A 230,131-nucleotide genomic window follows, 5' to 3' on the forward strand; every position below is an offset into this window, starting at 1 on the left:
CCGCGCCGCCCACACATTGACCGACACCGCTTCCGGCATCGCCCACCTCCACAACATCATCCTGCTCGGCTGACACCAGCACCGTTGCCAGGCAACGCCTTCACCGAGTTACGAGACGTCCTTTAGAGGAATGATCAGGCTGTCCAGAGGGACCGTGCGGGCAAGGTTCACGATCCTCTATGCTGCGGTGTTCCTCGTGTCCGGTATCGGGCTGCTGGGCCTGACCTTCCTGCTCTCCGGCGGCAGCATCAGCCGCGTCGCACCCGCCGGGAATCCCCCGGTCCGGGGCAGCGCGGATTCCGCGCAGCAGCGCATCCGGCAACTGGAGGACCAGTTGGCCGCCGTGCACACGCAGCAGGCCCGCCAACTGCTGGCCGGCTCGCTGGTAGCGCTGATCGTGATGGCGGCCGTGTCGCTGCTGCTCGGTCGGGTGCTGGCTCGGCGGGTGCTGCGACCACTGCGGCTCATCACCAACGCCACGCGGCGCGTCTCCGCCGACAACCTGGATTGGCGGCTTGCCGTCAGTGGCCCTGCCGACGAGGTGAAGGACCTCGCCGACACCATCGACGAACTGCTCGAACGACTCGAAGCCTCGTTCGCCGCACAGCGCCGCTTCGTCGCTAATGCATCCCATGAGTTGCGTACGCCGTTGGCGACGATGCGGGCGTCGCTCGACGTCGCGGTCGCCAAGCCCGACCCGGCCCCCTCGACGGTGGCGCTCGCGGACCGCCTGCGTATACAACTGGACCGGGTCGACCATTTGCTCGACGGGTTCCTCGTGTTGGCCCGGGCACAACACGGCACGCTGGCCGACGCCACCACGGTCGACCTCGGCGATCTCATCGGTACGGCCCTGCGCGAAAGGACCGCCGACGTGAAGGCGAAACGGCTGAGCGTGACGGCAGACGTACCACTGGCAACGGCGACTCAGGGCAGCCCGGCACTGCTATCGCGGTTGGTGGGCAACGTCGTTGACAACGCAGTGGCGCACAACGAGCACGGCGGATGGATCGAGATCACCGGATCCCCGAGCGAGGAGGAGACGGTGCTGGTCGTCGAAACCGGTGGCCGCGTCCTCGACCAGCGGGAAGTCGACCGGCTGACGCAGCCCTTCGAGCGGCTCGGTGGCGAGCGCACCGGCTCCTCAGGACTGGGCTTATCCATCGTGGCCGCCATCGCTGCCGCCCACGGCGGCCGACTCGCCCTGCTCGCGCGGCCGGCGGGCGGCCTACGCGTCTCGATCACGCTTCCGGTCGCGAAGGTACCGGTGGTGGCATGAGGATCCTCGTCGTCGAAGACGATTACGCCCTCGCCGAAGTCGTGGCGGAGGGCCTGCGCGACCAGGGGATGGCCGTCGACCTCGCGCACGACGGGCTGACCGCCGGCGCCAAGCTCGACCTCACCGCGCACGACGTAGTGGTGTTGGACCGGGACCTGCCCGGCCTCCACGGCGACACGCTGTGCCAGATGATCACCGAGCGGGCGGACCGGCCGATGGTGCTGATGCTGACCGCGGCGAGCGCGCCAGGTGACCGGGTCAGCGGGCTGACCCTGGGCGCGGACGACTATCTCGCCAAGCCCTTCCACTTCCCGGAGCTGATCCTGCGTATCCAGGCGCTGGTCCGCCGCAAGCCAGACGCGCGTCCCCGGACGCTTTACGCAGCCGGCATCGCGCTGGACCCGGTACGCCGGACCGCCGTTCGGGACGGACGGCAACTTAACCTCTCGGTCAAGGAGTTCGCGGTGCTGCAGGCGCTGCTACGGGCCAGCCCAGGCTTCCTGAGCACCGAAGCCCTGCTCGACCAGGTCTGGGACGAGAACGCCGACCCGTTCACCAACACCGTCACCGTGACCATGGGCCGCTTACGACGCAAACTCGGAGATCCGCCGACCATCGCAACGACACCAGGAGTCGGCTACCGGATCGCCTGATCCCATCGACCCGCGACGGCACCCAGGGAACCGATTCGGGCGTGCCACTCTGACTGGACACTCATCTCGGCAGAGCCGCGAGCGGCTGGTCATGTTCCGGAGGCCATGTAGGCGGCGAGGATGTAGTTGGGGTGGCGGTCGAGGTTCTTGCGGGCTCGGTCGTAGCGCATGGTGGTTCTCGGGTCGGCGTGGCGGGCGGCGATCTGCACGTCGCGGAGGCTGACGCCGGCGTCGAGCATGGTCGTGACGAAGGTGTGGCGCAGCATGTGGGGGTGCATTCTCGGCATCCGGATCCCCGCGGTGTGGGCGAGGTGTTTGAGTCGGCGGGTGGCGGCGTGCCGGTCCATCCGCCCACCATGGATGTTGCGCAGGATCGGCCCGGCGGTGCGGTCGTCGACGGCCCGGTCGATGGCTCGGGCGACCGCTGGTGGTAGTGGGACGAGGACGACCTTGCCGCCTTTGCCGCGTACGCGCAGCACCCGGTGGCCGTGTTCCTCGCCCAGGTCGGCGATGTTCGACCCGCAGGCTTCGAAGATCCGCAGCCCGAGCAGACCCAAGAGCGCGACCAGGGCGAAGTCGTTCGGGTTCGGGGACTTTCGGGCGGTGGTGATCAGGGCTTCGAACTGTAGGTGCCCGAGTCCGAGGGTCGGTGACTCGGCCGGGACCGTGGGTCGGCGGACGTAGTCGGCTGGCGAGTGCTCCAGGATCGCGTCGATGACGCAAACCCGATAGAACCCGACCACGACCGACAGCCGACGGGACACCGTCGAGGGCTGGTACCGGCGGACGTCTTGCAGCCAGCGCACGTACCGCTCGATATCCACCCGCACCGCAGCCAGCGGGTCCAGACCGTGGTCGGCGCACCAGCGGAGGAAAACGCGTAGGTCAGACTCGGTGTGCACGCGAGTCTGGCCACGGTAACGGCCCAGGAAGGCCGACACCGCGGCCCGCAGAACGAGTTGATCGCCAGGTGTGACGCTGGAAGCCTAAGCAGGAGAGGTAGTCATACATCACCGTCGGTGATGAACACCAGCCCACCCGAAGCGGCAGATACGGGCGTCCGCAGGCAGTACTTGGGCCGGTGGCGATACTTGAGCCGTGAGGCGGAATCGGCGACAGGCCAGCGACGATGCGTACCAGGCTGCTGTCAGCGGTGTCGCTGCGTACCTCGCGGACGAGGACGCCGACGTCCACAACATTGCCGGCGCTGCGGTGCGCGACGACGGGCTCGCCTACGCGTTACACCTCACCGCTCTCGCCGCAACGGCGATCACTGCCTTGGCTGCGGAAACCGATCGCACGCCGACGGAGGTACTGGGGTCGATGAAACCTGGTTGACGAAGACTTACGTGCAGGCCACGCATTATCGGCGGTATGAGCGGAAACAGCGGCGCAACTAAACGCTGGAACGTGCGCTTGTTTAGCAAAGGCGCCGATCTCGCTTGACGAATTTCGCAGATCATAGGCGTCTGCAGGGACCAACGCTCGACGCCAAGGTCCCCGGGGGTGAGCCTATACGGGCAATCACGTTGAATGCATTGACTGGTGCTTATACATATCGACGGAATGACCGCGCCCCCGCTAGATTTCCGAGTCCTCACGGATTCCCCACCGGGAAACATCGTCACATCCCCAAGCTAGCTTCAGCACTAAGGCCGGATTCAACGTCCTACCATTACGACTGCTGCGACCAGAAGTGGTAAACCCGCAACGGTGACAAGGAGCAGGATGCATCCAGATGCACGAGTGTGGTTTTCTGGAGCCGCAACCGAAATATTGTACCGAGGACGCCGCCCCAGCCAGGGGTAGTCCAGCAACGCGAACGCGAGATGCGCGAGCCGGATCGGCATGGCCGAACTCTCATTGAAGCTCGGTTTAGTATTATTTCTACCGGCTTTGCCGGCCAGTTCAGTCAGCGAGATGACCCAGATACTTCCTACTATCCAGTTCAACATCACCAAGATAGCGGCGATTGCAGTGATGCCGATAGCCTCGGAAGGGGTGTTGGCAAGGCGGAGGACGCCATGAGTCAAGACCCAGGGCACCATTGCGGCGAGACTGAGAGTTGCGATGCCGTAGAAGAACCAAGTCGTTGGGTCCCTCATACTCATCACGAAAACGCGATCATAGCGCGTACTAAGGCGGCGAGTTATACCATTAAGTAGCCAATGTTCATCGTTACGGACGTCACGTAAGACCTTGTCCCGCAGCCTTCGGAACTCGCGTGTGGCATTAAGATCTGACATGGCAGACACAGCAAAATATGCCCACACTACGTGGCACGCCGTAATAGCCCCGAACAGTAGCCATGAGTGTCGAAGATTCACATCGACACCTAACACCTCAAACTCAACATTTCCGGTTAGCCGGGCGAGCACTGTCGCTGCCGCCAGCAGGCTGGCGGCAGATAGTGTGGCCGCACACTTCTTCACTCGCGAGACGACGACCTTTTGCAAGGTTGCGGTGTCATTCGCCATGCAAGCCCCTTGGGATACTCGACCTACTACATCGTACGGGAGCACGGCAACATGCCCCCGCCGAATAAGGCGGTCCGATACCGTATAGCACCCGGGGCCGTGATCGCGGCCCCTCGTCGCAGTGAGTAGACGACCGCTTCAAGCTGCACCTGCTGGACACACAATCGGCGCGTAGCCTGGCTCGCCGTACCGGTCGTCTACCATCTCCTGATGGCTCACCTGAGACGCCATGTTCGACGAAACCACACGATCCTAAGAGCGACGGAAATCGTCGACCACGTCAACTAGGCATACCAATATCCATGGGCGAGCCCGTCTCCGGGTTTGATCGAATGCACTGTCATCGGCAGAGCCGTGAGCGGCTGGTCATGTTCCCTATTCCGGCTACGACCGGCCGCCAGTACCTGCCCTGAATCCACCTTGGATCACGAGCGCTGCGGCGGTGCAGATCAGGATCTGTGATCTTGGCGGTTTGGCTCGCACGTGCGGTGACCTCAGGTCGCGCCGAGGAGGTCCCAACGGTTGCCGGCGATGTCGAGAAAGACCGCGACCCGGCCATAGGGCTCGCTCCGCGGTTCCCGGACGAAGGTCACACCGGCCTCGTTCATCCGTCGGTAAGCGGCGTCGAAGTCGTCGACGCGGAGGAAGAACCCGACCCGGGCGGCTACCTGGTTCCCGACGGCGGCACGCTGGTGTTCTCCGTCGGCGCGCGCGAGCAGAAGCCCGGTCTGGGCACCCGGGGGCCGCACGACGACCCACCGCTTGGGTCGCCCGTCGTTGGTCAGCGATGGAAAGTCCTCGACGAGGTCGAAGCCGAGTACGTCGGTGAAGAACGCGATCGCCGGGTCGTACTCCTCGACAATCAGGGCAACCACGTCGATCTGCACCACGGCAGCGTACGCAGGGTCGCCTCCTGCCCGCCGCTCGCGCGCACCACCCGCGGCATGTGTGTGCGATCCGCTGCGGAACCGTGCCCTGCCCGCCGTACTAGCGACGACCCGGGGCAGCAATGACACGGGGGCGCCCGACCACGTCAGGGCGCAGGATTCTAGCCTTGGGCTCGTGGAACGTATCGAATTCCGTACCATCGAGCAGGAGCTCGGCGTCGGGATGTTCCCGACACTCGTTCCGTACCTTAACGACATATCCCTACCTGACATGGTTCGCACAGCTGAGCTGCCCTTTGCGCGGCGAGAAGGGAAACCCAACCTCGCGGGCAGCTATGCGGGGCTGCTGGGCGACAGCGTGCGCTGGCCGAGTCGGCACTATCTCGGTGATCCGGTGCTGAGCTGGTTCGGTGACGGCGACACCGTGTTACTGGGGTGTACCTGCGGTGGCTGGGGCTGCTGGCCGTTTACCGCGATGGTCACGGTTGCTGAGGACACGGTCAACTGGTCTGGCTATCGCACCGGGCATCGTGATTGGGGCTACCACGAACTGCTTCCCGTCACCTTCGATCGCCTCCAGTACGAAGAAGCGCTGCGGGCGACAGTTCGCTGAGCAGGGGGGCCGCATCATCACGCCGTCGGCTCGCAAGGATCAACGTCCTCAACTCGGCACGTCCGGACGGAACACCGGGCCGGCTCGGCGGGACGCTGCGTAGCGCGCTCGCGGCATGAGCGGAAGTCGTTGCCCTCAGGCAAGATGCCTGCCATGACCGACAACTTGCTATCCGTGCCGGCGTATGACCCCGCGATAGGAGTCGTGGCAGCGGCCGAAGGAGGCACCGTCACCATCGAGATCGTCAACGGATCGGTCGAAATCCTCGGCGACCCTGCCGGTCTACGGGACCTCGCGCGAATGTGCCTGGCGTTGGCAGACTCCCGAGTACCGGACGGGACGCACATCCACCTCGACGCCGGCATCAACCCGCTTGATCTCGGTTCCGCCTCCCTCATGCTTGCCCGCCACACGACGCTGTCGGGGTCGTAGTCGCTATCCGCGGCAGAAGCGGATGCCTCCGGAAGAGATGCAAAGTCCATACGGGTGCTGGCCGGTCGTCCTCCGACGGCGTTGATGCCCTAGATGGGAGGCTTACGCGGTGGTCCACCGTGGCCCGTCTGAACACCTGACACGTTATGCAGGATCATGGGTCGGGTGGCCGGGAGCGTGTCAGGTGACCAGCATGAGCCGCCCTTCGTGAAGCACCGCGGGTTGCTGTACGCGGTCGCGTACCGGATGCTCGGCAGCGTCAAGGAAGCCGAAGACGTAGTGCAGGAGGCCTGGCTGCGGTGGAGTCGCGTCGAACTGGCCACCGTCGTGGACGCCGAGGCCTTTCTGGTCCGAGTGACCATCCGGCTGGCGATCGATCAGCTGCGCAGCGCCCGCGTGCGGCGTGAGTCGTACATCGGCCCGTGGCTGCCTGAGCCCATCCTCACCCGACCGGACATCGCCGACGATGTGGTCCTTGCCGATTCCGTCTCTACCGCGCTGCTGCTCGTCCTGGAGACGCTATCTCCGTTGGAACGCGCGGTGTTCCTGCTGAACGAGGCGTTCGGATACCCGTACGCCGAGATCGCGCAACTCCTGGGGCGTCGGGAGGCGGCGGTACGGCAGCTTGCGCACCGGGCACGAAAGGCGGTCGAGAGCCGCCGGCACCGATATGACAGCGACCCCGTGACCCGGCAACAGGTGACCGAGCGATTCCTGGCCGCCTGTTCTGGTGGTGACATCACCGCACTAATCGAGGTTCTGGCACCGAACGTGACGATGGTCAGCGACGGCGGCGGCGTCACCGGCGCGCCACGCAAGCCCATCCACGGTTCGGACCTCGTGGCCCGGGCCATCGTCGTCCTCTCCCGGCAACAGCCGGTGGGCTCGACGGCCGGGGTGCTCCACCTCAACGGTGGCCCCGGTGTCGTCGTCCGCTGCGAGGGAACGCCGGTGCTCGCGATGACCCTGCACATGCTGGACGGTCTGGTTCAGACCATCCACTCCATCAGCAACCCACGAAAGCTGACCGCGATAGCACCGTGATCTACAGCACTGAACACCGTGTCACATATCGGGGCCGCAGCCTCGTCCGTGAGCGACCGGTAGGCCGCTTTCATGGATAGGAGACGTCGATGTTCGCCATCTATCTCACGGTGACCCTGGTCGCCTCAGCCCTCAACGGTTCGGCTGCCATCGCAAACGTGATCGGCCACGAATACCCGAAGACGGAGGCAGACCGCAACCGGGTACCCCGATCCTGGGTACGGCCATTGGGAATGCTCCTGGGCGCGGGCGCGCTCGGCTTGCTGGCCGGGTTCGTCGTGCCGGTCGTGGGTGCGCTCGCGGCAGCCGGTCTGGTCTTGTACTTCCTCGGCGCGCTGGGCGCACACGTGCGGGCGGGCAATTTCCGACTCGGTGCCTGGGCGCTGTTCTTCGGACTCGCTCTGGCCGCGCTCATCGTCAACCTCGCCTATCACCGGGACGCTTGATGGAACTGGTCGGTGGAATCGGAGCTGGAGGTCATGTCGACGTCGGCCTACCGACGTGTCTGGCAGCGTGAACCGCCGCACTCGCGTCCGAACCGCACATCGGCGGCGAACGGCGTGCCAAGCCGATGAGCGAATGGCATCCGCTCATCGGCAAGGCGGTGAGCTGGGCGGCTCAACCTGCCACGACGTTCGTCGCGAGTGCTGACCTCTGCGCGTTGTGGCGCGTCCGTCTTGTCCGGCGGCTCTGGCTAACGGCGGGGTGGCAGTGGTGCGACCGGGCGGACCGCAGTGAACTGGGCGTGCTCGTACCGGGTGGCGGCGAGTAGCAGCAGCCATTCGTCGCAGCCCTGCCACGGGTAGACGTCGGCGGCACCGCCGCGTACCGCTCTGGGACCGTCGCCGGTGCGTGGGCGGGCATCCGCCGGGGCGCCGTCGAACCCGGGAATCCACACGTCAGCGCAGATCTCGTTCGCCGAGCCCATCGCGGCCAGCCCGAACGCGTTCTCGGCGGCGGCTGTCCGCTGCTCATCCCCGAAGTCGTCGAGCACCTGGTCTTCGCCGGGTCTCCCGTCGCCGCGGAAGGTCAAGGTGGTGGTGCCGGCTCGGGCTGCGTACTCCCACTCCGCCTCGCTCGGCAACCGGAACGGCAACGCATCGAGCAGATCATCCAGGTCATCCTCAAGCCGGGCCGTGCCAGACTCCACGTCGGCGTAGTCGTCCTCGTACTCCGGCAACCAGTACTGAACCTGCGCGACCGTCAACGGATGCCGAGCGATCAAGAACGGTTCGACCCGCACCTCACGTACCGGCTGGGCGTCCCCAGCATTGGCGAAGAACGGCTCAAGAGTGTCCTCGACACCTCCACCGCGCTCGATGACGCGTACCGCCGCCAGCTCCGCCTCGGACAGACCCATCCGGAAGGTCCCACCCGACACCTCCCGAAACACCACGCCGGACGCGACGTGCCGCCAAGCCGGCCGCCCCGCCACGATCTCCGCGGTCCACATGGCGCCGAACGCTAGCAGCCACCAACCGCATCGTCCGGCACCAGTACAAGCAGGCGGTCGGCACGCTCGCTCATCGGCAGGACCACGGGTCGAGCGATGCCGGGAACATCACTCAGCGTGACGTGCGGTTGGCGGCAGACATCCGGACGTCGCTCACGGCCGGCGCCCAAGCCGATCCACAGCCTGCTGGACTGCGGCCACACGGACCGGAAGCGGTGCTGCCGGAACGTCGATGAGATCAAATCCGGCCTCGCGGTAGGTAACCTCATGAACTTTCTCGAAGGCGAGGGAGTCTTCGAAACTGATCCGACGAGCGGCGGTGGCCTGGATGAAGCCCTGCTGCCGTACGAAGAAGGCGGTCGACTCGTACCACCGCTCAGCCACCATGCGTTCGATCTCCACGACCAGGTCAGGTGGTGCGGTCACATCGAGGTAGCGGCACAACGCCAGAGTGCAGACCGGTGAACGGTCGACGAAGACAACGCCACGCGTGACGGTCTCGGCCGCGAGCTGTCTCTTCCGCTGAAGATCCAGGACTCGGCCTGCGAAACCGGACTCCCGCCACGGCTCCGTCCGGCCAAGCGCCTGCTGGAGCGCAATGACGTCGGTCGCGGCCTCCTCAACGACGGTATGGCCGTCGATCTCCAACTGGCGCAGGATCGCCGTCTTTCCGGATCCCGGTGCGCCGGTGAGGATGTACGCAGGCATGGTCCCTCCCATGACGAAACAGGCATGAGACAACCGCGCGATCCGGACCAACCCGACGCACAACGGCGAACGCATTGCGGCCAGCCACCAAGCGCCGAGAGCATGGCTCCACCGGCGCGGTGCCACCGGGCAGGCTGTCCGATCGGAAGCCCATGTCCTCGGCACGACCGGACGCAGCGACGGTGCCGACGTCACCTGCGAGCGACCAGCGGCAGATCCGCGTGCTATCCGCCACGTGTGGGAAGGTCCTCACCGCTGATCACGGTGCAGCCGAACATCTCGCCGAGGACGGCCCGCTGGTGCTCAGTCAGCGGATTCGCGAACACCACCACCCGGACCTGCCTCGCCCGACACGCATCGGCGACTTCGCGGGCCTTGCCCGCGCTCACCAATGTCCGCCGCGAGAACGGAGCGGCCATCTTGTCCGCGCCGCCGTGCGAGACACCCCTGCGTTGAACGAGCCGGCCCACGACCCGCGCACCGTACGCCTCCACCACAGCGGCCAAGACGTCCAGGTTGGTGTCCATCTCGGTGTCCTTCGCCGAGAACAGGCCCACGAGTAACACCTCGGCACCCGGCAGCACTCGCGCTGACTCCGTTCGGCGTGGGATCACGCAGCGATCATGCCAACGCCGACCGCCGGGCGCGCACTCATCAGCACGAGCGCGCGCAGCGTGCGCCCTACGATGCAGTCCAGATCGCGGCAGATCCGCGTACGTGATCATGCGGTCGGCGGGCCGGAACGAGTCAGATCGGGGGCGGTGAGAGTTCGGCAATGGCGCCGTTGCCGCTCGATACGGTCTGATCGGCCACTCGGTCTCGGGTCGGGCCTCGTCCAACATCGTCGATAGGAACGGTGTCAGGACTAGGTCAGCGCATAGTGGAAGGAGGGGCAGCGGCCGTGGTTGCGGTTGTCGCCAGTTGGAAGTGCCAGATAATCTGACTCGGTGTTCCGTCCCAGGCGGCGCCGAATGCCGCCGGGACGATGCCCAGCAGCGACCAAGGCCATGCGTCCCACGGTCCCGTCACGATTTCCGCGGGCATGTTCCCGCTGGCATCGCCGAACATCCGAGGTTCCTCGCAACGCCGTACGTGCAGGCCCAACGGCAAGGCGACGCGGAGATAGTCGCTAGCCCGATGTCGGAAAGCCGGAAGTAGCCCAGGATCACCGTCGGCAGCACGAACGCGCGGCACTGAGCCCAACGCCACGAGTTCCTGGTGCACGTCCGTGATCACCAGATGGCCGCCAGGACGCAGGACTCGGGCAAACTCGGTGATCGCCGGCCCGACATCCGGAAGGTGAGTCAGCGCCAGAGCACACACGACGACGTCTACATGGTCGTTGGGCAGGGGGAGATTGCGCAGGTCGCCCTGCCGCAATTCCGCGTTCGGAACGCGGATACGAGCGTGAGCGAGCATGTCCGGGGAACTGTCGACGCCGATGACGTGGTGGCCCTGCTCGGCCAGGTACCCGGTGTACCTGCCGGTGCCGCAAGCCGCGTCCAAGGCCACGCCCAGAGGCAGAGCGCCGAGGATCTCGTGCACGATGGGTTCTTCGACAGCGAACAACCCATTACCTGGCTGATCATAGGTCGCGGACCACACTTTGTAGCCGTTCAGGGTGTCGACCTGCGCCGCGGTGACTCCGGCACCGTCCAGTGCAGGGCTGTCCAGAAGGCGCCGGACCTCGCTGATCCGCGCTTCGACGAAGTCCTGGTCGTAGTCACCGGCGAAGGCACGCAGCAACGACACGCCCTCGAGCCCCAAGGTGTAAGCGAGCGGATGCTGGTAGGCCACCACGCGACCGTAGCGACGACGTGCGGATCGGACTACCCAATTCCCGCACGGCTCAGCCCTGCTCTGGTTTACGCCGACACGTGACTGGCCACCGCACGGTAACGAGCGATGACCGATTCACCGCACAGGCGGAAGCCGTACCGATCGTCGGCCATGCCATCGTGATCACGTGTACCCACATCGGCGCGTCCGGACGGAACCCGGGCCGGCTCGGCGGACCCTGGGTAGCGCGCGGCTCGCGGCAGAAGCGTGCATTTGCTGGCCGGAGGTGTGACCGTGTCGAAGCCGGGCAGGTCAGCAGAGACGCTTCTGCGGTCGCTAATGTGGTGATCATGATTGATCGTCACGGTGGTGCCTGGACGCTGCACCGATGCGACGGCCGCGGGGTACTTGCTGAGCTCGTGGTGAACGGTGGCGACTTCCCGTGGTTGAACGCTCGCGTCGACCCGAGGGAAGGCCTGGCGGAGCTTCGGCCGCTGTTCGCCGAGGAGCTGCGGCTGCTCGATGGCATCGATGAGGATGTCGAGTCCTGGGAGCACGCGTATGAAGCTGTCCGGAACGCCGTGACGCTTCGGTACCCGGATGGCCAGGAGGTTCCTGAGTTTCTTCTCCACCTCGATGGCGACGAGGCGTGGTGGCGGTGGAGTGACGAGCCGTTCGACGAGCAGAATGCCTGACCAGCGCCCTCGCTCGGCCGCTACTCGATCCGTACCGCTGACCATGAAGGTTCCTGCGGAACCGCTGAGGCTCGCCGGCGCGCGCCGAGCTATCGGGCTGTAGGCATATCATCCCGCGATGGCTTCCAACACCTTGCTGGCACGCGGTGGACTTACCTATGTCGATCGTCGTGACTTCACCCGCGGCGATTCACTACGCGTCGTCAAGCGGATGCGCTGGCCGTCAGTATGCCTCTGGGTCGAGGACAGCACATTGACTTTTTCGTCGCGGGCCGGCTCCGAGGTGCTGCAACACGCTGAGGTGACCGCATTGCCACACGGGCCGATCGTGGGCAGGCATTGGGCCCTTGCACTCGCGGTGTCCTTCAGGACCGCAGAACGTGATCACGTTCTGCTTTTCTGGACTCCTCGTGCGCGCGCAGTCCTTCGGGAACTGGCTCGGCTTGGGTGGGATGCCGACCCGCGCGCAGACGACTTCGTAACATAGTCGAACATGTCCGAGTACACGCACCTCGACGTGACCGCGGCCTGAGCGCGAAAGCCGTACCCGTCCGCATGTCGGCTAACCAGTTACGGCGTTGGCGGAGGCTCGGCCGGGCGGCTGCTGGCGTTGTATGAGTTCTTGGCGGCGACAACGGCCGGCTGGATGTGTTCGGGGTCGACGCCGTGGACGTTGAGCGGCGGGTGCAGACGCCGGACGAGTTCGGTCTCGATGGTCGCCGGTTCCGGGTCCTGCGCCCATGTCAAGCGCAGGTGTGTGTGCATCCACGTGGTCAGCCGCGCCTCGTCCTCGGGGACCAGGACGACCCGGTCGGTCCAGGTCGTTCGGTATGTCTCGGACACCAGAAGCCCGGCCAGGGTACGGCGCAGCGTCGAGCTGCCCGAACGCCTCAGATGGTTGCGCAGGATCCGCCCTCGCAGGCTGGTCGCCCGTCCGAGGTACAGCAGCCGTAACGACGGGACGTTCTCATTCGGCAGCCCGGGGAGATCGGGCAGGACCGACGGGGCAGCCCACCAGGCGTAGACACCGCTGCCCCGGCTGAGCCGCTTGACGGCAGCGTTGAGCTCGACCGGCACGCCGGAGAGCAGCCGCAGAGCCTCGTCGACGCGGGCTTCGTCGGTGGGCAGGTCGTCGTGTCGCCGTTCGGGAATGGTCATCGAGACCATCGTAGGTTCCGGGCGGATGGTGGCCGGGGCCGGAAGGACCGAATGCCCCAGCATCGGCACCTGCACCACCCTGGCGGGGACGCTGCCTTGCGCTCGGTGCGGCAGATCAGTGCGTCGAGTCAGGAGCACCGAGGTCGGCCCGTAGGTTCTCGACCAGTGTGATCGGTCCAGACTGCCGACCGGGAGTCTCGGCCTGTCTGAAGCAACGACACGGCGCTGCGGTACCTGCTCACGCCCCCTTCATCACGATGAATATGGCGCATCGGTGCCATACCGGGCAACCATGGTTCGGACGGCTTCTTCCACAACTGCGGTCATGCGGGCAGGGGTCACCGTCCAGTCTGGGAGCAGAAGCCTCGGCCAGAACAGGTAGTTGGAGATCATCCCGAGGAACTGCGTAGCGGCCATCTCCGGGTCAGCGACGTCTGCGGCTCCCGCGTCGCGCTCGGTCGTGAGGTAAATCCGGACGGACTCGAAGTACGGCAGTTTGCCCTGCGAGAAGTGCGCCTTGGCCAGCTCGGGAAAGCGCGGCAGTTCGGCGATGACGATGCGAAACAGGTCGATCATCGCCGGCTGGCTCAGCAGTGTCGCGTAGCGCCGTCCCAGAACCGTCAGGCCGGCCGCCAGGTCACCGGCGGGCGGCACGTCGGCGACGTCGTTCTCGGCCCACGAGTCGATGACGATGGCATCGAACAACGCTGCCTTTGTCGGGAACTGCTTGAACAGCGTCGCTTTCGAAACACCAGCACTGTCGGCAACACGCGCTAGTGATGCCCGGTCGTAGCCCAACTCGAGGAAAAGTTCAGTAGCGGCCTGCACGATGAGCGCACGCTTCTCCTGCGCCACGCGCTGGTGATAGGCCGAAGGCGCTGGGGTCATGCGCCCATCATAGCGAGGTGAGTGGGTTGACTCACCACTCGCTGGAGCGTAGCTTCGACAAGGTGAGTCGCCCGACTCACCACCCGTCCTGCGGGTTTTCGTCCCTCGCTCGTACTCGGAGGATCAGATGTCCCGCTTCGCCAATCAGACCGTACTCGTGACCGGCGGCACCGGCGGGCAGGGCGCCAGCCACGTTCGCGCCTTGCACGCCGAAGGCGCCAACGTCGTCATCGGCGACATCGATGCCGAGCGCGGCGCCGGCCTCGCCGCCGAGTTGGGAGGCGGGGCGCGTTTCGTCCACCTCGACGTCTCCCGGGAGGAGTCGTGGGCCGCCGCCATCGCCGAGACCGAGAGGGCCTTCGGTGCGCTCACGATTCTGGTCAACAACGCCGGGGTGCAGAATCCGCCGGCCCTCATCGAGTCAACGGACCGGGCTACGTGGGCCCGCATCCTCGACATCAACCTCACCGGCACCTTCCTCGGCATCAAGGCAGCCGCCCCGGCGCTACGGCGCGCGGGGGGAGGAGCAATCGTCAACATCGCCTCCACCATGGGCATCGGCGGTACTGCCTACTACGCGCCCTATGTCGCCAGCAAGTGGGCGGTCCGAGGGCTCACGCGGACCGCTGCCCTTGAGTTGGGCCGCGACAACATCCGCGTCAATGCCATCCACCCCGGGGTTGTCGCCACCCCGTTCATCACCGAGCCGGCGGCCGGCAGCGACGCCCCGATCGCCGACTTCTACTCGCCCGAGCCGTTCGCCGTCCCGCGACTCGGGCAGCCCGCCGACATCACTGCGCTGCTGTTGTTCCTCATCTCGCCGCACGCGGCCTTCATCACCGGCGCCGAGTACGTGATCGACGGCGGACTGCTCCTCGGCCCCGCACTGCAGAAGGAAGCCGCATGAAACCCGCAGACCAGCATGGTGAACGCCGTACGCTTGACCCGCTGGCGCATCTGCCGCACGAGATCAGGCGCGCCATCGAGATCACACCTGCGGCTGGAACCCGCGAACGAATCGTGGACATCACCACCACCGGGCGGCGCACAGGACGACCCCGTCGCATTGAGATCTTCTTCTACCGCGCCAACGGCGCAACCTACCTTTGCAGCGGAGCGGGCGCAGGCGCAACGGGCTGGTACGCGAACCTACGAGCGAACCCCGCTTTCACCTTCCACCTCAAGAACGGCATCAGAGCGGACCTGCCGGCGCACGCGACCACCGTCACCGATCCCACGGAACGGGCCGCGGTCATCGCGGCCATCGTCGACGACCTCAACCAGCCTCACGACCCTGGCACCGTCAGGCCGACCCATCCAGACGACTGGGCCGCCAGCAGGCTGATGCGAATCGACTTCGACTGAGCCGCCTCGCATCTTGTGACGCGGCGGAAGAACGCCGACGGGTTAGCGGGTTCAGCGTCATCGACCCGGGCGGCAACTGGATCGGCGTCTTCCGGGACGCCGCCACCGCGCCCATGCCGGCCACCATGCCTGCCGGGGGGCTGGCGAAGGCCCTGGCGAACGCTGTCGTGCAGGCCGATTCCAGGGGAGACGCCGGCCAGGCCGTTCGGATCCTCGACAGCGCGCCCCGACCAAGACGGCCCGGAGTTTGCTACAACGCCAGGTCCACGTTCCGCTATCCGAGGGTGCTCACGACGGTCAGGCGCCCGTGACACGCTTGGCGACCAGGCGGTTGCCGAGCACGAGGTGGTCGATCTCGGTGCTCAGGAAACAGTTGAGCGCGTCGGTCGGGCTGCACACGATCGGTTCGCCGGCCACGTTGAAGGACGTGTTGATCAGGCACGGCACGTCGGTCAGCGTGGTGAATCGCTGCAGCAGCGCCGCCAGCCTCGGGGTCTGCTCGGTGCTGACGGTCTGCACCCGGGAGGTGCCGTCGACGTGCACAGCACCTGGGATGACCTTCCGGAACTCCGGCCGGACCGGGAAGACGAAGGTCATGTAAGGCGACCGGATCTTCCGGCCCATCTCGAAGACCTTCGGCGCGTCGTGCTCCATCACCAGCGGCGCGAACGGTCGGAACGGCTCCCGGTGCTTGACCCGCTTGTTGATGATGTCTTTGATATCGGGGAAGTTCGGGTTCGCCAGGATGCTGCGGTGCCCGAGGGCTCGGGGCCCGTGCTCGATCCGGCCCTCGAACCAGCCGATCACGACCTTGCCGGTGAGCAGCTGGGCCACCTGGTCGACGACCTCGTCGTCGGTCAGCCGGGCGGTCCACTCCACCCGGTCGGCGAACTCACCGAGCGCCCGCTCGACCCCGGCGTCGTCGTACTCCGGCCCCAGGTACGGGGTGACCGACGGCGCGTACTTCACCTCGGCGGTGTTGGCCGGGTGGTTGGCCCACGCGAACACGGTCGCGCCGATGGCCACACCGGTGTCACTGGCGCCGAAGCTCACCGAAATGTCGGAGAACCGCGAGCCCTCCAGCAGTTCGGTGTTGTTGACGCAGTTGAGCGCCACCCCACCCTCGACCAGCAGGTGATCCAGGTCGGTCCGGGTCTCCAGCGCCGCCACCTGGTGCCGGGTCACCACGGTCACCATCTCCTGGACCGCCGCCGCGACCCGGGACTGGTACTCGATGGTGGGCTCTGCTGGACCGAAGTGCTTCTCGATCAAGGGCTCGAACTGCCGCGGGTTCTCCAGGTCGTTCGGCAGGACCATGGTGTACCGCCCACCCTCGTGCAGTTCGACGAAGTGCTCCAGGAACGGGTTGGGAGACGGCGGCTCGCCGAACCCGGCCAGGCCCATCACCTTGTATTCATCGTTGTTGGGCACGAATCCCAAGAACCGCGTGACGCAGGAGTAGAGATTGCCCAGCGAGTCATTGGCCGTTACGAACGAGTCCTCGAAGACCCGGATCCGGCCGTCCCGGATCTCGCCGGTCAGCGACGACAGCAGCTCGGCCCGGCCGTCGCTGATCAGGAATGCCGCGTCCTTGACCCCCGCCATGTAGTAGCCCGTCATCGCGTGGGCGAAGTGGTGCGGGACGAATACCACCTTCGCCGGGTCCGGGGTGAACCCGGTACGAGCGGCGAAGTCGGCCAGGATCGCGTCGTGTCCCAGCACCGTGGCGAACACCATGCCGATATGGTTGAGACGAACCAGCTTTTCCATCGGCGGCATCGGGATCGACGCTAGTTCGGCCAGCGTGCTGTCGAAGACCTTGGCGTCGAAGTTCCACGGGATCGCGATCAGGTCGACGTCACCGAAATCGATCCCCGCATGCTCCAGGACCCAGCGGATCGAGTTGATCGGGAAGTCTGAGGTCTTCTTCTGCCGATTGAGGCGCTCCTCTTCCACCGCGGCGACCAGCTCGCCGTCCACGAGCAGCGCCGCGCCGGCGTCGTGCCCGAGCAGATAATGCTTCTCGGTGCCAACTGCGCCATAATGTTCGGCAAACATCTCCGCACTGCGGGAAAAACCGTTGCACCCCAGAATGATCATCAGCTGGCATCCTTTTCTCACGTGTCACGCCGCGGTTTCGGCTGCGTTGCGATTAGATCTCCCTATCGGAAGCTATCCGGGTGCCGATCACCGGGCAAGGTGCGTAGCGCACCAGTGGGCATGCATTCCTCACGGCTGTATTCCGTTTCTGTCGGGGTGACGTATCGTGCAGCACGGCGGCCGTTGGTAGACCGCAGCCGCCACGATCGATCCGGGGGAGGATGCGGTCGCCACCCTTTGGTCGGCGACGTCTCGCCCGGCGGCAAGCTTCCGTTCACGTGGCCGCGCACGGTCGGGCAGGTGCCCATGACGTACGCGCACACGACCTCGGATGAGCCGCAGAACCAGGGCCGTTACTGGGCCGAGGAGAGCACTCCGCTGTACCCGTTCGGCTTCGAGTTGGGCTACGGCCGGTTGTCTACTCGGCTCTGGTCCTCGATCGGCGGGAGCGCTGCGTACGTGGTCTCGACGGAGTGTGATCGTTTAGCCGGCCTCGTCGATTCCGGCTATGTGAGCTCGGCTTGGTGGTCCGCAGCCCATTGGGCGAGGTATGCGAGGGGTCCGTTCGCGAACGACTCGCCCAGTGGGGAGAGCTGATAGACCACGCCGCCGCGCCCTGACGGCGGCTCGGCACCGGGCACTCTCGTGAGAAGGGCCCGTGCTTGTAGGCGACGCAGTGACTGAGTCAGCACCTTGTCGCTGACGCCTCCGATCCGTACAAGCAGGTCGTTGCGGCGTGTCGGTCCCAGTCGCAGGGCGGAAAGCACAACCGGATCCCAAGCGTGGTTGATGAGTTCGGCTGCCGCTCGCACGTGGCAGTCCGAGACGAACGTCTGGCAGTTCTCCTCGATCACGAAGCCAGTGTCGCATCGGTCGCCTACCAGTTGGTAGGAGCCGTCTTCGTAGCGTTGCCGGCACCACCGCTTCGCGATGAAGGAGACCGCTGTGAACATAGGCATTGTGGGTACCGGCAACCTGGCCGAGACGTTGGGCCGAGCCTGGGCCAGCGCGGGTCACTCGTTGTTGGTAACGGGGCGCAACCCGCAGCACGCCATCGAGGCCGCCGGCCGGATCGGTCGCACCGCAGGCGCAGCCGACCCCGCCGACTTCGCATCTCAGGTCGACGTGGTGGTGGTAGCGGTTGCCTGGGACGGGCTGGAGGCGGCACTGGCCCTCGTCGGCGCCGGCGAGGGGTCGTTGGCGGGCAAGACCGTCATCGACTGTACGAACCCGGTCGACTACGCCACCGGCGAGCTGAAGCCGGCGTCTGGCTCGGCAGCTGAACTCGTGGCCCGCACGGCTGCCGGTGCGCACGTCGTGAAGGCGCTGCACCTGTTCGCGGGAGGCTCCTGGCCATACGTCGGGCCACCGGACGAGTCCCCGGTTGTGGCCGTCTGCGGCGACGAGCCCAGCGCCCTCGATCACACCACGGCATTGATCGGAGATCTCGGCGGTCGCGTCGGTGTGGTCGGTGAGCTGACCAGCGCCCGGCAGTTGGAGGAGGCAGCCGGATTCGTCATGAGGATCGTCGGCTCCGGTCACAATCCCAGGTTCGCCGTCCCGAACGTGGATCCGGCACTCCTGCGAGCCCCACAAACGACCAACTGAATGCGATCCTTCCTGACGCCCAAGCCGCCTTGGCTCAAGGCAGAGCGCTGGCCAACTTGGTGGTCGTCAAAGACGGAGGGGATCCGTCCCTGAAGGCTGAGGAGCCGTCAGGCGTCGTACCGGAAGTGTGCCGGCGGACCGCCCTCCGGGCAGGCCCGGCGGGGCGTCTGCGCACATTCGATCCAATGGTCGCCGCCCGGGGGTACCTGGTAGGTCCGGGGCCCGGTCGCTGCGGTCGTGACGAAGCTCCGGCCCCGGTTGGTCACCTCGACCCGCTTTCGTTTCCCAGCGACCACCAGGTCGAGTTCGAGAGTCCACTCCACCGTGCCGGCGGTGAACGCGGTCAGGTCGAACACCTCGGTCTCGCCCTTGGCGAGGGTGAACCCGAACAGTGGCCTGCGCCCCTCAATCAGGGTGCGGTAGCGGGCGGCCGGCTGGGGAGCGTCCAGGTCCATCTCGACGTCCCGTGGTTCGGCGGCTCCCTGCTGGCCGCCGCAGCGCAGTTGCACACCGGCCGGTTCCGGAGTTTGGCTGCGCCGGATCACGCGGGCACGCAGGTTGTCGATCAGCACCCCCTGGTCGCCGGCGGCCTGCACGACGACGCGTACCCGGCTCACCTTGTGATCGACCGCGCCGAGGGCGCGCGCCCAGTCGATCAGCGTCGCGCAGCCCACCGGTGGATCATCGGAGGGCCGGGCGTCCTTCGGCAGCACCATGGCGAACTCAGCGGTGCCCCAGGTGTCCACGGTAGCCGGATTCGCCACGACGTGTACCGCGATGACCTGCGGGTCCAGATGCTCAACCCACCTGGGAACATAGATGCTCGTGACGGCACCGACGAGGGCGGCTACCGCAGTGCCCAGCACGAACCACCAGGCCCGATGTAGCGATCCCAGCACCCGGCGCAGCCGCGGTACAGGCTGATCGCCGCCTGGGTTGTCCTGCGCTGCCGGACGCCTGCCCCGGACTACCTTCTTCCGGTCCGGACCGCTGGTGCCGCGCCGCCGTTTCGATTTGCCGCCGCTCACGACCCGGACCCCTGCCACGAACCCGCCAGCTTGCCGTCCGGGACCGACCAGACGTGGCCGTACCCCGGGCCGGCCAGCAGCCAGCCGCCGTCTTCGGTGAACTCCAGCTTGGTGGGGTTCACGGCCGGTTCGGCTCCAGGGGGCACGGCCGGCACCTTCCAGTGTCCAACCTCCTGGGGAGGGCCCGGATCCCAGAGCACCACTTCGTCGTTCAGGGTCAGAAATGCCACGTGCCGAGCCTGCCGGTCCACTGTGCTGGTCAGGGTGCTACCGCAGGCGCAGGGCCGCCACTGGAATGTCTGCTCGTCTGGCACCCAAACGAGGAAGCCTTCTTGACCCGCGATCACCACCCGCTTTCCGCCGTTGACTACGGCCAGCCCTGACACGTACAAGATGACACCCGGATCGCTCGGGACCTCGATGCTCGACGGAAGCGGCGAGACGATCTCATGGCGACTGTGCAGATCGTGGAGCCAGTAGCGACTGTTGTCCCGTTCATCGAACAGTTCGACCACCAGGTGGCCGCTGTCGGCCGAGAAGCGTAACCTGCCGGCGCGCGGCTGGGGTGCGCCCTCCGGCCGCTTTACCTCCTCGGGCAGGGGCAGCGCCCTGGGGTCCTTCGTGGTGAAGTCGTAGAGGACCACCGAGTCCGGTAGTCCGACCGCAAGGTATCGCCCGTTGGGCGAGAAGTCCATGCTGATCCGGGCGTCTTCGGCGCCGGTGCCGAACCGGTCGAACTCGGCACCGTCGGCGGTGGAGACGACCACCCAGTCGCCGGCCAGCCGGGCCTGATACTTGCCGTCCCGGGTGAGCTGGGCGCCGGCGAGACTCCGACGGGCCAGGTCGAACTCAGGACCGGGCGGCGCCGCACTGCTGACCGTCGGCTCGACGATCTGATCGGTGCCGTCCAATCGGGTCGGCTCCGGTTCGGTGGTGCAGCCGGCAAGCAGCAGACTCACCAGGCCGGCGAGCACGGTCCGTGTTGGCCAGGCTCTCGCCGCCGCCCGGCATGCCGACGGCGCCGCACCCGGGGGATGACGCCGACCCGCTGGCGCGCCGGCCCGCTCGGACAGCCGGAGCGGGTGGCGCGGGTCGCAACTCGCCGCTGTCTGCCACAGCACCAGATCGTCTCCCGTGATCCACTATGGCCACCGGTTCCGCTCGGGCATTCTATCCTTTGGCGGCGATTCGCAGGCCCGCGACGTGGACGATCTCCGCACGCCGGTGCAGTGGGCTTCTACCGGGAGCAGGCTCTGGACCCGTGCGCGTGGCCGGTCGGCTAGCGGGTCCGGCGGCCGGGTCAGCCGTTCCGTAGGACGCGGTAGCCGAGCGTGGGTGAGAGCCGCATGATCGTGCGTAGGAGCTTGGTCCTGCCGACGTAGAGCTCGTCGCCGCCGCGGCGCATGCCGTCGAGCACCGCTGTCGCCGCCTGACTCGCGCTGATCTTGCCGCGGCCACGCCCGTGCGTCATATCGGTGTCGACGAGGGCCATGACCGCATCGATCACCCTCACGTTCGGGGCTGCGTCCTGACACTGGTAGCGAAGCGCACGGGTGAAGGTGCGCACACCCGCCTTGGTCGCGCAGTAGACCGGTGCCGACCGTTTGGGCGCCAGTGCCAGCCCGGTGGAGACGTTCACGATCGCTGCGGAGGGCTGCCGGCGCAAGTGTGGCAACAGGCCGGTGGACAGCGCGATGACGGCGTCGAGATTGACGGCGACCTCGCGACGCACGGCCGGCCGCAGGGAATGCGGGTCGGCACCGAGGAAGTCAGTGAGTGTCTGCACGCCGGCATTGTTGATCACCACCGAGAGAGTGGGGTGTCGGTCGGTGACCTCGCCGATGAAGGCATCGACCGCGTCGGGGTCGGCCAGGTCGACCGCCCAGGGGTGGACGCGGCCGTCATGCTCGGCCTCGAGCGCGGCGAGCTGGCCGTAGTCGCGTCCGACCGCCACCACCTGTGCTCTACATTCGACAAGCTGCCGAGTGAGCTCTCGGCCGATGCCCCTGGCACCGCCTGTGACAAGAGTCGTTCTGCCTGCGAGGTTCATCGCCCCGCCTCCTTTACTCGCGCGGATTGGTGGTCCCGGTTGCCGAGGTGAGGCTGGGAGGTCGGGCGGGCGAACGCCGCTCGGTACGCTGCCGGCGTCATGGCGGTCCGGCGCCGGAACTCGCGGGTGAAGTGTGGTTGGTCGGCGTAGCCGCAGGCGAAACCGACCACGCCGAGCGAGTGTCCGGCGTTCATCAGGAGGTCGGCGGCGGCCTCGGCGCGCGCGGCGGCGAGCAGCACGGCGAAGCCGCCCTCGGCCTGCAGCCGGCGTTGCAGGCTGCGTGGCGCCATGCCCAGCTCGGTGGCCAGGCAACCCAACGTCCAGCGGTGGGCGAGGTTGCCGGCGAGCAGACGCCGGGTCCGGGCTGCCACGTCGGTTCCGGTGACCGGCCGATCCGCCCTTGCCGTCGGCGCGAGCGATGACCATGCGAAGTGCCAGACCGCGGTGGCGTGACCGGGCGGTGGGGCGGTGAAGACCCCGTCGGCGTACACGATCAGCGCCTGGCGTGGGTCGAGCGCGACCCTTACCTCGCGCGCACCGATCGCCGCCAGCAACGCTGTCAGCACGCCGAGGATCAGCGCATCCTCGGCGGGCTCGGGCGGAGCTCCGGGTGTCCCGACGTGCTCGGCGACGAGGTGGGACGGGCCCGCCTCGCGCACCACGACCCGGTGGCGCGAGTGGGTGAAACGCTCCAGCCGGCCCCACCGCGCAAAGAGGTCGTCGGGGGTCCTGGCGGCCGCAAGCGCCATCAGGGCCGGATCCGGCGGCAGCCGCGGCAGGAACAGGCCCACGCGCAGCAGTGGCAGCAGTCCGTGGGCCTGCGCTATGCCGGCCAGGAGCTGGCGCTTCGCCTCGAGCGGCATCAGCGGACCACCCGACGGGTATGCCGGGACCGCGATCGCCTCCTCGGCGAGCGCGCGCCGCACCGTTGCGATCAGGACCGCGCTCGCGAACTCGTCCACCGGCTCCTCGTCCCATTTCCCAAACTGTCTTGGGGAAGGCTATGCCGGCAGCGACCGGACGTCTTGAACAATGACGCCAGCTGTGCGACGCAAAGGTCCATCCCGGGCTGTCTCTGGTGCCGCGGCCTCGACTGCCGAAATCCACAGCCCACAAAGGCTGGAGTTGGCGTGGCTATTGAGCCTTTTTCATCCTGTGTAGCGGTTGGATTCGGTGTGGTGCAGGACGAGGATGGCCTGCACGATCGCGGTGGCTCGGCGTGGGCAGCAGCGCAGCTTGGCGAGGATCTTCCAGGTCTTGAGCGTGGCAATCGCTCGCTCACCGCGGGCGCGGATCTTCGCGTGGGCGCGGTTCACGGCTTTCTGCCTGCGTGACAGCTTCGGCCGGAAGCGGCGCCGCTTGAACGGGGTACGCACGCTGCCGTGGGCGCCCTGATAGCCCTTGTCCGCGAAGGTCATCACGTGTGCACTGGTCAGCGCGTCGATGATGCCGTGCGTGCGGGCAGCGGTCAGGTCGTGAGCCGATCCGGGTAGCGCGGGCGATGCCCAGACGAGGCGGCCCGCTGCGTCGGCGATGACCTGCACGTTCACGCCGTGGCGTTTGTGTTTTCCCGAGTAGTAGGGCTTCTGGTCGGCGATCCGGTCGATCGGGATCAGGGTGCCGTCCAGGATCGCGTACGCCAGCATGCGGATGCGTTTCATCGCGGTGGCCAGGTCGTCGGCGGATGCCGCGAGCAGGGCGGTCGCTTCCTGCACGTAGCGCCAGGCGGTGGCGACGCCGATCGCGAACCCGCAGGCCAGCCGGGTGTATGTGTCGCCGTTACGTAGATGGGCAAGGGCGAGTAGTGCCTGGCGTCCCGCGTCGAGGCGCCGCCACCTGGATCGTTGCTGGTTACGGTGCTGGCGGATGCGGTCGGCGAGGTGGTTGAGGGTCCGGCTGGACAACGAGATCGTGGACGGGTAAGACAGCACAGGCGAGGCTCCCGGTCGGGGCATCGGGTTTTGGTCGATTTGCTGTCTTACCTGGAGCCTCGCCCTCATCGATCCCGGGGCTACGCACACCTCCTCTGACCTGCAGGGTCAGGATGAAAAGGGCTCATTACTCGATCACCTCGGGCACGTCAGGGAGTGGGTGTGGCTGTGTTCTCCCGCCGGAGATCAGCAGGATGTACGTGCCCCGCTGCCGACGTGGCATCCCCCGGCGTGGTTATCAACGCCACTCCTGCGTGCTGCGAGCAGCCTCGACAGCCGAGATCGGCGGCTACGCTGGTGCCCGTGACGAGAACCTGATCTTGGTGGTCGGCGTCTGTATGGACGTGAGGGAAGACGAAGGGGAGTTGCTGCGGCGGATCGCGCGTGGCGACGGCGCGGCGTTCGACGAACTGTACCGCCGGACGTCTCCGTGGTTGCTCATTCGTCTCCGCCGTCGCTGCGCGGACGACGACCTGATCGCCGATGTCATCCAGGAGACGTATCTCGCGGTGTGGCGGGCCGCCGACTCCTACGCGGGTATGAGCGCCGGTAGCGCGGTCGGCTGGCTGTGGTCGATCGCCGCGCGGCGGCTCGTCGACGGGTTTCGGCGACGCGCGAGGGATTCTCAGGCGGTGCCGCTGCCGCTGGCCCTGGAGGACTCGCCGGCGGCGGAGGATGTGGTGCTGGCCGACGCGATCGGCGACGACATGGGTGATGCTCTGCGCCGGCTGGCGCCCGAGCTGCGCCAGGTGCTGCACGCACTGGTGTTGGACGGACTATCGGTCCGGGAGACCGCGCTCATGCTCGGTCTTCCGGAGGGAACCGTGAAAACTCGCGCCCGTCGCGCGCGACTGGCACTGCGGGAGGCGTTGTCGTGAACGCACACATCCCGGTCCGGGCATTGGGCCGCTATGCCGCCGGTGATCCGGGCATCGCCACGGATGTCCTGTGGGCGATAGAGACGCACCTGGAGCAATGTGCCGACTGCCGGAGTCAGCTGGCGGACGCCAGCGACGGTGACACGATGGCGCTGTTGGCCGCCGTCTGGGTGAAGGTGGACGCTGCGAAGTCCGCCGCCGAGCCGGCGACTGTCCGGCGCCGGTGGATGCCTGCCCGGTCCGCCCGGTGGGTGACGCCCGTGCTGGTTCCCTGGCTCGTGACGACGGTGCTGGTGGTGCTGGTCGCGCTCGGGTTCGACCTGGCGGCCGCCGGCCGAGGTGCGGCACCGCCGTCGCTGGTGGTGCTCCTGGCTCCGGTCGCGCCGCTCCTCGGGGTCGCCACCGCCTGGACCCGGCGGCTCGATCCGGCCCACGAACTGGTCGTCGCGACCGCCCGGGCCGGCCTCGGGATGGTGCTGCGACGAACCCTGGTCGTGCTCGTGGTGGTGATCCCGGTGCTGGCGGTGGCCGGTTGGGTGGTTGGCACATCCCCGGCGCGCTGGTTGATGCCCTGCCTGGCGTTCACGGCGTGTGCGCTGGCGCTCGGCAAGGTGGTCGGCCTGCCGAGGGCGGCGTGGGGCCTGGCGTTGCTCTGGGCCACCGTGGTCGTCGGACCGAGCATCGTCACGGCCCGGCTGCCGGTACTGCTGACCGAGGCCGCCCTGCCGGGCTGGGCGGCGCTGACCGTGGTGGTGGCTCTCGTCCTCCTGCCTCGTCGCAGTGGTTATGCGGAGCTCCGATGAGAAGAAGGTACGGAATGAGGAAAGGGATCAGTGCCGCGCTCCTGGCACCGACGACATACGCGTGGGCGATCCGGGCGGTGGAGCTTCGGGTGCGAGCGGGCAGGCGCCTTGCCGTCGATGGCCTCGACCTGTCGATGGGCAACGGCGTGCACGGGCTGCTCGGACCCAACGGTGCCGGCAAGACGACGCTGATGCGGGCGCTCGCGACCGTGTCGCGTCCAGCTGGCGGCGTGCTCGAACTACTCGGTCACCCCGTGCACGCACGACCCGACCTGCGGACGTTGCGCCGGTCGATCGGCTACCTTCCGCAGGAATTCGGGTTCTACGGCCGGTTCACGGTGCGGGAGTTCGTCGAATACCTCGCCTGGCTGAAGGAGGTGCCGGCGCACGACATCCCGGACGCGGTCCAGCGTGCGTTGGAACGCGTGGGCCTGGCCGAGCGTGGCGACTCACGCATGAAGACGCTGTCCGGTGGGATGGTACGACGGGCCGGCATCGCGCAGGCGATCGTCAACGACCCGGAGATCCTGCTGCTGGACGAGCCCACGGTAGGTCTCGATCCCGAGCAGCGGCTGGCCTTCCGCTCGCTGCTGCGCGAACTGGGCGAGGACACCTGTGTCGTCGTCTCCACCCACCTGGTGGAGGACGTGGTCGCTGCCTGCACGAACGTGGTGCTGATGGATGCCGGTCGGCTGGTGTTCGACGGTGGTCCGGCGGATCTGGTGGAACTGGGCCGCGAGGGGGTGGGCGACAGTTCGGCCGAACGCGGGTACACCGAGCTGTTGCGCCGGCATCGCGCGGCGGGGGAGCGCACCGCATGACCAGGAGGATCATGCGCATCGAGATTCATCGGTCGGTGGCGCCCTGGACGGCCCTGGGCGCCGCGCTGGTCGGTATCGCCCTGCTCTATGTCGCCCTTAACGGTTGGGGGGGGGACGCTGGATGCTGCTGGCGCTCTGGCAGCGGGAGTACCTGTTCATCCTCTGGCCCATGGCACTCGGCCTGGGCGCGTGGCAGGCCGGCCGCGACCGCCGCTGCCGCACCGAGGAACTGGTCGCGGCGACCGCCCGTCCGCGGTGGCAGCGGGTGCTGCCGGCAGCCACGGCGATGGCGCTCGCCGGGGCCGCCGGCTACGTCCTGATGTACGTCGGCGGCGCGGCCCAGGTCGCGGCGTATGCGAGCTATCTGCCGGGGCAGTCCATCGTGATAGCCGGTGTCGGTGTGCTGTGGATGGTGTCCGGCGTCTGGCTGGGCATGACCGTCGGCGCGCTCGTCCCGTTCCGCCTGACCCCACCCGTCACCGCCGTCGTCGGTGCCACCGTGGCGCTCGTCGCCATCACCGACCGGGGGTACGCCCACGTGCCGAAGATCGTTCATCTGCTGACTCCGTCACCGTTCGGGTTCTGGGGCGACTTCGTGACGGTGCTGGGCAGAGTCAGCGTCGCCCACACCGTCTGGCTGGTCGGCCTGGCGGTGAGCGCGCTCGCCAGCTTCCTCTGCGGCACCCGGACCGCCCGGATGGCGGCGGCCCTGCCCGCCGTGGTGGCGGCCGTGGTGGCCCTGGCGATACTCCCCGACGGACGGCAGCGGCTGCCGGTGCCCGATGCGGCCGCCGCCGCGCTGGTCTGCAGCGCCGGACCGGGGCCAGAGGTGTGTGTCACCCGGGTTCACGCCAGCGCGCTGGCGGAGCTGCGGGATCCGGCGCGGCAGGCGCTCGCGACGTTGTCGGCGAAGCTCCCGCAGGCACCGACCTCGGTCCACGAAATCCCCGAATCCTGGTACGAGACCCAGCCGACACCACGACCGAGGGATGTGCTGCTCGTGGAACTCGAGCTCGCGCCATGGGGTGGTGCGAAGGCAACTCCTGACGAGTTGCGGTGGCGTCTCCTCGACGGGGCGGGCACCCGGCCGTGTGCGTACACCATCGGAAAACCCGACGCGGCCTGGGCGAACCGCGTCGCGCGGCTGGCCGCGGCCGCCTGGCTGGCCGACAGTGCGCCACCGGACGGCCCGGACCGCGACGCGGCGCGTCAGACGTGGCAGGCACTTCGCGCGTTCCCGGCGGCCGAGCAGCGGGACCGCGTCGCCGCGCTGCGGAGGGCGGCGCTGGCCTGCACCGAGGTGAACCTGCTCGACCTTCTGGTCGGTGACCCCCCATGAGATGGCTCACCTTGTACCTGCGGTGCCGGGGCGTCCCCGCCGCCGCCGGGGCGGCGGCGGCCGGCGTACTCGTGTTGTGGTGGCTGGGCCAGACGGCCGAGGAGCCGCGACTGAGGCTCGCGGTCGCGTTGTTGTCGACGCTCGTCGCCACCGTCGCGTTCGGGCCCGGGCTTGTCGACGCCGATCCCGCGTTGGAGCGGACGGCATCCCTCCCGTGGCCGCCCCGCCGCGCCGCGCACGTCCTGGCGGTGATGGCCACCGCGACACTCATCGCCGCAGCGCCGGCGCTGACCGGCGAACCGCTGGCGACGGCGGCGCTGATGATCCGGAACACCGCCGGGCTCGGTGGGCTCCTCGCCGTCGGAGCAGTCTGGGGTGCGCAGTGGGCCTGGCTTTTCCCGGTCGGGTGGACACTCGTGGTGATCCTGTCCGGGCCGGCGAGCGGGCACCTGTACCAGGAGATCCTGACCTGGATGCTGCAGCCGGCCGCCACCACCTCGGCCGCTGCCTGCGCCGCGACCATCGCCGTCGTCGGCGTGGTCACCCACGCCGTTCTCGGGGGTCGCCGGTGAGCACCCGTCCCGGCGGATCACCGAATCGCCCCGGCCTGACCCGGAGCACGGCCGTCACTGTTCCGACCGATGGGGAGCGCCGCCGGACCTGCTACCGGCGGCGGAGCAGGGCCGGCAGGCCGCCGATCGCGGCGAGTGTAGGCCCCTGCCAGTTCGGATCGGTGTTTGTCAGCGCGTCAACCTGAACGTGGGTGGACCCGGCAGTTGGTGTGGAGGTATCGGGCAGCGCCGTCGGTGCAGTCGTAGATCGCGACCGTCTGGGTGTCCTCCAACGGGTCGGCCGGCGGCATCAGGAAATGTGTCTGGCTAACCGGGAGGAACTCGTAGCTGATGCGGTCTGGTTTCTGGAGGAATTCGGCATGCATCGGGTCGAGGACCAGGGTCAGGCACAACCTGCCACCGTCGGCGGACACCTCGTACCGGGTGCCGGGGCGCTCGTAGACGCCTTCGTACCTGGCCAGGTCGAGGTGCAGCGTCGGGTCCGGTGCGGGCAGGTCCGGGATGGTGACCGCGCTCGACTGGTCCCGGGACCGCCTCACCGCCGCCCTGGAGGCGATCCAACTTCACCCGGCCATCGCCGATCCGCTCGTCCTGCGGACCATCGAGCCCCAGAGCTACACCATCACCACCAGACCGGACCGCCTCAGCCCGGCGCAACGCCAAGCCCTCGAAGACGTGAGCCACCCGCCGCGTGGCCACCGACGGTGAGCGGCTTGCCCTTGCCGGTGGTCAGCCCTTCAGTGCTGAGCATGTCGGCGAGCGCGGCCCTGGTGTGGGTGGCGGATCACCCTTCAGCGCCGCGTGCGGCGAGCGACGGCCAGTTCGTCGGTGGCGCCAACGTGCCAGCGCACCGCGCGGTCGCCAACGCAGCTTCCGCCGCGGTCAACGCCGGGGCGGTTCAGTCAGCGGCGTTTGCCTAGCCGGGCCGTGACCTCTCGCAACTTGCGCTGGTTTGACGGCTTGCTGACCTCTTGGCGGCCACGCTCCATCAACTGCCGCCCGCGTGGGCTGCGCAGGAAATCCCTGACCCGTCGAATAATGGCAGACATCTCGAGCTCCTCCAGAGTTTCGATCGTCTTGGTCATACCCAGCATGGCCGGGTACTACTCACCTGCTCGCCTACGCCCCGTCCAGCCCTTGAGGGGGCGGTTCGTGCGCGTGGGTGTTGGCCAGTGCGTGTAAGAGCGCACGGTCCCCAGCGACGTTCTAATCCTGGCCTCAGCTTGATCGGGGACGATGAGCAGCAAGGCATCGACTGGAAGGGGGGCGGGGCGGCGTGCGGATCATGATCGCGGATGATGACCCGGCAATCCGTGCGTCGCTGGAGCGGGTGCTCCAGGTCGAGGGTTACGACACCAGCACCGTCGCCAACGGTCTCGCCGTGCTCGACGAGGTCGGTGGGGCCGGCGATGACACGCTGGATCTGCTGATCCTCGACGTGATGATGCCGCGCCTGGGCGGGTTGGAGACCTGCCGGCGGTTGCGGACCGCGGGTCGGGATCTGCCGGTGCTGATGCTGACCGCCCGTGACCAGGTCTCCGACCGGGTCGCAGGGCTGGACGCGGGCGCCGACGACTACCTGCCCAAGCCGTTCGCCACCGAGGAGTTGCTGGCCCGGGTGCGGGCCCTGCTGCGCCGGCGCACGCCGGGCAACGGCGAGTCGCAGATCCTGTCGTTCGCCGATGTCCGGCTCGATCCCGACAGGTTCGAGGCGTGGCGGGGTGGGCGGCCCCTGCGCCTGACCCGGACCGAGTTCTCTCTCTTGGCGGTCCTCGTGCGCAACGCGACCCGGGTGTTGACCCGCGACGCGCTGTTCGAGGCGATCTGGGGCTTCGACATGAGCGCCACCGCCAACAACCTCCAGGTGTACGTGAGCTACCTGCGCCGCAAGATGGAGGCCGAGGGTGAGCCACGATTGATCTACACACTGCGCGGCCTGGGATACACGTTGCGGGAGACTCCTCCGTGAGCAGGCCCGCCGGCCGGGAACCGCGCCGGCTGACCCGATGGTGGCGCCGGCGGTCGCTGCGGACCAGGCTGACGGTGATCGCGGCGACGGCCATCGCCGTCAGCGTGTTCCTGGCCTTCCAGGTATCCAGCGAGCTGCTGGACTGGCAGCTGCGGGACAGCGCCGAGAATCAGTTGCGCGCCGACTCCCGCGTCCTGGCGGCGACCGCGGAGCGCGCCGGTCTGGCGCAGGTTCCGCTACCGCCGTATCCCGGGTCCGGTCCGCTGGTGCGGGTCATCCTGCCCGACGGTTCGACCCGGACGCCGGCCGGCCAACCCGCGCTGCCCCCGGTCAGCGAGCACGCCGGGCGCGTGGCGCAGGGCGGTTTGGCCGACCTGATGGAGTCGAACGACAGCGATGAGGACGGCTACCTCATTTACACGCTCCGGGCGGGCGACGGCGCGGTTCAGGTGGCCCGCGTCGTCGACGACAGCCCGATCAACCAGTTCGGGTTCGGTATGCTGCTGATCGGATTGCTCTGCGTGGTCGGCGGCGCCCTTGTCGGGCGGACCGTGGCGCGGACCGGGCTGGCACCGATCGACCGGCTGACCGCCGCAGCGGAACGTGTCGCGCACACCCGGAGTCTCGACGCCCACATCCCGGATGAAGGCGGTGGGGAGATCCGGCGGCTGATCCAGTCGATCAACGACATGCTCGCCGCGCTCCGGGACTCCCGGCAGGCCCAGCGGCTGCTCGCCGAGGACGCCGCCCACGAGCTCAAGACCCCGCTCACCAGCCTGCGCCTCAACGTCGAGCTGCTGATCCGGCTCGATCGGCGCGGCACCCTGGACGGCGCACTGCCGGCGGAGAGCCTGACCCGGCTGCTCAACGATGTCGGCGCCCAGGTGGCCGAGTTGAGCACCCTTGCCGCCGAGCTGACCGACCTCGCCCGCGGTGACGTCAGCGACGAAAACACCGAACTGCTCGACCTCGCCGACGTGGTGGTGGCCGCCGTGACCCGGGCGCGTTCCCGCGTACCCGACATCGAGATTGCGCTCGACGTGACCTCCGTGTGGGTGAGCGGCCGTGCCGCTGCGCTCCAGCGGGCGGTGCTCAACCTCATCGACAACGCCGGCAAGTGGTCTCCCGCGGATCAGCCGGTCCAGGTCCGGCTCCGTGCCGAGGACGCGTCGGCGGTGCTCGAGGTCGACGACGCCGGGCCGGGCATCGACGCCGCCGACGTACCGCGGGTGTTCGACCGGTTCTACCGCGCCGACAGCGCCCGGGGGTTGCCGGGATCCGGTCTCGGGCTGTCGATCGTGCGGCGGGTCGTCGACGCCCACGGCGGCCGGGCCATCGTCGCCCGCTCCGCACGCGGTGGGGCGCTGCTCCGGGTCGACCTTCCGGCCGCGACCCCGCCCGCCCCGATCGCGCGCCGCGTCGCCGGAGAGGACAGCGCGGTGCGCTGACCCGCCCCCGCTCCGGCGGCGCGGCCTAGGACAAGGGACGGCGGCCCTCGGGGATGGCCCCGCGGGATGGCGCCAGATCGCCTGTGGAAGCACCACGAGCATCGCTGGTGACAGCGTCAGCATGGCCACCAGTGCGCACAGGATGCCGGCCGCACCGATCGGGGGCGCAACCCGCTGGTGCTATTCAGGTCGGTGACGAGCAGGCGGAGCATGCCGGCGGTCGCGTTGCTGCGGACGCGGCGATGGTCGGCGCCGCGCCACGTAGCGCGTGGACCACGGTGCCGAAGCCCTTGACGAGGAGGTGGACGATCCCCGGGCTCGTCTGCCTCTGGGCCTGGAGGAAACGCGGGCATCGCATTGCCCGACGACGTCATCCGGCCGCGGTCGCCGCTCGGTGGCGGCGCAACACGTAGCGGACCACTTCGCCGAGCGCGGTGATGGACAGGGCGAGACCGAGGCCGACCGCCAGGCCCAGCGTCGGATTGGATTCGAAGGCGGCGCCGCCGAGGTAGCCGACCAGGCCGGAATAGCCGGCCCAGGTGACGGCGGCGAGGGCGGTGAACGGGGTGAAGCGGGCAAGCGGGTAGCCGGTGGCGCCGCTGGCGGTCACGATCGCGGTGCGGCCGCCGGGGACGAACCGGGCCGCGATGATCAGGGCGCCGCCCCGGCGGTGCAGGTGCGGGGCGATCCTGTCGGCGGTGCGGATCAGGCGACCGCCCGAATGGCGCTCGCGCAACAAGCGCCCGATGAGGTGGCCGATGTGATCACCGACGAAGGCGCCCAGCGCGGCGAGCACGATGATCAGCGGAAGCGACGTGATGCCCGACACGGCGAAGACCGCCGCCGCGATGACGACCGACTCCGACGGCAGGAACGGCAGGAACGCGTCGAGGATCGACAGCGCGAGGATCGCCAGGTAGATGGCCGGAGAGGTCATCGCGTTCTCGATCATGGCCATCAGGTCCATCGGGACCGCTCCTCCCCGTCGAGCACCCAGGCGCAGAGGCCGACTACGACGAGCACGAGTGCCAGCAGAACCCGTTCGGCCAGGCCTGCGAACGGGAGACGGCCGTGGCCGAGCAGCACCGCCGGCCCGTTCATCGCCGCGAACGCGACGCACGCGGCGAACGCGGACCACCCGGCCGCGCGCAGCCAGCGGATCCGGGCCGGGTCGGCCCCGCGCCCGGCACGCTTGGCGATGAGCAGGGCGAAAAGCGGTGGCAGCGCCGCCATCAGCGCCGCCCCGAAGCGATGCACCGCGGCGGCGACGTCCGGTTCGGTCCCCGGCAGGTTCGTGGGGAACACCACCACCGCGACCAGGGACACGCACCACACCGACAGCAGTACGGTGAGGGGCCAGGCTGGTGGCAGCACGCGCCGGGCGCCGGCCAGGAGCCATGCGCCGGCTGTCGCGAGCCCGCACGCCGCCAGGGCCAGCAGGACGGCGCCCGGCGGCGTCCGGATCGATTCGCTGACCATCTGGTCCACCGGGTCGACGTCGCCGACCAGCAGCAGGCCCGCCCCGGCCGCCGTGCCCAGGCCCAGGCTCAACTGGACGTTGCGATACCAGCGGGAGGTGCCCGCTCGAACGATCGTCGCTGTCATGCGGCGACCTCGGCGGGCGCCGGCGACTCACGGGCCGGACGGATCCGGTAGAGCTGCTCGAACGCGGACACCGTGCGGGTCTGGTCGTGTTGCTCGGCCACGGCACGAGCCCGGTGCCCCAGCTCGTCCGCGTGTTTCGGGTCGCAGAGCACGGTGAGCAGTCGCTCGGCGAGCACGACAACGTCGCCGGGCGGGAACAGGTAGCCGGTCTCCTTGTCCCGTACGAGGTGGGGCAGAGCTGCGGCATCGGCGCCGATCACGGGCCTTCCGCTGGCCATCGCCTCGAGCGTGACCAGGCTCTGCAGCTCGGCGGTACCCGCGTTGACGAAGACCGCCGACGCCGCGTACGCGGAGGGAAGGTCCTCGTCAGGGATGAAGCCGGTGAACGTGACATGCTCGGCGACGCCCAGTTCCCCGGCGAGCGACCGCAGCGCCCGGCCCTCGGATCCGGTGCCGACCAGGAGCAACTGGACATCGAGGGAGCGCCGCACCAGCGCGAATGCCCGCATCACGACGTCGAGGTTCTTCTCGGCGTCGAGCCGGCCCACGTACGTGATGGTGGGCTTGTGCGCGAGGCTGTAGGCCCATCGGAATTCGGCTGCGGGCGCCTGCTCACGGAAGCGGGTGAGGTCGATGCCGCACGAAATGGGCAGGACCGGCCCGGACACACCGGAGACGACGGCGAGCGCGGCGGCGTACGGGGTCGGAGCCGTGACGATGTCTGCCTTGGCGAACACCCGGGCGGCGTCGCGCCATGCCCACTCGTGCGCCCTCGTCCGGCCAGCGTTGCCGATGGGCAGGTAATGGATCAGGTTCTCGGGCATGAAGTGGTTGGTGGCGATGACGAACAGGTCGCGCTCGTGCGCCGTGTCGACAAGCGCCCGGCACAGCGGGAAATGGCTCTGCACGTGCACCACATCGGGCCGGATCTCGTCGAGGATCCGGCGGGCTGCCGCGCGCAGCCCCAGTGGCGGACAGAACCGGAAACGTGAGTGGCCCGGCACCGGCAAGGAACGCACGCGGTGCTCGACGACGCCGTCGCTGGACATGCCGGCATGGTTGCGGGTGTCCGTCGATGGCGCGACAACGTGCACCTCGTGCCGAGCGGTCAGTGCCACGGCCAGGCGCTGGGCGAAGTAGGACGCCCCGTTGACGTGAGGGGCGTAGGTGTCGGCACCGATGAGGATGCGCATGGGACGAACTACCTTTCGTCGGTGGTATCGCTTCATGACGAGGTGAAAGACAGCGACCGGCACGGCGACGGCCGCGGTGAGCAGGAAGATGCCGCCGGGCAGTGCGAGCAGGCCGGACAGCTGGCTGCCGAACAGAGCGCCGAGACCGATCAGCACCAGGCCGCGTACGGCGGCGGTGGCCCCCACCCAGGCGGCGAATCTCCGGTACGGGAGCCCGGCGAGCCCCGCCGACACGAACGCCGGGAGGGCGAAGACGTCGACGAGCTTGGCGGTGATCACCAGCCGAGGCAGTGACATCCCGGCCAGCCGGTCGAGCAGCGCCGTCGCCTTGAGCCTGCTCAGTAGGGACGCCACCCAGGGCCGCCGGGCCGACCGGCCGACGAGGTAGAGCAGGCTGTCGCCCACCACCTCGGCCAGCGCGACGATCACCCAGATCGGCCAGAACGCCGCAGCGCCGGCGCCGACCAGGGTGCCCGCAGTGATCGTCGCCGCCGGCCCCTCGATGAGCACGAAGAGACCGAGCACCAGGTAGGGGTGCTCGAGCACGGCCTGTGTCAGATCCATGCCGAGAAGCTTTGGCCGAAGGTTCCGTACCGGTCGTCCCTCCGCGGGGCCGACCGATGTAGCTCCGTGGTACGGAGTCCGATCACCGACCGCGGCAGCCACCGGCCTGCCAACCCACCGGCTGGCGCTTGCCCGGGCGGCGCTGCGTTGACTGCCATCACTAGCCCCCTACTGCGGGTTACGTCGCTTGTCTGAGGCCTAGTGGTACCGAGCGAATCTGAGGCGACCGTTAATGCGGCGCTCAGGCCGGGTGGCCGGACCAGCTGCCCAGCGCCACGCACAAGCTGGTGGCGGAGGGAGAGATCACCCCGGTCCACTCCGACGTGTGGGAGCACGACGTCGGCGGCATGCGCACCGTACGTCAGTGTTTCTAACAGTCGTCTCAGGTCCGCTCGGTAGGAAAGTAGGCATCGCCGAGCGACCCGGGTCTCGGCCCCGCCTGCATGGCCGGACCCGCCGCGCCCCTCGGCGGCACGGTCAGCGCCGGCGCCGCACCGGACGGCGGCTGGATCGTGCGCGCGAACCGGAAAGGCGGCCAATCGTGATCACTGTGCTCGTGGTGGAGGCCCAGCCGCTGCAACGCGTCGGGTTTCGCATGCTGCTGGAGAGCACCCCCGACACTGAGATCGTCGGCGAGGCCGAGAACTGCGCCGAGGCCATTCGATGGACCACCGAGCTGCATCCCGACGTGGTCCTGATGAACATCCGCAGGAAGGGCGTCGACGGCATCGAGGCCACCCGGCGCATCGTCGCCGTCGGCGGACGTTCGCGGATCCTGGTGCTGACGTTCGACGCGGACCGGTACGCGCTCGCCGCGCTGCGGGCCGGAGCGAGCGGTTTCCTACTCCAGGACACCCGCCCGGAGGAGCTGCTCGCCGGCATCCGGGCCGTCGCCGCCGGGGACACGGTGATCGCGCCGGCGTTGACTCGGCGGCTGCTCGACGCGTTCGCCGACCGAATCGACGATGACCTCCGCGGGCCCGTGCGACAGGATCCCCGGCTGGACTCCCTGACCGAACGCGAGCGCGAGGTCTTCGTCGCCATCGGCCACGGCCTCACCAACGGCGAGATCGCGCAACGGTTCACGCTGTCGGAGTCGACGGTGAAGACCCACGTCGGGCGGGTCCTCGCCAAGATCGGCGCACGGGACCGGATCCAGGCCGTCACCCTCGCCTACGACCTGCGACTCACCCGGCCGATTTGACGCTTCATCTCGCGCGTCCGTCGGGAGCGCGACCGTAGGTTTCAGCCGCGCCGCTCCGGGCCGACGCCGTACGGGTGTGAGTTCGGTGCGGACGTGTGTGAGCTCAGCGCTGTTCGGCTTGTGACCTCAGTGAACTCACACACGTTCGACGCTTCGTCAGGACTTGCGGGGAGAGACCACCATGATGCCGATGCACATCTCGTCGCTAGTACCGTCGCCCCATACCACGTAGCGCGGCGGCAACTTCTTCAGCTGCGGCACTAGTTTGCGCAGCCCCGCGTCGTGCGTACACGTCACCCGCAGCGTGTCCCCCGGACCGATCTCCACCGGCGACGGCAGCTTCATCAGCCGCTGGTTGTCGAAGTCGAACTGCGGCACATCCAACACGACCATGGCCTTCGGCGTGCCCGGGTTGAGTTCGACCTTCAAGGCCCGCCCGAGCATGTGCATGTGGCCGAAACCGGCGAACAACGTCATCGGCGCCTCCACCCTGTGATCGCAGGTCTGGATGTCACCGGGCTTCGGCACGCCACCCTGGTTGCATTCCTCCACCTGACGGTCCGCCATCTCGCCAACCTCCGCCCCGAAACGCTTCGTCACGTCCACGATCGAGGCCGCCCGGTCACACAGCGGACCCGACTCGTCGGCGGCGCAGGGCAGGTCGACCGGCGCGTCGAGCGACCACGTCTCGAGTTCCCGGGTCTGTGGCGTACCGTCCGTCAGCCGCAGCCGCACCGCCGAGCGGTCCGACCCGGCCGGCTTGCCGCCTCTCGCGAGCAGGTTGTAGTGGATCTGAAGGACGAGCAGGCTGCCCGGCTCCAGCTTGTAGCCGGCGTCCTGGTCGAGCAGCGTCTCCGTGGCGCCCGGCGCCCAGGTGTCCACCCACGCCGCGTCCCCTTCTTCCACCTCGGCGCCGGCCACGCCGGTCCCGCCGAAACACTGCCAGCCGAGGCCGGGGGTCTTCGTGTCGTGCTCGCGCACCGCGGCAGCGCCGCCTGGCGGCACCGCGTACACGATGGCGTGGTGCGCGATGGCGACGTTCTCCGGCATGAACTGGGTCCCGGTCAGGAACGCCGTCTTGGTCAGGCCCGGATCGAGCACCTGGCACCGGTACTCGTCCGAGCCGCCGCCCTCCGGCGGCGCAGGCGTGTAGGCCTCGGCCATCTTCAGGCCGACGAACCGCTCGCCGGCGCGCAGCGGCTGCGGGGGAGCTGACGACCCGCCCGCGTGCGCGCTGTGCGAGCCGGACTCAGCAGGCGCCGCGCTGTTGTCGGCGTCCGACCCGCACGCGACGGCGGTGAACGCCGTCGCCAGCGCCATGGCGGCCGCCCCGAACCTCCGCGGTGGACTGTGAAACTTCGTCATAGCCTGAAAGCTAGGCCCGATTCCGCCCCGTTTCGTCGTACTGCGGTCGTCAATCTCGACAGAGGAGGCGGTACCACGGTGCCACCTCACCTTCACCGCCCGCACGTCTATTAATCGTCGTCTCAGATTCGCTCGGTACGAAGTCGGCATCGGATAAGCGATGCAGCTCGTACCTGGAGTCCATTGATGGCAGTCAACGCGGTGGTGTCCGGGGAAGCGCCGCCCGGTCGGCTGGCCGGCCGGTGGGTGCCGCTGCTGGTCGTCGCGATCGGGCTCGGGTTCGGGCTGCTGGTGCTCTTCGTACGGCTGCACCTGGAGCCGATGACGAACGTCGACCGCGGTGTCGTCCGGGAGCTCAACGAGGTCGTGTCGCCCCGGTCGTACCTGGTGAACGCGCTCAACGGGATAACCCGGCTGGGCGGGCGGCCGGTCATGCTCCGGCTGGTCGGTGTCGCCGCGCTGCTGCTGCTGGTGCGCCGGCGGGTCCGCCTCGCCGTCTACCTGCTGGCCACCACCGCCGGCGCGCTGCTGCTCGATCCGTCGGTGAAGTCGCTGGTCGGCCGGTTGCGCCCGGTGGTCGAGGCACCGGTGGCGATCGCGTCCGGCAACAGCTTCCCGAGCGGGCACGCGCTCGGGTCGATGGTGGTCTACGGCGCGCTGCTGCTCGTGTTCCTGCCCGCAGTGCGCTACCGGAAGCTGTTCACGGCGGCCGTCGCGCTGCTCGTGGTCGCGATCGGGGTGACCCGGATCGCGCTCGGCGTGCACTACCTGACCGACGTGCTGGCCGGCTGGCTGCTCGGCGCGCTGTGGCTGAGCGTCACGGCGTACGCGTTCCGGCTGTGGCGGCGCGAGGCGGGGCACCCGGAGGCGTCGCTCGACGACGGCCGTGAGCCGGCACCCGCCGAGGCGACCAAACCGGCGCCGGACTCCGGCCGCCCGATCCCGCACCGGTGGGTCAAGGCCACCGAGATCCTGACCGGCTGGGTGTTCACGTTCGGCATCCTTTACGTCGTCGGCTACCTGTTGAAGAACCACACCGAGGGCACCTGGCTGGGACGTTTCGACGACGGCGTGGTCCGGTGGCTGCAGACGTTGCGCACGCCCGCCCTGGACGACGTGAGCTGGGTGTGGAGCAAAGCCGGCGACACCCGCGCCATCCTGGCCATCTCGCTGGTGGTCTGCCCGATCGCGTTTGCCGTGTGGCGGCAGTGGCGACCGGTGGTGTTCGTGGTGCTCACCATGATCGGCGAGCTCACCCTGTTCCTGTGCACCGCGGCCAGCGTCCAACGGGACGGCCCACCGGTGCCGCAGCTCGACTCCCCGATACCCACGTCGTCGTTCCCGTCGGGGCACATCGCCGCGACGATGTGCATCTGGGTGGCGATCGCGGTCCTGATCATGGACCGGGTGAGCAGCCGGTGGCGCTGGTTCGCCGTGGTGCTCGCGGTGGTCATGCCGGCCGGTGTCGCGCTGTCCCGGATGTACCGCGGCATGCACCACCCGACCGACCTGCTCGGCCCCGCGATCCTGACCGCGCTCTGGGTCGGCCTGCTGTGGTGGGTGCTACGGCCGAACATGCGGGCGACACCGGCCGAGGTGCGTACGTGAGCACCTGGTCCGGCCACCCGGCCTGAGCGCCGCATTAACGGTCGGCTCAGATTCGCTCGGTACCACTAGGCCTCAGACAAGCGACGTAACCCGCAGTAGAGGGCCGGTGATGGCAGTCAACGCAGCGCCGCCCGGGCAAGCGCCAGCCGGTCGGTTGGCAGGCCGGTGGGTGCCGTCCCTGACCAACCACTCATCGGAGGTTTCGTGTCCGCACGTCCAGGTTCCACGGTCGTCGATCGGCAGCCCGGCAGCGCGCTGCCAGCCAACGCTGATGACGCTGCCGCCATGCTCGTCGGCGCCGTCAAGCGATACGGCTCCGACCGGTCGGCCGTCGTCGCGCTCAACGACGTCACCATCGCGTTCCCGGCGGGGAAGTTCACGGCTGTGATGGGCCCGTCGGGTTCGGGAAAGTCGACGATGATGCACTGCGCCGCCGGGCTGGATCAACTGACGTCGGGCCGCGCATTCGTCGGCAACACCGATCTGTCGACGCTCAACGATCGCGAGTTGACCAGGCTGCGCCGAGAACGGATCGGGTTCGTGTTCCAAGCGTTCAATCTGGTGGCGACGCTCACGGCCGAGGAGAACATCTGCCTGCCGATGACGTTGTCGGGGCGCAGGCCGAGTGTCGCAGTGCTCGATCAGGTCGTGTCGCTGCTGCGCCTCGGTGATCGCCTGCATCATCGGCCGACGGAGCTCTCGGGTGGCCAGCAACAGCGAGTTGCCGTCGCCCGGGCGCTGGTCGCCCAGCCGCAGGTGGTGTTCGCCGACGAGCCCACCGGCAACCTCGACACCCGGTCCGGACAGGAGATCCTCGGCTTCCTGCGATCAGCAGTCGATCTGCATCACCAGTCGATCGTGATGGTCACGCACGATCCCAACGCCGCTGCCTGGGCGGACCACGTCGTGTTCGTCGTCGACGGCCGAGTGCACGACGTGATGGATCACCCGTCGGCCGATGCGGTGATCGACGTGATGAAGGGCCTGGGGCGATGAGCCAGATGATGCGGAGTGCGGCTCGAAGCGTGCTCGCGAGTCGGGGTCGGTTCGTGCTGACGGGCACGGCGATCATGCTGTCGGTGGCGTTCCTCGTCGCGACGCTGGTGCTGTCCGACTCGATGCGTGGCCGAGCAGCCAGTGACATCGCCGAAGCGTTGGCCGGGACAGATGCGGTGGTGCAGGGCGTCGTCCTCGGCGAGCCCGGCGGAGGGCCGGGAGATCCGGAAAGGTCGGTTCGGCGGTCACTGGACCCCGACATCACCAAGCGCGTGGCTACGGTCGATGGCGTCGACGGGGCCGCCTCGCAATGGGTCGGCTTCGCGAAGCTGGTCGTCGACGGATCGTCAGTCGGAACCGGCACGGCCAGCGACGTCGGTCGCAACTGGATCGCCGACCCGGCGCTCAATCCGTTCCGGCTCACGAGCGGGCGGCCACCGACCAAGGTCGGCGAGGTCGTGATCGATCGATCGCTCGCTGGCGACGCGGGCTTGGCTCCGGGTGCCGTCGTACAGGTCCTGACCACGACGGGGATACACGACGCGACCATCACCGGTGTCGCGACGTTCGCGTCGGCGGACGCGGCACCGCTGCAGCGAACGGTGCTGTTGCCCGACGGAGCGGTGTCCGCCTGGCTCGACACCGCCGCCGCGCCGACGGAGGTGCTCGTCGACGTCGCGGAGGGCGTTGACCGCGTCGAGGTACTCGGCCGATTGGCGGCGCTGACTGGTGCCGAGGTCGTCGACGGGCCCGACCACATCCGGACGATGCAGGACGCCGCGACGTCACCGCTGCAGTTCCTGACCGTGTTCCTCCTGGCCTTCGCCGTGATTGCGGTGTTGATCGGCGTGACGATCATCTTCAACACGTTCGCGCTCACCGTCGCTCGCCGTCGGCGGGAGTCGGGGCTGCTGCGTGCGATCGGTGCGCAACGACGCCAACTGCTCGGCGGAGTGGTGATCGAGGCGGCGCTCGTCGGGACGATCGCCACGCTCGCCGGCCTCGTGTGCGGGGTCGCGGGAGTGGACGTGCTGCGCTGGCTTGTCGGACTCGCCGGGATCACGTTGCTCACCGGGCCGTCGATCGTGAGCACGACCTCGATCGCGGTCGCCGCGACCGTCGGTATCGGCGCAACGATCCTGTCGGCATGGATCCCGGCTCGCCGTGCGGCGGCGACACCGCCGATCGAGGCGCTGCGCGAGAGCGCGGCGGAACCCCGGGCCGTGAGCCCGGCGCGAACTGCGAGCGGACTCGTGCTCGCCGCGGCGGCGATCGCTGGAGGAGCTGTGGCTGTGGTGCGCTCGAGCGCGACGTGGGTTCTGTTCGTCGGTGCCATCGTCCCGGCGCTTGTGCTGTGCGGCCCGGCGATCGTGACCGCCGCAGCGCGGGGGAGTGCTCAGGTGGCCCGCCGCGCCGCCGGTGTGTGTGGCTCGATCGCAGCGGGCAATCTGGCAGCGAGCCCCCGCCGATCGGCGTCGACGGCGCTCGCGCTCATGCTCGGCACCGCGATGGTGACGATCTTCGCGATCTTCGCGAGCTCACTGACGAGCGCGGTCGGGACGGACGTCCGTAAAGGACTGCAGGCAGACCTGGTGGTCACGTCGGCGACCGCCGACTTCCCGACGATCGACCCCGCCCTGGCCGGCCGGATCGAAGCGCTGCCCGACGTCGACGCGGTCGCTGCGCTGTCGATCGCCGAAGGGATCGTGGCAGGTAAGGCCGAAGCGATCGGCGGCATCGACCCGACGGCACTGCCCACCATGTTCGACCTCGACCCGATCGCCGGCGACCTCGCCGACCTGAGCGAGGGGGGCGTGGCCGTGGTCGGCGACGACCCGACGCTGCTCGGCGGCACCCTCGCGATCGAGTTCGAACGCTCGACACTCGAGGCGCCGATCGTTGCCGTGGTCGCGAGGAGCACCGGCGGCTTCGAAGCCCCTTTGTACTTCGTCGACCGCGCGACACTCGATGCCTCAGTCGGTCGCCTGCTCGACGCTCTGTTGTTCGTCGACCTCGCCGACGGAATGGTCGCAGACGCCGAAAAAGACGTGAGGGCACTGGTCCGAGCCACGCCCGGGTCGTTCTTCGAGACCCGGGCAGAGCACGTCGCCAAGAGCGGCAGCGAGATCGCCGCGTTCCGGAACTTCATCGACGGGATGCTCCTCCTCGCGAGCTTCATCGCGCTCCTCGGAGTCGCCAACACCACGGCGCTCGCGATCAATGAACGCTCTGGAGAATTCGGGCTGCTGCGAGCGGTCGGCGCGACTCGGCGCGAACTACGTCGAATCGTGCGGCTCGAGGTGGCACTCCTGTCGTTCGTGGCAGCATCGATCGGCATCGCCATGGCAGTCGGCTTCGGCTGGGCGCTGATCGACGTCACCGGTGGCGCGGAGATCCCATCCGTCGTCGTACCGTGGTCCCGTCTCGCAGTGACGCTCGTCGTTGCGGTCACGGCCGGCGTCGTCGCTGCGGCGTGGCCCGCGTTCCGGGTCTCCCGGGTGCCCGTGCTCGAGCTGGCGGGCCGGGACCGCTGATGCGCAGGTCCTGCGCCTGGACCGGACGGCCGACGAACGGTCCCGGTGCAGGGACCTCGTACGGTGCCAAACTGCGTTCGGTGTCGTGACCAGGGCTTCAGGTTCCGGCTCACACAACCTCTGGCACGGTAGAGCATCCATCCGCCCCGGCCGCTGGGCTGGGGTCGCGGATCATGCCGAGTCGCGTAGCACCAACTTCGTGGGCAGGATGACGGACGAGGGTTCGTGTCCCGCGATGAGCTCAACGAGCATTCGGGTCATTTCTTTGCCCAGGGCCTGGACTGACTGGTGAACGGTGGTCAACGGCGGATCGGTTCGTTCGGCCGTGCCGAGGTCGTCGAAGCCCACGACTGCCACGTCGGCTGGCACGGACCGTCCGGCATCGATGAGGACGCGTAGGGCGCCCGCCGCCGTGTCGTCGCTGGCGGCGAAGATGGCGTCGAGGTCGGGGTGACTGTCAAGCAGTGACTTCATCGCTGCGGCGCCCCCGGTCTTGGTGAAGTCGCCTTCTGCCGTCGCGTACGGGATCAGCCCAGCCATGATCATCGCCTCGTGGTAGCCGCGGTGGCGAGCGCGGCCGACGTCGGTGGACATGGGGCCGGTGATGGTGACGATCCGGGTTCGGCCGAGGCTGATGAGGTATTCGGTGGCGAGTCGCGCGCCGCCGAGGTTGTCGGAGTCGACGTACCACTGTGGCTCGAAATTCAATGGCCGCCCGCCGTACACCGCGGGCAGGCCGGCCCGACGCACGATGTGAGTCAGCGGATCGTCGCCGTGCAGGGCCATCAGCATGATGCCGTCGACGCCGCGCGTGTGCAGAAGGTTGGTCAGCCGGGACCGGCCCCGGCCGGAGCTGGCCAGGCACAGCAGCAGGTGAAGGTCGGTCTCCTCAAGCGCTGCGGACACGCCGACGATGACCTGGGCAAAGAACGGGTCGGCGAACAGCTCGGGATCGTCATGGGAGACCGCGAGCGCGACGATCCCCGTCTGTTGGGTGGCCAAGGCGCGGGCGGTGCGGTTGGGTAGATAGCCCATCTCCTTGATGGCGCGCTCCACGGCATCGCGCGTGGCGCGGCTGACATGCGGCGCCTTGTTGATCACCCGGGACGCGGCGGAACGTGACACGCCCGCGCGTTCGGCCACCTCGTCGAGGGTCGGTTGCCGACGGGGCCTCTGCGCTGCCATCGCGATGCCGAGTCCTTCCTGTTCGACGTCGGGGCAGCCGCTACCACCGGCCGGTGACGTTTCCGCTGACCGATCGTATCGGCCGGCATCGACGGCGTCGAGGCGGCTTACCGCCGCCGTCAGGCTGGAAGCGGTCCCAGAAATCCCTGAACCCGATCTTGCCACGAGGATGACCTCGCTTGACATCTGCCTGATATTTCCTGAACATCGGACGGTAACGCATGGATGCACATCGCTGGAAGCGCTTCCAGTTCACTCAGAGGGGATTTGCCCATGAGACGCTTCACCCGCCCCTGGGGACTTGCCGCCGCTCTGGCGTTGGCGGTTCCCGCGATCCTGCTCGGGGCACCAGCTGCGCACGCGGATCCGGTCGGTCAGACCAGCGGCTTCTACGTCGACCCCAACTCGAGCCCAGCGAGGTGGGCGGCCGCAAATCCGGGCGACGGACGCGCCGCCGCCATCCGTACCGAGATCGCGCAGAAGCCGATGGCCAGGTGGTTCGGCAACTGGAGCGGCGACATCGGGAGCGCGGTCAGGGGCTATGTGGGAGCCGCAGATGCGGTTGACAAGCTTCCGCTGCTGGTGGCCTACAACCTTCCCGGCCGGGACGCGTGCGGCGGCCACTCCGGTGGCGGCGCCGGCAGCGTAGCCGCCTACGACTCATGGATCGCCTCCTTCGCCTCCGCCATCGGCAGCCGTCCTGCCGTAGTGGTTCTCGAACCGGACTCCCTGGGCGACTTCAACTGCATGAGCCAGGCGCAGATCAATGACCGGGTGGGTATGCTCTCTCGCGCCGTCGGCCAGTTCCGGTCCAAGGCGCCCAACACCTGGGCCTACATCGACGCCGGAAATCCCCGCTGGGTCGACGCCCAGACGATGGCGCAGCGGCTGAACATGGCCGGCGTGGGCAATGCACGCGGCTTCGCGCTGAACGTCTCGAATTACTTCACCACCGGCGAGAACACCAACTACGGCAATCAGGTCGCTTCCGCGCTCTGGAGATTCGGATACAGCAAGCCATACGTGATCGACACCAGTCGCAACGGCAACGGCTCCAACGGTCAATGGTGCAACCCCGGCGGTCGCAGGATCGGCACACCCAGCCGGATGGGCGGCGGCGCGGAAATGCTGCTGTGGCTCAAGACGCCGGGGGAGTCCGACGGCAACTGCGGAGTCGGCGGCGGATCCAGCGCCGGGCAGTTCCTGCCTGAGGTGGCCTACAAGATGATCTACGGTTATTAGCGCAGCGCACGGAAAGCTTGGCGTCGCACGCGGCCGACGCTTTCCGTGCCTGCCACACCAACGGCGCCTCTCTGTGTCCCGGCATCGGGCGCAGAGAGGCGCCGAGCACGCCCTATCTGCGGCACGCGCTACGTCGTGAGGTAGGGGCGCTCTCCGCGTCTGCGGGGGTAGTAGGGCAGTACACTCTGACCGCTGAGCATGTCGACCGCCAGAACGTCAGCGCTGCTGTTGGTCTCGAGGTGATGCTGGCAGAGCTGATCGGCGCACTCGTTGACGAGGCCAAATCCGAGGCTGTGACGTTTGCACGGTAGAGATCCAGACTGAGCAGGCATACGTGCTCAAGACAAGAGTTCATCCACGCAACCGAGGGCAACGTTGACGTCAGTGGGAGCCGCTGTGCTACTGGCCGCTGTCGGGCTGCTCGTCGTGGCCGGGGTGGTCTGGTTACGGGAGGTCGGGCCGCCGTTCGTTGAGCCGGACGTGAGGAAACCGACGCCACCTACCTGAACGGCCGCACGATGCAAAGCGTTGGCGTCGGATGCGCCGGGTACTGAGGTGAATGTTTCGGCCCGTCCGGCGGATTCCACCGATTCATCGGCCGCCCGGACACTGGCCGCGTGAAGTCCGTTGCGTGGTCCGAGGATCCGGCCGGTGAGGTGGAGGGACTCGTCACGCGGCTGGCGGCGCTTGACGGTGATGCCTATCGGGACCAGCCGCTCGATCGGGTAAGGATCGTTGTCGGATCCGACATGCCCGTCGCCGAGCGCCGGTTCCAGGCGCTTGTCGGACGGATACCGGTCGGTGCCGATGTGGTGATCAGTGCGTGCCCGCTCGCGCAGACGATTCCGGATGCCGATCTCGTGGTGTTGATGACGAACGCGAATGGGCCTCTGAAAGACCCGGAGGTGCAGTTCCTGCGACGCGCGGCCGCAGTGCTGTCGGAACCGCCGTTCGTGGTGCTGTCCCCGGTGGGGTCGGCGGAGCCCGACCAGGTAGCGCAGGTGTCGACGATGATGAGGAGGCAGGTCACGACGCTGGACGGACCTGGCGCTGCGTCATGGGTGTTCCCGGTTGCGGCGGCGGAGCCGGGCCGGCCCGGGTTCCGGACGTTCGAGCGGGCGATGACTGTTGCCCTTCGGCGGCGGCGACTGGCCGCCCTCGTCCGCGCGATGTCGTCGATGACCTCGACGATCGTGATGCTTCACGAGTCGGCGAGCCGCCGGCTTGCCGCCGGAATCACCGACCGTTCAGACGTCGACCGGCTCCGGCGGTCGACGGCCGATGACTTCGACACCGCCCAGACCCGGCTGTTGGCTCTGGTCGATCGCAGGTTCGACGAGGCGTGGCGCGCGTTCCAACGCGAACACCTCGCCGGGCCGCGTCTGCTGCTCCACACCGGCGCAGCGGAGGCAGCGTTCGTTGGTGCGTTCCGGTCCGCCCTCGATGACGTGGCGTCGGCCGCGGACACCGCGTCGATAAAGCTGTGGACCCGGCTCAGGACGCGCGCGCCCGTCGATGTGTCCGAGCGGATGCTGGTCATCGCGCCAGTGGTGCGGCCTCCGCTCGCCTCGTTTGGCAGTGGGACGCTCACCGGCTTCGTCGTCGGTGCCCTCTTCCGTCGCGCCGCGATCAAGGAGGAGCTGTCGAGGTCGTGGGAGCATCAGGTGGCGCGGCTGCGCGACGTGCTTAGCAAGGCGTTCGACCGTTTCCGCGACGACGCGGATGCCCTGTTCGACCAGCTCACGGTGGACGTGGAGCGGCACGCCGAGCTGACCGACATCCGCGAGCGGCTGGGGCACCTCGCCGCCGAGATCAATGACCGGTCCGCTGACCTGCGCTGGAGCTCGCGGTCGGGGGAGGTCGTAGCCTCGCCGGCCGGTCGGCTGCTGCGGTACGAGGTGCGGGATGACGTTGTGCTCTACGACGCCTCGCCGGACGGAAACGTGGTCAGCTGGACCAGCCGGGTCGACGTCACCGCGTTCCTGGACCTCTGTCGAAGCTTGGCCGACAGCGAGTCCGACGCGCACGCCACGATCACGGTCGACGGACACCGCTACACCGGGCCTGCGCGCGAGACCGTCGCCTACGTGACCCGGTTCGACCTCACCGCGTGTGACTTTGCGCGGGTGGACCTACAGCTGGTCGACCTCGCGTACCACCGGATGCCGGACGAGCCGAACGCCATCGTTAGCGTGGTCAGTGCCGGGCCGTTCGGGCCGGAGCTGGCCGACGTCGCCGCCCGGACCGCGTCGCCGGACGTCGCCACGGCGGTGCTGGACGTGTCGCCGCTGCATGGCTTCTACGATCGGGAGAGTGACGAAGATGGGTAAGGCGCCCGGGCCCGACGAGAAGTGCCGTGCGGAGGCGGTGAACCGACCCGGCTGGCTGACGGTCCACACGTATGCCGTGTGTGAGGCAGAGCCCTGCGTGGTCAACGGGTCCGGGGAGATCCATCGCGTGGTCGTCGTCAGCGACTCGCCGTTGCAGTACCGGGTCACGGTCCGCGGGCGGTGCGTGACCGACGGTGTCGCCTACGTGGACAGCGGGGAATGGGCTCCGGGCGCCCTGCATCTCGACGGCCGGCGCAAACGCCGTGTCGCCCGCACACAGCAGGCCGACGGGCAACTCGTCGCGGTACACAAGCGCGACAACGAGTCCGTGGAGGTGTCGGTGTCATGGGCAAGTGTCGGATACAAGGGTGCCGGTGAGCTCGACGCACCCCTGACCATCCAACTCGACACGCGACCATCCGCGCCGTAATGGCCGAAGTTCTCCCGTTCCTGGCCGCGGTCGTCATGTTCCTCGCCAGCCCGGTGCTGGTCAAGCGCGCCAAACGGCAGGTGACGGCCTGGATCGCCGAGGCCCGCCCGTACGCCGACGTCCCGCCGGACCAGATCCCGGATTACCTGGCACCGGAGCAGATCGACGCCTACCTGGAGTACGCCGCGGACGTCGTGCAGACCATCCCCGCGATCACGCTGACCGCCGTCGGTGTCGTGTTGGCCCTGCCGGACTCACTCTCGCCTCCGGCCGTGGCGGCCATCGTGCTCACCGTCGTCATGGTGGTGCTGCTCGTCGACAGCGCGGTGCTGGGCATGGCACCGCACACATACCTTCGAAGCAAACTCCTGCGACTCTCGCCGATCGCGCTCGTGGGCATCGCGGTCAACCTGGTAGGCACCATGGTGGTCGCAATCTCATGATTTCCGCTCCGCGCACCGCGTTGTCGCACAGGTGTGCCGTGAGCGTCCGTTCGGAGGGTGATGATGGGGCAACCGACACTGTTCCTCACCGTGGGGCTCCCCTGCACTGGAAAGACCACGGCCGCTCGGCACATCGAGATCGAGCAGGATGCGCTGCGCCTGACGAAGGACGAATGGGTGAAGGCCCTCTACGGGCACGAGAATCCGCCTTCGGCCGGGGACGTGATCGAGGGACGACTCATCCAGATCGGGCTGCGCGCCCTCGAACTCGGCAACAACGTCGTGATCGACTTCGGCCTCTGGGACCGGAACGAGCGCTCCGCGCTCCGCCACGCAGCAGCAGACCTCGGTGCGGCGGTGGAGCTGCGCTACTTCGAACTCACCCCCGCGGAGCAGCGGAGACGACGCGACCAGCGGCAAGCCGCAGCGCCACACACCACGTGGCCCATGTCCGATCAGGAACTCGCCGAGTGGGCTGACCGCTTCGATATCCCCACGCCAGGTGAACTCGACGGCAGTGAACCCGTTGACAACCCACCGGCCGGGTTCACGACATGGAACGAGTGGCGCAGGCATCGCTGGCCGCCAACAGTGTGAAGAGGCTCGTCACACCCGCCGCCACCCCCGTCCGGCAGGACCCCAATCCGGGCACTGATCTTCGTCATGAGGTGCAGACGGGCTACACGCGGCGTGACAGTGCATTCGATCAGGTCGTGCAGGGCGGCAGCGGTGTACGCGGGGTGGGCCCTTTTGGCGGGTCACGTTGGGGGCGGCGTCAGCTCAGTCCCAGGTTGTGCTGTTCGAGGGCGGCCTCGATGGTGTCCAGTGTTTCGGCCCCATGCCGTGCAATCTGGCCAGGCCGTCGGTGGCGTCGAATGATCATGTCGTGGTGCGCGGCCAGTTACAGATAGTCCATGATCAGTTGCATGCCGGTGGACTGCGAAGCTCCGTACAGGTTGGACACCGTGTTGTGTGCGTCCTCTAACTGCTGCAGTGCCAGGGTGACCTGGCCCGGGTTCAGGCCCACGGGTGGCGTGGCCATCAGCTGCGTGGCGAGCAGTTTGACCCGGGCGGTGACGTCCTGGACGGCGGGCCAGACCGCAGCGACCGTGAAGCTGACGTTGTTTACGCCGTCCAGTGCGAGGAACGTCTGACGTAGGGCGGACATCTGCGTGGCGGTCTGGCTGTGGCCACCGATGTTCGTACCGGCTTGGTGGACGGCCCGCAACGCGGTGAAGTAGTCGTCGAGCGCTGCCTTGTCATTGGGGGCGAATGGCATGGGAACGCCCTCTCTGTTGGAAGGGGTGTTGCCCGAAACGCTAGGTCGCACGGCGCTCATCAACAGTCGCCTAGCGGACCGGTGGCGGGTCGGCGAGTCGACCGACCTGAAGGATCTTGCTCTAGGGATCTGACGGCGACCCTTCGGACGCGCAGAATGGGTGATCTCGTCGATGAACCTCCGCGCCCACACCTCGGCTACGACCGGGCGGTGGTCAGGTGATGCTCCGTGAGGTCGGGCAGCGCGCGGTCAGCAGCGGACGACCTGAGTCACCATTGTTTACCAGCGTCAATCGCCGACGGCAGGGCCGTGGTCATCGATCGGGAAAAGTTCGAAGACGGGGTGGCGATCAGCCTCGGCCACAAAGTCCTCGACCGGTGCGTCCTTGTCGGCGCTGAAGTACGGCCGGGTGGGCGTGGCGATGGCAACGTAGCGTTTGAGTACCGGCCCGGCCTCCGCCGCCGAGATCTCACGAACGGCGTAACTCCGCCGGTCGCCGCGTCGAGCCAGGCCGACTCGTCCGGCGGCGCGGGCGTTGTGCACCCAGGACACCGCTCCGTACGGTGCGACCAGCCATTGCCGCCCCTCGTGCTGGACCACCGTAGCCGGGTGCGTGAGCGGCCGGCCGGTCTTGCGGCCTGTCGTGGTCAGCATGTAAGTGCTGGGCACCAGGCCCGCTCGGACGAACACACCGATGACAGCGTCGCCCACACGTCGTCCCCGGCTGGCGCGGAACTGCCGGGGTCCACGAGGATTTCCCGGCCCTGGTTGGCTGGGTGTTGTGTCAGTCACCGCTACCGTCTTCCATCGACATTCGGTTGGCTTCGGGGAAACCCGTCCAGCCTGTTGGGTCCGGGCCAGCGGGTCAAGGCGAGTCAACCACTTGAGCGGCACTTGGTCCGACTCCCGACGTGTCACCCGGCGGTCAACTGCGCGCTGAGATTTGGCACGTAGGGCATGATGCGCAGGGTATCCAAAGGACTGCACGTGCCGATCGGTCGAGTGCATGAGGCCGCTGATTGCTGTGGAGAGAATGTCGATCGAGGTGGACAGGATGACCGACATCGCGTGTCTCCCCTCGGGAGATCCGCTCGTGGTCTGCTCACGCGGCTTCCTGGTGGAACTGGCTGCGGTGCTACCCGCGTCCGGCAGATTCGTCGTCGCCCGCCTCGACGGCACGAGGATGGCAGATGCCGACCACGTCTTCTACGACTTCTCGGACGCCTTGCTCTTCCCCGGCTACTTCGGCTGGAACTGGAACGCACTGTCCGACTGCCTCCGGGATCTGCACTGGCTGCCGGCGGACGGCTACCTGGTGATCGTCGACAACGCGCCCCAGCTGTTGCCGGACAGCGTCCAGGACCGGCACATGCTCTTCCGTATCCTCGTCGAGGCAGTTCGCCACTGGGCCAGTCCGCTCGGCCGACCGGAAGGGCAGGTCACTCCGTTCACGGTACTGCTGCTGGCCGACGGCGACGAAGAGGCAGTGCAACTGCGGCAGGACATCAGACAAGCACTCCGCGACGGGCGCTGAAGTTCGGCATTGCCTGCCCGGCCCCGTCGACGAGTCTCTGACTCCCCGTGCCAGGATCGTCTCGTGCGCAACGAGGAACGGCTACGAACACGGACGCCCGAGTCCCGAGCCTTCGCGCAGCGCGTACCGCTCGTCATGGACCTGACCTCGCGCCTCAACGTGCTGCCGTTCGACGACCTCGACGCGCGCCGGACGTTGCTCACCGAGATCTTCGGCCGGACCATCCCTGACTCGCTGTCGATCCTGCCTCCGTTCTACTGCGACTACGGGCTTGGCGCATCGTTCGGCGAGCGCGTGTTCATCAACCAGGGATGCTTCTTCCTCGACTACGGGGGCATCACCATCGGTGACCGGGTCCTGATCGGTCCCCGAGTCACTTTGACCACGGCCGGCCACCCGGTCGAGCTTGACGAGCGGTACGACTTCATCACACACGCGCCCATCGTCATCGAGGACGACGTGTGGATCGGCGCCGCGGCCACGGTCACTCCGGGAGTGACAATCGGTCGGGGCTCGGTCGTCGGCGCGGGCACCGTCGTCGCGAAGGACGTGCCGCCGCTGAGTGTGGTGACAGCAACAAGCCTTGTCGAGCGAAAGCGTCTCAAGCCAGCGTCTACCGCCACCTGAAATCTGCGGCTCACCCACCCACACCGGCTACTTGACGGGAAGACGGCAGTTGGTAGTCGTCCGGTCCACCAGCGCAGGCAACGATGGACCTCCGTCACACGGCGCGCTCGGCAGGCGCCAGGAGCGGTTGCCGGAGTGCCGCCGTAAGCGGCTGTGAGTGGATGTCAGGGAGCGCGCCTGTCTGGCAGGGTTGGCCGGATGGACCTGACGGAAAAGTTCGAGTGGCGGGGACGTGAAGTTCGATGGTGTCGGACGGGTGCCGGGCCCGATGTGGTTTTCTGCCATGGAACTCCGTGGTCCTCTCAGTTGTGGGCCCCCTACGCCGAGGCGCTGAGCGACAGGTTCAGGGTTCATCTTTGGGACATGCCCGGTTACGGGCAGTCCTCGAAGTCCCCAGATCACCGAGTGTCACTGGACGTCCAGGGTGAGCTCCTGACTGATCTTGTCGCGCATTGGGATTTGCAGTCCCCCCACGTCGTTGCCCATGACTACGGCGGTGCCGTTGCGCTGAGGGCTCTCCTCCTGCACGGCTGTGCGTTCGCATCGTTGGCGCTGGTCGACGTGGTGGCGCTGGCTCCTTGGGGGTCGGACTTCTTTCGGCTTGTGCGCGAGCAGGCAGACGCTTTCAGCGCGCTTCCCGGCGTCGTACACGAAGGGGCACTCCGGGCCTACATCGCCGGAGCTAGCCACGTTGGTCTCACGACCGGGCAGATGGAGGCTCTCGTTTCGCCTTGGCTTGGTGCCGAGGGGCAGGCCGCGTTCTACCGACAGATCGCCCAGGCGGAACAGGCCTATACAGACGAGATTCAAGAACTCTATCCAGGTCTCGACCTGCCCGTGCTGGTGACGTGGGGCAGGAACGACAGGTGGATCCCTGTCGACCGCGCTCACCGGCTGGCAGAACTCATCCCCGGCGCCCAACTCAAATTGATCGATGGGGCGGGTCATTTGGTGCAGCTTGACCAGCCCGTACAACTGGCCACGACGCTGCACGGTTGGCTTACCGCTCAGGCAACGACGTCTTGATGAGATCCAGCAACCGCTCATCGAGGTCAACGCACGCCCTGATGAGGGTCCGTCATGGATCGCCGGCACTGTTTCGGACCGCAGCGAGCGTTGGCGCGGTGGACCAGAGCCGATGCCGGCGTCACCTCGGCGGTGACGCCGGCATCGGCTGCGCTCGTTACGGGGTGACGACTCGGCCGCCGAAGGTCACGACCAGCCGACCGTCGGAGGCGAAGGACCAGCCCAGAGCGCCGGTGTACGAGGAACACCGGGATCCGTTGGTGCCGGACCAGAACTGGTTCGAGCTGTCGGAGTTGCCGATGATCCGGTCGTTCGAGCCGCCGTTGCACGAGGTGTTGTTGCGGAACACGGAGGAGCCGCCGTCGAAGTTGAAGTTGCGCTCGGCGTTGCCGATGTTGGCGTTGTTCGACACCGTCATCGTGCCGGGGTTGCGGTTGTAGGTGAACCCGTGCTTGCCGTTGTTGTAGGCGATGTTGCCGCGGATGGTGTGGTTCACCGCGATGTCCTCGCCGCCGAGCTTGAATCCGTTGCGGTCACCGTTGCCGGCCTGACCACCGTTGCTCAGAGTGCCGTTGGTGTAGGCGAGGGAGGACTCGATGGTCACCGCGCCGATGGCCCCGGTGTCGCTCTTGGTGTAGAGGTCGTAGCCGTCGTCGATGTTGTTGTGGGCCACCGTGTAACGGAAGACGTTGCCGGGGCCGACGGTGAGCTTCGGGGCGAAACCGTCGGCGTCCTCGCCGTCGGAGTCGACGTTGTCGTGCGACACCGTGCTCACCACGAGGTTGTTGGAGGGCCACTGGTCGCGGGGCGCGTTGGCGACCAGCCGCGAGAGTTGCAGCCCCGAGTCCCGGTTGTGGCGGGTGATCGTACGCTCGATGATGTTGTTGTTGCCGGCCAGCAGGATGCCGTTGTCGCCGGCCCGCTCGACGATGATGCCGCGGATGTGCCAGTACGATCCGCCCACCGCCAGGCCCCGGTTCGCCGGGTCCTCGCTCTGCGCCGAGAAGTTCAGGATCGGGGTCTCACCCGCGTACGCGAAGATGTTCTTGCGCGCGCTCGACGTGCCGTTGTTGCCCTGAGCGATGGTGATGGTCTGCGAGTGGCGGTAGGTGCCGCCGCGCAGGAAGATCGTCCCGCCGGCGGGAATCCGGGTGATCGCGGAAGTGAGCGTCGTCGGGTTCGCAAGCGTGCCGGGCGCGCTGTCGGTGCCGGTCGGCGCCACGTACAGGGTGCCGCTCGACGGCGGGGGCGGGCTGGTCGGTGGGGGCGTGCTCGGTGGCGGGGTGGTCGGCCCGGTCGTCGGCGGCGGGGTGGTCGGCCCGGGCGTCGCACCTGAGGCGTACGTCTCGAACTCGGCGATCCTCGGCGTGCCGCTCGCGCCGGTGATCTCGAAGTTGATTTTTCTCAGCGAGGTGGCGGGGAAGTTGATGACCCCGGCCCCGGCACCACTGGCCAGGGTGGCGCCGGTGTCGTTGTTGACGAGTCGCCAGGAGCCGACGACACCGACCGCGCCGGCCGCCTCCCGGATGTTCACCGAGGCCACAGTGGTGGCGGTGCCCCACTTGACGGAGATGCGACCGGTCGTGCCGGTCGGCGACCAGTAGCTGCCCATGTCGCCGTCGATCACATTGCCGTAGCTGGTGCCGCTGGCCTTGCTGGAGCCGTCGGCGCCGGCCCCGAGACTGAGGTTCGTCGCGTTGGCGCTTACCGACGCGGCGGCGAAACCGTCGGCCGAGCCGGACGCTTGGGACACCGGCAGCGCCGAGGCGACGGCCGCTGCGGCGGCCACGGCGGTGCCGCCGGCGAGCAGCCTTTGTCGCACTGTAGTTCTCACTGTTCGTCTCCTCGGGAGTGAGCACGGTGCGAGGCGTCCCCTGCACAGCCCGACACCGCAGAGTGGCTACATGTTCGTGTCACCAGCCTGGCTATAGAGCGAAACATCGATGCAACACCAGGCTAGGAAAGCGCTTGCCGACAAGACAAGCCCAGCGATGTGCAGGTTTGTTGCAGGATTCTCGGCGGCCTCGCCGTGATCACGCCGCGTCTGGAGAGTTCGCCTCTCTGCGTCGGCGGTGGGGATGCGCTTTCATCTGTCAGCCGGTCAGCACCAGGGCGTGTGGCGTGACGGCCACGGTGCCGGCCACGGCGCTTTGGACCCGCACCCTCGCCTGTGGCGTCTCGACGAGAGTCAGCGCCGAGCGCGCAACGCCCTTCGAGGCGGTCAGGGTCGGCTTGCCCCCTACCTTCACCCCGCCCTCGGCGTCGCCCGTGGCGGTAACGGTCACCAGCGCCGCCGCGATGCGGTCCACCGGTACGTTCGCGAGCGTTTCCGTGGTGCCCAGTGGGATCTCGACATCGGACCGTTCGGTGGCGCGTACCGGCTCGGGGGTGTGTGGCGGAACGGGAACCACAAGTCCTTCGGTGGATTCGGGCGCCCCGGTGCCAGTGACGTAGCCGACCAGGTCGGCTCGCATTTCCGTGCCCGCTTCGTACCGTAGGTGCACCGACCCGTCACTGACCGGGATGACCATGAGTCCGCTGCGGGTGCGGTCGGTGCCGCTGGTGGCCGACCAGTAGACGGTCTGGTTCAGATCACCGGCGCGCGTCCCGGCGGAGACGAGCCCGCCCTTCGACCCGACGTCGGCGGAGACCCGCAGGATCACCGCCGAGATCGGGCCGGCGTCGGCGAGTTGCCGGACCTCGGCGAGGGCGACGCGGGCTCTCTTCCCGTCGGTCCTGGGCACCAGGGTCACCACCCGGGCGGGCGGCACCGCCACGATGCGGCCGGCGTCGGAGCGCTCCGCCGGTTCGAACACGCCGATCAGGCGTACCAGCAGATCTCCGCCGCTGGTGGTGCTGGCCCGCAGGTCGCCGTCGGGGGCGAGGTGGGCCACCACGGTGGCGGACAGCTGCGCGCCGGCCTTCGGTACCCGCAACACGACCGTCCGGTCGGTGCCCTGGCCGACGGTGACCTCGCCGGGGCCCTTGGCGGCCAGGATCGAGATCTCGACAAGCACGACCCTGGTGCCGGCGGTCGTCTCGGGCATCGGCACCGTCACGTCCACGCCGGCGGGCAGCGCGCCGACCTCGCGCGAGTCGAGCAGTACCTGTGGCCGCACCGGGATCAGGCGGGCGGAGCCGGCAACCGCCCGATCCGTGACAGGTGCTGAGGCGTCGCCGAACGAGCGGGCGTCCAGTACGGTCGCCGGGACGGTCCCGGGGTCGCCGACCCAGGCGCCCACCGCGTACCGCGAGCCCACCAGCACGGCAGCGGAGGCGAGGACCCAGGCCAGCCCGATGATGAGCCAGCGGTACACCTGTGACCTCGGCCGCCGTTCGCCGGCGGCCACGGTGACCTTCACACCTCTCGTCGGGATACGCATGGCGTCTCCTCCGTCTGCTGCTCGCGCTCACCGGACGCGCTCACGCGCTGCACGGCCCATCCGGTCTCCGCTGTGCGGCCTTCCCATTGTCCGGCATCACTGCCACAGTCGTCAGGAACTGTCTGTCGATCCCCGTGGCCGGAACTGCCCGCCTCCGGGAAGGCGCTGAGGGCCGCAGCCGTCGCCCACCCGTGGGCCTCGTCCGCGATCGCCTCGACGAGTCGCCGGTCGACGGTTACCCCGACGCCCAGATCGACGTTGTTGCGCAGCTGGGCGAGGTGCGCCGGTGCCCGCACCGCGGTCGGCAGGAATCCCGCGCGGGCGAGCAGCGCGGCGAACTCCGGCCGTGAAGTCGTCGACCCGCCCGGACCGTGCCGACCGCCGGCTCTCCCCGGATCGCCCGTTCCATCCAGCCCGTCCACCATGGATGTCGGGCACCAGCGCGGTAGGCCGAGCTGCCGCCGGGCGCGGGCCAGCCGCCGCGACAGCGGTCTCGCCCCCGCCGGGCTGCCGGTGACCTCGGCGACCGCGGCCAGCCGCATCGGATCTCCGCGGACCACCGCGACCACGACACCGTGCCCGGTCAGGCAGACCCCCACCCCGTACGTCGACTGACTGTTCATCGTGCCTCCCCTGCGAACACCCCGACCGGCATGGCCAGCCGTGCGCCGGGTGGTGGCTGATCCAGGAAGGCGACCTGGATCTGGGCCAATCCGCCGGCTTCCACCAGATAGCCGCGTCCCGGTAGCGGTCGGGGTGGGGCCTCACGCGGCAGCCGGACCCGGAGCACCTCGCCGTCGTCCGGCGCGGGGCGCAGCAGCAGCCCGGTGCGCGACATGGTCACCGCCCGCTGCCACGGTTGCATGCCGCGGAAGGCGTCGGTCCGGCCGGCGACGACAACGTGAACGCCGGCCGGCAGGCCCGGCAGCAGCCGGTCCAGAGCCGGTCCGGAGTCGGGCAGCGACTCGATTCCGTCGACCAGCAGCAGCGCCCGCCCCGTGCTCGGCTGGCTGGTCAGCCCACTGAAGGAGCCGACCACCTCGGTGCCCGGGGTACCGGTCCAGGCGTCCGGGTCGGCGGCCACCACCAGCACGCGGGCGTCGGGTGCGCTGGCGCGGGCGGCGGCGGCGAGCAGGCGCAGCGCACCTGTGCGCCCACTGCCGGCGGGGCCCGCCACCACCGCGTGCATGCCCGGGCCGAGCGCGAGCGTGGCGACGCTGAGGTCGCGGTAGTGCCGGCCGATCCCGAGCCGCCAGACCGGTCCGGCCGCTGTCGACGAGGACAGCACCTCGCCGGCGGGCACCACCTCGGGCAGCACCGTGACGGTGGGCGCGGGAACCGCATCCGGGTAGCCGGCGGCGACCCGGGCAACCGCGTCGGCGAGCGCCCCCGGCAGCGCGTCGCCGTAGCGCCCGATCTGGATCTCGCGTCGGGTCTGGAGGTCGATGGCCCGCAGGCCGGTCAGCTCGGGCACATCCCGCGCCCGCAGCCCCAGTCCCGTGTACGAGTTGGCATCTGCCAGGCGCAGACAGAGCTTCGTGGGCAGTTGGGCGAGCACCCGGCCGGGTACGCCACGGTCGTGCGACGCCGAGATGAGCAGCCGGATCCCGACGGGTGCGCCGTCGCGAAGCATCCGCTCCAATCGTGCGCCGCTCTCACCGACGCCGGCCCGTTCGGCCCCTTCGATCAGCGCGTCCCAGCCGGCCACGACGAGCAGGACGTCAGGCCCGCCGCTCCGGCTCGCGCGACGGTGGGCGATCTCGGCATCCACCTGGTCGAGTACCCGGGCGAGCCGCTCACCGTCATCGACACCGACTGCGGCGCTCACGTGCGGCAGACCGGCCAGCGCCCCCAGGCCGGTGCCGAGGCCCTCCAGCACGAAGATCCGCTGCCGGTCGGGGGCGCGGTGGCGCGCCAGTGACAGGCAGGCGGTGGCGAGCACCGCGCAGGTGGCGGCCGCGTCGGCGCCGAGCACCAACGTCCCGCCCGCTTCCGGCGCCCAGCACCACACGTCGGAGCGCTGTTCGTCAGGCAGGTCCACGAGGCCGAGCGGGACCGGAGCGGGCCCGTCGGTTGTGGCGTCGAGGTCGGTCGCCAGGCGCCAGGCGTCGACCTCGTGCGGCAGCGGCGGCGGGCAGGGCACCCGAGGGCGGGGGTAACCACCCCGCTCGGCGGCCTCCGCCATCACGCTCACCAGCCTTTCAAGATCTGTCGGTACGCCTTCCGGCTGGTCCTCCGGCACACCCGCCTCCTGATCGGCCAGCAGCGCGAACGGGGCGATCTCGATTCGTTCGCGCTGTCCTCGTCGGGTCGCCGCGGACACCAACGCGGTCTGCACCCCGACAACCTCGCCGGCGCCGAGCCGGACGTAGGCGCGGCCGGGCCGGCGCCGGTCGATGTCGGCGGCCTGCCGGGTGCCCAGCACGTCACGGGAGTCCGCCTCGTCCTGGACACGCAACGCCACCCGCAGGTTCGTGTTCGCCCGGATCTTGCCGTCCACCACCCCTTGCGGGCGCTGCGTCGCCAGCAGCAGGTGGATGCCGAGACTGCGGCCCCGCTGCGCCACGTCGACAAGCGCACCGAGGAAGCCGGGTAGCTCGACCGCGAGAGTGGCGAACTCGTCGATCACGATGAGCAGCCGCGGCAGCGGCGGGTCGGGGGCCACCAGGTCGACGATGTCGCTGACACCGGCTTCCCGTAGGCGTCGTTCCCGGTGCCGCAACTCGGCCCGCAGGCAGCGCAGCGCCCGCGCGGCCAGGTGTTCGTCGAGGTCGGTGACCAGCCCGACGGTGTGCGGCAGCGAGGCGCAGGCATCGAAGGCGCCGCCGCCCTTGAAGTCCACGAGCAGGAAGGTGAGCGCGTCCGGCGAGTGTGCGCACGCCAGCGACGCCACCACCGTACGCAGGAACTCGCTCTTGCCCGCGCCGGTGGTGCCCACCACCAGACCGTGCGGCCCGTCGCTGTGCAGGTCCAAGGTCAACGGACCGTGTTCGGTCATCCCGATGGTGGCCTGCATCCCGGAGATGCCGTGTCGCCACCACTCGCCTATCGACAACGGGTCGAGCTCCTCGACCGGCCGTCCCAGCCCGTTGGGGCCGGACAGCACGGTCCGCAGCAGGTCCACCAGGCGGGCGTGGGCCGGCAGCAGGGCCGCCGCGGCCGCCTGCTCCGGGTCGGTCCACCGGGCCAGTGCGCGTGCTGCCGGCCCGCACACCTGCTCGGCGGCCCGCACGGCGAGCAGGCCCGACGTCCGCTCGCCGGTGACCGCGTCGGTCAGGTCGGCGGTGCCGTCCGGCGCCAGTTCGAGGAAGCACTGGCACACCGAAGGCAGTCGTTCCGTGCGCCCGCTCACCACAAGCGTTCGGCCGCTGCCGCGGGCGAGCCGGCCCAGCATCGAGGCCACCCGACCGCTCAACAGGTCATCGCCGTCCACCACGACGACGGTGTGCGTGGCGTCGGTCCCGCCCGTGCTGGCCCCGCCCTCCACCATGAGTGCGGTGCGAGACGGCGGTGCGGTGTCGGCCGCCAGTCGGGTGAGTAGTTGCTCGGTGGCGGCCGCGTCGGAGGCGACCCGCAGCGTCCCGTCGTCACCGCTGAGGTGCGGCAGCCACTTCAGCCAGTCCCACCCGGCCAGCCGGTCCGGCTGCACCACCAGGGCCAGTGCCAGGTCAGCCGGTCCGTGCCGGGTGACCAGATCCAGCACGACCGCGGCGACCGCGCTGCGCGCGGCGGTACCGGCGCCGACCACACCCAGCCCTGAACGGTCCCGCAGGTTGACGTGGACGGGTACGTCCGGCAACCAGGACCGTTCGGCGAGCGCCTCGCTCAGCTCCGGCCGTCCCGCCAACTCCTCGGCGCCACGCCGGCCCAGCTCCGGAAGCCAGGGGCGGCTACCCACGCCGACCACCACCCGCAGCTCGTCCGCGTCGCCCGGGCGCACCTCCCACAGACCTCGACCCGACACCGCCCGGCGGACCAGACCGGCCAGGCCCGGATAGCCGGCGCGGGCCGCTGCGGCCACCGCTGTGCGCGTGGCGTCCAGGTCGGTGCCGAACCGCTGTACGGCCGCCGCCGACTCCCTGTCCAACCGGATGGTGTCCTTCTTGGCGCGGTGCCGGGACTCGACCCAGCGGGCCAGCGCCATCAACGGCGTCATCGCGACCATGACCAGGAAGAACGGGCTGAACACGAAGGCCATCACCACACCGATGGGCAGCGGCGCGATGAGCAGCAGCCAGGACAACGGCGCGGGTACGGACACGGGCGCCGGCGCGGCCGGCACGGGCACCTGCTCGGCCGGCGCGGTGCTGGCCACCCGGGGCGTACGGATCAGCGGTTCGCGGCCCCCGGTCGCCTCGCCGGTCGACGGCGCGGGCCACGACGGGGGCGCAGCCAGGTCGGCCGGAGGCGCCACCCGGAAGGCCGTGTCGCCGAGCCGCAGGTAGCTGCCGTCGCGCAGTTCGGCGTCGGACTCGTCGTCGGTGAGGTCCCGTCCGTCCACCCGTACGAGGCAGCTGTCGTCGACAACCGTGGCGGTGACCCGCAGCTGGTTGGTGGTCTCGATGTGCACCAACGGTCGGGTGACGGCACCGAAATCCACTCCGGCCTGCCGGCTGCGTCCGATCGCGAACGTGCCGTGGTCGAGTGCGATGCTCTGGCCACTGTCCGGCCCGGCCAGCCGGCTCAGCTCGACGACGGGCCGCCCCGCCCGCCCGCCGTCCGATCGGCCCGGCGCCGCCGGCCGTACGCTCAGTTCCGAACCGGCCCACAACGGCAGGTCCGCGAGCAGGCTGTCGGCGGGAACTCCCACGCCGTCCACCTCGATGGCCAGCTCGCCGGTTGCGACCCGGGCGGTGAGCGGTCCGACGAGGTGGTCGAGCAGTTCACTGACGGTGACGTCCGGGGCGGCGGTGACCAGGCAGACGTCACGGGTGCCGAATCGTGGGCCGGCCCGGTGGGGGAGCGGCTGCTGCTCTTCGATGTGGACGCGGAGCCTCATGACCACGGTTCGCCGTCGGGCACGCCTGTGGTTCCCGCCAACGCGAGATTCGGCAGATTCACGATCCGCGATCAATTGCGTATCGTGGATCGGTGGCCGAAAGATCTGTGCCGGGTGCGACAGCCGTGTCCGGCTCGTCGGCGGAACCACGGGACACGGGGGACGGGCGGCGTGAGCTGTCGCCGGCCGTACTCGTGCGTTTTCAGGCGGGGGACGCCGACGCGCTCGGCGAGGTCTACGACCGTTACTCGCGTTCGGTGTGGGCCGTCGCCATGACGGTTACCCGCGCCGACCACCTCGCGCAGGAAGCGCTCCAGGAGACGTTCATCCGCGCGTGGAACTCCGCGTCGACGTACGACCCGGAGCGGGATCTCGGCCCGTGGCTGCTGACCATCGCGCGGTACACGGCGCTGGACCTGATCCGGCGCGAGTTGCGACCCACCCGGGGTGGTCACGAGGCCGAGCAGGACGCGGTGGTGGAGGCACCCGATCTGGACGTGGCATGGTTGTCCTGGAAGGTACAGGAGGCGTTGCGTCAGCTCGCCGACCACGAGCGAGAGATCATCCGGCTGTCGTTCTTCGACGACCTGACCCACGCGCAGATCGCCCAACGGCTGGACCTACCACTGGGCACGGTCAAGTCGCGCTCGCACCGGGCGCACCGGCGGCTGGCCGAACTGCTGGCCCACGTGCGGGATCCTCCGCAACTGGACGACGGCGCGAACCAGACCGGTACCGGGGGACGAACAACAATCGGTAAAGCGGGCAGTGAGGGGAGGAGTGACGGGTGAGCACCGCACCACAGACCGACGGGGGCGCAGACGATCAGTTCGTGGACATGCTGGCCGGGCACCTCGATCGGCACGCGAGGCGCACCCCCGGGCGGAAGAAGGCGGCGGCGCAGAGCGCCGACCCGGCTCTGCTGGCCGCCGTGGTCACCGAGTTGCGGGCCGAGACCACCTGGGCCTCCGGTCCACCGCCGGCACTTCGGGACAGCATCCTGAGCCGGGTGCGGGCGCACGCCGACGAGCAGCGGGTAACCGACCCGGCGCCCGAGCCGCTGCCCGTGTCTGAGTCGGTGTCCGTGCCCGACCCGGTACCCGTGCCGGAGCCGCCGGCCGGCGGCCCGGCCACCCCGGTACCATCGGCGGACCCCGGCCCGCCTTGGTGGCATCCGGCGCAGTGGCGTCCCCGGATGGGCCGGCTCACCTGGGCGCTGCCCGCCGCCGCCCTCGGTGCCGCGCTGTTCACCGCAGGTGTTCTGGCCGTCGACCGGATGCTCGACCCGCAACCGCGCGCCGACGTCTACGTCGCCGCCGGCACGAACCTGGCTCCGGAGGCACGCGGCACGGTGTCAGTCGTGGACACCCCGTCGGGAGCGTCCGTGGTGCTGGAGCCGGTCGGGCTGCCCGCTGCGGCACCGGGCTCCTACTATGCGGCGTGGCTCAAGGGACCGCGCGGCACCGTACCGATCGGGTCGTTCCACGAGCGCCGCAGCGGCGTACCCATCGAGCTGTGGAGTGGCGTGGACATCGCCGACTACACCACCTTCAGCGTCACCCTCCAGAGCGAGGGAGCGCCGCCGACCCCGTCCGGCCTGGTGGTGATGACGGCGGCGCTGGGCTCCTGACCACAACAGACTGGCGCGGTCCACCACTACCGGTGACCGCGCCAGCGGGACAGCTTCGGGCGTTCGTTCAATGGTTGGCCCACGACGGTGGTGCCGGTGGAGGCTGGGGTGCCGCGGGCGGATCGCCCGACTCCGGCTGCCCCTGCCGGTCCCGCAACTCGGTGCGGTACTCCTCGTACGCGACGGTGTAGTCGCGTTCGGCCGCCGCGACCTCGCGACAGGTTTCGGCGCGCTCCCGGCAGGTGACGGCGAGCTGGGTCAGCTCCGTGGCGACCTGATCGAGGATGGTGGCCGCGGCGTCCAGTTCGTCCGTCACGATGGTGGTCAACTGGCCACCGATCATGGAGCCTGCGCCGATCGCTTCCCGGGTGGGCTCCATGAGCGTGCCGGCCATCTGGGCCGCCGCGTCCAGGACGGTTGCCGCAGCCTCGTAGTCCTCCGCGAATGGCACTTCGACGCTCCCTTCCGGCGCGGGTGCCGGGCCACCCGTGCGGGGCCGGGGCGTCCGTACCCACCCCGGCCCCCGGCACGGCGACCCACCACTCAGACCCGGGTGATCCCGGTGTTCATGATCTCGTCGAGCTGGACGGCCTGCGCGTCCATCGCCTGTCCCAGCGACCCGGCCGACTCGCCGGCCGCCACCGCGACGGCGTTGAACTGGGTGGCCACGTCGTTCAGTTCCCCACCGAGCCGGGCGAGGTCGGCCCGGAAGGTCTCGAAGATCTCCTGTACCCGGGCCGTCGTCTCGTTGACCCGTGCGTCGAGCTCCACGCCGACCTCTTCGGCCTGGGCCCGGTTGGCGCCGGTCCACTGGACGCCGCCGAAGCTCGTGGTCACCGAGCGGGACTCCTGGCTGACCGCCAGCAGCGCCGAGACCACGGCGGTCTGGGCGTTGGTGATCTGCTCCTGGAGACCGGCGACCGCACTGTCCGTCGTCGAGACGACGTTGCCACCACAGGCGGCGAGACTGTCACCGAGACTGCGGTACGCGATGGCGTGCTGCTGGATCTGGGCGACGTCGCCGCCGAGCATTCCGACGTTCATGACTGCTACCTCCCGATGTGGTCTTCCCGGGCGACCGGTGTCGCCTCGGTCGTCTGCATTCGCCGCCAGGTACCGTTTCGGTTCCCTCGCTCACCAGTCCGACCAGCCGTCGTCGGCTTCCAGGTCGAGCGGCGTGAACTCGTCGTAGCCGATGGCGATCCCGGGCACCGGCTCCAGGTGGGGATCCCAGGCCATCGCATCGAACGCCGGTCCCAGCAGCGCCGGCGCCCCGTCGTCGAAGGTCGCTGAGGGCAGCGTCTGCGCCCAGAAATCGTCCTCGTGTCCGAAGTCGACGGTGGTGCCCTCGGGTGCCCCGAGGCCGATCATCGTGTCGTACGCGGTGTGATAGAGATCGGGCAGCTCGTGCTCGGACACGTCATCCCAGCCGGCCAGGTCCGTCGATCCCGCGGTGCCGTAGCGGTACAGGTCGTCCGGCGGCGGCGCGTACGTGCCGCCCGGATCGACGGAGAAGCCGTCCGGCAGGCCGCCGTCGAGGTCGAGGGCCGCCGCGGACCCGATGTCCGGGTCCGGGAAACCGGGTCGGTCCGCGAACGTGGGCTCGAACGGTGAGCGGAACTCGTCCCGCACGTCGAATGCCAGCAGGCTCCCCGGTGGTGCGTGCTGGGCGACGAGCACGTCCGCCGTGGACACGCCGGCGAGTTCGGCGATGCGCTCCACCGCGAGCTCACCGCTGACCGGATACTTGACGCTGACCATTGCGCCCCCGCCGGTCGCCAGGCCTTCGGCGAAGTCGCTCTGCTCGGCGAGCCGGAACCCGTCGCTGTTGGCCCGGAACCCGACCGCACCGATGAACGGGATGTTCACCGCGGCCATCCCGTCGAGGGCGAGGGTGGGCAGCCGTAGGTCCAGGAGCGGGCCGAGATTCACCTCGCCGGCGATCGAGCTGACCAGGCCGTAGGGGCCTGCCTGGTAGGAGAAGCCGGCCATGCCGCCGATGGTGAGACCATCCACCGGGGCCGTGTCGTTGTCGATCAGCAGCACTCCGTTGCGGACACCCACATAGACCGATTCGGACGCGTTGTGGGGCCCCTGCGCGGAGGCGCCCCAGCCCACGATGTTGAGGATGGACTCCTTGGTCCGTGAGCCGCCGTCGAGGACATGGTTGGCGACGAACGCCGGGTTCTGCGGCGCGGCCCAGATGTGGGACGGGCCGTCAGCCGGCGGCACGAACAACCGCCCGATGGGATGCAACGGTGGCTCGGCCGGCACCGGAACGTAGAACGGCGAGTCCGGGTCGCGGCCGAAACCCTCGGGAAGGGCGATCCGTCCCAGCGTGTCCTGGGTACTGGCGGTGCCGGTGAGAAGCAGGTCGCTGGTGGACCCGCCGGGCAACAGGTTGCGGGTAGGGCCGCTGAGCAGCGACGCGCCGGCGAGACTGGCCAGGCGGGTACCGCCGCCATCGATGCCCGTGCCGTCCAGGTCGTCCAGCCGGCTCAGCGGCATGTCCTCGGGACGGTCGAGGAAGAATAGCAGGTAGCCACCGGGAAGCTGCTTGAGCCGTCCCGGAGCGGGGGGCATGCCACCCGGGACGCTGATCGCGCCGGGGCTCGCATCCGGGCCCAGTCCGCTGTCGCCGCCGTACACGGTGCCGTCGGGACCCACGACCGTCGCCCCGGGCGGGATGAACTGCATTCCCGGTTGCAGTGGTATCGGCGTGGTCGAGCCCGGCAGCGTCATGGTCGGCTGGCGGGCGGCCGGCCCGCCGGTGGCCTGTGCCAGGACGAATCCGCCGCCGAGCGTGTCCGCCCCGGCTCCGCCCGCCAGGACGTCTGTTCCGGCCCTGCCCGCCAGGTTGCTCTCCCCGGCCGCTTCAGCCAGGGTGCCGACCACCGCGGGGCCGCTCGGCGGAGCCTCGCCGGCCGATCCCGGGAGCGGGCCGAACGTGGTGGTCGCCGCGGACGTCGAGGCTGCGCCGGTGAACAGGGCGAGCGACTCACGCCCGGCGGCGGCACTGCCGGGTACGCCGGCCGGCCGCAGCGAGCCGAGCACGTCGCTGAGCCGCTGCAGCACCACAGGGGCGGCCAGCCTCGGGTCGACGCCCCGGAACACCCCTTCCAGCACGACGCCCACCTCGGCGACGCGCTGCGCGACCAGGGCCGCGTCCGGCCCGTCCGGCGGCGAGGTGCGAACGATCCGCAGCGCCTGGGCAAGTGCCTGTCCGGCGGCGAACGGACGCCCCGCGTCGACCGCGGAGATGGCCTGCGCCAGATTCGCCGCGATCCCGGTGCCCTTGGCCAGGTCGGCCAGGTCGGTCCGGGTCTTGGGATCGAAGTCGAAAGCCGTTCCGGCGACGGTCTTCGGGTCACCGAGGACGCCCCGGGGATTGAGCAGCGCCGCCGCCCCGGCGGAGACCACCGAGAGGCCGTTGCCGAACGCGGCCAGCGCGTCGCCTCGGTCGAGAGCCTGGATCACGCCGGCTGCCGGGGTCACCAGTCGGGCGACGTCCCGTACGGACGTACCGAGTCGCACCAGGTCGACCGCGAAGCTCTTGTCGATCAGGTCGAGGCTCGCCAGCAGCGGCCCACCATTGCCCAGGACGCTGCCGGCCGCGCCGAGCCCCGCGGTTATCGCACCGACCACCGTGTTGGCCTGGGACGCCTGGAACACCGACGCACCGATGTCGAAGGCGCGTTTGGCGTTGCGCAGCACGTCCAGGGTGGGGCCGGCGTCGAAGAGATCGCCCACGATGCTGCTCTGCCCCACCAGCTTCGCCGCCCCGGCCGCCGCCCCCAGCAGGTCTGCCCCGGCGGTGAAGGCGGACAGGCCCGCGCCGATGGCGCCCAGCCAGTTGCCGTCGACGGCATGGCTCACCGCTTCGACCGCGTTGACCGCCAGGGTGGCGATCCCGACGGCCTGCAGACCGGGTACGACGAGACTGGCGACGCCGAGCGCGATCTTGCCGATCTGAAAGATCGCCTTGAACGGGTTGTCCTTCCAGGCGGTCACGATGGCCTTGCCGATCGACTTGACGGTGTCGAAGACCCGGGACAGGAAACCCTTCTTCTTCTTTTTCCGCCGGCTGACGGCGGTCAGCACACCGAGATCGTCGAAGGTGACGTTGAGCTTGTACTTGCCGAGGTCCTGACTGCGGCCACCGGGAATGCCCCACTGGCGGGCGAGGATCAGGAACTCGGGGCTGCCCTCGACCGCGTCCCGGCTGCGCAGCCGCAGCCGACCTCGGCCGAGCGCGTCCACCACGTTGGCACCCACCACGGCGGTCAGCTCGCGTTCGGTGAGCGCCGGAGCCCCGACGACGGCCAGGGAGCGGAAGGCCGCGACGACCCGGTTGACGCGCTCGCGCAACTGCGGCCCGTCGGTCGCGCCCCGAAGGTAGCTCAGCGCCCCCACGAACTGGGCCTGGACGGTCGGCGACTCGGCCATCGAGCGGGGAATCTGACTCGCGACGAGCGCGAAGAGCTGCTGCTGGATCGGCTGGGTCAGCTCGATGGGTGTCACGCTGCTCGGATCGACCCCGGCACCGGTCAACGCCCGGTCCACGAGCCCGGCCAGGCCGACGGTGTACGACTCGTCGATCACCCCAACCTTACGGCCGAGCCGCAGGACGAGATCAATGCCAGCCTCGTTGAAGAACGCCGTCGGGTCGGTGTCGCCCTCGAATCCGGTGGGCAGTAGCGCGCTCTGCATCATCCGGTTCGCGCGTAGGAACGCTATCGCCGCCGCGAACCGGGCCGACTCGGTCGCGGCTGCGGCACCGGGGTCGGTCCAGCCGACCCGCGCGGCGAAGGCCAGGGTCTGCGTGAGTTGAGTGGCATCGGGTGCGGTGGTGTCCCGGCCGACGAGATGTGCGGGCAGCCAGTCGGCGATCGCCGCGAACTCGATCTCGGCCGCGGCGATCTTCGCGGCCAGCTCTGCCGGTGCGCTCTCGGCGGTGGCGAAATCGTGCGTGGCCAGCACGTCGCCCAGCTGTGGGAGGTCTGCCGCACGGGCCAGCCTGTGGTCCAGGTCGACGGTTCCGGCGACCCAGTCCAGCAGTCGCTCCGGATCGGCGAGCACGTCGTCGACGGTCCGGCCGTCGGACCAGAAGTCCTGCCAGAACACCTCGGTGGTGCGTGGCTCGGCTCGACGCCGGAACAGGCTGAGAAAGCCACTGCCGTGCTGTTCCCTGTCCACCGGCGGCACCGGAGGTCCGACGTGTTCGATGCCCAGCGCGAGGGCCAGCACGCGCAGGTCGGGAAGCAGTTCGGCGGGGAGGTCGGGTCGCTGTCCGGCCAGCAGCGCCGGCACCAGCATCGGCGACAGGCGAGCGAGTGCCGCGTCCAGCGCCGTGTTCGTACCGGCCGGGGCGAGGCCGACGAGGATGGCCCGCAGATCCCGTGGGCCGGCGAAGCCGAGCAGCGCGCCGAGCACACTGCCGAGTTCGGCTGTGGTCGCGCCGAGGCCGGTGGCGACCCTCCGGGGGTCGATCGCGAACTGCTCGGCGAGCTCGGCCTTGTCGATGACACCGGTGCCCAGAGTGGCGAACCCGTCCTGGACGAGGGCGAGTTGCAGCGGTGCCTGGCTGGTCAACTCAGCGAGGTTGAGCGCGCCGACAACCTGGCGCCGCACCGCCTCCGCGCGGGTCGCGGTGTCGCGCAGCACCCCGCCCAGCGTCCGTGCGCCCTGACTGTCGATTCCGACGTACGCCATCGTCCGGCCCCTTCCCCCAACGCGTCCCTTGGCGAGGATCGCGACAGCCGGGATTCGCCGTGGCGGCCTGGACCGGTTCCCGACCCGGGCCGGGAACCGCGGAGCGGGCGGCCGGCGAATGCGGGATGTGCGGGCCACCCGGTCCGGCACCCACCGCGTCACCGGATACCGGAGGCCACCATGTCCACACAGGTCAGCGCTGCGCCCGCAGGCGCCACCACACCCATGTTCGACGCCGCGCAGGCCCGCGGCGACGCCGCCCGCCGATGGGCCGGTACCCCGCTGGCCACCGAGCACTGGCTGGAGCAGGCGAGCGGCTTCCCGCGTGGCGACGTGTCGGTCGACCCCGCGGTGGCGGCCACTGTCGTCGCGGCTTCGCGTGGATACCGGCTGACCCGTGGCCATCTGGCGGAGACGGTCGCGTTCGCCGAGTTCCTCGCCGGCGAGGTGTTCACCGCCGAGGAGCGCGCCGAGTTGGAGCAGGATGTGGTGGAGGCGTTCGAGGACTCGCCCAAGCGGGCGCTGCAGTCCCTGCGGCCACTGTCCGGCGGGGTGCGGCGGGTGGCCGCTCTCAGTCCGGTGCAGCGTGCGCAACGACGGCTTCATGCGCTCACCACCAGCTACCTGCTCGAACTGCGCCGCCAAGCCGACGGACGCGAACTGAGCCCACTCATGGCGGTGGTGAGCCGGCACAATCCGGTGGTACGGCACTGGGCGTCAGCGGGGGTGGTGCTGGTCGCCGACGCGCTGGCCGCGCGGATGGAGCAGCATCGGTTGGTGCTGTGCCTGATCGGCCGCGACCTCGAAGCGCCGGCTGTGCTCGCCGACCACCTGCTGGCCCGGGCCGACCAGGCAGGCCGCTTGGAGGCCGCCGAACTGGCCGCCTCAGAACTCCGCCTGTTGCTGCTGCGCGCCTGGTTGATCGACCTCGGCACCACGGCGCTAGCGAAGGTCCGGGAGGACGTCGCCCGGGCAGTGCAGTCCGCACTCGACGTGGACATCGTCGTGCAGCACGTCGGTTACCGGGCGGCACTGGAGGTGGCGGATCAGGTGGACTGACTCCAGTATTCACGTGCCGTTGGGGTCGCGCTGCGCTGAGGTTTCACGGAGCAGCGCGTCACCGGTCCGGTAAAGCTCGATCAGTAACGGCTTGAGCGTCCGACCGGCGGCGGTGAGCCGGTAGACGGTGTGAGACGGAAAGCCCTTATGGCGGCGGCACTCGATCAGATCGTCAACTACCAACCTGGTCAGCCTCTCGCTCAGGACCTTCGCGCTCAGCGCTGGCAACGCGGCCCGCATCTGGCCGAACGAGCGGGGCCCATGCATCAGTTCCCGCAGGAGGAGCGTCGTCCATCGGCCGCCGACAGCGGCGAGCGCGACTTCCACGGGGCAGGTTGGCGCGGGATGTCTTGTCTCGCCGCGGGTGTCCGGGACCAGTTCACGATCCCAGCCGCTGCTCACCGTTTGGTTACCGGCGGCGGGCCCGGTTTGACTGGCCGTATGAGCGCCGAATTCAGCCTCCACCCTGACAGTGTCCCGTTGACCGACGACGCCAGCCAACACCCCTGGATCTTCGCTCGGGCCTTCAACTCCGGTGATGTCGCTGCTGTGGAGCAGGTCTACGAACCTGATGGCGTCTTTGTCGCCGCGCCGGGCCAGGCTGTCACCGGCGTGGCCAGGGTGGCGGCCAACCAACGCTTCCTCGACTTGGGCCTGCCCATCGACGTTCGTCCCCGGCACGTCTACCTGGCCGACGACATCGCCCTACTGATCGTCGACTGGACGATCGACGGCCGGGGCGCCGACGGGCAGCATGTGCACCTGGACGGCACCGCTACCGACGTGGCACGCCGGGGCCCCGATGGCTGCTGGCGGTACGTCATCGACAACCCATTCGGCACGGCGCGGTTGTAGGCCCGAACGCTCGGTCGTTGCCGGAAGTAGTGCGTCGTTTCGGCCCCGATGTTCAACGATCACTGCATGGTGGTGGCTGGTGGGTGGTCGAACGAGACCGGGCAGCGGAAGATGTACAGGGCGTAGCCACGGCCGATGCAGACATCGGTGGGGTTGGCCGGCGCCTCCGCCGGTTCCTCCAGCGGCCGCCAACTGCCGCCCGACCCGTGCCACTCGCTGGAGTCGGCGGTGAACAACAGCGTCATCGCGGTGCCACACTCCGGGCAGTCCATCGGATGCGGGTCGGTCAGCGACCAGTTCGCGAAGCCGCCCACCTTCCAGCCCGGCGCCAATGACAGGTCGAACTGGTAGTCGACGCCGTCCTCGTCGTCGCATTCCCCCGCGGGCCCCTCCTCCCAGGCAGTGATCTGGGCGGCGAGTTCCTCAGGCAGCAGCCCGCCGTACTGGTGCTCGCGGATCTGTTCCGGGTACACGACGCAGGGAGTCGGCAGGTAGGCGTCGTTGACGACGGGGGGTTCGCCAGCCGCGGCCACGGGCCGGCTGATGTCGGCGCTGTGCCGCCAGTACAGCCGTGCCCGCGGGTTGTAGCCCTCCTCGGGGTGGTCCAGCGGGCACCACAGCACCTGCAGCAGATCGGTGCCGTCCGGGCCGGCGAAGTCGGGCACGTCCCGGCGGTACAGCTGTGCCACCGCGACCAACGGGATCGGCTGGTTCACCAGGCTGTACGGCTCGGAGAAGTCGAGGTCCGGCACCTGCGCCTGTTCCTCGTCGGTCAGGGTGTAAGGAGTGCCCGTCGCGTCGGCACGGGCCTGCGCCGCCGCGTAGATCTCCCGGCTGCGGCGGACCGTCGACGGCGTCTGGAGCTCGCCCACGTAGTGGGCATCCCCATCTGCGCACACTGGCCACGCCTCGTCGGCCGGCCAGAGCAGCGGGCCACCCACCGAACTGTCGGCGGCCGTCGGCGTACCGGGCCGGGGATGCAGCCGCGTGGCCGTCGCCGAGTGGTTCCTCAACGCGGGGAAGAGCTCCGTGACGTCCAGCGGCCGCGGCGGCGTGGTGCGAGTCATGGCCGACGATCCTAGTGCGATGTCCAGGACGTCGGCGGTGTCGCGGCTAGGTCCAGGCGGCGATCCGGCAGGCGGATCGCCGCCTGTGCACAACGGGATGAGAGCCGGTCAGGCTGGAGCCAGCTGCCCTTTCCCGTTTCCGCCCGGGCCCGCTGCCGCGATCAATTGACAGGACTGCGGTGGCGCGCGGAGGCAAAACCGAGCCAGGTGTGCCGGTTGCCGGCCCAGCACCATCCGATCTTCGGCGCTCGACGTCGGGCAGTGCCGTCGCGTCCGGTTCCGCCGCTGATCCAGATGGCAGGAGCTCGGGCGTCGAGGGTCTTGCCGGTGGGTTTGCGGGAGCCGATGGTCATGAAGCAGTGATTGGGTTCGAGTAACTTCGGTTCCTGTAGCAGCCAGCTGATCCCCTCGTGAACGGTGAGCGGTGTGCGTCCGCGTTCGAGGATGGCCGGTAGCGCCTCGTTGGGACTCCAGTTGCGCATGTCGTCGCCGCGGTCGGGCTCGCGGACGAGATAGAGCGGGCGGTCGGGTAGGGCAAGGCCGTCAATGGGTACGAACTGTTCGAGGTCGACCATGTCGTCGACGACGAAGCCGGGTTTGTCGTCACGGCGCAGCAGGGGTGCCAGTTGACGCGCGGTGGCCAGTTCGGGGTGCACGGCCAGCACGCACTGGGGCTCGTCTGGCAGCGCGGCGACGCAGGCGGCGAGTTCTGTCGGACTGCTGTCTGTGACGTCGGCGAGTCCGGCGTCGAGCAGGCGCTGTAGTTGGTCGGTCAAGCTCATCTGCTCTCCTGGTGGGCAGTGGTACACGGACATTGGCGAAAGCGCTCGAGCTGCGGTCCGGCCGGTTTCAGTGGCGCAGTCTGCGGTACGCACGCGCCGACAGCGGCAGGAAGACGGCGGTCAGCAGGAGCGGCCAACCGACCGCCAGCCACACCGCCCCGTCGACAAGCGGCCCCTCGGTGATGCCGGTCGGGTTGCCGAACAGTTGACGGGCGGCGGACGCGGTCGCGGACAACGGGTTCCAGGCCGCGAGGGCGCCGAGCCAGCCGGGCATCGTCTCGGCGGACACGATCGCGGTGGACAGGAAGCCGATGGGCCAGACCAGCACCTGCACCGCCACCGTCGCACCCTCGCCGCGGAAGGTCAGTCCCAGGAAGATGCCGATCCACAGGACGGCGAACCGCAGCAGGAGCAGGAGCAGCACGGCCAGGGCCGCCGATGCCGGATCCGACGAGATCCGCCAACCGATGAGCAGGCCACCGAGGATCAGGACCAGTAGTTCGACGGCCGAGTTGGCCATGTCGGCGCCGACGCGGCCCAACGCCACCGACGCACTGCCGATCGGCATCGAACGGAACCGGTCGGTGATGCCCTTGCGGGCGTCGTTGGCCATGGCGGTCGCAGTGGCTTCCACCCCGAACATCATGCTCAGCGCCAGCATGCCGGGCAGCAGGAAGTTGATGTAGTCGCCGCCGCCCGGGACGCTGATCGCGCCGCCGAACAGGAAGCCGAAGACCAGCAGCAGCATGATCGAGAAGAGCAGGCCGAAGATGGGTGCCCACGGCTGGCGTACCCAGTGGGCCAGATCCCGCTGGGTGATGACCCAGCCGGCGCGCAGTGTGGTCATCGCGCGACCTCCTTGTCGGTCAGGGTCAGGAACACCTCGTCGAGGGTGGGGCGGCGCAGTACCAGGTCCTCCGGGGTGACGCCGATCTCGTCCAGGGCGCGGACGATCTCGGCGATCGCGACCACGCCGGTGCCGACTTCGAAGGTGATGGTGCGGGTGTCGGTGTCGATCGCGGGCGGTGCCCCGACGGCCGCCGACATCCGCTGCGCGATGGACGCCAGTGGCTCGCGCAGCGGCATCGTGACGCTCACGCGGTCGCCGCCGACCTGGCGTTTGAGGGCGTCCGGCGGACCACTGGCGATGATCCTGCCGTGGTTCATGACGGAGATCCGGTCGGCCAACTGGTCGGCTTCGTCGAGGTACTGCGTGGTGAGCAGGACCGTGGTGCCGCGGGCGGCGATCTCGCGCACGGCTGCCCAGACCTCGTTGCGGGCGCGGGGATCGAGGCCGGTGGTTGGTTCGTCGAGGAACAGCACTGCCGGGGTCAGGATGAGGCCGGCGGCGATGTCGAGCCGGCGACGCATCCCGCCGCTGTAGGTCGAGACCGCCCGGGTCGCCGCGTCCGTCAGGTCGAAGGTGTCGAGCAACTGGTCGGCGCGCACCCGGGCGTCGGCGGAGTTCAGCCCGTAGAGCCGGCCGAACATCACCAGGTTCTGGCGGCCGCCGAGGATCTCGTCGACGGCGGCGTGCTGCCCGACCAGTCCGATGCGGCGCCGGACCTGGCGGGCCTGGGTCCGTACGTCGTACCCGGCGACGCTGGCGCTGCCGCCGTCCACGTCGATCAGGGTGGCCAGCGCCATGACCGCTGTGGTCTTGCCGGCGCCGTTGGGACCGAGCAGCCCGTGGATGACACCTGCGGGCACGCTCAGGTCGAAGCCGTCCAGCGCGGGCACGTCGCCGTATCTCTTGCGTAGTCCGTCGGCGGTCAGGGTGTGGTTCGTCAACACCGGCTCCTAACTCCGTATGCCTTACGGAAATGGTGCGTGGTACACCGTACACCTCACGGGGTAACCTCCGCACATGGAAAGTCAGGACGTCGACCGCACGCTCGGACTGCTGTGGCGGCGTACCCTCGGCACGCCGCAGGGCTCACGGGGACCGAAGCAGCGGGCCACCATCGACGAGGTGGTCCGGGCCGCGATCGCGGTGGCCGACGAGGAGGGCCTGCCTGCCTTCTCGATGCGCAAGGTCGCCGATCGGCTCGGGCTGAAGCTGATGTCCATCTACACCTACGTCCCCGGCCGCTCCGAGCTGATCGGCCTGATGGTGGACGAGGTCGCGGGCGAGCAGAAACTCCCGCCGCACGAGGGTCCGCTGCGGCAGCGGATGACCCGGATCGTCGAGCAGCTGTGGGACGAGTTCCACAGACATCCCTGGCTGCTTCAGGTGGAGAACAGCCGGCCGTGGATCGGTCCGAACGTCTCCGACCGGTACGAGTGGCAGCTCGCGGCCATCGAAGGTGCCGGTTTCACCGATCTCCAGATGGACCAGGTGATCACGCTGCTGAGCGGCTTCACCGCCGGGATGGCGCGGGCATCGGTGGACGCACGGCGTACGGCGGAGCGGTCCGGCATCTCCGACGCCGAATGGTGGGAGATCAACGCGCCGGTTCTCGAGCGGGTGATGCCAGCCGAGGCCTATCCGATCTCCGGCCGGGTCGGGCGGGTGGCCGGCGAGGAGTACAACGCGATAGATGATCCGGAACGCACGTTCCGGTTCGGGCTCGACCGCCTCCTGGACGGGCTGGAGCAGTTCCTCAGCGGCTGACTGTTGCGGAGCATCCGGTGGTCGGTGGCGTTGGAGTTGCCGGGTTCTCCGATCGAGCGGCCGCGTCGAACCTGGGATCAGGCAAGCGTGTCCGGTAGCCCGAAGTGCGCGAAGTGCTCCGAACCGATGAATGACGTGATTGCAGCGATCTTTTCGCCGTCCATGGTCAGGACGTTGATCGACCAGGCGCGGTACCTGCCGGCTTCGGTGCTCCACAGATAGCACCCGACGGTGGGCTGGCCGTTGGCGCTGGTCGGCAGGTGCCGCCAGGAGCCGCATCCGGTCAGTGGGACCCGCACCGCGAAGTCCATGACCGCGTCGACGCCCTGGTACCAGTGGGGCAGCGGCGGCATCGACCAGGTCACGTCCCGGGTCAGCAAGGTGACGAGGCCGTCGGCGTCACCGTTTTCCAGCGCGGCGGAGAACGCGACGACGATCTCTCGCAGGCGGCCGTCGTCGATCTTGCGCAGTGTCTGCTGTTGCGACCGGGAGGGAGTCCGTTGCGCGATGATCTTGCGGGCGCGCGCCAGCGCGGAGTTCACCGATGTCGTCGACGTGTTCATCATGGTGGCGATCTCGGCGGCGGTGAAGCCCAGGACGTCGAAGAGGAGCAGCGCGGCCCGCTGGTTGCCCGGTAGGTGCTGTAGGGCGGCCACCATCGCGAGTTCGACGGCTTCGCGCTGTTCGTACCGGGCGTGCGGGCTTGCCCGGCCATCACCGAGACCCGCGTCCGGGTATGGCCCGAGCCAGGCGACGTCGGTGCGCGGGGCCGCGTCGAGCACGGGGTGTCGGCTGGACGGGCCAAGATCGACAGGCACGGCTCTCCGCTGCCGGGTCTCCATGAGATCCAGGCAGGTGCGGGTGGCCACCGTGTAGAGCCACGAACGCAACGAGCTGCGCCCCTCGAACCGGGCGAGTCCTCGCCACGCACGAAGCAGCGCTTCCTGCAGCGCATCGTCGGCGTCGTGGGTGGAGCCGAGCATGCGGTAACAGTGGGCGTGCAGTTCCCGACGCAGCGACTCGACCAGGCGCGTGAACGCGGCGTTGTCGCCGTCGCGCGCGCGGGCCAGGTCGGCGTCGGCACCGTCGGCGGTCGCCGCATCCGGCGTACGCCTGAGAAAAAGGTCGCTCACGACCGACGATTCTGCCCCACGACGGGAGTCACCTACTTCCGAAGGAGCAACCCAGTCCGGTTCCCAGGAGGATCACGATGAACGCCACATCGACCGTTCCCGTCACCGCCGCGACCCTGGAGGTCCCCGGCGCGCGGCTGTACTACGAGGTCCGCGGCCAGGGGCCACTCGTGGTGCTCGTCGGCGCCCCGATGGACGCCAGGTCGTTCGCGCCCCTGGCGGACCTGCTCGCTGCCGACCACACCGTGCTCACCACCGACCCCCGCGGCATCAACCGCAGCCCCGTCGACGACCGCGACCGGGACTCCACCCCGGAGCTGCGCGCCGATGACCTTTTCCGGCTGTTGTCCCATTTCGGCCGCGGCCCGGCCGCCGTGCTGGGGTCCAGCGGCGGCGCGGTCAGCGCGCTCGCCCTTGCCCAGATCCACCCGGAGCAGGTTCATACGGTGATCGCCCACGAGCCGCCGCTGGACGAGTTGCTGGACGACCGCCAGGAGCTGCGCGAGCAGACCGAGGACATGATCGCCACCTACCTCTCCGGCGATGTGCGAGGTGCCTGGGCGAAGTTCCTGGCTACGGCGAACATCCATCTGCCGGACGAGGTGTTCGAGGCGATGGTCGGCGAGCGAGACGCGCAGACGGCCGCGGACGAACACTTCCAGTTCGCCCACATGCTCCGGGCGACCACCCGCTGGCAGCCGGACGTAGCGGTCCTGCGCTCCGCGCCGACCCGGATTGTCGTCGGCATCGGCGACGACTCGAGCGGCCAGCTCTGCGACCGCACCTCAACGGCCCTCGCCGCGGCGCTGGGTGTCGCCCCGACCATGTTCCCCGGCGGCCACATCGGCTTCGTCGAGGACCCTGAGCGGTTCGCCACCCGGCTGCGTGTCGCCCTGTACGAGGGCTGATGCGACACCGGACCGCCGAACGAGAGACAGCGGGGGACAGGGGATACGGCGGTGGCCCGGCGGTGTCGGCCGTTGTCGTCTGGTGTGGTTACCCGGTGGTGGTGTGTCGGCGGTAACGGCCGGGTGGTTGGCCGTGGGTGCGGGTGAAGGCGCGGTTGAAGGCGAATTCGGAGGTGTAGCCGACCTCGTGGGCGATGGCGGCGACAGGCAGGCTGGTGTCGCGGAGCCTACGGGCGGCTACGTCGAGGCGCCAACGGGTGAGGTAGGTCAGCGGGGGTTCGCCGACGTGGAGGGTGAACCGTCGGGCGAGGGTGGCGCGGGAGACGTTTACCATTGCGGCGAGGGTGTCCAGGGTCCAGTGGCGGCCGGGGCGCTCATGTAGCACGGCGAGGGCGCGTGCCGTGATCGGGTCGCGCAGGCCGCGTAGCCACGAGGGGTCCATGGTGTCACCTTCGGTATCGAGCCAGGCTCGAACGACGTGGATCAGCAGCAGGTCGAGCAGGCGTAGCGCGGCGGTGCCGGAGCCGGTGGCGGTGTGGCTGCGGGTCTCGTGGGCCAGCAGGTCCAGCACCGAGCGCAGCCAGGGCCCGCTGTCCGGCTGGGCGGTGGCCACGTGCAGCACTGGCGGCAGCAGCCCCAGGACGGGGTGGGTGACGTCGGTCGCGTACTGGTAACCGGCGCACAGGATCCGGGTCCGTGCGCCCGGCCCGTCGAGGACCAGTTCACCGTCGGGACGGATGAGGCTGCGTTTGAGATCGTCGTCGAAGCGGCGAGTCGGCAGGCCCGGATCGGTGGCCAGTTGGTGGCGGGTCCCGGCGGGCAGCAGCACGAGGTCGCCCGGGGACAGCTGGCGAGGCGGCGCGGCGTCGGTGGTGAACCAGCAGGTGCCAGCGACTACGGCGTGAAACGCGGCACCGTGGCGGGCCGGCAGCTCGATGGCCCAGGGAGCTCGCGCGTCGAAGGTTGCCATGAGGCTCGCGTCGACCCGGGCCAGCGCCAGTACGTCACCCAGAACATCCACCCGCACAGATTAGGGCCGCCGCAGGGACAGTAGCGGACGGGTGAGACGGACGGGCAAACAGTCGAGTAACGCAGGCATTCATGTCCTCACCGGCGAGCGGCAGGGTGGTCGGCATGGAGATCACCGGAAGCACCGCCCTCGTCACCGGAGCCAACCGCGGTCTGGGTCGCGCCCTCGTCGACGCCCTGCTGGAGCGCGGCGTCACCGCCGCGTTCGCCGCCATGGGCTCCTGACCTTCGCACCGCCACCACCGAGGAAGGAGCATGATGAAGATCGCTGTGCTGGGACTTGGCGCGATGGGCTCGCGGATGGCCCGCCGACTGCTCGCCACGGGCGAACACGACCTCACCGTATGGAACCGCACGGCCGAGGCGACGCGGCCCCTGACCGAGGCGGGCGCTGCCGCGGCGGCGACGCCGGCGGCCGCCGCCGAGCAGTGTGACCTCGTGCTCAGCATGCTGCGCGACGACGACGCCGGCCGTGAGGTGTGGCTGGCACCGGAAACGGGCGCGCTGGCAGCGATGGCACCTGGGACGGTCGCCGCCGATTGTTCCACTGTGACCCCGGCGTTCTCCGCCGAACTGGCTGCCCGGTGCGCCGAACGCGGCGTGGACTTTCTCGACGCACCGGTGCTCGGCTCGCGCCCCCAAGCGGAGGCCGGAACACTCATCTTCCTCGTCGGCGGCCGACCGGCGGTTTCGCACCGGGTGGAGCCGGTGCTGCGACAGATCGGCGGCGCCGTGCACCAGATGGGACCGACCGGGACCGGCACCCGGATGAAGCTGCTCCTCAACTCTCTGTTCGCCGTCCAGGTCGCTGCCGTCGCCGAGCTGCTCGGCGCGCTGCACGGCACCGACCTGGACACTGCCCGTGCCGTCGAAGTCCTCGCCGCCACTCCGGTGGCAAGCCCGGCCGCCGCCACCGCCGCCACCGCCATGCTCGGCCACACCTTCCCGGCGGCCTTCCCCATCGACCTGGTCGCCAAGGACCTGCGATACGCCGCCGCAGACGCCGCCTCCCGTCACCTCACCATCGCCCTGACCCACACGGCCGCCGACATCTACCAGCAGGCGATCGACCGGGGACACGGCCAGGACAACATCACCGGAGTCGTCCAACTCTTCCGAGCCGCTGCGGCCCGCCTGACCGGCGGTGGCGCGCTTCGGCGCTGATGCCCACCGGAGCGTGCGCCGCGAGTCGTCCGTACGCGTCGAGCGGGCCGGGTTACGACTCCTCTGGTGCGTACCGTTCGAGCATCCAAGGCCGGGCGTCGCGTCGGTCGGGGGGGGGCGGCCTCATCGGTGTGTTGCTGCCCGGCTCCGCCCTGCCGGTCGCTCTTACTGGTGCAGATGTGCGCGTTGCCCCTCGCGGTCGAAGATCATGATCAGCTCGGCCGGCTCGTCGAGGGCTGTCATCGAGTGTGGCGTCATCGTCGAGAACTCGGCTGCCTCGCCCTTTCCGACCTCGATCTGCCGCTCACCGAGCCACAGCAGCACCCTGCCATCGAGCACGAGGAACCAGTCGTACCCCGGATGGACCCGCTGGGCCGGCATCGTCGCCTCGGGCTCCAACCGGACCTTCATCGCCATGGTGCGTCCGTCGACGCGGCTCAGCGGCCACGTGGTGCGCGAACCCGAACGGTGCTGCACGGGGCGGATCACCACGTCCTCGTCGCTGGTTGCCTCGAAGAGGACGTCGAGGCTTACCTGTAGCGCGTTGGCCAAGGGCACGAGCACATCGAGGCTGAGTGTCCGTTTGCCCGTTTCGACCCGGCTGATCGTCGACGGGCTGAGGTTGGTGCGTTCGGCGAGTTCCTCGAGGGAGTAGCCGAGCGTGGTGCGGATGCTCCGCAGCCGGGTGCGCGCCAGCCGCTCCACCTCACTGCGGTCGTTCATCTTCTCAGCATGAGGGTGTTTTGCGGATCTCGCAAGCGGCCTGTCAGATGCCGCCAGAGGTTCCTACGCTGGACGCATGACAGATCATGCCCACGGAGCCTCCGAACACACACCGCACCAGAGCATCGTCCGGAAATGCGACGTCGCCGTCATCGGCGGATCAGCGGCCGGTCTGGCGGCCGCCCTGCAGCTCGCTCGTCAGCGACGCTCGGTCATCGTCGTCGACGACGGCACGCCGCGGAACGCGCCGGCGGCGCACATGCACGGTTACCTCGGACGTGAGGGCATCCCACCCGAGGAGATGCGGGCCATCGGGCGCAAGGAGGTCCGTAGCTATGGTGGCAACGTCCTCACCGGTCGTGTCCTGGCGGTGCGGCAAGAGGAGGACGGATTCCACCTCGCCCTCTCGGGTGGGCACGGTCTCGTCGCCCGCCGGGTACTGGCCGCGACCGGCATCGTTGACGAGCTTCCCGACATCGAGGGTCTCGCCGAACGTTGGGGCGCTCAGGTGTTCAACTGTCCGTTCTGCCACGGTTGGGAGGTCCGCGACCTGCGGGTCGTGCAGATCGTCACGACGCCGATGGGACTGCATCCGACCCAGCTGATGCGGCATCTGACCGACCGGTTGACCGTGGTGCTGCATGACGCGACGGGGATCGACCCGGCCGCGGTGCAGACCCTCGTCGCCGCCGGGGTAGCCGTGGTCGAGAGTGCGGTGCGCCGGGTGGCCGACGCCGGCCCGGACGGGTCGCTCGTCGTCGAACTCGCCGACGGCCGCAGCCTGCCAGCCGACGCGATCCTCACCGGGGCCCGGTTCCGTCCCCGGGTCGAGATGCTCGCCGGGCTCGGCATCGACACCACGGCCCACCCCAGCGGACTCGGTGATCTCGTCGCGGTCGACCCCACCGGACGTACCAGCGTGGAGGGCGTCTTCGCCGCCGGGAACCTGACGGACCCGAGCGCCCAGGTCCTGCAGTCCGCGGCGAACGGAAGTTGGATCGGCGCCCAGATCGCCTTCAGCCTCGCCGCCGAGGACACCACGGCGGGTGTCCGTCCCTCCGGCGTCGCGATCGAGTGGGACGGTCGCTACGGGGAACAGGAACGCGTGTGGAGCGCCAACCCGAACGGCACCCTCGTGGCGGAGGCGAGGGACCTGCCTCCGGGGCGGGCGCTCGACGTCGGCGCGGGTGAGGGAGCCGACGCGCTCTGGCTGGCCGAACGAGGCTGGCAGGTGACCGCCTCCGACGTCTCCAGCAGGGCACTCGACCGGATCCGGGCCGAAGCGGAACGTCGCGGGCTCGACGTGCGCACGCTGCACCGCGACGCCAACGACCCCGCCGCGTACGCAGACGAGACCTACGACCTCGTCTCGCTACAGTACGGTTCGTTCCAGCGCACGCCCGAGCAGCGCGGCCTGCGCAACCTGCTCGACGCCGTGGCCGTCGGCGGGACGCTGCTCGTCGTCGGCCACGACCTGACCTGGCTCGAGCAGCCGTCGGACCCCGGCGAGCAGACCCGCATGTACGACCCGCAGGCGTACGTCACGATCGACGAGATCGCCGCCGAGATCACGGCTTCGAGCGACTGGCGCATCGACGTGAACGAGACCCGTCCCCGCCCTCCGGGAGCGATCAGCACCCACCACGTCGATGACGTCGTACTGCGGGCCGTACGACTGGACCGCAAGGAGTAGAGCATCGAGGTGCCGGACGACCTGCCGGGCACCGCGTGTTTGTCCATCCCTGACCGAGTTCTTACCGTCGCCGTACGTTCGTGTCGTAGCGTCTGCCGGGTGACTGAGCGGGAGGCGGTAACGCACCTGCTGCGTCGGGCGACGTTCGGGCCGACAGCCGAGGAGGTGGACGCGGCCGAAGGTGACGGGTTTGCCCGTACCCTCGACCGGCTGCTCGCGCCGGAGGGCCCGGATCGTGGCGCGGCGGCCACCCCGGTGCCGGTTCTCGGGCCGGACCCGGCGGCCCAACTCGACCGCGGGGCGCCCCGGGAGCAGCGGCAGCGGGCCAACCAGCAGCGCCGGGAGCAGGTGACCCGGCTGCTCGACTGGTGGCTGGGACGGATGGTCGTCGCCGAGCACCAGGTGACCGAGAAGCTGCTGTTCTTCTGGCACGGGCATTGGGCGACAAGTGTGCAGAAGGTTCGCTCCGCCGGGTTGATGCTGCGGCAGTTGGAAACCCTGCGCCGGCTCGGGCGCGGACCGCTGCCGCCGCTGGTGGACGCGATGGTGCGTGATCCGGCCCTGATCCTGTGGCTCGACGGGCAGCGCAACACCCGCAAGGCTCCGAACGAGAACCTCGCTCGGGAGCTGATGGAGCTGTTCACTCTCGGCGTCGGCGGCGGTTACACCGAGACGGACGTGAGGGAGGGTGCCCGGGCACTGACCGGCTGGTTGGTCGATCGCCGGACCGGAGCGGTGCGGTTCGAGCCGCGCCGGCACGACACCGGACCGAAGACGATCCTCGGCGTCACCGCCCCGTTCGACGCCCGGTCCTACGCCCGGTTGCTGACCGACCAGCGGGAGACGGCGCGGTTCGTGGCCGGCCGGCTCTGGTTCCGGTTCGCCGGTGCACACCTGCCGGCCCCGGACGGTCTCGCCGGTGCCGACACACTGGCGACGCTGCGCCGTATCTTCACCGCGCCGGACTTCGCCCAGACCCGGGAGACCCTCGTCAAGCAGCCCGTCGAGTGGGCGGTGGGCGCGATGCGGCAGCTCGGGATCCGACCGGCGGACCTGCCCGAGCAGCGTCGCCGGCAGTTGGTGGGGGGCCTGAACGCGCTGGAGCAGGTGCCGCTGCGCCCGCCCAGCGTCGGCGGCTGGCCGGCCGGGACCGCCTGGCTGACCACGTCGTCGGCGCAGGCCCGGCTCCGTGCCGCCGGACACCTCGCCCGTGCTGCGGCACCGGCGGTGCTGTCCCGGCTCGCGGCGGTATCCCGCGACGACCGGCCGGACGTACTGGCCCGGCTGCTCGTGGTCGACGAGTGGAGCGAGCGCACCCGGGCGGCGCTGGCTCCGATGGCCGGTGAACCACGGCGGCTGATCGTCGCCGGCCTGGTCAGCCCCGAGTACACGGTCAGCTGAAGGAGAACGGCGTGGACAGCCTGACCCGGCGGCGCTTCCTGGTGGCCAGCGGCGTAGCCGGCGCGGTCGCCCTGGCGGCCGGAGCCACCGCCCACCGGCTGGAGGATTTGTTCGCCACCGCCGGCGACCGGGATCCGGACTCCCGCACGCTGGTGCTGGTCACCCTGTACGGCGGCAACGACGGCCTGAACACCGTCGTCCCGTACGCGGACCCGGCCTATCACGACGCCCGCCCGGAGCTGGCGTACGCGGCGGAGGAGGTCCGGCGCCTCGACGGCGAGGTGGGGTTGAATCCGGCGCTGGCCGGGGTGCACAGGCTCTACGGCGAAGGTCGGCTCGCGGTGGTGCGCGGCGTCGGCTACCCGAAGCCCGACCGCAGCCACTTCCGGTCGATGGACATCTGGCACACCGCCGAGCCCGAACGGCCCGCTTCCACCGGGTGGGTGGGCCGCTGGCTGGACCACGCCAGCGGGGACCCGCGGCTCGCCGTCTCCTTCGAGCCGACGTTGCCCCCGCTGCTGGCCGGCGAACGGTCGGCGGGTGCCTCGGTGCTGGTCGGTGAGCGTTCGGCCCCTCGTGGTCTGCCGGAATCGGCGCTGGCTGCGCTGGCGGTGGCCCAGGCGGGGGAGTCGGCGGCCCGGGCGCGTGCGGCGGCCTGCTTCGCCGACTTGCGCGCCGTCGACCAGATGATCCGCGAGGTGCGCGACGCCACAGTGGACGAGGAGAACGACCAGGAGGCGGAGACGGCTCCGGCGACCGCGACCGGAGGCGCCCGAACCTCCCTGGACGCGCAGCTGGACCTGGTCGCCCAGTGCATCGAGGCCGGTGTCACCACTCGCGTGTTCTCGGTGTCACTCGGCGGCTTCGACACTCACGCCGACGAAAGGCAGCTGCAGGAGGTGCTGCTCGGGCAGCTCGACCGGGCGCTGACCCGATTCACCGAGCGGATGGCGCGGACCGACGCGGGCCGGAAGGTGGTCACCGCTGTCTATTCCGAGTTCGGCCGCAGGGTCCGGGCCAATGGCTCCGACGGCACCGACCACGGCACCGCCTCGAACATGCTTCTCCTCGGCAGTGGGGTGCGCGGTGGCCTGTACGGAGAACCGCCCAGCCTGACAGACCTCGACCGCGGTGACCTGAAGTTCACCGTGGACTTCCGGGACGTCTACGCCACCTTGCTCGAGTCGGTGCTGGACACCGACCCGGCCGTCGTCCTGCACGGCTGGCGTGGGCGGATGACCGGCGCTCTCTGAGCCACTCGGCCGACCTGGGGGGCGTCCGGGCCGGAGGTGACACCGCCGTCGTCGACCACGCTCCCTACCAGCTCAACTGCCCGTACTCGTCGGTGAACGTCCCGGTTGGGCCGTCCGGGTCGAGCGTGGCCAGGCGTACGACTGTTTTGGCGCTGTCCGTTACTGACCTTCCGATTCCGAAGGCGGCGGTCATGTCGGTGGCGGTGGTGCCGGGTTCGAGTGCGTTGAACTTGATCCCTGGGTGGGATTTGGCGTACTGGACGGTGAGCATGGTGGCGGCCGACTTGGATGCCGCGTAGAGCGCTAGCGGCATGTTGAACTCCGGCCGGTCGGGACTGGTCACCGCCCAGAAGGAACCCATGCTGCTCGAAAGGGTGACCACCGTGGGATTCGAGGAGCGCTTCAACAGAGGCAGGGCCGCCTCCGTGACTCGGACGATCCCCACGGCATTCGTGTCGAACACGCGCAGGGCTGTCGGGCCGTCCATGGCTCCGGCTCCCAGGATGCCCGCGTTGTGCACCAGTACGTCGAGTCGACCCTCGGTGGCGTCGATCGTCGCCAGAGCATCGCTCACCGACGCGTCGTCGGTAACGTCCAGCTGGACGAATCGTGCGCCTAGCGCCGCTGCGGCTTTCTCGCCCCGTTCGACGTCGCGAGCGCCGATGTACACGATGTGACCCAGTTCGTGAAGCTGTCTGGCTGTCTCGAAGCCGATGCCCTTGTTTGCGCCGGTGATCAGAGTGACGGTCATGAGTCCCCTCCAGGTGCGCGGACCGCCGCGAACCGTCGACTGGGCGACCGGTTGCGCGAGCGCGGCAACTTTTGTACCGCTCGGTTGCCCGGCAACGATAGCAAGTTCTGTACCGATCGGTCGGTGAGGCGGGTCACGTATCGTACCGATCGGTAGACTCGGTTCTCATGGGCATTGAGACGCCGCGCACCGGACGACCGAGGGCCTTCGACGAGGAGACGGTCCTCGATCGCGCCACCGAGGTCTTCTGGCGGTACGGCTACGAGGGCGCGTCGTTGAGCGCCCTCACCAGCGCGATGGGCATCAACCGCCCGAGCCTTTATGCCACGTTCGGCAGCAAAGAGCAGCTTTTCCAACGCGCCTTCACCCGCTACCACGAGACCCAGGTGGCCAACGCTCGCGCGGCACTCGACCAGCCCACCGCACGTGCCGCAATCGAAGCTTTCCTACGCTCCAGCGCCGACGGCCTCACCGCCGATGATCACCCCGCGGGCTGCCTTTCCATCCAGGGAGGTCTGGCCTGCTCGCCAGAGAACACCCGCATCTCCAAGATCCTGGCCGCGGGCCGGGCCGCCACCGAGTCCGCCCTCGAAGAACGACTTGCCCTGGCGGCACAGGAAGGAGACCTCCCGCAGGGCATGGATGCCAGAGCCCTGGCACGATTCGTGATGGCGCTCAGCGAGGGCCACGCCGTCCACGCCGCCGCCGGCGCGAGCCGCGAAGATCTCCACGCCTCCATCGACATCGCCCTGCGAGCCCTCGCTGCCCAGTTGTGACCGCCGCTGCAGCCCTGAGTCTCGCTACGTAACTTGCTGTCCTGTGCCGGTCCTGTCCGCTTGACGGGAGTGTGTGTTGGTGGGCGCTGAGCGGGTCGCGTGCAGCGATGCCAGGAGTTGCAGCCGGTCCGCGTCGGCGCTGCCCGGCTTGGTGGTGAAGACGAGCATGACGGGGCCGGGGTTCCCCGGTAGGGGATAGGTGTCCCAGTCCAGGACGATGTCGCCCACCTCGGGAATCCGGAAGGTCTTGGTGCCGCTGACCGACTCGCGTACGTCGTGCTGGGCCCACAGCCGCCGGAAGTGGGTGCTGCGGATGCTCAGTTCGCCGACGATCGCGGTGGCGCGCGGGTGGGTGGGGTCGGTGGCGACAGCAGCGCGCATCATGCCGATGTAGTCCAGAGCCTGCTGCTCCCAGTCCGGGCAGCTCCGCTCGCCGGTCAGCGTGTCGTCGAACAGCAGCAGGAGCATGTTGAGCCGGTCGCTCGGGTAGGCGTCCGGGTCGCCGAGCAGCGCCTGCGCCATCGGGTTCCAGTCGAGCAGGTCGAGATGCCGGCCGAGGATGACCGCGGGGGTGTCCATCACCCGCAGCAGGCGCCGGGTGCCCTCCGGTACCCGCTCCGGATCGCGGTTCACCGGGACGGGCGTGGATCGGCGGGCGGCGTGGGCCAGGGTGAACAGGTGCCGGCGTTCCTTGTGGTCGAGGCTGAGCGCGCCGGCAAGGGCGTCCAGGACGTCGTCGGACGGGCGTACCTCCCGGCCCTGCTCGATCCGCTGGTAGTAGTCGGTGCTCAGCCCGGCCAGCAGGGCCAGCTCCTCACGCCGCAGCCCGGTGACCTTGCGCCGGCCGCCCGGCTCCAGGCCGACGTCGTGTGGACGCAGCCGGCCACGCCGAGCGCGTAGGAAGTCGCCGAGCTCCCGAGCGTACGGGTGCGGACCGTTCATGCCGCAAGTGTGCCCGGGCCCGGACCGCCGAAGGTAGGTCCCGCAGACCTAGGCAACCGGGAACGACCGAACCGGCCCGGATCGCTCCTAACGTCGATGGCCGCAGCGCACCGACACCTTGAGGAGCAGCAGATGACCGGTTGGACCACCGACCGCATTCCCGACCAGCACGGTCGGGTCGCCGTCGTGACCGGCGCGAATTCGGGCCTCGGCCTGGTAACCGCCACCGAACTGGCCCGCCACGGCGCCCACGTCGTGCTCGCCGTCCGCAGCACCCCCGCCGGCGAGGAGGCCGCCCGCCGGATCGGCGGCGACGTCGAGGTCCGCGAGCTGGACCTGGCATCCCTCGCCTCGGTGCGGGCCTTCGCGGCGAAACTGGCCGGCGACCACCCGGCTATCGACCTGCTCGTGAACAACGCCGGCGTGGTGCTGCTCGGCCCGCGCCGCACCTCCGCCGACGGATTCGAACTGCACCTCGCCACCAACATGCTGGGCCACTTCGCGCTGACCGGCCTGCTGCTCGGGAACCTGGCCGCGGCGCGGGAAGCCCGCGTGGTCAGCCTCAGCTCGATCACCCACAAGAGCGCGCACCTGGACTTCGCTGACCTGATGTTCGAACGCGACTATCGGGCAGCCGCCGCCTACGGCCGGTCCAAGCTCGCCACCACGATCTTCGGCATCGAACTGGACCGCCGGCTGCGCGCCGCCGGCGCGCCGATCGTCAGCGCGTTGGCCCACCCCGGTCTCACCCGCACCAACCTGACTCCGCGTGCCTGGGAACACCGTGGCCGGTTCGGGCGAATGATCGCCTGGGGCGGGCTGTTGGCAACCCAGCCGGTGGAGCGGGGCGCGCTGCCGCAGTTGCGCGCCGCGACCGAACCCGGTGTACGTGGCGGCAAGTTCTTCGGCCCGTCCGGGCTCTGGGAGACGCGGGGCAGGGTCACCGAGGCCCGGCTCAGCCGGGAGGCCGCCGACCCGGCCGTCGGCAAGCGGCTGTGGGCGGCAGCCGAGGACCTGACCGGCGTCACCTACCCCTGACCTACCACGGTCGTCGGATGAGCAGCCCTATGTCTGTGGGTTTCCTCGGGCGTTCGGGGCTTGGGCGTGTGGCCCTGGAAACTCGCTGATCGACGCCCGTCTGGGGCGGCTACGCGGGTGGTGGGCACTAGAGTCGCCAGCCATGGGACTTCTCACCTTCACCTTGAACGTCACCTTGGATGGTTGTGTCGACCATCAGGAGGGGATCGCCGACGACGAGACGCACGCCCTTTTCACCCGTCTCATGGATGAGGCCGGGGCGATGCTGTGGGGTCGGGTCACCTACGAGATGATGGAGAGCTATTGGCCTGCCGTCGCCCGCGGCGACGTGGAGGCGCCGCCGGCCTTGCGTGAGTGGGCGGTCAAGCTGGGGGCCAAATCCAAGTACGTGGTGTCGTCCACGCGCCAGGACTTCCCGTGGACCAATAGCCACCACATCGCTGGCGATCTACGCGAGGGTGTGCAGAAGCTCAAGGACGCGACCCCGGCGGGGGTCCTCCTCTGCAGCGGCAAGCTCGCGACCGAGCTCGACCGGCTGGACCTGATCGACGAGTACAAACTGCTCGTCCATCCCAGGATCGCCGGCCACGGTCCGACGCTGTACCAGGGCGGGCTGCCCGGCACGCGTCGGCTCGAGCTGCTCTCGGCGGATTCGTTGCGCAACGGTGCGGTGGCCATGCACTACCGCCGCGCCCGCTGAATCACAGCAGTCCGTCGCCGCCAGCCGGCACCCTCCGCACGCTCGCCGCGCCATGCTGCCGTGGGGGTCTACGGCCGCCGACCTGATGTGGACAAGCGGGCAGTGCGCCTGGCTGTCGTACCCGTGTGTGAGGCTTCGGGGCATGGCGACGTTCGTTCTGATCCATGGCGGCGGGGGCAGCGCCTGGGACTGGCATCTTCTGGCCCCTGAGCTGTCCGGAGCGGGCCATGACGTGGTGGCGCCGGAGCTACCGATCGAGGACAGGTCTGCGGGATTCGCCGAGTTCTGCGAAACGGTCGTCAGCGCGATCGGTGACCGCAGTGACCTTGTGGTCGTCGGGCACTCGTATGGGGCGTTCACGGCGCCGCTGATTGCCGACAAGCTGCCGGTGCAGCTGATCGTGCTGCTCACGCCGATGGTCCCGCAGCCCGGTGAGAGGCCCGGGGACTGGTGGGACAACACCGGTTACCGCGGCACGGAAGGGCTCAGCGAGGAGCAGCAGTTCTACAACGGCGTGCCGGCCGAGATCGTCGCTGAGGCTGCGGCGCATGGCCGGGACCAGGTCAGCGCGGAGTGGAACGAGCCCTGGCCACTGGACGCCTGGCCGGCCGTGCCGACGAAGGTGCTCATCGCCCGTGAGGACCGGTTCTTCCCGGCGGATTTCCAACGCCGAGTGGCCGCCGACCGGCTCGGCGTCACCCCGGACGAGATTGACGGTTGCCACGCTGTGGCGCTCAGTCATCCGAAGCCACTCGCCGACCGGCTGACCGCGTACCTGCGGCACTGAAGGCGTCAGCGGCCCGTCCCACAGCAACTGACGGCTCAGCGTCTCGGCGCTGCATGGCGGCAGATCCGGCGCACGTGATCGTTGTACGTATGTCTGTGTGACGGCCGCATCCCCAGACCCCGGCTAAGCGCATCCTGCGGGTTGGTGGCGTTTGGACCACCAACCCGCAGCGCAGGCGGCATGGCCAGGCCCCTACACTCCGCGATTTCTCAGACGGCCGTGCAGCGGATTCCTGCTGCGGTGCTAGATGACATCCCGCTGGTCCAGCCACTTGAGAATCGCCCGGTTCGTCTCTTCCGGCTTCTCCTGCTGGATCCAATGACCGCAATCCAGACTGACCACTTCCGCGTTCGGCACGAATTCTGTCAGTCTTTCGGACCTCGCGACCGTGTCACGGTCCCCGTAGATCATGAGGGCGGGCTGTTGGATGATCGGGTTCACGTCGGCGAGCAGGCGCCAGTTGCGGTCCAGGTTTCTGTACCAATTCAAACCGCTCGTGAAACCTGTTGATTCGAAGGCGGAGACGAAGACGGCCAGTTCGTCGTCGCTCATGATGGGCTCACCGGGTGGGGTTTCCATTCTGGCGAGGTTGATCCACACATTGCCTGGCTGCGGCTCTGTGACGGGCACGTCCTTCCGGTACAGGTTCCGAAGAAACTGGAACGTGTTCTCCTCGAACACGGCGTCCGCGACGCCCGGCTGTCGGTTGAAGTGGACAAAGTAGAAGTCGCTACCGAGCACATCCTCCATGAACTCGATCCAGGGCCTGTCCCCGCGCTCGAGGTACGGCAGGCTCAGGTTGATCACCTTGTTGACCCGGTTCGGGTGCAACAGGGTCAGGCCCCAGACGACGGCTGCACCCCAGTCATGACCAACGAAGGTGGCATCGTCGTATCCATAGTGATCGAGCAGTGCGACGAGGTCCCCCGACAGGTGTGTGATGTCGTAGTCGGTGACTTCGGTCGGTCGGGACGAGTTGCCGTAGCCCCGCTGGTTCGGCACGATGACGTGGTAGCCCGCTGCGGCGAGGGCGGGCATCTGATGACGCCAGGAGAAGGCGTGCTCCGGCCAGCCGTGACACAGCACGATGGGGTTCCCCGCGTTCTGCCGGCCGGCTTCGAAGACTTCGAGCTCTACACCGTTGACCGGAATGCGGGTCGGCTCGGGAAATTCGGTTGTCATGCCGGGATCATGCCGACCGATACCGGTCACCTCCTGACCGGTTTTCGTGGAAGTGTTGTCGAGGTGCGAGCCGACCGGTTGATGGCCATCCTCCTGCTGCTGCAACAGCGCGAGCAGGTGACCGCAGCGGAGGTTGCCCGGGAGTTGGAGATCTCCGAGCGCACCGCCCGCCGCGACCTCGACGCGCTGGGTATGGCCGGGGTTCCGGTGTACTCCATCCAGGGCCGAGGCGGCGGCTGGCGCCTCGTGGGCGGCGCCCGCACCGACCTGTCCGGATTGACGGCGAGTGAGGCCCGCGCCCTTTTCCTGGTCGCCGGCCCGGCCTCGGCTGCGACGCCGGCCGTGAAAGCGGCGCTGCGCAAGCTCGTCCAAGCCCTGCCGGCACCTTTCCGGGCGCAGGCCGAGGCGGCGGCGTCGTCGCGCGTGATGGATCCGCAGCGATGGGGGGCGAGCCGGGGAGAGCCGCGACCGCCTCGTTTCCTCGACGCGCTCCAGGACGCGGTGATCCGCGGGGTCCAGGTCCGGCTCGGCTACGTCGATCGCGAAGGCACCGAGACCGAGCGAACCGTGCACCCGCTGGGCGTCGTCGCCAAGGGCTCCTCGTGGTACCTCGTCGCCAACAGCGAGGCCGGACGGCGGACCTTCCGGATCGACCGCGTCTCGTCCGCCGACCCGACCTCCGAACCCGTACACCGGCCCGACGACTTCGATCTCGCCGAGAGCTGGCGCGCGATCGCCGACGAAGTCGACCGCAAACGAACGCCCCTCGAAGCCCGGGCGGTGTGTGCGCCCCGGGGGATAGGCGTGCTCCGGATAGGGTTCGGCGGTCGGCTCGAGGTGGGAGGCACAACGACCGACGGCCGCATCGAGGTCGTGATCCGCGGCAACGACGAACACACACTCGCTGGCGAGCTTGCCGGGCTGGTCGAATGGATCGAGGTGACCGGGCCCCCGGGCGTGCGAGACCACCTGGCCTCGATCGGCAACGCGCTCGTCGAGCGATACGGCTGAGACCGACAGCCCTGGGGAAAGCCAGACCTGAGCGACCTGTTGGCCGCCGCCGCTGCCGAACCGGCATTCCGCAGCGTGGTCGGCGTCGACGCGCCGACGTTCCTGCCGCCGGGCGACATGCCCGCCCGGATCACCGAGGCGTGCCGGCTCGCCGGCCAGCCGGTACCGCAGTCGCCGCTTGCCTGCCGGTGCTGGGCGGGCGGGTGGAGGCCACCGCGATCGGCAACCTGCTGTTGCAGGCCAGGACCGCCTGTGGTGGCCTTGCTGCGCTGCGGGGGCTGGTGCGGCAGACTCAGCGGATCATGCGGTACGAGCCCGGTGGCGGGTCCGGGGTGACGCGGGCCGGTGCGGGGCGGTTGGAGGTGTGACGTGCGGATCGCGTTGTTCGTGACGTGTCTGGCGGACACCCTGTTTCCCGAGGCGGCGAAGGCGACGGTGCGGTTGCTGGAGCGGTTGGGTCACGAGGTGGTGTTCCCCGACGGGCAGACGTGTTGTGGGCAGATGCATGTCAACACCGGCTATCAGGAGCAGGCGGTGCCGCTGGTGCGTCGGCATGTGCGGGTCTTCGATCCGTACGACGTGATCGTCGCGCCGTCAGGGTCGTGTGTGGGGTCGGTACGGCATCAGCACGCGATGGTGGCGCGACGGGCCGGTGACGTCCGGCTGGCCTCGCGGGCGGAGTCGGTGGCGGCGCGCACGTTCGAGTTGTCGGAGCTGTTGGTGGACGTGTTGGGGGTTACCGATGTGGGGGCGTCCTTTCCGCATCGGGTGACGTATCACCCGACGTGTCACTCGTTGCGGATGCTGGGCGTGGGGGATCGGCCGGTGCGGCTGTTGCGGGCGGTACGGAGGCTGGACCTGGTGGAGTTGCCGGCGGCGGAGCAGTGCTGCGGGTTCGGGGGGACGTTCGCGGTGAAGAACGCGGACACCTCGACGGCGATGTTGGTGGACAAGATGCGGCACGTGGTGTCGACAGGTGCGGAGTTCTGCACGGCGGGGGATGCGTCGTGTCTGATGCACATCGGTGGCGGGTTGTCGCGGTTGGGTGTCGGGGTGCGTACGGTGCACCTGGCCGAGATCCTTGCCTCGACCGCGCCCGACGGCGCCCTCGGTGAGCGGAGCGAACTGGTGGTCGGGTCGTGAGGCGGACCTTCCTCGGCATGCCGACGACCGCCCCGGCGGGCGTCGGGCACCTGCGGGGTGAGGAGTCCTTTCCGGCTGCCGCCCGACGGGCGCTGGCGGACGCGCAGTTGCGCCGCAACCTCGGGCACGCGACCGCGACGATCCGGGCGAAGTCGGCGGGTGTGATCGGTGAGGTGTCGGACTGGGAGCAGTTGCGGGCGGCCGGCAGCGCGATCAAGACCGACGTGCTGGCCCGGTTGCCGGAACTGTTGGAGCAGTTGGAGGCCCGGGTGAGCGCGGCCGGGGGAGTGGTGCACTGGGCGGCCGACGCCAACGAGGCGAACGCGATCGTCGTCGACCTGGTACGCGCCACCGGCAGTGACCGGGTGATCAAGGTCAAGTCGATGGCGACGCAGGAGATCGGCCTCAACGAGGCCCTTGAAGCGGCCGGGATCGCGCCGGTGGAGACCGACCTGGCCGAGCTGATCGTGCAGCTCGGCCGGGATCGGCCGAGTCACATCCTGGTGCCGGCGATTCACCGTAATCGGGCCGAGATCCGGGAGATCTTCCTGCGGGCGATGCCGGGAGTGGATCCGGGGTTGACCGACGAGCCGGCGGTCCTGGCGGCGGCGGCGCGCCGGTTTCTGCGGCAGACGTTCCTGTCCACGTCGGTGGCGGTGTCCGGGGCGAACTTCGCGGTGGCGGAGACCGGCACCCTGGCGGTGGTGGAGTCAGAGGGTAACGGTCGGATGTGTCTGACCCTGCCGGAGACGCTGATCACCGTGATGGGTGTGGAGAAGGTGGTGCCGACCTGGCGGGACCTGGAGGTGTTCCTGCAACTGCTGCCCCGGGCCTCGACCGGGGAGCGGATGAACCCGTACACCTCGATGTGGACCGGGGTCACCCCGGGCGACGGGCCGCAGGCGTTTCATCTGGTGCTGCTGGACAACGGTCGCAGCGCGGTGCTCGCCGACGAGGTGGGCCGGCAGGCGCTGCACTGTATCCGCTGCTCGGCGTGCCTCAACGTGTGCCCGGTGTATGAGCGCACCGGCGGGCACGCGTACGGGTCGGTGTATCCGGGGCCGATCGGCGCGGTGCTGTCCCCGCAGCTGACCGGGGTGGCCGACAACGCGTCGCTGCCGTACGCGTCGTCGCTCTGCGGGGCCTGCTACGACGCCTGCCCTGTGAAGATCAACATTCCGGCGTTGCTGGTGCACCTGCGCGACCAGGCGCCGCATCCGCGCGGTGAGGCGGCCGTGATGGGCGCCGCCGCGTACGCGATGGACCACCCGGCGCTGTTCGCGGCGGCGCAGCGCGCGACCCGGCTGAGCCGGCTCACGGGCCGGCGTGGTCGGGGCCTGCCGCCGCCGTTGTCCGGCTGGACCGCCGGCCGTGACCTGCCCGAGGTGCCGGCGCAGACCTTCCGGCAGTGGTGGGCGCAGCGGTGAGCGCGCGGGAAACGATCCTCGCCCGGCTGCGGGCCGCCCTCGACCCCGCGCCGGCCCCGGTCGAGGTGCTCCGTGACTACCGGCGCGACGGCGCGGTCGACCTGGATTTGCTGGTGGATCGGCTGACCGACTACCGCGCCCATGTGCACCGGGTCACCGAGGCGGCCGTCGCCGACACCATCACCGGCATCCTGCCGACCGGCGCGAGCGTCGTCGTACCACCGGCATTGCCGTCGGCCTGGCTGCCGGCGACCGTGACCGCCCTGGCTGACGAGGGTCTCGACACCACCGCGATCGCCGCCGCCGACGGCGTGATCACCGCCGCCGCCGTCGCCATCGCCGACACCGGCACCGTCGTGCTGGACGGCTCACCCGACCAGGGTCGCCGCGTCCTCAGCCTCCTACCGGACCTGCACATCTGCGTGGTCCGCGCTGCCCAGGTCGTCGCCAACGTGCCGCAGGCACTCACCCGGCTCGCCCCGCACCGGCCACTGACCTGGATCAGCGGCCCGTCAGCCACCAGCGACATCGAACTCAACCGCGTGGAAGGCGTCCACGGCCCCCGCACCCTGCACATCATCCTGCTGCCCTGAGCTCGTCCGGCGTCGACTGACCATCGGCGCCGCTCGGCGAGGCTCGGGGTCACAGTCCCGTCCGGCAGGTTCACCGTCAAGGCCGCCTAGCGAGGGAGGTGAGTCCATCCTGCGGTAAGGGTGAGAAGGTGAGCGGTTACCGCGTCGGGGTCGATGAGTTGATGGAGGTGTCCGCCCGGGACCTCCGCGACGCTCCAGCCCCGGGCGCGTGCCTCTTGCGCCATGCGGTCGTACGGCGGCCCGAACAGCAGGTACGCGCATGGCCGGTGATCCCAGCCCGCCGCCACCGGGATCTGCTGTTCGTAGTAGCTCACCGGAAGCCGAGGCTGCTCGGCTGAGACAAGTGCTCTGGTCCGGCGGTCGGGGAACAGCGGCGCGACGGTGTCCTCGTCCCACCAGTTCGTCCATTGCGGCAGCCGGCCCTCCGCCGCGATCGACCGCAGGTAGGTCAGGCGTTCGGGTGACGCGGCCGGCGTCGGCCCGCATCGCGAGGGCAGACTGGCATCGACGAACACGCACCCGACGATCGGACGGTCGGCAGCCGGTACGACAGGTGGCACCAGAAGACCGGCGTTGCTGTGAGCAACCAGCACGATCGGCTGGTCCTGCGGTAGGTGGGAGACACTGTCCTTGATCACCGGACCGATCTGTGGCCAGAACGGCGGGTCGTCGACATTTGTCACGTGGACCATCGACGGCACCACCGTAGCGACGCCCAGCGCCCTCAGCCTGGCCGCCACCGGAGCCCAGCTCAGAGGCCCCAGCAACAGGCTGTGCAGGAGTACAAGCGCGGGCTTCACACGTCCATCATCCACAGAATGCGTCGGGCAGCCGCTCTTCGTTGGCGTGGCGCGCCAGGTGCGGCAGGCGCGGATACCGGATCAAGGGCAGTCAGGCTGACAATCGACATCCTGCGATGCAGCGGACGATGCGGGTGTCGACCGCGTGGGCAGGACGGGGGCGGAACATGGACCAAGGCACCCGCGACGAGATGCTCGGCCGGCTGGCCGACGCCGGCGCCGACGCGAGCGTCAGCGCCGTGTCCGGTCGGCTACCACCGCCGGGTGGTGATCAGCTGGAGCTTGCGAGCAGTTGGTCGGCGGCGCGCTGGATGCTCTGGCTGAAGTAGGCGACGTCGGTGTAGTTGGGGGTCGGCTCCTCGCCGATGTCCCAGTCGCAGTCCGAACCGGCGCTCACGATGCCGACCTGCTCCCAGGCGCCGTGGGCAAGCCGGTGCAGAGCTGGTCCGCCCGAGTCGCCGGGGCAGTGGCTCTTCTGGTTCACCGACTTCGCGCAGATCGTCGACCTCGGGTACTCGGGGTGCTCATCCCACCAGGGGTCGTCGAAGCACTGCTCGTCGGGCAGGAAGGGCAGCTTCACCTTGTTGAGGAAGCGTTCCTGGGGGCCGCCTGACTTCTTCGTGCCCCAGCCGGTCACGGTCAGGGTCCGTAGCTGTCGGGGCTCGGTGGCCAGCCGCAGGACGGGCAGGTCGAGCGGCCGTTCCAGCTTGATCACCGCCCAGTCCGGTCCATTCCACCACTCGGTTCCGCCGATGTGAGCGGCGGATCTGGTCATCGTCCGGCGTGGGTTCTTGAGGTCGACGGTGCCGGAGACGACGGTGAGGCTGTCGGCTGGCTGCTCATCGACGCAATGTTGGGCGGTGAGCACCAACTGCGGGTGAATAAGGGTTCCGCCGCAACCCACCGGCAGAAGCCGGACCATCCACGGGAACTCACCGGGCGCGGCCCGTTCACCGCCGCTGATTGCCGCGGCCGGAGCCGCCGTGACCAGCACGGCGGCCAATGCCACCACGGCGATCAGGAGTCGTTTCAAGCGCATCTGACACCCTTCGAAGGACTACCGCTACGGAGGTAGAACGGTGCCAGCGGGCGCTTTTGTTGCAATCCGAGGGTGATCCGCCGGCCGGGGCCACCCCTTCCGCCATGTGGAGCGTCGCCTTGCGTCCAGCCGGTGAAGAGGGTGGCGAGGCTGGCTGCGGCGCGGGCAGTCGCCCAGGCGTCGGGGGTGAACTCGTAGCGCCAGATCTCGCCCTCACGGTCGCCGCTGAGCACGAACGTGTAGCGGCATCGACTGTGGATTGTGTTTGGTCGATCCTGTGCAATTCTGGTTCCGGGAGGGCACACAGATGGCGATCTACTATCGGGGGCCGGAACTCAATATCACCGACAAGCTGTTCGTGCTGCGCGCCCGCGAGCCCTACCTGGTCCAGGATCTCCGCGACATCAGGGTGATCGCCCTCAAGCAGACGTGGCGCCGCGAGGTGTTCGAGTTGCGGGCGACGTACCAGGGGCGCGAGGTCCTGTTGTATCGCACAACCGACCGGACCATGTTCGCGCACGTCAGGCGGGCGCTGGTTCGGGCGCTTGAGGCAAACGCCATGCACTCCCTCGCCGAGGAGCAGCGGACCCGCGACGCCTTGCGTGGCGGCACGCTCACTGCGGCCGGCGGTACGACCGAGCCGCCCCGCGATCCATGGCTCGACCCCGCCGATCCGTCGTCCTCACCGCCCGGGCAGGCGCCTGCTGAGCCGCGGTGGCGCACGATCGTGGAGCGCCTGCTCGGTCTTCCCCTCACTACTGCCGGTGCGATGACGGTGGCCGCTGAGCGATTCGACGACCGGATGACGAGGATCCTCGTGGCACTTGGTGACCCCGAAGGGCGGAGCCGGTGACCGAGTCCAGCCCTCCCTCGGTGTGGGACGCCCTCCCCGCGTACGAGAAGGTCCAAAAGTGGCAACGGGCTGTGCCAGATGCTGCTGAACGCATCCTGGTGCAGGTCGAGGAGGATGCAAAGTTCATACGCCGCGACGCTGAACGCCGCCTGACCTATGCCCTCGTCATCGTCGTGCTCACGCTGGTTTCCGGTGTGCTCCTCGCACTGCTCGACAAGACCGTTCCCGCGCTTGTGACATCCTCCGGCGGTACCATCGCCGTCGCCACGACGCTGATTACCGGACGGGTTTCCGCAGTTGCTGAGCGCCAACGCCGCCGGTCGCGTAGGTAGCACCTTCATAACTGCGACTGTCGACCGGAGGCCGACCGTAAGGCCAGGTAGCCAGCCGATTGCCTCTTAACAGTGCGCTCGATCAGGTCTCGAAGGGCGCAGCGGCGTCTGGCCGGCGTCAGCTCAGCCTCAGATTGTGCTGTTCGAGGGCGGCCTCAATGGTGTCGAGTGCTTTTGGCCCCATGCCGTGCAACTTGGCCAGGTCTGCGCGTGGCACGCCCGCGAGCTGGCGTAGGGCGGTGTAGCCGGCGGCGTTCAGCGCCCGCGTCGCGGGTGCGCTGATCTTCGGCAAGGTGTCAAGGGACGATTCCACCGCCCGATGCTAGACCCCCAATCCCGCCCGATGGAGACTCGTCCGGTACGAGCAGGTGCGTTCGCCACGCCGATCACTGTCGGCTGCGGCTCCGAGGGAGCCGCCTCCCGTGCCCCTCGGAGACGACCTCGACGGCCTCCAGGGTCATTGGGTCGGCTTGTACGCGATGACAAGCTCCCAGGTGCCGGGCAGCACTGCCACGTGGTGAAAGCCGGTCTCCGTGAGCAGGGTGGTGTAGAAGTCCACGTCGCGTAGGCGGCTGACGCTGCTGTCGACGCCGATCAGGAAGTAGCTCCAGAAGAACTGCATGGCGAGCCGGTCGGGGGTGCGGAACTCCTCGCAGATCAGGATCAGTCCACCGGGCTGCAACGCCGCGTACGCCTGTTGAACCAGTTCGCGGGCGACCGCGTTGGGCCAGTCGTGCAGAACTCGGACGAAGGACAGCGCGTCGTAGCCGCGCGGCAGGGGTTCGGCGAAGAAGTCGCCGCCGACGAAGCCGAGCCGATCCGCGTGACCTCGGTCGTCCCGGGTGGCCGCGACCAGTGGTGCCACCGCCGGCAGGTTGTACACGTCGGCCCGCAGGTGCGGTGCGGAGTCGAGGATGTGTGCGGCGAGTGTCCCGTCACCGCCGCCGACGTCGAGCAGGCGGTGCCGGTCCGGCCAGAGTCGAGGTGAGTGCCGGCGTACCGTCTCGATCGCCGGTCCCAGCCCGAGGGCCATGCTGCGTTCGAACTCCGCGGTCTGCGCGGCGGTCTTCGGCGGCCAGGCGAACCCGTCGTCGATGCTGACCTCGCCGCGTAGGCTCTCGGCCAGGCGGCCGTGCAACTGCCGCCACGGGTAGCGGTCACGGTCCCGTTCGGTGGCGCCCGGCCCGACGACCGCGTTGACCGCGTCGCGTAGCCCTGGCACGGCTCGGTAGCTGGTCGCGCCGATGTCGTCGCCGGGCTCGTCGCGGATGACGAAGCCGAGGCTCTCGATGCAGTCGAGGAATTTGTACAGCCGCAGCGGGAGCACCCCGAGCTGGGTGGCCAGCGCGTCGAGGCGGACCGGTCCGCGCTCCAGCGTGTCGAGCAGCCCCAGGTCGAGCGCCGTGTGCAGGACGTCCATGGCCTTGGGCCCGTTGACGAGCAGACTCATCAGTGCCCGCGGTGAGAGGGTGACGGTCACTGCCGCAGCTCCTTTTCCAGCGCATCCATGAACAGGTCGATCTCGTCGAGCGTGTTGTAGACGTGCGGGCCGACCCGCAGATAGCCGCGCCAGCTGCAGATCACGTCACGAGCGCCCAGCCGCCGCTTGACGGCCTCGCCGTCGGGGATGTCCAGGCACACCACCCCGCCTCGCCGGGCGATGCTGGTGGGGCTGACCACGACGATGCCGGCGGCCTCGGCCCGGTTCAGCAGCTGTTGGGTGAGCGCCAGCGAATGCCGTCGGATGGCGTCGATACCGACACCGAGCAGCAGGTCCAGACCGACCTGTGAGACCAGGGAGGTGAGCGGGTAGGGGGTGCCGCCGGCGAAGCGACGGACACCGGTCGCCCAGCCGGATGACGGTCGGAAGCTCAGCGCGCGGTCGCCGGCCTGCCAGCCGGTGGCGGCCGGAGTCAGCAGTGGCACCAGGTCCGGCCGGACGTAGAGGAATCCGGTGCCGACACCGCAGAGCCACTTGTGGGAACCGCCGATGACCACGTCGACGCCGAGCGCGGTGACGTCCAACGGCATCACCCCGACGGTCTGGAAGGCGTCCACCACCACCAGCGCGCCGACCTGGTGGGCGCGGGCCACCAGGCGGGACAGGTCCACGGTGGCGCCGGAGGTGAAGCTGGCGTGGGACACGCACACCAGCAGCGTCCGCTCGTCGAGCCGGGCCTCGACAGCGTCCTGGTCGAGGTGGGGTCCGCCGGTGCCGACCACGTCGACCTCGGCCCCGTGTCGGCCGTACGCGCGGAAGATGAACGGCACCGTCGGATAGTCGAGATCCGTGATGACGACGCGGTTGCGCGGCGGGTGGTAGTCGAAGCAGGACGCCACCCGGGCCAGGAAGGTGCTCAGATTCGCATCGGTGATCACGCTGCCCGGCGGCGCGCCGATCAACGCGGCCACCGAGTCGGCGTACCGGTCGAGGCCGATGTGCCAGTCCTGCCAGACGTCGTCGCGCCAGGTGCGCAGGGTCTCCCAGTAGTCGTGCAGCACCCGCTCACCTCCCCGGGGCACCGCGCCGGTGGAGTTGCTGTTCAGGTAGACGCAGGTGTGCACCAGCGGGAACTCGGCGCGCAGGGCGGCGTGCGTGCCCGCGTCGAGGCATCGGGGGCTGTGCTCGGGCTGGCTCATGCGCAGCGCCTCCCAGTCGGGCCGGCCGCAGGCGGATCGGTGGTCATGGGGGTGAACACGGGTGCGGCGCTGTTCGCCGCGAGGTACGGCGTGCCCTCGGTGTAGCCGGTACCGGTCTGGGCACCGAGCATCCACACCGCCACGCGGAGATGGGTCCGGCGCCACTGCGACAGGGCACCGGCGAATGCGGCCATCCGCCGCGCCACCAGGGCGCCGTCGGCGCCGGTGAGCCGGCCCTCAGACACCGCCGACCGGTACGTCTGGTCAACCGTCGGCTGACCGACGCTTACCCGGGCCTGTATCTCCGGCACCGACTGGTAGGCCACCGAGCCCAGCCGATCCGCGTGCGGGGTGCGACACAGCGATTCGATGAGTTTGTACGAGCGGGACTGGATCGCGCTGGCGCCCTCGGTGTACTGCCGGAATGTACGGAACGACTCGGGCCGCATGGTGGCCAGGAGGGAGAAGAGTGGAGCCGCGGTGCGCAGCAGGTCGCCCGCGTACCCGAGCCGGTCGGCGGCGGTGCCCGGTGTGGGCCCGGCCAATGCGGCGACCGCCGCGCGAAGTTCGTCGGCGACCCCGGCGAAGAGGCACTCGTAACCCTGGAGTACCCGGATGAAGAGGTACTCGTCGTGCGTCACGTGGACCGGCAACATGGTCAGCCGCAGCAGCGGATCCCCGGGGAACGCCAGGTCCCGGGCGACGGTGTGCAGGTTGGCCGCGGTTGTGGTCGGGGCGTCGCTCCCGATCGCCGCGGTCATGCCGAGACGAGCCAGCGCGGGCGCGGCGGCTCGGACACCGAGTCGGCAGCGTTTGACGACCACCGCTGGCCCGGGTCTCTGCAGCGGGAGCTCCTCGGTCCTGCCTGCGGCGGCGGCCAACTCGAACGCCAGCGCGTCGGCGACCAGGCGGACGAGGAGCCGATCCCGGCTCTGCCGCCGGGCGGCGGTCTGCGCGCCCGGGGTCGGATCGTTTGGTCCGCAGGGCAGTCGGAGCAGCCGCAGGGCGAGATAGCTGCGGTAGTCGTAACGGCCGTCCCACTTGTCCAGTGCGACGTCCAGGAAGTCGGTCAGCTGCCGGGCCGCGGCGTCGCCGGTGCCGGAGACCGGGCGGGTCACCACCTGCCGGGCGCTGTCGAGCAGGGCGAGGAAACTCTTTTCCGCGAAATGTTTGCCGTTGCGGTGAAACTCTTTCAGCACCGGGGAGTAGGGAAAGCGGCGCGGTTCGGTCGGGCGCGACAACCAGTGAATCAATGGACGCACGTGCCACCCCTCGAAGTCGACGAGACGAACCTCACTGTGGTCGCCGGATATGCCGGCCGACCGAAGCTGCGTAAGGTTCAGCCGGGCTATTCGTCAGCGGTGGGGCGCAGCCGCGCCTGCCACAACTCGGGAAAGAATCGGTGTCCGGCGAGTTTTGCCAGCATGTTCGCTGGGCTGCCGGGGTCACCGGCCGGGGGATGGCCGCCAATTCGCAGGGCCACCTGGTAGTGGCGGACCCGCCACACCGACACCCGTTCATCCCATTCCACCATCGCTTCGGCGAGCCGGTGCAGCGGATCCGCCGGATCCGCCGGGCACAGGTCGGCCGCCTCGACACCGTGGGCGGCAAGCTGCTCGTCGAACGCACGGCCGAGCTGTCGGCTGGCTCCCTGGACCTGCCGCCAACCGGGTGACTCCGCACCAGAACCGTTGCCGAGGGCGGGTTGCATCGCCTGGAAGTCCACTGGGGACAGATATCGCAGCATCTCCAGTTGGTCGGTGATCAAGCGGACCGCGAGCGTCGCCCGGGCCAGCAGCGCCTCCGCGGCCGGTAGCCGACCGGCAGTCACCTGGGTGGTCGCCTCCGCCAGCTCCGCCGCAGCCAGTTTCAGCCACAACTCGGTCGACTGATGCACCACCTGAAAAAGCAGCTCGTCGCGATGTATGACCTCGTCCGGCGTCCGTTGTAGACCGAGCAAAGCATCTGTCCGCATGTAGCGCGCATAGTCCGTAGCGCCGTGACCTGGCAGAACAGGCGAATGGTCGTGCTTCACGGAATAGGCCCTCCGTTTGGCGCTGACGCCGAAATAATAAATACGCTGGCGGACATCATTCCAACGACGGACACCGATGCGCTACCCCTTGGTCTCGATGAATCTGGAAACGTGTCGAGGAGCTTGCCGGTTTCCCGGGTGTCTCCCGCATATTTGGGCAGGCCACGACGGATACGTTGTCGTTGGTCGTGATGGGCGCGTCGCCGGGTTCCCCGGCCGGTGGTCATCGCCGTCGCCCGTCGGCAGCGGGCCCGAGGCGGCTTGGCGGGCGGCGACCGGCTCGTCCTTTCCGGCCCTTCCGCGTTCCGGCGTCGTCGGCTGCCGAAACGGCCGCCCGCCAAGCCTCCCTCGTCCTCGTGCCGGTGTTCAGCCGTCGGTCAGCACGGCGGCGGTCGCCAGCCGTCGCGGTACCCGACACCGTCCGGTCGTAGCCGGACCTCGTCGTACCACGAGCCGGGTACGGGTTCGGTGCGGATCACCGCCGGCCGCTCCACCACGACGCAGACGTTCGAGCCGGGCCACCACCAGCCGCCGGATCGCGCCAAGTCGGTCCAGGTCCGCAGATGGTCGCTCGCCTCGGCGGTGTACGCGGCCAGTCCGAGCCGGTGCAGCGCGTCGTAGTAGCCGACCCAGAATGCGTCCTGCTGGCCGTACCAGCAGACGGGGGCCTCTCGGTCGCCACCGGGCAGCCCGGCGCGGACCGGTTGCGTGAAGCCGGGGATCAGGCTGCGGTGCAGGGCGTTGCGGACGCCTCGGTGCAGCACGACGCCGAGTGGCACCTGCCGGTCGAGGGCATCCTGCGGTGGCAGGTCCGGCCAGGGTTCGCGGGTCCTGCCTCGGCGGACGGGAGACAGTTCGGGATCGGTGTGCTGGACCCCGTCGCTGAGCGCGGCCCTCAGCCGGGACGCCACGGTGGCTATGTCGCTGGCCGGGGGCGGTGGGCCGGCCGGGGCGGGGTCACGGACCCGCTGGAGGAGTTGGCCGAGGGTGGGCAGTTGCTGGATCAGTGGCAGGGCCGCGGCGGGGGAGTCCACCCAGGCGAACCGGGGCTGGCGACGGCCGGCTCGGGCGTAGATCGCCGTGAGGCATCGTTGCGTGGTGGGTCGGTCGGCGGGTTCGGTGGAGAGGGCGTACCCCAGCCACTCCTGCCGGATCACTTCGGCCTGCCGCCACAGATCGCGGGGGGCCGGGGAGAGGGGCGCGGCATCGTCGTGCCGCGTGGGCGCGGTCAACGCGCCAGGGCGTGTCCGCCCTTCCGGTTGGAGATCATCGCTAGATGATGGCCGATCTTGCCACGAGGCGCAACCGTTCTGGCTGGCCCGGGGAGACCTCAGGTGGCTCGCGTGGTGACCAGCTCGGCCTGCTGGCCAAGTGGTTCTGCGTGGCATGGTGGAGGCATGTGCAGGAACATACGCGTGCTCCACAACTTCGAACCGCCGGTCAGCGACGATGAGATCGAGGCCGCCGCCCTTCAGTACGTGCGCAAGGTCAGCGGCACGACACGGCCCTCGGCGGCCAACGAGGAGGCGTTCGGCGAGGCGGTCCGCGCTGTCACGGCGGCCACCCGGACCCTGCTGGACAGCCTCGTGACGAAGGCGCCTCCCCGTGACCGCGACGTGGAGGCGGCCAAGGCCAAGGCGCGCGCGGCTGAGAGGTACGGGCCTCGAACGATCACCGCTGGTTGACCCGCCCCGCCGGCCACGCTTCAGCCCTTTCCTGCCCGGAACGGCATTCGCGAAAGGCGACGGTGGCCGCTGTGGCGAAGCCCGACACCCCGGCGGTCAGTCACCTGCTCTCAGCGCGCTGAGCACGGCCGTCACCTCGGGGCGTGACGCAGCCGGTCGCCGGAGCGCGGTCGTGATGCGTCGGGTCAGCGGCGGGTTCAGCGGCCGGGTCACCACCCGGTACCGCGGGTCCACCGCCAGCTTCGGCAGCATGGTGATCGAGCGGCCGTTCTCCACGTGCTGGAGTGCCAGCATGTAGTTGTTGAACCGACAGATCACCACGGGCTCGAAGCCGGCCTCCCGGCACAGCCGGGTGGACAACTCGGACATGTACGAGCCGGCGACGTCGAACGTCCAGCGTTGCTGCGCGCACGCCTCCAGGGCCACCGACTCGGCACTGGCCAGCGAGTGCTCCGGGGGCAGCACGAGCACGATCGGATCGGTGGCGAGCGGCACCAGGTCGATCTCCGGCGAGAGCTCGGCGCCGGTGAAGTCGGCCGTCGTGATGATGAGGTCGACGTCGCCCCGACGCAGCGCCGGCATGCTCTCGTGCGGCTCCAGTTCCAGCAACACCACGCTCACGTCCGGGTGCCGGGCCGCGAGGCGGGCCAGCGCCGGTTCGGCGAGGGCCTGCACGGCACTCTGGAACGCGGCCACGGTGACCGTGCCGGCCGGTTCGTCGGCGAGGCGGCGCAGCTCCGCCTCGGCCGCGTCCATGGCCGTGAGGATCTCCCGAGCCCGGCCGGCGAGCAGTATTCCGGCTGCGGTGAGCCGCACCCGCCGCCCGGTGCGTTCCAGCAGCGCGGTCCGGGTCTCCCGTTCCAGCGTGGCCAGCTGCTGGGACACCGCCGACGGGCTCAGGTTGCCGCGCTGCGCGACAGCCCGGACGGTGCCGTAGGTTGCCAGGTCGGCGAGCAGGCGCAGCCGCCACGGATTCAGCGTCATGCCCGCCGACTGTACGGCTTTGCTTAACAGCGACAGCGGAAATGTGCGATGGACGTGCCTTAACGGGGCTGCCTAGCGTCGGCTCATGGCTGATTCCTTCTGGTCCGACGCCGATCGTCACCTGGTCCGCTACATCGGCGCGGGCAGCTTCGTCCGCGAGATCATCGACCGCGCCGAAGGCAGTTTCGTGTTCACTGCCGACGGCCGCCGCCTGCTCGACTTCACGTCCGGGCAGATGAGCGCCATTCTCGGTCACTCCCACCCGGCTGTCGTAGCCACGATCCAGCAACAGGCCGCCACCCTCGACCACCTGTTCAGCGGCATGCTGAGCCGGCCCGTGGTGGAGCTGGCCCGCCGCCTCGCCGGCTCCCTGCCCGCGCCGCTCGAGAAGGTTCTGCTGCTCACCACCGGCGCAGAGTCCAACGAGGCGGCGATCCGGATGGCGAAGCTGGTCACCGGCCGGCACGAGATCATCTCGTTCGCCCGGTCCTGGCACGGGATGACGCAGGCGGCGGCGAGCGCCACCTACAGCTCGGGACGCAAGGGGTACGGGCCTGCGGCGCCCGGCAACGTCGCGATCCCCACGCCGAACGCGTACCGGCCCGACTTCACCCTTCCGGGCGGTGAGCTGGACTGGCGGCGTCAGCTGGAGTTCTCGTTCGAGCTGTTCGACGCCCAGTCGGTGGGCAGTCTGGCGGCGTGCATCGTTGAGCCGATCCTCAGCTCCGGCGGCGTGCTCGACCTGCCGCCGGGATACCTCGCGGCGCTGCGGGACAAGGTGCACCAGCGCGGCGGGCTGCTGATCCTCGACGAGGCGCAGACCGGTCTGTGCCGCACCGGCGAGTGGTACGCGTTCCAGCGTGACGGCGTCGTGCCGGACATCCTGACCCTGTCCAAGACACTCGGTGCCGGCCTGCCGCTGGCTGCCGTGGTGACCAGCCCGGAGATCGAGCAGACGGCGCACGAGCGCGGTTTCCTCTTCTTCACCACGCACGTCTCGGACCCGCTGGTGGCCGCGGTCGGCAACACGGTCCTGGACGTGCTGGAGGCCGACCGGCTCGACGAACAGGCGGCGCACCTGGGCGCGTACCTCCGGAAGGGGTTGCGGGAGATCGGCCAGCGACACCCGGTGGTCGGCGACGTGCGCGGCCGCGGGCTGCTGGTCGGGCTCGAACTGGTCAGCGACCGGGAGTCGAAACGACCGGCCGACGCGCTGGGCGCCGCCGTGACCGCGCGGTGTCTGGAGCTGGGACTGCACATGAATGTGGTGCAGTTGCCGGGCATGGGCGGCGTGTTCCGCATCGCGCCGGCGCTCACCTCCACCCACGCCGAGCTGGACCTGGGTCTGGAGATCCTCGATCGAGCGCTCGCCGACGTGGTGCCGCAGTTCACGGCCTGCCGCTCAGAATCCCGGTGACCGATGTCGTCGTGCCCGCCCCTGGCGAGGAGGCCGGTTCGCGGCAACCCGTTCAGGCACGTGGTTCGACCAGGCCGTTGTCGTACGCGAAGATGACGGCCTGGATGCGGTCTCGCGCCCCGATCTTGGCCAGGACGCGCCCGACATGCTTCTTCACTGTGGATTCGGTGAGGGTGAAGCGTTCGGCGATCTCGGTGTTGGTGGCGCCCTGGCCGATCGCTTCGAGGACCTCTCGCTCGCGCTCGCTGAGCGTGGTCAGGCGAGGGTCCGCACGGGTGGTCGACGCCGGCTTCTGGAGGTAGGCGTCCATCAGCTTGCGGGTCAGGCTGGGGGCCACCACCGAGTCTCCGCTCGCAACGGCGCGGATGCCGGCGATCAGCTCCTCGGGGCGGGCGTCCTTGAGGAGGAAACCGCTCGCTCCGGCCCGCAGTCCCGCATACACGTATTCGTCCAGGTCGAATGTGGTCAGGATCAGCACGTGCGTGCGGGAGCCGGCCGCGGTGATGCGGCGGGTGGCTTCGATGCCGTCCATGCCGGGCATGCGCACGTCCATCAGCACCACGTCGGGCCGGGTCTGCTCGACCTTCCGTACTGCCTCGGCGCCGTTGGCGGCCTCGCCCACCACGCTGAAACCGGGTGTGCCGTCGAGCAGCATCTTGAAGCCCATCCGTTGCAGCTGCTGGTCGTCGGCGATCAGGACGGTGGTCATGCAGGCTCCTTGAGGACTACGTCGACGAGCCAGCCGTGTTCGGTCGGGCCGGCGGTCACTACCCCGCTGTACATGGCGGCGCGTTCCCGCATGCCGAGTAGGCCGTGGCTCGGGGCAGCGGGTCTGCCACGGCCGTTGTCACGTACCCGTACCCGTACCTCTCCAGCGGAGGCAGCGAGAGTGACGTCCGCGGTCGCGCCGCTTCCCGCGTGTTTGAGGGTGTTGGTGAGCGCCTCCTGAACGATGCGGTAGACCGCGAGCTGCACGCCACGGCCGAGGGTGTGCAACTCGCCCGAGGTCGAGTAGGTGACCGGCAGCCCGGCCGCCCGCACGCTCGGCAGCAGCCGGTCGAGATCGTCGATGCCCGGCTGCGGGCTCAGTTGCGGATCGTCGTCTCCTTCGCGCAGCACGCCCAGCACTCGGCGTAGCTCGGACAGCGCCTGCCGGCCGGTGTCACCGATCAACCGGAGCGGTTCGGCGGACTGCTCAGCCCGCGAGGTCGCGAGCGCGGCACCGCCGTCGGCCAGGCCCACGATGACCGAGACGTGATGGCCGACGATGTCGTGCATCTCGCGGGCCACCCGGGCCCGCTCCTCGGCGACGGCGAGGCGGGCCCGTTGATCCCGCTCGACCTCGAGGCGGGCGGCGCGGTCCTCGAGAGCGATGAGGTACGCCCGACGGGTGCGCACCGCGATGCCGGACGCGACCGCGGCAGCTGAGGTGCCGATCACCAGGAACAGCGTGATGGTGCGGTTCTCCGTGACCGGATTGATCAGATAGATCTCGGCGACCAGCAGCGCGAGGGTGATCCCCGAGGCCCAGACCAGCGCCCGCCACGAACCCCGGGAGGCCACGCCGAACAGCATCACGAGCAGGATCACTCCGGCGCCGACGGCGACGTCCAGCAGTCCCTCTGTCAACTCGATGGCCGCGGTGACCAGGAACGCCGGGAACGGGTACCGCCGTCGCCAGTACAGCGGCGGTAGCAGAACCAGGGTCGCGATCGTCGCCGAGAGGGGATTCTCGATGATGTTGGGGATGCTGAAGAGCACGATCGGGACGGCCACCAGGGTGTCCATCACCCACGGGCGGCGCCGGTCGAAGGCTCGTAACCGGGCCTGCCGGTCCACCAGCCAACCCTGCGTACTCATCACCGGATTCTCCCTCTACCCACTCACGCGTCGGTCGTCTTCAGCCGGTACGCCGTCGCGGCGAGCGTCACGACCACGTACCCGGCGAAGACCGCGAGGCCGGCCCATGGGGCCAGAGTGCCGTCCGATTGGGTCAGCGTCATCACGGCGCTGCCGGCGTTGCTGGGCAGGTACGGGGTGATGACCTCGGAGATCGAGTCCGGCAGCAGAGCGGCCAGACCGGGCACGATCAGCAGCAGGCCGGCCAGGATCGCGATGGCGCCGGCGCTGGAGCGGACGAGCATGCCGAGCGCGACCCCGAGCACCGCGACCAGGCCGAGATAGAGGCCGGCGCCGAGCAGTGCCCGCAGCACGCCGTCGTCGCCGAGGCCCAGGCCGCCGACCTCGTCGTTGAGCACTGCCGACCCCGCCACGAAAGCGGCGAAGGCGCCGACGGTCATCGTGACGAAGGCGGCCGACCCCGCCACGAGGCTCTTCGACCAGAGCACCGGCAACCGGCGCGGCACCGCGGCGAGGGTCGCCCGGATCATGCCGGTGGTGTATTCGCCGGCCCCCAGCAGCGCGCCGAGCACGCCGACGGACAGCGCGGCCAGGGCGCTGCCGGACAGGGCCAGGTCGACCGAGGTCAGGTTGTCGCCCGAAAAGGAAGCTGAGGCGATCATGCCGAAGGCGATCAGGAGGAAGACCGATATGCCGGTCGTGATCCAGGTGGAGCGCAGCGAGGAGAACTTGGTCCATTCGGCGGCGACGACGCCACCAGGAGTGATCTTCATCGGGAAGCCTCGTATTCGACAGCGTCGCGGGTCAGGTCCATGAACGCCGCTTCGAGTGAGGCGTTCTGCGGGGTCAGTTCGAACAGCGGGATGCCGCGGGCGGCCGCGGCCAGCCCGATCACCCGGGCGGAGGCGCCGGCGACGAGCAGTTCCTCCGCGCCGGTCGAGGTGACCGTGACACCCGGGCCGGCAATCGTCGTGCGCAGCGCGTCAGGGGCGGGAGTGACGACCCGGACACCCTCGGCCGTCACGAAGTCGGCCACGGTGGTGTCGGCCAGCAGCCTGCCCCGACCCACGATGACCAGATGGTCCGCGATCAGCGACACCTCGCTCATCAGGTGCGAGGACAACATCACGGTGCGGCCCTCGGCGGCCAGGCCGGTGAGCAGCTTGCGCACCCAGAGGACACCCTCCGGGTCGAGGCCGTTGACCGGCTCGTCGAGCATCACCACGGCCGGGTCGCCGAGCAGGGCGGCGGCGATGCCGAGCCGCTGGCCCATGCCGAGGGAGAAAGCGCCGACCCGCTTGTGGGCGACGGCCGAGAGACCGGCCAGGCCGAGCACCTCATCGACACGCGAGCGCGGGATGCCGTGCGTACGGGCCAGGGCCAGGAGGTGGCTGACCGCCGTCCGGCCGGGGTGCGCGGCCTTGGCTTCGAGCAGTACGCCGATCTCGCGCAGCGGCGCCTTCGACGAGGCGTACGGCCTACCGTTGACCAGCACGTCGCCGGAGCTCGGCGCGTCGAGCCCGACCACCATCCGCATGGTCGTCGACTTGCCGGCCCCGTTGGGGCCGAGGAAGCCGGTGACCTGTCCGGGCTTCGCGGTGAACGACAGGCGGTCGACGACCGTCTTCGCGCCGTACCGCTTGGTTACTTCACGTATCTGAATCATGCTCGCAACGCTAGGAGCGCCCAACGTCAGGTTCGTGGTACCGCGGTCGACACTTTCCGGCCGCACCTGGTACTCCGGTACCACCGGCAGCCCTCCCGTCGGGCTGCTCCACGCTACGCGGCCGCCCGTTGTGTGCCGATTATCGGGATCCACAACAGTCCATCGGACACCCGGTGAACGTTCGTGGCCACCGCACTAGCATCGAGGGATGATCAGCGTCATCACGCCTGTTCTGCCGGCTCAGGTTGACATGCTCGCCCGGGCCCACGAATCCCTGCTCTGGCAGGACGGCGGCCCGGACTGGGAGTGGCTGATCCAGATCGACGGCGCCCCTGAGGGGCCGGTCGAGGAGGACTTCCCGGCGGCGGCCACCGACGGCCGGATCCGGGTTGCCGCCAACGGGGAGAAACTCGGCATCAGCGCGGCGCGCAACCGGGCCCTGCTGCGCTCCACCGGGCGCTGGGTGACGCCGCTCGACGCCGACGACGAGTTCTTCCCGGACACGCTCGCGCTGCTCTCCGAGCCGCTGCGTACCCGCCCGGAGGTGAGCTTCGTCTTTGGTGAGAGCGTCGACCTCTTCCCGGACGGCAAGCGGCTGGCCCGCTTCAGTCGCCGGCCGTACGAGCCGGGGCGGGTGCCACCCGGGCGCCTGGAGGAGATCTGGCGGCGCGACAAGAACCTCTTCTTCCACCCGGGCGCGGTGATGTTCGACCGCACCTGGCTGCTCGCCGCCGGTGGGTGGCCGGCCGGTACGGAGATGGAGGACCAGGACGTCCTGCTGGCCATCTCGACGTTCGCGCCGGGGTGGTACGTGCCGCACCCGGTCTACCTCTACCGGCAGCACCGGGATCAGAGCGTGCGGACCGCCCGGTTCGAGGCCAACCGGGAGAGCTACCGCCGGTGGAGTCACACTCGGCTGGTCGCGCTGCGGACGCTGCGCGGCGACGATCCCGACGAGCTGCGGAAGCTGGAGACGCCCTTGCCCACGCCCGAGGAGATCAGCACGTTCACCACGCCGGAGTGGCAGGCCGAGATCGCCGGTCAGGTCAGCGCCGGATGAACTCGCTGGCCATCTGTGAACTGCGGGTCACCCGGAACGATGAGGAACTGAGGCTGGTCACCGGAGTCCGGGCCGAGATCGAACGACGCAACCGTACGATCCCCGACGCGGACAACTTCCGGCACGAGGTGCTCGGGGCCGGCTGGATCAGCGACGGTGCCGACCTTGCCGCGATGGTCGCAGCCGGCGCGGACGGCTGGGACCTGGAGATCGGCGAGCCCGGATCCGAGGCCACCGCCGCATTGCGGCTGGTCCTTGCCGGCCTGCTCCCGCCCGGGGCGGTGGACGAACTGGCCGCGCTGGCTGACGGGCTGCGCGACGAGCCGATGCCCTGGCACGCCGAGTGGATCCCGCCCGTCCCGCCGGCTCTGGCCCGCGAGGGCGCCGCCTGGTTCGACGTGCTGACGCCGTCGGTCAACTGGCGACAGGACGACGCCGCCGCCGATCCGGTGGCGCACTACCGGCACACGCGGATCATCTGGGCGCCGCGCTGGTGCGTCGTCGTCTGGACCGGACGGACCGGTGGCGAGGGTTCGAAGTACCGGACGTGGGGGCTGCCGGACCGGCGGCTGGAGGGGCGTCCGACGGGCGGCAGCGGCGCGGAGCGGATGGCCCGCTTCCTGCACGCCGTGGTGCGGCACATCGAGTGGTCCGTCGACATGGTCGACCTGGAGCTGGAGACCTGGGAGAACTACTTCCTGGCACAGGCGGCCGGCGACGGCGGTCTGTTCGTCGGGCCGGACTTCAACCGCCTGCAGCGCCACCTCGCTCTACTCGGCCACGGCGCCGCACTCAACCGGGACGCCGTGCGTACCCTGGTCCGCCGGATCGAGATCCAGCCTGGCATTCCCCGCCACATCCGCGACCTGGTCAAGGAGAACTGCGCGCGGTTCCTGTCCCAGTCGCAGGCGCAGCGCCGGGCGGTCCGGCAGTCGTTCGACCTCGTCGCCAACGCCACCTCCGGCCAGCAGTTCCGGCTGGCCCAGGAACGGGCCGACCGGGACGGTGCCTTCCAGGCCAGCGTGGGAATCCTGGCGGCCGTTTTCGTGGCGCCCGGCCTGATCGCCGCGTTCTACGGGGCGAACGTGAAGGGCCTACCGGGCGCCGATGCGCGGGAGGGGCTCTGGTTCATGCTGCTCGGTTCGGTCCTCGCCGGACTGATAAGCGTCTGCCTGATCCTGGTGGTGCGGGCCCAGTCCCGCCGTCCCCGTGGCTGAGCGTGCTCGGCGCGGCCATCGGCCTGGTCCTCAGCGTTCCCGCCATGCGGAGCGCCGCCACGGTGAGTCTGCGGCGCTTGGGGGTCGGCCGGTCGGGGTCGCTTCGGGTGCTTGAAGGGCACGCCCGCACACCGCCACCCAGTTGGGCTCGACGGCGATGTGGTCGACGGTGTTGGCCAGGTATCTGATGGTGGCGTCGGGCTTCAGCGGCAGCAGCGCGTCGAGGGCTGGCCAGCTGCTCAGCGGCTGTACCAGTAGAAGGCGTGCACCGAGTTCCGCGTTCGTGGACCGGGCGGCCGGAGTCGGTTGCCCTGCCGCAGAAGGCGCAGACGGTTGCTTCGGATGCCATCTGCCCTGTCGCTCCCGGTGCTCGTGCTGCCGCCCACGGTGACCTCGCGCGAGCGAGCATAGCCGCTCCACGTGGCGCAGCCGGTGCAGGGTGACCCGGCTGCCGTCGGCCTCCAGCACGTCGGTGCGCGTCAATCCGCGATCAGCCGGACGAAGGGCGGCACGGGCGGAATGACGTCCAGGTCAGCGCGCAGGGTCACGTGCTGATCGGCCCGATCGATCTCGCGGAAGCCGGCGAAGGCGTAGGTGATCTGCATCATTCTGTTCCGGCCGGTCTCGATCAGATCCGCCTGTAGCTCGACGCGGGCATTCCGGGCCTGCCGCATCAGGTGGCTGAGCACGATCCCTCCGACGCCGCGGGAGATCACGCGGCACGACATCAGCAACAACCGTAGCCGCCAGACCTTTTCTGACGTTTCGATCAGGACGAGCCCGATCTTGCCGTAGGAGCCGAAGCGGTCGTCGAGGGTGACCACATGCAGCCGGTGATTGTCTGAGGTGCGCGACTTGTCGAGGTCGTCGTAGGAGTACGTCCGACCTGTCGAATTCAGCTGGTTGGTACGGACCGTCAGTTCCTGGGCCCGTTGCAGGTCGGCCCGGGTGGCGGATTCGATCCGTACGACCAGCCCCAACTGGGAGAGGAACTCGTCGGGGGTGCCGACGAACCGCTCCTCCTCGTCGTCGCGTCGGATCTGGTTGCGGTACATCTGGCGGCGTTCGCGCGACTCGTCGGTGATGAACCGTGGCTGGAATGCCGGCGTCCGCATCGCCTCGGCGAGTTCGCCCGGATCCATGCAGAGCACCTGCGGACACGCCATGGCGACCTCCGCCCGCTCGAACTCCTGATCGTCGACGAAGGCGATCGTGTCGAGCCCGATGTTGAGCTTCTCGGCGATCTGCTGCACGGAGTGTGACTTGGCGTTCCACCCGATCTGCGGGCAGAGGAACATCTCGGCGAGTCCGCTTCGCGCAATCTGTGTCCAGGCCGCCTGGTGATCGTTCTTGCTGGCGATGGAGTGCAGAATCCCCAACCGGTCGAGCGCCTCGATCGCCTCGACGACCTCCGGCTTCACCGTGACCGTCGCGTCCTCCAGCAGGACGCCGGTCCAGATCGTCTGGTCGAGGTCCCAGACCACACACTTGATCCGACCGTGCCGCTCCTCCTCGCACGGATCGTCACTCACCGAACATCCTTCCGATAGGCGTCGGCCGCGATCGTGATCCGCTGGATCTCGTTGCTGCCTTCGATGATCTCCATGACCTTGGCGTCGCGGTACAAGCGCTCCACGAGATGGCCCGGGGTGCAGCCGACGGCACCGTGTATCTGCACTGCCTCGGCGGCATGTCGGGCGGCAGCGGTCGAGGCGAAATACTTGGCCACCCAGGTGGCCATCAGGGTGTCCGCGTCGCCCTGGTCCTTCAGCCGCCCGGCGGCCTCGTAGAGCAGTCGCGCGGCTCGGGTGTCGGTGACCATGTCGGAGAGCTTCGCCTGGATGAGTTGCCTGTCGCGCAACGCGATGCCACCGACCTTGCGGTGCGCGGTGTGGTGGGCGCAGGCGTCCAGGCAGGCTTGGAGGATGCCGACTGAGCCGGCGGCCACGCTGTAGCGGCCGAAGTCCAACACAGCGCTCATCACCATGCCGTTCACGAAGCCGTCCGGACCGACGAGGGCGTCCGGTCCCACCCGTACCCCGGTCAGAGTGAGCCGGGCGAGCATGCTGCCGCGAGTGCCCAGCATGCCGGGGATCGGCGTCACCGTCAGCCCGTCGCTGTCGCGGGGCACCAGGAACGCGGCGATGCCGGTGCCGGTGCGTGCGAACACCAGGAACAGGTGCGCTCGTTGGCCTCCGGTGATCCACGTTTTGGTTCCGTCGAGCACCCACCCAGCTGCGTCCCGGACCGCTCGGCTGGTCAGGCTCCCGGCGTCGCTGCCGGCATCCGGCTCGGACAGGCAGAACGCCCCCAGCACCGATCCGGTGGCCAGGCGCGGGAGCCACTGCTCCCGCTGCCTGGGCGTGCCGAACCTCAGCACCGCCCAGGAGACCATTCCGTGCACGGTGAGCAGGCTGCGTACCGACGAGCAGGCGTGTCCGATCTCCTCGTGCACCTGACCCATGGTCAGCATCGATGCGCCCTGCCCGCCGTACTCGACCGGTAGGAACGGTGCCCACAGTCCGGCCGCGCCGATACCGACGAGCGTCTCCGACGGAATGCTGCCGGCCTGATCGAACCGGGCGGCCAGCGGGGCGAGGTGGGTCCGGGCGAAGCAGCGGGCCGCGGCCCGATCTGTTGGTACGCGTTCGGTGGCCGCAGCCATCGGTGACATCGCCGCTACCGCCGTCACACTGTCGCGGACTGACGGTCGACCAACGCCCTGATCGCGTCGATGCTGCGGAAGCTGTCGATCCGCATCTCGTCGCTGGGCACGGTGAAGCCGAAGGTCTTCTCCACGAACATCACCAGCTCCAGCGCGAACAACGAGTTGACCAGGCCGAGCGCGAAGATGTCCTCATCGTGGGCGATCTCCACGTGCGGGAACCGCTGCTGGAGGAACGCGGCGACGACGGCGCCGGGGTCGTTGTGGGACATGTGTTCCCCTCCTGTGCTGGTAGCCGGGTACTCAAACGGTCGGGCCGTACTCGTAGAAGCCACGACCGGACTTGCGCCCGTGCCGGCCGGCGTTGGCCATGGTGCGCAGCAGCGGGCAGGGCCGGTACTTGCTGTCGCGGTAGTGCTGGTAGAGCACGTCGATGCTGTGCAGGATGGTGTCGACGCCGATCAGGTCGGCAGTCTCCAACGGGCCCATCGGGTGACCGAAACAGCTCCGAAAAACCTCGTCGACCGCTTCGGCGGTGGCGACGCCCTGATGAACCAGGAAGGCCGCTTCGTTGACGGTCAACATCAGGACGCGGTTGGAGATGAAGCCGCAGACGTCCTTGACGTCGATAGCCTTCTTGCCCATCGCGTCCAGCAGTTCACGGGTACGCCGAACCGTCTCGGCCGAGGTGTGCTGACCCGCGATGAGTTCCACGGCGGTCTTCATGGGCACCGGGTTCATGAAGTGCACGCCGACCAACTGCTCCGGTCGGCCGGTCACCGCTGCGAACTCGGTGATCGGAATCGCGGACGTGTTGACGACGAACACCGTCGCCGGATCGCAGATCCGGTCCATCTCCAGGTACAAGGCTCGTTTGAGGTCCCACCTCTCGGGGATGTTCTCGATGACGAAATCCACCTCGGCGAGCGCCTTCAGATCCACGCCGGTGCTGATCAACGCCATCGCCGCAGCCGAGTCCACGGCAGGACCGCCGAGCATCCGGCTCATCCGCAGCTGTGCCTCGATCTTCTGCAGAGCCGCGTCGAGAACCTGCTGTTCGGTGTCCACAAGGACCACCCGATGCCCGGTCTGGGCCAGGTTCTGCGTCACGCCGATCCCCATCACGCCGGCTCCGGCAACGCCGACAACGCTCATGGTCGGGTTCCTCTCCTCAGGTCAGATCACACGTCCGTCTCGGGAGCTGGTGTGGTGTCCAGGAACGTCGTCGGTCGTCGGCCCGGCTCCGCGCCGGTCACCGACGGTGCAGTCACCGGGATCGCCGACGACCTCGACCAGCAGCATGCTCCAGGCGGCCACGGGGCTGGCGCTGATCAGCACGGCCCGCTCACCGTCGCGCAGCCGCCCGGTCCCGATCTCGGTCGCCAGGTTGAGCAGGATGTCGTTCGCGCCGAGATGGCCCAGGTCGCGCAGGTTGTCGTGGCAGGCCGCCGCGATTGTCACGCCGAGCGTCTCCTCAAGGAACCGGAACCCGCCCAGGGACAGGTTGTGGCACACATGCCGGGCGACGTCCGCCGGCGCGAGCCCATTGCGGTCCAGCAGGCGTCGGTACATCGCGCCCAGTCGGTCACGGCTCTCCAGCGCCAGGGTGAAGGAGTACTCCTGGAGATCGCGGCACTGCTCGGACCAGCGGGCCGACGGGCGGTCCCGGTAGTCCACCCGGAACAGGTCCCAGTAGTGGCCGTTGGTCTCCTGCAACACGTCGAGAACGCGCAACGGCCCGTCTCTCGAGACGACCGCGGCCATGCCCCCGTCGCCGCTGACCGTCACCGGGTGCCGGTAGCGCCGCGGCGTGGCCGGCGTACTGCCGTGCACGACGAGGACGTCGCTCAGATCCGGATCGGCGGCCAGCAGGCCGCGCGCGACCAGCAGCGCCGGCGTCATCGACACGCAGCCCAGCCCGCCGACGGAGAACGTCAGCGCCCGGTCGGCGCCGAGGTGTGCCTGCAGCCGGGTCTCGGCGGAGCTCATCAGCGTGGCCGGCGCACGGGACTCGACCGCGACCAGGGCCCCGATCTGATCCGCGGCGAGGCCGGCGGCGCCCAGTGCCCTGCTGGCGGCGCCGGCGGCCAGGTGGAGCGCGTCCAACTCCGGGTCGGTGCGGATCCGCTCGATCCCGAGGTCGGCGCAGAGCTGCCGCTCGGCCGGCCCCAGGTACGCCAGTTCCGGCAGCTCGGCCACCGCGACCGACCGTTCCGGCAGGAACGACGCCACCGTGCGTAGGGCGAACGTCCCGGACATGTCGCCGCCTCTCCCCGGTTTCCGCTGACCCTGCCGACTCTGCCGTCCCCGCCCGGGCCGCTGGCAGAGAAGGACAGGCAGAGGCGGGGCTGCTGGTCCGGCTCTGGTCCGGGCCCGCCCGTGGGCACCACTCTCGGAACCGATACCGATGCCGATCGCCGGTGAAGGGGGGCCACTGATGTCGGCCCGAGTTGGTACCGCGATGAACATCCCGCCGCCGATCCGGCCGGTGCCGCGCACCGGCGTGCTGCGGCTGTCACCCGGGCAGGAGCGGCTGTGGTTCCTCGACCGGCTGCACAGCGGCGGTACCGGGTATCTCATCCGGTCACACCTGCGCCTGCGCGGCGCATGGGATCCCGCAGTGTTCGAGCGCGCCGTGGCCGAGGTCGTCCGCCGGCACGAGGTGCTGCGCACCCGGTACGAGGACGACGCCGGCGATCCGGTGCAGGTCGTCGATCCACCCGGCCCGGCCGACGTCACGGTCGTGGACCTGACCGGCGACCCGGTGGGGGATCCGCATGCCGCGACCCGGGCGGCGGCGCTGCTCGACGCGGCGGCGGCCCGGCCGTTCGACCTGCGCCGGGAACACCCGCTGCGAGTCGTCGTGGTACGGCTCGCGCCCACCGAGCACCTGGTCGGGCTCACCCTGCACCACATCGCGGCCGACGGCTGGTCATGCGACATCCTGATGCGCGAACTGGATCAGGCGTACCGCGCGCTCGCGACCGGACGGCCTCAGCCGCCGCCACCGCCGGTGCAGTACGCCGACGTCGCGGCCTGGCAGCGGAGCCGTCGGGAGGCCACCGGCACGTCCGGCATCGAGTACTGGCGGGACCGGCTCGCCGGGCTCGACCCGGTCATCCTGCCCACCGACCGGCGGCGCGACGCCGGCCACGACCGGCGCGGCGAGGTGTTCACCGTCGATGTGCCGCGGCACGTCGCCCGGCTGGTCGACGCCATCGGCGAGCGGCACGGCACGACCGCGTTCATGACACTGCTGGCCGCGTTCAAGGTGCTGCTGGCGCACCGGACCGGCCGCACCGACATCGCGGTCGGGCTACCCGACGCCGGGCGGGACGAGCCGGAGACCGAGGATCTGATCGGCTTCTTCATCAACACCCTGGTGCTGCGGACCGACCTGTCCGGCGGGCCGTCGTTCGTCGAGGTGCTGCACCGGGTGCGCGAGACGGTGCTGAGCGCCCTGATGCACAACGACGTCCCGTTCGAGGACGTCGTGGCCGCGGTCCGGCCCGGCCGGGACCCGGCCCGCAACCCGCTGTTCGACATCATGTTCCAGGTCATCCACACCTCCGGTACGCCCGGCACGCTCGGCGGCGCGGCGGTGGAGCCGCTGCCGGCGACTGCCACCGCTGCCAAGTTCGACCTGGTGTTCACCGTCTACCGCACGCCAGCGGGCGACCTGCAGTGCATGCTGGAGTACGCCGCCGGTCTGTTCGACCGGACGACGATGCAGTGGCTCGCCGAGGACTACGTGGCGCTGCTCGAGCGGCTGGCCGGTGCCCCGCAGGTCCGCGCGGTCCAACCAGCCCCGGCGCCCGGCGCGCCGACCACAGCGACCACCACCACGACGCAGCCGACGGCCGCCCCGGTTTCGCCGTCCGGCCCGGTCGAGCAGGCCGTCGCGGGAATCTGGTCGGCTCTGCTCGACGTCGACGACATCGCCGCCGACGACGAATTCTTCGACCTCGGCGGCAACTCGCTGTTGGTGATCCGGGTGCGTGCCGCGCTGCGGCGCACGTTCGCCGTCGATCTCCCCGTGCAGGTCCTGTTCGAGGCCGTCACGGTGGCCGAACTCGCGGCTGCGGTCACCGCCGCGGTACGTGCCGACGTCGGCCGAATGTCCACCAGCCAGGTGCAGGGCGTACTGCTCCGGGCCGCCCCGAAAGGAACCCGATGACCGAGATGTTGCAGACGCCCAGCCTGCACGAACAGCTGCTGGAGCGTCGACTGCACGGCCTGGAGACGCTCATCGAGCCGGGTATCCCTCAGGTATCACGGGCCGTCGCGCCGCCGCTGTCACCCGCGCAGCGCCGGCTGTGGATTCTCGACCAGCTGCGTCCGGGTGGTGTCGAGTACGTGGTCCAGATCGCGCTGCACATGGTCGACCATCCCGGCAGCCGGCTCGACGTCGCCGCGTTACAGGCCGCGCTGGACGGGCTGGTGGCGCGGCACGAGGTGCTGCGTACCCGCTACCCGGCCGGTCCCGACGGCGAGCCGGTGCAACTGATCGACCCGCCCGCGCCGATTCCGATGCCGGTCCGGGACCTCACCCACCTCGACAGCGAGACCCAGTGCACGCTGCTCAACCAGCTCGTATCGGTCGACCGCGAGCCGGTTGACCTGGCCGCCGGTCCGGTCTTCCGCGCGCTGCTCGTCCGGCGCGGACCGGACCAGAACCTGCTGCTGCTCACCACCCACCACATCGCGATGGACCTCTGGTCGGAGAACCTGCTGGTGGACGAGCTGCGCCGCCGCTACACCGCCGCCCTCGACAATCGCCCGGCCGACCTCGCCCCGCTGCCGGTGCAGTACGCCGACGTCGCGGCCTGGCAGGGGCAACGGATCGCCGAGCTGCGCGGCACCCAACTCCCGTACTGGCGTCGGCAGCTCGCCGACGCCACGCCGGTGGACCTGCCGACCGACCGGCCGCGGCCGGCGGTACGCGACGCCGCCGGCGACATCGTGCCGTTCACCGTGCCCACCGGCGTGGCGGCGGCGCTGGGCCGGCTCGCCCGCGCCCACCGCGCCACGCCGTTCATGGTCCTGCTGGCGGCGTACGCGGTCGTCCTCGGACGGTGGAGCGGCCGGACCGACGTCACGGTCGGAACGCCGGTCGCCGGCCGTGGGCACGACGACACGCACAACCTGATCGGACTTTTCCTCGACACCGTCGTGGTGCGTGCCGACCTGGCCGGCGACCCGACGTTCGGTGACCTGGTCGACCGGGTCCGTGGTGCCGCGTTGGGCGCGATGGCCCACCAGGAGCTGCCGTTCGATCAACTCGTCGAGGATCTGGCACCGGTCCGCGACCCCGCGCGCACTCCGCTGTTCTCGACGATGCTCGTCTGGCAGGAGGCCGGTCCGGGCGGCTTACACGCACCCGGCCTGGACGTCGAGCAGGTACCGATCCCGGTCGCCGACGCCAAGGTCGACCTGACCATGTCGGTGGCTCCCGGCCCGGACGGCACGCTCGCCGGTGCCCTGGTCTACGCCACAAGTCTGTTCGACCGCGGCACGATCGAGCGGTTCGCCGCGCAGGTCGGGCAGCTGCTGGCGGGCGTCGCCGCGGCACCGGACACCCCGCTGTCCGCCATCACCATCCTGCCGCCGGCCGAGCGCGAGCTGCTGCTCGACGGCTGGAACGACACCGCGTCCGACGTGCCGGCCGGCACGGTGCCGGAGCTGTTCCGGGCCCAGGTGGTCGCCACCCCGGACGCGGTGGCGGTACGGGCGGGGGACCGCAGCCTGACCTACACCGAGCTGGACGCCCGGGTCACCGCGCTGGCGCACCGGCTGCGCGTGCTCGGCGTCGGCCCCGAGTCGGTGGTCGGGGTGTGTCTGGAACGCGGCCCGGAGCTGGTGACCGCGCTGCTGGCCGTGCTCACGGCCGGCGGGGCCTACCTGCCGCTGGACACCGAGAGCCCGGACCTGCGGCTGGAAGACCAGCTCACCGAGGCCGCGGTCGGGATCGTGGTGACCGACCGGACGACCGTCGGACACACCGCGCGGACGCTGGTCCGGCCGGACGACGCCGCCGACGCCCCGGACGGCCCGCTCGGCGTCGACCTCCACCCGGACCATCCGGCGTACGTGTTGCACACCTCCGGCTCGACCGGCCGACCCAAGGGCGTGGTGATCACCCATCGGGCGCTGCTGAACCGACTGACCTGGATGCAGCGCGAGTACCCCCTCGACGGCACGGACCGGGTGCTGCACAAGACGCCGTACGGCTTCGACGTGTCGGTCTGGGAACTGTTCTGGCCGCTGGTGACCGGGGCGACGCTTGTGGTCGCCCGCCCGGGCGGGCACCGCGATCCGGCGTACCTGGCTGGGCTGATCGCCGAGCACGGCGTGACCACGCTGCATTTCGTGCCGTCGATGTTGCGGGCCTTCCTCGACGAGCTGCCCGGCGGGCTGCCCTCGGTGCGGCGGCTCTTCGCCAGCGGCGAGCCGCTGCCCGCCGAGGTGGTGGCGGCCGTGCAGACGCAGATCGGCTGCCCGTTGTACAACCTCTACGGTCCCACCGAAGCCACGATCGACGTGACCGCGGCCCGGTGCCGGCCCGGGGAGCCGGTCACGATCGGCCGGCCGGTCGCGAACACCCGCGCCTACGTCGTCGATGCGGACCTGCGCCTACAGCCGGTCGGCGTGCCTGGCGAGCTGGTGTTGGCCGGCGTCCAGCTCGCCCGGGGCTACCTGCGCCCGGCGGACACGGCCGACCGGTTCGTTCCCGACCCGTTCGGCACCGGGGGCCGGCTCTACCGCACCGGCGACCTGGTCCGGCACCGCGCCGACGGCACGATCGATTACCTGGGCCGGCTGGACCGGCAGGTGAAGCTGCACGGCAACCGCATCGAGCCGGGGGAGGTCGAGGCGGTGCTCACCGCGTACCCGGACGTCGCCGCCGCCGTGGTCACCGTGCACGACGACCGGCTCGTCGCCTACCTCGAAGGCTCGGTCGATCCGAACGTGGTCGCGGCGTACGCCCGGGCCCGGCTGCCGCTGAACCTGGTACCCACGCGCTGGATCGTCCTCGACGCACTACCGCTGACCGCCGCCGGCAAGGTCGACGTGCGGGCGCTGCCGGCGCCGCCCGCGCACGTCGGGCCGGCCGAAGCGGAGCCGCTCACCGAGCTCGAGCGGATGCTCGCGGACGCGTTCACTGCCGCGCTGGGCGTCGACACGATCGGCCGGCACGACGCCTTCTTCGCGCTCGGCGGTGACTCGATGCGGGCGATCCGGGCCGTCGGTGCGCTGCGGGCCGCCGGCCTGCCGGTCTCGGTGCACGACCTGTTCAGCCACGCCACGGTGGCCGAGCTGGCCGAACTGGTCGGCACGCGGGAACCGGCCGAGCCAGCCGCCGGCCCGTCGGCCGTGGCGTCGTTCACGCTGCTGTCCGACGCCGACCGCGCGCTGCTGCCGCCGGGTGTGGTCGACGCGTACCCGATGGGCGAGATCCAGGCGGGGATGGTGTACGAGATGCTGGCCGCGCAGCGGCCGGTCTACGTCAACGTCAGCTGCTACCGCATCGTCGACGAGCTGCCGTTCGACCTGGCCGACCTGCGCGCGGCCGCGGCGTTGCTGGTGCAGCGGCACGAGATCCTGCGTACCTCGTTCGCGCTCACCGGCTACACCCGGGCGTTGCAACTGGTGCACGGCACTGCCGAGCTTCCGGTGGAGCTGGACGACCTGCGCGACCTGCCCCCGGCCGCGCAGCGCCAGGTCCTGGACGAGTTCCTGATCGCCCAGCGCGACGTGCCGTTCGACCTGGCCATGCCGCCGCTGGTGCGCTACACGGTGCACCGCACCGGCGAGCGCGAGTGGTGGCTCACCCACGTCGAGTGCCACGCCATCCTGGACGGGTGGAGCCAGACGTCGATGGTCGGTGAGCTGATCCAGACCTACCGGACGCTGCGCGGGGGCGGCACGCCGCAGCCGGCGCCGCCGCCCGCTGTCCGGTTCGCCGACTTCATCGCCGCCGAGCAGGAGTCGCTGGCGTCGGCCGCCGATCGGGACTTCTGGTCCGCCACCATCACGGCCGCGGACAAGCTGGAGATCCCGGCCGGGTGGGGCGATCCGGCGGCCGGCTCGGACCGGATCGACGCCGTGCCGGACTCGATCGACGTCGGGTACGCCGACCTGGAACCGGCGTTGCGCCGGCTGGCGGCCGACTCGGGTGTGTCGCTGAAGAGCGTGCTGCATGCCGCCCACCTCACGGCCTGGGGCGTGGTCACCGGGCGGCAGCGCTTCTCCGCCGGGCTGGTCGTCAACGGCCGGCCGGAGCTGGCGCGCGGTGACGAGGTGATCGGCATGTACCTGAACACGGTGCCGTTCCCCGCCGATCTGACCGTCGCGAGCTGGCCGGACCTGGTCCGGGCGGTCTTCGCGCAGGAGGCCCGGCTGTGGCCACACCGGCGCTACCCGATCGCGGCGATGCGACGCGACGGTCGGCACCTCTCGGCACTCGTCGACGTCAGCTTCACGTACCTGGACTTCCACATGATCGACTGGAGCTCCGGCATCGGTTTCGAGTCCGACTTCAGCCCGAGTGAGCTGCCGTTCTCCGCGGTGTCGTTCCCCGGCCGCCTGTGTCTGGTGGGCCGACCGAGCCGGATCCGACGGCCGTACCTGGAACTGGTCGCCCGCACCTACCGCCAGGTGCTCGCCGCGATGGCCGCCGGCCCGGACCGCGACCCGGCTGCCCTCCCGGACGCGGCACCGGCCACGGGGCCGCGCACCGTGACGCTGGCACCGGTCGACCGCGACCGGGTCCTCGTCGCGCCGAACCGCTCCGACCGGACCTGGCCCTCCGACGAACCGGTGCACCGGCTGATCGCGCGGCAGGCCCGGTCCACACCCACCGCGGTCGCGCTGCGGCAGGGCGCCGTCAAGGTCTACTACGCCGAGCTGGACCTGCGCGCCAACCGGCTGGCGCACCGCCTGCGCGCGCTCGGCGTCGGCCCGAACACCGTCGTCGGCGTCTGCCTGCCGCGCACACCCGACCTCGCCGTCAGCATCCTGGCCGTCCTCAAGGCGGGCGGCGCGTTCCTAGCGCTGGACCCGCAGTACCCGGTCGAGCGGCTGCGGTTCATGCTCGACAACGCGGCGGCCGCAGTGGTTCTCACCGCCGGCCCGCCACCGGCCGGCCTCACCGGGGCCGGTTCCGCGCAGGTGCCGACCGTCGACGTGACTCACGAGTCCGCCCTGCTGGACCTGCCGGTCACCGCGCCGCAGGAGACCGTGTCACCGGACGACCTGGCGTACGTCACCTACACGTCCGGCTCGACCGGGCGCCCCAAGGGCGTCGCCGTGCCGCACCGGGCCGCCCGCAACCTCCGCTACGCCCAGCAGGAGATCTTCGACGTCCGGCCGGGCGACCGGATGCTGCAGTTCTTCTCGGCGAGCTTCGACGCATCGGTGTCCGAGCTGCTCGCCGCGCTCACCGCCGGCGCCGAGCTGGTCCTGCCCGGGGTCGGCCGCGACCCGGGCGACCTGCGCGGCGAGGCAGCCACACTCACCCACATCCTCCTGCCGCCGTCGATGCTGAGTCGGTTGGACCCGGCGGACTTCCCGAAGCTGCGGATCACTCTCGTCGGGGGCGAGGCGTGCCCCGCGGCGCAGGCCGACCGGTGGGCGCGGCACGCCGCGTTCGTCAACGTCTACGGCCCCACCGAAACATGCGTATATGCAACGTATGCGCCGGTCCTCGCCGGCACGCCGGACCGGCTACCGCCGATCGGCACCCCGCTGGCGAACGTGCGTTGCTACGTCCTGGACGCCGAGCTGCGACCGCTGCCCGCCGGGGTACGTGGCGAGTTGTACGTCGCCGGCGCGGGGCTGGCCCGCGGTTACCTCGGCCGGCCCGGCCTGACTGCGGACCGGTTCGTTCCGGACCCGAACGGAGCGCCCGGCAGCCGGATGTACCGCACCGGCGACGTGGTGTCCCGCGCGGACGACGGCTCCCTGCACTTCCACGGCCGCGGCGACCAGCAGGTCAGCGTCCGCGGCTTCCGGATCGAACTCGGCGAGGTGGAGCACGCGTTGCAGGCGCATCCGGCCATCGCGGCCGCGGCGGTCGCGGTCGCCGCGGCGGGCACCGAGGACGCGACGCTTGTGGCGTTCGTCCGGCTCACCGGCGCCGGCGGCGCTGCCCCCTCGGCTGCCGAACTGCGCGATCACGTCCGTCGCCGGCTGCCGGCACACCTGGTGCCGACCCGCTGCCACATCGTCGCCCAGTTTCCGGTCACCGCCTCCGGCAAGGTCGATCGCGCTGCGCTGGTAGCGGCCGAGCCGGAGCCGGTCGCCGCGCAACTGGAGCGGGTGGCGCCGCGGACGCCGCTGGAGCGGGCGATCGCCGGTGCCTGGGAGCAGGCGCTGCGGCTGGACCGGGTCGGCGTCGACGACGACTTCTTCGACCTCGGCGGCCACTCGATGGCGATGATGCGAATCATCTCGCTGCTGCGGGAATCGCACGGCGTGGAGCTGACGTTCCGCGCCTTCCTGGAGCACCAGACCGTCGCGCGGCTGGCTACCGCGATCGATGACGGCGCGGTCGGCGCCCCGGAGCAGCCGGCCGAGGCCGGTAGCCGCAACTGCGCGATGCTGTGGTTGCGTCGCGGCACCGGCGCGCCGCTGTTCTGCATCCACCCGGGCGGCGGCAGCGCCCACTGGTTCCAGCGCTTCCTGCCCTATCTGGACCCCGAACTGCCGCTGGCCGCGTTCGAGTGGCCGAAACCGCACGGTGACAACGCGCCGATCCCCACCGCCGACGAGATGGCCCGCCGGCACTTCGACGAGCTGCGGGCCGTCCAGCCGCACGGGCCGTACCGGCTCTTCAGCTGGTGCGGCGGCAGCACCATTGCGGCGGCGCTCGCCACCATGCTGCTCGACGCCGGCGAGGAGGTGATCTTCATGCTTCTCGACCCGGTGCTGGACGCGAAGACCAGGCCGAAGTTCTACGAGCAGATGGGCTTTGTGCGCCGGCTGGAGGAGCTGGTCCTGGAGATCGACCGGGGTGGGCCGCAGGTGGACACACCCGAACGCCGCGCCGAGATCATGGACCTGTACGGACGGGTCGCCAACGACATCGACGACAGCGAGGGTATGGCGCTGCCCGAGCGCGGCGTCGGCACCGCCTGGCCGCGGATGGTCCGCGTCTGGCGGGAATCGCTTCAGGCCCTGATCGAGTACCCGAACCCGGTCTACGCCGGCAAGCTGCACCTCATCGTCAGCGACGCGCTCGCCGACAGTCGGCACGTGGTGACCTCCGGCCAGAGCTTCACCGACTACTACGCCCGGTGGGAGGAGCTGATCGACGGTGGCATCGAGCTGCACCGGGTACCCGGAGACCACATCGGGATCATGAAACCGCCCCTGCTCAAGCACCTGACCGATGTGATCGGCGCGGTGCTGGGTGGCTCGCGATGACCGCGACGACGACCGGCACGGCCGCACTCGGGCCCACCGCACAGCAGCGGGCGTGGAACGCCACCAGCCGCGGGTTCACCGCGGACGGCCCCGTGCACCGGCGGTTCGAGGCGCAGGCCCGGCTCCGACCGGACGCGGTGGCGGTGCGCTGGGCCGGCGGCACGTTGACCTTCGCCGAGCTGGATCGGCGCGCCAACCGGCTGGCGTGGGCACTGCGCGACCGCGGGGTCGGACCGCAGACACCGGTCGGGATCCGGGTGCCGCGCGGCCCGCAGCTGGCGGTCGCCGTGTACGGCGTGCTGAAGGCGGGTGGCTACTACCTGCCGGTGGAGCCGGCCCTCCCAGCCGGGCGGGCACACACCCTTCTGGCCGAGGCCGGCGCGCGGGTACTTGTCGTCGCGGCCGGCGGGGACACCTGGGCGGTGCCGGCCGGGGTAGCGGCGGTGGCCGCCGACCACCCGGTCCCGGACCGCCGTGAACTGTGCGCCCCCGAACCCGGCACCGACGCCGACTCCACCGCCTATGTGGTCTTCACCTCCGGCACCACCGGCCGACCCAACGGCGTCGAGGTGGCGCACCGGTCACTGCACAACCTCTTCGCCTGGTGCCAGCGCACCCACGGTTTCGGCCCGCACGACCTCGGCCTGTCGGTCGCCTCGTTCGGCTTCGACCTGTCCGTCTTCGACCTGCTCGGCCTGCCCGGGTACGGAGCCGGCGTGTACATCGCCGACGACGCGCAGCGGCGCGACCCGGAGCTGCTGCTCGACGTCCTGCTACGCGAGCCGGTGACGTTCTGGAACTCCGCGCCGACGACGCTTGCCCACCTCGCGCCGTTGCTCGACGGACACCGCGACGACGCCGGGACCGGCGACCTTCGTCTGGTCTACCTCGCCGGCGATTTCCCACCGCTGACGCTGCCGGACGACGTGCGGTCGGTCTTCACCCGGGCGACGATCGTCAACCTCGGCGGCACGACCGAGACGACCGTGTGGGCGAACTGGTTCGAGGTCGGGGCGGTCGACCCGGCCTGGCGGAGCGTTCCGTACGGTCGGCCGATCGACAACGCCCAGTACTGGGTGGTCGACGAGGACCTGCGGCCGTGCCCGGTCGGCGTGCCGGGCGACCTGCTCATCGGCGGCGATGTTCTCTCGATCGGTTACCACGGCCAGCCGGAACTGACCGCGCAGCGGTTCATCCCGGACACACTGGGACCCGACCCCGGGGGTCGGCTGTACCGCACCGGCGACCGGGCGAGCTTCGGCGCCGACGGTGTGCTGACCATCCTCGGCCGGGTCGACGGGCAGGTGAAGATTCGCGGCGCCCGGGTCGAGCTCGGGGAGGTCGAGCACTGCCTCCGCGGGCATGCTGAGGTGCGGGACGTGGTGGCGCTGGCCCGGCCGGACCGGGACGGCGACCGGGTGCTGGTGGCCTACGTCCGGCCGGCACCCGGCTGCCGCCCGACCGTACGGGAGCTGCGTCGGCACGTGGCGGCGGCACTGCCGGACTACATGGTTCCGGCGGCGATCGTGTTCGTGGACGGTTTCCCCGCCACCGCCAACGGCAAGCTCGACCGCGCGGCGCTGCCCTGGCCGGCGCGCACCGGCAGCACCCATGCGCTCGGGGTTCCGGGGTGAGCCCCGCAGCGGACACCGCACCACCCGGGCACCATCGCGGGCTGCGCGCGGTGGTCGCCGCCGGTGCCGTGTCCGCCTTCGGCTACCAGGCCAACACCCGGCGCCGCCAGCTGGTAAACCCTGGGTGAGAAGGCCGCCACCTTTCTCGCGGGCAGGCGACCAAGGGCAGACGGAAATCCCACGGAGGAGCGATGAATCCCGACGACGAGACGTTTCTCCGGCAGGCGATCGACATCGCCGACCGAGCCGGCGCGGCCGGTGAGCGCCCGTTCGGCTCGCTACTGGTCGGCCCGGACCGTGCGGTGTTGATCTCCGATCACAACACGGTGGTCTCCGAGGCCGATATCACCGCTCACCCCGAGTTGAAGCTGGCGCGTTGGGCAGCCCGGGAACTGGATCCGGAGGTGGCCGCCGGCACCACGATGTACACCAGTTGCCAACCGTGCCCGATGTGCGCCAGCGCCATCGAACGCTCCGGCCTGAGCCGGGTGGTGTTCGCGCTCTCCGCCGAGCAGTTCGAAAGCGTCAAGCCGCCCACCCCGGCGCCGGCCCCGGTCCGGTACGACGGGCCGGCGCTGTTCGCCGAGGCCCGGCGACCGATCGAGGAGCACTACTGATCGGACGCTGCGGGAATGCGGCCGGGTCGTGCAGTCGCACCGATGATCAATGGCCCGACCTCTGGAGTATGTCCGTATAACGGTCCACCCATGATTTACGGGGATTGACAGGCCCGGATCCGGGTCGGTAATGTGTGGCGCACCGCGAATGCAAATGCGCATGTGCACTGTCTCTGTACGCGCCACGATGGACCGCGTCCAACATGTGGATAACTATTGACGGATCGCCGTCACGTCGACATAGGATTCGCTGGACACATTCTACCTCCACTTGATGGTGGATTCTGCTGGTCACCAGAGAGGTCGGGGCACGTTGGGGTCGCCCCGCCGGAGTGAACCGAATGTTCATCCGGAATTCTCGCCGGCCGTGAATAGGGCTGCGGCGAGTCCTTTCTGACGTCGCGGTGGTGGCGTCTCGTTCGTTTCGTGTCACGGGGGAAGTATCGAATGCCGTCCGAGTATGCGGTGGCAATTGTCGGTCTGGGCTCGAGAGGGTGCAGCGTCTTCGAGCGTATCGTCGCGCTCGCCCGGCTCGGGGTGCCCGGTGCGCCCACCCGGGTGGAGATCATCGATCCGCTCTCCGACGGTCAGGGCCTGCATGGCACCGACCAGCCGGATTACCTGCTGCTCAACACGCTCTGCGGTGAGATCTCCATGTATCCCGACGAGGAGTCGGTCGGGTCGTACTGCGGGCCGGTCGGCCCGGATCTGCACAGCTGGGTGACCGAGCGCGGCCTACGGCTGGCCGAGGACGGGCACACTCTCGGGCCTGCCGGCCGCCCGGTCCGGCCCACCGATTTCCTTCCCCGACGCGTCCTCGGCGAATACCTGCGCTGGTTCTTCGAGCAGGTACGCCGTGGCGTTCCTGACGGTATGCGGGTGACGGTGCGCCGTTCGGCCGCCGTCGACCTCGACTCCGACCAGCGCGGTGGCGTGACCATCACCTTGGCGGACGGCTCCCACGTCCGCACCGACTACGCGTTTCTGACGATCGGACACACCGGCAACGAGCCGCCGCCTGAGGGCGCCGAGGAAACCGGGGCGGACCGTCGAATCACCGATCCGTACCCGCTGCCCCGGCGGCTCGACGTGATCGGCGCGGGGGAGACCGTCGCCGTCGCCGGATTCGGACTGTCGGCCATGGACGTCATCGCGAGCCTCACGGTCGGACGCGGCGGGAGGTTCGAGCGGCAGGGTGGCGCTCTGCGGTATCGGCCGAGCGGCGCCGAACCACGAATACTGCTGTACTCCCGGTCCGGCGTGCCCTTCCGGGCCCGGCCGGACCGGGCGGGGATCGCCACCGCCTTCCCACCGATCGCGCTCACCCGGGCAGCAGTACGCCGACTGCGCGACGCCGGGCCGATCGACTTCGACCGGGCGGTCCTGCCGCTCCTGATGATCGAGATGCGGGTCGCGTACCACCGGTGCCGCACCCTGCTCCGGGACGGGCCGGACGCGCAGGAGCAGTTGGCCGCCGGTCTGGCCGAAGCCGCGGGTGACGGCAAGCTGGTTGCCGCGGTGGACTCGCTCGACCGGCTGCACGGCGGAGTCGATCCCACCGAACTCTGGGACGGGGCAACCGCCGTGCGCCTGGAGGACAGCGGCAGCTACCAGCGTTGGCTGCTGGCCACGATCCGGGCTGACCTCGACGAGGCCGACCGGGGAGTGCTGGGCAGTCCGGTCAAGGCCGCCCTGGAGGCGATCCGCGACGTCCGGGACTTCCTGCGCGACGCGGTCGCGGCCCAGGGGCTTGCCCCGGGCTCCCGGGAGCACTTCTTCGGGCAGGTGGTGCCGTTGATGAACCGGGCCGTCGTCGGCCCGCAGAAGGATCGCCACCACGAGCTGGTCACCCTGGCGGAGTCCGGCCTGATCCGGTTCCCGCTGGGGCCCGCGCCGCGTACCGCCTTCGACCCCGGCACCGGTCGCTGGGAGCTGACCTCCACCCGCCTGGCCACGGTGCACCGCGAACACGCCGACTGGCTCTGCGCCGGCAGCTCACCCTGGCCCACCGTGCACTCCTCGGCCAGCCCCCTGGTGCGCTCGTTGTACCGGCGAGGACGCCTCCGGCGGCACGCGCCCGGCAGCGCCGTGGTGCACGCCGCCGACGTCGACGCGAACCTGCATCCGGTGGGTGCGGACGGCAGCGATCCGCGTCTCTGGTTGATCGGGCCGCTGTGTGAGGGCCCCACCTTCTACAACCACCTGATCCCCACCCCGGGATACTCCCGCGCTTTCGTCGACGCACACCGCTGCGTCGCGGAGATGTTCCACCAGCAGAAAGGACCGCAGTCATGAGCACCCTGGCCGAGGCCGACGAGGCTGCCAAGCACCAGTGGAACGAGGCATATCAGCTCGACGGGCACCCCAACCTCTGGGGTGATCCGCCGGTGCCGTACGTGGTGAACGCCGCAAAGCTCTTCGCCGACCACGACGCGATGGTCGTGCTGGACCTCCCCTGCGGCGACGGACGGAACCTGTCCCCGTTGGCGCAGGCCGCGACGGTGGTGATCGGTGGCGACACCTCCGTCAACGCGATGAGCCTCGCCCGTCGGGTGATCGCCAAGGCGAACGCGGACAATGTCGTCCTCCGCGCGGTGGACGTCTTCGCCACCGGCCTGCCCGACGACGCCGTGGACGGCATCTTCTGCTGGGACCTGCTGGGTCACCTCACCGAGCCGGTCAAGGCACTCCAGGAGCTGTACCGGATCTGCCGGCCCGGCGGACACATCGTCGCGAACATGTGGACCATGAACGACTGCCAGGTCACCGACCCCGGCATGGTCGAGACCGGGCCCAAGGAGTACCTCGACCACGCCGACTTCTACTGCAAGTTCTACGACCGCGACGATCTGGCGGCGTACCTGGAAGCCAGCGGGGTCAGCGAGGAGGTCGCCGCAGTGGAACTGCTGCGCTGGACGGAGCCGCCGCACGCCGGTTACCGGCCCTGGTTCCACGAGCACGAGAGCCTCGCCTTCACCATCCGCAAGCGGGCCAGGCGGTGACGGGTCGCTAGCGGGTCGGCGCCGCCCTGGCCGGCGGCGACCGGTCGCGCCTTCTTCATCCCACCGAAAACTGACACCACCAAACGGGGACTCGATGTATCTGCGGAAGGTAACGGGCTTCGGGACAGCCAACGGCACGTTCGGAGAACTGTTGCAGGGGGTCCTGCCGGAGGAGGAGCGCCACTTCCTGGTGACCCTCCCGATAGCCGGCTGGGCACACGCGGCATTCCACTACCTGCCGGACAGGCCGGAGGTCGAGGTGCGGCCGGCGCACAAGACCAAGGCCCGCCGGCTGGCGACGCGCCTGCTGCGGACGTACGGAATATCCGGCGGCGGCGTGGTGGAACTGGGTGGCGCGTTGCCGGAGGGCAAGGGCCTGGCCAGTTCCTCGGCGGACCTGGTGGCCACCGCCCGGGCCATCGCCGATGCCATAGGCATTCCTCTGGACGCCGCGGCGATCGAAGGTTTTCTGCGTGATGTGGAGCCCTCCGACGGGGTGATGTATCCGGGCATCGTCAGCTACCACCATCGAGAGGTACGGCTGCGGGAGAAGCTCGGTTTCCTGCCGCCGCTCACCATCGTGGCGCACGACATCGGCGGCATGGTCGACACGATCCGGTTCAACCGGTCGACCGCCCTGCCCCCGATGCGGGTCCGCCACGAGTACCGCGCGCTGCTGGCCGAGATGGCCACCGCCGTGCGGACCGGTGACCTGAGCATGGTCGGCCGGATCGCCACCCGCAGCGCCGAGTTGCACGTGCACCGGCATCCCCGTGCCGACTTCGCGCAGCTGCGTCGGCTGTGCCGTGAGGTCGGCGGCCTGGGGCTGGCCATCGCGCACAGTGGTACCTACCTCGGTATCCTGCTCGGCGAACACCGGGAGGGCGAGGAGCGGACCGCCGCCGCCCTCGCCCGCTGCGCCGAGCTGCCGGGTAAGGTGCGGGTTTTCCGAACCCTCGGCGCCGCCGACTATCCGACCGGGCCCGCCACCGCCGGGCACGCGAGCCGGTGCGGTGAAGGGCTGATCGAGCTGCGCGAGCAGGTACGCGAAGGGACGCCGACGTGAGTACGACAGACACGATCGCGGATCGGAGTTGGCCGCGGGCGCGTACCGCTGTCCTCCGCGACGCGGTCGGGGTGGGCGTGGCCGTCGGCGCGCTCGGGCTCTCCTTCGGTGCGCTGTCGGTACTGGCCGGCTTCTCCGTCGCGCAGACCTCTGCGCTGTCGCTGCTGATGTTCTCCGGCGCGTCGCAGTTCGCCGTGATCGGGGTGATGGGCGCCGGCGGTGGCGCACTGACCGGCGCGGCCACCGCCACCCTGCTGGGGGTGCGCAACAGCCTCTACGGCCTGAACCTCGCGTCGCTGCTGCGGCTCCGCGGGGTGCGGCGCCTGGTCGGCGCGCACCTGGTGCTCGACGAGAGCTCGGCGATGGCGACGGCCCGCAGCGACCCGCGCGAGGCACGTCTGGCGTTCTGGGCCACCGGAATCTCCGTCTTCGTCCTCTGGAACATCGCCACGCTGGCCGGTGCGCTCGGCGCACACGTGCTGCCCGACCCGGAAGCACTCGGACTCGACGTGGCCGCACCGGCCGCGTTCGTCGCCCTGCTGCTGCCGCGACTGCGCGGCCGACGGCTCTGGACACTCGCCGTCGCCGCGGCGGTGATCGCGCTGATCATGGTGCCGCTGTTGCCGGCCGGAATACCGGTGCTGGTGGCCGGGCTGACCGCCATCGTCGCGGCGTTGACCGCCCGCCAGGCGGGTGACCGCTGATGTGGACGGCGGTCCTGCTGGGCACCCTCGGGGTCTACCTGCTCAAGCTCGTCGGGCTCTGCGTACCCAAGTCGGTGTTGGAGCAGCCGCAGGTGCAGGAGGCGTCGGCGTTGCTTCCGGTGGCGCTGCTGGCCGCCCTGGTCGCGGTGCAGACCTTCGCCAGCGGCCACGACCTGGTGCTCGACGCGCGCGCCGCCGGCTTCGCCGTCGCCTTGGTGGCGGCGTTGCTGCGGGCACCGTTCCTGCTGGTTGTCGCCCTCGGTGCCGGTACCGCCGCCGTGCTGCGTCTGATCACTTAGCGCCACCGGGGTGTTTGTCCTCGGTGTCCACCGCACGAATAATCGTGGTGCAGATGACCACACGAGCGTCGAAGGGGGACGGAGTGGCGAGCCGTCGAGGGTCGCCCTCCCCATCAACCTATGGGTATTGATCACCACGGCCGGACCCAACGGCTGGACTGGGCAGACGTCACACTCCGCGAATGGGACTGCACGGTCCTGTGGTCGGATCCGGCGGATCCCGACCAGGGCATCGTGCTGGACCGGTCCGCGTTCTACCCCGGCGGTGGCGGTCAGCCGCCGGACCACGGCGTGCTGATCTGGCAGGGTGTGCAGACGCGGATCGTCGGCACCCGCAAGGGGGACGACCTCTACCTGTTGCCGGCGCCGGGGGACCCGGTGCCCCCGGTCGGCACCACGGTGACCGGTGCGATCGACGACGACCGCCGTAGCTCGCTGATGCGTACCCACTCGGGCCTGCACGTGCTCTGTGGCACCGTCTTCCGCGACTTCAACGTCCTGGTGACCGGCAGCAACATGGAGCCCGGCGAAGCCCGGATGGACTTCAACCTGCCGGAGATCCCGCCGGGCTTCAAACAGAGCCTGGAGGACGCGGTGAACGCCGAGATCGCCGCGGACCGCAAGATCGTGGTGCGGATGCTCTCCCGGGAAGAGGCGAACGCAACGCCCGACCTGGTACGGACCCAGTTCAAGGCACCGCCGGAACTGCCCGAGGTGCGGGTGGTGGACATCGTCGGGCTCGATGTGCAGGCCGACGGGGGCACCCACGTGGCGTCGACCGGTCAGATCGGTCGGGTGACCGTCACCAAGGTCGAGAGCAAGGGTCGGCAGAACCGGCGGGTCCGGATCAAACTGAGTTCCTGACCTCCGGGGCTGGGCCGGTGTCGTCACCACCGGCCCGGCCGTACACCGGTCAGCGGCCGTCGGGCAGTTCGCGCCGCAGGATCGCGGGCCACCGCTGCGGGTCGTCGCCGAGGTAGCCGTGGATCCAGTGCAGCCAGCGGTCCATGCCGAAGCCGACACACGCCGACGACGCCGTCGCTCCGGTGGCTTCGGTCATCGCGAAGCCCTGACCGAAGTGCTGCTGGTGCAGGTTGACCGAGCTGACCGCGACCGCGGCACCGCTGCCCGCCATCCGTCCGCACACCTCCTGCTTGAGATCCCAGGTGCTCTGGTAACTGGCGAGGTCGGCACGGCTGTCGGTGAAGAACGGGTCGTTGGCCGAGCCGATCCGTGCCGGCAGCCCCAGCTCCCGGACCATCTCGGTGAGATCGGTGAGGGCCCGGTCCCGGAACCGGCGAGCCCCGGCCCGGTCACCCACGTAGATCACCTCGCGCATGTCGAAGGACCAGAGCCGGGTGGCCTCGTCCGTGGTGCCGGCCTCGTGCCGGCCGCACGACTGGCGGGCGGTGGCGATCAGCGGCTCGGTGAGCCGGGTGCCGCTGAGCGCGGCGAACAGGTGCAGGCACACGGTCGGTGCCACGGCCACCGGCGCCTCCCGCAGCTCGGCACGGCGCTCGGCGGCGGTGCGGGCCCGGGCGAAGCGGTCCAGCGCCGGCAGGTCGGAGGCCACCACCGCGCAGGTGGTCAGGTGCTGCGGGAAGGTGCGGGCGTAACCGGCCCGCTCGATGGTCTCCCAGGCGACCAGGTGGGGGACCAGGTACTCGTCGGCACCCCAGCCCCGGGCCAGGCGGAGAAACAGCCCGTCCAGGGCGCGGACGAGCCGGGCCGGACCTGGACCGTGCACGGCCAGGCCGGGCCCGACGGCGAAGCGAACCGGGCGGCCCTCGGCGCCGGTGACCGGGGCCACGTCGGCGGACCAGGAGTCGTACACGATCCGGGCCTGCCGGTCCGGCACGACGCGGGCCCGCTCCAGGGCTTCGGTCAGTCGCTGACCGATCTTCTCCGCCACGCTGTCGTCGACGTGGTAGACCACGGTGAGCTGGTCGCCGTGATCACATTCCCATGACCATGCCTCGTCCAGGCAGTAGGGGAGCAGGTCGTCGAAACACCGCCGGCCGTCCGGCGTGAGGCGGACGTCGGCCTGCCACACCCTCGGTGCCGGCGTCACGATCGGGGCGCTCATCGTCGACTCCGGGGCCGGCAGTCCAGGCGCAGGCCGGTGGCGGCGCGGAAGCCCCGTCCGCGTACCGGAGGGACGGGACCGATCGGGTGCACCTCCGCCACCCGCTCGATCAGCGCCTCCAGCACGACTTCCAGCTCGGCCTGGGCGAGACCCATGCCGAGGCAGACGTGCCGGCCGGCGCCGAAGGCGAGAGACGGTCGGTCCCGGCGGGTGTGATCGAACCGGTGCGGGTCCGGATAGATCCCCGGGTCCCGGTTGGCGGCGGCCAGGCAGACCTGGACCGGAGTGGCCCGTGGAATCGGTACTCCGGCCAACTCGACGTCGGCGGCCGCGAACCGCAGCGTCACGTGCAGTGGTGGCTCGTGCCGCAGCGTCTCGGCGACGACCGCCGGGACCAGCGCCGGGTCGGCGGCGACCGCCGCGTACAGGGCGGGATCCGCGGCCAGCCGGGCGAACAGATTGCTGATCGCCGCTGCGGTCGTCTCGGTGCCCGCGGCCAGCAGCAGGATCGCGTTGTTGACGACGTCCGCCTCCGTCAGCACCTCGTCGGCGGCGAGGACGGCGAGGATGCCTCCGTCATCCGTGCCGGCGGCGATCCGGCTGCGGAAGTACGCGGCGAGTTCCCGCCGTCGCTGCACCACCGCCGCCAGCGGCACCGGCGCGTGGTCGACGTATTCGACGAGCGGCCGCATGGCCTCGTGCAGCCACTCGGCGTCACCGTCGGGCAGCCCCATGAAGCGGCACACCACCCGCATCGGCAACGCTGTGGCCAGCCGGTCGGCGAGGTCCGGGCGGGCGTCGGCCAGCAGGTCGTCAAGCGTCGCCGCGGCCAGTGGAGCGATGATGTCGCGGGCGAACGCGGCCACCTTCCGGGGGCGCAGGACCCCGGCTGTGGCCGCCCGAGCCCGGGTGTGCGCGGATCCCTCCTGGTCGAGCATGGACGGCCCGAACGCCCGCCGGCTGGTGCGGAACGGGTGGTGGACGGTGAAGTCCGGCGAGGTGACGACCCGGCGGACCAGGTCGTACCCGACCACGAAGTACGACTCCAGCGCGGGGACGTACGACACGGGTTGGTGCTCGCGGTGCCAGTCGTACAGCGGCCAGGGGTTGGTCTGGAAGACCGGGTCGGCGAAGTTCAGTTCACCGGCCGGCCCGGCGGTCAGATCGACCGTCGGCATGGAACCCTCCTCAGGGTGTGAAGCCCAGGTCGCCGGTGCCGTCCAGGAAGTCGTCCAGGTGGGTCAGGTCGGCGAGGGTTTTTCCGTCGTGCCGCATGGCCTTCTTCAGCGCCTCCTCGCGGTCGCGAAGGACCGCGCCCGCGGCGAACACCGCGCCTACGCGGTCGGCGGGGAGCAGCAGGAAGCCGTCCGGGTCGCCGAACAGCCAGTCGCCGGGGCGCACCGCGGTGCCGGCCACCTCGACGGTCTGCGGCAGGTCGATGGCGCGCTGACTGGTGGTGCGCGCCGACACGAATGTCACCTGTGTGGAGAAGACCGGCACGTCGATGGCGGCGAGGTCGGTCAGGTCGCGTACGGCGCCGTCGACCACGATCCCGCCGAGCCGCTGCACCGCCGCGGAGGTGAGGAAGATGTCACCGACGATCGCCTCGGAGCGCGTGACGGTGTTGTGGATGAACAGCACGTGCCCGGGGGGTGTCTGCGCCAGTGCCTGCAACGCCGGGAGCATGTCGTCGGTCGTGGCCACCGGGAAGACCGGCCCGCAGACGCGTGGCCGTCCGTTGCGCGGCACCGCCGGCAGGTGCAGCGGCACCACGAACTCGGGGGCGGCGTCCGCGAGTTGGGCACAGCCGACGGTGGCGAAGCGACGGCGGATCCGGTCGATGTGTTCCTCGTCGGTGGGCCGCTGCTCGGTGACGGTCATACCCGTTCTTCCGTTCCGGCGACGACGTCGTACAGGCCGCGGAGGGTGTAGAAGGTCTCCAGCTCGTGGTCGGCGAGATCGACGGCCACGCCGGTGGTCTCCTCGACGAAGACGATCATCCGGATCATCGAGAAGGAGTTGACCAGCCCGAGGTCGAACAGGTTGTCGTCCGGGTCGATGTCGGCGGGCGGGGCGGTGGTGCCCGCCTCGGACGCGGTTCGGGTCAGGAACCCGACAACCTCACGGTAGAACTGCTCTCGCTCCATCTGCTGCCTCCCGGTCATCCGTTGAGTACGTTCCACAGCGTGTCCACGCCGCCGCGCAGTTGATCAGCCGGCACCGTCAGCGGCGGTGCGATCCGGATCCGTTCGCCGTGCCGGCCACCGGCGAACACCAGGACGCCCGCCTCGAAGGCGGCCGTCACCACCGCACGGCTGGTCCGTGCGGTCGGCCGGAAGGACAGCGCCGGGCCGGTGACGTGCACCTCGTCGGCGAGCCCGGCGGCGGTGAGGCGGTCGGCCAGATCCCGCAGCGGACGCTCGACGGCGGCAGCCATCGCGGCGACATCGTGGCTGTCGAGGTAGGCCGCGACCGCGACCGCCGCGGCCGGGCCCATGGTCCCGGTCTGGAAGGTGTGCGCGAGGTAGACGGCGGCCGCGTCCCGCTCCAGGTGTTGCTTGTAGACCACGGCGGAGAGCGGGTACATCCCGTTGGTCAGTGACTTGCTGAACAACACCACGTCCGGGTCGAGGTCGGCGGCGGCGGACGGGCTGAAGGGGCCGTGCCGGTGGAAGCCGCACTGGATCTCGTCGGCGATCAGCAGCACCCCGGCGGAGCGGGCCGACTCGGAGAGCCGGCGCAGCCAGTCCACGTCGAGTGGCACGTAACCGTTGGCGCCCTGCACCGGTTCGTAGATGACGCAGGAGACGCCGGTCCAGTCGTCGGGGACCTCGCCGGGAGTGAGGTGCCCGACCTCGGTGTCGAGCAGCTCGACGAATCCGGTGTCCTGAAGGGAGAACTCCCGCTGGACGGTGGTGACGGCGGCCGCGTCGACGCCCAGGCCGTGGAAGGCGCCTCGTACGCCCAGCACCCGGCCGGGCCGGTGCCGGCGGGCCAGGGCCAACGCGGTGGAGACCGCGAAGCTGCCACCGATCTGGAACAGCACCCGCCGGTCGGCGGTGCCACCGAGTCGGCGGCACAGCCAACGGGCGGTCAGTTCGGCGTCGGCGGTCTGGAAGGGGGCGGCGAGGTCCGACGGTCGTCGCAGCGCCTCCACGATGGCTGGATTGCGATGACCGAAGTTGACCGCGGCGAACGCGGACATGAAGTCGGTGCAGGAGCGTATCCGCCCGGTCGGGTCCGTCAACCGTAACGTCGCGTTCTCGGCGTCGACGAGGAGGTGCCGGCCTGGTAGGATGCCGCCTTCGTCGAGCCGGCTGAGGTACGAGGTGGTCTCACGGTCCAGTACGGCGTTGCTCACAGGCTCAAACTCCTCGGAGAGGTCCCGGGACGCAGGCGCACGCGGCGACGCGTGGATGCCGGCGACGCTGAAGCGCAGCAACCGGCGGACTGCTCAGCCGCTGGACCCCGACGGGTCCGCAGCTGGGCAGGGGCACACTTGTGCCGGCTGAGGTCGACGCAGAGCTTGGGCCGCACCTGTCGCCGGCGCGGATTGCGCGCCTGGCCGGTGCGAGGAGATGACCGCCCGTTATGAACGCGAAGTCGTGGTGTTTCCCCCGAACCACCCGAACACGCGACAGACGCTAGACCAACCCGGCGCGCACGGTCAACCGAAATGCTGTCGCATTTTTGCGGGTGACTTCGTTCCGCTGAGCGCCTCGTGGTGGTCGTCTGCGCGTCGCCACCGTTGAGAGATCAAGATTGCTGCCGCGTCGCTCGCGGACGTTGTCGGGGCGGACTTCGTAGTGCCATCCGGACCTTTCCGTTCCAGCATGCGGACAGCTAATGCTGACAGAGCCACAGGTGGGGGCGTATTGGCGGTCCGGGAAACGTCGGCAGCATTGACACCCGTCAGACGGCTATCCCACCATGGGAGCGCGCCCACGGCCGGCCATCGCTCGCCCGTGAGCGCAGAGGTGCTGGTCGCCGATGGCAAACAGGCGGCCGGTGCCGGACAACGGGGGTTTGCTGCAAACGCGTCGCGACGATCTCGTGGCCGGGTGTTCGTGCCTCCGTGTCGGTGAGCGCCACCCACTCTCCAACTCCGTTCTGACCGTCGTGCCTGTTGGGACGCACGGTCCGCGGCGAACGGCTGTGCGTTGTGCCCGATGAGGAGTTCGCGTGCCCGTTGACAGTGCCAAACGGCAGGTTTGGCTCGTGCAGCAAGGCGTTTGGGACACGCCGATGGAATCCATGCCCCTCGCCGCCGGCTACCTCAAGGCCACCGCGCTCGCCGACGAACGGATTGCGCGGGAGGCCGAGATAGAGATTCGCAATTACCGGGGCGGGATGAAGCTTTCCGCGCTCTCCCAAGATCTATTTCGGGACGGCGCGCCCGATGTCCTGGCGTTCTCCGTGCTCGGCTGGAACTACCGGGAGTTCGGGATCCTGGCGGAGACGTTCAAGCAGCTTCGCCCGGACGGCTGGGTGATCTTCGGTGGCACCCACGTGGCCAACCGCGCCCAGCGGACCTTCGCGATGGTTCCCGAGGTCGACGTGGTGGTCAACGGCGAGGGCGAGTTCGTCTTCACCGAGCTGGTCACCGCCTACCTCGACGGGCGCTCGCCGCGGTCGCTGGGCGACATCGACGGAATCTCCTTCCAGGATCCGGACGGTGCGGTGGTGACCACACCGGACCGGCCGCGCCTGGAGGACCTGGACGTCATCCCGTCGCCCCTGCTGACCGGGGCCATCCCACTGCTCGACGACGCCGGCGAGTTCCGGTACGACGTCGCCCTGATGGAGACCAACCGGGGCTGCCCGTACAAATGCTCGTTCTGCTACTGGGGCGGTGCGGTCGGCCAGCGGGTGCGGGCCTTCTCCCGCCAGCGTCTCCGCGACGAGCTGGAGTTCCTCGCCCAGCACAAGGTGCACACGGTGGTGCTCTGCGACGCCAACTTCGGCATGCTGCCGATCGACGCGGAGTTCGTCGCGGATCTACTGGAGATTCGTGAGCGCTACGGGTACCCGCGCACGCTGGAGACGTCCTGGGCCAAGAACAAGTCGCAGGTCTTCTACCAGATCGTCCGGGACATGAAGAACGCCGGGATGCGCAGCTCGTTCACCCTGGCCCTGCAGACCCTCTCCGACGACGCCCTCAAGCTGATGAACCGCCGCAACATGAAGGTCAACGACTGGCGCGACCTCGTCGAGTGGCTCAAGGCCGAGGAACTGGACTGCTACGCGGAGCTGATCTGGGGAGCCCCGGGGGAGAGCCTGCAGTCGTTCCTGCGTGGCTACGACCGCCTCGCCGAACACGTGTCCCGGATCGCCGTCTATCCGATGCTCCTGCTGCCGAACACCGAGTACTTCGAGAAGAAGGACGCGTACGGGTTCGTGACCGTGCGCGGCGACACCGACGACTTCGAGTACGTCCTGGCCCACCACACCATGCCGCTGCGGGAGAATCTCGAGGCCCGCCGGTTCATCTTCTACGCCCGGGTGCTGGCGGAGAACCTGGTGCTGCGGCACGTGTGGGCACCGGCCCGGGTGTACGCCGGGCTCAGCCAGTCCACGTTGCTGCTGAACTTCGCCGACTGGTTGGAGCGTCAGGACGACACCGACTCGGCGCCGCTGCGGGAGGCGGCCGCCAACGCCGCCGCCGAGTTCGGCGCGGTCAGTCCGGCGCTGGTCTACATGTACGGCGATCCACGTGCCAAGACGGTGCTCAGCCGGTGGTGGCAGGAGGCGGTTCGTCCGCTGGTGCCGGAGTCGGCCCGCAGGTGCCTGGACGAGGCATTCCGGTACGACATCGTCACCCAGCCCACCTGTGCCGAGCCGGGCAGCCTGGAAGCGGCCGGGTTGGATCTGGTCGACGTCGACGGCGAGGCCTTCCTGCGCGGCGCGCCGGTCGAGTTCGAGTTCGACGTGCCGCGCCTGGTGGAGGCGATCGGACGTGGCGAGACGGTGCCGATCGAACCACGGCGACTGGTCACCTCCTTCTACTACAAGGTGGGTTTCGCCGCATTCGTGGCCACCACGAATCACGAACAGTCGGCGTACTTCCTCGGCCGGCCAGAGCGCGACGTCCTGGGCGGCCAGCTGGTCCAGGACGCAGCCGGATGACTTGAGCGATCGGAGAGACAGATGGACCTGGGTATGCGGCACGTGACGCAGCTGACCGTCGGCACCTGGCAGGCGGAGGTGCTCTACACCCTCGCCGAGCTGGACGTCTTCACCGCGCTCGCCGACCAGCCGGCCACCGCGGCGGAGCTGGCCGCCGCCCATGGCTGGCACCCGGAAGCCACCGAGGCGGTACTCGACGCCGGCGTGGCACTGCGGTTGCTGAGCCGTACCGGAGCGGTGTACGACAACACCGAGCTGTCCCGCCGGCTGCTCACCGGAGACACCGACGAGTGCCTGGTCGAGTGGGTACGAACCATGGGCCGCTGGGCCCGGGCCTGGGCGCGGCTGACCGACGTTGTCCGCACCGGGGGGCCGGCCCTGGGCCACGACATCCGGCTGACCGAGGACCCGGCCTACCTCGCCGACCTGGAGGTCGGCTTCTTCCGGTACGCCACCCGGCTCGCCGAGGAGCTGGCCGGGTGCGTACCCGGCCCGTTGGAGGGTGCCCTCGTCGATCTCGGCGGGGGCTGCGGCGCGTACTCGATGGCGCTGTGCCGGCGCCATCCCGGGCTCACCTCCGTCATCTGGGAACTGCCGGACGCGGTGCCGCTGGCCAGCAAGGTGATCGCCGAACACGGGATGGCCGACCGGGTCAGCGTGGTCGGGCGCGACTACACCCGGGAGGAGTACGGCACCGGCCTCGCCGCCGTGCTCATGTCCAACATGCTGCACTCCGAGCGGCGGGAGACCGCCGCCGACATGCTCCGGCGGGCGCACCGTGCGCTGGCGCCGGGCGGCCGGCTGATCGTCAACGGCAACCTGCTCAACGAGGACCGCACCGGGCCCCTCTTCTCCGCGCTGCACAACGTCTCGTCGATGGTGCTGTGGGAGGGCGGACGGGACTTCAGCGTGGCCGAGCTCAGCCGGTTGATCACCGACAACGGCTTCGGTGAGCCTCAGGTGGAGCCGATCGCCGGGGCCTCGTCACACGTGCTGATCGCGCGCAAGCCGGAGTGACGGTGCGCCACGAAGCGGTCGTCACCGATCCCACCGAGCTGTACCGGCTCCGCGACGGCGTGTACGCCGCCGACCTGCTCATCGTGGTCGTCGCGGAGCTGGACCTGTTCACCTGGCTCGACCGGTACGAGCGCGAGCACGACGAGCCGGCCGGGGTCGAGCAGGTGTGCGGGGCGCATCACCTCGACCCACGGGCTGCCGATGTGACGATCACCTACCTCGTCGCGCGGGGGTTGCTGGCGCGCGTCGGCGACCGGGTCGTGCCGACCAGGGTTGCCCGGGACCATCTGGTCGCTGGTTCGCCGTACGACCTGCGGGCCTACTACGCCTCGTTGCGGGAGCGGCCCACCTGCCGCGATCTGCTCACGGTCCTTCGTTCCGGACGCCCTGCGGCGTGGGCCGGCGCCGGCGGCGAACAGGCATGGTCGGATCGGCTGGCGTCGCCGGAGTTCGCCGCGTCGATCACGGCCGCGATGGACGCGCGCGGCGCCTACCTGGGCCCGGCTCTGGCCGAAGCGATCGCGGATGTGCCCGCACGCGCGGTCCTGGATGTGGGCGGTGGCTCCGGGATCTACGGCTCCGCGCTGGTGGAGCGACTGCCCGGTCTGCGGGTCGATGTTCTCGAACGGCCGCCGGTGGACGACGTCGCCCGTACCCTGCTGGCCACGCGCGGCTACGCGGATCGGGTCGGTGTCGTAGCCGGTGACATGTTCGCCGACCTGCCCGACGAGTACGACGCTCACCTGTACTCGCACGTGCTGCACGACTGGGGAACCGGCGAGGTCCGCCGGCTGCTGGCGAACTCGGCCGCGGCCCTGCCGCCGGGCGGCTGGGTGGTGGTGCACGACACCCATATCAACGATGGCCGCTCAGGGCCGCTGCCGGTGGCGGAGTACTCGGTGCTGCTCATGCACTCGACCCCCGGCAAGTGCTGGTCCGTGGCGGAGCTGCGCGGCCTGTTCGCCGAGACCGGCTTCGACTACGTGGACTGTCGGCCGACCGCCGCCGACCGCACCACCGTCATCGGTCGGCGGGCCCGCCGATGACCGAGAGAAAGGTGGCGGCCGTGTCGCCCACCCTGACCGAACGCGTACGCGGCTGGACGCGGCCGACCCGGGAACGGTGGTCGGCCATCTTCCGGCTGCTGCCCCGGGCCGGCGCCGGAGTGATCATCGCCGCGGTCCTGCTCAACTTGCTGATCGGCGTGCTGCCGATGGCATTCATCATCTGGACCGGCCAGGTGCTCGGTGACCTTCCGGCCGTCGCCGGCGGGGCCCCGGACGCCTGGCGTACCGTCGTGCTCAGCCTGACGATCGCGGTGGCCGCCTTCGTCTTCCAGCAGATGCTGGTGCCGTTCCAGTCGGCTCTGGGCGAGGTGGTGATCCGGCGGGTAGACGGCTTCTGCGCCGGGCGGTTGGGCCGCGCGGCCCTTGCCGAAGCCCCGATCGCGGTGCTGGAGCGACCCGACATCAGCGGACTGCTCGGTGAGGCGCGGGGCGGCTACGACCGGGTGCTGCCCACGCCGGGCGACGCGGTCGCGGGCGCGTTGGCGCTGATCGCGCGGTACAGCCAGCTCGCCGGTGCGGTCATCCTGGTCGGGTTCGTGCTCTCGGTACCCGCTGCGCTGCTGATCGGGGCGACCGCGTTGATCGTCCGGTACGGCCAGCGTGGTTCCCTCGGCCGCTTCGGCGCACTCTGGGTCAGTCTGCTGTCGAGCCGGCAGCGGGTGATGTATCTGCGCTCCTTCGGCACCAGCACGAAGGTGGCCAAGGAGATGCGGATGTTCGGGCTGCTGGAGTGGTACCAGCGCCGGCATCGGGCCGACTCGCGCTCCTACCTGGACCCGCTGTGGGTCGGCCGGCGGCGGATCCTGCTGCGCCCGTTCCTCGCGTACGCCGTCGTCGCGCTGGTCGGCGGCGCGACAGTGCTGTACTGGCTGGCGGGTGCCGCCGGCAGCGGCACGCTCACGCTGACCCAGCTGGGTATCGCCATCCAGGGGGTGCTGATCCCGATCCGGTTCGGGGTGTTCTTCCCGGAGTCGGACGTGCAGACCCAGTACGGCATGCAGGCGTACCAGGCGCTGACCACGTTCGAGCGGACCGCCGCCGAAGGCCGGGCCGGCGTCGCCGGTGACCTGCCGGTGCCGGCCGGCCCGATCGGCCCGATCCGCTTCGACGACGTGGCGTTCCGCTACGGCGAGGCCGGCAGCCCGGTGCTCGACGGGGTCTCCTGCACCCTGCCGGCGGGGCGGAGCACCGCCATCGTCGGGCTCAACGGTGCCGGCAAGACCACGTTGGTCAAGCTGCTGGCCCGGCTCTACGACCCGACCGGCGGAGCGATCTCGATCGACGGCGTCGACCTGCGCCAGTACTCACCGCGGGACTGGCAACAGCGGCTCGCCGTCATCTTCCAGGACTACGTGCACTACGAGCTGGACGCGGCGGCGAACATCGGCCTGGGCGCGGCGGACCACCTCGACGATCGGGAAGGTCTGCTGGCCGCCGCCCGCCGGGCGGGCGCCGAGGAGGTGATCGACGCCCTGCCGCGCGGCCTGGACACGATCCTGTCCCGGCAGTACGCGGGCGGCACCGACCTCTCCGGTGGCCAGTGGCAGCGGATCGCCCTGGCCCGGGCGCTGTTCGCGGTGCGGCACGGCGCGTCCGTCCTGGTGCTCGACGAACCCACCGCCCAACTCGACGTCCGCGCGGAGGTCGAGTTCTACGACCGGTTCCTCGAACTGACCCGTGGACTCACCACGGTGATCATTTCGCACCGGTTCTCGACCGTACGACGCGCCGACCAGATCATCGTTTTGGACGGCGGACGGGTGACCGAGCAGGGCAGCCACGACGAGCTGATGGCGGCCGGCGGCCAGTACGCCGAACTGTTCCACCTTCAGGCGCGGCGTTTCTCCGATGACGACGAGCCGCTCGTGGAGGTGACCGCGTGATAGGGCTGTTGCGTACCGCCCGTTTCATGCTGGGCCTGGCGGCCCGCCTGGACCGTGGCCGGCTCATCCGGTCGGGCGTGTTGATGCTCCTGGGCTACGCCGCGACCCCGTTCATCGCGCTGGGCCTGCGGGATCTCACCAACGCCGCGCTGAGCGGCGACGTCTCGGCGGCCACCATCGCCGCGCTTGTCGTCGCGGTGCTGCTCACCTTCGAGCTGATGTTGGGCCACTTCGCGCACCTGTCGTACTTCGAGGTCGGCGAACTGGCCGAGGTGGCCCTCAACGAGGAACTGCTGCGGCACGTCAACGCGGGCCACGGGCTGGAACGGGTGGACGACCCGGAGTTCGCCGACGGCGTGACGATGGTGCAGGAGGAACTGGTTCGCACCCGGGTGGCGCTGGAGGCGGTGCTGCAACTCGCCGGCCTGCTGCTCCAGGTTCTCGTCACAACCGTCGTGCTGGCGATGCTGAATCCATGGCTGCTCCTGCTGCCCGTCGCGGCTCTTGCGCCGGTGTTCATCGGCAAGCGGGCCCAGGCGACCATCGACGCGGCCAAGGAGAACGCCGCCGAAACCACCCGGCAGGCACGGCACCTGCTGGAACTGGCCACCACTCCGGCCGCGATCAAGGAGATCCGCCTGTTCCACGGCGAGCAGGAACTGCTGCGCCGGCACGATCGGGCCTGGTCGGCGTCGACCCGACTGTTGTGGCGGGCGCACCGCCGGGCGGCGACGCTGCGCTCCGCCGGCCAGTCGGTGTTCGCGCTGGCGTACGGCGGCGCGGTGGTGCTGGTCATCTCGCAGGTACGCGACGGGCGCGCCGACGTGGGCGACGTGGTCCTGGTGATCACCCTGGCGGTGCAGGTGGCGGTGCAGGTGGCGAGCGCTCTCAACCTGCTCGCGCTGTTGCAGGGGGTCGGTCGGACCGTGGCCCGGCTGACCCGGCTGCGCCGGTCGACCGGCGCGGCGACCACGGTGGGCACGGAGTCGTCCGGCGTGGTGCCGGAGCGTCTGAACGACGGCATCGTGCTGGAGAACGTGAGTTTCCACTACCCGGGAACGGACCGTCTCGTGCTCCGCGACATCAACCTGCGGCTGCCGGCCGGTGGCTCGGTTGCCATCGTCGGCGAGAACGGTGCCGGCAAGAGCACGCTGGTCAAGCTCCTCTGCGGGCTGTACCAGCCGGTGGCCGGGCGGATCCTGCTGGACCACGGCGACCTGGCTGACGTGCCGGACGACGAGTGGCGCAAGCGGGTGGCCCCGCTGTTCCAGGACTTCGCGCGCTTCGAACTGCTGGTGCGGGAGAGTGTCGGGCTCGGTGACGTGACGCGCGTCGAGGACCGCGACGCGGTCGCCGACGCTGTCGACCGGGCCGAGGCCGGCGGTGCGGTGGCCGCGGTACCGGGTGGTCTGGACGGTCTGCTCGGAAAGGGGTACGGCGACGGCGCGGAGCTCTCCGGCGGTCAGTGGCAACGGCTCGGGCTGGCTCGGACGATGATGCGCGACCGACCGCTGTTGCTGGTACTCGACGAGCCGGCGGCGGCCCTGGACGCGGCCGCCGAACACGCCATCTTCGAGCGGTACCGGGACTCCGCCGGGCGGGTGGGCGCCGTCAACGGCGGCGTCACGCTCTTCGTGTCGCACCGGTTCTCCACCGTACGCATGGCGGACCTGATCGTCGTGCTGGACGGCGGTCGGGTGGCCGAGAGCGGCAGCCACACCGAGCTGATGGCGCGCGGCGGTCTGTACGCGGAGCTGTTCGGCATGCAGGCGCGGGTGTCCACGTGACGGCGTCGATGACCGTGCCGTTCACCGGCACCCGTACCGCCGAGGCGGCGTTGAGCTGGGGGCAGGAGTCGATCTGGCGGACCGTACGCTGGCTCGACGAGGACGACCCGTACTTCAACATCCCGTACGTGCTGCCGATCGTCGGCGGCCCCGACCTGGACCGGGTCGGTGCCGCGCTGCGCCGGCTGGTGGAGCGGCACGAGGCGCTGCGCACCACGATCGCGGACACCCCGGACGGTGCCCGGCAGACCGTTGTGGCGGCCGGCGAGCTCTCCGTCGACGTGCACGAGGCCGGGGACGACGCCGCGCAGGTGGCACAGCAGGTCGCCGCCGACCTCGCGGCCCGCGCCTTCCGGTACGCCGAGGAGCTGCCGTTCCGCTGCGCGGTGGTGCGCCGCGACGGCGTGGCCACCCAGCTGGCGCTGGCCTTGTCGCACCTGGCCGTGGACGCCTGGTCGATCCGGGTGCTCACCGACGACTGGGCCGCCCTGGTCGCCGGCGCCGACCCGGCTGGCGTGCCGACGCAGCCGCTGGACCGGGTGGCGTTCGAACGCGACGGCGCCGGCGCCGGCCGGGGTGCCGAGTCGGTCGAGTACTGGGCCCGGACGCTGGCGCAGGCACCACGGACACTGTTCGACTTCCCGCCACGGGAACCGGAGACGTTACGGTTCGTGCGGGTCGGCATGGAGTCGCCGGCCCTGGCGGTGGCCGCCACGGAACTCGCCCACCGGTGGGGAGTGAGCACCGCCAGCGTGCTCACCGTGGCCTGTGGCGTCCTGCTCGGGGTGCACACCGGGCACGACCGCGTCGCGCTTCAGCTCATCGTCGCCAACCGGCATGACCGGCGGTTCCGCACCATGGTCGGCCCGGCGGCCCAGGACGGCCTGCTGCTGCTGGATCTGGACGCGGGCTCCTTCGCCGAGACGGTGCGGCGGGGCCACATGCAGGCGATGGCGGCGTACCGGTACGGGCACTACGATCCGGCGGCCGTTCGCCAGCTGCGGGAACAGGCCGGCCTCGCCCGGGGCGCCCCGATGGACCTGTCCGCGTACTTCAACGACATCCGAGCCTCCGGCGCCTGGCCCGGGCTGCCGGCTGCGCCCGACGGCCCACGCAGCCTCAGCTCACGGACCCGCACCTTCGTGGTGGGCTCGCACGCCAAGGTGGACGCCAAGGCGTTCTTCGCGACCGGCGCGGCCCCCGACACCGGGCAGCTGTACCTGCTCGCGGACACCGCCTACCTGACCCGCGAGACGGCGTTCGCCCTGCTGCGCGCGGTCGAGGAGGTCCTGGTCACCGCCGTGCAGGCCGACGATCTGCGGATCTCCGACCTCGCCGCGGTCGCCGGGCTCGCCGTGGTCCGGCGCGGGCCCGGCTGGACCCGCAGCGGTCCGGACTGGGTACACCTCGACGCGCCCACCGGAGCATCGCAGGACACGCCCGACATCGTGCAGAGGTCTTCTACCCCCGGAGGCGCCGTATGACCGCTGTTACCGAACTGACCTGGGACGACGAGATGCGGACCGCGGTGGACCGCCTCACCCACACCGCCGAGGAGAACTACTACAACCCCTACCAGACGTTCGAGTGGCCGGATCACATCGACGAGAGCATCCCGTGGATGAGTGCCGACCTGATGACCGTGCACGGCACCGAGGCGGCCGCCGACCTGTCGTCGGCACAACGACTGGCGCTGTCCAAGTGGGAGAGCATCCACTTCTACAGCCTCAACGTGCACGGGATCCGGGACCTGATGACGGAGGTCGTGGCGCGGATACACACGCCCGGATTCGAGATCCCCACCCCGTTCTTCCACCACTTCCTCGGTGAGGAGAACGAGCACATGTGGTTCTTCGCCGAGTTCTGCCTGCGCTACGGCGGGAAGATCTATCCGGACCGGACGATGGCGTTTCCCCGGGAGCCGGCCAGCCCGGTCGTCGACCACTTCATCGTCTTCAGCCGGATCCTCATCTTCGAGATCATCGTCGACTACTTCAACAGCCGGATGGCGGCCGACGCCACCCTGCCGGAGACGATCCGGGCCATCAACCGCGTGCACCACCAGGACGAGTCACGGCACATCGCGTTCGGCTGCCACCTCGTCCGGGTGCTGTTCGACCGGTTGCGGGCCACCTGCGAGCCCGCCGAGGTGGAACAGGCCCGCCGGTACGTGGCCCGGTACATCGAATCCTCCTTGCACCAGATGTACAGCGTGGACGCCTACCGGGACGCGGGGATCGACCGGCCCGCCGCGTTCCGGCAGCGGCTGTTGGCCGACCCGGGACGCCGAGCGGTGCACGACGCCTTCGCCGGGCGCGCGTACAGCTTCTACCGACGGATCGGGGTGCTGGCATGACCGCGGGCCCGACCGAAGCCCATCTCGGCACCGTTCCGGCGCTGCGCGACCCGGGGCCCGGGTTGATCGTGCTCGACCCCGACCAGGCTCGCCTCTTCCACCTCCTCGACGGGCTCTTCGTCGAGGTCGCGGAGCGGTTCGGTGCGGCGCCCGTGGTCGGGCCGCCGCTGCTACCGGCGGCGGACCTCGTCCGGCTCGACTACTTCCGCAACTTTCCGCACCTGGGCGTGCTGGCCGCCCGCCTGACCGCCGAGGCGACCGCCGAGGCCGCCGCCGGCGCCGACCCCACCGCGCTGACCACCGTGCCGACCGGCTACCTCCTACCCTCCGCGACCTGCTACGGGTTGCTCACCGCCATGACGGGCGTCCGCCTCGACGCCCCCGTACGGCTGACCGCGACCGGCCGGTGTTTCCGCAACGAGGAGCGGTTCGAGGGCCTGCGCCGGCTCTGGGGCTTCCACATGCGGGAGATCCTGTTCGTCGGGGACCAGGACGGTGCCGCCGGGCACCTGAACGTCTCCCGCGAGATGATTCTCGACCTCGCCAACCGGCTCGGCGTGCCGGTGACGGTGGAGGCGGCCAACGATCCGTTCTACGACCGGACCGGTTCCCGGGCCCGGCTCGCCATGCTGGACCCGGTCAAGCATGAGTTCGTCACCGGGGACGGCACCGCGATCGCCTCGGTGAACCGGCACCGCAACTTCTTCGGTGAGCGGCTCGACATCCGGATCGGTGCCGACCACGCGTACAGCTCGTGCACCGCCTTCGGTGTCGAACGCTGGATCCACGCGATGGTGTGCGCGCACGGGTCGGTGCGCGCCTCGCTCGCGGTCGCGGAGCGGGCCAGTGGCTGACGTCCCGGCCACCGCCGGTGTGCTCGGCGTCCGGCTGCCCCTGGTGCAGGCCGGCATGGGTGGGGTCGCCGGCCCCGCCCTGGCCGCGGCGGTGGCCGAAGCCGGCGCGTTGGGGACGGTGGCGCTGTACCGCGTCGACGCGTCCACCGCCGCCGAGCTGGTCCGCCGCACGGCGGAGAACACCGCGGCCACCTTCGGCGTCAACGTGATCCCGGAGGTTGCCGACGCGACGTTGCCCGCGCAGGTCGCCGCGGTGCTGGACGCCGCCGACCGCAGACTGGTGATCAACGTGTACGGCCCGCCGCCGTCGTGGCTGGTACCTCGGGTGCACGACGCGGGGCACGCCGTCCTCGTCCAGGTCGGGTCCGCCGCCGACGCTCAGCGGGCGGCGGCGGATGGTGCCGATGTGCTCGCCGTGCAGGGCGTCGAGGCCGGCGGGCACCATCTGGGGGACCGGCCGGTGGCCGATCTGCTGGCCGAGGTGCTGGACCGCGGCGTGCCGGTGCCGGTGCTGGCTGCCGGTGGTATCCAGCGGGCCGACCAGGTCGCGGCGCACCTGCGGGCCGGCGCGAGTGGTTGCCTGTGCGGCACGGCGTTCGTGGTCGCGGCGGAGGCGGCCGCGCATCCGGACTACCAGGCCGCCATCGTGGCGGCTGGCGAGGACGCCACCACTGTCACCGATCGGTTCGCGATCGGCTGGCCGGGTCGCCGGCACCGGGTGCTGCGCTCGGCTGTCACGCAGGCGGCGGAACCGCCGGCCGGCCGCTTCGTCGCCTGGACCACGGTGACCGGCCGGCGGTTGCCGGTGCCGCGCGGGTCCGCCGCGGTGCCGACTGTCGAGACGCAGGGCGGGATCGCCGAGATGGCCCGTTATGCGGGTACCGGCGCCCGTTGGGTGACGGTGGTGGAGCCGGCCGCGGAGATCGTGTCGCGTCTGACGGGCCTGCCGGCCACCGGCGAATCCGTCGTGCGGGTCGGACGTGCGTCGTGACCCGCACGGTGCCCCCGGGCACACCGGACGGTCGGGACCTGCCGGGCCGAGGTCCGGGGCGCTGGGATCTGCCAGGACCGGATCTCGACGGTCGCGGTCCGGGGGGCGGGCCGGCCGAGGCACTGCGCCGGCTGGTCGGTGATGCGCCGGAGGTCGGTCTCGACCTGGTAGCGGTGGAGCGGGTCCGCCGCGCGATCGACCGCCACGGCGACCGCTGGCTGGCCGACATGTTCACCGGGCCGGAACTGGAGCAGTTGCGACTCGTCCGTGGGGATCTACCCGAACGGGCGGCCGGCCGGGTCGCCGCCAAGGAGGCGGTCGTCAAGGCGTTGCGCCCGAACGACCTTGTGGCCTGGCACGACATCGAGGTGCTGCGGCTGCCGCACGGCGCTCCGGTCGTGCGGTTGTCCGGCCGGGCCGGGCGGCACGCCGAGCACTGCGGCGTGCGGTCGGTCGCGGTGAGCATCACCCATCAGGACGGCTGGGCCGCGGCGATCGCGGTGGCCGGGTCCGCTGACCCCGACTCGATCGAGGAGTACCCACATGGATGAGATCCGCGAGTGGATCCGGAGCAGGAACCCGTCGCTGACCGGCGACATCGGCGAGGACGACGACCTCATCGAGGCCCGCTTGATCGATTCGCTGGACTTCCTGGACTTTGTGTACCTCTTGGAGGAGATCTCCGGCAGTCCGATCGACCTGCAGCAGTTGAGCGTCGATGACTTCCGGACACTGGGCCGGATCCGCAAGCGGTTCCTGCCGGCCGAATGAGGCCCGCCGCACGGGGGGACGACAAAATGCCGAACTGCCTTCTCGTCCGGGTGACGGACGAGCGGACCGTCGAGGCGGAAGCGACCTGGGGGCAGCGGGCCATCTGGTCCTGCATCCAGTTCATGGGGGAGCACGATCCGTACTTCAACGCGGGGCGGGTGCTGCCGGTGCCGCAGCGGTGCGGTCTGACCGACGTCGCCGACGCGCTCGGTGAACTGTTTCGCCGGCACGAGACCCTGCGAACCGTGTTCGAGTTCGCTGACTCGACCCTGCGGCAGACGGTGCAGGGTTCCGGCGAGCTGCCGGTCGCGGTGGAGGCGTTGTCCACCGCCGGGCACGCCTCGGCGGACGCGGCCGCCTGGACGCGGATGTACCAACTCGCCGGCCTCGTGTTGCCGGTGCACGAGTGGCCGGTACGGATCGCCGTGCTGACCATGGCTGACCGACCACGGTTCGTGGCGGTGGTGTTCAGTCATCTGGCGGTCGACCACACCGGTGCCGACCTGGTCATGGCGGATCTCGCGGAGCTGTTGGCCGGGCGACGGCCGCCGCGTCCCGAACACCAGCCCGTCGACCAGGCCGCGTACGAGCGAACCGAGGCGGGGCGGGCCACGAGCGAGACAGCCCTGCGGCACTGGGCCCGTACGCTCCGGAACATTCCCGCCTCCATCTTCGACTACCGCACCCACGACACCGGGCCACCCCGATTCCGCCGGACGATCATGTACAGCGAGGCGGTCACCGTCGCCGCCGCGGCTGCCGCCCTACGCCTGCGGGTCACCTCGTCGGCGGTGCTGTTGGCGGCGGAGGCTCTCGTGTTGGGCCGGTACACCGGCCACGACGTCGTGCCGGTGCAGCTCATCTGCGCCAACCGCGACGCGGAGCGGGAACGGCTGGTCGGCACGGTCGCCGGAGACGGCATCGTCCGGGTCGATCTGGCCCAGGATTCCTTCGCGCGGATCGCCCGGCGGACCTTCCTGGCGGGCGTGGGCGCGTACCGGTTCGGCTACTACGATCCCGAGGCAGCCTGGCGGATGAGGGCCGCGGAGCACCTCGCGCGTGGCGCGGTCCTCGGCATCGGCGTCTACTTCAACGACGTACGGGACGGCGTCGCGTCCGCCGTGCCGACCGACCCGGCGGACGAGCGGACGATACGCCGGCTGGCCGCCGGCACGAGGATCGAGCCGGCCGGCGGTTGGGACCTGATGGATGCCCGGGTGTTCCTGACCGTGGCCACCGCCGGCGCGGCGACCCGGCTGTCGATGCTCTGCGACACCGCGTACGTGCCGACGGAGGACGTCGTCGCACTGCTGCGCGGCATCGAACGGGTGGTGATCGCAGCGGCGACCGACGACCTCACCGCACAGCTGATCTCCGAGACCATCGGGGTGCCGTCGGTGATGCGCGGCCCGGACTGGGTGCGTGGCCCCGACGGCTGGGTCGATCTGGCCGGCACTCGCGCGCTGTGGCGCGCTCTGCTGCCCGACGCCACCACAGGTGGGGTTTTCCTGGACGATGACCCGGCCCGGACCGGTTCCGGGTTGGTCGGTTATCTGGCCGGGCCGCGCGACAGCGACCTCGGCGACCTGCACGAGGCGTTCGTCGCCGCGCTCGGTGAGCGGACGGATGTCCGCGCTCCGTCCCGCTACGTCCGGTGTGCCCACGGTCCGGATGATCCGGACGACCGGCTGGCGTGGGAGAAATGCGCGGTGCTCGCCGAGGGAACGGGACGGCGGGCCGACGGCCCCACCGACCGGCTCTCGGTCGATCCTGCGGTTCGTCGCGGGGCCTGGGTTGCCGCCGGCGACGGTCGCTGAAGAACCCCGGGGCCACGATCGAGGAACGGTCGTGGCCCCGGCGTCACGCCAGCTCCGCCAGGAACCGGTGCATCCGGTCCAGCGCGTCCGTCAGGCGGTCCGGTGGCTGGGTGAACGACAGCCGGACATGGCCCCTGCCGTGCCGGCCGTAGCTGCTGCCCGGCATGACGGCGACTCCCGTCTCGGCGAGCAGCCGCTGTGCGAAGACCACGTCCGGCAGGCCCGTGTCGCTGATGTCGGGGAACGCGTAGAAGGCGCCCATCGGCGGGGTGAGTCGCACCGAGGGCATGTCGAGCAGCCGGGCCACGGTGAGGTCACGGCGGCCGCGGTACTCGGCGGCGTACCTCGCCGACCAGCTGGCCGTCTCGGGCGCGGTCAGCGCTGTGGGCAGCGCCCGCTGGACGAACGCCGGCATGCAGCAGTTCGTGTTGGTCATCAGGACCGCGAAGTCGGCGGCGAGGTGCGGGGGAGAAACCATGATCCCGGCCCGCCAGCCGCACATGGCATGGCTCTTCGAGAGTGTCTCCGAGACGATGACGCGTTCCGGTGGCAGCTCGGCCAGCACCGCGTCGGTGTCCACACCGGTCCAGTTCAACCCCCGGTACGCCTCGTCGCGCAGCACGTAGAAGGAGTGCCGCCGGACGAGGTCCGTCAGCTCCCGGGCGGTCTCCGGGAGCAGGACGGCTCCGGTGGGATTGTGCGGTGAGTTGACCACCAGCAGGCGGGTCCGGGCGGTGACCCGGGCGGCCAGCTCAGCGATGTCGGGGACGAAGCCGGCCGTACTGCGGAGCGGATAACTGACGGGCACCCCGCCGGCGAGCCGCACCAGCTCGGCGTAGACCGGAAAGCCTGGATCCGGCAGCAGCACCTCGTCACCGGGCGCGACGAGGGTCAGCAGGGCGAAGTGCAGGACCATGTTGCTGCCGGGCACGAGCAGCACCTGCTCGGCGGCCACCGGCATCCGCAGCAGCCGCGCGTAGTGTCCGGCGAGGTGCTGGCGTATCTCCGGGTCACCGGCCGGCGCCGTGTAGTGCGTCCAACCGTCCCGCGCGCTGCTGACCATCGCCGACACGATGTGGGACGCCGTCGGCAGGTCGGGCTCGCCGAGTTCGAGGTGAATCACGTCCCGGCCGGTGGCGGCCAACTCGTCCGCCTGACGCTGCACCGCGAACGCCGAATGCCGCAGCAGACTGCGCAGGGGAGGCTGCGCGGACACGACGCGGGACGCCGGCGGTGGAGTTGCCAGCGTACTCAGGGCCTCGGTCATTCCGGCTCGCCCAGTACCCGCTGTACCTCGGCGCGGATTCGTCCCTCGGTCGGCCACATCGTCTCTTCGAGTGGGGGAGCGGACGGCACCGGAACGTCGGGCTGACAGACGAACCCGATCCGTCCACCCACCGCAGCCGCCACCCCGGGCTCGTCGAGCAGTCGGGACAGGATCTGCGCGGGCGCACCGGAGCGCGGGCCGTCGTCGACGAAGACCAGTCGCCCGGTACGGCGGACCGATGCGGCCAACGCCGCGGTGTCCAACGGGACCAGCGTGCGGGGGTCGAGGACGTCACAGTGCACGCCGTCGGCGGCGAGCGCCTCGGCCGCGTCGGCTGCGACCTTGACGGCGCCACCGATCGCCACGATCGTGGCCGCGTCGCCGTGGCGCAGGTGTGCGGCCTCGCCGAACCGCAGGGGAGCGGCGGCGAGCGCGGCACTCAGCCCTCGCTGACGGTTCAGCTCCGGTGCGACGAAGTACAGGACCGGGCCGGGCCACCGCGTCGCGCCGCGGAGCAACGCGCACGCGTCCCGCAACGAGCCGGGTACGACCACGGCGAGACCCGGTGTCTGCATGAAGATGCCGTACGGACACTGTTCGTTCTGCGGGCCGAGCTGCTGCCGCCCGCGGGTCGCCGACGTCACGATCATCGGCACCCGGTACTGGCCGCCGGAGAGATAGTGCATCCGGCCGGCGTGGTTGACCAGTTGGTCCATCACCAGCATGGCGAACGAGGCCCGGTTCAGGTCGACGATGGGCCGCAGGCCGCTCATTGCCGCGCCGACCGCCATGCCGGTCATCGCCTGTTCGGAGATCGCGCAGATGCGTACCCGGTCCGAGCCGAAGCGTCGGCGCAGCGACGCCGGTGAGTTGGTGGCCAGGAACACCAGGTTCGGATCCCGGGTGAACTCCTCTTCGAGGACGAGATCCAGCAGACCGACTTCGTTCACGGTTCCTCCGCCCAGACATGCGTCGCTGCTTCCTCCGGTGCCGGCCAGGGGGAGCTGCGGGCGGTTTCGACGGCGCGCTCGACCCGCTCGCGGGCCCGCTCCCAGATGGCCTCGACGTCCGCGTCCGACAGCCTGTCCCGCAGGGGCGGGCTCTGGCGCGCGGTGTCGATCGGATCCCGCGCCCGCCATGCCGCCATCTCCTCCGATGGCCGCACCTCCGGCGAAGGGCGTTCGAACTGCAGGTGGAACCGGGTCAGATAGGTCCTGGCCTCGATGAACGTCGGGCCTTCGCCACCGCGAGTGAGGTGCACGGCATCGCGGGCCGCCGTCGCGACCGCGGCCACGTCGTTGCCGTCGACCCCCACCGCGCGGACCCGGTGCGCCTCGGCCAGGCGCAGCAGCGACACCTCGGGATAGACCTCCTCGGTGCGGTTGCCGGCCTGGTATCCGTTGTGCTCGCACACAATCACCAGCGGCAGCCGTTGCACGGCGGCGATGGTGAGGGTCTCGTGCACCGCTCCGCTGCCCAGGGCGCCGTCACCGATGAACGCGACGCTGACCGCCGGCTCACCGCGTACCTGGGCGGCCATGGCGGCGCCGGCGGCGACGGGTACGCCGGCGCCGACGATGCCGCTGGACATCAGCAGATTGGTCCGGCTGTCACTGATCAGCGCGGCTGCCTTACCGCCACACAGGCCGGCGGCTCGGCCGAACAGCTCCGCGGTGAGGGCGTCGAGGTCCACTCCGCGGGCGATCGCGTGCCCGTGCCCCCGGTAGTGGCTGACCAGGGAGTCCGCCTGGGTCAGCGCCGCGCACACCCCGACGGCGATGGCCTCCTGGCCGACGTACGGATGCACCGGCCCGATCACCTCGCCGCCGGTGCGCAGCTCCATCATCCGCTCCTCGAACACCCGGATCAGCACCATGCTGGTGAACATGGCGACCGGGTCCGGCGCGGCCGGTTCGGCGCTCCTGGCCGGGGCGACGGCCATGGTCATGGGGTCTCCTCATCTCGGCTGTCGTGCGGAAGGTCAGGTCGTCGGGTGCTGATGATCAGGCCGGTGCCGGCCGGGATCCGCGCCGTGACGAGCCGGGGGTCGTCGGTCAGCGTCCGTTCCACCCGCCGCACCGCGGCGCGGTGCTCGGGGTCGGTGTAGCGCCCCAGGTCCATGTCGTCGACGACGAGCAGCCCGCCGGGTGCCAGCGCGTCGATCGTCAGGTCGAGGCCGGTCCACTTGCCGGCGACGGCGTCGGCGAAGACGAGGTCGAACCGGCCCAGCGTGGGCAGCAACTCCTCGGCGTCACCCGTGTGGATCATCACGTTCGGCGGCCAGTTGTCGGCGCGGACGGCTGCGGCCAGGGACTCGTCCAGTTCGACCGTCTCCAGCCGGGCGTCGGCGCGCTGGCCGAGCCCTTCGGCCAGCCAGGCGGTGCCGACTCCCGTACCGGTGCCCAGTTCCAGGATCCGACCGTTGGGCGGGACCGCTGCCGCCAACGTCGCCAGCAGCGGGCCTACCGGGTCCTCGCAGGCGCCGTGGAAGTCGTGCTCGGACGCGCGGGCGAGGGCGCGGCGCACCCGGGGCGGTACCGCGGTGCGGGTTGTCATGGCGCCACCTCCGACGGGTCGGGACGGGATTTCGCGTGCCACTCGTCTCGTACCGGGGTGATGACCTCGGTCACCAGCCGACGCAACAGGGTCGGCGACGCCTCGGGCGGCAGACTGAACACGACGTGTCGGGCCCCGGCTGCCACCAGCCGCGCCGTCCAGAACCGGGCCGCGAGCAGATCCCCGGCGGCGACGTGCAGTTGCGCCGACAACGTGATCTCGGCAGGGTCGCGTCCGCTGTCGACACAGTGTTCGGCCAGGACGTCCCGGCCTCGACGCAGGGTGCTGACCTGGCCGTCGGCCACGTTCCAGACGTCGGCGTGCCGGGCCACGACCTTCAGGGCGCGCGGTCCGGAGGCACCGAGGACGAAGCGGGGCCGGGTGTTCGGGCGCGGATTGAGACCGGCGCCCTCCAGCTGGTAGTACCGGCCGGAGAAGTGGACGGTGTCCTCGGTGCAGAGCCGGTGCACGACCGTGCATGCCTCGTCCCAGCGGGCGAGCCGTTCCGCCGGAGCGGGCAGGGGTATGCCGAGCCGGCGGCATTCCTCGGCGTGCCAGCCCGCACCGAAGCCGAACTCGACCCGGCCGGCGGAGACGTGGTCGACGGTGGCGAGCATGTGCGCCAGCACGGCGGGATGCCGGTAGACGTTCCCGGTCACGAGGACGCCGATCCGTAGTCGCGCGGTCTGGGTCGCCAGGGCGGCCAGCAGGGTCCACGCTTCCAGGCAACTGCCGTCGGGCGCGGCGTTCACCGGCTGGAAGTGGTCGTAGAGCCAGGCGTCCTGCCATTCGCCGTCGGCGTCGGCGGCGGACCAGAGCCGTTGCAGTTCCGACCAGCCGATGAGCTGCTGTGCGACCTTGAAGCCGAAATTCAGCTGGGCGGCCGTCACGGCGAACGCCATCGCGTACGGATGGTGGACCGACTCATCGAGTGCTCCTGTCCCGCGGTCGAGGCACACGGCACACCACCAGCCGGCACGAATACGGCAGAACCAGACGGCGGCAGGCCGTTCCCGACGGCGGTCGCGGTGTCATTCCCGTGTCGCGGCGACCGACGACGCGATTTGTTAACTTAGCGTCAGTTCAGTTCGCACGGCATTGTCGTCAGGACGCGCGTCGGCGCACCTGACGTCACTTATGCGCAGCTGCTGACCAAGCCCTCGATGCGGTCGCCAATTGTGGTGCGACGGCATGGGCGTACGCGATGTGTGCTATTTGAATCCCCCGTTGAACGACCGGTGTGGTGTCGCCTGAAGAAGGTGGCCACCTGTCTCTGTTGAGCCTCCGGTGTGACGCCGTGACAGTCGGTCGTGACGCCTCGATGATGGAACCGTGGCTAGCGTCGGGTCGTCAACCAGCATCCCGCGCAGTGAGAAGCGCCTATCTCGACAACGGCCGGGGCCACGGAAAGCCATAGTGGACCCACCCCGCTGCCTTGACGGGATGGCTATTGTCATCCGGGAGCCCGCACATCGGTCGGTCCGCACTGCGGCAGGCAGCACTTCACGAATTCAGCCGCTATCATCGGACGTCGCGCGCGCTTTGCCAGATCGCTTTCACGCCGACGGGGGAACGAAGGCGCATGATCAACAATGCTCGGTCGCGCAATACCACCGCGGTGCTCGACGAGGGCGTCGGCCCACCGTCGCTCAGCCGACTGTCGGACGCGGACCTGTCCGCCATGCTGCTCATTCGGCACTTCGAGAAAAGCCTGCTCAAACTCTTCGAGCAGGGATTCCTGCACGGCACGACACACACCTGTCTCGGGCAGGAGTACGTACCCGTGGCGCTGACGTCCCTGCTGCGCGACGACGACCACATCTTCAGCAACCACCGCGGCCACGGCCACTACCTGGCGCGATACGCAGACCCCGAGGGCCTGCTCGCCGAGTTGCTCGGTCGCGCCGGTGCGGTCTGCGGCGGCGTCGGCGGCAGCCAGCACCTGCTCCGCGAACGGTTCCTGTCCACCGGCGTGCAGGGGCAGAGCCTGCCGGTGGCCACGGGCGTGGCGTTGCACCTCAAGCGGTCCACGCCGGGAGCGCTCGCCTGCGTCTACACCGGTGACGGCACCTGGGGCGAGGGCGTGGTCTACGAGGCTCTGAACATCGCCGCCCGGTGGGAACTGCCGCTGCTCGTCGTCACCGAGAACAACGGCATCGCCCAGTCGACGCCGACCGGGCAGCAGATGGCGGGCGACATCGGCGGCCGGGCGGCGGCCTTCGGCATCGCGTACGAGCGGTTCACCGACGCCGACGTGACCCGGCTGCGAGCGGCCCTGCGTCCGCTGGTGGAGCAGGTGCGCCGGGCGTCACGGCCGTTCGTCGTCGAGTTCGTCACCCATCGCCTCGGCCCGCACAGCAAGGGTGACGACTCTCGCTCTCCGGCCGAGCTGCGCGCGGTCCGCGCGGCGGACTGGGCCGCCGGGTACGCGGCCGGGCACCCCGAGCAGTTCGAACGGATCGACGCGGAGCAGTCGCGGCGCGTCGAACGGATCGTCGCCGAAGTGCTCGCCCGGCCGCTGACGGCGTGGAGCCCCCGGTGACCGCCCCCCGGGTGGCCGGCGATCTCAACACCGCGCTGCACCGGCTGTTCGCCGAGGACGAGCGGGCCATGCTGCTCGGCGAGGACGTCTGCGATCCGTACGGTGGCGCCTTCAAAGTCACCCGGGGGCTCTCCACCCGGTATCCCCACCGGGTCCGCAACACACCGATCAGCGAGGGTGCGCTGGTGGGTGTCGCCAGCGGGCTGGCACTGGCCGGCGACACCGCCGTCGCGGAGATCATGTTCGCCGACTTCGTGACGCTCGCGTTCGACCAGTTGGTCAACTTCGCCAGCAAGTCGACCGCCATGTACGGCCGTCGCCTGCCCCTGCGCCTGGTGGTGCGTTGCCCGACCGGCGGGAATCGCGGGTACGGGCCCACTCACAGCCAGACCCCGCAGAAACATCTCATCGGAGTGCCCGGGCTGGCCCTGTACGAGGCGTCGCCGTTGCACGACAACCACACGTTGCTCACCCGGATCCTCGATGACGGGGTGCCCGCCGTGCTGTTCGAGGGCAAGGTCCTCTACGGCGAGCGCATGTTCACCGACGGCATGGTCGACGACCTCTTCGGCTACGAGCTCACCGACGGCGTGGCCCGGATCCGCCTGCACGACCCGGTACCGCCGGACTGCGTACTGATCACCTCCGGCGCGATGGTGCACCGCGCCGTCGAGGCGCTGCGTGAGCTGCTTCTGCACGACGAGATCGTGGCCGAGCTGCTTGTCGTGTCCCGGCTCTATCCGGTGGACCGGGCGCCCCTGCTGAGCTTGACCGGGCCAGCGCGGCGGGTGGCGGTGATCGAGGAGAGCACCGCCGGCGGCACGTGGGGCGCCGAGGTCGCCGCGGCTCTGCATCCACCCCTGTGGGGCACCCTGGCCGCACCGATCCGCCTGATCCACTCGCTCGACAGCATCATTCCCGCCGCAGCCCACCTGGAACGACAGGTGCTGGTGCAAAGCGGCACGATCCGGCACGCCGTCAAGGAGCTGGTCCATGGCTGACATCCGAATCCCCCGGCTCAACACGAACGACGCCTCGTACGTGCTGGTCGAGTGGTTGGTCGACGACGGCGCAACGGTGCAGAGCGGCGCGACGGTGGCGACGGTCGAGACGTCGAAGGCCCTGGAGGACCTGGTGTCCGAGCACACCGGGGTGCTGAGCCGTCGGCTGCCGGCCGGCGCCGACTGCCGGCCGGGTCAGGTCGTGGCGGTACTGACGCCGCCGTCGCAGACCCCGCCGCCGCCGGTTGCTGGCCCGGACCGGGAGGAGACCGACCGTACGCCGCAAGCCCCACCGGTCGCGCCCGCCGCCCTGGTGATCACGGAGCCGGCGCGGGCCCTCATGCGGGAACACGGCATCGACGAACAGGACCTGGCCGTGCTGGGCAGCGCGCTGATCCGTCGCAGCGACGTGGCGGCTCTGCTGGCCGGTGCGGTCGTGCCGTCGCTCGACGCACCGGGGGGCACCGAGGCGTCGCAGGAGGACGGCCATGCCCGGCACACCCGCTGACCACGGCCCGGATCAGCCGTTCACCGGATGGGAGAGCGTGCAGGTGAACGTGGCTGGCGCGCACCTCGCCGGTGCCGTCTGCGCGGAGCTGGATCGCCGCACCTTCCTGCACCCCGGTCCGCCGCTGGACGTCGCCGACGCGCCGGCACCGATGCGGTCGGCCATCGTCGGGGCGTTGCTCCTCGAAGAAGAGGCCGACAGTCCGGCCGCCGCCGAGCGGCTGATCGACCGTCGCGAGGTGCGACTGCTGCCGTCGGTCCTCACGGGTGCCGTGGTGCCGATGACGGGGGTGCTGTCGCCGTCCATGCCGGTCGTGGTCGTGGCGGACGCCGACGGGCGGCAGGCGTTCGGTCCACTGGAGAACGGCGCTGGGGCGTGCCTGCGCTTCGGCTGTCACGAGCAGCAGGTACTCGACCAGATCCGGTGGATCGGCCAGGTCGTCGCACCAGTGCTCGACCAGGTCGCCCGGCTGACCCCGATCAACGTGACCCGCATCATGGCCGAGTCCCTGCGCCGTGGCGACGACTGCCACGCCCGCACCGTCGCGGGCAGCTCCCTGCTACTGACCCAGGTCTTCGCCACCCTGCTGGGCCGCCAGCTGTCCGGCCCGGACGTGGCCCGCGTGGCCCGCTGGTGCCGCGCCAACCTGCACCTGTTCGGGGCGTTCGCCACGCCCGCGGCCCGCCTGCTCGCCGACACCGCACACGGCCAGGACCGCAGTCCGATCGTGACCACGCTGGCCTCCAACGGGAATGAGTTCGGCATCCGGGTCAGCGGTACCGGCGACCGGTGGTTCGTCACCGAGGCGCCGGTGGGTGAGGTCGTGCTCTTCGACGGGTACCGCCCGGCGGACGCCCACCCGATCGCGGGTGACTCCTTCGTCATGGAGGTCGTGGGTCTCGGTGCCGTCGCGCTTGCCGCCAGCCCCGTGGTCGCCGCGCAGCTTGGTTGGTCGGCGGCGGACGTCGCGCGGCACACCGCCAGGATGCGCGAGATCACCGCCGAGCCGGGCGACCGGTTCAGGCTGGCTGGCGACGATTTCCGGGGCGTCGCCACCGGCATCGATGTGCATCGGGTGGCGCGTGCCGGCTTCGGTCCGTCGGTCAACACCGGCATCGTGCACCGACGGCCCGGCGTCGGCCAGATCGGTGGCGGCATCGCAAACCTGTCGACCGCACCGTTCCGCGAGGCTTCGGCCGTGCTCGGTGCGACCACGGGGTTGCCGTCGTCGCCGTTGCGTTGAGGTCGGTCGGGGTGAGGCTGCTCAGTCGAGCTGGGCGCGAGCCACCCAGTGATGGTCCCGGGGTGGGCAGAGGCGCTCGGGCGGCGTGGGCAGCCACGAGCACTCACCCGCGCGGAGCTGCCGCAGCGTGTAGGCCTCCGCAGTCCAGCCCTGGTGGCGCAGGAAGTCGCCGAGGTCGTCGAAGCCGAGCTGGAACGCGGATCCGCGTGACGTCATGAACGCCAGAAACGTCTCGTTGGCCGGATCGATGTAGTAGTCGGTGTGCGGCGCGTCGACAAGCAGTACCGAACCGCGCGTCGACATCTTCCGCACGGTCCCGATCAGCCGGGTGAAATCCTCGATCTCAAGGTAGGGAAGCAGCCCCTCGATGATCCAGACCGTCTGCTCGTCTGGTTCGTAGCCGGCTGCCCGCAGCCGCTGCGGCCACGTGTCATGCCGAAGATCCGCGCCGAGGGAGACCCGACGGCAGACGAGCCGGTCCCGGACCGGCTCCAACATCCGCTCCTTGGCCTCCAACTGGCCGGGCAGGTCGACCTCGAAGAACCGGGTACGCGAGGGAAGATCCAGTCGCCATGCCCGGGTGTCACTGCCGGCCGCCAGACAGACCACCTGGGTTACGCCACTGTCGGTCGCGGCACGGAGCGCGATGTCACCGAACCGGGCTCGGACGATCACGGACCCGACGGTGCCGCCAGCGGCCAGCGCCTCCTCGGTCATCTCCCGGGACACCGGGGTGCTCAACAGCCTCGCGTACCGGTCCACCAGGTAGGCGTCGGGGCGATCGTGCTCCATGGCCCTGATGACGGCGGTGATGAAACCGGTCTCCTTCACCGCCCTGGACTCGTCGTCCCGCCCGGCGAGGTCCGCCACCCCGCCCACCACGGCGCCGGTATCCGCACCCTCACCCTGAGGTCGAGCTACGCCCAGCGACGGTCGTGAGTTGACCCAGTCCTGATCGAACCGGCCGGTCCGGGCGTAGCTGCGGGAGATTTCCGCGAGTTCCTCCGCGCTGAACACCTCCCGCACATCCGTGAACCCGTGCGGTGCCCGCTGGTGGGCAATGGTGATCACCTTCTCGGGCCCCAGGGAGCGGTTCGCGTGCTGCAACTCGGTCATCTGCGGGCGGCGGTCGTCCTCGTAGGCGCGCAGGGCGCTGCCCAGGTCGGCGTGGGTCGCCAGGTGCCACGACAGCACCCGGGCGTCGACGATGGCCTGGGTGGCACCGTTGGACCCGGCCGGATACATGGCGTGGGCGGCGTCGCCCACCAGTGTCACGTCGTTGAAACTCCAGCGTGGGATCGGGTCTCTGTCGATCATCGGGTATCGCTGGATGTCCGCCGTGTCGTCGAGCAGGCGGGGCAGGTCCACTCCCGGCGGCGCCCAACTGCCGAACTGGCGCAGTACGGCCGCACGCCGGTCGGCGGCGTCCGTGCGATCGTGCGGCAACGGGTCGGCCTCGTCGTCAGGGAAGGCGGCGACCCAGTTGATCAGGGACTTGTTCGTGGCATCGTCCCTGTCGACGGGATACAGCACGAGTCGTCGCCGGGCGTCGCCGAGCACCGCCATCGTGCTGCCCGTCAGGAAGTGACGGCCCCAGGCGGTTCCTCGGTACATCGTCATGCCGTTGGCCGGGGGTGGTCCCTCGGCCGGGTAGAACGCCGCCCGGACAGCGGAGTGAATGCCGTCCGCGCCGATGAGAAGCCCCGTCTCGACGGTACGCGTGGTGCCGTCCCGGCCCATGAAGGTCCCGTACGTCCGACCCGGCTCGCTGTGCAGGCCGACGAGCCGGGCGTCGGTGACGATGGACTTGTCACCCAGACGCCGCCGTACCGCGTCGGCCAGAACCGTCACGAGCCGGGCACGGGAGATCGAAAGCTGTGGCCATCGGTAGCCCGCAGCGGTGCCGCGATCCTCGCGCCACACGAGATCCCCACGTGTGTTGTACATCGCCAGTTCCCGGGTGCGGATCGCGCGCTGCCGCAACTCGTCGAGCAGCCCGAGTTCGGCGAGTTCCCGCACGGCGTTGGGCAGAATGTTGAGCCCGAGCCCGTGTGGACGCAGGTCCGGCTCCGCCTCGAAGACCGTGACCCGGTCGAAGCCCGCGGCGTGCAGGCTGAGCGCGGTGGCCAGCCCCGCCACCCCGGCCCCCACTATCGTGATTTCCATCGTCGGCGTCCTACCTTCGGGGTGCGTCACGGCAGTTGGACCCGCTGCGCGGCGGTGGCGTTGAGCAGGGCGCGATTCTGTCTCGTCAGGGCGAGAATCTCCTCCAGTAGTCCGACACTGCCGCCGCCACTGCCCAGTTCATAGAGCCGGAGTTCCTCCTGATAGGCACGTCGCGCCATCACCAGATGTTTGCCGCGGAACGACGTGAGGGTCTGCAGGGCTCGCCGCAGGCTCCTCGCACTGGCCTCGACGATCTCGTCCGTGGACGGTGAGCCGGAGGTCCCGAGGGCCGCGACGACACGGGACGTGATGGATGGCGTGCTCGCCCACTCCGCGTACCGCTCCTGCCACTGCGGCAGGGTCTGCGCTGACACCTCATGGCAGAACTGCAGATATCCCGGGCTTCCTCGGTCCGAGGCCCACAGGAGCAGGTCGATGAGAAAGATGGGAATGTGGGCCGCCGCCGGCCCCATGTACGCGCGACCGGCGACGCGGACGTCCTCGTAGAACGGTCTGAGCACCCGCGCGAAGAACTCGGGGGTGACGCTCGCCCGGATACCGCTCATGACCGTGTCCGCCACCGCGATGTGCGCGGTGAGCGACGCGATGCGCTCCGCGTGGACGGGCGCAGCTGGGTCCTCCTGCATCAGTGACCGCCCGATGTCGACCGCGCGGGCGAGGTTCGGCACGCAGGTGCGTACCGCGTTGATCAGGCTGCGCTCCATCGGGTGGCCCGTGTAGAGCCGTTCCCGCTGACCCGTTGGATTCCAGGACGTGTAGTGGTAAACCGTGTCCCGCGGAATCATCCCCGTACGCTGGCCCAGCAGCTGGAACGACCTGGTCGCGCCCGGCACGGCGTCGAAGGCGGAGACCCCGTGCCGTTGCAGGCTGCCGAGATACATGCCCAGGTCACGCATGGTGGCCAGGCACTCCGCGGTGGTGAAGGCCGCGATGCTCTCCGCCGAGGGAAGCGCAGCGCCGAGCGTCCGTACCATCGCGGCGACATCGGCGGTCCTGTTCAACCTGGGCAACACCCGGAGTTCGTTGTCCAACCGCACCGGGTCGAGCCTTCTGACCTGCTCGTTGTGCTCCTCGGAGATCACATCCAGATGTGCGCTGCGGTGCACGTGAATCCTTCCCCCACGCGGATCCAGGCGATGTCCCTGATTCGAGCAGGAAGGCGTCGTGCCGTACGAATACCTGACAGAGCCCTGACAGATAGCCGTGGTGCAGCGGCGGTCACAGTTGTCGGCGGGCGCGCTGACGTCGCAGGTCGTCGGAACTGATCAGCTCGTCGCGGTCGGCGAAGGAGGACAGGGTCGCCAGCCAGGGACCGAGTACGTCACTGAGCGGGTGGTGAAGTTCGAGGTAGATCCGGTGAGCCTCGGCCCAGTGTTGCCGGGCGATGTCCGGCTCGTCGGGCAGCAGGGTCGAGGCGAGGTTGTCGCGGGCGACCGCGGTGCGTAAGGGATCCCCAAGTTCCTCGGCCAGGCGTAGCTGTTCCTCGGCGTACTTGCGGGCGGTCTGGTGCTGTCCTCGTCGGAGGGCGACCTCCACCAGGTTGGCGTAGATGATGCAGGCGTTCTGAAGGTCGCCGAGAGTGAAGGCGGCGGTGAGAGCTTCGTCGAGGGCGCTTGCCGCTTCGTCGTTGCGTTCCAGAGCGATGAGAGCGCATGCGAGGTTCACCTGGGCGGTGATGGCGTACTGCGGGTTGTCGCGGTAGGCCGGATAGGTCAAGGCGAGGCGCAGCATTTCGACGGCCTCCGCCCCGTGTCCCTGGCCGACACGCAGGCCGGCCAGGTTGACCGTGAAGGCTCCGGCGGCGCGTTCCTCGCCGGCTGTGGTCGCGAGGTCGATCGCACGTCGGTAGTGCAGTTCGGCGAGGTCGAAACGACCGCTCTGTTTGTGGAGCACGCCGAAGGCGTTCTCGACGCGAGCGGCGGCGGCGATGTCGGAGGTGGCTTCGGCGGATTCGCGGGCGATGCGTAGCGCGGCGAGCCACTCGGTCCATCGGCGTCGGATGACGAAGTAGGCGAACAAGTCGGCGGTCAGTTGCAGAACCGCGTGGTGCCAGCCGCGCTCCGCGGCGAGCTGGATGACAGCGATGAGGTTGTCGCGTTCGTGGTCGATCCAGGTGAGCGCCGCACCTCGATCGGTGAAGCGCAGCGACCTGACCGGCGGCTGGATCGTCTCTCGTCGCGTGTCCGGACGCCGCGGCATGAGCAGCGGGTAGGCGTCGAAGACGGTCTGGTCGTAGAAGTGGACGAGACGCAGGGCGGCGGCGTGCCGGTCGGTCTCACTTTCTTCGGTGGCGCAGATCCGCTCGGCGTAGCTGCGCAGCAGGTCGTGGAGAAGGTATCGACGCGGTAGGTATTCGGTTACCAGGTTGGCGGCGATCAGCTCGGTCAGCGGAGCGCGCAGTGCGGCCTCGGAGCGTCCGGTCAACGCGGCGGCCACCGGTGGGGTGAAGTCCGGGCCTGGGATGAGGCCCAGCATCCGAAACAGGTGCTGTCCCTGCGGGGTCAACGTCTGGTACGAGACGCCGAACGCCGAACTGACCGCGACGTCGTCGTCGACGCCGTGGTCCAGCAACGAGAGGGCGTCTCGCTCACCCAACTGGTCGACGTACTCCGCCACCGTCAGATGGTCGTGGCAGATCAGCTGGGCGGCGGCGAGACGCAGGGCCAGCGGCAGGTATGCGCAGCGGGTGGCCAGTTGCTCGACGGCGGCGTCGCTGGCCCCACGGGTGAGCATCCGCCGGAGGAGCAGGGTCGCCTCTTCCCGACGCATGGGAGTCAGTTGCAGCAGCCTTGCTCCCTCGTGCGCGATCAGGGAGGGCAGCCGGTTGCGGCTGGTCAGCAGGGCGGGACAGCTGGCGATGCCGGGCAGCAGGGGCCGGACCTGTTCGGTGTTGGCGGCGTTGTCGAGCACGATCAGCACCCGCCGGCCGACCAGCCGTGATCGGAACAGCGCCGCAGCTTCGTCGACGTCGGCGGGGAACGCCGCTGGTTCGAGCCCGAGGGAGCGCAGGAAGTAGTGCAGCACGGTCAGCGTCTGCGCCGGCGGTCGCCGGGCGTCGAAACCGCGCAGGTTCACATAGAGCTGCCCGTCCGGGAACTGCTCGCGGACGCGGTGGGCCCACCGTAGTGCCAGCGCCGTCTTGCCGACCCCGGCGGTGCCGCTGATCAGGACGAGGCGGCAGCTCCCGGTCGGGTCGAGCAATGCGTCGAGCTGATCCATCTCACGCTTGCGACCTGCGAAGTCGTGCACGTCGAACGGCAGTTGAGCGGGCGACGCCGCAGTACGCTGCGGCGCGTCCCGGGCCGGTGCCGCGAGGTCCAATGACCGATCGGCGGTGAGGATCGCCTTCTCCAACTCGGTGAACTGGGCGCCCGGGTCCAGGCCCTGCTCGTCGGCCAACCGGCGACGGTACGACCGGGCGGTGCTCAATGCGTCGGAGCGTCGGCCGCAGCGATGTTGTGCCAGCATCAGCTGACACACGAGCTGTTCGTGCTCGGGGTGCTGGCGGACCAGATCCTGTAACTCGCCGACGAGGTCGTCGTGATGGCCCAACGCCAGCTCGGCCTCGGCCAGTAGCGCTTGAGCGGCCAGGCGGGACTCGTGTAGCCGTCGCCGCGCCGTGGCCGCGTAGGGCGCGGTCACGCCAGCGAGAGCGTCGCCCCGCCACAGTGTCAGCGCGTGGCGCAGCAGTTCCGCCGACATCGGCCAGTCGCCGCGTCGATGCGCCGCGCGGGCGTCGTTGACGTACCGGTCGAAGACGGTGGCGTCCAGGTCGTCCTCAGACAGGGACACCAGGTAACCGCCGGGACGGGTCCGGATCACGTCGACCATGCCCAGCTCCCGCAGCGCGCGCCGGAGCGTGGAAACCGCGACGTGCAGTTGCGACATCGCGGACGAGGGCTCCGCTCCGCCCCACAGGGCCTCGATCAGTCGCTCGGGAGTGGCCACCTGGTTCGGGTGCAGCAGCAGCCAGCCGAGCAACGCCCGATGCCGGGGCTGGCCGACCGACACCGGACCGTCGGGCCCGAAGACCTCCACCGAGCCGAACACCCCGAACCGCATACCCACCCCCGTAGGTTCGATCTAAGTCTATCGAAGGGTTGGCAACCGCTTGGCTAGCGATCGGCAAGCGGACAGATAAACCCCGACTCGCAAACTGATCCAGGTGGCCGTGGGTCGCCTGGCTTGAGGCATGGCTGCTCCGACATCGCGCATCGGCGCGAGTCGAACGGGGGGCCGTCATGGCATGGGTCGGTGCCGGAGCGCGGCGTTGATGCCCGTTCGGCTCGTGGCTGTCAGTCGTCTCGATCATCAGGGGGAGCTGTGAAGTTGGTCCACCGTTCACGTCGACCGGGCGCCGCGGTCGCGGCTGTCGCGGTCACCGCGGGGCTGCTCGGAGGCGGGCCCGCACACGCTCTCGCCGGTGCCGAGCCGGTCCCGGACGGTACGTACGGTTTCAGCGCCAAGGTCACCGTCGGTGACTGGCTGTCAGGCAACGTCAACTCGTGTAGCGGTGCACTGGTGGACCCGGGTTGGGTGCTCACGGCGAAGAGCTGCTTCACCGAGGGGGCCGCGCCGGTGACCGCCGGAGCACCGAGTCACCCCACCACGGTGGTGGTGGGCCGGACCGATCTCACCGGCAATGCCGGCCACCTGCTCACCGCGACGTCGATCATCCCGCACCCGGAGCGCGATCTCGCGCTGGTCCGGCTCTCCCAGGCGGCCACCGACGTCACGCCGGTGGCACTGGCCAGCGCGACGCCAGCGGCGGGGGAGACACTGACCGTCACCGGCTACGGTCGCACCGCCACCGAGTGGGTGCCGGACCGGTTGCATCAGGCCTCGTTCGCCGTCGAGGACGTGACCGCGACGTCGGTCGGCCTGATCGGCGCTTCGCCGGGAGCCGCCATCTGCAAGGGCGACGCGGGTGGACCGGTATTCCGGGACGACGCCGGCACCCCCGAACTGGTGGCAGTCAACAGCACATCCTGGCAAAAGGGCTGCCTGGGCGAGACCGAGACCCGTGATGGTGCCACGGCCACCCGAGTTGACGACCTCGGCGCATGGATCAGCGAGCAGACCGCGGACGTGCAGATCTTCGGCGTACTCCCCGACGGTCGGCTCACCTACGCGGCCATCGAATCCGCCAGCGGTGACCTGCGGGCGACCCGCGAGTCGACCGCAGCCCTCGGCTTCGCGCCCAGAGCCATGGCGACGCTCAACGAGAACACGATCCTGATCACCAGCACCGGCGGGACCATGCACCGCGTGGACATCACCGGCCTGGCGCCACTGACGTTCACGGTGACGTCGCTGTTCACCGGCTGGTCCACCATCGACCGACTGACCTACGACGGATACGGCTCGCTCTACGGCATCGTCAGCAACACGAACCTGCTGCGTCGCTACACGGTGACCGCGCACAAGCCGGACGCGGCGGCGTTCACCCGATTCACCGACATCGGCACCGGCTTCGGGTTGAAGGCGATCACCTCGCCAGGACCAGGGCGACTGATCGGCAACATCAGCGACGGCAGGCTGCGTTCGTACAAGATCAATGGTGCGGGGACGGAGGCATGGTCGGCGAGCAACCTGGCGACCACCGGCTGGGCCGGCCCGACCCACCTGCTCTCACCCGGCGGCGGCATCTACTACGCCCGGAGCGCCGCCGGCCGACTCGACCGCTACCGCGACGTCAACCCGTACGACGGAAGCGGCAGTGACATCCAGAGCTTCACCACCGACCCGGTCAGCACCAGCGGCTGGAACCAGGTCCTCCTGTCCGCCCGTCCGTGGACCGGCCTGGTGTCGGTCTTCGGCACCCGGCCCGACGGTCGACTGTCGTACACCGCGATCGACCCGGTGACCGGCACCAAGCAGATCAGCACCGTCTCCGAGCAGACCCTCGGTTTCACGCCGAAGGCCCTGGCCACCCTCAACTCCGACACCCTGCTCGTCACCAGCACCGGAGGCGACCTGTACCGGGTCGACGTCGACGGCCTCCAGCCGCTCGTCTTCACCCGTACCGAACAGCGCCTCGGCGGCGGGTGGACGCACGACCGGCTGGTCTACGACGGACACGGCTCCCTGTTCGGCCAATCCGGCAGCAGCATGCTCCGGTACACCGTGACCAAACCCAAACCAGCCGACCCGAGCACCGACCTCACCAACCGCACCGTCATCGGTGCCAGCGGCTGGACGCTGCAAACGCTCGCCGCAACCGGGAAGGGACACCTTCTTGCCACCCTCAGCAACGGCAGGATGCCCGCCTACACCGTGGACGCCGCCGGCAGCTGGACCCGCAGCGACCTCGCCACCAGCGGCTGGAACGGCCTCACCTCGCTGGTCTCCCCAGGCGGTGGCCTCTACTACCGCCGCAGCTCCGCCGCCGTCCTGACCGGCTACCTCGACAACAGCCCCTTCGACGGCAGTGGCACGGACCTGACCGCCCACGTCCCGACCGGTACCACCAGCGGCGGCTGGGACCCGATCCTGTCCGCCCTCTCCTACGACGCCTGGCCGGACAACACCCGACGCTGACCCTTCCGCGCCGTGGGCCGGCACCTTCATCGGCCCACGGCGCGCGGCGGTAAGCGTCTGTTCCGGCCTCCGCTGTCCGTGCCGACAACGAACGAACGGGGTAAGAATGAAAGGCCGACGTAGACGACCACACGGGACAGTGACCCGCGCCGCTGTCGCCACCACGATCATGATCATGACAGTGACGATGACTGTCGGGCCGGCCCGCGCGGCGAATCCGCCGACGCTCGCCGATCGCGCCCATTGTGTCGAGTTGATGCGGACCGGTGGGCCCACGGTTGCCCGAGCGGCAGAGGTCGCGTTGACCGGTTCGGACGCGGATCTCCGCGAGTTCCTCGACTCCGGCTACGCCGAGGCGATGGCACACGACGACCGGATCCGAGTCGAGCACTATCAGGAAATCGGCGGTCCCAACACCAGACAGGCCGCCGAAACGGCCCTTGCCGGCTCGGCTGAAGACGTGACCGAGTTCCTGGAGACGGGCTACCAGGCACCGCTGGCGCTCGACCTGCGCATCCGCGCCGCCCAGGTGATGAACGTCAGCGGCCCGCAGGTGCGGTCCGCGGCACAGCGGGCGCTCACCGGCACGCCGAAGGATCTGGAGGAGTTCTTCTTCCTGGAGTTGGGCACCGCACGGATGCTCGACGACCGGGTGCGGATCGCGCAGATCGTCGCAGCTGGTGGCCCTGCTGTCCGTGAGGCGGCCCAGCAGGCGCTCGCCGGGACGGATCGGGATCTGCGGGAGTTCCTGGTCCGTGGCCAACATGTGGCACGGGCACGGGACCAGGAGGTGAGCACCCTCAGCCAGCTGGTCAGCCAGGCCAAGGCGGCCGGCGAACTGGCGGCGGAGGAGACCGAGGCCGCGAAGAACGCCTCCGCGCAGGCGGTGGAGGCAGCACGGCTGGCCAAGGCCGCCGCCGAGCGGGCCAAGGCAGAGACCGCCGCTGCCCGGGACTCGGCGAAGCGGGCATCCAGCGCCGCAGCGCGGGCCGCGGACGCCGCGGCACGGGCGGCCGAAGCGTCCCGTACCGCGCTGAGCGCCGCGCGGGCCGCCAACAACGCTGCCCGCTTGGCGTCGAACGCCGCAGCCCGCGCCGCATCGGCGGCGGCCCTTGCTGGGCAGGCCGCAGCGCGCGCGTTCCAAGCCGCTGCCGCCGCAGCCACCGACGCCGACAAGGCCGCAGCGGCTCGCCAGGCAGCGGCGCAGGCTCGTCAGGTGGCCACCAATGCGCGCAGAGCCGCCGACGCTTCGCTGGCCGCCGGCAACGCGGCGCAGACCGTGGCGGCTGCCGCGGCTGCTGCGGCCAGCGCCGGCAGCAACGCGGCCGCTGCGGCCGCTGCGGCAAACGACGCCGGCAACTACTCCAACGTCGCGGCGGCCGAGGCTGCCCGGGCCCGGGCAGCCGCTGCGACGGCACAGCGCAACGCGGCGGCCGCGACCCGCGCAGCCAACGCCGCCGAACGCTTCGCCATGAAGTCCGCGCAGGCCGCACGGCAGGCCCATCAGGCAGCACTGGATTCGGCACGCCATGCCGAGGCGGCTGCGGTGGCTGCGGACGACGCGGCAGCTCACGCTGGCGATGCGGCCGCTGCGGCGGCTCGGGCGACGAGCGCCGCCGCCGCCGCGACCAATGCGGCGAACACCGCGACCGAGGCGGCCAACCAGGCCGTACAGGTCGAGGCGGACGCCCGGGAAGCGGACGTCGAACGCCTGGCCGAGCAGACCGAGCAGGGCAAGGCGGAAGCGGCACAGGCTCGGGCGATCGAGCAGGAGCAACTGGACCAGGCAGCGGCGGATGCCGCGGAGGAGGCGCGGCTCGACGAGCAGACCCAGCAGTGGCTGGCCGAGGCGACCGCCCCGGGAGCTTCGACGGCGGTCGTGCTGTCCAGCGGGCGCCGGGCGGCCGCACGCCTGATGAAGACCGGCGGCGAATGGACCCAGGCCGCAGCGGGCGCCGCCCTCGCTGGCTCCGAGGCTGACCTGCGTAGCTTCCTCTCCACCGGGCGGGCGGTCGCCGCGGAGGAGGACGACCGGGCGAAGGTACGCCACATCGCAGCGACGGCGGACAAGCCAGCCTTGAAGGAGGCGGCGGAGGCTGCTCTGGACGGCTCCCACGAGGCCGTCGTCGCGTTCCTCGACACCCGGGACTACCCGGGCAAGGAAACTGACGACCGGATCAAGATTGCCCAGTTGATGAGCGCCGGTGGATCGCAGATGCAGGCGGCGGCTCAGGCAGCGCTCGACGGCACCGCAGCTGACCGGCATGCCTTTCTCGCCACCGGCCAGTACGTCGCGGCCGAGCAGGACGACCGCATCCGGATCGCCCAGATCATGAACGCCGGTGGTCCGGAGGTGAACTCGGCTGCCCAGGTCGCGCTCAGCGGCCCGCGGTCGTACTTGAAGGACTTCCTCACCGACGGGCAGTTCCGCGCACAGCGACGGGACGCGGAGGCAGCCACCCACGTCGCCCGGGTCCGCGGCCTGGTGGCCGAGGCGCTACGGTACGCGGCCGACGCCCGCCGGGACGCGTCGGAGGCGAACCGGGTGGCGGCGATCGCGCGGCAGGCGGCCCAGGACGCGGCGCGCTATGCCGCAGAGGCCGCGACGGCGGCCAGCCAGGCCGCCGAGTATGCAAACGAGGCGCGAACGGCGGCGGCTCAGGCTGCCGCATCCGCCCAACAGGCCGCGAATGACGCGCAGGTGGCCCGCAACGCGGCAGCCGCCGCTCAGCGGGACGCCCAGGCTGCTGCGAAGTCCGCCGCAACGGCCACCGCGGCGGCGGCCCGAGCCGCGTCGTACGCTGATGCCGCCGAGCGCGCCGCGGCCCAGGCCCGCGCCTCGGCGCTCGCCGCGGGCAAGAGCGCCCAGGAAGCGGCGGCGGACGCCATGGCGGCTCGCGAGGCGGCGATCGAGGCGCAGCGGGAGGAGCAGGCGCGGGGTGGCCCCGAGGAGACCCCCTGGCAGGTACCGATCCCGGGTGAGGACCCGCCGGACGGCTCGCCGTTCCGAATCGGCAATGTCCGGAATGGCAACAATGCTCTGGCTCAGGCGGCGATCGCTCTCTGGGGCGGTGAATGCTATGCCGGTCAGGAGCAGATGATCTGCTACAACGTACAGACCCCGAATGATCGACCAATGACGATCGGCGACTACATGCTGTACCCGGGCGGTCCTGTAGAGCTGACGGCGACGGTTGCGGCGGAAGCCGCCAGGCGAGCGGAGTTGAGCCTGTCCGGAGTGGACGGCAGTACATATGGCCCGGATCTGCTAAGGGACGTCTCGTAACTCGGTCGGTCGTCCATGGTGGATCATGTCGGGGTGCAGGTGATCTCGGCAGCCCGCCCGGAGTGGATCTTCCCGTTCACCGGGCTGCAGCCCGTCCAGTTCCGCCGGCTGGTCAAGTTGGTCGCTGAGCGGGGCGGTGACGCGATCGCTGATGGTCGGCCGGGGCGGCAGTGGTCGCTCGATCTGGCTGATCGGGTGCTGCTGGTGGCCGTGTACTGGCGGACGAACCTGACGATGCGGCAGATCGGTCCGCTGTTCGGGGTGTCGCACTCCGCCGCGCACAGGGTCATCGACACCCTCGGCCCGCTGCTCGCGTTGGCTCCGGTACGCCGACGTCGAGTTGACCAGATCGCCATCGTCGACGGCACCCTCGTCCCGACCCGCGACCACCGCCTCGCCGCACCGAGCAAGAACTACCGCTACTCGACGAACCTGCAGGTCGCCATCGACGCCCACACCCGTCTCGTCGTGGCCCTGGGCGACCCGCAGCCCGGCAACCGCAACGACACCATCGTCTACCGCACCTCCGGCATCGACGCCAAGCTCGCAGGTAGGCCGGTCATGGCCGACGGCGCCTACCGCGGCAACCCCGACGTGATCATTCCCTACCGCAAACCCACCGACGGCAGCGAGCTACCCGTCTGGAAGAAGGACCTGAACAAGCAGCACCGCACCGTCCGAGCGCAGGTCGAACACGCCCTGGCCCGGATGAAGACATTCAAGATCCTCCGTGACTACCGCCGCGCCGCCCACACATTGACCGACACCGCTTCCGGCATCGCCCACCTCCACAACATCATCCTGCTCGGCTGACACCAGCACCGTTGCCAGGCAACGCCTTCACCGAGTTACGAGACGTCCTTTAGAGCACGAGGCGCGGCATTCGGATCAGTGGCAGCATTTCAACCCTCCGAGCTTTCTGGCGCTCTACTACGCCGGCACCTTCCTGTCTTACCAACTCACCTTCGACGATGGCGATGCCAACCCATGGGAAATCGGAGCCAATCCGTGGAAGGGCGGATACTGGGAATATGGTAAGGAACCGTCGACTCCCAGTTGGCTTGAGCCGGCGGCCAAGTGCATGCTCGGCCTCTGCTGGTGAGTTGACGATGGCGTCAGCACGGATCCGCAGGATGGTGAGCGTCCTCGCGACGCTCGCCACCCTCGGGACCCTTGTCGCCTGTACGCCGGCTGCCAAGCGGGTGACCGCATTGCGCAACGTTGACGGCCATCCGACCTTGCTGCTTGCCGCCTGCGACACGTTCGAGGCGGACGGGCTGCTTGTTTCGACCGTGGACCCATCCCCGTGGAAACAGTGGAACGTTGATCGAGGCGCCGGCGAGGCCGTCGAGGAGGTCCGCTTGTTGCAGTTGCCGCCGGGCTGGGTAACCGCTGACGAGACACTTACTGCCCTCCAACCCGATACGGAATACACCGTTATCGCTTTCGATAGTGGAAAGACCAGCTTCCCAGTCAGATTCGTCCTCACGGATCTGGTCGCGCTCGCGCCGGATCAGGTCCTGATCGGTGAGGCCGCCGGCAAACGGAGGGCCGTTACCGAGTCCGATTTCCGAAGCCTGGCGAGCAAGTCCTGTTAAAGCCGAAGCGAATGCCGGATCAGGTGAGTACGTTTTCGAGAACAGGTGAGGTTCCCATGAGAGCTACTTCGCGAACTCTGTCGGCGACGCTGGCCGGCGTCGTCACGATGGCGGTCACGATCGGGGGATTCGCGGCAGCCAGTGCCGTTGCTGCCGGGGACGGTAGCGCGAGGGCCGCGGATGAGCCAGGCAGCCTGGTGGAGGATCACAGCTATCCGGCTGCGGCCCAGATCCTGCAGCAACGCGGCATTAAGCTGATCAAGGGCGACGGTCACATCACGTACGCCGAATGCGGCCCGACGCCGAACAATCCGCCCGACGACCTGATCCTGGTACAGGTCGCGGACATCTCTGCCCCGGGCGGTCCGAACTACTGCTTCAAGACGAAGGGCAGTGCGGGTCATCTCACCATGGAGATCGCCAAGGTCTACTTCATCCGCAACCGAGACAGCGGAAACCTCGACGCGAAGCTGGAAATCAAGGACGATCCCGCCGCGGTGGAGGTGGAGACCCTGGAACCGGAGGAGTGGCGGCCGGTCGGCGAGGGCGCCTCGCGCGGGGACGCGGTGCTGCTCGAACTGCGCTTTCCGGCCTCTGCCGCGTGACTGCCACCGCGGAACCGACCAGGGCAGTGCAGGTCAGTTCGGCGGTGGCAGGTGGGCGTGTCCGGCGAAGTCAGGCGTGCAGGGTGGGGCGGTAGGTGAGTTCCTGGGTGCGGCCGTCGAGGGTACGGCTTTCGAGCAGTTCCAGGTCGAAGTCGGCCGCGCCCTGGAAGATGGGTTCCGTGCCGGTCCGACCCGTGATCACCGGGAAGATGGTCACCTGGACGCGGTCGACCAGGCCGGCGGCCATCAGCGCCCGGTTCATCGACAGGCTGCCGTGCGACCGCAGGGGTAGGTCGGACTCCTCCTTCAACCGGGCGACGACGTCGACGGCGTCGCCGCGCGCGATGGTCGCGTCCGGCCAGTCGAGGGGAGCGTCGAGGGTGTTCGACACCACCGTGGCGGGGAGGTTCCGCATCCGGGTGACCCAGGCGTCCCGTACCTCGGACTCCTCGGTGCTCTCGGCCAGCAGCTGTGCGAACACTCGGTACGTGTCGGCGCCGAAGACCATGCGTTGCTCTGTGCGGTACGCGGCGAGGCGGTGCGCGAGCAGCTCGGGGCCCTGCTTGCCCCAGTAGCCGCCCCAGTCGCCGCTGGTGGTGCCGTAGCCGTCGAGGCTGGCGAAGACGTCGACGGTGTAGGTGGCGGTCATGAGGTCCTCCTCGTACGGGTGAGTTCGGTGCGGCGCCGCTGTAGGAAGGCGCGTTCGGTCTCGTTGGTGGCCAGTGCCATGGCCTCGTGGTAGGCGGCCCGGGCCTCCGTGTCGCGGCCGAGCCGGGCCAGCAGTTCGGCGCGGGTGGCGGGCAGCCGGTGGTAGCCGGGGAGGTTGATGTCCTCCAGCGCGGCGAGGGCCACCGCCGGTCCGTGTACCTCCGCCACCGCGACCGCACGGTTGAGCGCGACGATCGGGGTCGGTGCCAGTGCGAGCAGTTGGTCGTACAGTGCCAGTACCTGTGGCCAGTCGGTGGCGGTGCCGTCGGTGTGCACCGCGCTGATCGCGGCCTGGATCTGGTATGGCCCGGGCCGGTTGCGCCGGAGGCAGCGGCGGACCAGGTCGTGGCCTTCGGCGATGAGGGCTCGGTCCCACAATGACCGGTCCTGTTCGGCCAGCGGGACCAGTTCGCCGGTCGGACCGAGCCGGGCCGGGCGGCGTGCCTCGGTCAGCAGCAGCAGGGCGAGCAGGCCGAGCACCTCGGGCTCGTCGGGCATCAACGCGGCGAGTTCGCGGGCGAGCCGGATCGCCTCGGTGCACAGGTCCGTCCTGATCAGCGGCCCCGCGGTGGACGTGTAGCCCTCGTTGAACATCAGGTAGAGCACGGTGAGCACGGGCGGTAGCCGGTCCGGCAGTTCGTGTTCGGCGGGTACCCGGTACGGGATGCCGGCGTCGCGGATCTTCTTCTTCGCGCGCACGATCCGCTGGGCGACGGTGGCCTCCTGGATCAGGTAGGCCCGGGCGATCTCCGGTACGTCGAGGCCACCGAGGAGCCGGAGCGTGAGGGCGGTACGCGCGTCCGGGGCAAGCGCCGGGTGGCAGCAGGTGAAGATGAGTCGCAGTTGGTCGTCCCGCACCGGTCCCACCTCCTGGGGCTCGTCCGGTTGATGCAGTAGCAGGGCTTCGGCGTGCCGGGCCTCGCGGGTGGTCTCCCGGCGGAGCCGGTCGACGGCCCGGTTCCGGGCGGTGGTCACGATCCAGGCGCCGGGGTTCGGCGGCAGGGTCTGCCACTTCTGCAGCGCGGTGGTGAAGGCGTCCTGCACCGCCTCCTCGGCGAGGTGGATGTCGCCGAGGAGGCGGGCCAGGGTGGCGACGCAGCGGCCGTACTCCGCGCGGTAGACGTTCGCCAGGTCCATGTCGGGTGACCGGCTCCGGTTCAGGCCTGGGACAGGTCGTCGAAGGGGCGCACCTCGATCGGGCCGCAGGCCGCGGCGCACTTCTCGGCCCAGGCGAGCGCCTCGTCCAGGTCGGCGCACTTGATGACCCAGAAGCCGGCGATGTGTTCCTTCGTCTCGGCGAACGGCCCGTCGCTCATGGTGGTGGCGCCGTTCTCGATCCGCACGACGGTGGCACTGTCCGGCGACCGGAGCCCTCCGCCGAAGACCCAGGCACCGGCGGCCTGCATCTCGTCGTTGATCCGTCCGGTCTCCCTGAACATTGTCTGCATCTCCTCGTCGGACGGCTCCGGCGCGCCCTCGACGAGATGCACGGACAGCAGGTACTGCTTCATGACGATCCTCCGGTAACTCGATGGTCGGTTGGGTGGGTGCGGTCAGGCGGGCAGGCGGCGCGCGACAGCGGGGATCACGATCGCGGCCGCGACCAGATGGGTGAGCATCAGCAGCGCCTTGGTGGCCGGGCCGGCGTCGACGATCACATCCGGCGCCAGCGACAGCACGGTCAGCACCACTGTCGTGCGGACGAAGGTGCGCCGCGGGCGTCGGGCGAAGCGGGACAGCAGCGCGGCGATGACCACGCCGATCAGCGAGAAGACGGCGGTCAGCACACCGAAGCCGGCGACCGGGATCGGGGCTGCGCCGATGTCGAGGCTGACCCCGGCCGCGTTGCCGGCGGCGGCGACGGCCATCGTGGCGGCGCTGGCGGCAGCCGTGGCGACAACGCCGGTTCCGATCAGCGCACCGGTGGCCGACACGGTGGCGCGGGTGGTGTTCGTGGTGGTGCTCATCGTGCCCTCCAGCAGGCGTGTCGCCCGGCTCGGTGCCGGGCTCTCACCACAGCTACGAAGAGGACCCACCCGGATCGACAGGCGCGCCAGGATTTTTGAGAAAGTTCAGTTCGGTGCGGGCTGCGGTCGGGCCTTCTGCGGATAGAACGTCTCCTGGCGGGCCAGCATGGCGACGAACTCGCCGATCTTCCGTTCCCGGGTCTGGGCTCGCTTGACGGCGTTGAGGCGGTGGATGAGAGCGAACCGGTTGGTCTTGGTGAGCACGTCGAACATGGCCTGGGCGGCGGGGTCGGCCGCGATGGCGGCCAGGAGGTCGGCCGGCACCTCGGCTTCCGACGGTGGGGCGTAGGCGGCGGCCCATCGGCCGTCCGACTTCGCGGCCTCCACGGCGGCGCGACCCGGTGGCAGCATCCGCCCCTGCGCCTCCAGCCGGGCGACGTGGGCGACGTTGCGCTGGGACCAGGAACTGCGGGGTCGGCGAGGGGTGTACCGGATCCAGGAGGTTTCGTGATCCCGTTTCCGGGCCTGCCCGTCGATCCAACCGAAGCACAGGGCCTCGTCGACCGCCTGCTGCCAGGTCAGGGTGGTGGCCGAGCCGCCCTTCCTGGTGAGGGCGAGCCAGACGCCGGGCGACGTGGCGTGGTTGACCGACAACCAGGCACGCAGGGCGTCGGCGTCCGGCACGATCAGTTCATCCAGTTCGGTGCTCGCCATGGCAGCAGACTAGTGCGGTGGCCAGACACGTTGGCGGTGTCGCGGCGGGGGCAGGGCGGCGATGCGGCAAGGCGGAGTCGGGCCGGGATACATGACGCATCCCGGTCGTACGTTGTCGGCCCACCGAGGCGGCGGCCGCGGCCCTGACGCGGTGGCCCGGGTAGCGTCGGCAGCATGTCGTTGGAGGCCGTCGGGGCGCTGCGGGAGCCGGTGCGCCGGGCGGTGTACGAGTACGTCGTCGCGCAGGCGGAACCGGTGAGCCGTAACGAGGTCGCCGAGGCGGTGGGCATCGGCCGCACCCTGGCGGCCTTCCATCTGGACAAGCTGGCCGAGGCCGGGTTGCTGGAGACGTCCTACGCGTCGCGCAGTGGTGGGCCGGGTGCGGGACGGCCGGCCAAGCTGTACCGCCGGTCGGCGGCCGAACACGCGGTGACGCTGCCGCCGCGCGACTATCGGCTGCTGGCCGAGGTGCTGGCGAGTGCGGTCGAGCGATCCGGTGTGGAACCGGCGGTCCACTCGGCAGCGCGGGAGCTGGGTGCGAAGCTCGCCGGTGGCGAGGTGTTCGAGCGACTGGGGACGCTCGGCTACGAGCCGTTCGAGGATGCCGATCAGACGGTCCGGCTGCGCAACTGTCCGTTCCACGCACTGGCCCAGGCGTACCCCGCGCTGGTCTGCGGTTTGAACCTGGCACTGCTCGACGGCCTGGTCGGCGACCGTGGCTGGAACGTCCGGCTCGACCCCGGACCGACCGGGTGCTGCGTGGTGCTCCAATCTAAAGACAATCAGGATTGACATAGAACGTAGGCTTGGTCGTATGGCCGACCACCACGTGGCGCAACTGAACATCGCCCGGCTCCGCGCCCCCCTCGACAGCCCCGAGCTCGCCGACTTCGTGGCCCTGCTCCCCGAGGTCAACGATCTGGCCGAGCGCTCGCCCGGTTACGTGTGGCGACTGCAGGACGAGTCCGGTGACGCGACCGCCCTGCGACCCTTCGAACCGGACATCATCGTGAACCTGACCGTGTGGCAGTCGATCGAGTCGCTGCGTGGCTTCGTGTACCGGACCGCGCATCTGGAGCCGATGCGTCGGCGGCGGGAGTGGTTCACTCCGCTCGACCGCCCCCACCTCGTGCTGTGGTGGATTCCGGCCGGCGTTCTGCCGACACTCACCGAGGCCGCCGAACGGCTGGAACTGCTGCGCCGTGGCCCGTCGCCGGAGGCGTTCACCCTTCGCGAGCCGTACCCCGCTCCCGGCGAGCGCGTCGCCTGAGCGTCCGCGCAGACGGTGGCCAACCGGGTCGGCATCGGCGCCGGGGCACGCTCATGAGCGTGCGTCGAACTCGGCGCGGGCCTGGAAGACGCGATCCATGTGGGTCTCCGCCCAGGTCTTGATCGAGACCATCAGTGGTAGCAGGTCGTGTCCGATCGGGGTTAGGGCGTAGTCGACGCGGGCCGGCACCGAGGCGGTCACCGTACGGCTGAGCAGACCGTCGCGTTCCAGCGTGCGCAGCGTCTGGGTGAGCATCTTCTGGCTGACGCCGGCGATGCGGCGGGCGAGTTCGCTGTGCCGCTGCGGACCACCGGCGAGTGCCGCGATGACCAGCGCCGCCCACTTGTCGGTGAGCGTGCTCAGCAGTTGCCGGGTCGGGCAGGCCGCCAGGAAGGCGTCATAGTCGCGTTTGGCCTGTTCCCGTTGTTGTTCAGCGGTCGTCGTCGCCATCTTTACCACCTTGCCAGTGCCCTAGGCACTTTCAGGTACCTACTTTCTGACAGTGCCCAAGGGTACCTACCGTGATGGCGGCCATGACATTGAGCGGAGGCACGGCGATGCGCGCAGTCAGTTACGCACAGTTCGGCGGACCGGAGGTTCTTCAGGTGGCGGACCTGCCGGTGCCCGAACCGGGGCCGGGACAGGTGCGGGTGCGGGTCGCCGCGTCCGTGCTGCACCCGGTCGACCTCATGATCCGCGCCGGCCGGTTCCCGGCACCGCTGCCGGTCGGGCTGCCGTACGTGCCCGGCTGGGATGTGGCCGGCACGGTCGACGCGGTCGGCCCGTCGGTCGGCGACCTCCGGGTGGACGACGAGGTCATCGGATTCTCACCCTGGCTGCGCACCACGGCCGGTGCGCACGCCGAGTACGTCGTCCTCGACGCCGCATGGCTGACCGCCGCACCCACCGGGATTCCCGCCGCCGAGGCGGCCACCCTGCCGACGAATGGCCTCGCCGCCGCCCAGGCCCTCGACCTGCTCGCGCTTCCGCCGGGCTCGTCCCTGCTGGTGACCGGCGCCGCCGGGCAGGTCGGTGGATTCGCCCTGGCCCTGGCCCGAGTCGCCGGCCTGCATGCCACCGGGTTGGCGGGAGCCGACGACCGTGGGTTCGTCGAGTCGCAGGGCGCGGCGTTCGTACCGCGCTCGGAGGATCCGATCCGGGGCGCGGCGGGCAGCTTCGACGCGGTCGTCGACCTGGCGGTGATCGGTCCGTCGCTGATGGAGCTGGTCAGGGACGGCGGTGGTTATGTGGCCGCCTCACCGCCACTGCGTCCGGAACCGGCGCGGGGGATCCGGACCTTCGCGCTGGAGGTGCTACCGGACGGTACCCGCCTGGGTGAGCTGGTGAAACTGGTGGAACTCGGCGAGATCCCGCTACGGGTAGCCGGTGTCTACCCCTTCGCCGAGGCGGCGGCCGCGCACCGCCGTCTCGCCCAGGGTGGCGTGCGGGGCGGCGTGGTGATCGTTCCCTGAGCCGCCGTACGGGCTGCCGCCGGGTACGCCGGACTACGGCTGTTTCCGCAACAGTTCGAACAGGCTGGAGAAGCTGTCCGCGCCGTGTCCGTCGGCGACCCGGCGATCCAGGAGGGCGCGGAGCGCGGCGTGCGGCCCTGCGTCGATGCCCTGGAGGTTGCTGACGTGCACGAGGTTTCCCACCGCTACCTGGTTCAAGGCGACCGGAGAGACGCCGTTGCGGTAGTCCCCGGATTCGATCTCCTGCGCCAGGTCGGACATGAATGCGGTCATGCCATGGAGCCACCGGGCCACCAGGGGAACGAACTGAGCGGGTGTGGCGCCTGCGGTGTCGAGCAACGCGAGGCTGTGCAGGAAGCCGGTCAGGGCCGCGTACCCGGCACCGAGAAGGGCGACGTCCCACAGCTCTGCCACCCCCGGATCGCGGTCGAGGAAATGGCTGCCTGCCAGCGCGTCCAGCGTCGGCCGGTGGGTGTCGAAGGCATCCTTGGATCCGCTGTAGAGAAAGAAGCCCTCGGGCGTCGCGACGGTTTGTGGGACTGCCATCATCGCGCCGTCGAGGTACTGAGCGCCGTGCCCGGAGGACCAGTCAGCCATGGCCCGGGCCTCGTCGGGCGTACCGGTGGTGAAGTTGACCAGGGCGCGGCCGGAAAGCGCGTCGGTGCTGGCGCCGAGCACTGCGTGAACGTCGTCGTAGCGCAGGAGACACACGATGACGAGCGGGCTGGCCAGGACCGCGTCGGTGACCGTGTCGGCGCGTACGGCGCCGCGGTCGACGAGTCGATCGGCTTTTCCGGCTGTGCGGTTCCAGACGGTCGTCCGGTGGCCGGCAGCGAGCAGCGCGTTGGCCAGCGCGGTTCCCATCTGGCCGAGGCCGAGGACAGTCACTCCGGGTCGCTCGCCATGCGTTTGTGACTGAGTAGTCATGGCGGTTAACGTAAACCTTCACGTCGTTGTCAGAGTCCAGGCGTCGTGGTGGAGGTCACATGCGAATCGGAGAGGTGGCGCGGCGCACCGGGATCAGCCAACGGGCGCTGCGCTACTACGAGGAGCAGGGACTCCTACGACCGGTGCGACGGCCGAGCGGTTACCGCGAATATCGAGAGACGGACATTCGCGCCGTGCGCAACATCCGCACGCTCATGGCCGCAGGTCTGCACACCGCCACCATCGCCGAGGTGCTGCCCTGCATGGCCGAGGATGAGAACGAGATGGTGCCGGCGTGTCCGGAACTGGCCACCATCCTGAACGTCGACCGCGACCGGATCAGCATTGCCATCAAGGACCTGGAGGCCGCTCGCGCCATCCTCGACACCATCATCGCTGCCGCCGTACGCCCCGAGAGCATTGACGGCCAGCAGCTGTGTGAAGAGAAGCCCGGCCGGGCGGGCGACGTGTCAGTCCAGGACCGCCGTCGCCTCGACCTCGACGAGGACGTCTGGTTCGAAGAGGCGGTCGACGCCGATGAGCGAGGCCGGAGGCAGTGGCTGCGGGACGCCGAGTTCCGCGGCGACGTCGTCGATGCCGGCCATGAAGTCGTCGATCAGGTCGGGCGACCAGTCGGTCACGTAGAAGGTCAGGCGGACGACGTCTGAAAAGCTCGCGCCGCCGCCGGCCAGACCGCGCGCCGTGTTGCGCAGTGCCTGGCTGATCTGGCCTCGCAGGTCGGACGCGACCGGCTGCCCGGCCTCGTCGCGGCCGATCTGGCCGGCTACGTGGACGTGGCGGGTTCCGGTAGCGACCGCGACGTGGTGATACGGGACCGGCCGCATCATGCCCTGCGGGGAGTGGAGCTGGACAGCCATCAAACATCCTTCCTCGAAGCAACGTGGTATCTCCTTGATACCTGGTGTTTCCAGGAAACTTCAACGAGACTAGGTGTCATGGCGGATACCGACCCCTCCGCGGTGGAGCGTCTTGAGCTTCCGATGCCGCACCGGGAACTCCTGGACCAGGTTCTGGACAAGTGGTCGCTGGCGGTGCTCGACCGGCTCTGCGTACGACCCTCGCGGTTCAACGAGCTGCGCCAGGCGATCCCGGCCGTTTCCCAGAAGTCGTTGAGCGCCACGCTGCGTCGACTCGAACGCAACGGCATCGTCGAGCGTCGCGTCATCTCGTCGCGACCGGTCGCCGTCGAGTACCGCATCACGCCGCTCGGCAAGACCCTCCGGGTGCCGATCGACGTCCTCCTGAACTGGGCCGACCAGCATCTGGGCGCGATCGAGGCGGCGCGCCGGGCGTACGACGCTGCTTCGACCACCTGAAGCGCGGCCGTCGGGTGCCGCGTGACGTCGACCGGTGGCCAGGCCGGTCCGGTCTTCGATCAGGTGATCGGCGCGGGTAGCGTGAGGCGATGGAGGGCGCGGGGCCACGACGCGGCGCGGACCAGAACGTCGTGCGCGAGGTGAACCGGTCGCTTGTGCTCGCTGCCCTCAGGGCGGGCGGACGGGTCTCGAGAGCCGGCATCGCGCGGGTCACCACGTTGGCCAAGCCGACCGTTTCCGCGATCGTCGACGAGTTGATCGCCGACGGCCTGGTCCGCGAGGTCGGCCGAGGGGCCACCGCGGTCGGTGGCGGCCGGCCGCCGATCCTGCTGGAGTTCAACGCCGCCTCGCACCTCGTCGTCGGCGCGCACATCGGCGCCCGGCGTACCACGGTGGCGGTCAGCGATGCCGACGGGCGCGAGCTGGGGCGCCGTGAGTTCGACACGCCGGCCGGCGCGCCCGAGGCGGTGCTGCGGGAGGTCGCGGTGCAGGCGGCAGGCGTCGTCGGGGCGGCGGTACCGGGTGGGCGAATCGCCGCGGTCGGTGTGGTGCTGCCCGGGCTCACCGACTTCCACCGCGGTGTCTGCCTGCTGGCGCCGAACCTCGGGTGGCGCGACGTACCCGTCGGCGAGGTGTTGACCGCCATCCTCGGCGTGCCGGTCTACCTGCACAACGCCGGTCAGGCAGCGGCGGTCGCGGAGCATCTCGAAGGCGTCGGCGCCAAGGTCGGGGACCTGGCGTTGCTGTACGTGGGTACCGGTCTGTCGGCGGCGGTGCTCTGTGCCGGCCAGGTGCTCTACGGCACCGGTGGCACGGCCGGCGAGATCGGCCACTGCCGGATGCCGGGCGGTACCGTGCCGTGCAACTGCGGCAACGTGGGCTGCCTGGAGACGCTGGCGTCCGGGCCGGCGCTGGTCCGGCTCGCGCGGGAGGGGCTCGCGGCGGGCCGTGGGTCGGTGCTCAACGGCGGATTCGACGTACGCGACGTGGCTGCCGCCGCCCGCCGCGGTGACGCCGTGGCGACCGAGGCGGTGGCGGAGGTGGGCCGCAACCTGGGCCTGGCCGCGTCGTGGGTCATCAACGCGTACAACCCGGCGATGCTGGTTCTCGGTGGCGGCCTCGCCGCGATCTCCGATCTGCTGCTGCCCCACCTCCGGGCGACGGCGACGGAGTGCGCGCTCGGTCCCGCCCGACGTGCTGTGGAGATCCAGGTTTCCACTCTCGGTCGGGACGCGGAGGTACGTGGTGCGGTGCTGCTCGCGTTGCAGCACTCCACGACGTACGACCGGGTGGTTCTCCGGTCGTGAGGTCGCGGACCGGCAGCGTCCCGACCACTTAGGAAGGGCATTGAACTAACTGGTTCGCGGCCGTAGAGTCGGGCGCGACAGCATCGCCCGAGTGCCTCGACATACCGGCACCGGACCCCTGTGGAGCGTGCGATGACACTGGTAGCCGGCGTCGACTCGTCCACCCAGTCGACGAAGGTCGTGGTGTGCGACGCGGACACCGGCGAGGTGCTCCGCGAGGGCCGTGCGCCGCACCCCGACGGGACGGAAATCGACCCGCACCTGTGGTGGGCCGCCTTCGAGCGGGCCAGCGCCGGGCTGCTGGACGGTGTGGCCGCGATCGGCGTCGGCGGGCAGCAGCAGGGCATGATCTGCCTCGACGAGGCCGGCGAGGTGGTGCGTCCCGCCTTGCTGTGGAACGACACCCGCTCGGCGCGCGCCGCAGTCGACCTCACCGGCGAATTCGGTGGCCCGCAGGCGTGGGCCGACGCGGTCGGGCTGGTACCGGTGGCCAGCTTCACGGTCACCAAACTGCGCTGGTTCGCTCGCGCCGAGCCGGAACTCGCCGCCCGGACCAGCACGGTGCTGTTGCCGCACGACTGGCTCACCCATCGGTTGCGCGCGGGTGGGGGAGAGCCGACGACGGATCGCGGCGAGGCCTCCGGCACGGGGTACTGGTCACCGGCGACCGGGGAGTACCGGCGGGACCTGGTGCGGCTCGCCTTCGGTCGGGACGTGGCACTGCCCCGGGTCGCCGGGCCCGCCGAGACGGTCGGCGAGACCGCGTCCGGCGCGATACTCGCCGCCGGTACCGGCGACACCATGGGCGCGGCACTCGGCGTCGGCCTGCGACCCGGCGACGTGGTGGTGTCGCTGGGCACCTCGGGATGCGCGTTCGGGCTGAGTGAGGTCCCGACCGCCGACCCGAGCGGGTTGGTGGCCGGCTACGCCGACGCGACAGGTCGGTTCCTGCCGCTGGTGTGCACGCTCAACGCGGCAAGGGTGCTGGTCGCGGTCGCCGATCTGCTGGGCCGGTCGCTGGCCGAACTCGACGAGTTGGCGCTCTCGGCGCCGCCTGGCGCCGACGGATTGACGCTCCTGCCGTACCTGGACGGGGAGCGCACCCCGAACCTGCCTGACGCCCGCGGTCTGCTCGCCGGGCTGACCCGCGCGAACGCCTCGGCGGCGAATCTGGCGCGGGCCGCTGTGGAGGGCATGCTCGGCGGTCTCGCCGACGCCCTCGACGCCCTCCGCGCCCAGGGCATCCCGGTCGTCCGGGTGCTGCTGGTCGGCGGCGCGGCCCGGTCACGTGCGGTGCGGGCGGTCGCACCGGCGCTGTTCGGCGCGCCGGTGAGCGTGCCGCGCCCTGGCGAGTACGTCGCGCTCGGCGCGGCACGCCAGGCGGCCTGGGCGCTGGCCGGAGGAGCCGAACCGCCCCTGTGGCCGGTCGCTGCCGACGAGGTGACCGCCGCCGGCACCCCGGACGTACACGAGCGCTACGTCGACGTTCGTCAGCGGGCGCTCCGGCTGCTGACGTAGCGCCGACCGCGCCATGTCGGCCAGTGCTCACACAACGCTGGCCGGCAGCCGCGCCTGGCGTTCTGGGGATCGGCGCCCACCCGCGTTGCGCCGGCGGTGCGAGGGAAGCCGGCGCCTGCGGTCGTGCTCCCTGGGCATGGAAATTGCGGGTTAGGTTCGCCTATCCTAACCTCGTGCACCAGCCTCTTCTCTCGTTCGCGGGCGTCTCCGTACGGCACGAGTTGCCTCAGCACGGCGACGACGACGTCGTCCGTTACGGGCGACCCAGCCCGGGAGGGGTCTCGTTCGAGGTCCGGCCGGGTGAGGCTGTTCTGCTGCTGGGCCCTTCGGGATGCGGCAAGTCAACCTTGACCCTGACCAGCAACGGACTGATTCCGAACGTGGTGGCCGCCCGGGTGACGGGCACCGTGCGGGCCGCCGGTCGGTCGGTCGCCGACCACCCGGTGCCGACTTTCGCCGCGGACGTCGCCATGGTCTTTCAGGATCCGGACGCCCAGGTGGTGATGGCGACGGTGCTCGACGAGGTCTGCTTCGGGCCGGAGAACCTGTGTCTGCCCGCCGGCGAGGTGCTCGCACGGGCCGAGGAGGCGTTGCGGACGGTCGGACTGTGGGAGCGGCGCGACGACGATCCGGGTCAACTGTCCGGCGGTGGTCGGCAACGGCTCGCCATCGCCTGCGCGCTGGCGCTGCGGGCGCCGCTGCTGGTCCTGGACGAGCCCACCGCCAATCTCGACCCGGTCGGCGTCGAGGAGGTGCACGCCCTGCTGCGGCAGATCGTCGCAACCGGCGAACGCGGCGTCCTGTTGGTCGAGCACAACCTGGACACCGCCGTCGAACTCGTCGACCGGGTGGTCGTGCTCGACGACGAGGGTCAGCTGATTCTGGACGGACCGGTTCGGCAGGTGCTCACCGAGCACGCCGACCGGCTGATGCGGCTCGGCGTCTGGCTGCCACAGGCGATCCTGGCGGCGCTCCGGCTGCGCCGGGCCGGCATCGACCTGGAACCGCTGCCGCTGACCCCGACCGAGTTGGGTGCCGCCCTCGACGCGTGCCCGGTCCTGCCGGCACCGCCGTCGGGTGCGGCCGACCCGGTCGCGCCCGCCAGTGTGGATGAGGTCGCGGTCGAGGTGTCCCGCCTGACGGTCAGGCGTGGACGGGTTACCGTGCTGCACGAGATCGACCTCGCCATCCCCGCCGGCGAACTGGTCGCCGTGGTGGGTGCGAACGGTGCCGGCAAGACCACCCTGGCGCAGGCCATCGCGGGTGTGACCCGGCCACCACGCGGCACGGTTCGGGTGGCCGGCGTCGATCCGGCCCGGGTCGACGGCCGGACCCTGGCCGGGCTGGTCGGGTTCGTCTTCCAGAATCCGGAGCATCAGTTCGTCACCGCTCGGGTCGACGACGAACTGGCCCACGGGCTGCGGATTCGCCGGGTGGCCGAGGACGAGGTGGCGCGCCGGGTCGACGACGTACTGAGCCGGTTCGGCCTCCTGGAGCTTCGAGACCGGCACCCGTTCCTGCTCTCCGGCGGCCAGAAGCGACGACTCTCGGTCGCGACCGCGATCATCTGCCGTCCACGTGTGCTGGTGCTCGACGAACCCACGTTCGGTCAGGACCGGCAGCGGGCCGCGGAACTGCTCAATCTCCTCACCGACCTGCACCGGGCCGGCACCACAGTGGTTGTGGTGACCCACGACATGCACCTGGTCGCCGAGCACGCGAGCCGGGTCGTGGCGCTCGCCGACGGGCGGGTGCTCGCCGACGCGCCGCCGGCGGAACTGTTCGCCGACGCCGGGTTGCTGTCCCGGGCAGGTCTTCGTCCGCCTCCGTTGGCCCGCGCCACCGGTGCCCTGGTGTGTCATGAGTCGTGGCGCGCGGTCACCCGACTGGCCGACCTGCCAACGGGTACGGCGGGGGTGGCGGCGTGACGGCCCGCGCGGTACGCAACCCCGTCGGTGTGGTGACCGAGCCGGATCTGCACGGCTCGGTGTGGGACCTGCGGACCTACAACCCGCTGGTGAAGGTGCTCGGGCCGATCCCGGCCATGGTCGTGGCGATCGGCTCGCGGGATCTGTTCACCCCGGCGCTGTTCGCGGCCCTCGCGCTGGCCCTGCTGCTGGGCGGGGGCCGGCTCGCCGCACGGACGCTGGGTGGCCTGCTGATCGGCGTCACCACTCTGGTGGCGGTGATGACCGTGTCGTTCGGGATCTGGACGGACCCGTCCCGGGTCGACCACACCCACGCCCTGCTGCGGCTCGGCCCGTTGACCCTCTGGTCCGGGGCGCTGGAGACCGGCTTCGCCACCGGCCTGCGGGTCGGCGCGGTGGTGCTGCTGGCCCTGCTCTCCGGGCTGACCACCCATGGAGCCGACCTGGTCCGGTCGATGATCGCGCAATTGCGGGTGCCCTACCGGATCGGCTACGCCGGGTTGGCGGCGCTGCGTTTCGTGCCGCGCTTCGCGCAGGAACTCGACACGATCCGCAGCGCTCACCGGGTCCGCGGGCTGTCCGGCGGGCGGGGGCCGGTCGCCGGCGTCCGGCGTTACGCCGGGTACGCCATCCCGCTGCTGGCCGGCGGAATCCGGCACGCCGACCGCGTGTCGCTGTCCATGGAGGCGCGCGGCTTCGGTGCCTATCCGAGCCGGACCGAGCGTCGCCACATCCCGTTCCGGCTGCGCGACGGGGCGCTTCTCGCGCTGCTGCTGGCCGGCGCTCCGCTGGTTCCGCTGCTCGCTCACCATCTGACCGGAGGTACCCCTTGACCACCCGTTTCCTGATGGCCTGCGCCGCGATCGGTGCGGCTACCGGCGTGCTGCTGATTCCGGCCAACTTCGCGGCCTTCAGCGTCTCCGCGACCGTGCCCCTGGCGTACGCCCCGATGGTCGGGCTGTGGCTCATCGGACCGGTGGTCGCGCTGGCGGTGCTGCGCCGGCCCGGCTCGGCCGTGCTGACGATGTTCATCGCGGGCGTCATCAGCACGCCCACCCCGGCCGGCCCCAGCGCGATCGTCACCTGCCTGATGGTCGGCGTCGCCCTGGAACTGGGGTTCCTGGTGACGCGATACCGGATCTGGCGGACGTGGCTGTTCCAGCTCACCGCGGTCGTCTTCACCGCGCTGTACGCCCTGTCCGCGTACGCGGCGTTCAACATCTCCACGATGTCGGTGCTGGTCCAGGTGGTCTTCTTCGCGCTCATGTTCGCCAGTCAGGTGGCGTTCACCGCGCTCGGGCTCGTCGTCGCGCGCCGGCTGACCGCGACCGGGGTGGCTCGGGGCATCGCGCCGGCCCGCCGTGTCGCGGCGACGGAGGGCTGAGCACTATTGCCAAAGATGTGCAGATGCATCTAGCTTGCATCTGTGGCCATCTCGTGGATTCGCGCCGCCATCGGCTTGCCCGTTGCCCTCTCCGTGGCGCTCGTCAGCGGTTGCGGCGGCCCGCCCAGCGACGATCGTGCGCTGGGCGGCACCAGCATCGTCATCGGCGCGGCGTCGGAACCGGACAACCTCAACCCGGTGCTCGGCTACGCACCGAACGGAGCGAGCAAGCTGTTCGACGGTCTGGTTGACCGAGACGCCGACCTGACCCTGCGACCGGCACTGGCGGCGGAGCTGCCCCGGGTTTCCACCGACGGCCTGACCTGGACCGCGGATCTGCGGCCCGGCGTCACCTTCTCCGACGGCCAGCAGGTCACCGCCGAGGACGTGGTCTTCACGTACGAGGCGGTGCTGGCGCCCGCGTCGCAGTCGCCCATCGCCGCGGACTACGAGGCGCTGGAATCGGTGCGCGCCGTCGACACCGACACGGTCGAGTTCCGGCTCAGGTACCCGTACCGGCCGTGGGCGCAGCGGCTGGCCCTGGGCATCGTGCCCAGGCAGGCGCTGGCCGGGCAGGACATCCGCACGGCGTCGTTCAACCGGGAGCCGGTCGGCACCGGTCCGTATCGGTTGGTGGACTGGCGAGCCGGCGAACGGATGGTGCTGACGGCCAACCCCGACCACTACCGGGGTGCCCCGCAGGTCACCGACGTGACGATCGTGTTCGCCGCCGACGACAACGTACGCGCGCAGCGGATGGCCGCCGGCGAGTTCGACGCCGCCGCGTTGCCCCCGAAGCTCACCAGGACCTACGAAGGCCGGCCCGGCTACCGGGTCGTCTCCAGCCGTAGCGCTGACTACCGTGGTCTCGGGCTACCCGTCGACCTGCCGATCACCGCGACGGCGCAGACCCGTCGCGCGATCAACCTCGCCATCGACCGGCAGGCCATGGTGGACACCATCCTCGCCGGCCAGGGCACGCCGGCGAGCAGCCCGGTCGCGCCCGCACTGGCGCAGTGGTACGTGCCGAGCACGGCGTTCGCGTTCGACCGGGCGCAGGCCGAACGACTGCTCGACGAGGCCGGGTGGCGGCCGGGCCCGGAGGGCGTACGGGTCAAGGACGGCGTGCGTGCCGAGTTGCCGGTCCTGTATCCCGGCGACGACGTGCTGCGTAAGGAGTTGGCAGTGGCCGCGGCCAGCGACATCTCCGAGATCGGTATCGAGGCCCGGGCGGAGAGCGCCACCTTCGAGCAGATGTTGCAACGGCGCACCAGCACCGCCGGACTGTGGGGTGGCGGCGATCCCTACGACCCGGACAGCGCCGCCTACCCGCTGCTGCACTCGAAGTACGTCGACACCGGCGGCTACGTGAACATGACCCGGTACCGCAATGCCGAGGTGGACGCCGCGCTGGACCGCGGCCGGCAAGCCGGCGACGCCGACGTGCGGGTCGCGGCCTACCACGACTTCCAGCGCGCCTACGCCGACGATCCGGGATGGGCGTTCCTGGTCTTCTTGAACCACACGTACGTGTTGCGTGAGGGCTGGACGGGTCTGCGTGAGCAGGTGGAACCGCACGATCATGGTCTGATCCACGGGCCGTGGTGGAACCTGGAGGAGTGGACTCCGGCCGCGGCGGCGGGCCGGTGACGGTCGCCGCGCCGACGAGCGCACCGCCACGCCGGTCGCTGGCCGGGGCGCTGGGCCGGCTGGTCCTGCGCCGGCTGCTGCTCGCCGTCCCGGTGCTGGTAGCCGTCAGCGCCACCATCTTCGTCCTCGGCAAGGCGTCGCCGTTCGACCCCGTCGCCTCGTACTTCGGTGTGCGGATTCTGCGTGCCTCCCCGGAACAGGTGGAGCAGATCCGGCGGGACTGGGGCGCGGACGACCCGGCTCTGGTGCAGTACGGTCGGTGGCTGAAGCACTTGCTCAGCGGTGACCTCGGCGACTCCCGCACGTTCGGGCTGCCGGTCGCCACCCTGGTCGGTGACCGACTCGGCTGGTCCGCGTTACTGGCCGGCACGGGCCTGCTGCTGGCGCTGGCACTGGCGCTGCTCGCCGGCACGGCGGCGGCGTGGCACCGGGGCGGGTGGTTCGACCGGGCGGTCTCCTCGGTGGCCTACACGCTGGAGGCGACCCCGGTGTTCTGGCTGGCACTGGGCGCCCTGTCGCTGTTCGCCGTGCGACTGCGTTGGCTGCCGGCGGCGGGGCTGACCGACCCCGGCGCCGACATCTCCGCCGCGCAGGTCGCCGAACATCTGATTCTGCCCGCCGCCGTGCTGGGTGTGGCACAGGCACCGTGGTTCCTGCTGTTCATCCGCGAGTCGGTGGCGCACGGACTGACCCAGGACTACGTCCTCGGTGCCCGCGCCCGTGGCTTGGGGGAGCGCACGGTGGTGCTGCGCCACGCGTTGCGCACCGGCCTGCTCCCGCTGATCACCCTGGTCGGCGCGCGGGTACCCGAACTGATCACCGGCGCGGTGCTCGTGGAGGCGGTGTTCTCCTGGCCCGGCGTCGCCGCCGCCACCGTCACCGCCGCGACCACCGTCGACTTCGCGCTGCTGGCGGCGCTGACCCTGCTCGGGACCGCCTCGGTGCTCGTGGGGAACCTGCTCGCTGACATCGGCTACTCGATCGCCGACCCCCGGGTGCGTGCCGATGGGTGAGCAGGCTCTCGCGCCGCAATGGCGGCCGGCCGCCCGACGCCGGGCCGGATCCGCCCGGCCCGGTCAGGCCTACCGGCGTCGGGCCCGCCTCCGGCTGTCCGTCTCGGTTGCGGTGCTCGCCACCCTGACCCTCGCGGTCCTGATCGTCCCGCCCATCGTGGACCTCGACCAGCAGAGCGTCGACCTGCGGCAGGCCATGCTGCCACCGTCGCCCGCCCACCCGTTCGGCACCGACGAGGTCGGTCGAGACGTCCTGCTGCGCTGCGTGTACGGGCTGCGCGTCTCCTTCGTCGTCGGGCTGGTCGCTGCTGCGGTGGCCACCGTCATCGGCGTCGCCGTCGGCGCGGTGGCCGGTGCCTTCGGCGGCTGGGTCGATCGCCTCCTGATGCGCGGCGTCGACGCCGTCGCCTCCGTACCGCATCTGCTGCTGGGCATCTTCATCGTGGCGATGTTCCAGCCCGGCCTGGTGCCGGTCATCGCGTCGATCGGGCTCACTCACTGGCTCGGCACCGCCCGCATCGTTCGATCGGAGATCCTGTCCCTGCGGGAACGACCGTTCGTCGACGCCGCGGTTGTCGGCGGTGCCTCCCGCTGGTACGTGATCCGGCGGCACCTGCTGCCCAATGTCGCCGGGCATGCCGCCCTCGCCGCGACCCTCGTCGTGCCGCACGCGATCTGGCACGAGACCGCGCTGTCGTTCCTCGGCCTCGGGCTGCCGGCGCACCTGGCCAGTCTCGGCAACATGCTCAACGACGGCCAGCAGTCCCTGCTCACCGGCGGCTGGTGGAACTCCTTCTTCCCTGGACTGCTGCTGGTGGCGGCGGCGCTGGCCATCGCGGGGCTCGCCGGCTACGCCCGCGAGCGCACCGACCCGTATCGGAGTTCGGAGATGATCCGGTGACGGTCCTCGTCGACGTACGCGAGCTGTCGGTGCGCTTCCGGCTGACGCGCGGGACCGCCGTGCGGGCGGTGAGCGGTGCCTCCTTCCAACTGCGGGCCGGGCGATGCCTCGCTCTGGTCGGCGAGAGCGGCTGCGGCAAGTCCGTCCTGGTGGGCGCCCTGCTCGGTCTGCTGCCCGGCAACGCCGAGGTGGCCGGCACCGCTGTGCTCACCGACGGCGTCAGTCGGATGGACCTGCTCACCGCCCGGGAACCGGTGCTGTCCCGGCAGATCCGCGGCCGACGCATCGGCCTCGTGCCCCAGTCACCGACCGCGCACCTGACCCCCGTGCACACGGTGCGTCGGCACCTCACCGAAACCCTGGCCGCGCTGCGTCCGGAGATCAGGCGGCCACCCCGGCAACGGCGACGGGCGGTGGACCTGGCCGCCGACGAGGCCGGGGCACGGGTCGGTCTGCCCGCCAGCGCCCTGGCGCACTACCCGCACGAGCTTTCCGGCGGCATGGCGCAACGCGCCGTCACCGCCCTCGCCCTGGCCGGCGATCCTGAGGTCCTGCTCGCCGACGAACCCACCACCGGCCTGGACGCGCCCCTGGCCAGGCGGACGCTGGACGAGTTGCGGCATCTCGTCGACCTCGGGCACGCGGTCCTGTTGATCACTCACGACCTGGACGCCGCCGCCCGCGTCGCCGACGACATCGCGGTCATGTATGCCAGCCGCATCGTCGAGGCCGGGCCCGTCGAGACGGTGCTGCATCGGCCTCGGCACCCGTACACCGCTGGTCTGCTGGCCGCCCTGCCGCGCAATGGTTTTCACCCGATCCCCGGCCTGCCACCGCAGCTCGACTCGCTACCGGACGGCTGCGCATTCGAGCCGCGCTGCCAGCGCGCCGGCACCGAGTGCGCGCAGGTACCTCTGGCGGCGACCGACGGCGGGCACCTGGTCGCCTGTCACCGGCCATGCTGACCGCTCGCGGGATCACCGCCGGCTGGACGCCGGGTCGGCCCGTCGTCCAAGGGGTCGACGTCGACCTCGAACGTGGCGAGGTGCTGGGGCTCCAGGGCCCGAGCGGCTGCGGCAAGTCCACCCTCGCCCGGGTGCTCGCCCTGTTGCACCGGCCCACGGCCGGCGTGGTGCGTATCGACGGCGATTCGGTGCGCGGGCACCGGTACGCCGCCCCACGCGAGCTGAGGACCCGGATCGGCGTGCTGTTCCAGCAGCCGAGGACCTCCGTCGACCCCCGCCTGACGCTGCGTCAGGTCGTTGCGGAACCGCTGCGGGCCAACGGCCGGCGCGCCGAGGCGACCCGGCGGCTGTCCGAGCTGGCCGGGGCCGTCGGACTCACCGAGGACCTGCTCGACCGCCGTCCGCACGCGGTGAGCGACGGCCAGCTGCAGCGGGCCTGTCTCGCTCGTGCTCTCGCCTTGCGGCCGAGGTATCTGATCTGCGACGAGATGACCGCCATGCTGGACGCTTCCACCACCGCCGCTCTCGTCCACGTGTTGAACGCGTACCGGGATCGGGAAGGCGCCGGAATCCTCGCCATCAGTCATGACGACGACCTGCTCGCTTATTGGACTGACCGCGTTCACCGACTGCATGACCAAAGTTGACAATGCCGTCATCGCGCCTGATGTCGGGCGATCCTACTACACATGCTGTCCCGACTCGCTCAGCATGTCATGATTCTGAGAGGTGGCTGGGGTATTAATTCTGCACATCCGTGACAAGGTGCCCGATGAATGTCTCGTCGAATGTCACAGGGTGCTGATCAAGAGCTGGTCAAATGCGCTCTGACCTGGGCATTCGTGGATCCTATAGGTTGCATTGACAGACTTGGTGGTCGCCGCTACTGTTTGCAACTGAGCCGTTGCGGTGTCGTGAGAGCCTCCGGCGGTCGCAGTATGTCCCTAGTCCGGGGGGAATTGTTGGACATCCGCGAAATGCTGCGTACACATCAACCGAAGTCTTTTGCGCAAAACGTTATCGCGACGTATCCGACACCTTCCTGGTGGAGTCGAGTCGGCGTCGGAACTGCCATGGGACACCACGGCGAGTTACTTCAAGGCGTTTTCCACGACAAATATGGTAAGCCTCGTCGTGGTCTGGTCACGATGCCGGTCGTCGACCTGAAAACGGTGGCGATATTCCGAGGGAAGGCCGGCTCCGGCCCGGTGCAGATCACCGTTGAGCCGGGCAGTAAGGACAAGGCCCGTCGGGCCGCCGAGCTCGCCGTCGCCTACTGCGCTCAGCGCTCCGGGAGCCCTGCCGTGCACGGGCACCTGGTGAATCACACGGCGGTCATGAGCGGCCTGGGCCTGGGCGCGTCCACAAGCGACGTGGTCGCCAGCATCCGTGCCGTGGCCGACTGGTACCGGTTGTCCCTGCAACCGGCCGAGATCGCCCGATTGAGCGTACTCGCCGAGCGCGCCTCCGACTCCATCATGATCGAGGACCGGACCGTGCTCTTCGCGCAGCGCGAAGGGGTGGTGCTGGAGGACTTCACCACCCCGCTGCCGCCGGTGATCGTCGTCGGCTGTGTGGCCGGTCCCGATCTCAGCATCGACACGTTGACGCTCACGCCCGCCGAGTACGACCCGGACGAGTTGATCCGGCTACAGGTCATGCTCTCGACGCTGCGGCACGGCATCGCCACCGCCGACGTGACGCTGATCGGTGCCGTGGCGACGGCGAGCGCCCGGATGAACCAGCGCTTCCTTCCCAAGCCTGAACTCGAAACGTTGATCGCAATCGGCGAGGCGCACGCCGCCGCCGGAGTGCAGGTCGCGCACAGCGGCTCCGTCGCTGGCCTGATCTTCGATCCGGAGCGTGCATCCGTCTCGGACGACATCGAGCGGTGTATCCGGGCCATGAGACATGCCGGCATCACCCATACCGAGGTGTTCTGTTCGCAGCCGGCCAAGACGGGAGGACGGGGATGAGATCCTCAGTGTTCGAGGAGATCACCGCAGGGGTTGAACGACCGCAGATCGTCCGACTGGGACCGAACCTCTTCGGCGTCGTGTTCACGCTGATGAAGATGATCCCGGCACGCTACATCCTGCGGCAGGCTGTCGCGCGCGGCGACATCGGTCCCGACACGCTCATCGTGGAGACCACCTCGGGTACCTTCGGACTCGCCCTGGCCATGCAGACCGCGTTGCTGCGCCGACGCCTGATCCTGGTCAGCGACCCGGTGATCGATGACGAACTGTACCGGCGACTGACCGACCTCGGCGCCACTGTGGAGATCGTCCGGCACATGGCCGCGAGCGGTGGCTACCAGGGGTCGCGGCTGGAGCGGCTCGCGGAGATCCGTGCCGAACACGAGGACTCGTTCTGCCCCGAGCAGTACGCGAACCCGGACAACCCGCGCTCCTACTCCCTGGTGGCCGAGCTGCTCAGCGAAGCCCTGCCCCAGGTCGACCTGCTGATCGGACCGGTCGGGTCGGGCGGATCCATGTGTGGCACCGCCTCCTTCCTCCGATCGGTCAGCCCCGACCTGCGGCTGATCGGCGTCGACACACACCGCAGTGTGCTGTTCGGTCAGCCCGACGGCCCGCGGTCCCTACGCGGCCTCGGCAACAGCCTGATCCCGCCCAACCTCGACCACACCGCGTTCGATCAGGTGCACTGGTGCAGCGCCGGTCAGGCCTACCGGGCCACCCGGAAACTGCACCGCGAGCACGCCGTCTTCCAGGGGCCGACCAGCGGCGCGGCCTTCCTCGTCGCCGAGCGGGCGGCGATGACGAACCCCGACGCGGTGACCGTGGTCATGCTGCCCGACCAGGGCTACCGCTACCAGTCCACCGTCTACGACGACCGGTGGCTCGCCGAGCAGGGGCACCTGGCCGACTCGACCGAGGACCGGCCGGTGGAGACGAGCCACCCCCTTGCCGAGCACGCGGAGTGGTCCTGGTTCAACTGGGGACGACGGAGCCTGCACGAGGTCCTCGAACATCGCGGCACCGCCAGCGTGGCGGCGCGATGAGCGACACGGGCCGGATCAAGGAGCCCATCGGCCTGCGGACGCAGCGGCAGATCTACGGTGAGCCGACGCCGGCCGAGATCGCCGAGGAACTCGATCGCACCACGCTGGTGGACCTGGCACATGTGATCATGCTCAGGGAGCGGCGCCTGATCGAGCCCGAGGCGGCGGTCGCGCTGGTGACGCTGATCGAGCAGCTTCGCGACAGCCGCTTCGCCGCCCTCGCCAACGCCCGCATGCCGCGTGGGCTGTATCTGGCCTACGAGCAGTACCTCACCGCGGAACTCGGCGAGGACGTCGGCGGCGTACTGCATACCGGACGTTCCCGTAACGACATGAAGGCCACCATCACCCTGACCCGGCTACGCGAGTGGCTGCTGTCCTTCCTGCAGGAAACGTCGAGGCTCGTCGCGGTGCTGCTGAGCCGGGGACGCGAGTATCGCGACGTCGTGATGCCGGTGCACACCCACTACCAGGCGGCGATGCCGATCACCTACGGCTACTACCTCACCGGCGTCGCGGCCGGGCTGACCCGGGAGATCGAGTCGGCCTGGGACTCAGCCAGGGGACTACGGCGCTGCCCCATGGGCGCCGGCGCGGTCGCCGGCAGCGACCTGCCGATCGATCCGGCCCGGGTCGCCGCGCTGCTGGGATTCGAGGAACCACCGGTGCACGCCCTGGACGCCATCGCCAGCCGGGACGTCCCGCTGCGACTGCTGGCGGACGCCACCGGCGTGGCCGTCGTGCTGAGCAGGCTCGGCACCGACCTGCAGCTGTGGAGTACCGAGGAGTTCGGCTTCATCCAGTTTCCCGACCGTCTCGTCGGCGGCAGCTCGGCGATGCCGCAGAAACGCAACGCCTTCCTGCTGGAACATGTCACGGCCGCCGTGGGGAGGGTGAGTTCGTCCTGGGTGGGCGCGGTCACCGCGATGAAGGGCGCACCCTTCACCAACTCCATCGAGGTCGGCACCGAGGCGGTCGGACTCGCCTGGCCGGGTCTGCGAGCCGCCACCGACGTCGTACAGCTCGGTCAGGTCCTGGTCAGCGGCGCCCGACCACGTCCCGGCCGGATGCGACAGCGGGCGGTGGAGGGGATCACCACGGCCACGGCGGTGGCCAACCGACTGGTCCAGGACGGCATGCCCTTCCGGGTCGCGCACCACACCGTCGGCGCGGCCATCCGGGAGCAGCTGGCCGAGGCCGATGGCGAGCCGACCGGCGTCGACTGGGTGGCGCAGCGCTTCCCGGCAGCCGCCAAGGTCGCCGACCCGGCGATCGCGGTGAGCCTCACCGACGCCGGCGGCGGTCCCGGTGACTGGCAGCGCGGGTACGACGACGTGTACGGCAGGTTGCGGGTTCTCCGCGACCGGAGCCAGCGGGAGTCGGCGCGGCTGACCGCCGCCCGCGCCGAGCTGCACAACGCCGTCCGTGAGCTGCGGTACGGCAGGACCACAGCCAACCAGCAGAAGGAGGATCGGTGGACACCTCGGGGGTGATGGTGTTCGTGGAGAGCAACACCACGGGGACCGGTCGGCTCTGCTGCCGCGCAGCTCGGCACCGCGGACTACGTCCGGTCATGCTCGCCCGCGATCCGTCCCGTTACCCGTACCTCGACCAGGACGGAATCGAGTCGCTCGTCCTCGACACCGGTGACGCCGAGACGGTCGCGCGGGCCTGCCAGCAGCTGGGGTCGGTCGCGGGCATCACCTCCAGCTCCGAGTACTTCGTCCCGGTCGCCGCCCGGGCGGCACTGCGGGTGGGCCTCGCCGGCCCCGATCCCGTCGCCGTCGAGCGGGCCCGCGACAAGGGTCGGCAACGGGAGGCGCTGCTGGCGGCGGGCGTATCCGTGCCTGACTTCCGCGTGATCCGTACGCCGGCCGAGGCGACGTCGGCCGCGGCCGAACTCGGCTGTCCGGTGGTGGTGAAGCCGGTGCGGGGCTCGGGCTCGGTGGGGGTGCGGCTCTGCCGTACCAGCCGGGAGGTCGTCGAGCACGCGACCCGGTTGCTCGCCACCAGGGTCAACGAGCGGGGTCTGCCGGTTGAGCCGAGAGTCCTCGTCGAGCGCTTCGTCAGCGGGCCCGAGTTCTCCGCGGAGTTCTTCGACGGTGAGCTGGTGGGCCTGACCGCCAAGCATCTCGGTCCGCCACCACACTTCGTCGAGACCGGGCACGACTTCCCCGCGGAGCTGGAGCCGACGGCGGCTGCCGCGCTCACCGAATGCGCGCGAACCGCGTTGCAGGCGCTCGGCCTGACCTGGGGTGCGACGCACACCGAGCTACGGCTGAGCCACGACGGCCCGATGATCATCGAGGTGAACCCGCGCCTCGCCGGCGGCTTGATCCCCGAGCTGGTACGCGCGGCCCTCGGCATCGACCTGGTGGACTGCGTCATCGCGCGGGCAAGCGGTGACCTGCCCAAACTACGTCCGCTGCGCAACGAGCACGCCGCGATCCGATTCCTCATCGCGCCCGGCGACGGGGAGATAGCCGAGGTCGACGGGGTCGAGCCGGCGGCACGGACCGCGGCGGTCCGCGCCGTGAACATCGGCGTGGCGGTCGGGGATCGCGTCACGGTGACCGGGGCGTTCACCGACCGGATCGGCTCGGTCATCACCGCTGCCGACACCGGTCCGGAGGCCGCCCGGCAGGCCGAGACGGCGCTGGGGCGACTGACCGTACGGCTCGCGGAGCATGCGGAGAACGGAATGACCGGCAAATGATCGAGTTGCGTAGTGACACCTTCACCGTGCCTGACGCGACCATGCGGCACGCCATCGCCGAGGCCGCCGTCGGTGACGACGTCTACGGTGAGGACCCGACCGTGCGGGCGCTGGAGCGGCGGGCGGCAGCGCTGACCGGGCATCAGGCGGCGGTGTTCACCCCCAGCGGCACCATGGCCAACCTCTGCTCGGTCATGGCCCAGGCGGACCGTGGGCGGGCGGTGATCGTCGGGGACCGCAGCGACCTGTACCTCTTCGAGGCCGGCGGACCGTCGGTGCTCGGCGCCACCGTGCTGCGCCCGGTGCCGAACCTGCCGGACGGCACGCTCGACCCGCGTCGGTTGACCGAGGAGCTGACCGTCGACCGGCAGGATCCGCAGTTCGCGCTGCCCGCACTGCTCTGCGTGGAGAACACCCACAACATGGCCGGGGGCGTGCCACTGGATTTGGGATACCTCAAGCATCTGCGGGATCTCACCGGGGAACACGGCATCCGGCTGCACCTGGACGGTGCGCGGGTCTTCAACGCCGCCGTCGCCCTCGGCGTACCGGTAGGCGAGATCACCAGCCTCGCCGACTCGGTGCAGTTCTGTCTGTCGAAGGGACTGGGCGCGCCGGTCGGGTCGCTGCTGGTGGGTAGCGCGGAGGTGATCGAGCGGGCCCAGCGGATCCGCAAGATGCTCGGCGGTGGCATGCGCCAGGCCGGTCTGCTCGCGGCGGCCGGTCTCATCGCACTCGACGATGTCGAGCAGCGGCTGCGGCGCGATCATGAGCACGCGGCCACCTTCGCCGAGCTGCTCATGGACTCCGAGGCGCTGGAGCTGCGTGACGGAGCACCCCGTACCAACATCGTCTTCTTCCGGGCCGCCGGCATCGAGAGCCAAGCCTCGTTCCTGCGGCACTGCGCCGACGGGGGAGTCCGCCTCCTCGAACTCGAAGCCGGCTGGGTGCGGGCGGTCTTCCACAGCGGGGTCAGCGGAGCGGACGCGCGACGCGCGGCCCACGTCATCCGCACCGCCGCCGAACGCCTCCCGCGCTGACAGATCCCGCTCCGACCGCCGCCGTCCGTGGCAGGAAGGCCGAGATGAGTAGTCTCCCCGAGTTCCCTTCGATCCCCGCCGCGCTGAGCCACTGGGCACAGCGGCGTCCGGACGCGGTGGCGTTCACGTTCGTCCAGGCCGGCGGGGCGATCGAGCAGGTGACCTACGCGCAGCTTGAGGAGAACGCGCGACGGGTCGCGCTGTCGCTGCGGGAATCGACGCGGCCCGGCGACCGTGTCCTGCTGATCCTCCCACCCGGTCTCGACTTCCTGACCGCGTTCCTCGGCTGCCTGCACAGCGGTGTCGTCGCGGTGCCGCTCTACCCGCCCCGCCCCGGGGCGCGGCTCGATCGGATCGAGAGCGTCGTGCGCAGCTGCCGACCGGCGCACGCGGTCACCACGGACCTCTTCGTCGAGCAGTTGACCGCCTTCTTCGGTGGAAACGCCACCGCCTCGATGCGGATCCATCCGTTCAAGTCGCTCCTGCACGGCGAGCCCGGCAGCGCGGGGGTGGCTGCCGTCAGGCCCGGGCCCGGCGGCGAGGATCTGGCCTTCCTGCAGTACACCTCGGGCTCGACAGGCCAGCCCAAGGGCGTGATGGTCAGCCATCGCAACCTCGTGCAGAACGAGGAGGCGATCGCCGAGGGTTTTGGCATCCGTCCCGATGACACCGTCCTCAGCTGGCTGCCGATGTACCACGACATGGGGCTGATCGGTACCGCCCTGTTGCCCGTCTACCGGGGCATTCCCTCGGTGCTGCTGGACACCTTCGCGTTCGTGCACGATCCGATGCTGTGGCCGCTGGCTGTGGACCGCTTCGGCGCCACCTGTTCCGGTGGCCCGAACTTCGCCTACCAGTTGCTCGTCGAACGCTACGACCCGGCCCGGCTCACCGACATCGACCTGAGCCGGTGGCGGATCGCGTTCAACGGCGCCGAGCCCGTGCGCGCGGAGACGATGCGGGACTTCGCGACGTGCTACGGCGTGCACGGGTTTGACCGCGACGCGTTCTTCCCCTGTTACGGGCTGGCCGAAGCCACTCTCTTCGTCGCCGGCGCCGAACCGGGAGCAGGGTACCGGTCCCGACACGTCAGCCGCCGGGAACTGGAGCGGGGCCGGCTGGTTGAGCTGCCGGAGGAGACAAGCGAGGCCGGCACGAGCCTCGTCTCGTCGGGGCGACCGGCCCGGCACACCGAGATCGTCATTCGCGGCGGTGACGACGACCGGGTCCTGCCCGACGGGGAGATCGGGGAGATCTGTGTGCGGGGGCCGGGCGTGGCCCAGGGGTACTGGGCCGACGCGACGGCCACCCGCCAGACCTTCCACGCCGACGTTCCCGGTCACGCGGGGTCCTATCTGCGGACCGGTGACCTCGGCTTCACCTGGCAGGGCGAGTTGTACCCGGTCAGCCGCAGCAAGGACCTGCTGATCGTCGCCGGGCGGAACTTCTACCCCCACGACGTCGAGACCGTCGCCCTGACCGCCTGCGCCGACCTGCGCGGCGGTGCCGCAGCCGCATTCCAGCCGGATCCCGACGCCCCGCCGGTGACCCTGGTGGCCGAGGTCGCCCGGGCGTCCCTGGCCCGCCTGCGCGACCCGGCTGCGGCGGCCACGGTGCGGACGGAGGTGCTACGCGCCGTCGGTGTCGAGTGTGACCTCCAACTGGCCGAGGTGGTGCTGGTCTACCCGGGCTCCCTGCCCAAGACGTCGAGCGGGAAGATCCGGCGGAGCGAGACCCGGACCCGCCATCTCACCGGCCGGCTGCGGGTGCTGGGGCACTCGGAGAATCCACAGCCGCGTCCGGCGCCGCCCACCGCCGACCAGCTCGACGCGCTACACCTTCGCGACCGGGACACGAGGCGGCAGCTGGTGCGTCAACTGCTTGCCGCGCTGGTCGGCGCCGCGGGGCAGCAGCTGACGGTGCAGGACTGGTCCCGGCCGCTGGCCGCACTCGGCCTCGACTCGCTGCGCACCGCCACCGTGAAGGTACGGTGCGAACAGCAGCTCGGCCGCTCCCTGGACAGTCGACTCTTCACCAGCGACCGCTCCCTCGAAGAGATCGCCGAGGCCGTGGTGGTGCTGACCGGGCAGCCCCCGGAGCCCGCGCAGCCGGAGCCGACGGCCGGACCTACGGATCGGGTCGCGCCGGCCACCGACGGCCAGGTGCAGATGCAGTTCTACGACGAGTTCCATCCGCAGGACACGGCGAACAACCTGACCAGCGCCGTCCGCCTGTCCCGTCGGTACGACCCCGACCTGCTGCGCGCCGCGGTGTCGGCGGCCGTGGCCCGGCACCCGGCGCTGCGCACGGTGCTCGGGTCGCCCGGCAGCGGGACGCAGATCGTGCGGGACAGCCCTCAGCTCGACTGGTCGCAGGTGGCGCTCACCGGTATCGACGATTCGGTCGACTCCTTCCTGCGGGAGGTCGCCGACCGGCGGTTCTGTCTCACCGACGGTCCGCTGGTCCGGGCCGCCGCCGTGCTGACGTCAGAGACCACCGTCTTCATGCTCGTCTGCCACCACGCGATCGTCGACCACTGGTCGATGCGGGTGATCTTCATGGAGATCCTGGCGGAGTTGCCTGCGGTGCGCCTGAGCGGAGAGCTGCCCGCCACCGACCGCGGCGACTACGTGCAGCGGCAGCGGTGGTTGTCCGCGTCGACCGACGACGAGTCGGCCCGGCGCCGGCTCACCGCGCTTGCCGAGCGGTGGCACCCACTGCGCGATCACCTGCTCTTCCCGGCCGTCCGAACGGGAAACACTCCGGGCCGGAACCCCGCCGCGATCATCGACTTCGAGGTGGACGGGGCCGACCGCCTCTACCAGCGGGCCCAGCTCCGTGGGCACACGCCGTTCGTCAGCCTCGTCGCGGCGTACCTGAGGGCCCTGCATCGGACAACCGGCGAACAGCAGATCGTCATCGGCACCCCACACCACGGCCGGGACGACTGGCGCTTCGCCGACACGGTCGGCTACCTGGTCAACATGCTGCCTCTGGCCGGCCGCTTCGAGGGCGAGGAGCGCCTGGAACCGATCGAGGACCGCAGCCGGGCCGAACTGCGCAACGCCCTGGCCGACGCTGATCTGCCGTTCGCCCGGCTGGTCAAGGCGCTCAGCCCGGACCGGCATGGGCAGACACCCCTGTTCCAGGCCACGTTCACCTTTCAGCAGTCGACGGACGGGCTGCTCGACGACGGTTTCTCGATTCCCTCCAGCGGATGCCGCCAGCGGCTCGGAGAGGTCGAGGTGTCGGTGATGGACGTACCTCCACGGGATGTCGCCTTCACCGTCAGCCTGTACGGCACCCGGCACGCCGACCGCCTGACGTTCCGTCTGGTCTACCAGCGGGAGCGGATCGACGCCGCCACGGCAGCCCGGATCGTGGCGGAGTTCCAGTCGGCCCTGAAGGAGATCGCAACGCCCGGCCCCGCGCCGGCCGTCGAGGAGGCAGGACGATGAACAGCCAGGACATCCCGGTGCCGTCGGTGGGGCAGGCGCGGAGTTTGGTGGCGGGTTTTGGGGAGTCGGTTCGGTGTTTTCCTGATCGGGTGGCGGTGCGGTGTGGTGGTCGGGGTGTGACGTTTGCGGAGTTGGATCGTCGGGTGGGGGTGTTGGCGGGGGCGATTCGGGCTGCGGGTGTGGATGTGTCGCGGCCGGTGGGGGTGTTGTTGGATCGTTCTGTTGAAATGGTTGCGGCGGTGCTTGCGGTGTTGCGGGTGGGGTCGTCGTATGTGCCGTTGGATGTGGGGACTCCGGCGGGTCGGTTGGAGTTGATTGTGGATGATGCTGATCCGTCGGTGGTGGTGACCAGTGGTGGGTTGGTGGGGTTGTTGCCGGAGGGTGTGCCTTCGGTGCTTGTGGACGATGTGGTTGATGGTCCGGTTGGTGCGGTGGCGGGGTCGGATTGGGATGATCGGGCGTATGTGATTTTCACGTCGGGGACGACGGGGCGTCCGAAGGGTGTGCAGATTTCGCACGGTAATGTGTTGCGGCTTTTTGGGGTGACGGAGCGCCATTTCGGGTTTGGTCCGGATGATGTGTGGGCGATGTTCCACTCGTTTGCCTTTGATTTCTCGGTGTGGGAGATGTGGGGGCCGCTGTTGTACGGCGGTTGTCTGGTGATCGTGCCGAGGGAGACCGCCCAGGATCCCCGGGCGTTGTGGGACCTGCTGGAGCAGGAGCGGGTCACGGTGCTGTGTCAGACGCCCACCGCCTTCAATCAGCTGATCGCCGAGGACGCGACCCGGGGCCGTCGACTGCCCCTGAGGTGGGTGATATTCGGCGGCGAGGCGCTGCACTTCGCCGATCTGCGGCCGTGGGTGGCCCGGTACGGCGACGAGGAACCGCAACTGATCAACATGTACGGCATCACCGAGACCACGGTGCACGCCACCTACCGGCGGGTGCGACGCGACGACCTGGGGCAGGAGCGGTCGCTGATTGGGGTGCCGCTGGCGGATCTGCGGTTCACCCTCGTCGACGCCGACCTCAACGAGGTGCCGGCCGGCGAGGTGGGGGAGATCGTCGTCACCGGGCCGGGGGTCAGCGCGGGCTACCTGGGCCGGCCCGAGCTCGACGCCGAGCGGTTCGTCCGATTGCCCGGCGGCACGGCGCGGTCCTACCGCTCCGGCGACCAGGCCGTGCTGGTGGAGACCGGCGAGTACGAGTACCGGGGCCGGCAGGACGACCAGGTCAAGATTCGCGGACACCGGATCGAACTCGGCGAGGTGCACGCCGCCTTCGCCGGCATCCCCGGCGTACGGCAGGTCGTCGTCACCGTGGTCCGGCCCGAGACCGCCGCCGATCCGGTGCTGCGCAACCGGACCGCGTCGGTGGAGATCACCGATGTGCGGGATCTGCTGCGCGGCGAGAGCCGCCGTGCCGCGTCGCCGAGCACCGGCCCACGGATCGTCGCCCACCTGGTCTCCGACGACGGCCTCGACCCCGGCGAGCTTTTCACCCGCCTTCGGGCACGGCTTCCGAACTACATGATGCCGTCGTTCATCGTGCCCGTCGACGCCATCCCGCTCACCCAGAACGGCAAGGTCGACCGGGACCGGTTGCCGACCGCCACCCCCGCGAACAGCCTGCGTGAATCCCGCCCGGTGGAGGCTGCCGGGCAGGGCAACCTGGTGACCCTCATCCGCCAGATCTTCGCCGAGGTGTTGGGGGTACCGAGCGTCGGCAGCGACGACTCCTTCTTCAGCGTCGGCGGTGACTCCATCACGGCCCTGCGGCTTCGTGCCCGCGCCCAGGAGCGCGGCGTCACACTGAACCTGGTCGACATCTACGGCACTCCGACACCCGCCGGCCTCGCCGCCCTCGCCGGAACTGCGCAGGAGCCGTCGGAGAGTCGCCCGCCAACCCCGCCCTTCAGCCTGATCAGCGCGGCGGACCGCGCGGCGCTACCGGACGGCGTGACCGACGCCTACCCGGTCAGCACCCTCCAGGGGGGCCTGCTCTTCCACAGCGCCTACGACGCCGACGTCAACATGTACTGCGACATCTTCATGTTCCGGCTCCGGGCCAGCTACGACCATCGGGCGATGGAGCAGGCGGTCGCGCGAGCGGTGGCCCGCCACGAGATCCTGCGCACCTCCTTCACGTTCACCGACCACTCGCAACCGCTGCAACTGGTGCATCGCAGTGTGCCCTCCCGGGTGACGGTGGTGGACCTGCGGCACCTGGGTGCAGAGGAACAGGATGCCGAACTGAGCCGGTGGCAACTGGGGGAGCGGCGGACCGGGTACGACTGGAGCGTCGCCCCGTTGATGCGGTACACGGTGCACCTGCTGTCGGCCGACGAGTTCCAGTTCTCCGTCAGTTTTCACGACGCGCTGTTGGACGGGTGGAGCGAGTCATCGCTGATCACCGAGATCCTCTCCGACTACTGGCAGCTGCGGACGGGGGACAAGCCGGTGGCCGCCCCACCCCGACGCCGCTACGCCGACTTCATCGCGCTTGAGCAGGAGACGCTGCGCGATCGGTCAGTCCACGAGTTCTGGGCGCGGGAACTGGGCGGGGCGGAGCCGACCCTGCTGCCCCGGCAGGCCGCCGCGACCGGGACGGCCGCCCGTAACGAGATCGGCTTCCTCAGCGTCGAGGTCGACGCCGATCTCTCGACGGCGCTCGACGAACTCGCCGCCCGCTGCGCCGTCTCGCTCAAGCACGTGCTGCTGGCGGTACACGCCCGGGTGCTGGCCACCGTCACCGGCCGCTCCGACCTGGTGCTGGGCGTGGAGTCGAACGGTCGGGTCGAGGAGGAGGGCGGCGCCGAGGTGATCGGCGTACACCTCAACCTGCTGCCGTACCGGCTGGCCACCTCCGGCACCACCTGGGTTGCGCTGATCCGGGCAGCGTTCGCCAAGGAACAGCAACTGCTGCCCGTGCGGCGGTTTCCCTACGCCGAACTGCAGCGGCTCAACGGCGGTCGGGAACTCACCGACGTGAGCTTCAACTACACGCACTTCCACAGCTACGAACAGCTGGCGTCCGCGACGTCCCTGACCGTGGTGGACGCGAAGGCGTACATCCAGACGCACTTCGCGCTCCGCACCGAGTTCAACAAGGACCCCTTCACCAAGCTGCTCTCTCTCGATCTTGAGGCCGATCTGCACCGGTTGAGCGAGCCACAGGTGCGGCTCATCGCCGCCCTGTATCGCCAGGCGTTGGCCGATGTCGTGGCCCACCCCGAGACCGTGCCGAGCCGGCGTACGTTGCTCGGTGAGACGTACTGGCAGGAGCTTGTCGCCGGATTCGGACCGCCCGCCCGGCCACTGTCCGCGCCCGGCTACTTCACCCTGCTGGAGCAGTCGTGCGCGACCCACGCCAAGGCGCTGGCCGTGCGCTGCGGCGAGGCTTCGCTGACGTACGCGGAACTGGCCGTACGCATCGAGCGGATCGCGGCCCGGCTGGCGCGACGAAACGTCACGGCCGGAACCGTGGTCGGCATGTCGGCGGCACGGGGCATCGACTCGTTCGTCACCGCACTGGCGGTGATGCGTATCGGTGCGATCTACCTGCCCCTGCCCTCGGGGCCACCGACCAGGGTGGCCAGCATGCTGCGGACGAGCCAGGCCGCGCTGGTCCTCGGCGACCGGCAGAGCGAGGCGGCGCTCCGTGAGGCGGTCGGGCGGACACCGTTGCTCCTGCTCGACGAACTGGTGGCCGCGGGCGACGAGCACGATCGATACGCCGGGCCACTGCCCGGCGGTCGGGCCGCCGCCTACGTCATCTTCACCTCCGGCTCGACGGGTGAGCCCAAGGGTGCGACGATCCGGCATGACGGGATGCTCAACCACCTGGAAGCGAAGATCGGCACGCTGGGAATCAGTGCCGGCGACCTCGTCTCCCAGGATGCCGCCGCCACCTTCGACATCTCGATCTGGCAGATGCTCGCGCCGTTGGCGGTGGGCGCGACCTCGGTGATCTATCCCGACGAGATCAGTCAGGATCCGTCGCGGTTGCTGCGCGCCGTGGCCGAGGACGGCATCACCGTACTGGAGGTCTCACCCACGGTGTTGAGCGTCTTCAGCGCCGAGCTGACCCACTACGGCCTCGCCGCCTTCCCGCCGTTCCGGCTGCGCTGGGTCGTCTCCAGCGGGGAGACGTTGACCCCGAAGAGCGCCAACGCATTCCGTCGGCACCTGCCGCAGGTGCGCCTGCTGAACATGTGGGGGGCCACGGAGGTCTCCGACGACTGTACCCACTACGAGATCATCGGGTGGGCCGACGAGCGGGCCGCCTCGGTGCCGGTGGGCCGTCCCATCGACAACGCCAAGGTCTACGTCCTCGACGAACACCGCGAACCGGTGCCGACGGGCACCCCGGGCGAGTTGTACGTCGGGGGGCTCTGCGTCGGTGCCGGCTACGTCAACGACGTCGAGCGCACCGCCGCCGCGTTCGTACCCGATCCCATCGCCGAGCAGCCCGGGATCGTGGCCTACCGGACGGGCGATCGGGGCCGGCTGCTACCCGACGGGAACCTCGAGTTCCTCGGCCGGATCGACAAGCAGGTCAAGGTACGCGGACACCGCGTCGAGCTGGCCGAGGTGGAGGGGGCGCTCGCCGCGATCCCGACACTGCAGGAGAGCGCGGTCATCGTGCGTTCGGACGGCGAGCACGGCAACCAGCTCGTCGCGTTCTTCGTCCCGCAGACGATTGCGGGCGACGGTGGGACCGCTGCCGAATCGGGCCCGTCCCGGGCCGAGGTGTCCCCGCGGGAACTGCGCGAACAACTGGCCGCCACCCTGCCCCGCTACGCGGTCCCGGATCACCTTGTCCGCCTCGACGTGCTGCCCCGCACGCCGCACGGCAAGGTCGACACCCGGTCCCTCGCCGGATGGCAGCCGGCACCGCCGCCCGAGCTGACCGACGACCTCGAACCGGCGAACGAGACCGAGGCCGTCGTGATGGACGTCTGGCGCAGCGTGCTGCGGCTACCGACGCGGCCCGGTCCCCTCACCGACTTCTTCGGCCTGGGCGGGCACTCCCTGCACGCGGCGCAGGTGATGGCCCGGCTACGGGATCGCTTCGGGATGGATCTGCCGATCCGCCTGCTGTTCGAGAATCCGAGTCCCCGCACCCTGGCCCAGCGGATCGCCAGCGGTCGCGGGGTCGTGCCGGCGACCGACGGAACGCGCATCCGGCGGGCACAACCCCGACCGGACCGGTTCCCGCTGGCCGCCAACCAGGCCGCCCTCTGGTTCCTGTGTCAGGTCGACCCGGACGACCGCTCCTACGACAACACGGTGCTGTTGCACCTGTCCGGGGTGCTGGACATCGCCGCGCTGCGCTCCGCGATCACGACTCTGACCAGCCGGCACGAGGTGTTCTCGATGCGCTTCGGCACCGAGGAGGGCAGCAGCTACCAGCGACCCGACCCGGAGGCGGTGGTGACGCTCGACGTGGTGGACGCGACGGGGGAGCAGTTCACCGATCCGACGGAGATGACGAGGTACGTCCGGGACCGGGTCCTCAGTGACCTCGTGCTGGACCTGACCAGCGGCCCGGTCGTGGTCACCCGCCTGTTCCGGTTCACCCCGACCGAGCATGTGCTGCAGTGGAGCAGTCATCACCTGGTGTCGGATGGCTGGTCCACGAACGTGGTCTTCAGCGAGATCACCGAGGCGTACCGGGCGCACCGGCAGGGGCTGCCGCCCCAACTGCCGGAGCTGCCGATCCAGTACGCCGACTATGCCCTCTGGCGGCACGAGCGGGCGGCGGCCACGGCCGGCGCGGACGTCGACTTCTGGCGAAGCTACCTGGACGGCTACTCCGGCGACCTCGGCCTGGTGACGGATTTCCCCCGGACCGAGGAGCGCAGTCGGGAGGCCGGCTACGTGGCGGTGCGGTGGCCCACCGGACAGCGCGACCGCGTGCAGCGGGCCGCGGAGGAGGCCGGGGTCACCACCTTCATGCTCCTGCACAGCGCGGCGGCGATCGTGCTCAGCCGATTCGCCCAGCATACCGACATCGTGTTGGCCGCCCCGGTCGCCGGCCGCGACCTTGCGGAGACGGAAAGCCTGGTCGGCTACTTCGCGGACACGCTGCCCTTCCGGTACCGGGTGGAGCCACAGGCCACCGGCGCTGCCCTGGTCGACGCGGTCGCTGCCAGCGCGCTCTCCGCGTTGGATCATCAACAGCTGTCGTTCCAGGAGATCGTGCGGGCGGCGCGGCCGCCTCGGGTCGCGGGGATGCCGACGTTGGTCCAAGCCATGGTCGCCGTCGACAACTACCCGCTGGACCTGCGCACCCTGCCCGAGGTGACCGGTCGGTTGGTGCAGCTGCCACCGGCGACCGCACTCTTCGACCTGCTGTTCCGCTTCGTCCTCGACCCTGAGCCGGAGCTGTCCGCACAGTACGACGCGACGCTCTTCACCCGTGCCACCATCGATCGGCTCCTGGCTGCGATCGGCCGGGCGCTGGAGTTCCTGGTCACCCACCCCGACATGAAGCTCTCCGAGATGCGGCTCATCGATCAGGACGACCAGACGGAGCTGGAGCGGCTCTGGCGCGAGATCAGCGGCGATGACATCGACCTCGGCAAGGCCGCGGCGCAGATTGTCGAGTCCCCGTCCTGGCCGGACTTCCTGGCGGCGGTCCAGGCACGGCAGGGCCTGCTCGCCGCGCTGCTGCTCGCGTTCTGACCCACCGATACCAACTGTTTTGACGAAGGGCCAACCGTGAATCAGGTTCTTGCAGATCTTCTGCGTCAGCGGGTGATTCAGCGTAGTCAGTCGGATTCGACGGTCACCGATGGCGACGCGCGGATCGGCCGGACCGTGCCGTCGGTGGGGCAGGCGCGGAGTTTGGTGGCGGGTTTTGGGGAGTCGGTTCGGTGTTTTCCTGATCGGGTGGCGGTGCGGTGTGGTGGTCGGGGTGTGACGTTTGCGGAGTTGGATCGTCGGGTGGGGGTGTTGGCGGGGGCGATTCGGGCTGCGGGTGTGGATGTGTCGCGGCCGGTGGGGGTGTTGTTGGATCGTTCTGTTGAAATGGTTGCGGCGGTGCTTGCGGTGTTGCGGGTGGGGTCGTCGTATGTGCCGTTGGATGTGGGGACTCCGGCGGGTCGGTTGGAGTTGATTGTGGATGATGCTGATCCGTCGGTGGTGGTGACCAGTGGTGGGTTGGTGGGGTTGTTGCCGGAGGGTGTGCCTTCGGTGCTTGTGGACGATGTGGTTGATGGTCCGGTTGGTGCGGTGGCGGGGTCGGATTGGGATGATCGGGCGTATGTGATTTTCACGTCGGGGACGACGGGGCGTCCGAAGGGTGTGCAGATTTCGCACGGTAATGTGTTGCGGCTTTTTGGGGTGACGGAGCGTCATTTCGGGTTTGGTCCGGATGATGTGTGGGCGATGTTCCACTCGTTCGCCTTCGACGTGTCCGTGTGGGAGATGTGGGGGCCGCTGTTGTACGGCGGTTGTCTGGTGATCGTGCCGAGAGAGACCGCCCAGGATCCCCAGGCCCTCTGGGACCTGCTGGAACGGGAGCGGGTCACGGTGCTGTGCCAGACGCCCACCGCGCTCAACCAGCTCATCGCCGAGGACGCCACCCGGGACCGCCGACTGCCGCTGCGCTATGTCATCAGCGCGGGTGAGGCGCTGCACTTCGCCGATCTGCGACCGTGGGTGGCCCGGTACGGCGACGAGCAACCACAACTGATCAACATGTACGGTCCGACGGAGACCACCGTCTACGCCACCTACCGGCGGGTGCGGCGGGAGGACCTGGATCAGGGACGGTCGCTGATCGGGGTGCCGCTGGCGGATCTGCGGTTCACCCTCGTCGACGCCGACCTCAACGAGGTCCCAGCCGGCCAGCCGGGCGAGATCGTCATCACCGGTCCCGCGCTGAGCAGCGGATATCTCGGCAGCCCGCGACTGAATCGGGCGCGTTTCGTGCGCCTGCCGGCGACGGGGGAGCGCGGCTACCGCTCGGGCGACCAGGCCGTGCTGGTGGAGAGCGGCGAGTACGAGTACCGGGGCCGGCAGGACGACCAGGTCAAGATCCGCGGGTTCCGGATCGAACTCGGCGAGGTGGAAACCGCCCTGCGCGCTCTCGGCTCGATCTCCGCGGTGGCCGTTGTCGCCCGTGACCTACCGCAACGTGGCACCGCGCTGGTGGCCTACCTGGTGCCGAGCCAGCCAGGACTGACCGCCGTGGCCCTGCGGCGTGCGCTGGCCGCGTCGCTGCCGGCGTACATGATCCCGAGTGTCTTCGTCACCCTGGACGCCCTGCCGCTCAACCAGAACGACAAGGTGGACCGGCGGGCGTTGCCGGATCCCGCCCAGGCGACGCTCCTACCCGACACCGAGCACGGCCCGGCCCCGATCGCCGCGCCGGTGTCGACCGCGTCGAGCGGTGACGTCGATGAGGACCGGGTGGCACAGGTGGTGGCCGACCTGCTCGGCATCGAGCGGGTCGATCCGCAGACCAGCTTCTTCGAGTTCGGCGGTCACTCCATCCTCGCCATCCGGCTGGTCGCCCGGATCGGGAGCGAGTTCGGCGTCGACATACCGCTGCGTCTCTTCCTGCGCGACCCGACCGTACGCGGGCTCACCCAACTCGTCCGGCGCGGCGGCGCTGACGGGCGTACCTCGGGTGGTGGCGGCATTCCGCTGTACCGCGTTCCGGAGGGCGAGCCGGTGCCGGTGACCGACCCCCAGGGACGGTTGTACTACCTGGCCCAGTTGCAGCGGGACAGCGCCGCGTACAACCTGCACCAGACCGCCCTGATCGAGGGCGACCTGGATGTCGACGCCCTGGAACGGGCCTTCCGGGCCATCGTCGACCGGCATGCCGCCCTCCGCACGGTCCTGCGCCTGGCCGACAGCGGCATCGTGCAGGTCGTCCGTCCCGCCGGGCAGTTCCGGATGGCGGTCGAAGCGGGGGAGGTGCCGCCTGGCGCGGACCTGACGGCAGTGGCCGAACGGCTGTCCGAGCAGGAACTACGCCGCCCGTTCGACCTGGAACACGACGACATGCTGCGGGTACGCCTGATCAGGCTGACGCCCCGGACGCACGCCCTGCTGATCAGCATGCACCACGTCGCCTCCGACGGCTGGTCGATCGGCATCCTCGCCCGCGAGGTCGGTCATCTGTACCGCGTCTTCCACCGGGACTCCGCAGCCGACCAGGCCGAGCTGCCGCCGTTGCCGGTGACCTACGCCGACTACTCCTACAGCGTGACGCGCTGGGCCGACAGCCCGCAGGCGGCTCGTGACCTCGGCTACTGGGAGGAACGTCTGCGGGATCTGCCGCTCGTGCACGGCCTTCCACTGGACCGGCCTCGTCCCATCGAGCTGACCCACGCGGGTGAGAGCATCATCCAGCGGCTCGACGCGCAGCTCACCGAGGCGGTACGAGCGCTGGCCCGGACCTCCGGGGGGACCCCGTTCGTGCTGCTGCACGCGGTCTTCGCGATGCTGCTGGCGAAGCGGTCGGGCAGCGATGACGTGGTCGTCGGCACTCCGGTCGCCAACCGGAACGGCACCGAACTCGACGGACTCATCGGCATGTTCGTCAACACCCTGGTACGCCGGACCCGGGTGGACGACGCCCCCACCTTCCTGAGCTACGTGCAGCACGTCCGGGAGGAGGCACTGCTTGACCTCGATCATCAGCATGTGCCGCTGGACATGGTGGTGACCCGGCTCAATCCGGCCCGCTCGACCGCCCACTCGCCGCTTTTCCAGATCATGTTCGCGTACCAGGACGATCAACGCGGCGGCATCGAGTTGGACGGGCTTGCTGTCGACCTGCTGCCGTCACCGAGTCAGGACACCCAGGCGGAGCTGATGCTCGATGTTTTCGACATCGGCCGGCGCCTCGAACTACGCTGGCACTTCAACCCCGACCTGTTCCACCGGCCGACCATCCAGTCCTGCGCTGACGAGTACGTCGACCTGCTGCGACGTGCCCTGGCGGAGCCGCAGTCCACTCTGGCGGCGCTGCTCGGCCGGGAAACGCCCGGCGCCCGGCGGCTGCTGGCGCTGCGCCGCCGGCCGGAGGGCGCCACGCCGATCTTCGCGCTCCCCGGGGTGCTCGGTCTCGGTACCTCCTTCGCCCAGATGAGCGCCATGTTCGACGATCGTTCGTTCTTCGCGGTGTCGACCAGAGAGCTGTTCCAGGATGGGGTCGACGGCACCGTCACCACACTGGCCAGCAGATGCGCCGAGGTGATCGCCGCGGCTGCGGGCACCGGACCGGTCGATCTCGTGGGTCACTCCTTCGGCGGCACGCTCGGCCTCTACGTCGCCCACGAGTTGCGGACCCGGGGCGTGCCGGTCACCAGTCTGGTGGCGCTGGACTCGGTGGACCCGGACGCGGTGCGGCGTCGCCTGGGGACAACCCGCGTCGAGCAGTTCGTCTCGTTCCTGGCGATCCTGGCGGAGATGTTCCCGGCGGTGCGTGAGCACGCCCCCTCGGACCTGCCGAGCCTGCTGCGGACCACGCCGGAGGAGCAGATCCTCGCCGAGGTCCAGCAGTTGATCGGGGCAGACGCGCCACATCTGCTCAACGGTGACCTCACCGAGGTGTTCGACGCGTTCAGCGGGATGTCGTCCCTGCGCTGGCCGCCGGTCACGGTCCCGCCGGACCTGTCGATCATGCTGATCGAAGCCGCACACACTCGCCACGACCAGGGCGAACAGCCGCGATCGGGTTGGCAGCGGATCGCCGGGGCGACGTTGACGTACGCCTCGGTCGCGGCCGGGCACGAGGCGATGCTCTACCGTCCTCACGTCACCGAGGTGGCCGAGCTGATGCGCCGCTTCCTCCGTCAGCACGAGCCCGTCGCCACGGACGGAGCAGGGCCGGCCACCCGATGACGACGACAACCCGTCCCATGATGCTGGCCCGACTACTGATCGCCGGGGCCGGGATCATGAGTCTGGCGAACTCGGTGGCGATCCCCTTTCTCGCGATCTTCCTTCATCGGGAACTGGGACTCACCCCGACCACGATCGGCTTCATCATCGGGTCGTCGGTCTTCTTCTCGATCTTCGCCGGCTTCGTCGGCGGCTCCCTCTCCGACGCGCTGGGTCGGACCAGGCTGCTGCTGCTCGCGTTGTCCGGGGTCATCGCCTCCTTCGTGGCGTTCTACTTCAGCAACGGGGTGCTGGCGGTGTTCCTCATCAACGCCGCCCTGGCCCTCAGCAGCAGCACCTTCAACCCGGTGGCGAAGGCGCTGCTCAGCGATCTGCTGCCGGCGGAGGACCGGCTGAGATGGTTCTCGTACCAGTACATGGCGGTCAACGTCGGGTTCGCCGTGGGGCCGCTGCTGGGCGCGTACGCCGGCCTCTCCGGTGGCCGGGTGGCCTTCCTGGTCGGCGCTGCGGTCTACGCGGTCTATCTCTGCCTGTTCGGGCTGACGCTGCTGTTCCTGCCGCCGATGACCCCGGCGGTGCTGGAGCAGGAGCCCAGCACCGGTTTCCGGAGTCACCTCGAAGGGCTGCGGGACAGCTTCCGGGTGGTCGTCCGGGACTTCCGGTTGCTCTGCTTCATCGCCGCGGGTCTGCTGCTGGAGGCGGTACACAGCAAGATTTCGGCGTTGCTGGCGCAGCATCTCTCCGCCGGATTCGCCGACGGCACGAAGATCCTCGGCTACGTGCTGACCACCAACGCCGTCACCGTTGTCGTCGTCCAACTCTTCGTCTCGCGGTACGCGCGCAAGCGTGACCCGGTGCGGTCGATCGTCATCGGCGGGGTGCTCCTCGTCGTAGGCATGGTGGGCTTCGCCTTCGCCGGTCCGGGTTGGCAGTTCGTGGCCGCAATGGTGATCTTCACGGTCGGGGAGACCTTCATCATCCCGGCGGAGTTCGCCGTCATCGACCGGATCGCACCCGCGGACCGGCGGGGCAGCTACTTCGGCGCACAGACCTTCGCACAGCTCGGTGGCTTCATCGGACCCTTCACCGGTGGGCTGATCCTGGCTCACTACGGCGGCACGGCGATGTTCCTCGGGGTGAGCGTCTTCGCGGTGATCAGTGTCCTGATCTACCTTCTGGTGGGGCGTAACCTGCCCGGTCTGCAGATGGGCAAGGCCACCCCTCGGGCCCGGACGGCGGTCGGCGATGGCGCGACGTGACCGGGTACCCGACGGGGCGCTGCGGCTGCTGCGTGCGCCGGCCGTACGGGCACACGCCGGTCGTGGCTCGGTGCGGCTGAGCGGCCTCACCGACCGGGCCATGGTGCGCCGCGATGACCGTGGGGTGCCGTGGATCGTCGCCCACGACGAGCGCGACCTCTACTTCGCGAGCGGATTCGCGCAGGCCAGTGACCGGTTGTGGCAGATGGACGTGCTCCGGCGACGGGCCCGCGGCCGACTGGCGGAGGTGCTGGGCGAGACGGTGGTGCCCGAGGACGTACGGGCCCGCCGGCTCGCTCTGGGACGGGTGGCCCGCCAGTCGCTGGAACTGGTGGACCCTGCGTCGTACGCCTGCCTGGTGGCCTTCAGCGACGGCGTCAACGCGGCGATCCGCCGGCTCCGGCGGCGGGCCGGTCTGCCTGTGGAGTTCCTGCTGCTCCGCTACCGACCCGAGCCCTGGACACCGCTCGACTCCGTGCTCATCGTCAAGCATCTGGGTTTCGACCTCGGCACCAACCTGCGGCAGGAGGTCTTCCGCATGCGACTCGCGGCGGAGCGGCCCCGCTACGCGGCCTCCTTCTCCGCGCCTCGCTACCCGGTCGACGGCGCGGTGACCATCAGGCGTCCGGGGCAGGGCGACGACCAGCGCCTCGGCCGCCCGGGAGTGTCCGGGCCCGCCCCGGTCGCCGAGTTGCCCGAGCAGTCCCGTGCCTGGCTGCGCGGGCTACTGGACGGGGAGACGTCCCCCGGATCCAACGCCTGGGCGATCTCGGGGCGACTCACCCGCTCGGGCGCGCCCCTGCTGGCCAACGATCCGCACGTGCTGTTCACCCAACCGAGCATCTGGTACCAGATGGGTCTGCTGTTGCCGGCGGAGCCGGCGACGGCGTACGGCATCACCGTCCCCGGACTGCCCGGACTCATCGCCGGCAGCAACAGCCGGCTGGCCTGGGGCATCACCAACGCCACTGTCGACACCCAGGATCTCTGCCTGCTCGACGGCCCGGAAGCGCGGCCGACCTGGCGCCAGGAGAGCGTCATCTCGGTCCGGGGCGGCGCGGACGTCGCGGTCCGGGCCGCGGGCGGGCAGCGGCACGTCGAGTTCGACGCGCCGGGTCCGGACGGCGACGCTCGGCTCGGCCTCTTCTGGAGTGGTTTCGTGCCCTCCACCGAGATCGTCGGTTGTCTGCGGATGTGGCGGGCGGAGAACTATCCACACTTCCGGGCGGCCCTACGCGACTTCGGCGTGCCGGTGCTCAACGTGGTGGTGGCCACCGCCGACGACGTCATAGCGCTCAAGACCGCCGGGAACGTGCCGCGGCGACGGCCGGGCAGCGGGCTCGCCCCAGCATCGTTCGGCGACGTCGCCGAGTCGTGGCAGGATCTGCTCTCCTTCGACGAGCTGCCGGAGACGGTCAACCCCGCCGAGGGCTACATCATCTCCGCGAACCACAAACTGGTGCCGGACGACGCGAGAGTGCACGTCGGCGTCGACTGGGTCGCGCCGTACCGGGCCGAACGCATCGAGCAGCTGATCCGCGCCGGGTCGATCTCGGCTGAGGAGTGCGCGCGCTGGCAGAACGACGTGGCGGACGGACGGGCGGCCCGGGTGTTGCCGGTGCTGCTGGACGCGCTGGCTGCCCGCCCGCCCACGGATCCGCTCGCGCGGACCGGGCACCGCCTGCTCAGCGAGTGGGACGGACACGCCCGAGGGGAGCAGCCGGCGCCACTTGTCTTTCTCCGTCTGCTACAGGCCCTGGTGGACCGATGGGTGACCGAACCACTGGGTGCGGATCTGGCCACCAGCATGCCCGATCTGACCCTACAAGTTGATCATCTCATTCTTGACGCGGAGGCCCGACGGCAACTCGGCGAGACCGAGCCACTGCCGGTCGTGGTCTCCGAAGCGCTGAACACGGCGATCGAGGGAATCGTCACCGGACACGGCGCGGACCCGGCTGGTTGGCGTTACGACGCGGTGCACCGTGTCAACGACCGACATCCGATCGCCAAGGCGCTTCCCGGGCTGCGCGGGCTCTTCGGCGGCGACGAGACCCCGGTCGGAGGCAGCGGCCACTCGGTCTGTCTCATGACCCCGGATCGCGGCGGCGCCGCGATCGAGGGGGCACCCTGGCGCTTCGTGGCCGAGGTCGGCCCCGCCGGGCCGGTGCTGCGGGACGTCCTGCGCCACGGCAGCTCCGGGCTGCCCGGCTCCGTGCACTACGACGACCAGACACCGGTCCATGCCCGGGGGCAGACGTACCTGGTTCCGCTCGCCGGACCGCAGGGCGCGGCAGGCCGGACGCTCACGCTGCTGCGGTCACGTTCGTCGACAGGTTGAGCGACGGTACTGCACTGATCGACCAGCTCCCACCAGCGGGCAGGCCGACCGGCCGGGGGCGGTACCCTGCGCCTACCGGGGCGGACCCGGCCCGGCCGGAGAGGATCGCGCAGCTCGTGGATGACATCGTTTCGCTGGTCAGACCCGAGATCTACGCGATGCGGCCCTACAGTTCGGCGCGCGTCGAGGCCGAGCAGGCCGCCCGGATCCACCTCGACGCGAACGAGAACCCCTACCCGCCGTACCCGGGCGGGCCCGAGCAGGAGGGCCTCAACCGGTACCCGGAACCCCAACCGCCGTCGCTGCTGAGCCGCTTCGCCGAGATCTACGGCCTGCCGGTGGCACAGCTCTTCCTGTCGCGCGGCGCGGACGAGTCCATCGACCTGCTGGTCCGCGCGTTCTGTGCGGCCGGCCGGGACGGCATCCTGATCACACCGCCGACCTTCGTCATGTACGAGACCGCCGCGGCCATCCAGGGCGCGTCGGTGTGCCGGGTGCCCCTCGTGCCCGGGTCGTACCAGCTCGACGCCGACGCGATGCTGGCGGCCTGCGACGCCGATCCCGGGATCAAGCTCGTCTTCGTCTGCTCACCGAACAACCCGACCGCCAACCTGATGGACCGGGCGTCGGTGCTGCGGCTCGCCGAGCGGCTGCGCGGCCGGGCGATGGTGGTGGGCGACGAGCTCTACCTCGATTACTCGGGGCAGCCGTCACTCGCGGGCGACATCGCCGACCACCCCAATCTCGTCGTCGTGCGCTCGCTGTCCAAGGAGTACAGCCTCGCCGGTGAGCGCTGCGGCATCACCCTCGCGCACCCGGAAGTCATCGGGGTCCTCCGCCGCATCATGCCGCCGTACCCGCTCACCGTCACGGCGATCCGCGCCATCGGCGCGGCGATCTCGCCTGCGGGCATCGCCCACGGACGCCGCAACATCGAGCGCATCGTCGCCGAGCGGGATCGGGTGCGCAACGCCCTCGCGCAGCTGCCGGCGGTGATCGAGGTGTTCCCGTCGGACGCGAACTTCCTGCTGCTGCGTACCGAGGATCCGCAGCGGCTGTGCGGCACCCTGGCCGCGCAGGGCATCCGGCTGCGGGACCGCAGCGGCGTGATCGACGGTGGCGTCCGGCTGTCCATCGGCACCCCCGAGGAGAACGACGAGCTGCTCCGGGCCCTCAAGCTGCCCGCCTGAGCCGTTCCCGTCGCCCCGGTCTGGCGGTCCGGCCGCAGCTCGGGCCGGGCGCGGCGTGGAATCGGCAGGCGCGCGGCCGGGTAGCGGTGCGGGCGTGACCGCGACAGCAGCGGCCACGCCCGCACCGGCCAGGCTCAGGCCGCGGTGGGCTGCCGCAGCGCCTGCCAGGCGCCGTAGCCGCCGAGCAGGTCGGAGACGTCGGTACGGCCGGCCTCCCGCAACAGACTGGCCGCGACCGAGGAGCGGTAGCCGCCGGCGCAGTGCACGACGACGGGCCGGTCGTCGGGCACCTCGTCGAGTCGCCGGGGCAGTTCGGCCAGCGGGATGTGCAGCGACCCGTCGATGGCACCCTGCTCGCGCTCGCCGGCGTTGCGCACGTCGAGCACGCGCGGCGGCTCGGTCCGGTCGAGGGCCTCCCGCAGCTCGGTGGCGGTGACCCGGCTGGCCGGGGTCAGCTCGGCGACCATCTCGCGGAACGCGTCCTCGGGATCGCGCAGGTAGCCGGCGACATGGTCGAAGCCGATCCGGGCGAGGCGGGTAACGATCTCCTCCTCGCGGTCCTGGTGGGCGACGACGAGGATGGTGCGCTCGGGTGCCACGACACTACCGGCGGTCTCGGCGAAGCGGCCGTCGGCGGGGATGTTGATCGCGCCACGGAGGTGCCCGGCCGCGTACTCGTGCGGGTCGCGGGTGTCGACGACGATGGCGCCGTCGGCCCGGGCGGCGAGGAACTCGGCGGGGGTGAGCGGCCGGGCGGCGCGGGCGTGGTCGAACAGCTCGCGGGCCTTGCGGTTGAGCACCGCGTCGAAGGCGAAGTACCCGGGTGCCGCCGGCTGACCGCCGGTGACCAGCGCGACGAACTGGTCCTCGCTCATCGGTGCGCAGGCGTAGTTGGTGCGGCGCTGCTCGCCGATGGTGGACTGCCGTTCGGTCGACAGGTTCTTGCCGCAGGCCGAGCCCGCGCCGTGGGCCGGGAAGACCCGCACCGCATCGGGCAGGTTCATCAGCTTGTGGTGCACGCTGTGGTAGAGCATGCTGCCCAGCTCGTCGGCGGTGACGCCGAGCGAGGCGAGCAGGTCGGGTCGGCCCACGTCGCCGATGAACAGCGCGTCGCCGGTCAGCACTCCGTACGGCACGGTGTCCTCGGCGTGCTCGTACACCAGCACGCTCACCGACTCCGGGGTGTGGCCGGGCGTTTCCATGATTTGCAGGGTCACCTCGCCGAGGCTGATCCGGTCGCCGTCGGTCAGCTTGCGGATCGGGTACTCGGTCTCGGCGCGTCGGCCGTACCCGATCCAGGCGCCGGTCGCCGCCGCGACCTCCAGATGCCCGGCGAGGAAGTCGGCGTGGAAATGGGTGTTGATCACGCCCTCGATGGTCAGTCCCCGGGCCCGGGAGTCGCTGAGGTACTCCTCGATGTCGCGGCGCGGGTCGACCAGGACCGCCCGACCGGTGGTGTCGTCGGCGATGAGGTACGACGCCTGGGAGAGGCAGTCCAGGTAGTACTGGGTGAACAGCATGGTCAAGCTCCTTCATGACGAGAACGGTGGTCGGGACTTTCACATACCCCAGGGGGTATGTGCTGGGCGCGGTGCTACGGTCCGGTCTTCGGCGGGGTCACCTCCGCGACGAGTTCGGGTGCCCAGCACCGGTGGCCGCAGCGGCCGGCGTGCACGGCCAGGATGCGGGTGCCCGGCAGCCGGGTGGCCAACCGGGACAGGCCGGCGCGCAGTTGGCGATGATGCTCGGCCACGCTCACCGGGTTTCCCGCGCAGTCGGAGTGCGCGGCGACGACCAGGGTCGCGCTGCCGTGTGCCCGCTGGGAGACCCGCACCTTCTCCAGCAGAGAGTCCAGTCGGGACTCACCCGTCGTGGCCAGCACCGCCTCCGGCCCGGGCTCGGTGACGGTGTCGAGGTACTCGACGTCGAGATGCCGTCTCACCCACTCGTCGAGGGGGCGCTGGATGCGGCCGTCGATGCAGCTCAGCAGCGTGGCGAATTGGTCGGGCACGGCTAGAACACCTCCTGTGGTGACGGCGGTCGGGCAGGTGTGTCGACCACCGGCTGCGTCGCCCCGCCGCCGCTGGCCGCCAGCGCGGCGGTCAGGTCGGGGTGCACCTGACCGACGCTGTGCACCGTCTGCCACACGCCCGCCCGCCCGAGCAGATCGCGCACCGGCCCACGGACCGTCGCCAGGTGCAGCGCCACGCCCCGGGACGCGAGACGTTTGTGCAACTCGGCGACGGCGTGGGCGCCGTCGGCATCGGCGTCGCTTATCGCGCTGGCGTCGAGCACCAGTGCCGTCAGTTCCGGCCGTTGCTCGGCCAGGCTGAGCAGTCGGTCCTCCAGGAACTGGGCGTTGGCGAAGTACAGCGGTCCGTCCACCCGGACGATGGCGACCCGGGGGTCGGTGATCAGGCCCGCGTAGCGCGCCACGTTGCGGTACGTCTGCGTGCCCGGCACCCGGCCGAGTTCGGCCAGATGCGGCCGGGCCGAACGCCACAGGAAGACCGCCAGGGCGAAGGTCACGCCAGCGGCGAGACCGGGTTCGACCCCGAACAGCAGGGTGACCGCGAAGGTGAGCGCGAGGGTCAGTCCGTCCGAGCGGCGGGTCCGCCACGCGGTCACCGCCGACCGGCGGTCGACCAGCCCGAGCACCGCCACCACCACGATGGCGGCGAGCACCGCCTTGGGCAGGTGGTGGAAGGCCGGCGTGAGGAACACCGCGGTCAGGGCCACCATCAGGGCGGTGACCACACTGGCCAGGGGGGTGCGTGCCCCGGCCGAGTAGTTCACCGCGCTGCGGGAGAAGCCTCCGGCCACCGGAAATGCCTGGAACAGGCCGGCTGCGACGTTTGCCGAACCGACCGCCGCGAGTTCCTGGTTGGGGCTGATCTGCTGGCGGCTCCGCGCCGCGAGGGACTTGGCCACGGCGATGCCCTCCATGTAGGCGACCAGGGCGATCGCCACGGCCGCCGGCAGCAACGCCGCCACGTCCGAGCCGCCGAGCGCGGGGACGGCGGGGGCGGGAAGCCCGCCGGGAACCTCGGTGAGGATCCGTACGCCGTGCGTGCCGAGGGAGAAAGCGGCGCTGGCCACGGTGACGCCCGCCACCACGAGCAGGGCACCGGGCAGTTTCGGCAGGTAGCGGCGAACCAGTAGCAGACCGGCGACGCTGGTCAGCGAGACGAGGACCGTCAGCGGGTGGACGGTGGTGGCCGAACGCCAGAGCGACGCGGCGATCTCCGGGAAGGTCTCCGCACGCCCCGCGTCGAGTCCGAGCAGGTCCTTCACCTGGCTGGCCGCGATCACGATCGCGGCGGCGGAGGTGAAGCCGGACAGCACCGAGTGGGACATGAAGTTGACCAGGGCCCCGAGTCGGAGCACACCCATCAGCACCTGGATCGCGCCGACCAGCAGGGCGAGCAGCCCGGCGAGGGCGGCGTAACGGGTGGGGTCGCCGTCGGCGAGCGGAGCGAGCGCGGTGCCGGTCATCAACGCGGTGATGGCCACCGGCCCGACGGCCAGCGATCCGGAGCTGCCCAGCAGCGCGTAGACCAGCAGCGGAACGACCGAGGCGTAGAGCCCGGTGACCGGGGGCATGCCGGCCAGCGCGGCATAGGCCATGCTCTGCGGGACCAGCATGACCGCCACGGTCAGACCGGCGATCAGGTCGTGGCGCAGGGCGCGGCGGTCGTAGTGGCGCAGCCATCCGAGCAGGGGCACCACCCGGGCCGGGCCGGTGCGATCCTGCCGGACGTACTCCGTACCGTTCATGCCTGTTGCCGCTCGTTGCGCAGCCGCGCCAGGGACCGGTCGACGTCGCAACCGGCGCCGCGGTTGTAGGGCAGCCGGGACAGCATCGCGCCCATCGCGCAGGTGTCGGTCAGGGCGGCGAAGGTCAGGCCGGCGCCGATGAAGCCGGCCACGAAGCGGGCGGCGGGCACCCAGACGCTGGCGACGACGGCGAGCAGCACCACCCCGCCGGCGACGAGGCGGACCTGGCGTTCCAGGCTCCACCGCTGCCGGCCACGCTCGACCGGTCCGCCTGCGGCGACCCAGGCGTTCATGCCGCCGGTGATGACGGTGGCGTCGGTCAGTCCGGCGTTCGCCAGCCGGGCGCAGGCCGTCGTGGCCCGGTTGCCGGACTGGCACATCAGCAGGATCCGACCGCCCGCGTCGTTGACGATCCGACCGAGGTGCGCGTCGACCTGGTCGAGCGGCAGGTTGATCGATGCGGGGACGTGCGCGGTCTCGAACTCGCCCGGGGTGCGTACGTCGACGATCAGCACGTCGGGGTTGTCGGCGATCAGGGCTTGCGCGGCGGGCACGTCGATGGTCGGGGAACTGCTTCTGGCGGTCACGGGACACTCCATCCTCAGGTTCGGCTGTATACCCCCAGGGGTATCTGGATCCGAGTATTGACCAAGGATCGGAGAACCGCAAACGGCTCGCGGTCAGCCGCCGCGAAATACCCCCCGGTGTACTGTTGTTCGACGACGTGGGAAGGGGTGGGGAATGCAGGTCGACGAGGATGCGGTCGGTGACGTGGTCAAGCGACTTCGCCGTGCCGAGGGTCAGATTCGCGGCGTCATCGGCATGCTCGAAGACGGCCGGGACTGCGCCGAGGTGGTGACCCAACTCGCGGCGGTCTCGCGCGCGCTGGACCGCGCCGGGTTCAAGATCATCGCTAGCGGTCTGGAGCAGTGCGTCAGCGGCTCTGCCGGGGAGGACCGCAAGGCCAACCTCGAACAGATGGAAAAGCTCTTCCTGTCGCTGGCCTGAGGTTCGTCGCCGAACAGTCGCGCCCCGGCGGAGTCGGGGCTGCGGTCAGCGGAAACCGGCGATCAGGAATGCTGCCAGACCCGCCAGCGCCAGCGGCAACGCCACGGCGAGGGTCAGCACCCGCTGCCGGTTCGTACGCGCGGCGAGGACGGGGACCAGCAGGCCGAGCGTGATCCTGATCAGGGCGTCCCAGATCGGGTCGTTGCCGTAGCTGGGGTCGCCGATCCGGCGGATCTCCAGCCCCGCCTCGGCGAACAGCACCGCAGCCGGCAGCGCCGGCCCGACCACCTGTCGCCAACCTGCCCCGTGTGTCCATATCCCGGCGATGCCGAAGAGCACTCCGGCGAGGACGCCGAAGCACATCCAGAGCAGCGAGGTCGGTGCCCACAGCACGGCCCAGTCGTCGCCCTGCACGAGGGCCGCCGTGGCGTAGTAACCGGGCACCGCGACCACGAGTGCGACAGCGGCGCCCGCCGCCGCGCGTAGCGTGCCCGACCGCGCCCAGTAGCCGAAGAGGAAGGCGGCGACCGCCCACACCGCACTGGAGTTGCCGAGGTTGCCGACGGGATACGGCACGTACTTGATCCAGATGAAGTCGAGGCAGCCGAGCAGCAGTCCGCCCAGGACCGCCGCGAGCGCCACCTGCCGGTTGTCGGGTTCAGGTCGCATGACTACGGAAGCATACCGGGTATGCATCGACGTCGCGCGTTGCGGGTCAACGCGGCGCGACGCCGTTGCGGTAGGCCCAGACGACCGTCTGGAGTCGGTCCCGCACGCCGATCTTGGCCATGGCGCGGCCGAGGTGCGACTTGACCGTGCTGGTCTCGATGAACAACTCGTCGGCGATCTCGACGTTCGACAGCCCTCGGGCGAGCAGGCCGATGATCTCTACCTCCCGCGCGGTGAGCTGATGCGCGGCGGCGGCATCGGTCGCCGGCGCCGGCGTGCGGCGGGCGAACTCGGCGATCACGCGTCGGGTGACGGCCTGGTCGACGAGTCCCTGACCGTCGGCGAGGCGCCGCACCGCCTCGATCAACTCCTCCGGCTCGCAGTCCTTGAGGATGAAACCGCTGGCGCCGGACTCCAGCGCGCCGAAGACGTACTCGTCGAGGTCGAAGGTGGTGACCACCAGCACGGCCGGTGGCGACCCGACCGCCTCGGTGATGATCCGGCGGGTCGCGGTGAGGCCGTCGCCGCCGGGCATGCGTACGTCCATGCAGATGACCTCGGGTCGGAGCCGGCGGGCCAGCTCGACGGCGGTGGACCCGCTCGACGCCTCACCCACCACCTCGATGTCGCCGGCCTGTTCGAGGATGACGCGGAAGCCGGCCCGGACGACGGACTGGTCGTCGACGAGCATCACTGTGATCATCTCTGGTCGTCTCCGTTCACGGTCGCCGTCGCCCCAGGGGCGCGGGCATCGTCTCCGGTCGTCGGCACCGTCACGGTGACCGACCATCCGCCGGTCGTCGTCGGGCCGGCGGCGAACTGCGCGCCGATCAGATGTGCCCGCTCGCGCATGCCCACCAGCCCGACCCCACCGGTGACCGAGGATCTCGGCTCGGGCCGGCGGGTCGGCCGGTCGTTGCTCACCTCAAGCGAGGTCTGCCGCGGCAGGAAGCCCAGCCGCACGCGGACCGGCGCGCCCGGGGCGTGCTGGCGGGCGTTGGAGAGGGACTCCTGGACGATCCGGTACAGCGCGACGTCGGCGATCGGCGGCACGTCGCGGTGCTGCCCGTGCCGGACGAACTCGACCGGGGTGCCGAGCTGGCGGGCAGCGTGGACGAGTTCGTCGAGCATGGCCAAGCCGGGCACCGGAGCGTTGCCGTCGCTGTCCCCCGGGCGACCGCGCAGCACCCCCACGACGAGCCGGAGATTGTCGAGGGTCTCCTTGCCCTGGGAGCGGATCCATGCCACCGCGGTCTTCGCGGCCGACGGATCCGGGTCGATCAGTCGCTCGGCCGCCGCCGCCTGCACCACCATGCCGGACAGGTGATGGGCGGCGACGTCGTGCAACTCGCGCGCCATCCGGGCGCGTTCCGCGCCGATGGCCGCGCGCACCGTGGCCTGCTGCGCCCGCACCGCCTCGTCCGCCCGGACCCGCACCAGGTGCAGGTACCGCCGGTAGGTGGCCACGTAGCTGCCGACGAAGACGAGACCGGCGTAGACCAGGGCGCTGGTGGCCAGATGTCCGACGGTCGTGACGAGCGGCCCGGGGCCCGGGCCGCCGATGGCGAAGTCAGCCGCGTCGGCAGCTCGCACCGCCACGGCCACGGCGGACGTCTCCACCACCACGGCCGCGCCGGCAGCCAGCAGCGCCGAGCGGAGCGGGAGCAGCGTGCCGACGGTGTACGCCGCGACGAACGGTGCGATACCGCGGATCGTCGCCTCGGGTACCGA

The 230,131-nt window shown here is 70.0% G+C and carries 204 protein-coding genes and 3 pseudogenes (1 of these 207 cut by a window edge); 117 read left to right on the plus strand and 90 right to left on the minus strand.

What is annotated here, in order from left to right; genetic code table 11:
- Positions 1-196: 196 nt before the first annotated feature.
- Together KBX50_RS02925 and KBX50_RS02930 are read left to right on the plus strand one after the other, a co-directional pair.
- The gene (locus tag KBX50_RS02925) at positions 197-1,279 is read left to right on the plus strand and encodes a HAMP domain-containing sensor histidine kinase (protein ID WP_307870816.1); all 1,083 of its coding nucleotides are present in this window, start codon (positions 197-199) and stop codon (positions 1,277-1,279) included.
- The gene (locus tag KBX50_RS02930; protein WP_210934428.1) at positions 1,276-1,932 is read left to right on the plus strand and encodes a response regulator transcription factor; all 657 of its coding nucleotides are present in this window, start codon (positions 1,276-1,278) and stop codon (positions 1,930-1,932) included. Before KBX50_RS02925 ends, KBX50_RS02930 begins: the two co-directional genes overlap by 4 nt.
- 89 nt (positions 1,933-2,021) lie before the next feature.
- Here the strand turns inward: KBX50_RS02930 and KBX50_RS02935 are convergent, their stop codons facing one another.
- Entirely contained in the window at positions 2,022-2,834 is an 813-nt protein-coding gene (locus tag KBX50_RS02935) for a tyrosine-type recombinase/integrase (RefSeq protein WP_210934430.1), read from the minus strand.
- 196 nt (positions 2,835-3,030) lie between these two features.
- On the opposite strand from KBX50_RS02935, the gene KBX50_RS02940 reads away from it, so the two are divergent.
- Complete coding sequence (locus KBX50_RS02940) at positions 3,031-3,270, plus strand: hypothetical protein (RefSeq protein ID WP_210934432.1); 240 nt, start codon at positions 3,031-3,033, stop codon at positions 3,268-3,270.
- Between the two features lie 323 nt (positions 3,271-3,593).
- Here KBX50_RS02940 and KBX50_RS02945 read toward each other — a convergent pair whose 3' ends face one another.
- Complete coding sequence (locus KBX50_RS02945; protein ID WP_210934433.1) at positions 3,594-4,409, minus strand: hypothetical protein; 816 nt, start codon at positions 4,407-4,409, stop codon at positions 3,594-3,596.
- A 494-nt stretch (positions 4,410-4,903) separates the two neighbouring features.
- Positions 4,904-5,299: a VOC family protein gene (locus KBX50_RS02950; protein ID WP_210934435.1), complete on the minus strand. Its 396-nt coding sequence runs from the start codon at positions 5,297-5,299 to the stop codon at positions 4,904-4,906.
- 172 nt (positions 5,300-5,471) lie between these two features.
- On the opposite strand from KBX50_RS02950, the gene KBX50_RS02955 reads away from it, so the two are divergent.
- From KBX50_RS02955 to KBX50_RS02970, 4 genes are all read left to right on the plus strand, one after another.
- Positions 5,472-5,909, plus strand: coding sequence for a hypothetical protein (locus KBX50_RS02955; protein ID WP_210934437.1), 438 nt, complete (start codon positions 5,472-5,474; stop codon positions 5,907-5,909).
- A gap of 153 nt (positions 5,910-6,062) precedes the next feature.
- Positions 6,063-6,341, plus strand: coding sequence for a hypothetical protein (locus KBX50_RS02960; protein WP_210934439.1), 279 nt, complete (start codon positions 6,063-6,065; stop codon positions 6,339-6,341).
- 156 nt (positions 6,342-6,497) lie between these two features.
- Complete coding sequence (locus KBX50_RS02965) at positions 6,498-7,385, plus strand: RNA polymerase sigma-70 factor (protein WP_210934442.1); 888 nt, start codon at positions 6,498-6,500, stop codon at positions 7,383-7,385.
- A gap of 89 nt (positions 7,386-7,474) precedes the next feature.
- The gene (locus KBX50_RS02970; protein ID WP_210934444.1) at positions 7,475-7,831 is read left to right on the plus strand and encodes a DoxX family protein; all 357 of its coding nucleotides are present in this window, start codon (positions 7,475-7,477) and stop codon (positions 7,829-7,831) included.
- Between the two features lie 248 nt (positions 7,832-8,079).
- Here KBX50_RS02970 and KBX50_RS02975 read toward each other — a convergent pair whose 3' ends face one another.
- The 5 genes from KBX50_RS02975 to KBX50_RS02995 all read right to left on the minus strand — a co-directional run bounded on the left by KBX50_RS02975 (position 8,080) and on the right by KBX50_RS02995 (position 12,065).
- Entirely contained in the window at positions 8,080-8,838 is a 759-nt protein-coding gene (locus KBX50_RS02975) for an SUMF1/EgtB/PvdO family nonheme iron enzyme (protein ID WP_210934446.1), read from the minus strand.
- Between the two features lie 153 nt (positions 8,839-8,991).
- Complete coding sequence (locus tag KBX50_RS02980) at positions 8,992-9,621, minus strand: AAA family ATPase (protein WP_247673057.1); 630 nt, start codon at positions 9,619-9,621, stop codon at positions 8,992-8,994.
- Positions 9,622-9,770: 149 nt separating this feature from the next.
- Complete coding sequence (locus KBX50_RS02985) at positions 9,771-10,130, minus strand: hypothetical protein (RefSeq protein WP_210934448.1); 360 nt, start codon at positions 10,128-10,130, stop codon at positions 9,771-9,773.
- Positions 10,131-10,416: 286 nt separating this feature from the next.
- On the minus strand, positions 10,417-11,343 hold the full coding sequence (locus KBX50_RS02990) for a class I SAM-dependent methyltransferase (RefSeq protein WP_210934450.1): 927 nt from the start codon (positions 11,341-11,343) through the stop codon (positions 10,417-10,419).
- Positions 11,344-11,411: 68 nt separating this feature from the next.
- A complete protein-coding gene (locus tag KBX50_RS02995; RefSeq protein WP_210934452.1) occupies positions 11,412-12,065 on the minus strand; it encodes a hypothetical protein in 654 nt (217 codons plus the stop codon).
- Between the two features lie 73 nt (positions 12,066-12,138).
- Here KBX50_RS02995 and KBX50_RS03000 point away from each other — a divergent pair, with 73 nt between their 5' ends.
- Positions 12,139-12,507, plus strand: coding sequence for a hypothetical protein (locus KBX50_RS03000; RefSeq protein ID WP_210934455.1), 369 nt, complete (start codon positions 12,139-12,141; stop codon positions 12,505-12,507).
- Positions 12,508-12,590: 83 nt separating this feature from the next.
- On the opposite strand, the gene KBX50_RS03005 is transcribed toward KBX50_RS03000, so the two are convergent.
- Both KBX50_RS03005 and KBX50_RS03010 read right to left on the minus strand, forming a co-directional pair.
- The gene (locus KBX50_RS03005; RefSeq protein WP_247673058.1) at positions 12,591-13,178 is read right to left on the minus strand and encodes a GIY-YIG nuclease family protein; all 588 of its coding nucleotides are present in this window, start codon (positions 13,176-13,178) and stop codon (positions 12,591-12,593) included.
- A gap of 252 nt (positions 13,179-13,430) precedes the next feature.
- The gene (locus KBX50_RS03010; RefSeq protein ID WP_210934459.1) at positions 13,431-14,066 is read right to left on the minus strand and encodes a TetR/AcrR family transcriptional regulator; all 636 of its coding nucleotides are present in this window, start codon (positions 14,064-14,066) and stop codon (positions 13,431-13,433) included.
- Between the two features lie 127 nt (positions 14,067-14,193).
- Here KBX50_RS03010 and KBX50_RS03015 point away from each other — a divergent pair, with 127 nt between their 5' ends.
- The 3 genes and pseudogenes from KBX50_RS03015 to KBX50_RS32605 all read left to right on the plus strand — a co-directional run.
- Positions 14,194-14,973, plus strand: coding sequence for an SDR family NAD(P)-dependent oxidoreductase (locus KBX50_RS03015; RefSeq protein WP_210934460.1), 780 nt, complete (start codon positions 14,194-14,196; stop codon positions 14,971-14,973).
- On the plus strand, positions 14,970-15,431 hold the full coding sequence (locus KBX50_RS03020) for a nitroreductase/quinone reductase family protein (protein ID WP_210934463.1): 462 nt from the start codon (positions 14,970-14,972) through the stop codon (positions 15,429-15,431). Before KBX50_RS03015 ends, KBX50_RS03020 begins: the two co-directional genes overlap by 4 nt.
- A gap of 24 nt (positions 15,432-15,455) precedes the next feature.
- Positions 15,456-15,655, plus strand: a pseudogene (locus KBX50_RS32605) (VOC family protein); the annotation flags it as partial.
- Between the two features lie 73 nt (positions 15,656-15,728).
- On the opposite strand, the gene KBX50_RS03025 reads toward KBX50_RS32605, so the two are convergent.
- Positions 15,729-17,531 carry a carbamoyltransferase C-terminal domain-containing protein gene (locus KBX50_RS03025; protein WP_210934465.1) on the minus strand — a complete coding sequence of 601 codons (1,803 nt, stop codon included), beginning with the start codon at positions 17,529-17,531 and terminating at the stop codon, positions 15,729-15,731.
- Positions 17,532-17,651: 120 nt separating this feature from the next.
- On the opposite strand from KBX50_RS03025, the gene KBX50_RS33760 reads away from it, so the two are divergent.
- Positions 17,652-18,128, plus strand: a complete 477-nt coding sequence (locus KBX50_RS33760) for a glycoside hydrolase family 3 C-terminal domain-containing protein (RefSeq protein ID WP_374224576.1) — start codon at positions 17,652-17,654, stop codon at positions 18,126-18,128.
- Here the strand turns inward: KBX50_RS33760 and KBX50_RS33765 are convergent.
- Complete coding sequence (locus tag KBX50_RS33765) at positions 18,038-18,490, minus strand: winged helix-turn-helix transcriptional regulator (protein ID WP_374224565.1); 453 nt, start codon at positions 18,488-18,490, stop codon at positions 18,038-18,040. The genes KBX50_RS33760 and KBX50_RS33765 overlap by 91 nt on opposite strands.
- Here KBX50_RS33765 and KBX50_RS03040 point away from each other — a divergent pair.
- Entirely contained in the window at positions 18,477-19,139 is a 663-nt protein-coding gene (locus KBX50_RS03040; protein WP_307870817.1) for an NAD(P)-binding domain-containing protein, read from the plus strand. The genes KBX50_RS33765 and KBX50_RS03040 overlap by 14 nt on opposite strands.
- Before the next feature lie 107 nt (positions 19,140-19,246).
- Here the strand turns inward: KBX50_RS03040 and KBX50_RS03045 are convergent, their stop codons facing one another.
- From KBX50_RS03045 to KBX50_RS03065, 5 genes are all read right to left on the minus strand, one after another.
- The gene (locus KBX50_RS03045; protein ID WP_210934472.1) at positions 19,247-20,038 is read right to left on the minus strand and encodes a hypothetical protein; all 792 of its coding nucleotides are present in this window, start codon (positions 20,036-20,038) and stop codon (positions 19,247-19,249) included.
- A gap of 125 nt (positions 20,039-20,163) precedes the next feature.
- Positions 20,164-21,126: a hypothetical protein gene (locus tag KBX50_RS03050; RefSeq protein WP_210934473.1), complete on the minus strand. Its 963-nt coding sequence runs from the start codon at positions 21,124-21,126 to the stop codon at positions 20,164-20,166.
- A gap of 341 nt (positions 21,127-21,467) precedes the next feature.
- Positions 21,468-22,217 (minus strand): SDR family oxidoreductase, encoded by a 750-nt coding sequence (locus KBX50_RS03055; RefSeq protein WP_210934475.1) that lies wholly within the window; start codon positions 22,215-22,217, stop codon positions 21,468-21,470.
- Complete coding sequence (locus KBX50_RS33200) at positions 22,214-23,179, minus strand: AraC family transcriptional regulator (protein WP_210934477.1); 966 nt, start codon at positions 23,177-23,179, stop codon at positions 22,214-22,216. The genes KBX50_RS03055 and KBX50_RS33200 overlap by 4 nt, the downstream gene beginning before the upstream one ends.
- 186 nt (positions 23,180-23,365) lie before the next feature.
- Entirely contained in the window at positions 23,366-24,148 is a 783-nt protein-coding gene (locus tag KBX50_RS03065) for a transposase family protein (RefSeq protein ID WP_210934479.1), read from the minus strand.
- A gap of 344 nt (positions 24,149-24,492) precedes the next feature.
- On the opposite strand from KBX50_RS03065, the gene KBX50_RS03070 reads away from it, so the two are divergent.
- From KBX50_RS03070 to KBX50_RS03090, 5 genes are all read left to right on the plus strand, one after another.
- The gene (locus tag KBX50_RS03070) at positions 24,493-25,026 is read left to right on the plus strand and encodes an RNA polymerase sigma factor (protein ID WP_374224566.1); all 534 of its coding nucleotides are present in this window, start codon (positions 24,493-24,495) and stop codon (positions 25,024-25,026) included.
- Positions 25,023-25,829: a zf-HC2 domain-containing protein gene (locus KBX50_RS03075; protein ID WP_307870818.1), complete on the plus strand. Its 807-nt coding sequence runs from the start codon at positions 25,023-25,025 to the stop codon at positions 25,827-25,829. The genes KBX50_RS03070 and KBX50_RS03075 overlap by 4 nt, the downstream gene beginning before the upstream one ends.
- A gap of 14 nt (positions 25,830-25,843) precedes the next feature.
- Positions 25,844-26,650, plus strand: coding sequence for an ABC transporter ATP-binding protein (locus tag KBX50_RS03080; protein ID WP_210934483.1), 807 nt, complete (start codon positions 25,844-25,846; stop codon positions 26,648-26,650).
- 121 nt (positions 26,651-26,771) lie between these two features.
- On the plus strand, positions 26,772-27,989 hold the full coding sequence (locus KBX50_RS03085; protein ID WP_210934485.1) for a hypothetical protein: 1,218 nt from the start codon (positions 26,772-26,774) through the stop codon (positions 27,987-27,989).
- The gene (locus KBX50_RS03090) at positions 27,986-28,561 is read left to right on the plus strand and encodes a hypothetical protein (protein WP_210934487.1); all 576 of its coding nucleotides are present in this window, start codon (positions 27,986-27,988) and stop codon (positions 28,559-28,561) included. Before KBX50_RS03085 ends, KBX50_RS03090 begins: the two co-directional genes overlap by 4 nt.
- A gap of 176 nt (positions 28,562-28,737) precedes the next feature.
- Here the strand turns inward: KBX50_RS03090 and KBX50_RS03095 are convergent, their stop codons facing one another.
- Both KBX50_RS03095 and KBX50_RS03100 read right to left on the minus strand, forming a co-directional pair.
- Positions 28,738-29,100: a hypothetical protein gene (locus KBX50_RS03095; protein ID WP_210934489.1), complete on the minus strand. Its 363-nt coding sequence runs from the start codon at positions 29,098-29,100 to the stop codon at positions 28,738-28,740.
- Positions 29,101-29,463: 363 nt separating this feature from the next.
- On the minus strand, positions 29,464-29,646 hold the full coding sequence (locus KBX50_RS03100; RefSeq protein ID WP_210935161.1) for a hypothetical protein: 183 nt from the start codon (positions 29,644-29,646) through the stop codon (positions 29,464-29,466).
- 191 nt (positions 29,647-29,837) lie between these two features.
- On the opposite strand from KBX50_RS03100, the gene KBX50_RS03105 reads away from it, so the two are divergent.
- On the plus strand, positions 29,838-30,530 hold the full coding sequence (locus tag KBX50_RS03105; RefSeq protein ID WP_374224567.1) for a response regulator transcription factor: 693 nt from the start codon (positions 29,838-29,840) through the stop codon (positions 30,528-30,530).
- A complete protein-coding gene (locus KBX50_RS03110) occupies positions 30,527-31,978 on the plus strand; it encodes a HAMP domain-containing sensor histidine kinase (protein WP_210934493.1) in 1,452 nt (483 codons plus the stop codon). The genes KBX50_RS03105 and KBX50_RS03110 overlap by 4 nt, the downstream gene beginning before the upstream one ends.
- Before the next feature lie 370 nt (positions 31,979-32,348).
- Here KBX50_RS03110 and KBX50_RS03115 read toward each other — a convergent pair whose 3' ends face one another.
- Genes KBX50_RS03115 through KBX50_RS03125 form a run of 3 tightly spaced genes read right to left on the minus strand, consistent with a single transcriptional unit; the run spans position 32,349 to position 35,340 of the window.
- A complete protein-coding gene (locus KBX50_RS03115) occupies positions 32,349-32,945 on the minus strand; it encodes a DedA family protein (protein ID WP_247673059.1) in 597 nt (198 codons plus the stop codon).
- Positions 32,936-33,583: a DUF998 domain-containing protein gene (locus tag KBX50_RS03120; RefSeq protein ID WP_210934495.1), complete on the minus strand. Its 648-nt coding sequence runs from the start codon at positions 33,581-33,583 to the stop codon at positions 32,936-32,938. The genes KBX50_RS03115 and KBX50_RS03120 overlap by 10 nt, the downstream gene beginning before the upstream one ends.
- On the minus strand, positions 33,580-35,340 hold the full coding sequence (locus KBX50_RS03125; protein ID WP_210934497.1) for a glycosyltransferase: 1,761 nt from the start codon (positions 35,338-35,340) through the stop codon (positions 33,580-33,582). Before KBX50_RS03125 ends, KBX50_RS03120 begins: the two co-directional genes overlap by 4 nt.
- Positions 35,341-35,878: 538 nt before the next feature.
- On the opposite strand from KBX50_RS03125, the gene KBX50_RS32615 reads away from it, so the two are divergent.
- Positions 35,879-36,544, plus strand: coding sequence for a response regulator transcription factor (locus tag KBX50_RS32615; protein ID WP_307870849.1), 666 nt, complete (start codon positions 35,879-35,881; stop codon positions 36,542-36,544).
- A gap of 156 nt (positions 36,545-36,700) precedes the next feature.
- Here KBX50_RS32615 and KBX50_RS03135 read toward each other — a convergent pair whose 3' ends face one another.
- Complete coding sequence (locus KBX50_RS03135) at positions 36,701-38,014, minus strand: monooxygenase (protein ID WP_307870819.1); 1,314 nt, start codon at positions 38,012-38,014, stop codon at positions 36,701-36,703.
- A gap of 81 nt (positions 38,015-38,095) precedes the next feature.
- On the opposite strand from KBX50_RS03135, the gene KBX50_RS03140 reads away from it, so the two are divergent.
- The 3 genes from KBX50_RS03140 to KBX50_RS03150 all read left to right on the plus strand — a co-directional run bounded on the left by KBX50_RS03140 (position 38,096) and on the right by KBX50_RS03150 (position 43,047).
- Complete coding sequence (locus tag KBX50_RS03140; RefSeq protein ID WP_210934501.1) at positions 38,096-39,517, plus strand: phosphatase PAP2 family protein; 1,422 nt, start codon at positions 38,096-38,098, stop codon at positions 39,515-39,517.
- A gap of 285 nt (positions 39,518-39,802) precedes the next feature.
- On the plus strand, positions 39,803-40,513 hold the full coding sequence (locus KBX50_RS03145; protein ID WP_210934503.1) for an ABC transporter ATP-binding protein: 711 nt from the start codon (positions 39,803-39,805) through the stop codon (positions 40,511-40,513).
- Complete coding sequence (locus KBX50_RS03150; protein ID WP_210934505.1) at positions 40,510-43,047, plus strand: FtsX-like permease family protein; 2,538 nt, start codon at positions 40,510-40,512, stop codon at positions 43,045-43,047. The genes KBX50_RS03145 and KBX50_RS03150 overlap by 4 nt, the downstream gene beginning before the upstream one ends.
- Positions 43,048-43,218: 171 nt before the next feature.
- On the opposite strand, the gene KBX50_RS03155 is transcribed toward KBX50_RS03150, so the two are convergent.
- Positions 43,219-44,232, minus strand: coding sequence for a LacI family DNA-binding transcriptional regulator (locus KBX50_RS03155; RefSeq protein ID WP_210935093.1), 1,014 nt, complete (start codon positions 44,230-44,232; stop codon positions 43,219-43,221).
- Positions 44,233-44,505: 273 nt separating this feature from the next.
- On the opposite strand from KBX50_RS03155, the gene KBX50_RS03160 reads away from it, so the two are divergent.
- The 5 genes from KBX50_RS03160 (at position 44,506) to KBX50_RS03180 (ending at position 49,274) form a co-directional block, all read left to right on the plus strand.
- Complete coding sequence (locus tag KBX50_RS03160; RefSeq protein WP_210934507.1) at positions 44,506-45,474, plus strand: glycoside hydrolase family 6 protein; 969 nt, start codon at positions 44,506-44,508, stop codon at positions 45,472-45,474.
- 617 nt (positions 45,475-46,091) lie between these two features.
- Positions 46,092-47,804 carry a hypothetical protein gene (locus KBX50_RS03165; RefSeq protein ID WP_210934509.1) on the plus strand — a complete coding sequence of 571 codons (1,713 nt, stop codon included), beginning with the start codon at positions 46,092-46,094 and terminating at the stop codon, positions 47,802-47,804.
- Complete coding sequence (locus KBX50_RS03170) at positions 47,788-48,234, plus strand: hypothetical protein (RefSeq protein ID WP_139233233.1); 447 nt, start codon at positions 47,788-47,790, stop codon at positions 48,232-48,234. Before KBX50_RS03165 ends, KBX50_RS03170 begins: the two co-directional genes overlap by 17 nt.
- On the plus strand, positions 48,234-48,677 hold the full coding sequence (locus KBX50_RS03175; RefSeq protein WP_093409690.1) for a hypothetical protein: 444 nt from the start codon (positions 48,234-48,236) through the stop codon (positions 48,675-48,677). The genes KBX50_RS03170 and KBX50_RS03175 overlap by 1 nt, the downstream gene beginning before the upstream one ends.
- 63 nt (positions 48,678-48,740) lie before the next feature.
- Positions 48,741-49,274 carry an ATP-binding protein gene (locus KBX50_RS03180; protein ID WP_247673060.1) on the plus strand — a complete coding sequence of 178 codons (534 nt, stop codon included), beginning with the start codon at positions 48,741-48,743 and terminating at the stop codon, positions 49,272-49,274.
- A gap of 304 nt (positions 49,275-49,578) precedes the next feature.
- On the opposite strand, the gene KBX50_RS03185 is transcribed toward KBX50_RS03180, so the two are convergent.
- Together KBX50_RS03185 and KBX50_RS03190 are read right to left on the minus strand one after the other, a co-directional pair.
- Positions 49,579-49,956, minus strand: a complete 378-nt coding sequence (locus KBX50_RS03185) for a hypothetical protein (protein WP_210934513.1) — start codon at positions 49,954-49,956, stop codon at positions 49,579-49,581.
- A 288-nt stretch (positions 49,957-50,244) separates the two neighbouring features.
- A complete protein-coding gene (locus KBX50_RS03190; RefSeq protein ID WP_210934514.1) occupies positions 50,245-51,021 on the minus strand; it encodes a nitroreductase family deazaflavin-dependent oxidoreductase in 777 nt (258 codons plus the stop codon).
- Between KBX50_RS03190 and KBX50_RS03195 the strand changes: the two genes are divergently transcribed.
- From KBX50_RS03195 to KBX50_RS03205, 3 genes are all read left to right on the plus strand, one after another.
- A complete protein-coding gene (locus KBX50_RS03195; RefSeq protein WP_210934515.1) occupies positions 51,011-51,490 on the plus strand; it encodes a barstar family protein in 480 nt (159 codons plus the stop codon). The two genes, KBX50_RS03190 and KBX50_RS03195, sit on opposite strands and share 11 nt — an antisense overlap.
- A 159-nt stretch (positions 51,491-51,649) precedes the next feature.
- Entirely contained in the window at positions 51,650-52,117 is a 468-nt protein-coding gene (locus tag KBX50_RS33205) for a sugar O-acetyltransferase (RefSeq protein ID WP_307870820.1), read from the plus strand.
- 198 nt (positions 52,118-52,315) lie between these two features.
- Positions 52,316-53,143: an alpha/beta fold hydrolase gene (locus KBX50_RS03205; RefSeq protein WP_210934516.1), complete on the plus strand. Its 828-nt coding sequence runs from the start codon at positions 52,316-52,318 to the stop codon at positions 53,141-53,143.
- Positions 53,144-53,300: 157 nt separating this feature from the next.
- Here the strand turns inward: KBX50_RS03205 and KBX50_RS03210 are convergent, their stop codons facing one another.
- From KBX50_RS03210 to KBX50_RS03225, 4 genes are all read right to left on the minus strand, one after another.
- A complete protein-coding gene (locus tag KBX50_RS03210; RefSeq protein WP_307870821.1) occupies positions 53,301-54,977 on the minus strand; it encodes a right-handed parallel beta-helix repeat-containing protein in 1,677 nt (558 codons plus the stop codon).
- A gap of 259 nt (positions 54,978-55,236) precedes the next feature.
- Complete coding sequence (locus KBX50_RS03215) at positions 55,237-56,526, minus strand: hypothetical protein (protein ID WP_210934517.1); 1,290 nt, start codon at positions 56,524-56,526, stop codon at positions 55,237-55,239.
- Positions 56,502-57,149 (minus strand): hypothetical protein, encoded by a 648-nt coding sequence (locus tag KBX50_RS03220; protein ID WP_210934518.1) that lies wholly within the window; start codon positions 57,147-57,149, stop codon positions 56,502-56,504. Before KBX50_RS03220 ends, KBX50_RS03215 begins: the two co-directional genes overlap by 25 nt.
- The gene (locus KBX50_RS03225) at positions 57,146-61,525 is read right to left on the minus strand and encodes an FtsK/SpoIIIE domain-containing protein (protein ID WP_210934519.1); all 4,380 of its coding nucleotides are present in this window, start codon (positions 61,523-61,525) and stop codon (positions 57,146-57,148) included. Before KBX50_RS03225 ends, KBX50_RS03220 begins: the two co-directional genes overlap by 4 nt.
- Positions 61,526-61,617: 92 nt before the next feature.
- Between KBX50_RS03225 and KBX50_RS03230 the strand changes: the two genes are divergently transcribed.
- Positions 61,618-62,316 (plus strand): RNA polymerase sigma factor, encoded by a 699-nt coding sequence (locus tag KBX50_RS03230; RefSeq protein WP_210934520.1) that lies wholly within the window; start codon positions 61,618-61,620, stop codon positions 62,314-62,316.
- Positions 62,313-63,155 carry an anti-sigma factor gene (locus tag KBX50_RS03235; protein ID WP_210934522.1) on the plus strand — a complete coding sequence of 281 codons (843 nt, stop codon included), beginning with the start codon at positions 62,313-62,315 and terminating at the stop codon, positions 63,153-63,155. Before KBX50_RS03230 ends, KBX50_RS03235 begins: the two co-directional genes overlap by 4 nt.
- A gap of 67 nt (positions 63,156-63,222) precedes the next feature.
- Here KBX50_RS03235 and KBX50_RS03240 read toward each other — a convergent pair whose 3' ends face one another.
- The 3 genes from KBX50_RS03240 to KBX50_RS03250 all read right to left on the minus strand — a co-directional run bounded on the left by KBX50_RS03240 (position 63,223) and on the right by KBX50_RS03250 (position 68,867).
- Positions 63,223-63,606 carry a hypothetical protein gene (locus KBX50_RS03240; RefSeq protein ID WP_210934524.1) on the minus strand — a complete coding sequence of 128 codons (384 nt, stop codon included), beginning with the start codon at positions 63,604-63,606 and terminating at the stop codon, positions 63,223-63,225.
- Between the two features lie 92 nt (positions 63,607-63,698).
- On the minus strand, positions 63,699-64,199 hold the full coding sequence (locus KBX50_RS03245; protein ID WP_210934527.1) for a hypothetical protein: 501 nt from the start codon (positions 64,197-64,199) through the stop codon (positions 63,699-63,701).
- 90 nt (positions 64,200-64,289) lie between these two features.
- Positions 64,290-68,867, minus strand: coding sequence for a hypothetical protein (locus KBX50_RS03250; RefSeq protein WP_210934529.1), 4,578 nt, complete (start codon positions 68,865-68,867; stop codon positions 64,290-64,292).
- 180 nt (positions 68,868-69,047) lie between these two features.
- Between KBX50_RS03250 and KBX50_RS03255 the strand changes: the two genes are divergently transcribed.
- On the plus strand, positions 69,048-69,926 hold the full coding sequence (locus KBX50_RS03255) for a hypothetical protein (protein WP_210934532.1): 879 nt from the start codon (positions 69,048-69,050) through the stop codon (positions 69,924-69,926).
- A 9-nt stretch (positions 69,927-69,935) separates the two neighbouring features.
- Here the strand turns inward: KBX50_RS03255 and KBX50_RS03260 are convergent, their stop codons facing one another.
- The gene (locus KBX50_RS03260) at positions 69,936-70,253 is read right to left on the minus strand and encodes a helix-turn-helix domain-containing protein (protein ID WP_210934534.1); all 318 of its coding nucleotides are present in this window, start codon (positions 70,251-70,253) and stop codon (positions 69,936-69,938) included.
- A gap of 114 nt (positions 70,254-70,367) precedes the next feature.
- Between KBX50_RS03260 and KBX50_RS03265 the strand changes: the two genes are divergently transcribed.
- Positions 70,368-70,781, plus strand: a complete 414-nt coding sequence (locus KBX50_RS03265; RefSeq protein ID WP_247673061.1) for a DUF4440 domain-containing protein — start codon at positions 70,368-70,370, stop codon at positions 70,779-70,781.
- Positions 70,782-70,840: 59 nt separating this feature from the next.
- Here KBX50_RS03265 and KBX50_RS03270 read toward each other — a convergent pair whose 3' ends face one another.
- The 4 genes from KBX50_RS03270 to KBX50_RS03285 all read right to left on the minus strand — a co-directional run bounded on the left by KBX50_RS03270 (position 70,841) and on the right by KBX50_RS03285 (position 74,421).
- Entirely contained in the window at positions 70,841-71,848 is a 1,008-nt protein-coding gene (locus KBX50_RS03270; RefSeq protein WP_210934539.1) for a hypothetical protein, read from the minus strand.
- A 161-nt stretch (positions 71,849-72,009) separates the two neighbouring features.
- Positions 72,010-72,630 (minus strand): DUF5701 family protein, encoded by a 621-nt coding sequence (locus KBX50_RS03275; RefSeq protein WP_210934541.1) that lies wholly within the window; start codon positions 72,628-72,630, stop codon positions 72,010-72,012.
- Positions 72,631-72,697: 67 nt separating this feature from the next.
- Positions 72,698-73,477 carry an ABC transporter permease gene (locus KBX50_RS03280; RefSeq protein WP_210934543.1) on the minus strand — a complete coding sequence of 260 codons (780 nt, stop codon included), beginning with the start codon at positions 73,475-73,477 and terminating at the stop codon, positions 72,698-72,700.
- A complete protein-coding gene (locus KBX50_RS03285; protein WP_210934545.1) occupies positions 73,474-74,421 on the minus strand; it encodes an ATP-binding cassette domain-containing protein in 948 nt (315 codons plus the stop codon). The genes KBX50_RS03280 and KBX50_RS03285 overlap by 4 nt, the downstream gene beginning before the upstream one ends.
- Before the next feature lie 76 nt (positions 74,422-74,497).
- Between KBX50_RS03285 and KBX50_RS03290 the strand changes: the two genes are divergently transcribed.
- Positions 74,498-75,244, plus strand: a complete 747-nt coding sequence (locus KBX50_RS03290; RefSeq protein WP_210934547.1) for a TetR/AcrR family transcriptional regulator — start codon at positions 74,498-74,500, stop codon at positions 75,242-75,244.
- Positions 75,245-75,321: 77 nt separating this feature from the next.
- Here KBX50_RS03290 and KBX50_RS03295 read toward each other — a convergent pair whose 3' ends face one another.
- On the minus strand, positions 75,322-76,377 hold the full coding sequence (locus KBX50_RS03295) for a sigma-70 family RNA polymerase sigma factor (RefSeq protein WP_307870822.1): 1,056 nt from the start codon (positions 76,375-76,377) through the stop codon (positions 75,322-75,324).
- Between the two features lie 77 nt (positions 76,378-76,454).
- On the opposite strand from KBX50_RS03295, the gene KBX50_RS03300 reads away from it, so the two are divergent.
- Positions 76,455-77,285 (plus strand): alpha/beta fold hydrolase, encoded by an 831-nt coding sequence (locus tag KBX50_RS03300; RefSeq protein ID WP_210934549.1) that lies wholly within the window; start codon positions 76,455-76,457, stop codon positions 77,283-77,285.
- A gap of 88 nt (positions 77,286-77,373) precedes the next feature.
- Here KBX50_RS03300 and KBX50_RS03305 read toward each other — a convergent pair whose 3' ends face one another.
- Complete coding sequence (locus KBX50_RS03305; protein WP_210934551.1) at positions 77,374-78,312, minus strand: AraC family transcriptional regulator; 939 nt, start codon at positions 78,310-78,312, stop codon at positions 77,374-77,376.
- A 107-nt stretch (positions 78,313-78,419) separates the two neighbouring features.
- Here KBX50_RS03305 and KBX50_RS03310 point away from each other — a divergent pair.
- Both KBX50_RS03310 and KBX50_RS03315 read left to right on the plus strand, forming a co-directional pair.
- Positions 78,420-78,527 (plus strand): annotated as a pseudogene (locus KBX50_RS03310) (short-chain dehydrogenase); the annotation flags it as partial.
- A 45-nt stretch (positions 78,528-78,572) separates the two neighbouring features.
- Positions 78,573-79,478, plus strand: a complete 906-nt coding sequence (locus KBX50_RS03315) for an NAD(P)-dependent oxidoreductase (protein ID WP_210935097.1) — start codon at positions 78,573-78,575, stop codon at positions 79,476-79,478.
- 165 nt (positions 79,479-79,643) lie between these two features.
- On the opposite strand, the gene KBX50_RS03320 is transcribed toward KBX50_RS03315, so the two are convergent.
- Positions 79,644-80,201, minus strand: coding sequence for a helix-turn-helix domain-containing protein (locus tag KBX50_RS03320; protein ID WP_210934553.1), 558 nt, complete (start codon positions 80,199-80,201; stop codon positions 79,644-79,646).
- Positions 80,202-80,277: 76 nt separating this feature from the next.
- Here KBX50_RS03320 and KBX50_RS03325 point away from each other — a divergent pair, with 76 nt between their 5' ends.
- From KBX50_RS03325 to KBX50_RS03335, 3 genes are all read left to right on the plus strand, one after another.
- Complete coding sequence (locus tag KBX50_RS03325; RefSeq protein ID WP_210934555.1) at positions 80,278-81,894, plus strand: FAD-dependent oxidoreductase; 1,617 nt, start codon at positions 80,278-80,280, stop codon at positions 81,892-81,894.
- Positions 81,895-81,993: 99 nt separating this feature from the next.
- Positions 81,994-83,295, plus strand: a complete 1,302-nt coding sequence (locus tag KBX50_RS03330) for a DUF1800 family protein (protein WP_210934557.1) — start codon at positions 81,994-81,996, stop codon at positions 83,293-83,295.
- A gap of 11 nt (positions 83,296-83,306) precedes the next feature.
- Complete coding sequence (locus tag KBX50_RS03335) at positions 83,307-84,548, plus strand: DUF1501 domain-containing protein (RefSeq protein ID WP_210934559.1); 1,242 nt, start codon at positions 83,307-83,309, stop codon at positions 84,546-84,548.
- A 64-nt stretch (positions 84,549-84,612) separates the two neighbouring features.
- On the opposite strand, the gene KBX50_RS03340 is transcribed toward KBX50_RS03335, so the two are convergent.
- Positions 84,613-85,299 carry an SDR family NAD(P)-dependent oxidoreductase gene (locus KBX50_RS03340; RefSeq protein WP_210934561.1) on the minus strand — a complete coding sequence of 229 codons (687 nt, stop codon included), beginning with the start codon at positions 85,297-85,299 and terminating at the stop codon, positions 84,613-84,615.
- Between the two features lie 167 nt (positions 85,300-85,466).
- Here KBX50_RS03340 and KBX50_RS03345 point away from each other — a divergent pair, with 167 nt between their 5' ends.
- Positions 85,467-86,075: a TetR/AcrR family transcriptional regulator gene (locus tag KBX50_RS03345; RefSeq protein WP_210934563.1), complete on the plus strand. Its 609-nt coding sequence runs from the start codon at positions 85,467-85,469 to the stop codon at positions 86,073-86,075.
- 24 nt (positions 86,076-86,099) lie between these two features.
- Here the strand turns inward: KBX50_RS03345 and KBX50_RS03350 are convergent, their stop codons facing one another.
- Complete coding sequence (locus tag KBX50_RS03350; protein ID WP_210934565.1) at positions 86,100-87,017, minus strand: helix-turn-helix transcriptional regulator; 918 nt, start codon at positions 87,015-87,017, stop codon at positions 86,100-86,102.
- A 132-nt stretch (positions 87,018-87,149) separates the two neighbouring features.
- Here KBX50_RS03350 and KBX50_RS03355 point away from each other — a divergent pair, with 132 nt between their 5' ends.
- The 3 genes from KBX50_RS03355 (at position 87,150) to KBX50_RS03365 (ending at position 89,542) form a co-directional block, all read left to right on the plus strand.
- Positions 87,150-88,055, plus strand: a complete 906-nt coding sequence (locus KBX50_RS03355) for an oxidoreductase (RefSeq protein WP_210934568.1) — start codon at positions 87,150-87,152, stop codon at positions 88,053-88,055.
- 142 nt (positions 88,056-88,197) lie between these two features.
- Positions 88,198-88,755 (plus strand): dihydrofolate reductase family protein, encoded by a 558-nt coding sequence (locus tag KBX50_RS03360; RefSeq protein ID WP_210934569.1) that lies wholly within the window; start codon positions 88,198-88,200, stop codon positions 88,753-88,755.
- Positions 88,756-88,897: 142 nt separating this feature from the next.
- A complete protein-coding gene (locus KBX50_RS03365; protein WP_210934570.1) occupies positions 88,898-89,542 on the plus strand; it encodes an alpha/beta fold hydrolase in 645 nt (214 codons plus the stop codon).
- A gap of 243 nt (positions 89,543-89,785) precedes the next feature.
- Here the strand turns inward: KBX50_RS03365 and KBX50_RS03370 are convergent, their stop codons facing one another.
- Entirely contained in the window at positions 89,786-90,829 is a 1,044-nt protein-coding gene (locus KBX50_RS03370) for an alpha/beta fold hydrolase (RefSeq protein WP_247673063.1), read from the minus strand.
- Between KBX50_RS03370 and KBX50_RS03375 the strand changes: the two genes are divergently transcribed.
- The 5 genes from KBX50_RS03375 (at position 90,806) to KBX50_RS03395 (ending at position 94,898) form a co-directional block, all read left to right on the plus strand.
- On the plus strand, positions 90,806-91,735 hold the full coding sequence (locus tag KBX50_RS03375; protein ID WP_307870823.1) for a WYL domain-containing protein: 930 nt from the start codon (positions 90,806-90,808) through the stop codon (positions 91,733-91,735). The genes KBX50_RS03370 and KBX50_RS03375 overlap by 24 nt on opposite strands.
- Before the next feature lie 140 nt (positions 91,736-91,875).
- The gene (locus KBX50_RS03380) at positions 91,876-92,103 is read left to right on the plus strand and encodes a hypothetical protein (RefSeq protein ID WP_210934573.1); all 228 of its coding nucleotides are present in this window, start codon (positions 91,876-91,878) and stop codon (positions 92,101-92,103) included.
- A gap of 1 nt (position 92,104) precedes the next feature.
- A complete protein-coding gene (locus KBX50_RS03385; protein WP_210934575.1) occupies positions 92,105-92,878 on the plus strand; it encodes a (Fe-S)-binding protein in 774 nt (257 codons plus the stop codon).
- A 17-nt stretch (positions 92,879-92,895) separates the two neighbouring features.
- Positions 92,896-94,305 carry a lactate utilization protein B gene (locus KBX50_RS03390; protein ID WP_210934577.1) on the plus strand — a complete coding sequence of 470 codons (1,410 nt, stop codon included), beginning with the start codon at positions 92,896-92,898 and terminating at the stop codon, positions 94,303-94,305.
- The gene (locus KBX50_RS03395; RefSeq protein ID WP_307870824.1) at positions 94,302-94,898 is read left to right on the plus strand and encodes an LUD domain-containing protein; all 597 of its coding nucleotides are present in this window, start codon (positions 94,302-94,304) and stop codon (positions 94,896-94,898) included. Before KBX50_RS03390 ends, KBX50_RS03395 begins: the two co-directional genes overlap by 4 nt.
- Positions 94,899-94,984: 86 nt before the next feature.
- Here the strand turns inward: KBX50_RS03395 and KBX50_RS03400 are convergent, their stop codons facing one another.
- A complete protein-coding gene (locus KBX50_RS03400; protein ID WP_210934580.1) occupies positions 94,985-95,698 on the minus strand; it encodes an alpha/beta hydrolase in 714 nt (237 codons plus the stop codon).
- A gap of 271 nt (positions 95,699-95,969) precedes the next feature.
- Positions 95,970-96,731, minus strand: a complete 762-nt coding sequence (locus tag KBX50_RS03405; RefSeq protein ID WP_210934581.1) for a trypsin-like serine protease — start codon at positions 96,729-96,731, stop codon at positions 95,970-95,972.
- Between the two features lie 313 nt (positions 96,732-97,044).
- Here KBX50_RS03405 and KBX50_RS03410 point away from each other — a divergent pair, with 313 nt between their 5' ends.
- Together KBX50_RS03410 and KBX50_RS03415 are read left to right on the plus strand one after the other, a co-directional pair.
- Positions 97,045-97,590, plus strand: coding sequence for a DUF6232 family protein (locus KBX50_RS03410; RefSeq protein ID WP_210934582.1), 546 nt, complete (start codon positions 97,045-97,047; stop codon positions 97,588-97,590).
- The gene (locus KBX50_RS03415) at positions 97,587-97,922 is read left to right on the plus strand and encodes a hypothetical protein (RefSeq protein ID WP_210934583.1); all 336 of its coding nucleotides are present in this window, start codon (positions 97,587-97,589) and stop codon (positions 97,920-97,922) included. Before KBX50_RS03410 ends, KBX50_RS03415 begins: the two co-directional genes overlap by 4 nt.
- A 118-nt stretch (positions 97,923-98,040) precedes the next feature.
- On the opposite strand, the gene KBX50_RS03420 is transcribed toward KBX50_RS03415, so the two are convergent.
- From KBX50_RS03420 to KBX50_RS03445, 6 genes are all read right to left on the minus strand, one after another.
- Positions 98,041-98,235: a DNA-directed RNA polymerase subunit alpha C-terminal domain-containing protein gene (locus KBX50_RS03420; RefSeq protein ID WP_210934584.1), complete on the minus strand. Its 195-nt coding sequence runs from the start codon at positions 98,233-98,235 to the stop codon at positions 98,041-98,043.
- 144 nt (positions 98,236-98,379) lie between these two features.
- Positions 98,380-99,402, minus strand: coding sequence for a methyltransferase (locus KBX50_RS03425; RefSeq protein WP_210934586.1), 1,023 nt, complete (start codon positions 99,400-99,402; stop codon positions 98,380-98,382).
- Positions 99,399-100,562, minus strand: a complete 1,164-nt coding sequence (locus KBX50_RS03430; RefSeq protein WP_210934588.1) for an aminotransferase class V-fold PLP-dependent enzyme — start codon at positions 100,560-100,562, stop codon at positions 99,399-99,401. The genes KBX50_RS03425 and KBX50_RS03430 overlap by 4 nt, the downstream gene beginning before the upstream one ends.
- Positions 100,559-101,824: a hypothetical protein gene (locus KBX50_RS03435; RefSeq protein ID WP_210934590.1), complete on the minus strand. Its 1,266-nt coding sequence runs from the start codon at positions 101,822-101,824 to the stop codon at positions 100,559-100,561. The genes KBX50_RS03430 and KBX50_RS03435 overlap by 4 nt, the downstream gene beginning before the upstream one ends.
- 86 nt (positions 101,825-101,910) lie before the next feature.
- Complete coding sequence (locus KBX50_RS03440; protein ID WP_210934591.1) at positions 101,911-102,597, minus strand: tryptophan 2,3-dioxygenase family protein; 687 nt, start codon at positions 102,595-102,597, stop codon at positions 101,911-101,913.
- A gap of 377 nt (positions 102,598-102,974) precedes the next feature.
- On the minus strand, positions 102,975-103,829 hold the full coding sequence (locus tag KBX50_RS03445; protein WP_210934592.1) for a DUF6745 domain-containing protein: 855 nt from the start codon (positions 103,827-103,829) through the stop codon (positions 102,975-102,977).
- Positions 103,830-103,994: 165 nt separating this feature from the next.
- On the opposite strand from KBX50_RS03445, the gene KBX50_RS03450 reads away from it, so the two are divergent.
- A complete protein-coding gene (locus KBX50_RS03450) occupies positions 103,995-104,282 on the plus strand; it encodes a DUF2277 domain-containing protein (RefSeq protein WP_210934593.1) in 288 nt (95 codons plus the stop codon).
- A 96-nt stretch (positions 104,283-104,378) separates the two neighbouring features.
- On the opposite strand, the gene KBX50_RS03455 is transcribed toward KBX50_RS03450, so the two are convergent.
- On the minus strand, positions 104,379-105,266 hold the full coding sequence (locus KBX50_RS03455; protein ID WP_210934594.1) for a LysR family transcriptional regulator: 888 nt from the start codon (positions 105,264-105,266) through the stop codon (positions 104,379-104,381).
- Between the two features lie 85 nt (positions 105,267-105,351).
- Here KBX50_RS03455 and KBX50_RS03460 point away from each other — a divergent pair, with 85 nt between their 5' ends.
- Positions 105,352-106,683, plus strand: coding sequence for an aspartate aminotransferase family protein (locus KBX50_RS03460; protein WP_210934595.1), 1,332 nt, complete (start codon positions 105,352-105,354; stop codon positions 106,681-106,683).
- Between the two features lie 52 nt (positions 106,684-106,735).
- Here KBX50_RS03460 and KBX50_RS03465 read toward each other — a convergent pair whose 3' ends face one another.
- The 4 genes from KBX50_RS03465 to KBX50_RS03480 are packed head-to-tail and all read right to left on the minus strand — an operon-like array spanning position 106,736 to position 110,209.
- Positions 106,736-107,392: a response regulator transcription factor gene (locus tag KBX50_RS03465; RefSeq protein WP_210934597.1), complete on the minus strand. Its 657-nt coding sequence runs from the start codon at positions 107,390-107,392 to the stop codon at positions 106,736-106,738.
- Positions 107,389-108,543, minus strand: a complete 1,155-nt coding sequence (locus tag KBX50_RS03470; RefSeq protein ID WP_210934599.1) for a sensor histidine kinase — start codon at positions 108,541-108,543, stop codon at positions 107,389-107,391. Before KBX50_RS03470 ends, KBX50_RS03465 begins: the two co-directional genes overlap by 4 nt.
- A gap of 23 nt (positions 108,544-108,566) precedes the next feature.
- On the minus strand, positions 108,567-109,316 hold the full coding sequence (locus KBX50_RS03475; RefSeq protein WP_210934601.1) for an ABC transporter permease: 750 nt from the start codon (positions 109,314-109,316) through the stop codon (positions 108,567-108,569).
- Positions 109,313-110,209 (minus strand): ABC transporter ATP-binding protein, encoded by an 897-nt coding sequence (locus tag KBX50_RS03480; RefSeq protein ID WP_210934603.1) that lies wholly within the window; start codon positions 110,207-110,209, stop codon positions 109,313-109,315. Before KBX50_RS03480 ends, KBX50_RS03475 begins: the two co-directional genes overlap by 4 nt.
- A gap of 208 nt (positions 110,210-110,417) precedes the next feature.
- Between KBX50_RS03480 and KBX50_RS03485 the strand changes: the two genes are divergently transcribed.
- Positions 110,418-111,269 carry a glycosyltransferase family 2 protein gene (locus tag KBX50_RS03485; RefSeq protein WP_210934605.1) on the plus strand — a complete coding sequence of 284 codons (852 nt, stop codon included), beginning with the start codon at positions 110,418-110,420 and terminating at the stop codon, positions 111,267-111,269.
- The gene (locus KBX50_RS03490) at positions 111,266-112,486 is read left to right on the plus strand and encodes a CorA family divalent cation transporter (RefSeq protein WP_210934607.1); all 1,221 of its coding nucleotides are present in this window, start codon (positions 111,266-111,268) and stop codon (positions 112,484-112,486) included. Before KBX50_RS03485 ends, KBX50_RS03490 begins: the two co-directional genes overlap by 4 nt.
- A gap of 479 nt (positions 112,487-112,965) precedes the next feature.
- Here the strand turns inward: KBX50_RS03490 and KBX50_RS03495 are convergent, their stop codons facing one another.
- Genes KBX50_RS03495 through KBX50_RS03515 form a run of 5 tightly spaced genes read right to left on the minus strand, consistent with a single transcriptional unit; the run spans position 112,966 to position 117,410 of the window.
- Positions 112,966-114,018 carry an HAD family hydrolase gene (locus tag KBX50_RS03495; RefSeq protein WP_210934609.1) on the minus strand — a complete coding sequence of 351 codons (1,053 nt, stop codon included), beginning with the start codon at positions 114,016-114,018 and terminating at the stop codon, positions 112,966-112,968.
- Positions 114,015-115,151 (minus strand): acyl-CoA dehydrogenase family protein, encoded by a 1,137-nt coding sequence (locus KBX50_RS03500; RefSeq protein WP_210934611.1) that lies wholly within the window; start codon positions 115,149-115,151, stop codon positions 114,015-114,017. The genes KBX50_RS03495 and KBX50_RS03500 overlap by 4 nt, the downstream gene beginning before the upstream one ends.
- Before the next feature lie 23 nt (positions 115,152-115,174).
- Positions 115,175-115,423 carry an acyl carrier protein gene (locus KBX50_RS03505; protein ID WP_210934612.1) on the minus strand — a complete coding sequence of 83 codons (249 nt, stop codon included), beginning with the start codon at positions 115,421-115,423 and terminating at the stop codon, positions 115,175-115,177.
- Between the two features lie 31 nt (positions 115,424-115,454).
- Positions 115,455-116,306: a 3-hydroxyacyl-CoA dehydrogenase family protein gene (locus KBX50_RS03510; protein WP_210934613.1), complete on the minus strand. Its 852-nt coding sequence runs from the start codon at positions 116,304-116,306 to the stop codon at positions 115,455-115,457.
- A gap of 21 nt (positions 116,307-116,327) precedes the next feature.
- Positions 116,328-117,410: a ketoacyl-ACP synthase III family protein gene (locus KBX50_RS03515; protein ID WP_210934614.1), complete on the minus strand. Its 1,083-nt coding sequence runs from the start codon at positions 117,408-117,410 to the stop codon at positions 116,328-116,330.
- Positions 117,411-117,588: 178 nt separating this feature from the next.
- On the opposite strand from KBX50_RS03515, the gene KBX50_RS03520 reads away from it, so the two are divergent.
- The 11 genes from KBX50_RS03520 (at position 117,589) to KBX50_RS03565 (ending at position 134,764) form a co-directional block, all read left to right on the plus strand.
- Positions 117,589-119,328, plus strand: a complete 1,740-nt coding sequence (locus KBX50_RS03520; protein ID WP_210934615.1) for a condensation domain-containing protein — start codon at positions 117,589-117,591, stop codon at positions 119,326-119,328.
- A complete protein-coding gene (locus KBX50_RS03525; protein ID WP_210934616.1) occupies positions 119,325-126,578 on the plus strand; it encodes a non-ribosomal peptide synthetase in 7,254 nt (2,417 codons plus the stop codon). The genes KBX50_RS03520 and KBX50_RS03525 overlap by 4 nt, the downstream gene beginning before the upstream one ends.
- Positions 126,575-128,212 (plus strand): amino acid adenylation domain-containing protein, encoded by a 1,638-nt coding sequence (locus tag KBX50_RS03530; RefSeq protein WP_210934618.1) that lies wholly within the window; start codon positions 126,575-126,577, stop codon positions 128,210-128,212. Before KBX50_RS03525 ends, KBX50_RS03530 begins: the two co-directional genes overlap by 4 nt.
- Positions 128,209-128,340: a hypothetical protein gene (locus KBX50_RS33210; RefSeq protein ID WP_282101308.1), complete on the plus strand. Its 132-nt coding sequence runs from the start codon at positions 128,209-128,211 to the stop codon at positions 128,338-128,340. The genes KBX50_RS03530 and KBX50_RS33210 overlap by 4 nt, the downstream gene beginning before the upstream one ends.
- A gap of 63 nt (positions 128,341-128,403) precedes the next feature.
- Positions 128,404-128,829, plus strand: coding sequence for a nucleoside deaminase (locus KBX50_RS03535; RefSeq protein ID WP_210934620.1), 426 nt, complete (start codon positions 128,404-128,406; stop codon positions 128,827-128,829).
- Between the two features lie 447 nt (positions 128,830-129,276).
- Positions 129,277-131,124 (plus strand): FAD/NAD(P)-binding protein, encoded by a 1,848-nt coding sequence (locus tag KBX50_RS03540; protein WP_210934622.1) that lies wholly within the window; start codon positions 129,277-129,279, stop codon positions 131,122-131,124.
- A complete protein-coding gene (locus tag KBX50_RS03545; protein WP_210934624.1) occupies positions 131,121-131,831 on the plus strand; it encodes a class I SAM-dependent methyltransferase in 711 nt (236 codons plus the stop codon). Before KBX50_RS03540 ends, KBX50_RS03545 begins: the two co-directional genes overlap by 4 nt.
- A gap of 94 nt (positions 131,832-131,925) precedes the next feature.
- On the plus strand, positions 131,926-132,897 hold the full coding sequence (locus KBX50_RS03550; protein WP_210934626.1) for a kinase: 972 nt from the start codon (positions 131,926-131,928) through the stop codon (positions 132,895-132,897).
- Positions 132,894-133,601 (plus strand): AzlC family ABC transporter permease, encoded by a 708-nt coding sequence (locus KBX50_RS03555; RefSeq protein ID WP_307870826.1) that lies wholly within the window; start codon positions 132,894-132,896, stop codon positions 133,599-133,601. Before KBX50_RS03550 ends, KBX50_RS03555 begins: the two co-directional genes overlap by 4 nt.
- Positions 133,601-133,900 (plus strand): AzlD domain-containing protein, encoded by a 300-nt coding sequence (locus tag KBX50_RS03560; RefSeq protein ID WP_210934628.1) that lies wholly within the window; start codon positions 133,601-133,603, stop codon positions 133,898-133,900. The genes KBX50_RS03555 and KBX50_RS03560 overlap by 1 nt, the downstream gene beginning before the upstream one ends.
- A 120-nt stretch (positions 133,901-134,020) precedes the next feature.
- Positions 134,021-134,764 carry an alanyl-tRNA editing protein gene (locus KBX50_RS03565; RefSeq protein ID WP_093409027.1) on the plus strand — a complete coding sequence of 248 codons (744 nt, stop codon included), beginning with the start codon at positions 134,021-134,023 and terminating at the stop codon, positions 134,762-134,764.
- Between the two features lie 49 nt (positions 134,765-134,813).
- Here KBX50_RS03565 and KBX50_RS03570 read toward each other — a convergent pair whose 3' ends face one another.
- The 5 genes from KBX50_RS03570 to KBX50_RS03590 are packed head-to-tail and all read right to left on the minus strand — an operon-like array spanning position 134,814 to position 139,347.
- The gene (locus tag KBX50_RS03570) at positions 134,814-135,986 is read right to left on the minus strand and encodes a hypothetical protein (RefSeq protein WP_210934630.1); all 1,173 of its coding nucleotides are present in this window, start codon (positions 135,984-135,986) and stop codon (positions 134,814-134,816) included.
- Positions 135,983-137,164: a cytochrome P450 gene (locus KBX50_RS03575; RefSeq protein WP_210934632.1), complete on the minus strand. Its 1,182-nt coding sequence runs from the start codon at positions 137,162-137,164 to the stop codon at positions 135,983-135,985. The genes KBX50_RS03570 and KBX50_RS03575 overlap by 4 nt, the downstream gene beginning before the upstream one ends.
- Before the next feature lie 10 nt (positions 137,165-137,174).
- On the minus strand, positions 137,175-137,867 hold the full coding sequence (locus tag KBX50_RS03580; RefSeq protein WP_210934634.1) for an RraA family protein: 693 nt from the start codon (positions 137,865-137,867) through the stop codon (positions 137,175-137,177).
- Positions 137,864-138,133: an acyl carrier protein gene (locus KBX50_RS03585; protein WP_170863578.1), complete on the minus strand. Its 270-nt coding sequence runs from the start codon at positions 138,131-138,133 to the stop codon at positions 137,864-137,866. The genes KBX50_RS03580 and KBX50_RS03585 overlap by 4 nt, the downstream gene beginning before the upstream one ends.
- A 14-nt stretch (positions 138,134-138,147) precedes the next feature.
- Positions 138,148-139,347, minus strand: coding sequence for an aminotransferase class III-fold pyridoxal phosphate-dependent enzyme (locus KBX50_RS03590; protein WP_210934636.1), 1,200 nt, complete (start codon positions 139,345-139,347; stop codon positions 138,148-138,150).
- A gap of 857 nt (positions 139,348-140,204) precedes the next feature.
- Between KBX50_RS03590 and KBX50_RS03595 the strand changes: the two genes are divergently transcribed.
- The 12 genes from KBX50_RS03595 to KBX50_RS03650 are packed head-to-tail and all read left to right on the plus strand — an operon-like array spanning position 140,205 to position 154,655.
- Positions 140,205-142,112 (plus strand): KedN5 family methylcobalamin-dependent radical SAM C-methyltransferase, encoded by a 1,908-nt coding sequence (locus KBX50_RS03595; protein WP_307870827.1) that lies wholly within the window; start codon positions 140,205-140,207, stop codon positions 142,110-142,112.
- Between the two features lie 21 nt (positions 142,113-142,133).
- Positions 142,134-143,129: a methyltransferase gene (locus KBX50_RS03600; protein ID WP_210934640.1), complete on the plus strand. Its 996-nt coding sequence runs from the start codon at positions 142,134-142,136 to the stop codon at positions 143,127-143,129.
- A 2-nt stretch (positions 143,130-143,131) separates the two neighbouring features.
- On the plus strand, positions 143,132-144,175 hold the full coding sequence (locus KBX50_RS03605; RefSeq protein WP_210934642.1) for a methyltransferase: 1,044 nt from the start codon (positions 143,132-143,134) through the stop codon (positions 144,173-144,175).
- A 20-nt stretch (positions 144,176-144,195) separates the two neighbouring features.
- The gene (locus KBX50_RS33510; protein WP_210934643.1) at positions 144,196-146,079 is read left to right on the plus strand and encodes an ABC transporter ATP-binding protein; all 1,884 of its coding nucleotides are present in this window, start codon (positions 144,196-144,198) and stop codon (positions 146,077-146,079) included.
- A complete protein-coding gene (locus KBX50_RS03615) occupies positions 146,076-147,866 on the plus strand; it encodes an ABC transporter ATP-binding protein (RefSeq protein WP_210934644.1) in 1,791 nt (596 codons plus the stop codon). Before KBX50_RS33510 ends, KBX50_RS03615 begins: the two co-directional genes overlap by 4 nt.
- Positions 147,863-149,350, plus strand: a complete 1,488-nt coding sequence (locus KBX50_RS03620; RefSeq protein WP_210934645.1) for a condensation domain-containing protein — start codon at positions 147,863-147,865, stop codon at positions 149,348-149,350. Before KBX50_RS03615 ends, KBX50_RS03620 begins: the two co-directional genes overlap by 4 nt.
- Positions 149,347-150,222, plus strand: a complete 876-nt coding sequence (locus KBX50_RS03625) for a diiron oxygenase (protein WP_210934646.1) — start codon at positions 149,347-149,349, stop codon at positions 150,220-150,222. The genes KBX50_RS03620 and KBX50_RS03625 overlap by 4 nt, the downstream gene beginning before the upstream one ends.
- Complete coding sequence (locus tag KBX50_RS03630) at positions 150,219-151,076, plus strand: aminoacyl--tRNA ligase-related protein (protein ID WP_210934647.1); 858 nt, start codon at positions 150,219-150,221, stop codon at positions 151,074-151,076. Before KBX50_RS03625 ends, KBX50_RS03630 begins: the two co-directional genes overlap by 4 nt.
- Positions 151,069-152,067, plus strand: coding sequence for a nitronate monooxygenase family protein (locus tag KBX50_RS03635; RefSeq protein ID WP_210934649.1), 999 nt, complete (start codon positions 151,069-151,071; stop codon positions 152,065-152,067). The genes KBX50_RS03630 and KBX50_RS03635 overlap by 8 nt, the downstream gene beginning before the upstream one ends.
- Complete coding sequence (locus KBX50_RS03640) at positions 152,064-152,618, plus strand: holo-ACP synthase (protein ID WP_210934651.1); 555 nt, start codon at positions 152,064-152,066, stop codon at positions 152,616-152,618. Before KBX50_RS03635 ends, KBX50_RS03640 begins: the two co-directional genes overlap by 4 nt.
- A complete protein-coding gene (locus KBX50_RS03645; RefSeq protein WP_210934653.1) occupies positions 152,611-152,838 on the plus strand; it encodes a hypothetical protein in 228 nt (75 codons plus the stop codon). The genes KBX50_RS03640 and KBX50_RS03645 overlap by 8 nt, the downstream gene beginning before the upstream one ends.
- A 26-nt stretch (positions 152,839-152,864) precedes the next feature.
- Positions 152,865-154,655, plus strand: coding sequence for a condensation domain-containing protein (locus tag KBX50_RS03650; RefSeq protein WP_210934656.1), 1,791 nt, complete (start codon positions 152,865-152,867; stop codon positions 154,653-154,655).
- Between the two features lie 43 nt (positions 154,656-154,698).
- Here the strand turns inward: KBX50_RS03650 and KBX50_RS03655 are convergent, their stop codons facing one another.
- Genes KBX50_RS03655 through KBX50_RS03675 form a run of 5 tightly spaced genes read right to left on the minus strand, consistent with a single transcriptional unit; the run spans position 154,699 to position 159,380 of the window.
- Positions 154,699-155,922, minus strand: a complete 1,224-nt coding sequence (locus KBX50_RS03655) for a pyridoxal phosphate-dependent aminotransferase (protein ID WP_210934658.1) — start codon at positions 155,920-155,922, stop codon at positions 154,699-154,701.
- Entirely contained in the window at positions 155,919-156,872 is a 954-nt protein-coding gene (locus KBX50_RS03660; protein ID WP_210934660.1) for an alpha-ketoacid dehydrogenase subunit beta, read from the minus strand. Before KBX50_RS03660 ends, KBX50_RS03655 begins: the two co-directional genes overlap by 4 nt.
- The gene (locus KBX50_RS03665) at positions 156,869-157,870 is read right to left on the minus strand and encodes a thiamine pyrophosphate-dependent dehydrogenase E1 component subunit alpha (protein WP_210934663.1); all 1,002 of its coding nucleotides are present in this window, start codon (positions 157,868-157,870) and stop codon (positions 156,869-156,871) included. Before KBX50_RS03665 ends, KBX50_RS03660 begins: the two co-directional genes overlap by 4 nt.
- The gene (locus tag KBX50_RS03670) at positions 157,867-158,478 is read right to left on the minus strand and encodes an O-methyltransferase (protein ID WP_210934664.1); all 612 of its coding nucleotides are present in this window, start codon (positions 158,476-158,478) and stop codon (positions 157,867-157,869) included. The genes KBX50_RS03665 and KBX50_RS03670 overlap by 4 nt, the downstream gene beginning before the upstream one ends.
- Positions 158,475-159,380 carry an LLM class flavin-dependent oxidoreductase gene (locus KBX50_RS03675; protein ID WP_210934665.1) on the minus strand — a complete coding sequence of 302 codons (906 nt, stop codon included), beginning with the start codon at positions 159,378-159,380 and terminating at the stop codon, positions 158,475-158,477. Before KBX50_RS03675 ends, KBX50_RS03670 begins: the two co-directional genes overlap by 4 nt.
- A gap of 680 nt (positions 159,381-160,060) precedes the next feature.
- Between KBX50_RS03675 and KBX50_RS03680 the strand changes: the two genes are divergently transcribed.
- The 4 genes from KBX50_RS03680 to KBX50_RS03695 are packed head-to-tail and all read left to right on the plus strand — an operon-like array spanning position 160,061 to position 163,772.
- A complete protein-coding gene (locus KBX50_RS03680) occupies positions 160,061-161,020 on the plus strand; it encodes a thiamine pyrophosphate-dependent dehydrogenase E1 component subunit alpha (RefSeq protein WP_210934666.1) in 960 nt (319 codons plus the stop codon).
- Positions 161,017-162,021, plus strand: coding sequence for a transketolase C-terminal domain-containing protein (locus tag KBX50_RS03685; RefSeq protein ID WP_307870828.1), 1,005 nt, complete (start codon positions 161,017-161,019; stop codon positions 162,019-162,021). Before KBX50_RS03680 ends, KBX50_RS03685 begins: the two co-directional genes overlap by 4 nt.
- Positions 162,014-162,529 carry a biotin/lipoyl-containing protein gene (locus tag KBX50_RS03690; protein ID WP_210934667.1) on the plus strand — a complete coding sequence of 172 codons (516 nt, stop codon included), beginning with the start codon at positions 162,014-162,016 and terminating at the stop codon, positions 162,527-162,529. Before KBX50_RS03685 ends, KBX50_RS03690 begins: the two co-directional genes overlap by 8 nt.
- The gene (locus KBX50_RS03695; protein WP_210934668.1) at positions 162,510-163,772 is read left to right on the plus strand and encodes a DUF1116 domain-containing protein; all 1,263 of its coding nucleotides are present in this window, start codon (positions 162,510-162,512) and stop codon (positions 163,770-163,772) included. The genes KBX50_RS03690 and KBX50_RS03695 overlap by 20 nt, the downstream gene beginning before the upstream one ends.
- Positions 163,773-163,793: 21 nt before the next feature.
- Here KBX50_RS03695 and KBX50_RS03700 read toward each other — a convergent pair whose 3' ends face one another.
- The 3 genes from KBX50_RS03700 to KBX50_RS03710 all read right to left on the minus strand — a co-directional run bounded on the left by KBX50_RS03700 (position 163,794) and on the right by KBX50_RS03710 (position 170,021).
- A complete protein-coding gene (locus KBX50_RS03700) occupies positions 163,794-165,938 on the minus strand; it encodes an SAM-dependent methyltransferase (protein ID WP_210934670.1) in 2,145 nt (714 codons plus the stop codon).
- Positions 165,939-165,964: 26 nt separating this feature from the next.
- Positions 165,965-167,065 carry a monodechloroaminopyrrolnitrin synthase PrnB family protein gene (locus KBX50_RS03705; RefSeq protein WP_210934671.1) on the minus strand — a complete coding sequence of 367 codons (1,101 nt, stop codon included), beginning with the start codon at positions 167,063-167,065 and terminating at the stop codon, positions 165,965-165,967.
- Between the two features lie 112 nt (positions 167,066-167,177).
- Entirely contained in the window at positions 167,178-170,021 is a 2,844-nt protein-coding gene (locus KBX50_RS03710; RefSeq protein WP_247673123.1) for a BTAD domain-containing putative transcriptional regulator, read from the minus strand.
- 261 nt (positions 170,022-170,282) lie between these two features.
- Between KBX50_RS03710 and KBX50_RS03715 the strand changes: the two genes are divergently transcribed.
- The 5 genes from KBX50_RS03715 to KBX50_RS32630 all read left to right on the plus strand — a co-directional run bounded on the left by KBX50_RS03715 (position 170,283) and on the right by KBX50_RS32630 (position 177,988).
- Positions 170,283-172,499, plus strand: coding sequence for a trypsin-like serine protease (locus KBX50_RS03715; RefSeq protein ID WP_307870829.1), 2,217 nt, complete (start codon positions 170,283-170,285; stop codon positions 172,497-172,499).
- 175 nt (positions 172,500-172,674) lie between these two features.
- Complete coding sequence (locus tag KBX50_RS03720) at positions 172,675-175,785, plus strand: ALF repeat-containing protein (protein WP_247673066.1); 3,111 nt, start codon at positions 172,675-172,677, stop codon at positions 175,783-175,785.
- Between the two features lie 33 nt (positions 175,786-175,818).
- The gene (locus KBX50_RS03725) at positions 175,819-176,598 is read left to right on the plus strand and encodes a transposase family protein (RefSeq protein WP_210935105.1); all 780 of its coding nucleotides are present in this window, start codon (positions 175,819-175,821) and stop codon (positions 176,596-176,598) included.
- 320 nt (positions 176,599-176,918) lie between these two features.
- Complete coding sequence (locus KBX50_RS03730) at positions 176,919-177,383, plus strand: hypothetical protein (protein ID WP_210934675.1); 465 nt, start codon at positions 176,919-176,921, stop codon at positions 177,381-177,383.
- Between the two features lie 56 nt (positions 177,384-177,439).
- Positions 177,440-177,988, plus strand: a complete 549-nt coding sequence (locus tag KBX50_RS32630; RefSeq protein WP_247673068.1) for a hypothetical protein — start codon at positions 177,440-177,442, stop codon at positions 177,986-177,988.
- Positions 177,989-178,058: 70 nt separating this feature from the next.
- On the opposite strand, the gene KBX50_RS03740 is transcribed toward KBX50_RS32630, so the two are convergent.
- The 5 genes from KBX50_RS03740 to KBX50_RS03760 form a co-directional block, all read right to left on the minus strand.
- Complete coding sequence (locus tag KBX50_RS03740) at positions 178,059-178,637, minus strand: dihydrofolate reductase family protein (protein WP_210934677.1); 579 nt, start codon at positions 178,635-178,637, stop codon at positions 178,059-178,061.
- The gene (locus KBX50_RS03745; RefSeq protein ID WP_210934679.1) at positions 178,634-179,833 is read right to left on the minus strand and encodes an RNA polymerase sigma factor; all 1,200 of its coding nucleotides are present in this window, start codon (positions 179,831-179,833) and stop codon (positions 178,634-178,636) included. Before KBX50_RS03745 ends, KBX50_RS03740 begins: the two co-directional genes overlap by 4 nt.
- 20 nt (positions 179,834-179,853) lie before the next feature.
- Positions 179,854-180,207: a YciI family protein gene (locus KBX50_RS03750; RefSeq protein ID WP_210934681.1), complete on the minus strand. Its 354-nt coding sequence runs from the start codon at positions 180,205-180,207 to the stop codon at positions 179,854-179,856.
- A 42-nt stretch (positions 180,208-180,249) separates the two neighbouring features.
- Positions 180,250-180,663, minus strand: coding sequence for a DUF6069 family protein (locus KBX50_RS03755; protein WP_210934683.1), 414 nt, complete (start codon positions 180,661-180,663; stop codon positions 180,250-180,252).
- Between the two features lie 105 nt (positions 180,664-180,768).
- Positions 180,769-181,377 carry a YdeI family protein gene (locus KBX50_RS03760; protein ID WP_210934684.1) on the minus strand — a complete coding sequence of 203 codons (609 nt, stop codon included), beginning with the start codon at positions 181,375-181,377 and terminating at the stop codon, positions 180,769-180,771.
- Positions 181,378-181,551: 174 nt separating this feature from the next.
- On the opposite strand from KBX50_RS03760, the gene KBX50_RS03765 reads away from it, so the two are divergent.
- The gene (locus tag KBX50_RS03765; RefSeq protein ID WP_210934686.1) at positions 181,552-182,169 is read left to right on the plus strand and encodes a metalloregulator ArsR/SmtB family transcription factor; all 618 of its coding nucleotides are present in this window, start codon (positions 181,552-181,554) and stop codon (positions 182,167-182,169) included.
- A 22-nt stretch (positions 182,170-182,191) separates the two neighbouring features.
- On the plus strand, positions 182,192-182,647 hold the full coding sequence (locus KBX50_RS03770) for a DUF3291 domain-containing protein (RefSeq protein WP_210934687.1): 456 nt from the start codon (positions 182,192-182,194) through the stop codon (positions 182,645-182,647).
- A gap of 51 nt (positions 182,648-182,698) precedes the next feature.
- On the opposite strand, the gene KBX50_RS03775 is transcribed toward KBX50_RS03770, so the two are convergent.
- Entirely contained in the window at positions 182,699-183,097 is a 399-nt protein-coding gene (locus KBX50_RS03775; protein WP_210934688.1) for a helix-turn-helix domain-containing protein, read from the minus strand.
- Positions 183,098-183,204: 107 nt separating this feature from the next.
- On the opposite strand from KBX50_RS03775, the gene KBX50_RS03780 reads away from it, so the two are divergent.
- The gene (locus tag KBX50_RS03780; RefSeq protein WP_210934689.1) at positions 183,205-184,119 is read left to right on the plus strand and encodes an NADP-dependent oxidoreductase; all 915 of its coding nucleotides are present in this window, start codon (positions 183,205-183,207) and stop codon (positions 184,117-184,119) included.
- A 33-nt stretch (positions 184,120-184,152) separates the two neighbouring features.
- Here the strand turns inward: KBX50_RS03780 and KBX50_RS03785 are convergent, their stop codons facing one another.
- The gene (locus KBX50_RS03785) at positions 184,153-185,046 is read right to left on the minus strand and encodes an NAD(P)-dependent oxidoreductase (RefSeq protein WP_210934690.1); all 894 of its coding nucleotides are present in this window, start codon (positions 185,044-185,046) and stop codon (positions 184,153-184,155) included.
- A gap of 59 nt (positions 185,047-185,105) precedes the next feature.
- Here KBX50_RS03785 and KBX50_RS32635 point away from each other — a divergent pair.
- Positions 185,106-185,291: pseudogene (locus KBX50_RS32635) on the plus strand (MerR family transcriptional regulator); the annotation flags it as partial.
- Positions 185,292-185,516: 225 nt separating this feature from the next.
- On the opposite strand, the gene KBX50_RS03795 reads toward KBX50_RS32635, so the two are convergent.
- Complete coding sequence (locus KBX50_RS03795; RefSeq protein WP_210934691.1) at positions 185,517-185,924, minus strand: RidA family protein; 408 nt, start codon at positions 185,922-185,924, stop codon at positions 185,517-185,519.
- 78 nt (positions 185,925-186,002) lie between these two features.
- Here KBX50_RS03795 and KBX50_RS03800 point away from each other — a divergent pair, with 78 nt between their 5' ends.
- The 22 genes from KBX50_RS03800 (at position 186,003) to hisC (ending at position 222,946) form a co-directional block, all read left to right on the plus strand.
- A complete protein-coding gene (locus KBX50_RS03800) occupies positions 186,003-186,383 on the plus strand; it encodes a helix-turn-helix domain-containing protein (RefSeq protein WP_210934692.1) in 381 nt (126 codons plus the stop codon).
- Positions 186,384-186,472: 89 nt separating this feature from the next.
- Positions 186,473-187,690 carry an ROK family transcriptional regulator gene (locus KBX50_RS03805; RefSeq protein ID WP_210934694.1) on the plus strand — a complete coding sequence of 406 codons (1,218 nt, stop codon included), beginning with the start codon at positions 186,473-186,475 and terminating at the stop codon, positions 187,688-187,690.
- Between the two features lie 132 nt (positions 187,691-187,822).
- Entirely contained in the window at positions 187,823-189,208 is a 1,386-nt protein-coding gene (xylB, locus tag KBX50_RS03810; RefSeq protein WP_210934697.1) for a xylulokinase, read from the plus strand.
- Between the two features lie 173 nt (positions 189,209-189,381).
- Positions 189,382-191,136, plus strand: coding sequence for an ABC transporter ATP-binding protein (locus KBX50_RS03815; RefSeq protein ID WP_210934699.1), 1,755 nt, complete (start codon positions 189,382-189,384; stop codon positions 191,134-191,136).
- Positions 191,133-191,969, plus strand: coding sequence for an energy-coupling factor transporter transmembrane component T (locus KBX50_RS03820; RefSeq protein WP_210934701.1), 837 nt, complete (start codon positions 191,133-191,135; stop codon positions 191,967-191,969). The genes KBX50_RS03815 and KBX50_RS03820 overlap by 4 nt, the downstream gene beginning before the upstream one ends.
- The gene (locus tag KBX50_RS03825) at positions 191,966-192,520 is read left to right on the plus strand and encodes an ECF transporter S component (protein ID WP_247673069.1); all 555 of its coding nucleotides are present in this window, start codon (positions 191,966-191,968) and stop codon (positions 192,518-192,520) included. Before KBX50_RS03820 ends, KBX50_RS03825 begins: the two co-directional genes overlap by 4 nt.
- Before the next feature lie 42 nt (positions 192,521-192,562).
- Positions 192,563-194,170, plus strand: a complete 1,608-nt coding sequence (locus KBX50_RS03830) for an ABC transporter substrate-binding protein (RefSeq protein ID WP_210934703.1) — start codon at positions 192,563-192,565, stop codon at positions 194,168-194,170.
- Entirely contained in the window at positions 194,140-195,183 is a 1,044-nt protein-coding gene (locus KBX50_RS03835; RefSeq protein ID WP_307870830.1) for an ABC transporter permease, read from the plus strand. The genes KBX50_RS03830 and KBX50_RS03835 overlap by 31 nt, the downstream gene beginning before the upstream one ends.
- Positions 195,176-196,084, plus strand: coding sequence for an ABC transporter permease (locus KBX50_RS03840; RefSeq protein ID WP_210934705.1), 909 nt, complete (start codon positions 195,176-195,178; stop codon positions 196,082-196,084). The genes KBX50_RS03835 and KBX50_RS03840 overlap by 8 nt, the downstream gene beginning before the upstream one ends.
- On the plus strand, positions 196,081-197,049 hold the full coding sequence (locus tag KBX50_RS03845) for an ABC transporter ATP-binding protein (RefSeq protein WP_210934707.1): 969 nt from the start codon (positions 196,081-196,083) through the stop codon (positions 197,047-197,049). Before KBX50_RS03840 ends, KBX50_RS03845 begins: the two co-directional genes overlap by 4 nt.
- Positions 197,043-197,696, plus strand: coding sequence for an ABC transporter ATP-binding protein (locus KBX50_RS03850; RefSeq protein WP_210934708.1), 654 nt, complete (start codon positions 197,043-197,045; stop codon positions 197,694-197,696). Before KBX50_RS03845 ends, KBX50_RS03850 begins: the two co-directional genes overlap by 7 nt.
- Positions 197,697-198,011: 315 nt before the next feature.
- Complete coding sequence (locus KBX50_RS03855; RefSeq protein WP_210934709.1) at positions 198,012-199,025, plus strand: hypothetical protein; 1,014 nt, start codon at positions 198,012-198,014, stop codon at positions 199,023-199,025.
- Positions 199,022-200,074 carry a cysteine synthase family protein gene (locus KBX50_RS03860; RefSeq protein ID WP_210934710.1) on the plus strand — a complete coding sequence of 351 codons (1,053 nt, stop codon included), beginning with the start codon at positions 199,022-199,024 and terminating at the stop codon, positions 200,072-200,074. Before KBX50_RS03855 ends, KBX50_RS03860 begins: the two co-directional genes overlap by 4 nt.
- Entirely contained in the window at positions 200,071-201,567 is a 1,497-nt protein-coding gene (locus KBX50_RS03865) for an argininosuccinate lyase (protein WP_210934711.1), read from the plus strand. Before KBX50_RS03860 ends, KBX50_RS03865 begins: the two co-directional genes overlap by 4 nt.
- On the plus strand, positions 201,549-202,790 hold the full coding sequence (locus KBX50_RS03870; RefSeq protein ID WP_210934712.1) for an ATP-grasp domain-containing protein: 1,242 nt from the start codon (positions 201,549-201,551) through the stop codon (positions 202,788-202,790). The genes KBX50_RS03865 and KBX50_RS03870 overlap by 19 nt, the downstream gene beginning before the upstream one ends.
- Positions 202,787-203,830, plus strand: coding sequence for a GntG family PLP-dependent aldolase (locus KBX50_RS03875; RefSeq protein ID WP_210934713.1), 1,044 nt, complete (start codon positions 202,787-202,789; stop codon positions 203,828-203,830). Before KBX50_RS03870 ends, KBX50_RS03875 begins: the two co-directional genes overlap by 4 nt.
- Positions 203,831-203,874: 44 nt before the next feature.
- Positions 203,875-207,288, plus strand: a complete 3,414-nt coding sequence (locus KBX50_RS03880; RefSeq protein ID WP_210934716.1) for an AMP-binding protein — start codon at positions 203,875-203,877, stop codon at positions 207,286-207,288.
- Positions 207,285-213,977, plus strand: coding sequence for an amino acid adenylation domain-containing protein (locus KBX50_RS03885; protein ID WP_210934718.1), 6,693 nt, complete (start codon positions 207,285-207,287; stop codon positions 213,975-213,977). The genes KBX50_RS03880 and KBX50_RS03885 overlap by 4 nt, the downstream gene beginning before the upstream one ends.
- 165 nt (positions 213,978-214,142) lie before the next feature.
- Complete coding sequence (locus KBX50_RS03890; RefSeq protein WP_307870850.1) at positions 214,143-218,156, plus strand: amino acid adenylation domain-containing protein; 4,014 nt, start codon at positions 214,143-214,145, stop codon at positions 218,154-218,156.
- Positions 218,153-219,415, plus strand: coding sequence for an MFS transporter (locus KBX50_RS03895; protein WP_210934723.1), 1,263 nt, complete (start codon positions 218,153-218,155; stop codon positions 219,413-219,415). The genes KBX50_RS03890 and KBX50_RS03895 overlap by 4 nt, the downstream gene beginning before the upstream one ends.
- Positions 219,402-221,756, plus strand: coding sequence for a penicillin acylase family protein (locus KBX50_RS03900; protein WP_210934725.1), 2,355 nt, complete (start codon positions 219,402-219,404; stop codon positions 221,754-221,756). Before KBX50_RS03895 ends, KBX50_RS03900 begins: the two co-directional genes overlap by 14 nt.
- A gap of 116 nt (positions 221,757-221,872) precedes the next feature.
- Positions 221,873-222,946: a histidinol-phosphate transaminase gene (gene hisC / locus KBX50_RS03905; RefSeq protein ID WP_210934727.1), complete on the plus strand. Its 1,074-nt coding sequence runs from the start codon at positions 221,873-221,875 to the stop codon at positions 222,944-222,946.
- A 134-nt stretch (positions 222,947-223,080) separates the two neighbouring features.
- On the opposite strand, the gene KBX50_RS03910 is transcribed toward hisC, so the two are convergent.
- The 4 genes from KBX50_RS03910 to KBX50_RS03925 all read right to left on the minus strand — a co-directional run bounded on the left by KBX50_RS03910 (position 223,081) and on the right by KBX50_RS03925 (position 227,322).
- Positions 223,081-224,466 carry a rhodanese-like domain-containing protein gene (locus KBX50_RS03910; protein WP_210934730.1) on the minus strand — a complete coding sequence of 462 codons (1,386 nt, stop codon included), beginning with the start codon at positions 224,464-224,466 and terminating at the stop codon, positions 223,081-223,083.
- Positions 224,467-224,540: 74 nt separating this feature from the next.
- Positions 224,541-224,957, minus strand: a complete 417-nt coding sequence (locus KBX50_RS03915) for a carbonic anhydrase (RefSeq protein WP_210934732.1) — start codon at positions 224,955-224,957, stop codon at positions 224,541-224,543.
- Between the two features lie 2 nt (positions 224,958-224,959).
- On the minus strand, positions 224,960-226,723 hold the full coding sequence (locus KBX50_RS03920; protein ID WP_210934734.1) for a SulP family inorganic anion transporter: 1,764 nt from the start codon (positions 226,721-226,723) through the stop codon (positions 224,960-224,962).
- Positions 226,720-227,322 carry a rhodanese-like domain-containing protein gene (locus KBX50_RS03925; RefSeq protein WP_247673070.1) on the minus strand — a complete coding sequence of 201 codons (603 nt, stop codon included), beginning with the start codon at positions 227,320-227,322 and terminating at the stop codon, positions 226,720-226,722. The genes KBX50_RS03920 and KBX50_RS03925 overlap by 4 nt, the downstream gene beginning before the upstream one ends.
- Before the next feature lie 142 nt (positions 227,323-227,464).
- On the opposite strand from KBX50_RS03925, the gene KBX50_RS03930 reads away from it, so the two are divergent.
- A complete protein-coding gene (locus tag KBX50_RS03930) occupies positions 227,465-227,731 on the plus strand; it encodes a metal-sensitive transcriptional regulator (RefSeq protein WP_099846331.1) in 267 nt (88 codons plus the stop codon).
- 45 nt (positions 227,732-227,776) lie between these two features.
- Here the strand turns inward: KBX50_RS03930 and KBX50_RS03935 are convergent, their stop codons facing one another.
- The 3 genes in view from KBX50_RS03935 to KBX50_RS03945 are tightly spaced (at most 46 nt apart) and all read right to left on the minus strand, a layout consistent with a single transcriptional unit that may run on beyond the window.
- Positions 227,777-228,400 (minus strand): DUF6518 family protein, encoded by a 624-nt coding sequence (locus KBX50_RS03935; RefSeq protein WP_210934737.1) that lies wholly within the window; start codon positions 228,398-228,400, stop codon positions 227,777-227,779.
- Positions 228,401-228,446: 46 nt separating this feature from the next.
- Positions 228,447-229,103, minus strand: a complete 657-nt coding sequence (locus KBX50_RS03940) for a response regulator transcription factor (protein WP_210934739.1) — start codon at positions 229,101-229,103, stop codon at positions 228,447-228,449.
- On the minus strand, positions 229,100-230,131 hold the 3' portion of the coding sequence (locus KBX50_RS03945) for a sensor histidine kinase (RefSeq protein ID WP_210934741.1). It continues 339 nt past the right edge of the window; the window shows 1,032 of its 1,371 coding nt (coding positions 340-1,371); its start codon lies off the right edge, out of view; the stop codon is at positions 229,100-229,102. Before KBX50_RS03945 ends, KBX50_RS03940 begins: the two co-directional genes overlap by 4 nt.

The sequence above is a fragment of the Micromonospora sp. C51 genome (genome assembly GCF_018070435.1).
Taxonomy (GTDB): domain Bacteria; phylum Actinomycetota; class Actinomycetes; order Mycobacteriales; family Micromonosporaceae; genus Micromonospora; species Micromonospora sediminimaris.

Excerpts from the sequence above, each read along its gene's own strand:
- KBX50_RS03470 (WP_210934599.1), bottom strand. The coding sequence starts at position 108,543 with ATGAGTACGCAGGGTTGGCTGGTGGACCGGCAGGCCCGGTTACGAGCC.
- KBX50_RS03250 (WP_210934529.1), bottom strand. The coding sequence starts at position 68,867 with ATGGCGTACGTCGGAATCGACAGTCAGGGCGCACGGACGCTGGGCGGG.
- KBX50_RS02980 (WP_247673057.1), bottom strand. The coding sequence starts at position 9,621 with ATGCGTTCGCCGTTGTGCGTCGGGTTGGTCCGGATCGCGCGGTTGTCT.
- KBX50_RS03910 (WP_210934730.1), bottom strand. The coding sequence starts at position 224,466 with ATGCTGTTCACCCAGTACTACCTGGACTGCCTCTCCCAGGCGTCGTAC.
- KBX50_RS02960 (WP_210934439.1), top strand. The coding sequence starts at position 6,063 with ATGACCGACAACTTGCTATCCGTGCCGGCGTATGACCCCGCGATAGGA.
- KBX50_RS03255 (WP_210934532.1), top strand. The coding sequence starts at position 69,048 with ATGTCCACACAGGTCAGCGCTGCGCCCGCAGGCGCCACCACACCCATG.
- KBX50_RS03100 (WP_210935161.1), bottom strand. The coding sequence starts at position 29,646 with ATGACCAAGACGATCGAAACTCTGGAGGAGCTCGAGATGTCTGCCATT.
- KBX50_RS32630 (WP_247673068.1), top strand. The coding sequence starts at position 177,440 with ATGAGAGCTACTTCGCGAACTCTGTCGGCGACGCTGGCCGGCGTCGTC.
- KBX50_RS03150 (WP_210934505.1), top strand. The coding sequence starts at position 40,510 with ATGAGCCAGATGATGCGGAGTGCGGCTCGAAGCGTGCTCGCGAGTCGG.
- KBX50_RS03455 (WP_210934594.1), bottom strand. The coding sequence starts at position 105,266 with ATGACGCTGAATCCGTGGCGGCTGCGCCTGCTCGCCGACCTGGCAACC.
- KBX50_RS03690 (WP_210934667.1), top strand. The coding sequence starts at position 162,014 with ATGGCTGACATCCGAATCCCCCGGCTCAACACGAACGACGCCTCGTAC.
- KBX50_RS03895 (WP_210934723.1), top strand. The coding sequence starts at position 218,153 with ATGACGACGACAACCCGTCCCATGATGCTGGCCCGACTACTGATCGCC.
- KBX50_RS03055 (WP_210934475.1), bottom strand. The coding sequence starts at position 22,217 with ATGAACCTCGCAGGCAGAACGACTCTTGTCACAGGCGGTGCCAGGGGC.
- KBX50_RS03695 (WP_210934668.1), top strand. The coding sequence starts at position 162,510 with ATGCCCGGCACACCCGCTGACCACGGCCCGGATCAGCCGTTCACCGGA.
- KBX50_RS03880 (WP_210934716.1), top strand. The coding sequence starts at position 203,875 with ATGAGTAGTCTCCCCGAGTTCCCTTCGATCCCCGCCGCGCTGAGCCAC.
- KBX50_RS03930 (WP_099846331.1), top strand. The coding sequence starts at position 227,465 with ATGCAGGTCGACGAGGATGCGGTCGGTGACGTGGTCAAGCGACTTCGC.
- KBX50_RS03185 (WP_210934513.1), bottom strand. The coding sequence starts at position 49,956 with ATGCCATTCGCCCCCAATGACAAGGCAGCGCTCGACGACTACTTCACC.
- KBX50_RS03800 (WP_210934692.1), top strand. The coding sequence starts at position 186,003 with ATGGCGGATACCGACCCCTCCGCGGTGGAGCGTCTTGAGCTTCCGATG.
- KBX50_RS03925 (WP_247673070.1), bottom strand. The coding sequence starts at position 227,322 with ATGGAGTGTCCCGTGACCGCCAGAAGCAGTTCCCCGACCATCGACGTG.
- KBX50_RS03630 (WP_210934647.1), top strand. The coding sequence starts at position 150,219 with ATGACCGCGGGCCCGACCGAAGCCCATCTCGGCACCGTTCCGGCGCTG.
- KBX50_RS03325 (WP_210934555.1), top strand. The coding sequence starts at position 80,278 with ATGACAGATCATGCCCACGGAGCCTCCGAACACACACCGCACCAGAGC.
- KBX50_RS33765 (WP_374224565.1), bottom strand. The coding sequence starts at position 18,490 with ATGCCTATGTTCACAGCGGTCTCCTTCATCGCGAAGCGGTGGTGCCGG.
- KBX50_RS03710 (WP_247673123.1), bottom strand. The coding sequence starts at position 170,021 with ATGCGGTTCGGGGTGTTCGGCTCGGTGGAGGTCTTCGGGCCCGACGGT.
- KBX50_RS03430 (WP_210934588.1), bottom strand. The coding sequence starts at position 100,562 with ATGAGCCAGCCCGAGCACAGCCCCCGATGCCTCGACGCGGGCACGCAC.
- KBX50_RS03850 (WP_210934708.1), top strand. The coding sequence starts at position 197,043 with ATGCTGACCGCTCGCGGGATCACCGCCGGCTGGACGCCGGGTCGGCCC.
- KBX50_RS03145 (WP_210934503.1), top strand. The coding sequence starts at position 39,803 with ATGCTCGTCGGCGCCGTCAAGCGATACGGCTCCGACCGGTCGGCCGTC.
- KBX50_RS03220 (WP_210934518.1), bottom strand. The coding sequence starts at position 57,149 with ATGAACAGTCAGTCGACGTACGGGGTGGGGGTCTGCCTGACCGGGCAC.
- KBX50_RS03020 (WP_210934463.1), top strand. The coding sequence starts at position 14,970 with ATGAAACCCGCAGACCAGCATGGTGAACGCCGTACGCTTGACCCGCTG.
- KBX50_RS03550 (WP_210934626.1), top strand. The coding sequence starts at position 131,926 with ATGTATCTGCGGAAGGTAACGGGCTTCGGGACAGCCAACGGCACGTTC.
- KBX50_RS03760 (WP_210934684.1), bottom strand. The coding sequence starts at position 181,377 with ATGGCGAGCACCGAACTGGATGAACTGATCGTGCCGGACGCCGACGCC.
- KBX50_RS03585 (WP_170863578.1), bottom strand. The coding sequence starts at position 138,133 with ATGGAGCGAGAGCAGTTCTACCGTGAGGTTGTCGGGTTCCTGACCCGA.
- KBX50_RS03770 (WP_210934687.1), top strand. The coding sequence starts at position 182,192 with ATGGCCGACCACCACGTGGCGCAACTGAACATCGCCCGGCTCCGCGCC.
- KBX50_RS03775 (WP_210934688.1), bottom strand. The coding sequence starts at position 183,097 with ATGGCGACGACGACCGCTGAACAACAACGGGAACAGGCCAAACGCGAC.
- KBX50_RS03730 (WP_210934675.1), top strand. The coding sequence starts at position 176,919 with ATGGTGAGCGTCCTCGCGACGCTCGCCACCCTCGGGACCCTTGTCGCC.
- KBX50_RS03670 (WP_210934664.1), bottom strand. The coding sequence starts at position 158,478 with ATGACAACCCGCACCGCGGTACCGCCCCGGGTGCGCCGCGCCCTCGCC.
- KBX50_RS03680 (WP_210934666.1), top strand. The coding sequence starts at position 160,061 with ATGATCAACAATGCTCGGTCGCGCAATACCACCGCGGTGCTCGACGAG.
- KBX50_RS03360 (WP_210934569.1), top strand. The coding sequence starts at position 88,198 with ATGGGACTTCTCACCTTCACCTTGAACGTCACCTTGGATGGTTGTGTC.
- KBX50_RS03500 (WP_210934611.1), bottom strand. The coding sequence starts at position 115,151 with ATGGCTGCGGCCACCGAACGCGTACCAACAGATCGGGCCGCGGCCCGC.
- KBX50_RS03900 (WP_210934725.1), top strand. The coding sequence starts at position 219,402 with ATGGCGCGACGTGACCGGGTACCCGACGGGGCGCTGCGGCTGCTGCGT.
- KBX50_RS03570 (WP_210934630.1), bottom strand. The coding sequence starts at position 135,986 with ATGAGCGCCCCGATCGTGACGCCGGCACCGAGGGTGTGGCAGGCCGAC.
- KBX50_RS03535 (WP_210934620.1), top strand. The coding sequence starts at position 128,404 with ATGAATCCCGACGACGAGACGTTTCTCCGGCAGGCGATCGACATCGCC.
- KBX50_RS03575 (WP_210934632.1), bottom strand. The coding sequence starts at position 137,164 with ATGCCGACGGTCGATCTGACCGCCGGGCCGGCCGGTGAACTGAACTTC.
- KBX50_RS03320 (WP_210934553.1), bottom strand. The coding sequence starts at position 80,201 with ATGAACGACCGCAGTGAGGTGGAGCGGCTGGCGCGCACCCGGCTGCGG.
- KBX50_RS03875 (WP_210934713.1), top strand. The coding sequence starts at position 202,787 with ATGATCGAGTTGCGTAGTGACACCTTCACCGTGCCTGACGCGACCATG.
- KBX50_RS03765 (WP_210934686.1), top strand. The coding sequence starts at position 181,552 with ATGTCGTTGGAGGCCGTCGGGGCGCTGCGGGAGCCGGTGCGCCGGGCG.
- KBX50_RS03270 (WP_210934539.1), bottom strand. The coding sequence starts at position 71,848 with ATGACTCGCACCACGCCGCCGCGGCCGCTGGACGTCACGGAGCTCTTC.
- KBX50_RS03315 (WP_210935097.1), top strand. The coding sequence starts at position 78,573 with ATGAAGATCGCTGTGCTGGGACTTGGCGCGATGGGCTCGCGGATGGCC.
- KBX50_RS03190 (WP_210934514.1), bottom strand. The coding sequence starts at position 51,021 with ATGTCGGTCATCCTGTCCACCTCGATCGACATTCTCTCCACAGCAATC.
- KBX50_RS03515 (WP_210934614.1), bottom strand. The coding sequence starts at position 117,410 with ATGTCCGGGACGTTCGCCCTACGCACGGTGGCGTCGTTCCTGCCGGAA.
- KBX50_RS03600 (WP_210934640.1), top strand. The coding sequence starts at position 142,134 with ATGGACCTGGGTATGCGGCACGTGACGCAGCTGACCGTCGGCACCTGG.
- KBX50_RS03565 (WP_093409027.1), top strand. The coding sequence starts at position 134,021 with ATGGGTATTGATCACCACGGCCGGACCCAACGGCTGGACTGGGCAGAC.
- KBX50_RS03475 (WP_210934601.1), bottom strand. The coding sequence starts at position 109,316 with ATGAAGATCACTCCTGGTGGCGTCGTCGCCGCCGAATGGACCAAGTTC.
- KBX50_RS03545 (WP_210934624.1), top strand. The coding sequence starts at position 131,121 with ATGAGCACCCTGGCCGAGGCCGACGAGGCTGCCAAGCACCAGTGGAAC.
- KBX50_RS03510 (WP_210934613.1), bottom strand. The coding sequence starts at position 116,306 with ATGAGCGTTGTCGGCGTTGCCGGAGCCGGCGTGATGGGGATCGGCGTG.
- KBX50_RS03940 (WP_210934739.1), bottom strand. The coding sequence starts at position 229,103 with ATGATCACAGTGATGCTCGTCGACGACCAGTCCGTCGTCCGGGCCGGC.
- KBX50_RS03795 (WP_210934691.1), bottom strand. The coding sequence starts at position 185,924 with ATGGCTGTCCAGCTCCACTCCCCGCAGGGCATGATGCGGCCGGTCCCG.
- KBX50_RS03625 (WP_210934646.1), top strand. The coding sequence starts at position 149,347 with ATGACCGCTGTTACCGAACTGACCTGGGACGACGAGATGCGGACCGCG.
- KBX50_RS03450 (WP_210934593.1), top strand. The coding sequence starts at position 103,995 with ATGTGCAGGAACATACGCGTGCTCCACAACTTCGAACCGCCGGTCAGC.
- KBX50_RS03280 (WP_210934543.1), bottom strand. The coding sequence starts at position 73,477 with ATGACCACACTGCGCGCCGGCTGGGTCATCACCCAGCGGGATCTGGCC.
- KBX50_RS03025 (WP_210934465.1), bottom strand. The coding sequence starts at position 17,531 with ATGATCATTCTGGGGTGCAACGGTTTTTCCCGCAGTGCGGAGATGTTT.
- KBX50_RS03275 (WP_210934541.1), bottom strand. The coding sequence starts at position 72,630 with ATGAGCTTGACCGACCAACTACAGCGCCTGCTCGACGCCGGACTCGCC.
- KBX50_RS03885 (WP_210934718.1), top strand. The coding sequence starts at position 207,285 with ATGAACAGCCAGGACATCCCGGTGCCGTCGGTGGGGCAGGCGCGGAGT.
- KBX50_RS03355 (WP_210934568.1), top strand. The coding sequence starts at position 87,150 with ATGACCGGTTGGACCACCGACCGCATTCCCGACCAGCACGGTCGGGTC.
- KBX50_RS03340 (WP_210934561.1), bottom strand. The coding sequence starts at position 85,299 with ATGACCGTCACTCTGATCACCGGCGCAAACAAGGGCATCGGCTTCGAG.
- KBX50_RS03005 (WP_247673058.1), bottom strand. The coding sequence starts at position 13,178 with ATGACCATTCCCGAACGGCGACACGACGACCTGCCCACCGACGAAGCC.
- KBX50_RS03245 (WP_210934527.1), bottom strand. The coding sequence starts at position 64,199 with ATGAACGTCGGAATGCTCGGCGGCGACGTCGCCCAGATCCAGCAGCAC.
- KBX50_RS03115 (WP_247673059.1), bottom strand. The coding sequence starts at position 32,945 with ATGGACCTGATGGCCATGATCGAGAACGCGATGACCTCTCCGGCCATC.
- KBX50_RS03655 (WP_210934658.1), bottom strand. The coding sequence starts at position 155,922 with ATGACCGAGGCCCTGAGTACGCTGGCAACTCCACCGCCGGCGTCCCGC.
- KBX50_RS03530 (WP_210934618.1), top strand. The coding sequence starts at position 126,575 with ATGACCGCGACGACGACCGGCACGGCCGCACTCGGGCCCACCGCACAG.
- KBX50_RS02945 (WP_210934433.1), bottom strand. The coding sequence starts at position 4,409 with ATGGCGAATGACACCGCAACCTTGCAAAAGGTCGTCGTCTCGCGAGTG.
- KBX50_RS03780 (WP_210934689.1), top strand. The coding sequence starts at position 183,205 with ATGCGCGCAGTCAGTTACGCACAGTTCGGCGGACCGGAGGTTCTTCAG.
- KBX50_RS03010 (WP_210934459.1), bottom strand. The coding sequence starts at position 14,066 with ATGACCCCAGCGCCTTCGGCCTATCACCAGCGCGTGGCGCAGGAGAAG.
- KBX50_RS02975 (WP_210934446.1), bottom strand. The coding sequence starts at position 8,838 with ATGTGGACCGCGGAGATCGTGGCGGGGCGGCCGGCTTGGCGGCACGTC.
- KBX50_RS03745 (WP_210934679.1), bottom strand. The coding sequence starts at position 179,833 with ATGGACCTGGCGAACGTCTACCGCGCGGAGTACGGCCGCTGCGTCGCC.
- KBX50_RS03350 (WP_210934565.1), bottom strand. The coding sequence starts at position 87,017 with ATGAACGGTCCGCACCCGTACGCTCGGGAGCTCGGCGACTTCCTACGC.
- KBX50_RS03410 (WP_210934582.1), top strand. The coding sequence starts at position 97,045 with ATGGCGATCTACTATCGGGGGCCGGAACTCAATATCACCGACAAGCTG.
- KBX50_RS03490 (WP_210934607.1), top strand. The coding sequence starts at position 111,266 with ATGAACTCGCTGGCCATCTGTGAACTGCGGGTCACCCGGAACGATGAG.
- KBX50_RS03525 (WP_210934616.1), top strand. The coding sequence starts at position 119,325 with ATGACCGAGATGTTGCAGACGCCCAGCCTGCACGAACAGCTGCTGGAG.
- KBX50_RS03520 (WP_210934615.1), top strand. The coding sequence starts at position 117,589 with ATGTCGGCCCGAGTTGGTACCGCGATGAACATCCCGCCGCCGATCCGG.
- KBX50_RS03375 (WP_307870823.1), top strand. The coding sequence starts at position 90,806 with ATGGCCATCCTCCTGCTGCTGCAACAGCGCGAGCAGGTGACCGCAGCG.
- KBX50_RS03345 (WP_210934563.1), top strand. The coding sequence starts at position 85,467 with ATGGGCATTGAGACGCCGCGCACCGGACGACCGAGGGCCTTCGACGAG.
- KBX50_RS03160 (WP_210934507.1), top strand. The coding sequence starts at position 44,506 with ATGAGACGCTTCACCCGCCCCTGGGGACTTGCCGCCGCTCTGGCGTTG.
- KBX50_RS03935 (WP_210934737.1), bottom strand. The coding sequence starts at position 228,400 with ATGCGACCTGAACCCGACAACCGGCAGGTGGCGCTCGCGGCGGTCCTG.
- KBX50_RS03700 (WP_210934670.1), bottom strand. The coding sequence starts at position 165,938 with ATGGAAATCACGATAGTGGGGGCCGGGGTGGCGGGGCTGGCCACCGCG.
- KBX50_RS03460 (WP_210934595.1), top strand. The coding sequence starts at position 105,352 with ATGGCTGATTCCTTCTGGTCCGACGCCGATCGTCACCTGGTCCGCTAC.
- KBX50_RS03740 (WP_210934677.1), bottom strand. The coding sequence starts at position 178,637 with ATGACCGCCACCTACACCGTCGACGTCTTCGCCAGCCTCGACGGCTAC.
- KBX50_RS02970 (WP_210934444.1), top strand. The coding sequence starts at position 7,475 with ATGTTCGCCATCTATCTCACGGTGACCCTGGTCGCCTCAGCCCTCAAC.
- KBX50_RS03920 (WP_210934734.1), bottom strand. The coding sequence starts at position 226,723 with ATGAACGGTACGGAGTACGTCCGGCAGGATCGCACCGGCCCGGCCCGG.
- KBX50_RS03195 (WP_210934515.1), top strand. The coding sequence starts at position 51,011 with ATGACCGACATCGCGTGTCTCCCCTCGGGAGATCCGCTCGTGGTCTGC.
- xylB (WP_210934697.1), top strand. The coding sequence starts at position 187,823 with ATGACACTGGTAGCCGGCGTCGACTCGTCCACCCAGTCGACGAAGGTC.
- KBX50_RS03485 (WP_210934605.1), top strand. The coding sequence starts at position 110,418 with ATGATCAGCGTCATCACGCCTGTTCTGCCGGCTCAGGTTGACATGCTC.
- KBX50_RS03390 (WP_210934577.1), top strand. The coding sequence starts at position 92,896 with ATGCCGACGACCGCCCCGGCGGGCGTCGGGCACCTGCGGGGTGAGGAG.
- KBX50_RS33760 (WP_374224576.1), top strand. The coding sequence starts at position 17,652 with ATGCATTCCTCACGGCTGTATTCCGTTTCTGTCGGGGTGACGTATCGT.
- KBX50_RS03465 (WP_210934597.1), bottom strand. The coding sequence starts at position 107,392 with ATGACCACCGTCCTGATCGCCGACGACCAGCAGCTGCAACGGATGGGC.
- KBX50_RS03205 (WP_210934516.1), top strand. The coding sequence starts at position 52,316 with ATGGACCTGACGGAAAAGTTCGAGTGGCGGGGACGTGAAGTTCGATGG.
- KBX50_RS02965 (WP_210934442.1), top strand. The coding sequence starts at position 6,498 with ATGGGTCGGGTGGCCGGGAGCGTGTCAGGTGACCAGCATGAGCCGCCC.
- KBX50_RS03000 (WP_210934455.1), top strand. The coding sequence starts at position 12,139 with ATGGCTTCCAACACCTTGCTGGCACGCGGTGGACTTACCTATGTCGAT.
- KBX50_RS03175 (WP_093409690.1), top strand. The coding sequence starts at position 48,234 with ATGGCCGAAGTTCTCCCGTTCCTGGCCGCGGTCGTCATGTTCCTCGCC.
- KBX50_RS03865 (WP_210934711.1), top strand. The coding sequence starts at position 200,071 with ATGAGCGACACGGGCCGGATCAAGGAGCCCATCGGCCTGCGGACGCAG.
- KBX50_RS03645 (WP_210934653.1), top strand. The coding sequence starts at position 152,611 with ATGGATGAGATCCGCGAGTGGATCCGGAGCAGGAACCCGTCGCTGACC.
- KBX50_RS03080 (WP_210934483.1), top strand. The coding sequence starts at position 25,844 with ATGAGGAAAGGGATCAGTGCCGCGCTCCTGGCACCGACGACATACGCG.
- KBX50_RS03365 (WP_210934570.1), top strand. The coding sequence starts at position 88,898 with ATGGCGACGTTCGTTCTGATCCATGGCGGCGGGGGCAGCGCCTGGGAC.
- KBX50_RS03125 (WP_210934497.1), bottom strand. The coding sequence starts at position 35,340 with ATGGATCTGACACAGGCCGTGCTCGAGCACCCCTACCTGGTGCTCGGT.
- KBX50_RS03860 (WP_210934710.1), top strand. The coding sequence starts at position 199,022 with ATGAGATCCTCAGTGTTCGAGGAGATCACCGCAGGGGTTGAACGACCG.
- KBX50_RS03290 (WP_210934547.1), top strand. The coding sequence starts at position 74,498 with ATGGAAAGTCAGGACGTCGACCGCACGCTCGGACTGCTGTGGCGGCGT.
- KBX50_RS03665 (WP_210934663.1), bottom strand. The coding sequence starts at position 157,870 with ATGACCATGGCCGTCGCCCCGGCCAGGAGCGCCGAACCGGCCGCGCCG.
- KBX50_RS03215 (WP_210934517.1), bottom strand. The coding sequence starts at position 56,526 with ATGCGTATCCCGACGAGAGGTGTGAAGGTCACCGTGGCCGCCGGCGAA.
- KBX50_RS03540 (WP_210934622.1), top strand. The coding sequence starts at position 129,277 with ATGCCGTCCGAGTATGCGGTGGCAATTGTCGGTCTGGGCTCGAGAGGG.
- KBX50_RS02995 (WP_210934452.1), bottom strand. The coding sequence starts at position 12,065 with ATGGTCAGCGGTACGGATCGAGTAGCGGCCGAGCGAGGGCGCTGGTCA.
- KBX50_RS03155 (WP_210935093.1), bottom strand. The coding sequence starts at position 44,232 with ATGGCAGCGCAGAGGCCCCGTCGGCAACCGACCCTCGACGAGGTGGCC.
- KBX50_RS03650 (WP_210934656.1), top strand. The coding sequence starts at position 152,865 with ATGCCGAACTGCCTTCTCGTCCGGGTGACGGACGAGCGGACCGTCGAG.
- KBX50_RS03300 (WP_210934549.1), top strand. The coding sequence starts at position 76,455 with ATGAACGCCACATCGACCGTTCCCGTCACCGCCGCGACCCTGGAGGTC.
- KBX50_RS03265 (WP_247673061.1), top strand. The coding sequence starts at position 70,368 with ATGAGCGCCGAATTCAGCCTCCACCCTGACAGTGTCCCGTTGACCGAC.
- KBX50_RS03675 (WP_210934665.1), bottom strand. The coding sequence starts at position 159,380 with ATGGCGTTCGCCGTGACGGCCGCCCAGCTGAATTTCGGCTTCAAGGTC.
- KBX50_RS03805 (WP_210934694.1), top strand. The coding sequence starts at position 186,473 with ATGGAGGGCGCGGGGCCACGACGCGGCGCGGACCAGAACGTCGTGCGC.
- KBX50_RS03140 (WP_210934501.1), top strand. The coding sequence starts at position 38,096 with ATGGCAGTCAACGCGGTGGTGTCCGGGGAAGCGCCGCCCGGTCGGCTG.
- KBX50_RS03085 (WP_210934485.1), top strand. The coding sequence starts at position 26,772 with ATGCTGCTGGCGCTCTGGCAGCGGGAGTACCTGTTCATCCTCTGGCCC.
- KBX50_RS02930 (WP_210934428.1), top strand. The coding sequence starts at position 1,276 with ATGAGGATCCTCGTCGTCGAAGACGATTACGCCCTCGCCGAAGTCGTG.
- KBX50_RS03560 (WP_210934628.1), top strand. The coding sequence starts at position 133,601 with ATGTGGACGGCGGTCCTGCTGGGCACCCTCGGGGTCTACCTGCTCAAG.
- KBX50_RS03015 (WP_210934460.1), top strand. The coding sequence starts at position 14,194 with ATGTCCCGCTTCGCCAATCAGACCGTACTCGTGACCGGCGGCACCGGC.
- KBX50_RS03505 (WP_210934612.1), bottom strand. The coding sequence starts at position 115,423 with ATGTCCCACAACGACCCCGGCGCCGTCGTCGCCGCGTTCCTCCAGCAG.
- KBX50_RS03785 (WP_210934690.1), bottom strand. The coding sequence starts at position 185,046 with ATGACTACTCAGTCACAAACGCATGGCGAGCGACCCGGAGTGACTGTC.
- KBX50_RS03090 (WP_210934487.1), top strand. The coding sequence starts at position 27,986 with ATGAGATGGCTCACCTTGTACCTGCGGTGCCGGGGCGTCCCCGCCGCC.
- KBX50_RS03480 (WP_210934603.1), bottom strand. The coding sequence starts at position 110,209 with ATGATTCAGATACGTGAAGTAACCAAGCGGTACGGCGCGAAGACGGTC.
- KBX50_RS03750 (WP_210934681.1), bottom strand. The coding sequence starts at position 180,207 with ATGAAGCAGTACCTGCTGTCCGTGCATCTCGTCGAGGGCGCGCCGGAG.
- KBX50_RS03580 (WP_210934634.1), bottom strand. The coding sequence starts at position 137,867 with ATGACCGTCACCGAGCAGCGGCCCACCGACGAGGAACACATCGACCGG.
- KBX50_RS03180 (WP_247673060.1), top strand. The coding sequence starts at position 48,741 with ATGGGGCAACCGACACTGTTCCTCACCGTGGGGCTCCCCTGCACTGGA.
- KBX50_RS03120 (WP_210934495.1), bottom strand. The coding sequence starts at position 33,583 with ATGACAGCGACGATCGTTCGAGCGGGCACCTCCCGCTGGTATCGCAAC.
- KBX50_RS03720 (WP_247673066.1), top strand. The coding sequence starts at position 172,675 with ATGACAGTGACGATGACTGTCGGGCCGGCCCGCGCGGCGAATCCGCCG.
- KBX50_RS03840 (WP_210934705.1), top strand. The coding sequence starts at position 195,176 with ATGGGTGAGCAGGCTCTCGCGCCGCAATGGCGGCCGGCCGCCCGACGC.
- KBX50_RS03225 (WP_210934519.1), bottom strand. The coding sequence starts at position 61,525 with ATGAGGCTCCGCGTCCACATCGAAGAGCAGCAGCCGCTCCCCCACCGG.
- KBX50_RS03755 (WP_210934683.1), bottom strand. The coding sequence starts at position 180,663 with ATGAGCACCACCACGAACACCACCCGCGCCACCGTGTCGGCCACCGGT.